This is a genomic window from Limnobacter sp. (assembly GCF_043511195.1).
Classification (GTDB): domain Bacteria; phylum Pseudomonadota; class Gammaproteobacteria; order Burkholderiales; family Burkholderiaceae_B; genus Limnobacter.
Window position 1 is genome coordinate 1490536 of the sequence record NZ_CP121330.1, and the last position, 228429, is coordinate 1718964.

Genomic DNA, 228429 nt, shown 5'->3' on the forward strand with positions numbered 1-228429 from the left:
CCCACGCCGGTAATGTCAATTTTCAGTTGCGCTTGGGCAGGCGTTGTTGTGGCCAGCAAAGTGGCCGCGGCAAAGAGAGTGTATGCAGCACGCCGAAAACGGGTCCACAGGGTACTTGACGGTTGTAAATGCATGGCTTGGTTGGCGTAGTTCATTGTTTCACTATGAATTAAACGTCTTTTGGACGAAATGAGAGGACAAGCACCGGTTCAACTGAACCGTCTTCTGCCCTGGGTAGTGGACTAGAGCGTTGTAAGGCGCGCTCTACAGCGCTGTCCCACGCTGGCAACCCACTGCTTTTTTTCTGTGTGATAGAGACCATTTCCCCATTGGGAAGTTGCTTGACTTCGAAAACTGCTTCTGGGTTTCCATCGACCGAGTCGGCTCCAGGGAACACCAGTTTGCTGCGCACGTACTGTCGAATTCGATCGCTGTACAGCGCCTTGTTGCGACTGGTGCCAGCCGAGGTGCTGCCCGTGTTTGGCGAACCACCCATGATGCGGGCCAGTTCTTCCTGACGAAGCTTTTTGGCCAATTCAGGATCAATGTTTGGTTCAACTTTCTTCGGCTCAGGCTTTGGCTCAGGCTTGGGCTTGGGCTTGGGCTTGGGCTCAGGTTTTTTGGGCTCAGGCTTTGGTTCAGGCTTCGGTTCTGGTTTTTTTGGCTCGGGCTTGGGTTCTGGCTTTGGCTCAGGCTTTTTCTTCGACTCGGGCTTGGGCAATTCAATGTCTGCTTTTGGAGGTTCTACCGGCTTTGGGGGCGGTGGTGTTTCAACCACAGGCTCGGGCTTGGGTGGTTCTGGCACGGGCTCAGGTTTGGGTTGTTGAACAGTCACTGGTTCGTTGGCTGGCATTTCAGACCACAACACCGCTTCAAACGCGGCCGGTTCTTCGGTATTCCAATTGAGCCCCACCACAAAAAACGCAACCAAAGTTAAATGAGCCAACACAGACACAGTCAGGCCCGCCTTTTCACCAGTGTGATCAACTGGTGGGTCAAGGCGCGCCTCAAGCCCGCTTTCCTTGCTCATTTTGGAAAGCAGTGCTTCATGGGCTGATGTAAATTCCCAGCCGTTGCGTGGACGGGTTAAATCAGTGCTCATTTGCTTTTTGGCTTCACCAGCAGGCCCACTTTCTGGATTTGCGCACTTTGCAGTGCATCCATCGCATCGACCACGGCCTGGTATTGAATGGCTTTTTCCGCAGAAATTACAACTGGGCGATCAGGTTCATCTGCCTGAAGTTTTCTCACTTCTGCGGCCAGTTGCTCCAACGTCACTTCAGTGCTTTTGTTTGTTTTCATGTCTTTCACCACCAAATTACCCACTTGGCGCACGGTGACTTCAATGGGGCGCATTTGTTTGGGCGGGTTGGTGTTGGCCATGGACGGCAAGTCGATAACCGACGGGGTGATCATTGGGGCCGTGACCATGAAGATGATCAGCAGCACCAACATCACGTCGATGTAGGGCACCACATTGATCTCGTTCATGGCGCGTCTGGATTTTCGTCCAAGTTCGGCTTTCATCGATTAAATTTCCTGTTGCTCATTACTGGCATTAGTGCTGACGTTGCAGAATATTCAAAAACTCTTCAACGAAAGATTCAAACTGGGTGGACAAACGATCAATGTCGTTGGCATAGCGGTTGTAGGCCACAACAGCGGGAATGGCGGCAAACAGGCCAATTGCGGTGGCAATCAGGGCTTCTGCAATGCCTGGTGCAACCGATGCAAGCGTGGCTTGCTGCACGTTGGCCAGGCCCACGAAGGCATGCATGATGCCCCAAACGGTTCCGAACAGGCCAATGTAGGGGCTGACTGAGCCGGCCGATGCCAGGAATGGCAGGTTGCGTTCAAGGATTTCATTTTCGCGCTGAAAGGCGGCTTTCATGGCACGGCGGGCGCCGTCAATGATCAGCGAATAATCGGTCAGGCCTTTTTTGTCGCGAGCGCGAAGAAATTCGCTCATACCGGCCTCGAAAATTCTCTCGAGTGGGCCTGCATCGTTTCTGCGCATGCCAGCTCGCTGAAACAGCGTGTTGAGATCGCCGCCTGACCAGAATTCTTCTTCGAACTTGTCGGCTTGTTGCTTGGTTCGCTTGAGTACCGCCCATTTCTTGAAAATGGTGGCCCAGGAAATGAGGGAAATCATGACCAAAATCAACATGACCAGCTGAACAACCAGACTGGCCTCTGCGATCAGGGAAATGAACGACATGTCGGTAGAGATATCCATTAACAATCCGCGGTAAGGAAAATGATTTGAGTCTTGTAACGCACTAGGGCATCAATTGGTTGAGTTGCGCGTACACGGCAGGCGGTATTGCACTGGGTTTCAAAGTTTCAGTGTTGACACAGCCCACTTTGGTTTTGCCCTCGCACAGCACTTCGCCGTTGCGCGTTACGGTTTGTTTGAAGACTGCAGAAACTCGCTTAAGTTCAGTAAGTTCCGTCGATATTTCAAGTATATCCTCAAGTTTAGCAGAGCGTAGGTAGTTCAATTCAGTTCGGCTGACAACGAAGACCAAATGATGGTCATTCATCAGCGATTTCATGCCAATGCTTTGCTGAAGGAACCATTCGCTTCGAGCGCGTTCCATGAACTTGAGGTAATTCCCGTAATACACAATGCCGCCCGCATCGGTGTCTTCGAAATACACACGCAGTGAATACTTGAATGTCATTAAATGGCCCGTCTCTAGTATGCTAACGGTATTGTAAGCAGGAGTAGGGCTGCCTCTTGGGGTTGTGGGATCCTGCCACTATTAAATTAATTAAATATTCATATTCAAATAACAACGAGAAGTGGAGACCGCTGACATGGCACGAAATATCCCTTTGCTGGATGCATCCTGGCTGTATGTTGAATCAAAAGAAGCACCCATGCACGTGGGTAGCATGGCAGTTTTTACAGTTCCCGAAGGTGAAACGTCCCAGCAGGCGATTGCCCGAATTGTCCAAATGCTTCGCAGTTCTCTGGAATTCGCACCGCCTTTTAACTACCGCTTGTCCAGTCCGCGCCTGCTCACATTAATGCCCAAGTGGATCGAGGCCGACAAAATCGATCTGGATTACCACTTCCGGCACAGCGCCTTGCCTGCGCCCGGAGGCGAGCGTGAATTGGGAACCTTGATTTCCCGTTTACATTCTCATCCGCTCGATTTTCGCAAACCGCTGTGGGAAATGCATTTGATTGAAGGGCTTTACGGCAACCGGTTTGCCCTGTACACCAAAATGCATCATTCGCTGATGGACGGCGTGGGCGGCATGCGACTGATGGAGCGAATTTTTGGCAAGTCTGCCAAAGAAAGCATGGCCCTGCCTGCTCCCTGGTCGGTGGGTACCATCAGCAAAAAGAAAAAAAATACCGAACAGCAACATTTCGCAGACCAGGCGCGCGAGGCTTGGGAAGCGGCAAAGCTCAACGGGCAATCATTGCCCGCCGCTGGCCGAGCCTTGATGGATTTGATGCGGGAGGCGGTCAAGCCCACTGACTCAGCACTGGCTACGCCGTTCTCGGGACCCAAGTCGATTGTGAACAAACGCGTGGGTGGTGCCCGCCGATTGGCCACTCAAACTTATCCGCTGGAACGTATCCGGATTGTTGCAGAGGCCGCCAAGGTCAGTGTGAATGATATTTTTCTGGCAATTTGTTCAAGCTCCATTCGTCGCTATTTGCTGGAACGCGATGCCTTGCCATCGGAGTCTCTGACGGCTGGCTTGCCCGTGTCGGTAAGGCCTGCTGATGACCTGGATGGCGGCAATGCCATCAGCTTCATCATTGCGAACCTGTTCACCACTGAAAGCGACCCCTTGACGCGTCTGAAAGAGATCCGTCGGTCAACACAATTGGCAAAAGCCAATTTGCAGGCCATGCCCAAAGAAGCGATCAACAACTACACCATTATGTTGATGGCCCCCATGATGTTGCAATTGGTGTCGGGTCTGGGTGGTTTAACCCGTCCAATTTTCAACACCGTCATTTCCAATGTGCCCGGTCCATCGCGCGACTTGTACTTTTCGGGTTGTCGCCTGGAACAGTTCTATCCGATTTCCCTGATTCCTCACGGGCAGGCATTGAACATTACAGTTGTCAGTTATTCCGGCCAGTTCAATGTGGCGTTTACCGGTGACCACGATGCCTTGCCTTCCATGCAGCGTTTGTCGGTGTACACCGGCGAGGCACTGGAAGAGCTTGAAGCTGCTTTGGGCGTGAAGTGGGAGAGCAAGAAAGCAGAGCCTGCTGTTGCAAGCAAGGCAGTTGCTAAACCTGCTGGTGAAAAACGCCCGGCGGTGGCCAAGAAGCCGGTTGCTCGAAAGCCTGCCACGGCCAAGGTTGGTGCGGGTAAGCCGGTGAAAGCGGCTGAGGATTGATCGCCCGCAGCTTGTTGGACAGCCCAATTAAATTGGGTTCCGGTCTTTCGCCTGAATGCCGGTGTTACAGCAGGTCGCCTTGCTGCACATTCGCCGCATGCGTACCTGCCAAACTGGCCGGTGCAGTCAGACCAAAATGTGCGTAGGTGTTCAGCGTGGCAATTCGCCCACGCGGCGTGCGTTGAATGTAGCCTTGCTGGATCAGGTAGGGCTCCAGCACGTCTTCAATGGTGTCTTTTTCTTCGCCAATGGCGGCCGCCACGCTTTCAAGGCCAACAGGTCCACCACCAAATTTGTGAATGATGGTCTCCAGCAAGCGGCGGTCCATGGGATCCAGGCCCACTTTGTCGACATCAAGCATTACCAGTGCCGCATCGGCCACTTCAGCTGTAATTACCCCATCAGCTTTCACTTGGGCATAGTCGCGCACTCGGCGTAACAGCCGGTTGGCAATACGTGGTGTACCGCGTGATCGGCGGGCAATTTCAAGGCAACCACTGGCCTCGGCAGGTGTGTCCAGCAAGCTGGCTGAGCGTGCAACGATCCGGGACAATTCTTCGGGCGAGTAAAACTCGAGCCGTGAAACAATGCCAAAACGGTCGCGCAACGGATTGGTCAGCATGCCTGCACGGGTGGGGGCACCCACCAGCGTGAAAGGTTGTAAATCAAGTTTCACGCTGCGTGCGGCGGGGCCTTCGCCGATCATGATGTCGATTTGATAGTCTTCCAGCGCCGGGTACAAAATTTCCTCGACCACGGGCGAAAGCCTGTGAATTTCATCGATGAACAACACGTCATTGGCTTCGAGGTTGGTCAGCAACGCTGCCAAGTCGCCAGGGCGTTCAAGCACCGGGCCAGAGGTTTGACGCAGATTCACGCCCATTTCACGGGCCAAAATATGCGCCAAAGTGGTTTTGCCCAAACCGGGTGGACCAAACAGAAGCACATGATCAAGCGCTTCCTTGCGTGCGCGTGCAGCAGCAATAAAAATGTCGAGTTGATCGCGAATTTTTTGTTGCCCCACATACTCGTCCAAATGCTTGGGGCGCAGGGCGCGCTCGAACGCTTCTTCGGCATGTGTGGTTTTGGTGGGGCTGATCAGGCGATCGGGTTCAATCATTGTGGGTGTTCTCTGTTAGCCTTTCGACAAATTGCGCAGGGCCAGTTTCAGGCCATCGGTAACACTGGTGCCCTCGGGCAGGCCTTTGCAGGCCAGCGCTGCTTCTTTGTCAGAATAACCCAAGGCACACAGGGCTTGAACAACTTCGCTTTGATTGCTGCCAGACAATGGCATGCCTTCTGCAATGTTCGCGGTGCCGCCCAAAGCGACGATTTGACCTTTCAGTTCAAGCAACAAACGCTCGGCAGTTTTTTTGCCAATGCCGGGGATTTTTACCAAACGCGCCGTTTCCTGACTTTGCACGGCAAGCAAAAAGTCGTTGGTGGAAATGGATGACAAAATGGCCAATGCGGTGCGCGGCCCAATGCCGGAAACCTTGATCAAGGTTTTGAACAGGTTTTTTTCAGCAATGTTTTGAAAGCCGTAGAGGGTATGCGCGTCCTCGCGAACAACAAGGTGGGTTAACAGCGTGCAACTTGCGTTGATTTCGGGCAGGTTGAACAGTGTGCTCATGGGCACCTGCAATTCGTAGCCCACGCCTTGCACGTCGAGCAAAATCCACGGGGCGTTTTTTTCAAGCAAAGTGCCTTTCAGGCGACCAATCATTGGAGCGTCTCCACACTGTTTTTATACACAGTAAACTGAAATTGATTATACGCCAAGCGATTTCATTTCCAGCTCGTGCGGCCCTTTCGAGTGCGAGTTTTGAAAATACTGGTGGGCAGGTCTTTGGCTGCCAGTGCACCCAGCAGTTTGCTGCTTTGCGCGTGCGTTAATGCGGCGGCCAGTGCGTCGGCTGCATCGGCTGAAGGGTGGGCAGGTAGTTTTAGAAGGCGTTTGACCATTTCCTGTACCTGTTCTTTATTGGCTTTGCCGTGCCCAACAATGGCTTGCTTGATTTGCAGCGCCGTGTATTCGGTTACTGCCAAACCGCTGTGAGTGAGCGCAGTAAGCACCGCGCCGCGTGCTTGCCCCAGTAGCAAGGTAGATTGCGGGTTCACGTTCACAAACACTTTTTCAACCACGGCCACTTGGGGTTTATACAGTTCCGCCAGTTCACACAAACCCGAAAACAGGGTGTGCAAACGGTCGGGCAGGGAAGCATCGGAATTGGAACGGATCACGCCACTGGCCACATAAATTTGCTGGCTTTCAATGATGTCGACCACGCCGTAACCGGTGATGCGCAGGCCTGGGTCTATGCCAAGGATACGCATCACGGTAGGGTAGGGGGCGTGATGCGTTTAGTGGCGGAAATGGCGCACACCAGTAAGCACCATGACAATGTCACGCTCATTCGCAGCCGCAATGACTTCGTCGTCGCGCATGGAGCCACCAGGTTGAATGACGCAGCTTGCGCCTGCGTCGATCACCACGTCCAAACCATCGCGGAAGGGAAAGAACGCATCGGATGAAACAGCGCTGTCAGCCAGAGTAAGGCCTGCATTCTGTGCCTTGATGGATGCGATACGTGCAGAATCGACACGGCTCATTTGGCCTGCGCCAACACCCATGGTCATGCCGTCTTTGCAGAATACGATGGCATTGCTTTTCACGAACTTCGCGCAGCGCCAGGCAAACATCAAATCTGCCCATTGCTGCTCGGTGGGCTGGCGTTTGCTGACCACTTTAATTTCGCTTTGCAGCACATTGCGTTCATCGGGGCTTTGTACCAGCAAACCGCCGCCCACGCGTTTGTAATCAAACTTGTGCATGCCGGTTTCCACAGGAATTTCCAGCAATCGAACATTTTGCTTGGCAAAGAATACGGCGCGTGCGGCTTCGTCGAACGCGGGCGCAATCACCACTTCAACAAACTGTTTTGCAACGGCCTGTGCCGTGGCTTCATCGACTGGGCGATTAAAAGCGATGATGCCGCCAAATGCGGAGGTGGGGTCTGTTTTGAACGCTTTGTGATAGGCGTTCAACGGGCCTTCGGCCACGGCCACACCGCAAGGGTTGGCGTGTTTGATGATGACGCAGGCGGGGGCATCGAAGGTTTTTACACATTCCCAGGCTGCGTCGGAATCAGCAATATTGTTGAAGCTGAGTTCCTTGCCTTGCAGTTGGCGGTAGTTGGCCAACAGGCCCACGGGTGCTTTTGCCTCGCGGTAAAAGGCGGCACTTTGATGTGGGTTTTCACCGTAGCGCATGTCTTGCACTTTGTGAAACTGCATGCTGAGCACTTCCGGGTATTCAATGCGTGTGGGTGTGTCTTCCAGTGCGCCTTCGGTGCCTTGCAGGCTGGTCAGGAATGCAGCAATTGCACCATCGTAACGTGCGGTGTGCGCATAGGCTTTGGCCGCCAGACCACTGCGTGTTTTCAGCGTGGTTGCGCCATCGTTGCTTTTGATTTCATCGATCACTTTGCCGTAATCAGCCGGGTCGACAATGATGGTGACACCGGTGTAGTTTTTCGCAGAGGCACGCACCATGGCGGGGCCACCAATGTCGATGTTCTCAATCGCATCTTCCAGCTTCACGTTGTCGCCGGCGGTGGCTTTGTCGAAGGGGTACAGATTCACAGCCACCAAATCGATTGCGCCAATGCCATGCTCTTCCATGGCGTCCAGGTGACTTTGCAAATCGCGACGCGCCAAAATACCGCCGTGAATTTTTGGGTGCAGAGTTTTGACACGGCCATCCATGATTTCCGGGAAACCAGTGTGGCTGCTGACCTCTTTGACCACGAGTCCTTTCTCGGCGAGCAATTTGGCGGTTCCGCCTGTGGACAAAATTTCCACGCCTTGGTCAGCCAGTGCTTTGGCCAATTCAAGAATGCCGGTTTTGTCGGACACGCTGAGTAGCGCGCGTTTGATGGTTGGATTTGATGTCATGGTATCGGGGGCCGGTTGTTAAGCGGTCGGTAAAAATTAAAAATCAGATGAGGCCGTGCTGTTGCAGTTTTTTGCGCAGGGTGTTGCGATTAATACCCAGCATCTGGCTTGCGATGGTTTGGTTCATGTTGGCTTTTTCCATGACCACTTCCAGCATGGGGCGCTCAACTGCAGACAACACCATGTCGTATACCGACTTGGCACATTCACCTTCAAGGTCGTTAAAGAACTTGTCCAGATTGCTGCGTATGCACTCTGAAATGGTGATGGGACTTAGATCACTGTCATTGGGTTTCATGCTGCCAATCTTCTTCTTGGTGTTGGTTGGAGTGAATCGTTTGCAGCGGCGAAGTACTGCTGGCCGCTTGATAACCAGTTCAGAAAAAATTCATCAACAATGCGCAATTGTTCGCTTGTGGTTTGCGCCAACATCAGTTGGTCGACCACGGTGTTGTTTTTTCCGGCTGGGCCGCAAAGATACCACTGCAAATGCTTTCGGGCGGTGAGCAGGCCCGTTTTCTCTCCATAAAATTCATGGTGATCACGCAAGTGATGCATCATGACTTCATGGGCTTCTTCAAGTGTGGGTGGATCAATGCGTTCACCCGTTTTCAGGTAATGCAGCACTTCTCTAAAAATCCAGGGATTGCCTTGTGCGGCCCGACCGATCATGAGGCCATCTGCACCCGTGTAATCCAAGACAAATTTCGCCTTCTCGGGGCTGGTGATGTCACCGTTCGCGATCACTGGGATGTTGACGGCCTGCTTCACGGCCTTGATGGTGTCGTATTCCGCGTCGCCCGTGTAACCGCAAGCGCGCGTACGACCATGAAGTGTGAGAAGCGACACACCAACAGACTGCGCCATTTGCGCAATGTGTATTGCATTCTTGTGTTCGGGTGACCAACCGGTGCGGTACTTCAAAGTAAGGGGCACACCGCGTTGTTCACATTCGGCGTGCACTGCTTTCAAAATGCGTTCGACCAAACCTTCGTTTTGCAGCAAGGCAGAGCCCGCAGCAACCGCACACACTTTTTTGGCCGGGCAACCCATGTTGATGTCGATGATTTGCGCGCCGCGTTCAATGTTGTAGGCGGCGGCATGTGCCATCATTTCCGGGTCGGCGCCAGCAATTTGAACAGCAATTGGTTTTGTTTCGCCGTAGTGGTTCAACCTGCGCGTGCTTTTGTCTGTTTTCCACAGTGCAGGGTTGCTCGCGGCCATTTCCGACACAGCATGACCCGCGCCCAGTTTTTTGCACAACTGGCGGAAGGGACGATCGGTTACACCTGCCATTGGAGCAAGGAACAGATTGTTTGGAAGTGTTAAATGGGCGATGCGCACGTTGCACAAAATTTAAGCAAATTTCGAGCAGCCCATTGTAACGGGCAGGGCGATTTTATTCGAGCCCAAATCAGGAAAAAACCGGAAATTTTTTACTTGACTTCTGTTTGTCAAAGTGGGCCGTAAGGCCTTGCGTGCCTTGTGGAAATGCAAGGGCTTTTATGTATTGAAATCAATGTGATTGCGATATTTGTATTAATTCAATTTTGTAGCCATCAGGGTCTTCAACAAACGCAATCACGGTACTCCCACCTTTCACTGGTCCGGCGGGGCGCGTCACTGTTCCGCCAGCTGAGGTAATTCGCTCGCATTGTGTGTAAGCGTTGTTGACTGCGATTGCAATGTGGCCGTACGCAGTGCCCAAATCGTAGCTATCCACACCGTGGTTGTAGGTCAATTCAAGGACAGCGCCGTCTTGTTCGTTGCCATAGCCAACAAAAGCCAAGGAATAACCTTGATCGGGTCGTTCGGTGGTCCTGATCAGGTTCATGCCCATGACCTGCGTGTAGAAATTTATGGAGCGTTGAAGGTCGCCAACGCGCAGCATGGTGTGAAGAATTCTCATAATACGGGTACCTCGGCAGGGTTCATTCTGGACAGCGCTTTGTGGGGTGTTTGGTAATCGGGCATCAGGCTTTCAACCACAGCCCAAAAGCGCGCGCTGTGATTCATTTCAACAAGGTGAGCCAGTTCGTGTGCGATCACATATTCGATCAGTTGCGGCGGGTAATGCACCAGACGCCAATTCAGGCGCACTTCGCGTTTGCTGTTGCAACTCCCCCAGCGTGAACTTGGGCTACTCAAATGAATTGAGAAATGAGGCAAACGCTGCGCCGCTGCCTGGCGTTCAAACAGTTTGGTGGCCATGTGCGTGAACACTTCTTTGGCATGTGATTTCAATAATTTTTCAATGGCCTTGTCTCGCTGCACGCTATTTTCGCAAGCGGGCAGGGCAATGCTTTTTGTCCAGGGATTCAGCATGGGTTTGCTGCGTGCTGGCAAGGTTTCAATTTGGTAGGGCTCGCCTCGAATCGGAATCGGTTTACTTTCATCGAGCAAGCTTGACAAGGAAATTGTCTGTTTGCTTCGCGTTTCCCATTGTCTTAGGCGTTTTTCGATCCACGTAGATTTGGAGGCGATGATGCTTTGGAGTTCGGAGATAGAAAGCCGAAGGGGGGCCGAAATTTGCAGGCCATGATCGCCGATTAGAAAGCCGACCGATTTGCGTTTACTGCGTTTCAGAATATAGCTGCACAAACCCCACGGCAGTTCAATGCTGCGAACTTCAGTGGGGCTGGGTGCTGCTGTTAATCGCATGGTTTATTGGTCGCCTTTACCCACCAGTGGTGTTTCAGCGCTGGTGTAGCGGTGTGGGCTGATTTTGTGCATTTCGTTTTCAATCCATTCTTCGACCACGTCCATCAGGCTTTGGGCATCATGCCCTTCAGGTGAAATGGGCGGGCCAAATCGCAAGGTCACTGTGCCGGCCTTCTTGAAAAATCCTTTGCGCTTCCAGTATTCGCCAGCATCGTGCGCTACTGGCACCACTGGTGTACCTGTTGCAACTGCAAGGCGCGTACCGCCGGTTTTATAGCGGCGTTTGTAACCCACAGGAACGCGTGTACCTTCAGGGAAAAACATCATCCAGGCGCCTTCTTTCATGCGTTGCCCGGCCATGGTTTTGACCTGCTCAAAAGCTTCAACGCCATTTTTCCGATCAATAGGCACCATGCGCAATACCCACAAGGCCCAGCCAAAAAAGGGCACGTATTGAAGTTCTTTTTTGTAAACCAGGCAAAGTTGGCGTGGCAACAGGCGTGCGGGGATGCCAAAAGTTTCCCAGGCCGACTGGTGTTTGGCCAGAATGATTGCGCCGGTATTGGGCAGGTGTTCCATGCCCTCTACTTTGTATTGAATGTTGCACAGCAGGCGCAACATTTCAATGTTCAAGGCATTCCACCAACAGGCAAACACATAGCGGTTGCGAATTGAGATAAATGGTGAAACCAGCAGCAGCAAGGTCGCATGAATGGGCGTGTACACCACCACGTAGACGAAAAACAGGATAGAACCAATGACGGATCTCACCACAGGCCTCCGAAAAGTTTTAGTTGTTATCGATTGTTTGCGAAAGGATCGTCAGGCACCAAGTGCTCGGCGACAGCTGTCAGATTGTCGAACACCAAGGTGCCTTTGGGCAATTCTTCTTTGCTTTTTTCCAGGGTTTTTTTTCCTTTGCCTGTTTTTACCAAGAATGTGCTGCAGCCCTGGCTGCTACCTGCTTGCAGGTCGCGTAGCGAGTCGCCCACGCAAGGCACACCTTCAAGATTAAAACCAGTGCGTGCCTGAATTTCCTGAAACAGCCCGGGTTTGGGTTTGCGGCAGTTGCATTTGTCGTCAGGGCCATGCGGGCAGAAGAATATGCCCTCGATATGGCCGCCTGCCTGGCCTGCGAGATCATGCATTTTTTTGTGCATGGCTGACAGGGTTTCAAGATCGAACATACCGCGCGAAATACCACTTTGGTTGGTGGCTACCACCACCCGATAACCGCCGCAGTTCAACCGTGCGATGGCTTCCATGCTGCCTTGAATGGGGATCCACTCATCCACTGATTTGATGTATTCATCCGAGTCTTCGTTGATGACGCCATCCCGATCCAGCACGATGAGTTTCATGGGCTTGTCCTTGCTCAGTGTTCAGGTCTTAAGCGGCCAATTGTGAAATGTCGGCCACGCGGTTCATCAAACCATGCATGTGTTTCAACAAGGCGAGGCGGTTGTTTTTTAGTGCTTCATTGTTGTCCATCACCATCACGTTTTCAAAGAAGGCGTCTACATTGGCCTTCAAGGGCGCGAGAACCAGCAGTGCCTGTTGATAGTCCCCTTGCTCGAATGCCTTGGTGGCGCTTGGTTCCACTTCTTTGACTTGTGCGGCCAGTGCTTTTTCGGCATCGACTTGCAACAGGGTTGCGTCCACCTTGGAAGAAGTGACTTCTGTCTTCTTCAAAATATTGGTGATTCGCTTGTTGGCAGCTGCCAATGCCTGCGATTCCGGTAGTTGCGAGAAAGCACGCACAGCTTCCAGGCGTTTGGGCAAGTCGGCAAACTGGCTTGGATTCTGGCTAAGCACCGACTCAACCTCGGCGGTGGAGTAGCCCTGGTCTTTCAGGTAGCCACGCAGTCGGTCTTGAATAAAGCCGGCAATGCCTTCCACGCTTTGTTTGAAGTCGGGAAATTCTGTGAACAGGCTGCTGGCCTTGTTCAGTGCATCAATTAAATCCAGTTTCAGATTTTTTTCGATCACCATTCGAATCACGCCCAAGGCGTGGCGACGTAATGCAAAGGGGTCTTTGTCCCCAGTGGGGATTAAGCCGATGCTGTAAATGCCCACGAGGGTTTCCAGTTTGTCGGCCAGCGCAGCAGCCACACCCACCGGGTTGCGGGGCAATTGGTCGCCAGCAAAGCGGGGGCTGTAATGGTCAGCAATTGCCTGGGCTACATCGGCGTGTTCGCCATCGTGCCGGGCGTAATGTTCGCCCATATTGCCTTGCAGTTCGGGGAACTCGCCAACCATGTCGGTCAGCAGGTCGGCTTTGCACAGCATTGCTGCGCGCTTGGCTTGCTCCACATTGGCGCCGCACACTGGGGCAAGCGCTGCAGCCAGTTCAACCAGGCGGCCATTGCGGTCTTTCTGTGTACCCAGCTTGTTGTGGTACACCACGTTGGCCAAGCCGGGCAAGCGGCTTTCCAGTGATTTTTTACGATCTTGATCGAAGAAGAATTTCGCGTCGGCCAAACGTGCGCGCAACACGCGTTCGTTGCCTGTTGTGATCAGTTCGGGGGTGTGCGTCAGCAGGTTTGAAACCAGCAAGAAGCGGTTTTTCATCTTGCCATTCTGGTCGGTAATGGCAAAGTACTTCTGGTTGGCCTGCATGGTCAGAATCAAACACTCTTGCGGCACTTCCAGAAATTCTTTTTCGAAACCGGCTTCGTACACCACGGGCCATTCAACCAGAGCACACACTTCGTTGACCAAGTCTTCGGGCTGCACCACTTTGTCGCCTGCAGCTTGATCATTCAGGGCTTTTTCAATGGCGGCTTTGCGTTTCTCGAAACTGGCCATTACTTTGCCTTCGGTTTCAAGTTGCGCTTCATAGCTGTCGGCGCTGGCAATGTTCACCACGCCGCTGCTCAGGAAACGGTGACCCAAGGTGATGCGGTCGCTTTCCAAACCCAGCACTTGCGCGGGCACTACGTGGTTGCCATGCAGGCAAATCAAGCGGTGGGCAGGGCGTACAAAATGCACGGTGCTGCCATCGGGGCGCTGGTAACTCATTACTTTTGGAATGGGCAGCTTGGTGGTGGCAGCTTCGAGCGCTTTGTTCATCGATTCATCAAGTGCCTTGCCCGCTTGCGTGCGTGAAATGTGCAATACATCTTGCTTGCCGTCATTGATGGTTTCCAGTTGATCCACACTGATCGCACCCATTCCCAGGGAATCCAGTTTTTTCTGCAAGGGTGGCGTGGGTTGGCCGTTCGCATCCAGGCCAATTTTCGCGGGCAGCAAACGTTCCTGAATTTTTTTCTCGGGGCTGATTGCGGCCACGTTGGTAATGCGGCAGGCCAAACGGCGTGGACTGGCAAAGCCCTCGATCACGCTGGAATCAGAAAGATGGCCTTCATCGCGCAGGGTTTTGCTGAGCAATTCAGAGAATGCGTTGCCCAGTGTTTGCAGTGCTTTGGGTGGGAGCTCTTCGGTAAACAGCTCAACCAGTAGTGTTGAATTCATGGGTCTCACGTGTTTTAGGCGGCTTGTGTATTGGGGGTATCGCACATTGGGAAACCCAGCTTTTCGCGTGAATCAAAGTAGGCTTGCGCCACGGCACGCGACAAATTGCGGATTCGGCCAATGTAGGCTGCGCGCTCGGTCACTGAAATGGCACCGCGTGCGTCCAGCAAGTTGAAGGTGTGCGCGGCTTTCAGAATCATCTCGTAGGCGGGCAGGGCAAGGCCGACTTCAATCAGGTGCTTTGCTTCCGCCTCGTATTCGCCGAAGTGGCGAAACAGCATGTCGGCATTGCTGTGCTCGAAGTTGTAGGTGGATTGTTCCACTTCGTTTTGGTGAAACACATCGCCGTAGGTCAGTGTTTTCATCACGCCTTTTTCTTCGCGTTCAGTCCAAACCAGGTCGTACACGTTTTCCTTGCCTTGCAGGTACATGGTCAGGCGTTCAATGCCATAGGTGATTTCGCCCAGAATTGGCGCGCAATACCAACTTGTTGGAAATAGGTAAACTGGGTGATCTCCATGCCGTTTAACCACACTTCCCAGCCCAGACCCCAGGCACCCAACGTTGGGTTTTCCCAGTTGTCTTCAACGAAACGAATGTCGTTTTGCTTGGTGTCGATACCCAGTGCTTCCAGGCTACCCAGGTACAAATCAATGATGTTTTCGGGCGAAGGCTTTAGCACCACCTGGAACTGATAGTAGTGCTGCATGCGATTTGGGTTTTCGCCGTAACGGCCGTCTTTGGGCCGGCGCGAGGGCTGCACATAGGCTGCATTCCAGGGCTCGGGGCCCAATGCGCGCAAAAATGTGGCAGTGTGGCTGGTACCTGCGCCCACTTCCATGTCGAAAGGTTGCAGTAAGGCACAACCTTGGTGGTCCCAATAGTTTTGCAGGGTCAGAATGGCCTGTTGAAACGTCAGCGGTTTCTTGTGCATGTGCGCCGGTGTCCTTCGTGATTCAATTTTTTGTACGTCGATTGCCCCGTATTGTAATGGTTACCGGGGCTTTCGAACTCAGAGCGTGCCAATGCACAGGTACTTCATTTCCAGGAATTCTTCAATGCCCCACACAGAGCCTTCTCGCCCCAAGCCCGATTGCTTCACGCCGCCAAAAGGCCCTACTTCATTGGAGAATACGCCCACATTAATGCCTACCATGCCGTACTCGAGCGCTCGGCCCACCCGGAAGGTGCGCGCAGAGTTCTCGGTGTAGAAGTAGGCGGCCAGGCCGTAAGGCGTGTTGTTGGCGTAGTTGATCGCCTGCTCTTCGGTGTCGAATGGGAAAATTGCTGCCAGTGGGCCAAAGGTTTCTTCTTGCGCCACCAGCATGCGGTGGTCTGCATTGTCGATCAAGGTTGGCTGGAAAAAGCGGCCGCCCAAATCATGAGGTTTTCCGCCGTGCAGCAATTTTGCGCCTTTTGCAAGCGCGTCATCCACATGTTTTTGAACTTTGGCAATCGCTTGGTCGTCGATCATGGGGCCAATACTGGCTTTGGTCTTCAGGCCATCACCCACTTCCAGCTTGGCGACCTTGGCGTGCAGTTTTTCTGCAAAAGCCTGTTGCACGCTGCGTTGAACATAAATGCGGTTGGTGCACACGCAGGTTTGGCCCGCATTGCGGAATTTAGACGCGATCAAGCCATCAACAGCTTTGTCCAGATCTGCGTCTTCGAACACGATGAATGGCGCATGGCCACCCAGTTCAAGGCTGAGCTTTTTGATGGTTGGGGCGCACTGTTGCATCAGGATTCGGCCCACCTCGGTGCTGCCCGTGAAGGTGAGTTTTCGAACCACATCGCTTTCGCAGAGTACCTTGCCAATTTCCACGGAACGGTCCGCATCGCCGGTGATCACATTGAGAACCCCGGCGGGAATTCCTGCTTGACGCGACAGCTCAGCCAAGGCCAGCGCGCTGAGCGGGGTTTGCTCGGCAGGTTTGATCACTACTGTACAGCCTGCAGCCAGTGCAGGGGCTACTTTGCGGGTGATCATGGCGATCGGAAAATTCCAGGGCGTAATGGCTGCGCACACGCCAATGCCTTGCTTCAACACCAGTAATTCACGGCCCAATTGTGGCGATTCCAGCACACTGCCTTCAATTCGTTTGGCCTGTTCGGCAAACCATTCCACAAAGCTTGCGCCGTAAATTACCTCGCCTTTGGCTTCTGAAAGCGGTTTGCCTTGCTCCAGTGTCATGAGAAAGGCCAGGTCATCGGCATTGTCGATAATCAGGTCAAACCACTTGCGCATCATTTGCGCACGGCTTTTGGCCGTGGTGTTGCGCCAGCTGGCCAAGGCCTTTTCAGCACACAAAATGGCATCGTGGGCTAGGGCAATCGATGTGTTTCCAACCTGGGCGATGGTTTCACCCGTTGAGGGATTGTCCACCGGAAAGTCTTTTTCACATTCATGGAAGCTGCCATACACAAAGGGATTGGTTTGCAACAAGCTCGGGTTCTTGAATTGGAACTGCTTGCTCACTTGATTGCTTGCCTCATTGCTCATGTTACTGCTCATGTCCGTCTCTCTGGTTGTCAATTTGCTTCAAGGTTTAGCAGGGCTGTCAGCTGTGCCGTGCAGGCCACTGCAAATGTTTCGGTTCGCAACACGCGTCGCGAAAAATTCAGGGGTAGGGCACCAAGCTGCCTTGCCGTATTGGTTTCCTCGGGTGACCAGCCGCCCTCTGGTCCCACACAAACAATAAGAGGCTCACCAGTTTTGGCATCGAGACACCAGTTTTTCAACGATTCCTCGGCCTGTGGCGTAAACCAAAGCACTTGCGCGTTGGGCCAGCTTTGCGCAGCGTATTCCAAGGCTGCGGAAAGTGACCTGACAGGTTCAACGAAGGGCAGTTGTTCCCGTTCGCTTTGCAGGCTAGCTGCCAAAACAACCCTTTCCCAGTGGGCTTGCCTTTTGGCAGCCCGCTCACCTTCCAGTTTAACCACGCTGCGCTGGGCCTGAACCGGTTGAAAGCCAGCTACGCCCAATTCTGTGCATTTTTCAAGCACCCAATCCATTTTGTCGCCTTCTGGCAGCGCTTGAAATACATGGACTTGTCGATTCAATTCGGTATTGCGCACTGCCAGTTTTTCGCCCACATGGATTTGCGCCAGTTTTTTGGATACATAGTGAACTGTGGCGTTGTACTCACAACCTTTTCCGTTCCACACCCGCAGCGCTTCACCTTCGCGCAGGCGCAAAACTCTGGACGCGTAATGCATCAAGTCGTCAGACAGATCAAGCACTTGGCCCACGCTGTTGCAGTGTTCTAGCAGGAAGCGAGGTAGACGCTTGCCTTGGTCGTGTTTCATGTTTTCCCGTCTTTATTCAATGGTTTGTCCGCAAGAGCGCGCTTTATTGGGATAGCTTTGATAAAATTCATTTTTTTCCAACTTTGCCACAGGCATAACCCTCAATCCCCATACCTATGTCCTCACCGTCAAAGAACATGGCCAACGCGATTCGCGCGCTCGCCATGGATGCAGTTCAAGCCGCCAAATCCGGCCACCCTGGCATGCCTATGGGCATGGCCGAAATCGCCGTTGCCCTTTGGGCTCGCCACTTGAAGCACAACCCGCAGAATCCCCTTTGGGCCGATCGCGATCGCTTCGTATTGTCCAACGGCCATGGATCCATGCTGCTATACGCGTTGCTGCACTTGACCGGTTACGACCTGCCGATCGAGGAATTGAAGAATTTCCGCCAGTTGCATTCTAAAACACCGGGCCACCCCGAAGTGGACATTACCCCCGGTATTGAAACCACCACGGGTCCCTTGGGGCAGGGTATTGCCAATGCAGTGGGTTTTGCGTTGGCCGAGAAACTGCTGGCTGCTGAGTTCAACGAAGCCGGCTTCCCGGTGGTGGATCACAACACCTATGTGTTCTTGGGCGACGGTTGCCTGATGGAAGGCATTTCCCACGAAGCCTGCTCGTTGGCGGGCACCTTGGGCTTGTCCAAGCTCATCGTGATGTACGACGACAACGGCATTTCGATTGACGGTGAAGTTGAACACTGGTTTGCCGACAACACACCCAAGCGCTTCGAGGCCTATGGCTGGAACGTGATTCCCAACGTGAATGGTCACGATGTAGACGCGGTGGATGCCGCCATTGCCCAGGCCAAACAAAACGCTGCGCTGGACAAAGGCCCCACCCTGATTTGCTGCAAAACCAATATTGGCGAAGGTTCGCCCAATTTGGCCGGCACCGACAAAGTACACGGCGCACCGCTGGGTGACGCTGAAATTGCCGCCACCCGCGCCGCCATTGGCTGGGAACATGCTCCCTTCGAGATTCCTGCCGAGGTGTACAACGCTTGGGATGCTCAGGTAGAGGGTGCTGCACGCCAATCAGCCTGGGACAAGTTGTTCGATGCCTACAGCGCAAAATTCCCGGCCAAGGCTGCTGAATTCAAGCGCCGCATGGCCGGTGATTTGCCTGATCAGTTTGAACAAACCGCCGCACGCCTGCTGGCTGAAGTGGCTGCCAAGGGTGAAACCATTGCCACCCGCAAAGCCAGCCAGAACGCGATTACTTTACTGGCTGCCGAATTGCCCGAATTGCTGGGCGGCTCTGCCGACCTGACTGGTTCAAACCTGACCAACTGGGCCAAGTGCGTGGCTGTGCGCCGAAACGCTGAAGGTTTTACTGCGGGTAACCACATTAACTGGGGTGTGCGTGAGTTTGGTATGAGCGCAGCCTTGAACGGTGTGGCCCTGCACGGTGGTTACATTCCTTTTGGTGCAACCTTCCTGACTTTCTCTGATTACAGCCGCAATGCGTTGCGTATGGCTGCCCTGATGAAGAAGCGCAATATTTTCGTGTTCACCCACGATTCGATTGGCTTGGGTGAAGACGGCCCAACCCATCAACCCGTGGAGCACGCTGCCACTTTGCGTTTGCTGCCCAATATGGACGTGTGGCGCCCGGCCGATTCAGTTGAATCGATGGCTGCATGGAACAGTGCAGTGATGCGCCAAGACGGTCCTAGTTCATTGCTGTTCAGCCGCCAAAACCTGCCTTTCCTGGCCCGTTCCGAGTCTGTATTGAACTCCATCTCCAAGGGTGGTTATGTGTTGGCCGAGGCAGTAAACGCCAAGGTCACCCTGATTGCCACCGGTTCAGAAATTGAAATTGCGATGAACACGCAAAAAGCACTGACCGAGAAAGGCATAGCTGCCCGTGTGGTTTCAATGCCATCAACCAATGTGTTTGATCGCCAGTCCGCGGCCTACAAGGCCGAAGTGCTGGGTACAGCCCCGATCGCCGTGATTGAAGCCGGTATGACCGATGGTTGGTACAAGTACATTGCGCAGGCTGGCGTGAAGGGCACTGTGCTGGGCATGAGCACCTTCGGTGAGTCTGCCCCGGCGGGTGCCTTGTTCAAGCACTTTGGGTTGACCACCGAGAAATTCACCGAGGCCGCATTGGCCTTGGTCACAGCTTAAAAAACGCAATAATTGATTTACTTTCAAGGAGATTTGTCATGACCATTCGCGTAGCGATTAACGGCTATGGCCGCATCGGCCGAAATGTACTGCGTGCCCACTATGAAGGTGGCAAAAAACACGACATCCAAATCGTGGCGATTAACGATTTGGGCGATCCCAAAACCAACGCCCACCTGACCCAGTACGACACCGCCCATGGCCGTTTCCCCGGCACCGTGAGCGTAGATGGCGATTACATGGTTGTGAATGGCGACAAAATCAAGGTGCTGGCCAACCGCAACCCGGCCGAACTGCCTTGGGGCGAGTTGGGTGTGGATGTTGTGCTGGAATGCACCGGCTTTTTCACATCCAAAGAAAAAGCATCGGCCCACCTGAAAGGTGGTGCCAAGAAAGTAATTATTTCCGCACCTGGCGGCAAAGACGTGGATGCCACAGTTGTATTTGGCGTAAACCACAGTGTCTTGAAGAGCACCGACACGGTGATCTCCAATGCGTCTTGCACCACCAACTGTTTGGCCCCACTGGTCAAGCCTTTGAATGATGTGATTGGTTTGGAAACAGGTTTGATGACCACCATCCACGCCTACACCAATGACCAGGTGTTGACTGACGTGTACCACGAAGACCTGCGCCGCGCCCGTTCCGCCACCATGAGCATGATCCCCACCAAAACAGGTGCGGCTGCTGCGGTTGGTTTGGTGTTGCCAGAATTGAATGGCAAGCTCGACGGCTACGCGATTCGCGTGCCCACCATCAACGTGTCGATGGTTGATTTGTCGTTCATCGCCAAGCGTGAAACCACGGTTGATGAAGTGAACAGCATTTTGAAAGCTGCTGCCGAAGGCCCATTGAAAGGTGTGCTGGAGTACAACGAGGCGCCATTGGTGTCGATTGACTTTAACCACAACCCAGCTTCCAGTTCGTTCGATGCCACACTGACCAAGGTGAGTGGCAAGCTGGTCAAGGTATCCAGCTGGTACGACAACGAGTGGGGTTTCTCCAATCGGATGTTGGACACCACTGTTGCACTGATGAACGCCAAGTAATTCCATACGCGCTTCATGCAAAAAAACCGGGCCTCGAGCCCGGTTTTTTTTATGTCACCGAATTCCTCAGACCCCCTCCCTTTTGTGGGTGTCCCTACCCCTATTGGTTATGCGCAAAGCCTTGTTTTATGCCGTTAAAGCGGTATTCGTCGGGTCTTGGCGAGGTGGCTGAGAAGTAGGCTCCGTTCTGCTTTCTTTTCAATAAATTGATTGCGCACCTCGCTGGGTAACCTGAACCCATTGTGATAAGCGAGTACTGCCATGCTGACCTTCCGTTCCAAGAAGCAAAAATTGACGCCACTGCGTGTGCTGGTGACTACCGTTTTGCTGATGCTCTGGATTCTTCTGGTCGCGCCAGCCCATGCTCAGGGCGGTGCAGGGCAGTTCATCATCAAATTGAAGAACTCGGTTGAGTTAAGCAGCACACCTTCCGTGCGCCGATTGGAAAGGGAGGGTGAGTTCCTTGCCGATGTGATGGCCAGAAACAATATCGATGCAAGCTGGTTACGTGCAGGTTCGGTGGGAACGCATGTGATGCGTTGGGGTGGCAGCGTACGTGCAGGTGATCAGCAAGCCATGTTGAATCGCCTGGCCAGCGACCCCGAAGTTGAGTTTGTCATCGAAGACCGCGCAGTCAGGGCTTTCGCGACACCCAACGATCCCAGCTTTTTGAATCAGTGGGCACTACGCTCTACCTTTAACACAGCGGGCGCAAAATTTGATCAAGCCTGGGATGTGGTTCGTGGCAGCGCCGACGTGGTGGTGGCCGTTTTGGACACCGGCGTGGTGTTCGAAACCCCGGATTTGAAGGGTCGACTGCTCAGCGGCTACGATTTTGTATCGGATGTGCCCACTGCCAATGACGGCAATGGTCGTGATGCCAATGCGGCAGATCCTGGTAATTGGGTCAGCAGTGCTGATACCCAAACATCTGCATTTTCGGGTTGTAGTGTAAAAAATTCGAGTTGGCATGGCACCTTCGTTGCTGGCCAAATTGCGGCAAATACCCACAGTGATTCGGATGTGGCTGGCGCTGACTGGAACGTGAAGGTGTTGCCGGTTCGTGTGCTTGGTAAATGCGGCGGTTTGCTGTCCGATGTGCTGGATGCCATGCTGTGGTCAGCCGGTCTGGACGTGCCCGGCATACCCCGTAACCCCAACCCTGCCGATGTGATCAACCTGAGTTTGGGTAGTCCCACCACATGCAGTTCATTTGAGCAAACAGTGGTCGACCGCGTGAATGCAGCGGGTACCTTGGTGGTGGCCGCAGCGGGCAACAGCGGCGGTTCGGTTGATTCCCCAGCCAATTGCAACAATGTGTTGTCAGTTGGGGCCCTTGATCGCGACGGCAGCCGTGCCAGCTACAGTGCAATAGGTTCTGCGATCAGCTTGATGGCCCCCGGTGGTTTCAGCAACGGTTTGGTTGGTTTGGGTAACTCAGGCACCACTACACCCACTTCAGCCAGCTTGGTGAGCAAAACAGGTACTTCGTTTGCCGCGCCCCTGGTGGCGGCAACGGCAGGTCTGATGCGTGCAATCAACCCTGCACTGACTCCGGCCCAAATCCGCAGTCAAATTCTGGCCAACACCGCAAGCTTCTTGAGTCCTAGAAGCAGCACCTGCACAGTCAATCAGGGTTCAGGCAGTTGCAATTGCACCACCGCAGTGTGTGGAGCAGGAATGTTGGACACATTTGGTGCGGTCACTTCAGCCAAGGGCACACGCCCCGTGGCCAATGCCTCAGCCTCTGCCAATGGCCTGAGCACCAGTGGGTATCAGGAAAGCGCCACTGGTTTGAATCCAGTTCGTTTGCGTGGTTCCGCAAGCAGTGTTACAGCGGGTCGCAGCATTGCTTCTTATGCATGGACGCAGGTTTCGGGTGAGCAGTTAATGAGCGGCACGCAAACGACCGCCGATGTTGATTTACCCGCGGCAACGTCGAGTTCTGATTTGGTCTTTCAACTTACCGTGACTGACTCGGTTGGTGAATCGCACAGCAGCTTTACAGCGCTGCGCGTGGTCGCCAGCGGGGACGATGGCAGCTCGCCTTCCTCGGTGGCCAGCGCCAGCTCGGGCGGCACGACAACACCCACCACTGACAACAGTTCAGGCTCAAGTTCGTCGGTTTCAGCAGTTGACGGCGGTGGCGGGGGCGGGGGTTCCACCACCTTGCCCGGTTTGTTGTTAATGTCACTGCTGATGTGGGTGTTCAGGGCACTTGCTTCGACTTCATCCAAACCGATTGCCCAATCATAAACAGTCCGAGCAATGTACCCCCCAGGGCGCCGCCCCTGTGTGCCTCAAACGCAATTGGCCCGCCCACCAGTGAATCGGTGGTGGGGCCTGAATTCCACTCCAGTATCAATTTGATCATCAACCCCGCGCCAAGCACCCACAGTGGCCAGCTTTGCCGAAGCGTGTTTGGGCTCCTGTGCAGCGCAAGTAACAGGCATGCGGTGAGTTGAAAATGCAAAGCACCACTTAAGCCGCAATACCAATCGATCGGCTCGACCTGTGCCAAATAAAATGCAACCCACACCACGGACAAAAGCTGCATCCACAGCCATTCACCCTGGCTGCGCAGGCTTGAAAAGCCCCATGTGACGATAGCCAAACCGGCGAGGTTCAAGCCCAGGTGTACCCAGCCCAGGTGCGTAAACTGCGCCAACAATGCATAAATGAAGAATGAGTCAATTAAATCAAGCCCTTGCTGCGCAAAGTCAGGTGCAAAAAGTTGTCCTGAAATTGCCAATATTCCAATCGCAAAGGAGTATGCAACACTGAGGAAAAGTGGGCTGGGGGCGTTATAATTCCGGATTGTTTCCAATAACCTTCCTTGAGAGTTGAACAGCAATGTTGCGTTTCCTGCGCCTGACCGACCAAAACGTATCCAACAAACGCGTGTTGATCCGCGTCGATTTTAACGTGCCAGTGGATGCAAATGGCAACATCACGGAAGACACCCGTATTCGTGCGTCCTTGCCCGGCATTGAATACTGCCTGAACAACAACGCAGCCCTGTTGTTGACCAGCCACTTTGGTCGCCCCACCGAAGGTGAGTACGATGAAAAGCTAAGCCTTGCCCAAGTGGCTGTCCGCCTGGGCGAGTTGCTGGATCGCCCTGTGCGATTGGTTAAAGATTGGGTCAATGGCGTGGACGTGAAAGCGGGCGAAGTGTTGCTGCTCGAAAATTGCCGATTCAACAAAGGCGAGAAGAAGAACAACGCCGAACTGGCCCAGAAGATCGCAGCCCTTTGCGATATTTACGTGAATGATGCCTTTGGCACCGCCCACCGCGCGGAAGCCACCACACATGGCGCAGCACAATACGCCCCTGTGGCCTGTGCAGGCCCCTTGTTGGCTGCCGAGCTAGATGCACTGGGTGCTGCACTTTCTGCGCCCAAGCGCCCCATGGTGGCCATTGTGGCCGGTTCAAAGGTGTCGACCAAGTTGACAATTCTGAACAGCCTGGCCAATAAAGTAGATCAGCTGATTGTGGGCGGCGGCATTGCCAACACGTTCATGGCTGCTTTGGGTTTGCCCATTGGCAAATCACTGGCGGAGCATGATTTGGTGAGTGAGGCGAAAACCATCATCGACAACATGAAAGCCCGGGGTGCCGCTGTGCCCATTCCAACCGATGTGGTGGTGGGCAAAGAGTTCTCTCCAACAGCCTACGCTACGACCAAGAAAGTGGGCGATGTGGCAGCCGATGACATGATCTTCGACATTGGCCCCAACACAGCCGAGGAACTGGCCGCCATTCTTGACAAAGCAGGCACCATTGTATGGAACGGCCCGGTGGGTGTGTTCGAGTTTGATCAATTTGGCAAAGGTACAGAGCGCTTGGCCATGGCAATTGCAAAATCAAATGCATTTTCAATTGCGGGCGGTGGCGATACACTGGCCGCCATTTCCAAGTACAACATTGGTGATCAGGTCAGTTATATTTCCACCGGTGGTGGCGCATTCCTTGAATTTCTGGAAGGTAAAACTTTACCGGCCGTGGAAATTCTTCAACAGAGAGCGGCTTGATGGCTAACTCAGGGAGCAAATTAGTGCCTAACGTGTATGTACCCCGTCAAACCAAAATCGTGGCTACTTTGGGGCCTGCATCCACCGACCCCGCTGTACTTGAGCGAATGATTGCTGCAGGCATGAATGTGGTGCGAGTCAATTTCTCGCATGGCACCGCCCAAGAGCACATTGACCGGGTTAAAACCGTGCGTGAAATCGCGGCCCGCTTGAAGCGGGACATCGCTGTGATGGCCGATTTGCAAGGTCCAAAAATTCGCATTGGTGTGTTTGCCAATGGGTCAGCCACCTTGGTCAATGGTCAACCCTTCGTGCTCGAAGCCAAATGTGATTCCGGAAATGATGAGCGCGTGGGCCTGGATTATCCCGAGTTGGTGAATGACGTAAAAGCTGGCGACACACTGCTGCTAGACGATGGCAAAATCGTGCTGAAGGTCAAGAAGGTCACGCCCACCCAGATCCTCTGCGAAACGGAAGTGGGTGGAGTGCTTAAAAACCGCAAAGGCATTAACAAGCTGGGCGGTGGTTTGTCTGCTCCCGCGCTAACTTCAAAAGACATGGAAGACATTCGCACTGCGGTGTCTTTCGAGGCGGACTACATTGCCGTCAGTTTTCCGAAAAGTGGTGCCGACATGTACATGGCCCGTGAATTGACGCGCGCGGCTGGTGGACATGCCATGATGATCGCAAAAATTGAGCGCTGTGAGGCGCTTGAGAACCTCGATGATCTGATTCGTTCTTGCGACGGCTTGATGGTAGCCCGTGGTGATTTGGCAGTTGAAATTGGCGATGCAGCGGTACCAGCCGCGCAAAAGCGCCTTATCCGCGCCGCTCGCGAGGCCAACAAACTGACTATCACGGCAACACAAATGATGGAGAGCATGATAGAAAGCCCTGTGCCTACCCGTGCTGAAGTGTCGGATGTGGCCAATGCTGTACTTGATGGTACCGATGCGGTCATGTTGTCTGCTGAAACCGCAGCGGGCAAGTTCCCGGTAGAAACAATTGTGGCCATGGCTCGCGTGTGTGTCGAGGCTGAGAAATCAGCCACCATTAGCCTGGATGCGGATTTTCTGAACCGCAAGTTCAAACGTGTGGATCAATCGATCGCCATGGCGGCCTTGTTCACAGCGCACCACCTGGAGGTGAAAGCAATTGCCGCGTTGACCCAGTCAGGGTCAACAGCATTGTGGATATCGCGTTTGAACAGTGGCGTGCCAATTTTTGCACTCACACCAGAGGAAAAAACCCGCCGTCGCCTGTCCATGTACCGCGATGTGCGCACTGTCATGATGCAGTACGAAACTGAGGACCGTGAAGTGTTGCTGGCGAAATCAGAACAGGCTTTGCTGGACGCCAAAGTGGTTGAGTTGGGTGATCTGATTGTGATCACCATTGGTGAGCCAATTGGTAAATCGGGTGGAACCAACACCATGAAAATTGTTCGCGTGGGCGAACACATTGGCTTACTGAATTAACCACTTATTTGACTAATTTTATTTTTCGGAGACTTTGAAATGCCTCTCGTATCCATGCGCCAATTGCTGGACCATGCCGCTGAAAATGGCTATGGCATCCCTGCGTTCAACGTGAACAACCTGGAACAGGTTCAAGCCGTGATGGCCGCTGCTGATGAAGTGGGCGCACCCGTAATTCTTCAGGCCAGCGCCGGTGCCCGCAAGTACGCAGGCGAACCATTTATCAAACACCTGATTCAAGCCGCGGTTGAAGCATTCCCGCACATTCCCCTGGTGATGCACCAAGACCACGGCACCAGCCCCAAAGTGTGCCAAGGCGCAATCGACCTTGGCTTTGGCTCGGTGATGATGGACGGTTCCCTGATGGACGACGGTAAAACGCCCGCGTCCTTCGACTACAACCTTGAGGTGACTCGCAAAGTAGTCGAGATGGCCCACAAGGTTGGCGTAACCGTAGAAGGCGAACTGGGTTGCCTGGGCAACCTTGAAACTGGCGAGGCAGGTGAAGAAGACGGCATTGGCGCCGATGTGAAATTGGACCACAGCCAAATGTTGACTGACCCCGAAGAGGCAGCCGTATTTGTGAAAGGCACACAGCTGGACGCCTTGGCCATTGCCATTGGCACCAGCCACGGCGCATACAAGTTCAGCCGCAAACCCACTGGCGATATTTTGGCTATTTCACGCGTGAAAGAAATTCACGCGCGCATTCCAAATACCCATTTGGTTATGCACGGTTCGTCCTCTGTGCCCGCGGAGCTGTTGGCGATCATCAATCAGTATGGCGGCAAAATGAAAGAAACCTACGGCGTACCCGTAGAGGAAATTCAGGAAGCCATCAAGTATGGTGTGCGTAAAATCAACATCGACACGGATATTCGCCTGGCCATGACAGGTGCTGTGCGCAAATTTTTGTTTGAAAACCCCGACAAGTTTGATGCTCGCGAGTGGCTCAAGCCCGCGCGTGAAGCGGCCAAGCAGATTTGCAAACAGCGTTACATGGAGTTTGGCTGTGAGGGGCAGGGTGCGAAAATCAAGCCGATCCCCATGAGCGAAATTGCCCAGAAATATGCCAAGGGTGAACTGGCCCAAATCGTTCAGTAATCGATTGCCAACCCGTTTGGAAGCTCACGCGGGCTGTGCCCCGCGTGTTTTATTTTTAAAGCCTGAATCCCTAGAGGCCATTTGAATGAGTACTGTGTTTGAAACCAAGCTGACTTCCCTGCCTTTGCTGCACCGTGGCAAAGTTCGGGAAAATTTTTCTGTTGGCGACGACAAAATGTTGATTGTGGCCAGCGACCGCCTGTCTGCATTCGACGTCATTCTGGATCAACCCATACCCGAGAAAGGCATGGTGCTGACTCAGATGGCCCAGTTCTGGTTCGATATTCTGGCCGATGTGGTACCGAATCACCTCACTGGTATTTCCCCTGAAACGGTGGTGTCCGCTGAAGAAGCGCCACAAATCAAAGGCCGCTCGATGGTGGTCAAGAAGCTGAAGGCCCTGCCCATTGAAGCAGTGGTGCGTGGTTATCTGATTGGTTCAGGCTGGAAAGACTATCAGGCCACAGGTGCAGTGTGCGGCATTAAATTGCCCTCTGGCATGCAAATGGCAGCCAAGCTGGATGAACCCATTTTTACACCGGCCACCAAAGCCGCCATGGGTGAACTCGACGAAAACATTGATTTCGACACCATGAGCGATGTGGTGGGTCGTGATCTTGCCAAGCAAATCCGCGATGTATCCATTGCCTTGTACACCAAGGCCAGCGACTACGCAGCCCGCCAGGGCATTATCATTGCCGACACCAAGTTTGAATTTGGGCTGGATGCAAACGGCGCCCTGACCTTGATGGACGAAGTGCTCACCGCAGATTCCTCTCGTTTTTGGCCAGCCGATCAATACCAAGTGGGTATTTCCCCACCTTCTTATGACAAGCAGTTTGTTCGCGACTACCTGGAAAGCGTACCGGGCTGGAACAAAAAGGCACCAGCGCCTACACTGCCACAAGACATCATCGACAAAACAGCGGCCAAATACCGTCAAGCCTATGAAATTTTGACTGGTCGCCTTTGGATTGGATAAGCACATGATTGAAAGCATTCCACACCTGCACACTTCCGACCATCCCAAAGTGGGCGTGGTCATGGGTTCGTCTTCCGATTGGGAAGTGATGAAAAACGCTGTGCAAGTGCTGCGCGACTTTGGCGTGGACTACGAGGCCCGCGTGGTGTCAGCCCACCGCATGCCTGACGAAATGTTTGCTTATGCAGAAACAGCCGCCACCCGCGGCATTCAGGTGATTATTGCCGGTGCAGGCGGTGCCGCCCATCTGCCAGGCATGTTGGCCGCCAAAACCATTGTGCCCGTCATGGGTGTGCCTGTGCCCTCCAAATACCTGCGGGGTGAAGACTCGCTGTTGTCTATTGTGCAAATGCCCAAGGGCATTCCGGTGCACACCTTTGCCATCGGCGAAGCCGGTGCAGCCAATGCCGCCCTGGGTGCAGTGTCCATTTTGGCCTTGACCGACTCTGAACTGAACCAGAAATTGCAGGATTTTCGCGTGAGCCAGTCCAATGTGGCCCGTGAAATGGAATTGCCCCCGTTGCGTTAATTTTTAAGCCAAACACATGAGCAAGATCGAATTCAAAACAGCCAAACCTGGCCAATGGCTAGGCCTGTTGGGCGGCGGCCAATTGGGCCGCATGTTCTGCATGGCGGCTCAAAGTATGGGTTACCGGGTGCTGGTGCTCGACCCCGTGGCCAACGGCCCTGCGGGCTCTGTTGCCGACGACCAGGTGCTGGCCGATTACATGGACGACCAAGGTTTGGCCAAACTTGCGCAGCGTTGCATCGGGGTCACCACGGAATTCAAAAATGTACCTGCTTTGGCGCTCGATACCCTGTCCAAAAGCATTCCGGTCAGCCCATCGGCTTTTTCGGTGGGTGTGGCACAAAACCGCATCGAAGAAAAAGCGTACATCATGGGTTGCGGAGTGCCCGTGGCACCCCATGCAGCCATTCGCAGCATGGCCGACATCACTGATGACCTTTCAGGCTTGCTGCCTGGCATCGTGAAAACAGCTCGTTTGGGCTATGACGGCAAGGGACAAGTCCGCGTGAAAACGCTGGAAGAAGTACGCAAGGCGTTTGCTGATCTCAATGAAGTGGAATGCGTGCTTGAAAAGCGATTGACCTTGCAAAAGGAAATGTCGGTCATTGTGGCGCGTGATCACAAAGGCGAATGCGCCACATTCCCTGTGGCTGAAAACCACCACCGCAAAGGCATTTTGGCCACAACCATTGTGCCAGCCCGCATTGACGACGCCATGGCGGCCCAGGCCCGCGCCAACGCCATTTCAATTGCTGGCGCGCTCGATTATGTGGGTGTGTTGTGCGTTGAGTTTTTTGTGGTTGACGAGTTGGGTTTGGTGGTCAATGAAATTGCCCCGCGCCCACACAACAGCGGGCATTACTCCATTGACGCTTGCGTAACCTGCCAGTTCGAGCAGCAGGCTCGTGTGCTTGCAGGTTTGCCCTTGGGCGACACGCGCCAGCACAGCCCTGCGGTCATGGTAAACCTGCTGGGTGACCTTTGGTATGGCGAAGATGGCAGCGTGCGTGAACCCGCTTGGGAAAAAGTGCTGGCCATTCCCGAGGTGAAGCTACACCTGTACGGCAAAGAACAGGCCAGGGTAGGGCGCAAGATGGGCCACATCACGGTGATTGCAGAAACCCTTGACCGTGCCCTGGCGGTTGCCCAAGAGGTGCGTGACATTCTGGGTATTGGCGATGACGACGACTGATTCTGGTGTGCCCCATGTGCATGCTGAATTGTTGGTCGCCAGTGATTCCCACATTCAGCGTTGTGCGCAGGCCCTGAAACAAGGCCTGTTGGTGGCTTTCCCCACAGAAACCGTGTTTGGCCTGGGTGCAGCCGTTACTCAATTGGTAGCGATCGAAGGCATTTTCAAAGCCAAGGGCCGCCCATCAGAACACCCATTGATTGCGCATGTGGCCCCCGGCGCCAATTTGACCGGCTGGGTGGCTGAAGTCACCCCCACTATGCAAAAGCTGATGGATGCCTTTTGGCCTGGCCCACTCACACTGGTTGTGCCCAAAGGTGCGCGCATGCCCTTGCAGGTCACTGGTGGACAAAGTTCCGTGGGTATTCGTTGTCCTTCACACCCGGTTGCCATTGAATTGTTAAAAGCCACCGGTGTACCGGTGGCTGCGCCCTCGGCCAATCGGTTTGGCAAAGTCAGCCCCACACGTGCAAGCCATGTGCTGGCTGAACTGGGTGATCGAATTCCGTTTATTCTTGATGGCGATGTGCCCGAAGTGGGCATCGAATCTACCATTGTTTCGCTGTTGAACGATCAACCGGCGATTTTGAGACCTGGAGCAATCACCGCCGCCCAAATTGAGGGCGTATTGGGAGTTGTTGTAAAAACCCATGGTCAGGTGTCAAAAACACCGAATGCCAATCCCCGGGTTTCCGGAGCGCTTGAAAAGCACTACAGCCCGGATGCCAAAGTGTGGGTATTGAACGCGAACGAACTGTTTGTTGTACCCGTGCAGCAAAAAACATTGTGCGTGGGTTGGAGCGATGCCTTTCTGGCGCAGGCCGATGCATTGCGAGAAAAGCACGGAAAAGTCGTGGTCGAAGCCTTGAGCTACAACCCATCGGAAGTCGCCAAGGCACTGTATGCCACTTTGCGGCAGGCCGACGAATTGGCCTGCAAACAAGTGTTGTTTGAGAAACCAGAAGAGTCTGCAGAGTGGGAAGCGGTCAACGACCGGTTGAAACGCGCTTCCGCTTGAATCGCCCTAAGGGGATTACATTTGCTGTGTTGGAATGTGCCCGCGCTGCTCGGCGATCACATTGTTGTCATCCACAAATACCAGCTTGGGCTGGAATGTTTTGCATTCCTGATCATCCAGGGTGCCGTAGGCTGCAATAATCACCAAGTCGCCTTTCTGCGCGCGGCGGGCTGCAGCCCCGTTCAGCGAAATCATTCCGCTTCCACGTTCGCCCTTGATGGCGTACGTTGAGAAGCGTTCACCATTGTCGATTACATAAATGTCAATGCGCTGGAACTCAATGATGCCGGAGGCCTCCAAGAGATTCTCGTCAATCGCACATGAGCCTTCATAATGAAGTTCGCAGTGGGTCACTTTGGCCCGGTGAATTTTACCGAGCAACATTTCACGGTGCATTACGCAATCTCCAGATTGTCGATCAGACGGGTTTGACCCAGCTTGGCCGCTGCCAAAATGACCAGCGGCGTTTGATCGGACAGGTTTTCATCGGTGGGGCGCTGCAGGTCTGCTTGCCTGCGTACCTCAAAATAATCGGGCTTCCAGCCACGGCTTGCCAGTGTGTCGGCGCATTTGCGCTCCAATTGTACCAACTGGTCCAAATTCGGGCGACCCGATTTTACCTGATTCGAGAGATCATTCAAAAGTTGATACAAAAACGGCGCTTCGGCGCGGTCTTGCTCGTTCAGGTAACGGTTGCGGGACGACATGGCCAGCCCGTCAGGGTCCCGAATGGTCGGTGCAGCGATAATTTCGATGGGCATGGCCAGTTGGGCCACCAAGCGTCGAATAATCATCAGCTGTTGGTAGTCTTTTTTGCCAAATACGGCCACTTTTGGCTGCACGCAATTGAATAGCTTGGTGACTACGGTGCTAACACCTTCAAAAAAACCGGGGCGAAATTCGCCTTCCAGCGTGCCGCCCAAGTCATCGGGTGGCTTCACACGGTAATCCTGTGGTTCGGGGTACAGGTCGCGCTCGGTGGGTGCAAACATCACATACACCTGCTCTTTCTCGAGTTTTTCCGCATCATCTTGCATGGTGCGCGGGTATTTGTCGAAATCTTCATTCGGACCAAACTGCAGGCGGTTCACAAACACACTGGCCACCACGGGGTCACCGTGTTTGGCGGCAATGCGCATCAAGGACATGTGGCCCTCGTGCAAATTGCCCATGGTGGGCACAAAAGCCACCCGGTTCTGGCCGCGCAACTGGTCGCGCAGTTCGGAAATGGAAGATATCTGTCTCATCGAATACTCAGAATGTGTGATCTGCCGTGGGGAAAGTTTTCTCTTTCACAGCAGACACATAGGCCTGCACGGCAGCTTGAATCGAGGGCTGATTATCCATGAAATTGCGCACAAACTTTGGTTTTTTACCCGGAAATACATTCAACATGTCGTGTAGCACCAAAACTTGTCCGTCACAATCAACCCCGGCACCAATGCCAATCGTGGGTACAGTCAGGGTTTTAGAAATGTCGGCGGCCAGCTTGCCTGGGATCAGTTCGAACAGCACCATTTGGGCACCCGCTTCCTGCATGGCTTTGGCATTGGTTTTCAGTATTTTTGCAGCTTTTGCGTCGCGGCCCTGCACGCGATACCCCCCCAATGCACTTACGGATTGTGGGGTCAAACCCAAGTGGGCACACACGGGAATGTCGCGTGTGGTCAGGTACTCCACTGTCGGGGCCAGCCAGGCGGTGCCTTCCAGTTTCACCATGTTCGCGCCTGCTGCCATCAGGCGGGCCGCATTGCGGTAGGCCTGTTCAGGGCTTTCCTGGTAGCTTCCAAAAGGCATGTCTGCCACTACAAATGCATTTTTGTTGCCGGCAGCCACGCAACGGGTGTGGTATTCCATCATGTCCATGGTCACTGGCAGCGTGCTCGGCATACCGGCCAACACCATGCCCAAGGAGTCGCCAATCAGCAAAATATCCACGCCACTGGCATCGAGCACGCTGGCAAAGCAGGCGTCGTAACAGGTCAGCATGGCAATTTTTTCCTGATTCTTCTTCATCTCAAGCAGCGCAGGCAGGGTAACGGCCTTGCGTGCTTGGTTTGTGGCGGCTTGGGGTTGTGCGCTCATGGTGTTTGCTCTCGTGTTTGGTGTGGTGCTTTTTTACTCAGACCAATTGAAAAACTCGCGGCGACCTTTCATGCCTTCGATCTGGTTTAACAGCAAATCAAAGTCTTCGGAATGGTCAACCGGGTTCAAATGTTCAGTGTTCACAATCAACAATGGGGCGTCGTCGTAGTGGTAAAAAAACCGGCTGTATGCATCGCTCAACTGGGACAAATACGCTTCGGTGATATTGGCCTCGTAGGGCGTGGCACGCTTTTGTACTCGTTCAATGAGTGCTTGTGGCGAGGCTTGCAGATAAATCACCAAATCAGGCACGCTGGTCTGTGGGCTTTGGTGTTGGTAAATTTGCTGATACAGCTTCAGTTCTTCTTCGTCCAGCGTGAGGCTGGCAAACATGCGGTCTTTTTCCAGTAAAAAGTCGCTTATCACCATGTTCTCAAAAAAGTCTCGCTGGGTTAAGTCCCGCAGCTGGCCAATACGCTGGAAAAGGAAAAACAATTGAGTGGGCAGTGCGTAACGCGCGGGCTCCTGATAGAACTTCTCCAGGAAAGGATTGTCTTCGGGCTTTTCAAGCAATAGCTCGGCCTGGAATCGCTGGGCAATCAGTCGGGCCAGCGAGGTTTTACCCACGCCAATGGGCCCTTCAATTACGATGTGGCGATACTTTTCTGACAACAAGTTTTAGTCTCCGGTGGGTGGCTTACGCGCGGCCTCAGTGTAGCGCAGGGGTGAAGCAGGTATTGGAAAAAAACTTCAAATTACCGTGACGATTTGGTCCAGCGTGGCGGGCAGGTAGTGTTTGGCTGGGCCCAGGCCGGGGATAAGAACGTCGGGATTCAACTGCAACAGCGGTTCCAGTACAAAGCGTCGAAGGTGCATGCGGGGATGCGGCACCGTTAATTGTGATGTATTAACGGTTTGATGGCCTACCAAGAGCACATCCACATCAATAGGGCGGGGGGCATTGCGAGTAGTACGAACTCGCCCCAACTTCGATTCAAGTGCCATGCAGGATTGCAGCAGTTGCTCGGCACTGCCCAGCCATTGAATTTCCAGCACGGAGTTCACATAGTTTGGGCCACTTGCATCCACAGGCACACTTTCAAACCTGGATGACTCTTTGACCGCGTTCACCAGCGGGTGGGCACGAAAATGATCGACCACCTCGTCAAACAGGGCCATGGGGTGCCCCAGGTTGCCCCCCAAGCCCAAATAGCTTGGTGTTGTGTTCATGGGGTCGCTCACTCCCCTTGCTGTCCTTGTCCGGTTTCGCCTGCATTGGCTGCGCCGGTACCCGGCTTGGGTTTTCTGCGGCGGCGTTTTTTCTTGGCAGCCCCATCGGTACCCGCCGGGGTGCCACGCAGCGCATCCAGCATATTCTGGCGATTGTTCACATCGCCATCGCTGAACTCGCGCCACCATTGCGCAAGTTCAGTGTCGGCATCTACATCACCAACCATGGCGCGCAATTCGTAAAAATCAAGCGATGCCCGGAATTTTTGTTGTTCAAGCATGCGGAATGGCGCTTTGCCTGCACGTTTTTCGAAACGGGGTTGAAATGCCCAAATTTCACGCATATCGCCTGTCAGGCGACGCGGAATAGCGGTGCGATCGGCTTGCTCGGCCAATACATCATCCATCGCTGCAAACAGGGCAGGGAATTTTAGTTCGCCTTGTTCAAGTTTTTCTTCCCAGTTTTCAAGCACCAAATGCCACAGCAGGCAGGCGAACAGGAAGCCGGGGCTCAGTGGTTTGCCTTCCTTCACTCGCTTGTCGGTGCGTGCAAGGGCTTCGGTCAAGAAGGGCTCGCCCCGTTCATGTTCCAGAATGGCATCGAGCAGCGGAAATACGCCGTGGTGCAAGCCAGCTTCTCGCAAGCCTTTCAGGCAAGCCATGGCTGAACCGCTCATCAGCAGCTTCAGCATTTCATCAAACAACCGGGAAGCTGGCACGTTGCGCAACAGATCCGCCAGTTCCGCGATGGGCGCGTAGGTGGCTGGTTCAATTGAAAAATTCAGTTTGGCGGCAAATCGCACCACGCGAAGCATGCGCACCGGGTCTTCGCGATAGCGCAGGCTGGGCTCGCCAATCATGCGCAGAACCCGGGATCGCAGGTCTTCCATGCCATGGTGGTAGTCCCACACCGTTTCAGTGCTGGGGTCGTAATACATGGCGTTCACTGTGAAGTCGCGGCGCGATGCGTCTTCATCTTGTCGACCGAACTCATTGTCGCGCAGCACTCTGCCATGTTCATCTTTCTCGTTGCTGGCACTGGCCAATGCCCGAAAGGTCGAGGTTTCGATGGTTTCCGGGCCGAACATGACGTGCACGATCTGAAATCTGCGCCCAATTACCCGCGCACGGCGAAACAGTCGTTGGGTTTGCTCGGGGCTTGCATCGGTGGCCACGTCGAAGTCTTTCGGGCGCATGCCCAGTAGCAAGTCGCGAACAGCGCCGCCAACAACAAATGCTTTGTAGCCTTTGCTTTGCAAGGTTTCGCACACGCGAATTGCATTGTGGCTAACCAGGCGGCGATCAATTTTGTGTTCGGCCACACCCCATACCTTGGGTTTGTGCACGCCATAGCTGGCTTTGACTTTTCGCGACTCACCCATATTGAGATGCGCCGCAGGTTTGGGAGCTTCTCGCCCCAGGGTCGCAGGCTTGGAAAACATTCGTTTAAAAAGTTTCTTTATCATTTAAACAACTCAAGTACAGGCCAGCCGCGAGCTTGTGCAATTTCAGCCAGTTTGTTGTCGGGGTTTGCAGCCACAGGGTGGGAAACGCATTCCAGAAGGGGCAGATCGTTGATCGAGTCACTGTAAAAGTGGCTGCTCTCGAAGCTGTCCATGGTCCAGTTTTTTTCCGCCAGCCAGTCGTTCAGGCGTGTTACCTTGCCCTCCCGAAAGCTCGGCAAGCCAGCCACTTTGCCAGTGTATTCTCCGTTTACCAGCTCAGGTTCGGTGGCAATCAAGGCTTCAATGCCGAATGCCTGTGCAATGGGTTGGGTAATAAAGCTGTTGGTAGCAGTAATGATGACACACACTGCGTTCTCGGCTTGATGCCGCTTGACCAACTCAATGGCACTGGCTTACATATTGGGTCGAATCACTTCGGCCATGAATTCATTGTGCCAAACAGCCAGTTGTGTGCGCTTGTTGTCGCGTAGCGGGCGCAATTGAAAGTCGAGAAACTCGTCGATGTTCAGCGTACCCGCCTTGTAATCCGCAAAAAACTGATTGTTACGCGCCTCAAAATCGGCACGATCCAGTACACCTTTGTTGATGAGAAATTGCGACCATCCGTGGTCAGAGTCAATGGGCAACAGGGTGTTGTCCAGGTCAAACAGTGCGAGTTTCATATTCTCGAATTACCAGACTTTCTCGTCGTTTCATCCAGTGGCGCAGCAAATTCACGCTGACTGGTTTTTGTTGTTCAAGGGAAAAGCGATCCAGTCCGTCCATTACCGCCATCAGCGAACCCATGTCGCGCTGAAAATAGCGCAGCGCGTACTCAATCACTTCTTCGCTAAGTTGCAGGCCCCGTGATCTTGCCATGGCTTGCAGTGCTTCGTGTTTTTCCTGGTCGCTCAATGGTTGCACACGCAGGCACAAGCCTGCCTCAATGCGTGTGCGCAAATCGTCGCGCAGCTTTAACTCTGTTGTGGGGTGCTCACCCGCCAACACGATTTTACCGGGTTTGCGCTCTGCCATGCTTGAATTGAAAGCATTGAACAACTGCACCTGTGAATAGGGCGTTAGTCGGTCAATGTTGTCAATGATCAGTGCCTGCTCGTCGGGCCGAAAAACAAAGCGATTGCTGCCCGCAAATACATTCACGCCCAACTGGCTTGCCACGCCCCGCAGCAGATGGCTTTTTCCGCAACCGGACGGTCCGTAAATATAAATAAACGGACTTGTCCCTTTCAAATTAATCAGTTCTCGCAATTCGTGCACAAGCTGTCCATTTTGTCCGATCAGAAAATTGGACAGAGTGGGCCTGGGTGGCGTGAACACATCGAGAAGCAACTGTTGCATGGGCATTGCCAAAGCGGGGGGAATCGAGCAGCTCCCAATAATACCCTTGAATAGCACTTTTTACGCCTTGTCTCGGTTAAAATACACCCACTCGCGCTTGTGGCCAAAAACCTGAAGCAAGCAACCCAGCTCCACAATTTTTCGGACCGAATTTCAATGAATTCTCCCTTGACCTACAAAGACGCCGGCGTCGACATGCAAGCCGGTGATGATCTGGTTGATGCAATCAAGCCCTTGGCCAAACGCACCATGCGCCCTGGCGTATTGGCTGGTATTGGCGGTTTTGGTGCCATGTTCGAGGTGCCCAAAGGTTACAAGGAGCCAGTGCTGGTTTCCGGTACCGATGGTGTGGGCACCAAATTGCGCCTGGCTTTTGAATGGAATATTCACAACACCGTGGGCATTGATTTGGTGGCCATGAGCGCCAACGACATCTTGGTTCAAGGCGCTGAGCCCCTTTACTTTCTTGACTACTTTGCCTGTGGAAAGCTTGATGTAAAAACAGCAGCCAGCGTAGTGGGTGGTATTGCTTACGGTTGCGAACAAGCCGGTTGTGCGCTGATTGGTGGTGAAACAGCCGAAATGCCGGGCATGTATCCCGATGGCGAATACGATCTGGCGGGTTTCGCTGTGGGTATTGTTGAAAAGTCTGAAATTCTGGATGCCAGCAAGGTAAAAGCGGGCGATGTTATTTTGGGTCTGGCTTCCAATGGCATTCACTCCAATGGTTTTTCTTTGGTGCGCAAAATCCTGGAACGTGCACAGCCCGATTTGAACCAGATGTGCGACGGCATGCCCTTGCGTGAAGCCATCATGGCGCCCACGCGCATGTACGTAAAGCCTGTGCTTGAGTTGATCAAGAAAGTGCCTGTTCACGCGCTGGCGCACATCACTGGCGGTGGACTGGTTGAAAATATTCCACGTGTGTTGCCAGACAACCTGGTGGCTGAGCTGGATCGCGGTACCTGGCCAGAAACTGAATTGTTCAAGTGGCTACAAGAAAACGGCCAGGTGCCGTTTGATGAAATGAATCGTGTGTTCAACTGCGGCATTGGCATGGTCGTGGTGTTGCCAGCTGAGCAGGCCAAGGCTGCAATGGATTTGTTGAGCGCTGCGGGCGAGAATGTTTATCAGGTGGGTGTTGTCCGCCCGCGCGTGGAAGGTGAGGCGCACACACTCGTTCGGCCTGCCAACTGATTGTTGTTCATTTGATCCAAACCTGAATCAGCGAAAGCGGTTTGGGTTGGTTCAGCCTCGAAGCATGCTTAAAGCGGTACGGATAAACAACCCAGCCCTCGCCCTTTTCGCAATTGTGCTTTGGTTTTTTATTCCTGTGTGAGTTCAAGGAATTCGTCATTTATCAACCAACCCTGCTTGCCGTCGCAGTTTACTTCAACATAACGATCTGTTTTGCCGTAAGAAAATCCTCCCTTTCTACAAATATCTCCTGTCTTCACGGTGAAATATTCGTTCCCGTTTACATGGTAAAAAACCTGTAATTCCTGGGTGGCTCTCCAATTTCCATTGGGTACATCAGAACTGCACCCCACTGTGATCAAAGCCAATATTGCAACTAATTTCATTTGCTTTTCGGGTAGGTTATGTTCGTCGACAGTCTTTTTGAGCGCCCAAGTGCAATAGCCATGTCAGTTGGCGTAATCAAAGGTGACCATCGGGGATCATGAGCCTGAATGCCAATGCCACCTAGCAATTCTGCTGCATTTGAAGAACAACTATCGCTTCCCAAATCATAAGGCGTGTTCGCCGATATTCGAGATTTAATTAAACTGAGTAATTTGCTTTTCTCCGTACTCGATATTCTAAGAACAAAACCAACAGAGTCGCGATTCATTTTTACTTGCTGTCTAACCAAATAATTTGACTTTGAATCAACATCCCATCCTTTTGGTGCTCGACCGTACACCACATTGTCGATAATTATCGCAACATGTCCAAATTGTGATCCCGAACTGATCAATCGTGAGTCACTTATGATTACCTCGAGGGTAGTGGAATCGGTATAAATCGACTTGACTTTCTTGTCGGTGTGTTCAGTGGTTTTAACGCTTGAAATTTTCCGAAGTTTTTCACCATTCGGGGCGGTAATTGTTTCTTCTGACATTGAGCATCAGCCTGCAATAAAGAAATTCAAATCTTTAATTTCGTCTTGTGTGTCGAAGAACTCCGTTTCCCCTGACTCGCTTGTTGTGAAAAAGCTTGTTGAACCATTCGGAAACTTCACACCATAGTAGGTGTTGGGCATCGGAACGCCTTCTGAGTCACGCAAAATATATCTGTCGTTGAAGTGCAAATCATCAGGTCCAAAGTTGTAATCTAGGGGCCTTGCCGCGGCAATCAATGTTGCGCCGCATGCAACTTTGTCTCCGTGTGTGGCCACAGCCATGTAGTTATCCGTAAACAATCCAGAGCCTTCGACAATTGGAAACAAGTGAGGTTTACATTTTGGGCATGTGACCATGTCGCCAACCCTGGCGATTGGGATTTTTCCGGGCCCCCAAGTGGTAGTGGGGCTACCTGAAATTACTTTGCCGCCATGGCTGGTGGCGTCGCCGACAACCACTTGGGCTTTGCCATTGATGATAGGTCTCGTCACTTTGCGCTCAATTGCATTTGTAAACAGCAATTATCATCGCCTGATTCAAAGGCAAAAATCAATGTCGTACCTTGCCTTGTGTCACTCTCTCCAAGCACTGATTGGCTACGATCGGCTGCTGTTCATATCAGTCACAGTTTTTGCCTTGTTTGTTCACTTGAGTAATGGAGTTGAGTCCATCTTTTTGCAAATTTTCAACTGCCCAATCAATGTGCTCGCGCAAAAATGCGTTGGCACTTTCCCGCATCGCTAGAAGCGCATCTTTAATACCCGCCACCCCCACGCTATTTCCCGCGGCCACGGCCAAATTCCTCCTGAACCGTTTGTAACCGATTCGCCGAATGGCGCTGCCCTCGGTTCGCTTTAAAAACTCGGCTTCGGTCCACCGCATCATTTCAAACCAGTCAGGCTGATCGAATTCCTCTCGCGGATTGAAGTCGGCGTACTCTGCCGGTTTGGCAAATTTATTCCACGGGCAGGCCAGTTGGCAGTCGTCACAACCGTATATTCGGGTACCAACAAGCGGGCGTAGTTCAAGGGGTATTTCGCTGTCGTGTTCAATGGTCAGGTAAGAAATGCATAGCCGGGCATCAACCTGATAGGGTTTCACGATCGCGTTGGTGGGGCAGGCTGTCATGCAGCTGTTGCAGGTGCCGCAGTGGTTTTTTCCAAATTCGCCGCTTAGGGGCAGGGGCATGTTGGTGAACACCTCGCCCAGAAAAAATAGCGAGCCTTCATCTGGGTGAATCAACAAGGTGTGTTTGCCGCGCCAGCCCAAGCCTGCTTTGCGCGCAATTTCTACTTCGGCTGTGGGGGCACTGTCCACAGCCACACGAAATCCGAAGCCTTGTACTTCCGCATTCACTGCGTCGGCGAATCGTTTTAATTGTTGGCGAATTACTTTGTGGTAATCCCGTCCCCGGGCATACAAACTGACATAGGGCTTGTCCCGTGCTTCAATCTCACTCAGGGTTTTTTCGCTGAATGTCGCCGCATCGGGTTGGTTCAGCGTTGTTTCAGGTACGTAGGGCACGCGCAGTGATACGATTCGAATCGCACCGGGAAACAGGGTGTCTGCATTCAGGCGATTCAGTCCGTGGCGCTCCATGTAGGCCATTTCGCCATGCATGCCTTCGTTAAGCCAGGCTTGCAAATGTGGTTCACAGGCCTGCAAATTGGTGTCGCTTACACCCATGCAGCCCAAGCCCTGCTTTTTGGCCACACGCTGTAACAATGCCCAGTTCTCTTGTTCTTGATGAGCCTGCATGAAAACTTTTACCCGCTATTTACCCGACGACGCCGCAACCCACAGTGTAGGGGAAAAGCTGGCCAAACTTGCACAAGCACCGCTTCGCGTCTATCTTTCCGGCCCGTTGGGCGCAGGTAAAACCGCTTTGGTGCGGGCTTTTTTGCGGGCTTTGGGTGTGCAAGGTGCGGTCAAAAGCCCAAGCTATGCGTTGGTAGAACCTTACAATTTCTCGAATTATTCTGTGTATCACTTTGATTTTTATCGATTCTTCGATCAGAATGAATGGGAAGAATCTGGATTTAGAGATTATTTTGAGGAAAACGCCATTTGTTTGGTCGAATGGCCAGAGAAAGCAGGTGGTCTACTTCCCCAAGCCGATCTTGAAATTCAATTGAGTTATCACCAGCAAGCGAGCCCGGAAACAACGGGACGACGCATCGAGGTGAAGGCCCTGTCGATCAATGGGCAGCATTTGGTAGAAAAACTGAACGAACAACAATAGCCTATGAATTCGCGTCGCGACTTGTTGAAAACTGTTGGAGCAGGAATGCTCCTGAAACTGATTCCTGTGGGCGCATTGGCTGCCGACCAGGTGAAGTTTGTCGATGTGCGCCTGTGGCCCGCCGATGAATACACACGGGTCACGCTCGAGCATGCCGGCGCCATCAAGTACAAACATTTCCTGATTGAAAACCCCTGGCGCATGGTAATCGACCTGCTCGACATGCGGCTGGACAGCACACTGAAAGATCTGACAAGTCGCCTTCATCCGGATGACCCTTATGTTCAGCAAATTCGTGTTGGACAATACGATGCGAACACTGTCCGACTGGTATTTGATCTGAAAGCGGAAGTCAAACCCGAGATTTTCACCATTGATCCGATTGCAGAGTACAAAAATCGGTTTGTGGTCGATTTTTACCCGAAAAATCCAGCTGACCCTTTGCTGGCTTTGCTTCAGAAGTCTGACGACCCCGCCATGCGGGAAGATGAGATTTCTCGTGCCTTGCGTTTGGCTGAATCGGAAACAAACGGCAAGTTAAAGCTAGATGGTGCGTTGCCTGACAAAAACTCCAGCAAAACAGAAGTTGCCAAGGCTCAGCCCAATGCGCCAGTTGAGCAAAAAACCGTACCCGAATTGAAGCGCATGGTGACGGTTGCAATTGATCCCGGGCATGGTGGTGAAGACCCTGGCGCAGTTGGAAAAGGCGGCACCTACGAAAAAAATGTGGTGTTGGCGATCAGTAAAAAGCTGAAAGCAGAAATTGACAAAATGCCTGGCATGCGTGCCATGCTGACTCGCAACGGTGACTTTTTTGTGCCCTTGAACACACGCGTGCAAAAGGCCCGAAGCGTAAATGCGGACCTGTTTGTATCGGTGCATGCCGATGCTTTCATTCGTCCCACTGCGGGCGGCTCATCGGTCTACGTCCTGTCCGAGCGGGGCGCCTCAAGTACAGCCGCCAAATGGATTGCCAACAAGGAAAATGCCTCTGATTTGATTGGTGGCGTGAACATCAAAGGCACCGATGCGCAATTGGCAAGGGTTTTGCTCGATTTGTCCACCACGGCCCAAATCAATGACAGCCTGAAGTTGGGCGACGCAGTACTGGGTAACCTGGGTAAGGTCAATCGCTTGCACAAGCCCCGTGTTGAGCAAGCTGGTTTCGCAGTGCTGAAAGCGCCTGATATTCCTTCCATCCTGATTGAAACAGCATTCATCAGCAATCCGGAAGAGGAAAAAAAGTTGGCCAATTCGGCGCATCAGCAAGAATTGGCGGAGGCAATCGCCAAGGGCATTGCCAATTACTTTGCCAAGAACCCTCCGGTAGCGCGCACTCCACTCACTTAAACCCGGCTTGCTGGCACTTATAATGGGCGCATGAACCATCGCCCCATATCCCTGTTGCCCGATGTATTGATCAGCCAAATTGCCGCTGGCGAAGTGGTTGATCGCCCTGCGTCGGTGGTCAAAGAGCTTCTTGAAAATGCATTGGACGCCGGTGCATCTGAAATTACCATTCGCATCGATGGCGGTGGTATTCAAAGAATTTGTATTCAAGACAACGGCAAAGGCATCCCGCAAGACGAATTGGAGTTGGCGGTTACACGCCATGCAACTTCAAAAATCCAATCGCTCAATGAACTTGAAAGCGTGATGAGCCTGGGCTTTCGCGGAGAAGCTTTGGCCTCAATTGCCTCTGTGAGTCAGTTCACTTTAAGCAGTTATCCAAAGCATCAAGACAGCGCCTATAGCATCAGCAATCAATCCGGGCAGTGGTTGCTTGAGCCCTCTGCCGCCAGTCCCGGGACCACGGTTGATGTGCAATCGCTGTATTTCAGTACGCCAGCCCGTCGTAAATTCCTGAAAACGGAGCAAACCGAGTTTTTTCATTGCCTGGACGTTGTCAAACGCATGGCACTCGCCAATCCAGCAGTCACTTGGCTGGTGTATCGGGATGGCAAACTTCAAAGCCGCTTTCAGGAAAGCAGCTGGAGCGCGCGGGTCTTCAGTATTCTGGAAGCCATGGCCAACGGCGCTTCAAAACCAATCGATGTGCACACTGCCGACATGCAACTACATGGTGCAGTGGGTTTGCCCGACGCGGCCCGTGGCAAGGGCGACATGCAGTTTTTCTATGTGAATGGCCGTTTTGTGAAAGACAAGTTGATCAACCATGCGGTGAGATCAGCTTACGAAGACGTGTTGCATGGGGACAAGTTTCCATCGTTCGTACTCTTTTTAAACCTTCCCGCCAATGAAGTGGATGTGAATGTACACCCTGCAAAAACCGAGGTGCGTTTTAGAAATGCCCGGGCGGTACACCAATGGGTACGTCATTCGATTCAGGCCTGCCTCGCACCGTCCAGGGCAGTAGTGCCACTTAGCGATTCGCCTGCCTGTGCCGATCAGGTCCCTGCGTCGACCCCAGTCAGCAGCAATGCGTGGCGTTCGTCCACGGGCTCAGCCCCCGTGGTGCAGGTTCAGGCCAAAAGCGCAGCGCTCCCTTTCTTGCGCGAGGAGCTGGCTGACTACATTCAGGCGTATCGTCCACTTGAACCGGCACCCCGGCCTGTACAGATCACCGCACAACCCAAAGAGTCACAGGCAGAGCCACCTCGCGCCGCTGAAGATGCGGAATATTTGGGGCAGGCGATTGCACAGGTGCATGGCATTTATATTCTTGCTTTGCGAACGGATGGCATGGTGGTGGTTGACATGCACGCAGCCCACGAGCGGGTGTTGTATGAGCAGTTCAAGAATGCGCTCGACAATCAACAAACCATTTCATCTCAAGAGTTACTGGTACCTTTATTGGTTCAAATTGATCCACGCCTGGCCAGCGAGGTCGACAATGGGCAACACCTATGGGAAAAGCTCGGGTTCAGGTTGAGCCTGATTTCAACGCAAGAACTTGCCGTGCGTGCCGTACCCTCCATGTTGGCGGGCCAGGATTTGTCAGCGTTGCTGCAACAGTGGCTTGAGGACCTGCAGCTGTATGGCGTAGCTCATGTGCTTGAACGCCAGCGCAACGAATGGTTGGCGGGGCTCGCCTGCCACACAGCCGTGCGTGCCAATCGCAAGCTCACCATACCCGAGATGAATGCGCTCTTGCGTTCCATGGAACGAACCGAGCGCTCGGACCAATGCAATCATGGCAGACCCACTTGGCGCCACTTCAGTTTGTCTGAAATGGACAAATGGTTTTTGCGCGGTCAGTGAGCAGCACCATGACTCCCGCAAGCACAGCTTCCATTCCCGCTTTGGCTGTACTCGGGCCAACCGCATCGGGAAAATCGGCGTTGGGCCTTTGGATGGCCGATCAAGGTTTTCCGATCGAAATTATCAGTCTCGATTCTGCGTTGGTGTTTCGCGACATGAATATAGGCACTGCCAAGCCGACGCCCCAGGAATTGGCCTTGGTGCCCCACCATTTAATCGACATCATCACGCCCAGCGACACCTTTAGTGCGGCCGAATTCGTCATTCAATGCCATGCACTGATCGCCGACATACGCGCTCGGGGCAAAGTACCCGTTATTTTGGGCGGAACCATGATGTATTACAAAACACTGGTCAGTGGCATGGACGATCTTCCTGTCGCCAATGCGGACATTCGGCAGGCCATTGAGCAACAGGCCCTGCAAGAAGGCTGGCCTGCCATTCACGCCCGCCTTGCTGAGGTAGATCCCGCCACGGCCCAACGTTTGAAGCCCAATGACTCTCAGCGATTGCAACGTGCGCTCGAGGTCTTTCAAATTACAGGTCAACCTCTGTCAAGTTTTCATCAGCGAGACCAACAGGCTGATTTACGCATTCCCACGCTGGCGATTGAGCCCTCTGACCGGGCTGTGTTGCACAAGCGCATTGAATCGCGTTTTCTCACCATGCTGGATCAGGGGCTTGTTGAAGAGCTCATTGAGCTTCGGCACAATTATGTGTTGGACGAAAGCATGCCTTCCATGCGCTGCGTGGGGTACCGGCAGGTGTGGGAACACTTGCACGGCCACTGTACCCGGCAAGACATGATAGACCGCGGAATTGCAGCCACCCGACAATTGGCCAAGCGGCAAATCACCTGGCTGCGTTCAACAGCCAACAAAGAGGTGGTAGATCCATTACAAGCTGATTGGCTTGAGTCAGTTAAACCCTGGATACACAGGCAGATCGAGGCATTGTTGCCCTGAAAGATCGCGTGTGCTTGGTCTGATTACAGCGGAAAACGCTGCGCAAGGGCAAATACTAACGGTAGGGTCATTGCAGCCCCCACGGTCGACATGGAAATAAGGCAGGCCACCAACGGTGCATTTCCGCCCATTCTTGCTGCCAGAATATAGGCACTGGATGCCGATGGAATGGCGGAAAACACCAGCAGCACAACAGCCTGTTCTTCTGGCAAATTCATGAAGTGTGCGTACAACATGGCAAGCAGCGGCGAGACCATCAGTTTGATGAATAGCCACCAAATAGACACGGCCCAATTTCCCTTCAAACCGGAAAACACCAACCCCGATCCCACTGCCAGCAAACCCAGTGACACGGCGGCTTGTGCAAGCCGTTCCAGTGTCAGCATCATGGGTTCTGGCACCTGAACACCCAGCAGTTTGGCGGCAATGCCCAGGCTGGTGCCAATAATGAGTGGGTTCTTCAAGATTTCAAGGAAGGCGGTAAATCGCCCACCCTTGCTCATGGTGCCAACAGCCAGCACATTGCACAGTGGCACACCAAGGGCCAGCAAAATGGCGATATTCGCGACAGCTGATTGCCCGCCCAGGCGACTTGCCAGGGCCAAGCCGATGTAAGAATTAAACCGGTAAGCGGTTTGCAGGCCCGACGCAAAATCCACCCGTCCCATTTTGCTGACCAGCAGACCCAGCCACCCAAGCAAAAATGAAGCGAAAATAACTGCGGGGCCGCCCAATGCAAATGAGCCCACGGTGCTCACGTTGAAATTGCTCGATACCACCGAGAAAAACAGCAAACAAGGAAACAGCACGAAATACACCAGTTTTTCAATGGTGACCCAAGCTGCAGGTGCCATCCAGAAGCGACGTAGCAAGTAGCCCAGCGCGATAATGGCGAAATCAGGAAAAAGAAGCACTGGAGACAATGGAATGTATCTGTTTTACCAATAAAAAACCCACCCTAGGGTGGGTTTTTCGATCAGGTCTGGGGTGAATGCCAGCCCGCTTCCGGTTTACACCGAGAAAGAGGATCCGCAGCCACAGGTTGTTGTGGCATTTGGGTTCTTAATCACGAATTGTGCGCCGTTGATGTCTTCTTTGTAGTCAATTTCCGCACCAGTCAAATACTGGTAGCTCATTGAATCGATCAGAAGAGTCACTCCGCCTTTGTCCAAAGCGGTGTCGTCTTCGTTCACGTCTTCATCAAAGGTAAAACCGTATTGGAAACCAGAGCATCCACCACCCTGCACGAATACGCGCAACTTCAAGTTGGGGTTGCCTTCTTCATTGATCAGATCGCGCACTTTGGCTGCTGCTGAATCGGTGAAGACCAATACGCTGGGTTGTTCTGTCGTAGTTACTTCCATCATGTCCTGCCTATGTGCTGGATTTTACTTGCTTGATGCCAATGCCAGCTTGCTTGGCACCACTGCTTCATTTTCGTGATGCAAGGTGCCATCAACAACAGCACCTGGATGCATCTCTAATGCCCTATATCTTACGTCACCTGAGACATTTGCGGAAGGGTGAAGTTCCAGAAGCTGATTGGCTTCTATCGGGCCCTCGATCAGACCGCTGACCACCACATGGCCCACGCGCACGCTACCACGCACTTTGCCGGTCTCGGAAATGACCAAAAGTGATTGTGAGCTTTCATCGGCCACCACGTTGCCATCTACCTCGCCGTCAATGCGCAGGCCGCCTTTGAAGTGCAAATCCCCTTTGAGCACCATGTCGGCACCAACCAAACTTTGAATGGGCAGCAGTCGCTTTGTATTTTTCTTCGAAAACATGTGTAAACCCCTTCACAGTTTGATAGTTGATTGGGCGCGAATGGCACCCGCATCCAGAATTCTCATTTCTACGCTTTGCAGCTTGCTGTCTTCCGGAAGGGAAAACATGCCCGATACCCTTGAAAAACGGGTCAGTGTGATTTTGAACTGGGGATCTTCTGAAGACGCTGCGTTCGGTAAAACTATGACACTGGATCCGTCTTTGTTCAACACTTTAATCAAGACCTGCACATTCAGGGTAATCTCCGGGCGCTGGCTACCCTGAATCACGAGTGCCTTGTAGCGGTATTGACCAGGAACCGTGTCCTTGTTCACTTGCAAACGCTTTAATGAAATAGCTCCCTGGAGGCTGCCCGGAATAAAACCTTCAAAAAACGCCAAGTCCTCTTTTAATTTCGCATTTTCTGATTCCAGGTTGCTGATCAGCAAATTCAACTTGCTGCGCGCCTCCTTGTCCAGTTTCACCAGCTCATTGGTACGTGAAATATCTTCCTGCATCTCGATGGTTTTGGTTTGAAGCTCAGCAAGTTGAGCATTCAACACTTCGATTTCCTGCGTAGAAAACAAGCCCTGTATAACGTTGCCTTTGGGGCCCCAGAGCGCATAGGCTGCGCATGCGCCCAAAATGACAAGGCCCAGCAGCAGGCCATAAGCGAATGCAAACCTGGAGGATCGTTTAACTCCCGGAAGCAGTGTTCGACGTGAATGATGTGTTTTTTTTGGGTTCAAACTACGAAATCCTGGTTATTAAGGCGACAGCGGCAGCTGTTCCAGGCCCATGTGTTCGGGCAGGTCAAACATCGCATTCATGGCCTGAACGGCCTGGCCTGCTGCACCTTTCACCAAGTTGTCGATCACTGAAACAATGACCAGGGTGTCGCGGCCTTGCGGGCGATGCAAGGCAATGCGCACAAAGTTTGAGCCGCGCACTGACTTGGTTTCTGGGAGGGAGCCTTTTGGCATCACATCCACAAAGTACTCTTTGGCATAGTGCTGCTCGTAAAGTGCCTGAATGTCGGTGTTTTTGCCCTGTTCGTTCAGTTTCACGTACGTGGTTGCCAAAATACCGCGCACCATGGGCACCAAGTGGGGGGTGAAAGTAATCTGGGTTTTTCGGCCCGAGATCAATTCCAGGCCTTGTCCAATTTCTGGCAAGTGGCGGTGGCCGCTTACTCCGTAGGCTTTAAAACTTTCAGCAGCCTCCGAGAACAAAGAGCCTACCGTGGCTTTGCGCCCAGCACCGGAAACGCCCGATTTGCAATCGGCCACAATGCTGCTTTCGTCGATCAATGGCGTATCCGCAACAAGGAGTGGCTTCAAGGCCAATTGCACGGCAGTGGGGTAGCAACCTGCCAGACCCACCAGTTTGGCTTTCTTGAGTTCAGTGCGGGCCGACTCCACCAGGCCATAACAGGCTTGGCTGAGTAGTTCGGGTTCAGAGTGTGGCATGCCGTACCACTTTTCAAATTCAGCGGTATTTTTCAGGCGAAAATCTGCGCCCAGGTCGATGACACGAATGCCAGCGTTCACCAGTTCAGCGGACTGGGCCATGGCCACGCCATGGGGGGTGGCGAAAAACACCACGTCACAATCTTTCAGTGATTCAAACTTAGGCTCTGTAAAAGCAATGTTCACGCGCTTGCGCAGGGCAGGGAACATGTCGGCCACAGGTTGGCCCACTTCGCCGCGCGATGTGATTGCTTTCAGTTCGGCCTGCGGATGCAGAGCCAACAGGCGAAGAAGTTCAGAGCCTGTGTAACCGGTTCCGCCGACAATGCCTACCTTGATCATGACTAATCCTTGTGCTGAAAAGAAAAAAAGCCGCACATTTGTGCGGCTTTCGATTGTAACCCAGCTGGGAGGGCTGCTGGGTGTAAGCGTACTTTGATTATTAACGCTTGTTTTATCGCTTGGAGAACTGTTTGCGACGACGAGCGCCACGCAGACCCACTTTCTTACGTTCAACTTCACGTGCATCGCGAGTCACCAGGCCTGCTTTGGACAGGGTTGGCTTCAGTTCTGCGTCGAAGTCGATCAAAGCGCGAGTCAGGCCGTGACGAACTGCACCAGCTTGGCCAGTTTCGCCGCCGCCGCGCACGTTAACTTTGATGTCGAAAGTTTCAACGTTCTCGGTCAATACCAAAGGTTGACGTGCAACCATTTGGCCTGTTTCGCGAGAAAAGTATTCAGTCAAAGGCTTGCCGTTCACGATGAACTGGCCAGTACCTTTTTTGATAAAAACACGGGCCACTGAGCTTTTGCGGCGACCGGTTCCGTAATTGTATTCACCAATCATGGTTCACCTCAGATTTCAAGTGGCTTGGGTTGTTGTGCGGAATGCGGGTGCTCTGCTTCAGCGTAGATCTTCAACTTCTTGATCATCGCATAGCCCAGAGGACCTTTTGGCAACATGCCTTTCACTGCTTTCTCCAGCGCGCGGCCGGGGAAGCGTTCTTGCATCTTGTCAAAGTTTGTTTCGTAAATACCGCCTGGGTAACCAGAGTGACGGAAATACTTTTTGTTCAGGCCTTTGGTGCCTGTAACACGCAATTTACCGGCGTTTACAACAACAATGAAGTCGCCTGTGTCGATGTGCGGTGTGAACTCAGGTTTGTGTTTACCACGGAGGCGGCGTGCAACTTCACTGGCTACACGTCCCAACACCTTGTCGGTGCCGTCGATCACAAACCACTCTTGTTTAACCTCACCGGGTTTCGCTGAGTAGGTTTTCATGATTTTTCCTTAAAGATAAAAAAAGTGCTTTTTACCTGTCTCCCTACTTGTACATGCAGCCCACAATTAATATGCAGGTCGGCAGCCGAAGGGCTCTCCCAACAGGTAACCCGCGATTTTAGCAAAGTTTTTTGCTTTCGGTTAAACTTTTTTGAGTGTTGGATAAAAAAAACCCAAGCACTGTGAAGTGCTTGGGTTTAATCCACCAAAGGAGGAGGGTGGAGGAGACAACTTTGCACTGTGAAAGAAACTCTGCGATTGATGTGTCGTGGTTCATTCAAGTGACTACAATTTGAATTCTAGAGACATTTCTGTTGCGGCGCAAGAGTCTGTTTTTGTTGTCCGAAAAAAGCAACTTATTCCACAATTTAAAAGTGGTTTAAAAAATACCAACAAAAACAATAACTTGTATTTAAAACTAGTGACTGAATAGTTATTTGTTAATTCAATCTAATAAAATAGAGCAGTTTTTCAACTTCTCTTCACCAAATATTGTGCAATGCATAATGAGTGATTAATCATAAATAAGGAGCTTTATGGAAGCCGAAGTTAGCTGGTCCGGGTTGCCCGGCATGTCATTTGTGGCCACAACCGGCAGTGGTCATATGTTGTGTATGGACGGAGCGCCAGATGGCGGGGGCAATAACCTGGCTCCACGTCCCATGGAAGTGGTGTTGGCGGGCACTGGTGCATGTACGGCTTACGACGTGGTGTTGATACTTCGCAAAAGCGGACAAGACATTCGCGACTGCAAGGTGAAAATGAGTGCAGAGCGCGCTGAAGAAGCCCCCAAGGTGTTTACCCGGATCAATTTTCACTTTCAAGTGATCGGCAGGGGGTTAAAGCCCAATCTGGTTGATCGGGCCATCAAGTTGTCGCACGAGAAGTATTGTTCAGCCTCTGCCATGCTGGGCAAAACGGCTGAACTGGTGTTCACGCACGAAATTATTGAAGATTAAATTTTCCGCGCAAGTGTGGTCATGACCTTTGACATGGCGGTCATGGCCAGTTTTACAGGCATGGGCAAATTGTTGGCGCCCTGGTCAATGGCAGTTTGCCCGTGCTCAATTTCATCCTGGCGCATTTGTTCCAGAATTGCCCGTGATTGCTGATCGCCTGCAGGCAACCTGCCCAAGTGGTCATTCAGGTGTTTTTCAACCTGTTTCTCGGTTTCAGCCATGAAACCCAAGCTCACCTTGTCGCCCAAGGTGCCCGCTACAAACCCCAAGGCAAACGCGCCGCCGTACCAGAATGGGTTCAACAGACTGGGGCGCGCGCCCAATTGGTCAAGCCTTTCCTGCGTCCAGGCCAAGTGGTCTGCTTCTTCTTTGGCCGCGTGATCGAACAGGGCTTTCTTTTCAGGATCTTTGCTGGCCAAGGCTTGCGCCTGGTAAAGCGCTTGCGCGCAAATTTCGCCAACATGGTTGACGCGCATCAAACCAATGACTTGTTCTTTTTCTGCGTCGCTTAATTGCTCGGCACGCAGATTTTGCCCGGCGGGGTTTGGGCGCTGTGCCACGGGCGTGGCTGCGAGTGTTTTCAGGGCTTTGTCGACTTCATTGAGCACTGCATCCACAGAGGGGAGTTTCGGAAGTGCAGGCAAACCCGGAAAACCGGGAAAGCGTGGGGGTTGATTTGGCATTACTACGCACCAATCCTGTGTTTTTTCAACGAAGTCTTCATTTTAGCAAGGGATACACGTAAAATCCGCGGCAACGCGCAACGATTTACAACGTCCCCGTGTTGGCTCCTGTTTCTGTTCTGAAGCAGGTCTGCTTCATGGTGGCATATTTTAGGCAAACCATGACTTCCAAGAAAAAACTCTTCATCAAAACCTTTGGCTGCCAGATGAACGAGTATGACTCCGACAAAATGGCCGATGTGCTGGGCGTCTCTGATGGGTTGGAGCGGACCAATACCCCCGATGATGCGGACATTATTTTGTTCAATACCTGTTCGGTACGTGAAAAAGCGCAGGAAAAAGTATTCAGCGATCTTGGTCGAGTCAAGCACCTGAAAAAATCCAATCCCAACCTCATTATTGGGGTGGGTGGCTGTGTGGCCAGTCAGGAAGGCAGGGCGATCGTTGAGCGCGCACCTTATGTGGATGTGGTATTTGGTCCCCAAACCCTGCATCGCTTGCCGCAACTGATCAAGCAGCGTAGGGACACTCACAGGCCCCAGGTTGATATTTCCTTTCCTGAAATCGAAAAATTCGACAACCTGCCCTTGGCCAAAAACACCGGTGCCACAGCCTTTGTTTCCATTATGGAAGGTTGCATCAAGTACTGTAGCTTCTGCGTGGTGCCTTACACACGCGGCGAAGAAATTTCCCGCCCTTTCGACGATGTGCTCATGGAAATTGCTGACTTGGCAGATCAAGGTGTGCGAGAGATCAATTTGTTGGGGCAAAACGTGAATGCCTACCGCGGCAAAATGGGTGAAACTGCCGAAATTGCCGACTTTGCCCTGCTGTTGGAATATGTGTCTGAGGTGCCAGGCATTGAGCGTATTCGTTTTACCACCTCGCATCCCAAAGAGTTTGGTCCGCGCTTAATCGAATCATATGCCAAGCTTCCCAAGCTGGTGGATCACCTTCATTTGCCGGTTCAGGCGGGTTCCGACCGCATTTTGGCTGCCATGAAGCGCGGTTACACCGCACTCGAGTACAAGTCAATTATTCGCAAGCTGCGTGAAATTCGCCCCAATATCTCCATGTCTTCCGATTTCATCGTAGGCTTTCCCGGCGAAACTGAAGCTGACTTCGAGAAAACCATGGATTTGATCAACTCTGTGGGTTTCGATACCTCTTTTTCCTTTGTTTACAGCCCTCGGCCGGGCACGCCTGCCGCTGATCTGGAAGACGGTGTCGACCAGATCACCAAGCTCAAGCGTTTGGCCCGGCTACAGAAAACAATTCAAGACCACGCCACCAGCATCAGCAAGTCCATGCTGGGCACGCGCCAGAAGGTGTTGGTGGAGGGACCTTCCAAAAAAGACCCTGCTGAATTGGCTGGCCGTACCGAGAACAACCGGGTGGTCAACTTTGCCGGTAATCCCCGCATGGTGGGGCAAATCGTTGAGTTGGACATTGTGGAGGCCTATCCCAACTCCTTGCGTGGACTGGTGCCAATCACGGCTGCCTGATATCCGTCATTTTTTTCGGTTATCCTTGAGCCGTTATTGTTTGCAGAGGTTTATCCTCCCCCATGTCAGAATCGAGTCCGTTGCAGGTCCCCAGTAAAAAAGAGCGGGGCCTGCTAGAACGTTTGTCTTCACTGCTACTTCGAGAGCCAGAGGACAGAGAGCAGTTGCTGGAAGTCCTTCAGCAGGCTCATGAAAGAAACCTGCTGGACGCCGATGCGCTTTCAATGATTGAAGGCGTCATGCAGGTTAGCGACCTTTCCGCAGGCGACATCATGGTGCCCCGCGCTCAAATGGACGCCATCAATGCCGAAGATTCCATCGATCAAATCGTCGCTTTTGCGGTAGAAAAGGCTCACTCGCGTTTTCCGGTCTATGAAGGCGAGCGCGACAATGTGATTGGTGTGTTGTTGGCCAAAGATCTTCTGCGCATTCATGCTGATTCTGAGGTCAATTTGCGCGACATGCTGCGCCCGGCGGTGTTCATTCCCGAAAGCAAGCGCTTGAATGTGCTGCTTCATGATTTCCGCCTGAATCGAAATCACATTGCCTTGGTGGTCGATGAATACGGTGGGGTGGCCGGCTTGCTGACCATCGAAGACGTGCTTGAGCAAATTGTGGGTGACATTGAAGACGAATACGATTTCGATGAAGAAGCCGACAATATTGTGAGCTTGGGCGGCGATCAGCTTGGTGTGTATCGCGTCAAAGCCCTGACCACGATTGAGCAGTTCAACGAAACATTTGGAACGACCTTTTCAAACGAACATGCGGATACATTGGGCGGACTGTTGACCGACCACTTGGCGCGTTTGCCAGTGCGTGGCGACGTGGTTGAGTCGCCACCTTTCCGCTTCGAGGTGTTGCGTGCAGATGCAAGGCAGGTGCATTTGCTTCGAGTTCAAAAAATAGAACCTGCTCCAGACTCCCTTGATTCCAACCCATCCGCTGAAAATTCCGACTCCGACAGGCCCACTTGATGTACTCCTTTTTTGCAGGCGCACTTTTGGGAGCGCCTTGGGCGTTGTCGTTTGCCCCGATTTCATTGTGGTGGCTAGGGCTGCTGTTGCTTGCGGTGTTGCCATTTGTTGCACTTAAAACACGTCGACCCTGGCTAACAGGTTTGGCATTTGGCTGGTCGGCTTATGGGGTTGGTGTTTCCTGGTTGCATATCAGTCTGCATACTTATGGTGGCTTGCCATCGTTGCTGGCCTGGGCGGCTATCGCAGCTTTTACCCTGTATTTGGCACTTTTTCCTGCCTTGGCGCTGTGGTTCTACAACCGATTTATGTCCACCAATGCAGCATCCCCAACCGGGGAAGTTTTTAATGCGTTGTTGTGGGCTGCGTTGTGGACCTTCTTTGAGTGGGCCCGGGGTACCTTCATGACTGGTTTTGCCTGGTTGGGTTTGGGCGATGCCTTGGTCGATTCTCCATTTACCAATTTGTTACCGTGGCTCGGCAGCTACGGCAGCTTGTTTGTTCTCATGCTGATTGGGTATTTGCTTGTGTCATTTGTGCTTACGCGCCGCAGTGGTTTGGCCTTGGCCGCGTCCTCTGTGCTGGTCGCTGTGCTGGTATTGGTGCAGTTACCGGTGAAAACCCAAAGTGCAGGCCCGTTGACGGTGGTGGGGGTGCAAACCAATGTGGATCAAAGTATCAAGTTTGATCCCGAATTGATTGTGTCGAACATGCAAAAAACCTTTGCCCTTGGCGACACGGCCAAGCATGAGTTGGCCCAGCAAGGCGGTGGATTGCTTGTGTTTCCGGAAACAGTCAATCCTTTGGTGTGGACCGACACCCCCGAGGAATGGCGAACTACATTTCGTGACTTTGCCACTCCGGGGGAAACAGCCGTGGTTATGGGGTCTGCAATTCAAGAGGGTTCACGGTATTTCAATTCAATTGTTATGTTTCAAGGCGATGAGGCGCTGAATGACCTGGAGGTGCCCAAAACACGGCACGACAAACGGCATTTGGTGCCTTTTGGTGAATTCATTCCATTGGGTTTCAAGTGGTTTGTTGCCATGTTGAACATGCCCATGGGCGAGTTCACTTCAGGCTCGGGCCCACTGAAGCCCTTTTTGGTCGATGGCAATGCCTTGGCATCTACCGTGTGTTACGAAGACATTTTCAGTGGAGAGTTTGCGGGTTTGGTCGCCAATTCCACGCAAGAGCCAACGCTGTTTGTGAATTTAAGTAACCTGGCCTGGTTTGGTCAATCCTGGGCACTTGATCAGCACGCGCAAATGGGTCGAACCCGGTCTGCCGAGCACCGTAAGCCTGGATTAAGGGTGACCAACACGGGGATGTCTGGCTTTGTGAACGAGCATGGGCAGTGGGCTTTGCGGGTCGGTCCCGGAAAGGCACTGGTGTGGTCGGGGCAAATCGAGGGTCGATTGGGGCAAACCTTCTTTGCGAAGTGGGGCAATCGCCTGTGGTTTTCGATTTGGGGAGTAGTCCTTCTACTGCTGTGCGTGCGTGAATGGCGCTTGAAGGCTTACAATAGAGCCCATTAAATCAATCTCAAGAACTTACACTGCCATGTCAATTAGTCCAATCAACGAAATTGTTGAAGAAATGCGTGCGGGCCGCATGGTCATTCTCGTCGATGAAGAAGACCGTGAAAACGAGGGCGACCTTGTGTTGGCCGCCGATTTTGTTACGCCAGAAGCAATCAATTTTATGGCCAAATATGGCCGGGGCCTGATTTGCCTGACATTGACCGAAGCCCGTTGCCGCGAATTGGGTCTGCGCCCGATGGTGGCTGCCAACGGTTCTTCGCATGGCACCAACTTTACCGTGTCCATCGAAGCTGCTGAGGGTGTGTCCACTGGCATTTCAGCGGCTGACCGTTCCCACACCATTCGTGTGGCAGTCAACAAAAACGCAAAGCCCGAAGACTTGGTTCAGCCTGGCCACATTTTTCCGCTGACTGCCGTAAACGGTGGTGTTCTTATGCGAGCCGGCCACACAGAAGCAGGCTGCGATTTGTCTGCAATGGCTGGTTTAAGTCCAGCTTCCGTGATCTGCGCGATCATGAAAGACGATGGCACCATGGCCCGTTTGCCCGATCTGGTCGAGTTTGCCAAAGAACATAACTTGAAGATCGGTACCATTGCCGACCTTATTCAGTACCGCAGCACCAAAGAATCCCTGATCGAGCGCATGCACGAACGTGTCATTGACACCGTGCAGGGCCAGTTTAATTGCATTTCTTTCCGTGACAAGCCAACGGGCAGCGCACATTTTGCGCTTGTGTATGGCCAGTTGAACCCGGATACAGAAGCCTTGGTGCGTGTGCACGAACCCACCTCGCTGATCGACTTTCTGGAAGTGAACTTGTCGGAGCACTCATTCTCGATTCCCGCAGCCATGAAGAAAGTGGTGGAAGAAGGGGCAGGCGTCATTGTGCTGCTGAACTGCGATGTCTCCTCTGACCGCTTGTTGGGGCAGTTTGCTTCGCTCGACGACATTGAGCAGCGTGGCACAACCGCACGCAAGGGCGCTGGCTCGAACCCGGACCTGCGAACCTACGGTATCGGCGCACAAATTTTGCGCGATTTGGGTGTGAACAAAATGAAATTGCTGTCCCGGCCACGGAAAATGCCAAGCATGACCGGGTTTGATTTGGAAGTGTCAGGTTATGTCAACGGAGAAACGAAATGAGCAACAGTCCAGGAAGTGTGCCTGCTAATTTGAACGGCGATGGCATTCGTGTGGGTGTGGTTCAGGCCCGCTTCAACGAAGAAATCACCAATGGCCTTTGGGCTGCCTGTTGCAGCGAGTTGCTGCGTTTGGGTGTGTTGAACGAGGATATTTTGCACATTACCGTGCCAGGTGCCATGGAAATTCCAATTGCCTTGCAGCGACTGGCTTTTTCAGGTGAATTCGATGCCCTGATCGCTTTGGGCGCCGTGATCAAGGGTGATACCTATCATTTCGAGATTGTTTGCGGCGAGAGCGCGCGCGGCGTTTCAAGCGTGGCTTTGGCGCACGACGTGCCTGTGGTCAACATGGTTCTGACCACCTACACCGAAGAACAGGCCATTGAGCGCATTGAAGACAAAGGTGTCGATGCAGCGCGTTGTGCCGTGGAAATGGGCAATTTAATGATGACGCTGGACGACAACCTGCCCAGTGCTGATGACGAGGAAGAAGACGATGAGTGAAGCCAGCAGGCCTGAATCAGGCAAGAGGCAAGGGCACACACGCAACGCTCGACGTCGATCCCGCGAATTGGCCTTGCAGGGTTTGTATCAGTGGTTTTTGAATCCCACCGAGGTTGGTGAAGTGGATGCGCACATTCGCAACGCCCCCGGTTTCGACAAGGCTGACCGTGAACACTATGAATCGCTTTTGCATGGTTCTGTTCATCACCTTGAAGACTTGATGCATCAAATCCAGCCATTCATCGACCGACCTTGGGGTGAACTCAGCCCGGTTGAAAAGGCTGTTTTGGTACTTGCCAGCCATGAGATGAATACCCATGCTGAAATTCCCTATCGGGTTGTAATCAATGAGGCTGTCGAACTCACCAAAACCTTTGGGGGTACCGACGCTTTCAAGTTCGTCAATGGCGTGCTCGACAAAGTAGCCGCTCAGGCGCGTGATTCCGAAATCAAGGCCCAGGCGAATAGTCAGTCCAGCTAATACTCAAGAGGCGTTTTGGAATTCGACCTTATTCATCGCCATTTCAAAACGCCTTTTGGCCCGTTGGCGCGGGCCAATGCTGACACAGTCTTGCTTGGTATTGGCGATGACTGTGCCGCACTTCAAATTTCTCCGGGTCAGAATCTATTCACCTCCACCGACACCTTGGTTGAAGGTGTGCATTTCTTTTCCGACGATGCGCCGCGCACAACAGGCTGGAAAGCACTGGCTGGTAATCTGTCGGACTTGGCTGCCAGTGGGGCCACGCCATTGGGATTCACTCTGAATTTAAGTTTGCCCGAGGTCGATGAAACATGGCTTGCCGGTTTTTCGGCAGGTTTGCTCGAGGTGGCCACCCGATTTAACTGCCCACTTGTGGGTGGTGACACCACGTCTGCCGGGTTGAATACTTTGAAAACCGTGTCGATCACCGTGTTTGGGCAAGCGGCCGCATCTCACCGCGGGTTCAACCGGGGGCATGCAAAAGCGGATGAGGGAATCTGGGTTAGCGGCACCCCCGGGCTGGCTCGGCTCGGGCTTTTACTTGAATACCAAAAGCGTGGCCGTTTGGCGGAATGTTGCCGGGGTGCCGAGTTGCAAATGGTCCAGGCCTTGTTGGCCGTATTGCCCGAACATCTGGTTCGGCAGGCTGTGAGCCGGCTTGAAATGCCAGTGCCGCGAATTGAACTTGGGTTGATGCTTCACGGCCTGGCCAGTGCCTGTCTGGACCTTTCCGATGGTCTAAGTGGCGATCTGGCTCATGTTTTAAAAGCCAGTGAAGTTGCAGCCGTACTTTCTCAGACAAGCCTGGAGTCCATTTGGCGGCATCTTTGGCCCGAAATTGATCAACACGCTGATGTTGCCGGGTTGTTGAAAACGCTGATTGCACAAACCTTGAAAGGCGGTGACGATTTCGAATTGTGCTGGACAGCCCACCCGCGACATCGCGATGCAATACAATCCTTGGGCGCGGGTCTTCATTGTGTGGGCATTATTGAGCAGGGAAGCGGACTGTGGCTTCGAACCCCGGGAGAAGAGCGCAAGCGTATTTCTGGAACTTCTTACAATCATTTTGCCGAGAGCAAGAATTGACCTCAAACCACAGTCGCAGACCGAATTGGCGTTTTATGTTGGCCCACCCGGCTCACTTGTTGGCCTTGGGTTTTGGCAGTGGTTTGGCGTGGTTTTTGCCGGGAACATTCGGCACATTGATGGGTTGGTTGTTATACCTGTGGCTTGATCCCTACCTGGCTGGTAGCCAGTGGGTTTGGGCAATAGCTGGTGCCTTCTTGGCGGGCGTGTGGGCTTGCCAGGTTACGGGCAAAGCTTTGGGAGTTATTGATCACGGCGGCATTGTATGGGATGAAATCGTGGCAATCTGGCTGGTGTTGTTTGTGGCCTCCAACCACTTTTCCGGTCCAGCTGCCCAACTGGCCTGCGTGGCGCTTTTCCGGTTTTATGACATGGTGAAACCGCCCCCCATCCGTTGGTTCGACCGACATTGGAAAAACGGTTTTGGTGTTATGTTCGACGACATCGTGGCGGCCTTTATGACGCTGCTTACACTGGCGGTTTATTTGTATTTTTTGAAGTGAACCGATTTTCCAACCTATTACGGGGAGCCTCTTGAGCAATCCAGACCAAGCACTTTTGCTGCAAATTGCGGACACATTCAATGCATCGGCTGGCAAACTCGGCGTGGTCGAGTCTTGCACGGGTGGTGGGCTTGGCGCGGCATTGACCAGTATTTCGGGTTCAAGTGACTGGTTTGAGGGTGGGCTGATTACCTATTCAAACAAAGTCAAAATGAAGTCAGTGTATGTTCGTGAGTCCACGTTGGAGCAACACGGGGCAGTCAGTGAAGAGTGCGTCAAAGAAATGGCCAATGGGGGCATGATCGCATTGGGTGTGGATTGTTGCCTGTCTGTGTCTGGCATTGCCGGGCCAGGGGGTGGTTCAGCCAACAAGCCCGTGGGCACAGTGTGGTTTGGCTTGGCGGTGCGGCACAGGTCAATTGAAGCTTTTCACCATGTTTTTGAAGGAGATCGTGACTCCGTTCGCCAGCAGGCAGTACAGGCCGGGTTAACTATACTTTCAAAAGTATCACTCAAAAAGGCTGTATAGATTTACAGTAAAAACTGTGCAATAATTCAGAAATCGAAACCCAATTCAGTTGAAGGCAGACCATGGAAGATCTCAGAACAAAGAACCAATCCTCAGAAAAGGTCAAAGCCCTGGCCGCCGCGCTTAGCCAAATCGAGAAGCAGTTTGGCAAGGGCAGTATCATGCGTTTTGGTGAAAATGAGATCATCGACGACATTCAGTCGGTATCAACCGGTTCCTTGGGTCTCGATATTGCCTTGGGCATCGGTGGCTTGCCACGTGGCCGCGTCGTCGAAATTTATGGGCCTGAATCATCTGGTAAAACCACTCTGACTTTACAAGTAATTGCTGAAATGCAAAAACTTGGCGGCACCTGTGCGTTTATCGATGCTGAACACGCGCTCGATGTTCAATACGCTTCCAAATTGGGCGTTAATTTGCCCGATCTGCTGATTTCCCAGCCTGACACTGGCGAGCAGGCACTGGAAATTGTTGATGCTTTGGTTCGTTCGGGTTCGGTAGACTTGGTCGTCATTGATTCGGTGGCAGCGCTAACCCCCAAAGCCGAAATTGAAGGTGATATGGGCGACTCACTACCTGGCTTGCAAGCCAGATTGATGAGCCAGGCCTTGCGCAAATTAACGGCCAACATCAAGCGTACAAATTGCCTGGTTGTCTTTATTAACCAAATCCGAATGAAAATTGGTGACATGTTTGGCAGCCCGGAAACCACCACAGGTGGCAACGCCTTGAAATTCTATTCGTCTGTTCGTCTGGATATTCGGCGAATTGGTGCGATCAAAAAAGGCGACGAGATTATTGGCAGTGAAACCCGAGTCAAGGTGGTTAAAAACAAGGTAAGCCCGCCATTTAAACAAGCTGAATTCGACATTTTGTACGGTCAAGGTACGTCTCGAGAGGGGGAGGTTGTTGATCTGGGCGTGTTGCATGGCTTCGTAGACAAAGCCGGTGCTTGGTATTCCTACAATGGCGAGAAAATTGGTCAAGGCAAAGACAACGCCCGTGACTTCCTGAAGGCCAATTCCGCAATGTCTGCCGAGATCGAGAACAAAATTCGTGAAAAGCTCGGTGTGCGTTTGCTTGAGGCTGCAGCGTCAGCCCCAGTTGCCAAGAAGAAGAATGAAGTCGAAGACGCCGAGTAAGCGTTCTTTCGGGGGTGCCGCAGGCTTGAGCAAGCCCGTGGCCTCCGCCAAATCAAAGGCTGTTGCACTGCTCGCCCGAAGGGAGCACAGCCAGTCAGAACTTCGAGCCAAGTTATTACAACGCGGATACGAGTCCAGTGAAGTGGAGGAGGCCATTGAGTGGGCTACTTCACACCAATTTCAGTCTGATGAGCGTTTTAAGCTGAGTCTGTTTCGCAGGCGCGCGCCCACCTTCGGTGATAGGGCGATCACGGCTGAATTGGGACAACACGGTTTGGGCGACGTTAAATCGATTTCAGAAACAGACTCCGACGCACATACCCTGACCGGTGAAGAGGACAGGGCCTATGACTGGATCAAACGCAGACAGTTCTCAAGCCTGGGCACTGTGTTGAACAGTGATGCGGGAATCGACCAGGCACAACTGTTAACTTTGAAATCCAAGGTATACCGAGGACTTTCCGCTCGCGGGTTTGAATTTGGCAACATAGAACGCGCCTGGCGTCGCATTCTAGCTGAGTTCAAATCCAATGCGTGATATCATCTCGCTCGGCTTATGTGTTTCCATAGAAGTGATAGTCTAGTTAAATAACGAAGCGTTATTCAACGACACAAGAAGCAAAGAAAGAGATGGATAAAAACCTTCATAGCATGCTCGGCATGCCTCGTCCTTGCCTCGGCTTTACGTCCGAGAACCCGCTTGCGCTGTCACGCGAAAAAAACACTCTCCACTTTACAATGTTGTCAGTTCAGTCGCCTTGTTGCGTCTAGCCGATTTGCATTAACTTTCCCAGCAAGGAATTCAAATGAAGATTCACGAGTATCAAGGCAAGGAAATTCTGAAGAAGTACGGTGTGGTTGTGCCAACCGGCTACCCCTGTTATTCAATCGACGAGGCCATGGCTGCCGCGGAAAAACTGGGTGGTCCGGTGTGGGTCGTGAAGGCGCAAATCCATGCGGGTGGTCGCGGCATGGGCGGTGGCGTGAAGGTTGCCAAAAGCCTGGCAGATGTAAAAACTTATGCAAGCCAAATTCTGGGCATGCAGTTGATTACCCACCAAACCAGCCCCGAAGGCCAGAAAGTGAGCCGTTTGCTGGTTGAAGAGGGTGCGGACATCAAGAAAGAATACTATGTGGGTATGGTCGTCGACCGTGTTACCCAACGTGTATGTGTCATGGCGTCAAGCGAAGGCGGCATGGAAATTGAAGAGGTTGCAGAGCACACGCCCGACCTGATTCACAAAGTGTATGTTGATCCCGTATCAGGTTTGACCGACGCAGAAGCTGACGATTTGGCTGTAAAAATTGGTATCCCCGCCGGTTCGGTGGCCAAGGCACGTGTCGCATTTCAGGGTTTGTACAAAGCCTTTTGGGAAACTGACGCCAGCCTGGCCGAAATTAACCCGCTCATTCTGACTGGTTCAGGCGACATCATCGCCCTGGACGCAAAGTTGAACTTTGATTCCAACGCTTTGCATCGCCACCCTGAAATCGTAGCCTTGCGAGATTTGGCTGAAGAAGATCCGGCAGAAATCGAGGCCAGTAAGTTTGACCTCAGCTACATTAGCCTAGACGGTAACATTGGTTGTTTGGTCAACGGCGCTGGTTTGGCCATGGCCACAATGGATACCATCAAATTGTTTGGTGGCGAGCCAGCCAACTTCCTGGATGTGGGTGGTGGTGCCACAACCGAGAAAGTGACTGAAGCTTTCAAAATCATGTTGAAAAACCCCAACCTGAAGGCCATTTTGGTGAATATTTTCGGCGGCATTATGCGTTGCGATGTGATCGCAGATGGCGTGGTTGCTGCATCGAAAGCGGTGGGTTTGTCGGTTCCCTTGGTAGTGCGCATGAAAGGTACGAACGAAGATTTGGGCAAGAAAATTCTGGCCGAATCTGGTTTGCCGATCATTGCAGCGAACACCATGGGTGAGGCTGCTCAAAAAGTGGTGGCTGCTACCAAAGGTGCCTAAGCGCCTGGTGCTCCACATTTGACAGCCATTCAACACGAAAAAGGATTTTCACAATGTCTATTCTCATTAACAAAGACACCAAGGTAATTACCCAGGGTATTACTGGTAAAACTGGTCAGTTCCACACGCGCATGTGCCGTGAATATGCCAACGGCAATAACTGTTTCGTAGCGGGTGTGAACCCGAAGAAAGCCGGCGAGGACTTCGAAGGCGTGCCTATTTTTGGCACCGTGGCCGATGCCAAAAAGCAAACTGGCGCCAATGCCTCAGTTATTTATGTACCACCTCCCTTCGCGGCTGCTGCCATTTGGGAAGCAGTCGAAGCCGATCTGGACCTGGTGATTTGTATCACCGAAGGCATTCCTGTTCGCGACATGATCGAAGTACGCGATCGCATGCGTCGTGAAGGCCGTAAAACAATCGTAGTCGGTCCAAACTGCCCAGGCGTAATCACACCTGATGAAATCAAGATCGGCATCATGCCCGGCCACATTCACAAGAAGGGTCGTATTGGTGTTGTATCCCGCTCAGGTACCCTGACTTACGAAGCGGTGGGTCAGTTGAGTGAGTTGGGCTTGGGCCAGTCCACTGCCGTGGGTATTGGCGGCGATCCCGTGAATGGATTGAAGCACATTGATGTCATGCGCATGTTCAATGATGATCCGGACACGGATGCTGTAGTCATGATTGGCGAAATTGGCGGTAGCGATGAAGAAGAAGCTGCGTTGTGGGTCAAGGACAATATGACCAAGCCAGTGGTTGGTTTCATTGCTGGTGTCACAGCGCCCCCCGGGAAGCGTATGGGCCATGCAGGTGCCATTATCTCTGGCGGTAAAGGTACAGCTCAGGAAAAACTGGCCATTATGGAAGAGTGCGGTATCACTGTGACCAAAGACCCCTCGGTCATGGGTCAATTGCTGAAAAAGGCAATCGGCGCCTAAGAGTCTGCACTGGGCCTCAATGGCCAACTACGCAAACCCCACTGTTCACCCTGAATGGTGGGGTTTTTGTTTTTAACCCTAGCGGGGGTACTTCGCGCAGGCTGAACACCGAAGAATGGTCTCTCAACACCACTTTTCGATGTGAGGAATGCGACGATGATTACTCCAAAAACCTTTACCCGAAGCAAGATTTCGAAGGGTTTTACCCTGATCGAATTGATGATTGGCATTGCAATTATTGGCGTGCTGTCTGCCATCGCAATTCCAGCGTTTCAGGATTATCTGAATCGCGCCAAGGTCACCGAATTGATGAATATTGCCCAGTCTTGCAAGGCGGGTATTATCGAGTTCACCGCAACTACAAATGCATGGCCAGCCAACGCGGGCGATGCCGGGTGTCAGTCCAACGTAGCGGCCCAAAGTCAGTACGCACGTCAATTGCTGGTTGGTGCAAACGGAAGAATTCAGGTGACATTTCAAGCCAACACGGTGGCGGCCGGCATTGTTGCTAACAATTTCATTGCCTTGATTCCATTCACAGGTGGAGTAAGGCATACAGACCCTTTGCAGCCTGTGGGAGAATGGCGCTGCGTAACTAATGTCACCGCCGAGTTCCGGCGCTACTTACCGGCAGCCTGCCGTAACAACAACGTTAACTAGTATTTATCGACTGAAATCACTCTTGCCGCCGCGTTTTTCCACTAGCTTGGTTTGCGTCATCACCATGCCTTTGTCTATCGCTTTAAGCATGTCATAAATGGTCAGAAGCCCTACCTGAACACCGGTCAGGGCTTCCATTTCAACGCCGGTTTTACCCACTGTTTGCGCCGTACAGGTGCAGTGCACCTCGCACAGTTCATCGTTTAGTTCAAATTCAACAGCCAATCGAGTCAGGGGTAGTGGGTGGCAAAGTGGAATTAGATCAGAAGTTCGTTTGGCACCCTGAATTGCAGCAATCCGTGCCACTCCCAGCACATCACCCTTCTTGGCTGTCCCCGATTTCAAAACAGCGTAAGCCTCGCGGCCCAATTGTATGGTCCCTGTGGCCACCGCTTTGCGTTCTGTCTCGCTTTTGCCGCCCACATCGACCATGTGTGCATTGCCTTCCTGGTCAAAATGCGTGAGTCCGTTCATTGTTGCAATCCCCTGCTAACTGATTTTCCAAACTTCAATGGTGCCTGCTGCATTTACCTAAATTTACCCATGGAAACACAACACAAAGCCCGAAGTTGATTGAACTTGTTTTTCATCGCGCTATCATACCCAGACTATCACCGTAAAAAGCCCATGATGCGTCTTGATTTTCGGAAAAGTGTTGCGAGTGTGTTGTGCAGTACCCTGTTGCTGTCATCCTTGATTTCGCCTGTTGCGCATGCCGATGGCTTGAACAACTTGCCCAGTTTGGGCGATGCAGGCGGAGCAGAGCTGTCCGTTCAGGACGAGCGCCGTCTGGGTGCGCTGATCATGAAAGATTATCGTGCCTTCGGTGCAGTGAACACCGATCTTGAAATCACTGCGTACATCAGTAGGTTGGGCAATAAAATTGTTCAAGCTGCATCTGAATCTCCTTCCAATTTTGAGTTTTTCCTGGTCACAGATAAATCGGTCAATGCATTCGCTATGCCTGGTGGCTACATCGGCGTGCACACGGGTTTAATTGCTGCGTCGCAAACCGAGTCAGAATTGGCCTCGGTGTTGGCACACGAAGTAGGGCACGTTACCCAACGCCACATTGCACGTCGTTTTGGCCAACAAAAGCAGGCCAGCCTGGTCGCCACCGCGGCCTTGATCGCCGCCTTGCTGGTCGCCGGCTCCAACCCCCAAGCGGCCTCTGGTTTGATGGCTGCGGGTGCCGGGTACTCCATCGATCAGCAATTGGCTTTTTCCCGGGATGCGGAACGCGAAGCTGATCGGGTCGGTTTTCTAACGCTTCAACAAGCTGGATTTGACACCCAGGGTATGGTGGATTTTTTCGGACGTTTGCAAACAGCTTCCCGACTGTATGAAAACAACGCGCCCTCCTATTTGCGCACGCACCCCCTGACCACCGAGCGAATTGCTGACATCCGAAATCGGGCTGGCCTGGAAAGCGGTTCAAATCGCACCCGGAACCAGTCGAGTCTGGAATTTGAATTGATCAGGGTCAAATCAATCGTATTTGCAGAGCGCAGTAACCAGCAATTGCTTGATCGTCTGCGTACTTTCGAGTCGCCGAACGAGCAAGAGGGAATTAAAGGCCAGGTTGCTTTGACCTATGGACGTTCTTTGGTTCTGAATTCAATGGGTAAAAAGCAAGAGGCTCTTGCCGCCAGTGAAAAAGCCATTGAGTTGTTCAAGGCTGGGCAATCGGTGGTCAAGAAAACCGAAGTGCCACAGCTGCTGCAAAGTCAGCACATGCGAATGGCCATGGATGTCAATTTGCCTTTGGCCTCTGCACCCATGGATCAGCGGCCCGTCAGGGACCGCTCCGCACTGAATGCGCAGGAAAGAGCCCTGCTCGGGCAGCTGACCGCATTGCGCAATGATTTCAAAAGTGAAATGTCGATTCGCTTGCTGTATGCGGAGGGCTTGCAACGCTTGGGCTTGTTTGCTGAATCAGATGCCTACTTGAAAGAGTTGTCTCAAGCTTATCGTTCAGTGCCAGAGGTGTTCGATTTGCTCGCGCAAAGTGCCCTGGCGCTACGCCAGCCTGCGGAACATCACATGGCGTTGGCGCAGTCTTACAATGCCCGTCAAGCGTATTTGCCAGCCATTGAACAGGCTGAAATTGCCAAGCGTTATGCCAAGGATAATTATTATTTGTTAGCGGAAATTGATGCCAAACAACGCGAATACAAGCGCAAGGCTGACGCAGAGCGTGAATTCGCGAAATTCGGCAATTAATTGACGGGCAAAGCCAAATCAGCCTTTGTGATAATCACTGACCCGCTGCACTTCATTGGCCGAACCCAGCATAACCGCGCAGCGCTGGTGCAAATCTGTGGGTTGAATGTCCAGAATGCGCTGAGTGGCATCAAAGCTTTTGCCGCCCGCTTGTTCCACAAGCATACTCATCGGGTTGGCTTCGTACATCAGGCGCAGTTTGCCCGGTTTGCCGGGATCGCGCAGGTCTTTTGGGTACATGAAAATGCCACCCCGGGTTAGTACACGGTGCACATCAGCCACCATGGAGGCAATCCAGCGCATGTTGAAGTCTTTGCCGCGTGCGCCGGTTTTCCCTTCCAGCAATTCAGCAATATAACGTTGCACTGGTGCATACCAGTGGCGCTGATTTGACATATTGATGGCAAATTCCTTCGTGTCTTCGGGAATGTCCATGCTCTCACTGGTTTGAATATACTCACCTGCTTCACGATCGAGAGTAAAGGCCACCACGCCCTTGCCAAATGTCAGCACCAGTGATGTTTGCGGGCCATACACCACATAGCCTGCTGCCAATTGTTCAGTTCCAGCCTGAAGGAAGCTTTCATTGGTAATTTCGCCCACATCGGGGTTGGGCAGCACTGAAAAAATGGTACCGATCGACACATTGACGTCAATATTGCTGGAGCCATCCAATGGATCGAACAGCACAAGGAATGGGCGATCTGAATGTCCGGGAACCGGAGAGCAATCATCCAGCTCCTCGGATGCCATGCCAGCCACCACACCAGTGGCGCCCAGCGCATCCAGAATCATGTCATTGGCAATAATGTCGAGTTTCTTTTGAGTTTCACCTTGTACGTTTTCCGAACCTGCACTACCCAACACACCGCCCAGCGCGCCTTTGTGAACCGCCGCGGAAATGGATTGCGACACTTCGGCAATTGCCGAGATCAACACACCCATGTGCGCGTCGGCATGGTGTTCAAGGTATTGCGCCAAATTCATGCTCATTCTTGTCCTCTGTTCAATTCAAAATTAATGGGTGGCCGCATCCAGCGCTTTGCCGATCACTTCCCGTACATCGGGCGACAGCTGGTCTGTCTTGAAAATTCGCTCCAGCTGTTCTCTGGCTTTCTCCTGCAACGCGGGCACCAGTTTGGTCCAGCGGTCTAGGCCACGTGCCATGCGCGCAGCCACTTGCGGGTTAATGGTATTCAATTCGATCACCAGGTCTGCCCACAGCGAATAGCCTTCACCCGAATGTGAGTGAAACACGCTTGGGTTCTGCATTGCAAAAGCAGCCAGAAGTGAACGTGCTCGATTTGGATTTTTAAGCGTAAATGAGGGATGCTTCAACAATGCACGCACTGTATTCAAGGTGTTGACGCTTTCATTGCTGGCGGGCACGGTGGCTTGCAACATGAACCATTTGTCCACGGCCAGCGCTTCGTTTCTGAAGCGGTCAAAGAACTCTGAAAGTTCCGCTGGATTGAGTGGCCCATTGTGCACAATGTTGCTCAGCGACGCCATGCGGTCAGTCATATTGTTCGAGGCTGCGTACTGCGTCTTGGCGACAATCAGTTCGTCATCACCACCTGCAGCCACCAGATAAGCCAAGGCCACATTTTTCAATGCACGCTGGCTTGCAGCCACCGCGTTGTAGTCGTATGGTTGCCCGGGTGTGTGGCGCGCTTCGTAAATTTCGTTGAACTCGGCCCCAAAGGTACAGGCCAGCAAATCGCGCAGCGTGGTGCGTGCAAAATGCATGGCGACAGGGTCGACCAAGCCATCAAATGCCTCAAGCAAGGTTCCTTCACTGGGCAATTGCAAGGCCAAAGCCAGAAAGCCGTCCGACAATTGCCTGTCATTCAACAAGTTACCCACAATTTGTACGGCCGCCTGCGTATTTGAACTGTCGGTTTGTCCGCGTTGCAAGTAGATGTCCAGAATGGCTTTGCCGTATACCTTTTGGCAGGCATCCCAGCGATTGAAAGGGTCGTTGTCGTGTCCGGCCAAAAAGATCAAATCATCTGTGTTGTGCGCAGTTTGCAGCATCACCGGTGCGGAAAATCCGCGCAGTAGTGAAGGCACCACCGGTTTGTCCAGTCCGGTGAATACAAATGTTTGCTCTGCTTCGGTGAAGTCCAGTACATCGCCATGAAGTGCGCCTGGCTGGCCGACCAGCTTCAATGGCATGTCTAGTCCGCTCGCTTGATCGACAAAACCCAGTTTCACCGGAATGTGAAAAGCTGGTTTCTTGCTCTGCCCCGGGGTCGGGCGGCAATGTTGCTTCAGCGTCAGTTCCAGTTTGCCTTCTGTTTGTTTCCAGCTGGCAAACACTTCCGGGGTTCCAGCTTGGGAATACCAATGGCGAAACTGTTTCAAATCCAGTTCGGGATGGTCTTCTTGCAGTGCCGTTTCCATGGCGCTGACAAAATCTTCACAGGTCACAGCTTGACCATCGTGGCGTTCAAAATAAATTTTCATGCCGCGCTGAAACAAATGTTCGCCCAGCAGCGTGTGCTGCATGCGAATCACTTCTGCACCTTTTTCATACACGGTGACCGTGTAAAAATTGTTGATTTCCTGATAACTGTCTGGCCGGATCGGGTGGGCCATGGGCCCAGCGTCTTCCGGAAACTGTGCGGCGCGTAGCACTTTCACATCTTCAATTCGCTTAACGGCGCGGGCAGAGTCCGCCTGTGCTTCGTCCAGCCCATCGGCCATCATGTCCGCTGAAAACTCTTGGTCGCGAAACACGGTTAAACCTTCCTTCAACGACAGATGAAACCAGTCACGGCAGGTGACCCGGTTGCCGGTCCAATTGTGGAAGTATTCGTGGCCCACCACGCTTTCTACATTTTCAAAGTCAACGTCAGTGGCCAGTTCAGGGTTGGCGAATACAAACTTGGTATTGAAAATATTCAGTCCCTTGTTCTCCATCGCACCCATATTGAAATCAGCTGTGGCCACGATCATGAAGCGGTCTAAATCCAGATCAAGGTCAAAACGTGCGCGGTCCCAGTCAATGGACTTTTTCAGGCTTTGCATGGCAAAGTCGGTTTTGTCGAGGTTGCCCGGCTCCACCCACACTTGTAACAATGCAGGCTTGCCATCGCCTTTTTGTACGGTTTCTTCCTGGCACACAAAGCGACCAGCGACCAAGGCAAACAGGTAAGCAGGTTTCAGGAAGGGATCTTCCCAGCGCGTCATGTGCAAGCCTTCACCCAACTGCTTTTCTTCTAGCAAGTTGCCATTGGACAAACTGACTGGATGAGTGGCCTCGTTCGCAATCAGTGTGACGGTGAATTGGCTGAGAACATCGGGACGATCAGGAAAGTAAGTAATGCGCCTGAATCCCTGCGCCTCGCACTGCGTAAAAAAGTTGCCGTTGGATACGTACAGACCTTCCAGTCGAGTGTTTTGGTCGGGTTGAATGTGAACTGTAATCTCAAGAACACCTGCCCGACCTGGGTTGTGAATGCTCAAGCCCGTGGGGCTCTGGGTGTAATGCTCTGGGTCGAGTTTCTCGCCGTTAAGCAGTACCATTTCCAGCTCCAGATCTTCCCCATCCAGTTCAAGAGGCACGTTATCTGGGGTGCTTTCATCCCAGCTCTGAAACTGCAAGCGGCTTGCCACCTTGGTGCGCGAAGGGTTTAGCGTGAAGGTCAAATCAGTCTGACTGATTTTGTAGTTCGGCGCTGTGTAGTCTTTGCGATAAAAGGTGATGGGTGCTTGTGCGTCTCTCATGCTGGGAAATCCTTTTTTACTGCTTAGTGGTCGTGGCCGCAATCGGGGCCGTGTTTGTGCTCATGCGCATGACCGTGCTCGTGGCTGTGACCATGGTCGTGGTCACAACAGTCGTGGTGTTTGATCTCAGGCACCACAATTTCCAGCATTGGTGCAGTCAACGTGCCGAACTTCAGTTCGAAGTGTTCCAGCATGTGCATGCATTCATGGCTGGCCACAATGCGAGCACCTGTGTCATTCAGTTGCACTGGCCAAAAATTCAAGCCAGCCACGTGCAGAAATTCTTCAAAGCCTTTCTGGCCGCGGGCTATCTCAAACAGTTCTTCTTGCGCGGCTGCAACAACAGCCCACTCATTGGTGTTGGACACCAGTTTGTCGCCCACTTCAACCGTGTCGTGCAGGTGGCAAATCAGTGTGCTGCCATCGGTGGCCTTCACATCATGAGGTACTTCCTGGCGCTCATCAAATGTCAGTTCAATCGTTTTGGCATTGCGCAGCAGCACCGAGGCCACTTTGTGGTTGGCTTTCACCAATTTGTTGTACACCACATCGTGGTTGTGGCCGCAATCGTGGCCGTGTTCGTGTTCGTGTTCGTGGTCATGACCATGTTCATGGTCGTGTGAATGGTCTGCGCTCATGGCATGTCCTTAATTCGGTTAGTCTCGGAAGTTTTCGAAACCCAACGGTGTTTCTGTCACTTTCTGTTTCAGCAAGGCAATTGCACTTTGCAAGTCGTCGCGCTTGGCACCTTGAATTCGCACCGTGTCGCCCTGAATACTGGCTTGCACTTTCATCTTGCTGTCTTTGATTTCCTTCACCACCTGCTTGGCCAAGTCTTTGTCCAATCCGTTTTTCACGGTCACGGTCTGCTTGATTTTGTCGCCAGACATTTTTTCTTTCTTGTCAAAGGTCAGAAAGCGAACATCTACATTGCGTTTGGCGCATTTGTTGCGAATAATCTCGGCGACTTGCTCCAGTTTGAAGTCATCGTCGGCGTACACCATGATGGTGTGTTCGTTTAATTCCACCTTGGAATCCGACCCCTTGAAATCAAAGCGGGTACCAATTTCCTTGTTCACCTGATCAACCGCATTGCGCAATTCGATCAAGTCCGGTTTGCAGACCACATCAAAAGACGGCATAGTTCATTCCTTCAAGCATAATGCCTCATTGTAATCGCTAGACCATCCCCTATGTCAGCCCACACTGTCACCCACAGCGTCGATCTGCAACCCTTGCACACCTTTGGTTTGCCAGCCCGTGCCCGCGAGTTGCGTTTGCTGGCCAATACAGCTGATTTGCTGGCTTTTGCCCGCGCCAGGCAAGAGCAAAAAGATTTTTTGTTGTTGGGCGAAGGCAGCAACACGGTGTTTACCACCCCACAAGTGGACGCCACGGTGTGGAAGGCGGCCTTGCTGGGGCGTCAATACCTGGGTTGTGATGGGGTTCATCACCATTTGCGAGTGCAAGCAGGTGAAAATTGGCACCACACTGTAGAGTGGACTGTAGCCATGGGCTGGGGGGGGCTGGAAAACCTGGCTTTGATTCCTGGTTGTGTGGGAGCAAGCCCTGTGCAAAACATCGGAGCATATGGGGTGGAGCTGAAAGACCGGGTGTCCGCAGTACATGCATTTGATCTGGACACACAATCGGCACGAATTTTCTCGTTGGATGAATGTGAGTTTGCCTATCGCGACAGCGTTTTCAAGCATGCGCAACTCGGTCGCTGTGTCATAACCGCAGTCGATTTCGCTTTGCCAGTTCAGTGGCAACCCGTACTGGGCTATGGCGACGTTGCTCGGCGAGTTTCCGATTTGGGCGCTTTAAGTCCCTTGAATTTATTAAAGGCGATCAGTGCCATTCGCACTGAGAAGCTTCCTGATCCTGCCGTGTTGGGAAACAGTGGAAGTTTTTTCAAAAATCAGATTGTAGACACAGCACAGGCTCAGGCCCTGATTCAGCAATATCCGAATTTGGTTAATTACCCGGCTGACCATGGCAAAGTAAAGCTTGCGGCTGGGTGGTTAATTGAGCAATGTGGCTTGAAAGGCCATGTGCTGGGCGGTGTGGGTGTTTACAGCAAGCAGGCCTTGATTTTGGTGAATTTGGGTTCTGGAACTGGCAGCGACTTGTTGCAACTTGTTCAGCATGTGCAATCCAGTGTTCAGCGCAAATTTGGGGTGTTGATCGAACCCGAACCCAATTTGATTCAAGCATAAAAAAACCGCCACATTGGGTGGCGGTTCTTAAATTGAATTCACAACCGATTGATTACTTAGCCGCGTTTCAATTTTGCGTTGGCGGCAATCCGCATGCGCAGGGCGTTTAACTTGATAAAACCACCTGCATCGGCTTGGTTGTAAGCACCGCCATCTTCATCGAATGTCGCGATATTCTGATCGAACAGCGAATCGGTTTTCGAGTCACGGGCCACCACAATCACGTTGCCTTTGTAAAGCTTAATGCGCACCCAACCGTTCACTGTGCTTTGGGTGTGATCGATCAGGGTTTGCAGCGCCACACGCTCTGGCGCCCACCAGTAACCGTTGTAAATCATGCTTGCATAGCGGGGCATCAAGTCGTCCTTCAGGTGGGCCACTTCGCGGTCCAGCGTGATGGATTCAATGGCACGGTGGGCTTTCAACATAATGGTGCCACCCGGGGTTTCGTAGCAGCCGCGGCTTTTCATGCCCACGTAGCGGTTTTCAACCAGGTCAAGGCGACCAATACCGTGTTTGCCGCCCAAGCGGTTCAACTCGGTCAGCACTGTGGCTGGGCTCATTTTCTTGCCGTTCAGGGCAACAATGTCGCCTTTCTCGTATTCGATATCCAGGTACTCAGCTTCATCGGGTGCCGCTTCGGGGCTGACTGTCCAGCGCCACATGGCTTCCTCGGCTTCCGCACTTGGGTTTTCCAGGTGGCGGCCTTCAAAGCTGATGTGCAGCAGGTTGGCATCCATGGAGTAGGGTGCACCGCCTTTCTTGTGCTTCATGTCGATTTCAATGCCAGCGTCTTCTGCGTACTTCAGCAGTTTTTCGCGGCTTAGCAAATCCCATTCACGCCAAGGCGCGATAATTTTTACGCCGGGCATCAGCGCATAAGCACCCAGTTCGAAACGAACCTGGTCATTGCCTTTGCCTGTTGCACCGTGGGAAATGGCATCTGCGCCAGTTTCACGTGCAATGTCGATCAATCGCTTGGCGATCAACGGGCGAGCAATCGAGGTGCCCAGCAGGTACTCGCCTTCGTACACGGTGTTGGCACGGAACATTGGAAATACGAAGTCGCGTACGAATTCTTCGCGCACGTCATCGATATAAATGTTCTCGGGTTTGATGCCAAACTTCAGCGCTTTTTGGCGCGCAGGTTCAAGTTCTTCACCTTGGCCCAAATCGGCCGTGAAGGTCACGATTTCGCAACCGTAGGTGTCTTGCAGCCATTTCAAGATGACTGAGGTGTCCAAACCGCCTGAATAGGCCAGTACTACTTTATTAATATCGCTCATGGTTCTCGATTCAAAAAGGGTTGTTACAGGTCCGCTTACTTGCGGCCCAACAAAAGGAATTCCATCAAGGCTTTTTGCGTATGCAGGCGGTTCTCTGCCTCATCCCACACCACACTTTTGGGCCCGTCAATCACTTCGGCCGCCACTTCCTCGCCCCGGTGGGCGGGCAGGCAGTGCATAAACAGTGCCTCCGGGTTGGCCACATCCATCATTTCAGTGTCTACCTGAAAGTCAGCAAACGCGCGGCGGCGCGCCTTGTTCTCATTCTCAAAGCCCATGCTGGTCCACACGTCGGTGGTTACCAAGTCAGCGCCTTTGCAGGCGTCCATCGGGTCTTCGAACCACTCATGGTGGGTACCCTTGATATTGGTTTTAGCCGGGTCGATGTTGTAGTCGCTGGGTGTGGAAATATTGACTTTGAAGTCCAGCAATTCCGCAGCTTGTAGCCAGGTGGCACACATATTATTGCCATCGCCCACCCACGCCACTGTCTTGCCTTGAATGCTGCCGCGGTGCTCAATGAATGTAAAAATATCCGCCAGAATCTGGCAAGGATGGTATTCATTGGTTAGCCCGTTGATCACCGGCACACGGCTGTTGGCAGCAAAACGTTCGATAATTTCTTGCTCGTAAGTGCGGATCATTACAATGTCGCACATGCGTGAAATCACCTGTGCAGCGTCTTCCACCGGTTCACCGCGACCCAATTGGGAGTCTTTCGTGTTCAGGTAAATGGCCGACCCGCCCAGCTGGTGCATGCCCGCTTCAAAGCTCAGGCGCGTGCGCGTGGATGCTTTCTCGAAAATCATCACCAGTGTGCGGTCTTGCAGCGGATAGTAAGGCTCATAACGCTTGAATCGCGCCTTCACGTCGCGCGACGATTGCATCAGGTATTCGAACTCATCTTTACTGATGTCGTTGAATTGCAAAAAATGTTTGATAGGCATTTTTGTAGACCGGCTTGCCTGGCAGGCCGGTTCCTCCTTATGCGGATTGTTCAAGAAACGCTTTAATCAATGGGGCCAATTCCATGGCCAGTGTTTCTGCTTCTTCTTTTTTAATCACCAATGGTGGCAACAAGCGCACCACATTGTCTCGGGTCACGTTGATAATCAAACCTTTGTCGCGTGCAATGGCAACCAGTTCACCGCAAGGCTTCCACAATTCAACACCCACCATCAGACCGCGTCCGCGAATGTCTTTTACACCAGCAATACCTGCCAGCTCGCGTGACAAAACGGCACGAATCAGTTGCCCCATTTGTTCGGCATGTTCCAGCAGACCATCCTCTTCCATGATCTGAATGGTTGCCAGGGCGGCGACTGAAACCAAGGGGCCACCACCAAAAGTGGTGCCGTGGGTTCCGGGTGTGAATACGTCAGCTGCCGGACCAGCGGCAAGGCAGGCTCCAATGGGCACACCCGATCCAAGCCCTTTGGCCAAGGTAATCACATCAGGCTGAATACCCGCATGCTGATAACCAAACCACTTTCCAGTACGTCCAATTCCGCTCTGCACCTCGTCAATCATCAGAAGCCAGCCTTTGGCCGTACACAGCTTGCGCAACGCCTGAAGGTATTCCGTATCAGCCACATTAATGCCGCCTTCGCCTTGCAGCACTTCCAGCAATACGGCTTGAATTTCCGGATGTTCGTCAGCGGCCTGTTCAATGGCTGCAAAGTTTTTATACGGCACGCGTACAAATCCGCCCGGCAAGTCGCCAAAACCCACTTTGGCTTTCGGGCTGTCGGTTGCAGCAAGCGTTGCCAGTGTGCGGCCATGCCAGGCGCGGTCCATCACAATGATTTTCGCGTTCTCAATGCCCTTTTTGTGGCCGTAGTATTTCGCCAGTTTGATGGCTGCTTCGTTGGCCTCTGCGCCTGAATTACAGAAAAAAGCTTCCTGCATGCCAGAAATTTCGCACAGGCGGTCGGCCAGTTCAGCCTGTTCCACAATGCCGTACAGGTTCGAGGTGTGAATCAGTTTGCCAGCTTGTTCCGCGATCGCTTTGACCAGTTTTGGGTGATTGTGCCCCAAACCGTTTACCGCGATACCGGAAAGACCATCCAGGTACTTTTTTCCATCAGTGGACCACAGCCAGGCGCCGTCACCGTGTGTGAAGGCAATAGGCTGGCGGGCGTAGGTTTTCATCAAGTGGTCTGTCACGGTAAAACTCTCTATCAGCAGTGTTCAGGCAAAACGCGGGCTCTAAAAACAAACGCAGCCAATCGGTCGACGTGCGGCTGCGTTATGCAAAGCGAAATTGTACGATGAATCAAGGCTTAAGGGCTAGTCTTGCCGGTGTGCCCGGGTCCTAAATTCATCAAGATCAGAAGGTAAATGCTTGGCTCTCAAGTATTCATGGGCAACTACGGACAAGCACTCGTAGCTGGGCAAGGGAAACGCTCTGCCCGAGGTCCGAATATTGTCAATTTTCATCGAGTCGACATTGTCTCGACTCATGAGCGGCTCTCCGGGTGCCAGTTCCATCAAAAACGCCTGGGCTTTTGCCGCAACATCGGGAATACCGAATATCAGCGGATTCTTGCCCACTGCACGGGCCGAAAGCCTCACCAACTCTTTGAGCGTGAATATCTCGGTGCCGACCAGGTCATAGGTGTTGTGCAGCGTGTCCTTGCCCTGGTCCTCTACACATGCAAATACAGCTTTGGCGACATCACTGACGGACACCGGTTGAAAACGGGCGTCCGCGCCAGCCAATGGAATGAAAGGCGCAATCTTTGCAAGTGAGGCAAAGGTGTTCAAAAACTTGTCTTCACGACCAAACACAACCGAGGGTCGAAGAATTGTCCAGGCCAATCCGCTGTCTTTGACTACGGCTTCACCATCTGTCTTTGAGCGAAGATACATGGATGGTGCAGGGTTTTGTACGCCCACACCCAGCGCGCTAATGTGGACGATGCGCTTTGCACCATGCTTTGACATCGCTGTACACAACGCTTTTGGAAATTCGACATGATTGACCCGAAAGTTCTGGCCATACGGTTTACCCGGTTTGCTGTGAAGCACGCCCAGTAAATTCACGACGATGTCTTGCCCTGAGACAAGGCGACCCAAGGTGGCGCGGTCATGAATATTCGCTTCAACAATTTGACAAGTGGGCAGGGTCAGCAAATGCTTCGCCTTGTCATAGCGACGGGTAGGCACTGTAATTCGGTAACCCGATTTGGCCAGTTGATTACAAACAGCCTGGCCCAGAAAGCCCGAACCACCGATTACCAATACATTTTTCGTTTTACTCATAGCAACAGCATCAACCTAATTACTTGGATCCGTAGATGATACCCAGTCTTTGTTTCAAAGGGGTCGAGGCATTGTTCAACAGCAGGGAATAAGCCACCGTATTGGACATCACGTTCTTCACATAACCCCGGGTTTCATCAAAAGGAATCAACTCTGCAAAAATGGCCCCTTCAATTTGCCTGTCACCCAGGCGGCGTTTCCACAGGGAAGGGCGGCTTGGCCCCGCGTTGTACCCAGCCGAAGCCAGTACGGGTGACTGGTCGTGCTGCTCGAATACCATTTTCAGGTAACTGGTACCCAAGGTCAGGTTGGTTTCAATTTCGGTGATATCAGTTGGTTTGAAGTCGGACAAACCGATTTTCTTCGCTACATACTTGGCGGTGGCTGGCATTACCTGCATCAAACCACTGGCACCCACGCCAGAACGGGCAATGGTTACAAAGCGGGATTCTTGGCGAATCAAGCCGTACACCCACGATTCATCCACACCAATTTCCTTGGTTTTCGCTCGCATATTGTCGCGAAACGGCGTCAGGTAGCGCAAACCCAAGTCATGTTCAGCTTCGGTTCGGTCTGCGGCCGCAATCGCGCGGTCATACAACTGGTTACGTTCAGCCCAAGTGGCAGCAGCAAGTAATTGCCGGTCGTTCATTTGCGCAACTTGCAGGTTGAACTCCCAGAATCCCTCTGTACGCAAGCCCGCATCGTAAAGCGCAAGTGAGCGTGCTAGGCCCGGGTGTTTTTTTGTCCAATCCAGCTCTGCAGCACTCAACAATTCGGGTCGCTTGGGTGCTGTAACCGTATCTCCCAGTTCTTCGTGAGCCAGTTTTCCCTAAAAAGAAAACGGACTGCTGGCTTTGATCCATTCTTGTCTGGCCTCCACCAATTTGCCTGACTGTGCCATAGCGCGTCCGCGCCAGTAGGTCCAGGCCCGGTCTTCTTTCACGTTAGGGCTCATCTCATTGGTGGCCTGAAGCACTGCATTCCAGTCTTCTAAAAGAAGTGCGGCGCGCACTTTCCATTCCTGTTGTTCCTGGCTCATCACGTCAGGGTTACTGCGCTTGAAGTAATTCAGGGCGTTTCTGTCCCACACCAGGCCGGCACGGTACCCAACGTGTGCCCATAACCATTGTTCCGAGCTTAGTGAAAGTTTGCTTTGGTAGTTTTCTGCAATTTGTCGTGCCACTCGTTCGTGGTCATCGACAGCTTTTCTGGCCAGTGCGCCTGTCAAATAAAGGTCAGTGTCCGTAGAGCGACTTGGAGATTTAAGATACTTGTCGGAATTGAAAATAGCCTCCCTCAAAGTTTGGCTATCAATTGCTTTGCCCCAAGCGGTGTCGTTGAATTCTTCAACGAACTTGATCGAATTTGTCAGCTGGTTTGCAGCCACCATTTGCAACACATGGCGATCCAGGTCCTGCGCGCTAACGCCTCCGCGCTTGTAAAGATTTTTCAATAACACCCGGCATGTTTTGGGCAAGCGTTTGTCAAACCCCAGTACAGCATCCAGTTTGTATCTCACCAACTGACCCTGCTCGGCGGAGTACATCAAGTCGGCACACTCAACCCCTTGATCTGGGCGATAACGCAAGTGTTGTCGCTGTTCCGCATAATCGGTCCATTGGGCGGTACGCGCAAGTTGCTCCAGCCAGTCGCGTCGTAGCGTTTCAGCAGGCCAACTGTTGTCGTGTTTGTTCAGCAACGGCAAAATTTCAGATTTATTCCATACCAATTCCTGGTCAGGGAATTGCTTCTCCACACCTTTCTGAAAAAAGCGAAACTGCCAAATGTCCACGTAGGGTCTAAATATGCTTTTTTGCGGCAGGTCGGCGGCCAAGCGGTTAAACTTGTCATACGCGCCATCGGCATACGCAGATTTGATTTGTTTGATCAACTCTGAATCACTTTCCTTGCTGGCCAAAGCGGGTTGAAATGCCATAGCGCCCAATACAAACAAGGGTAGCGAAATCCAACGTGAAATGTGGTGAGAAATTGTCATTGTTCCTGTCATGAAAAGATCATTGCGGCAAAGTGCGTTGGCCTATCGAAATCAGCTGCAGCTTGATGAAAGCCATGCGCTGAGCCAAGACATCTCGATTTCTGTCTCAACTCTACTCCAAACATTCCAGCCTTGCACTGTGGGTCTGTTCTATCCCACGCGCGGCGAGCCGAATGTACTGGGCATCATGAATAATTTGGCCCTTAATGCCTTTTTATGGGCCTTGCCAGTGTGTTGCGAGTCCCCAACAGAACATTTTTTGCAGTTCGCGCAGTTTGCTCCCGACCTGGAATTGGAAGTTGGTCGATACGATATACCGGTTCCAAAATCCAAGTCCTGGGTTCAGCCTTCTGTCTTGATTGTTCCATGTCTCGCCTTTCACAGGAAAGGTGCCAGACTGGGATATGGCGCAGGTTGGTATGACCGCACTTTGAGTCAAATGTCGCACAAGCCCCTGGTAGTCGGTGTTGCCTACGCTTCGACTGAATCCACGTATGACTTTTCAGAAAAGCATGATGTGCTGCTCGATTATATTGCTACTGAGCGAGAGCTGATTTCCACTCGCCCAGGGTGTTCTCAATAGCCGATTTGATCCAGAACGGACAACGTTGGTTGTGCATTGTTCATGGTGTAAAAGTGCAGACCGGGGGCACCTTCCTTAATTAGTTGTTCGCACAGGTTCGACACGACCTCCAGCCCGAACGCGCGAATTGACTCTCGATCGTCACCAAAATGTTGTAATCGGGTGCGCATCCATCGCGGAATTTCTGCACCGCAAGCGTCAGAAAAACGGGCAAGTTGACTGAAATTCGTGATCGGCATAATGCCAGGGATCAGCGGTATTGAAACGCGATGCTGAACCTGATCACGGAAATACAAAAAAGCATCCACATTGAAGAAATATTGCGTAATCGCTGAATTTGCACCGCAATTCACTTTGTGTACAAATGCATCCACATCGGCTGCTGGGCTTTTTGCTTGTGGGTGTGTTTCTGGATAAGCGGCTACCTCGATAAAGAAATGATCGCCTGTTTCCTGTCGAATAAACTCCACCAACTCGCTCGCATAGCGAAACGAGCCTGTCTCCAACATGCCAGAGGGCAAGTCTCCACGAAGCGCGACGATACGCTTGATTCCGTTTTCTTTGTATTGTTTCAGCAAAGCGGCTACTTTTTCTTTGGATGAGCCGACGCACGACAGATGTGGCGCCGCCTCTTCGCCTGAAGCCTTGATTTCCAGTACAGTTGAAAGTGTTCCGTCCTGGGTTGTACCACCGGCACCGAAGGTTACCGAAAAAAACTCGGGTTTTCGTTCAGACAGTTTTTCACGCGTAGCGCGCAATTTCTCTGCGCCTTCATCTGTTTTCGCGGGGAAAAACTCAAAGCTGATATTCATCATGGTGTGTTTATTCACTGTGTTATTGGTTCTCCGCAGCAAGTGAATTCTTCGCTGCGTACACAAAATATTCCTGGTTGCCGTCACCACCCTTCAACTCACACGCGAAAAAATCATTCACGGTCAGGTCGAGTAGCGCGCAGCAAGTCTTCACATCGTTTTCCAGTTGAGCAATGAGGTTCTCGAGGTATTTCACCAAACCATTTTTCCCAATGTGTTCTGGTCCAACTTCAAATTGAGGTTTAACCAAGAACAAACCTTCGCAATTCGCAGGCATAAGCAGCGCGATATTGGGCAGCACCTTGCGAAGTGAAATAAAACTCAAATCTGCCACAACCAGCTCAAAAGGCATGAATTCTGGTTTCAGTCTGACGATGTCCTGCTCAAGTTCGCCGGCATTCACTTTGTACAAGTTGATGCCTTCCATGGCCATTACAGCAGGATGTGCTCTCAGGCTGGGGTGTAGCTGATCCCGTCCAACATCAATTCCTGTCACGCTGAGCGCCCCACGTTGAAGAAGGCAGTCAGTAAACCCCCCGGTAGATTGCCCCAAGTCAATACAACGCTTGCCGCGGACTTCAATTTGGGTGTGTTCAAGCGCATGGTGCAACTTCAATCCACCGCGCGATACAAAACTAGGGGCATCGCAGTGAATCAATTCCAACGTCATGAAGGGCTCGATCTGCTGCGATGCTTTTTTGACAACAACAGGGGCATGAACTACACCATTGCGTACCAACACTTTTCCTTGCTCAATCAAAGTCTGTGCTTGCGCCCTTGAGGGGCACAAGCCTTTTTCAACCAAGGCCAGGTCAGCGCGCAAGGGTAGGTCTGTCCTGATTAATAGCGGTAGTGGTCCGGCTTGTAAGGGCCGTCCTGATGTACGCCAATGTAGCTCGCCTGTGCGGTGCTCAGTTCAGTCAACTGCGCGCCAATTTTCATCAAGTGCAAGCGGGCTACTTTCTCGTCCAGGTGCTTGGGCAATACATAAACACCCACGGGGTAGTTTTCCGTATTAGTCCACAGCTCGATTTGTGCAATCGTCTGGTTGGCAAAGCTTGAAGACATCACGAAAGAGGGGTGGCCAGTGCCGCAACCCAGGTTCACCAAACGACCTTCAGCCAACATGATAATGCGCTTGCCATCCGGGAAAATAATATGGTCAACCTGTGGCTTGATGTTTTCCCACTGGTATTTCTTTACGCTAGCAATGTCGATTTCATTGTCAAAGTGACCAATATTGCAGACGATGGCCTGGTCTTTCATCTTGACCATGTGGTCATGGGTGATGATGTCCTTGTTGCCCGTGGCAGTCACAAAAATGTCAGCCTTGTCTGCTGCATAATCCATGGTCACTACGCGATAGCCTTCCATGGCAGCTTGCAGCGCACAGATCGGATCGATTTCTGTAACCCAAACCTGGGCAGACAGGGCGCGCAATGCCTGAGCAGAGCCCTTGCCCACGTCGCCATAACCAGCAACAACAGCCACTTTACCGGCAATCATTACATCGGTTGCACGCTTGATACCGTCAACCAATGATTCCCGGCAGCCATACAGGTTGTCGAATTTGGACTTGGTTACAGAATCGTTTACGTTAATTGCAGGGAAAGCCAAGTCACCCTTCTTGTGCATTTCGTACAAACGGTGCACACCAGTTGTGGTTTCTTCAGTCACGCCCTTGATTTCTTTCAAGCGCTTGGAATACCAACTTGGGTCAGTCTTCAGCGTTTTCTTAATGGATTCAAACAGGCAAATTTCTTCTTCGCTGCCTGGGTTGTTCAGTACGCTGATGTCTTTTTCAGCCTTGGTGCCCAGGTGCAGCAACATCGTTGCATCGCCGCCGTCGTCCAGAATCATGTTGGAATAACCACCATCTGCCCATTCGAAAATGCGGTGGGTGAAATTCCAATAGTCGGTCAGCGACTCGCCTTTGAAGGCGAACACAGGAATGCCGGCGGCAGCAATTGCGGCGGCAGCATGGTCTTGTGTTGAATAAATATTGCAAGAGGCCCAGCGCACTTCTGCACCCAGCGCTGCCAATGTTTCAATCAGCACAGCTGTTTGAATGGTCATGTGCAGTGAACCGGTGATACGGGCGCCTTTCAAAGGCTGGGATACCGCAAATTCCTTGCGAATGGCCATTAGGCCAGGCATTTCGGTTTCTGCGATTGCAATTTCTTTGCGGCCAAAATCGGCCTGAGACATATCGGCTACGAAAAAATCGTTTTCGCCGTTAGCGGTGATAGGTTTTGCAATGGCGTTCATCACGCCCTCCTTTTTAAAGTTCATAAAGAAAGAAGCGTGAGCGCCGTTGTTTATTTCTTGTTCGAGCCTAGCACCCCAAAAAGCATGGGTGTGTCGCAACGCTCCTCGAACGGCCTAAATTGTAACAGGGTTGGTTCAGGAAGGCCAAGCGGTATTCAAGCGAGCCCTGTCCTGATCAACCCTGTTGGTGTCAAATGCCTGCGGCTGCTTTCAACGCTTCGGCTTTGTCCGTGCGTTCCCAGCTGAATTCTGGTTCCTCGCGGCCAAAGTGACCATAGGCGGCTGTTTTTGCATAAATCGGACGCAGTAAATCGAGCATCTGAACGATACCTTTGGGACGCAGGTCGAAATGGGCTCTGACCAATTCTGTAATTGCGCCGTCGTCAATTTTTCCGGTACCAAAGGTATTTACCATGATGGAAGTAGGGCGTGCCACGCCAATCGCATAGCTCACCTGCACCAGGCATTTTTCTGCCAAACCAGCTGCGACAATGTTTTTGGCCACGTATCGACCTGCGTATGCGGCGGAACGGTCTACCTTCGAGGGGTCTTTGCCGGAAAATGCACCACCACCGTGGGGTGCGGCACCACCGTACGTGTCCACGATAATCTTGCGACCAGTCAAACCACAATCGCCTTGAGGTCCACCAATTACAAAGCGGCCAGTCGGGTTCACCAAATAACTGATGTCGCCTTTGATCAACTCTTTGGGCAACACCGGCTTGATGACCTCTTCAATCACCGCCTCCCGCAGCGTAGCCAACTCGATGTCCGGCGAATGTTGTGTGGAAAGTACAACGGTGTCGATGCAATAAGGTTTTCCGTCTACATACTTGATCGTCACCTGCGATTTCGCATCGGGGCGCAGCCAAGGCAGTCGTCCATCCTTGCGCAACAGGCTCTGGCGTTGAACCAGCTGATGAGAAAGGCTGATCGCCAGCGGCATCAACTCAAGGGTTTCATTGACAGCATAGCCAAACATCAAGCCCTGATCGCCAGCGCCTTGGTCCAGGTCGTTGTCATGGGCTTTGTCCACGCCTTGAGCAATGTCTGGGCTTTGTCGGTCGTAGCAAACCATCACCGCGCAGCTTTTGTAGTCGATACCAAAATCGCCATTGTCGTAGCCGATTTTTTTCAAGGTATCACGCGCCACTTCGATGTAATTTACCTGCGCAGTGGTTGTGATTTCACCAGCCATTACCACCAAGCCAGTGTTGGTCAAGGTTTCGGCAGCGACTCGTGCCTTGGGATCTTGTTCGAGAATTGCGTCTAATACCGCATCAGAAATCTGGTCTGCTACCTTGTCTGGGTGACCTTCTGACACGGACTCAGAGGTGAAGAAGAATTCGTTAGACATTAAAAAAGCTCCAATAAAACAGGGGGTTATTACAGCCGCCATGTTCGATTGAAGCCCGGCGACGCTTTAGCAGATTTGTTTTAGTTCGCCCCGCAAGTTGTCATTTAACTCAGCGAACTTGGGAAATATACAACATTTGGAGGCGAAGGCAAAGCGAGGACTGGTTACAAACTGCCCCATGATCAAATATTTGTTCAAAGTCCTGTCTGTATTTCCCTTGCCAATCCTGCACGCACTAGGCGCATGGTTGGGTTGGGCGGTATATGGTTTGTCGGCCAGTTATCGTCGAAAAATCGATGTCCACTCAAAAATCGCTTTTCCTCACAACGAGTCCTTGCGCTTGGCGGCTGTGAAAGGTTCGGTCAAGCATGCCGGAATGGCACTTTTGGAATTGCCTTTCCTTTGGGGATTGTCGACGCAAAAGGGTGCAGGGCGCTGTACCGATATTTCTGGTTGGGATGTTGTCCAAAAGGCTCAATCCAAAGGAAAAGGGGTTATTTTCCTAACCCCGCACATGGGCAGTTTTGAGTCCACGGCCCAGATATTTTCCACTCGCGCACCCATCACGGTCTTGTATCGCCCCAATCGCAAGGCAGAACTCCAAAATATCATCGAAGACAGCCGGGCCCGCGACAATGTCGCCTTGGCTCCCACCACGATTGGTGGTGTGAAAATCTTGCTCAAAGCCCTAAGGCGAGGCGAAGCGGTCGGGATGTTGCCCGACCAGGTCCCGGCCCAAGGCGAGGGCATTTGGGCTCCCATGTTTGGTCAGCCTGCTTACACCATGACCTTACCGGGTCGACTGCATCAGTCAACCGGCGCTGTAATTGTTCTGGCAATCGGTTACCGAAAACCGGGTGGTAAAGGGTTTTGCCTTGAGCTTTACCCTGGCCCAGAATCTCTGAGTCCTGATCCCGTAGAGGCCGCCACACAAGTGAATGCTGAAATGGAAAAACTGATTCTGATGCATCCCGATCAATATTATTGGGGCTATGAGCGTTACAAGCCTCCCAAAGGTCAGCCTGGCCAACAAGGGCAATCATGACGCAGTTATTGATTTCAATCTGGTTTGCTCTCGCGCGTTTGCCATTCTTCGCTTATCGATTCATCTCTACATCGGTGTCTGCATTGTTGGCCCTGGTGCTGTTTGTATTGGCCCGTGAGCGTCGCCGGGTTGCACTCACCAATCTTTCCTTGTGTTTTCCCGACTCGTCCAATTTCCAGCGCATTCGCTGGGCTTTGGCTCATATTTATTTTTACCTGCGTACATTTTTGGATCGGGCCTGGTTATGGTCGGGTAACGAAAGGGTAGTTCGTGACCGAGTTCGAATAGACAATCCCGAAGCCTTGGCTATTCTTGACACCGAGACTCCCACCATTTTTCTTGCACCCCATTTTTTGGGTCTGGATGCAGCGTGGAGCCGCTTGTGCCTTGAAATCGACATGGTCACCATGTATTCCAACCAGAAAAATCCGGTATTAAATTCGTTGATATTGGAGGGGCGGTCCAAATTCGGGGAGCAATTGCTTTTGTCACGCCAACAGGGCGTGCGTCCCTTGCTTGCAGCAATGAAAAAAGGGCGCCCTTTGTATTATTTGCCCGATATGGACTTCGGCGAGCGCGACTCTGTGTTCGTGAATTTTTTTGGTGTCAAAGCAGCCACTGTCACGGCGGTGGCCAGATTATCGAAATTGCTCAAGGCGCAGGTCGTGCCCGTCACCACGAGATACTGCAATGGCCGTTACCTCATCCATATTCACGAACCTTTACCCAATTTCCCGCTGGAAGATGACACGGACTCTACACAAGCCATGAATCACCACATTGAGTCTTGGGTCAAAGACAACATTCCACAATACTTGTGGTTGCACAAACGATTCAAAACCCGCCCAGAGGGTGAGTCAAGAATATACTGACACCTGAATTAAACAGATTGATGGCTCAACAGATCAAAGATGACTAATCCGACAACACTCAGGTTCACCAAAATGCACGGTGCGGGCAACGACTTCGTTGTGCTCGATAACTGTGCCGGTCAAATTGACCTTAGTCCTGGGCTGATCAAGCGACTCGCCGACCGCCATTTCGGCGTGGGTGCAGACCAGGTCCTTGTTGTCGAATCTTCTTCGCAGGCCGACTTCAAATACCGCATCTTCAATGCAGACGGACAAGAGGTACAGCAATGTGGCAATGGCGCACGTTGTTTCGCGCAGTATGTGTTTGACAAAGGGCTCACTCAGAAAAATCAAATCACAGAGGAAACACTTGCTGGTATTATTCAGCCCGAATTGATCAGGCACAATTGGGTCAAAGTCAACATGGGGCCCGCTGAATTCAGTCCTGGCAATGTGCCATTTATTTCAGAAGGTTTGGTCACCCGAAAAGCGGGTGCCCTAACGCAATACAAGCTCCCGATCGATTTAGGTCCTGAGCTCGAAGAGCTGTGGGTTGGCGTCGCTTCCATGGGAAATCCGCATGTTGTGATACTTTTGGAACAACCTGCCTCTGATGAATTGGTTCAGCACCTCGGCGCAACCCTGGAATCACATCCCCGTTTTCCCGAGAGGGTCAATGTCGGTTTTCTTCATGTGGTGGGTCGCAGCCAGGTTCACCTTCGCGTCTATGAGCGCGGCGTGGGAGAAACTCTGGCCTGTGGAACAGGAGCATGCGCGGCAGCTGTCGTGGGCATGAAAATGGGGCTTATTGCCGAGCGTGTAGACGTGGTCAAAGCCGGTGGAACGCTTACCATTGAATGGAGTGGGCAACAGGACAGTGATGTTTTGATGACAGGCCCAGCGCAAACAGTTTTTGAAGGAGAGTTTTACTTATGACTGACGAGGCCGTTCAGGTTGCCGATTTTTTGAAGGCACATCCCGATTTCTTAATCAAGAACCCGGGTATTTTGGCTTTCATCAAATTGCCCGAGCAAAGCACCGGGAATGTGGCTTCGCTGCACGAGCGTCAAGTTCAAACCATGCGTGAGAAAGTCAAATCACTTGAACTCCGTGTCGTTGAATTGACCCATGCTGCGGTTGAGAATCAAGCCATCATCGGCAACTTGCAGGCGATTACCCGCACATTGTTGACAGTCAAAGATGCAATCGATCTACCTGCCGTGCTGGTCGACGCAATCCAAAAGAAATTTGTAGTACCAATTGTTCGTTTACAGCTGTGGAACGAAAGCGATTGTTCAATCGGTGATTCCGACAAGAGCCGGATTGATGACATGAAAAATCTCTATTGTGGTTTTGCAGAAAATGCGCCGACCTTGTCGTTATTTGACGGAGAGCAAGTGGCACCCCGCTCGGTGGTGTTGATCCCTTTGCGTATTGGTGCCAGTCCGGTGACCTTCGGTTGTCTGGGTTTCGGCTCACCAGACAAAGACCGATTCTCGCCAACTTTAGAAACCGATTTTCTGAATACACTGGCTGAAACCGCATGCGCCGCACTGAGCAGACTCCAGAATCCGCAATCCTGATTCAGCGGTATCTGGATTTTCTGCGCCTGGAGCGTCGTTACAGCGACAACTCTGTGAAGGCTGCTCATCGTGACCTGCTTTTGATTCGCAGCCCACATGACCAAGTCACAGCCTCAGTACTCAAATCAATCCTCGCCCAGCGTCATGCAAATGGCGCTGCGCCCGCAAGCCTCGCCCGCATTGCTTCAAGCTGGCGGGGTTTTTTTAAATATTTGCTTAACAACGGCGCAATCGAGGCTGATCCCACCTTGGGCCTCAAAACACCCAAACTGCCTCGATCATTGCCCAAGGCGGTGGGAGTTGATCCTTTGGCAGCATTGCTTGCCATACCGCTTCCGCAACGGTTTCGGTTCGCCCAGGCGCATGTATTAATTGAACTTTTGTACTGCACTGGTTTGCGAATCAGCGAGGCTTTAACACTTCGGGTTGACGTCTTGAACGGGGCCGCAGAACTGCGGGTTATCGGGAAGGGAAGCAAGACCCGAATTGTGCCTGTGGTCGATGCGCTGCAAACGCGTTTCAAAGAATTTGTAGAACCTCGCCAGCGTCATTTGGTCAAGCTGGGCCGGTTGCAAGAAACTTCACTGTTCGTGTCCGCCAAGGGGCAGGCATTGACTGTCAGGCAAGCCCAGCGAGACGTCGCTGACCATGCTGCGAATTGCGGTTTGGGTCAACATCTGCACCCGCACATGCTGCGTCACTCTTTTGGAAGTCATTTGTTGCAAGGTACGCAAAATTTGCGAGCGGTTCAGGAGTTGCTGGGGCATGAATCAATTGCATCCACGCAGGTGTACACCGCACTCGATTTTGATCACCTTTCCAGCGTCTATGACAACGCATTTCCGCGTGCCAAATAAGTAAATGCGCGGGTTTAGAGTGCGGATAGCAAACGCGTGGCCGCCAAACCCAATGTTTCATTGTCTTGGCGTGAAGTGTCGTTCGCGATCAGGCGGTTCAACATCTTTGCTGTGTTGTGTGTTGGATCATTGGCACTGAATCGTTCCCGTGCCTCGATCATGGAATCAATCACAGTGTCGGCATCACTCCCGGCATTCTCTTTTGCATAGAGAATCGCCACAGCGTCCGCAAACAATTCTTGTTTGTAGACCATCTCTGGCTTTGGTCCAAAGCTTCCGGTGTGCTGGATACCACGAAACTCGTCCTCATTCACTTCGTAATTGGCCACGAAAGAACGACTTTCCCGGAAACAGTGTCCCATTTCGTGAGCAACGGATGCTGCAATAATTTTTGGCCATTGTGCGCGGTTGTTTTCATTCAAAAATCTTCCCCATTGTGCCCACGCCGTTTCATTGGTGTTCACAATAACCACGCATTTACCGTTGGCATAAGCCAAGGCACCAAGGGGAGTAGGTTCTGGGCGCTCCGTTACAATCAAAGAGGGTTTTGTTCGCATGTCAGATTCCAGTTCGATCATGACTTCTCTTGCGATTTGCTCAACTTGTTGTGCTGGCAGTTGTGCCAGGTCAATTGAGCCAAAACCCAAACCCAGAGAAAGAAGAAATGACAGCATGGTTGAATCCAAGCGTTGAACTTGAATTCAGTGTCTGCCTTCCCTGTGCGTTTCTTTTTGCTGAGAAAAGCCTTATAAATCAGGCTTTTCAAGCAAAGTAGGAGTCTGCAAACGGCACCATGTAAGAACTTCCTTTACAAGTTCCCGACCGTTTAGAAGTCGAGTTTGCCACCCCATCGCATGGGTTTGTAATTCGGGTAGGTGCGGTAAAAGCGCTATCCAAATCTCGCCAAAATCGGCCTCTGTATCAATACCGTTCCAAGCCAGCCAGCAATTCCAAAGTGCCACTTTGCAATCCGCGTCAAGCCCCTCGGCATAAAGCTCGTAAAAGCAGGTTAGTTTTTCGGCATGTGCATTGTCTTCGGTGGGGTAAATTTGCCAAATAAGTGGTTTGCCCGCCAGTTGAGCCCGAACAAATGAATCCTCGCCCCTCACGAACAATACATCGTGTTGCGCCAGCAATTCATCAAATTGACTTTGAGGCACGAATGGGAGCAGCTTTGCGCAATCTTGCGCTTTAAGCGCCATTCCATTCCCGGCAAGTCCAATTCGTATCGTGTGTTCGCGCTCATTCGTCGAGTTGCAGGCATAAACTAACTCCCTTACCGGCGCATTCGAATAGGCAAAAATGAAAATATCGAGACCTGTCTTTTTCGCTTGCGGTGGACAGTCAAGCAAGTGCCTTGGGTAGTCGCAGTGAATGAGTCCACCAGTTTTCTCCGTAAAGCCAGGATAAAAAAATGTGGTCATGTGTCCCGTGCCGGGGTCCACAGAGGTACTCAAGTGAAAGCTTTCCACCCATTTTTCGGATGACAGGTAATCAATCAGCAACCACGGAACACCAGGACAATTGCGTTTCAGTGCCACATCAAAACGAAATCGGGTTTGTTCACTCGATGTCCCGAAAGGCTCCAGAATCAGATCTGGCGCTCGCACTGCGGTGTCTTCAATCGCAGCTTGAGTCGCATCAATTAACGTTAACCTGTCAATGTCGTGAGTCGGGTACAGCGCACTAAAAGTAGCAGAATGGTCATGAAATAAATCTACGCTGTGCCCATTAGAGGCCAATGCTTTGGCCAAACGAAGGGAAAAACCAGCATCGCCGAAATTATCGATTACCTTGCAAACAATCCCGATGTGCATAGCGCCTCATGCCTGAAAATACAAAGGGCCCCAATGGGGCCCCAGCAAGTCCACTGTATTGTGGATAATTTACTTCACGCGGTTGCGGTATTCAGCAGTGCGTGTGTCAATTTCAATCTTGTCACCAATTTCAACAAATGCAGGCACTTGAATTTCAAAGCTGGTTGGCTTGATACGGGCTGTCTTCATGATTTTGCCTGAAGTGTCGCCGCGCACTGCGGGCTCCGTGTATTCAACTTCTCGAATCAGGCTTGTCGGCAATTCCACAGACAGCGCCTTGCCGTCATAGAACACCACTTCACATTCCATGCCATCATCAAGATAATTCAGTGCGTCGCCCATGTTTTCGGCTTCCACTTCGTACTGGTTGTAATCCGCATCCATTAAAACGTACATCGGGTCTGCAAAGTAGGAGTAAGTGACTTCCTTGCGTTCCAGTACCAGCAGCTCGAACTTCTCGTCCGCCTTATAAACGCTTTCCATGCCTGCGCCGGTCAGCAGGTTTTTCATTTTCATTTTTACAACGGCGGCGTTACGGCCTGATTTGTTGTATTCAGTCTTCAAAACCACCATTGGGTCTTTGCCAACCATAACCACGTTGCCTAGGCGAACTTCTTGTGCTGTTTTCATGAGTTTGATGAGGATTTAAAATTCAAGCCCCGTATTGTACTCGAAGTGTTTGTTGGTACAACACACTTTCTAGTTCGAATTCGGGGCATTTTTAAAGGGTTAATGGGAAAGAAAGCCTTTTAATTCAGGCAGCTTTTGCTGACCCTCTGTTCAGCACCGGGCTTGGGTCTATCTCTATATAAGAGCCAGGTGGTAAATCCGCGGGTAACTCGTAAGGTCCAACAGCGCGACGGTGCAATCTCTCTACATGATTGCCAACAGCCGCCACCATCCTTTTTACCTGGTGATACTTACCGGTTGTAATGCCCAGTTCAAGTCTGCCATCTGCCATCAGGCTGGCCCTGCTGGCATAAATAATCTCCGGTTCGTCATCCAGGTCTACGCCTTCCAGTAATCGTTGCAATTGCAATTCCGTGAACGGGCGGGCACTAGCCACTTCATAGATCTTCTCGATCTCTTGTTTGGTGCCTACCTTCCCACTAATCAGACGGTGAATAAACTGACCATCGTCCGAGAACAGTAAAAGCCCGGTTGTGTCCACATCCAGCCTACCCGCAGCCTGCAAGCCACGCTTTATATAGTGCTTGGGAAGCAAATCAAACACAGAAGGATTGTGGCTGGGCAGGTGAGAAGTCTCATACCCCGCCGGTTTGTGCATCAATAAGTACTTGTACTGGGTAATTTCAAAGGTATTTCCATCAATTAAAAGGGTATCGCCCAATGAAATTTCATCAATTTCGGGATCAAGTCGAGTTTCGTTCCGAAAAATCTCTGAATTCCAGAAAATATTTTCACACTCGCGTCGACTCCCAAGTCCTTGTGATTGCAGTATTTTTACGCTCGGTCTAACTTTCATGTAAAGATTCTTTGAATTTATTTGCCAAAAGTGTTTGACAGGTTTTGGATTGATGTGCATAATCTCGTTTCTCTGCTGCACGACAAGCAGGACGAAACGAAGCAAGCAAGCGGTTCTTCAAGGTTTTAAGTAGTAGTGAAGAGCAGCAAGGTTAGCAGAAATTTCGAAGCGATCTTTAACAAGTTAACAGCCGATAAGTGTGGGCACTGACCAGATGGGTTTAAGGTTTGTTCTTTTCTCAAAAAGAATGACTTTGAATCACGATTCAGAGTTAGTGCTCACGGAATAAAGTAAGTGAAGTTCAAATCGTCAAGGTTTGAATAACATCTACTCCGTCGAGTTTAGTAAATTTTGCAGAGATTAAACTGAAGAGTTTGATCCTGGCTCAGATTGAACGCTGGCGGCAGGCCTAACACATGCAAGTCGAACGGTAACAGGGAGCTTGCTCCGCTGACGAGTGGCGAACGGGTGAGTAATACATCGGAACGTGCCCAGTAATGGGGGATAGCTCGGCGAAAGCCGGATTAATACCGCATACGCCCTGAGGGGGAAAGTGGGGGACCGCAAGGCCTCACGTTATTGGAGCGGCCGATGGCTGATTAGCTAGTTGGTAGGGTAAAGGCCTACCAAGGCGACGATCAGTAGCTGGTCTGAGAGGACGATCAGCCACACTGGGACTGAGACACGGCCCAGACTCCTACGGGAGGCAGCAGTGGGGAATTTTGGACAATGGGGGAAACCCTGATCCAGCAATGCCGCGTGTGCGAAGAAGGCCTTCGGGTTGTAAAGCACTTTTGTCAGGGAAGAAATCCTTTGGGCTAATACCCTAGGGGGATGACGGTACCTGAAGAATAAGCACCGGCTAACTACGTGCCAGCAGCCGCGGTAATACGTAGGGTGCAAGCGTTAATCGGAATTACTGGGCGTAAAGCGTGCGCAGGCGGTTGTGTAAGACAGGTGTGAAATCCCCGGGCTTAACCTGGGAATTGCATTTGTGACTACCGGGCTAGAGTGCGTCAGAGGGGGGTGGAATTCCGCGTGTAGCAGTGAAATGCGTAGATATGCGGAGGAACACCGATGGCGAAGGCAGCCCCCTGGGATGACACTGACGCTCATGCACGAAAGCGTGGGGAGCAAACAGGATTAGATACCCTGGTAGTCCACGCCCTAAACGATTTCAACTAGTTGTTGGGGATTTACTTCCTTGGTAACGTAGCTAACGCGTGAAGTTGACCGCCTGGGGAGTACGGTCGCAAGGTTAAAACTCAAAGGAATTGACGGGGACCCGCACAAGCGGTGGATGATGTGGATTAATTCGATGCAACGCGAAAAACCTTACCTACCCTTGACATGGCAGGAACTTTCCAGAGATGGATTGGTGCTCGAAAGAGAACCTGCACACAGGTGCTGCATGGCTGTCGTCAGCTCGTGTCGTGAGATGTTGGGTTAAGTCCCGCAACGAGCGCAACCCTTGTCATTAGTTGCTACGAAAGGGCACTCTAATGAGACTGCCGGTGACAAACCGGAGGAAGGTGGGGATGACGTCAAGTCCTCATGGCCCTTATGGGTAGGGCTTCACACGTCATACAATGGTCGGGACAGAGGGTTGCCAAGCCGCGAGGTGGAGCCAATCCCAGAAAACCGATCGTAGTCCGGATCGCAGTCTGCAACTCGACTGCGTGAAGTCGGAATCGCTAGTAATCGCGGATCAGAATGTCGCGGTGAATACGTTCCCGGGTCTTGTACACACCGCCCGTCACACCATGGGAGTGGGTTCTACCAGAAGTGGCTAGTCTAACCGCAAGGAGGACGGTCACCACGGTAGGATTCATGACTGGGGTGAAGTCGTAACAAGGTAGCCGTACCGGAAGGTGCGGCTGGATCACCTCCTTTCTAGAGAAAGAGAAGTAGATCAAGTCTTGAATTTGTTTGGTTTTAGTGCTCACACTTATCGGTTTGTTTAGACGCAAGATACAAGCAGCAAAAAGAGAGGGCCTTTAATTGCGGTGCGAGAGCATTGTTTAGAGGTCAGGGCCCTGGGGCTGAAAAGTTTTTCGGGGTCTGTAGCTCAGTTGGTTAGAGCACCGTCTTGATAAGGCGGGGGTCGATGGTTCGAGCCCATCCAGACCCACCATTGGTTATTGTAGTGCAAACACCTGGGGGTGTAGCTCAGCTGGGAGAGCACCTGCTTTGCAAGCAGGGGGTCATCGGTTCGATCCCGTTCACCTCCACCAAGTTTTTGTGCTGTGTTTGGGATGTTTTTGTATCGAGTGTTTAAATAAGATTGGCTGTTAGCGAAGTTGGCAAGTAAGTGATGCGAACAAAAAAGTTGCATCGCCCTTGCGGTCAAATGAATAAGCGCACGGTGCTTGGCACTGCGGTGTTTATCCATTTGGCTGTAAGAGTCGCCAGGCCCCCAAGGGGTTTGGACTTGTTCTTTAACAATTTGGAAATGATGAGATATCGAGATAGATACTCCTTAAAATTTAAGGTGTAGCTATTTTGATTGATGCGATTGCATCATCGTTCTTCTCAAGAAGTGGGTGTGTATCGTTCCTGATATGCACCGGCGCTTGAAATTTAGAATACACACAAACTACTTTGCTTTTTATGGTGATTACAGTGTTGTTTCGGGTGAGTAACTTGAAGCAGGGCTTAACGCTATAGAGTCAAGCGAATAAGTGCACATGGTGGATGCCTTGGCAGTCATAGGCGATGAAGGACGTGGTAGCCTGCGAAAAGCTACGGGGAGCTGGCAAACAAGCTTTGAGCCGTAGATGTCCGAATGGGGAAACCCACCCTTTTAGGGGTATCGCACAGTGAATACATAGCTGTGCGAGGCGAACCTGGAGAACTGAAACATCTAAGTACCCAGAGGAAAGAAATCAACCGAGATTCCGAGAGTAGTGGCGAGCGAAATTGGAACAGCCTGTACGATTTAGCATTTGAGTTAACAAAACGGTCTTGAAAGTCCGGCCATAGAAGGTGATAGCCCTGTATGTGAAAACTCGATTGTGGAACTAGGCGTACGACAAGTAGGGCGGGGCACGAGAAACCCTGTCTGAACATGGGGGGACCATCCTCCAAGGCTAAATACTCATGACTGACCGATAGTGAACTAGTACCGTGAGGGAAAGGCGAAAAGAACCCCGGGAGGGGAGTGAAATAGATCCTGAAACCGTGTGCATACAAACAGTCGGAGCGGACTTGTTCCGTGACGGCGTACCTTTTGCATAATGGGTCAGCGACTTACATTCAGTGGCAAGCTTAACCGAGTAGGGAAGGCGTAGCGAAAGCGAGTCCGAATAGGGCGTCTAGTCGCTGGGTATAGACCCGAAACCCGGTGATCTAGCCATGGGCAGGTTGAAGGTTGAGTAACATCAACTGGAGGACCGAACCCACTAACGTTGAAAAGTTAGGGGATGACCTGTGGCTGGGGGTGAAAGGCCAATCAAACCGGGAGATAGCTGGTTCTCCCCGAAAGCTATTTAGGTAGCGCCTCGAGTCTCACTACAGGGGGTAGAGCACTGTTATGGCTAGGGGGTCATCGCGACTTACCAAACCATGGCAAACTCCGAATACCTGTAAGTGCAATCTCGGGAGACAGACATCGGGTGCTAACGTCCGGTGTCAAGAGGGAAACAACCCAGACCGCCAGCTAAGGTCCCTAATATCTGCTAAGTGGAAAACGAAGTGGGAAGGCTAAAACAGTCAGGAGGTTGGCTTAGAAGCAGCCACCCTTTAAAGAAAGCGTAATAGCTCACTGATCGAGTCGTCCTGCGCGGAAGATGTAACGGGGCTAAGCAGATAACCGAAGCTGCGGATGTACACGTAAGTGTATGTGGTAGGGGAGCGTTCTGTAAGCCTGCGAAGGTGTGTTGTAAAGCATGCTGGAGGTATCAGAAGTGCGAATGCTGACATGAGTAGCGATAAACAGAGTGAAAGGCTCTGTCGCCGTAAGCCCAAGGTTTCCTACGCAACGTTCATCGGCGTAGGGTTAGTCGGCCCCTAAGGCGAGGCAGAAATGCGTAGTCGATGGGAAGCAGGTTAATATTCCTGCACCGACGTGTAATGCGATGGGGGGACGGATCGTGGAAAGTGGTCCAGGTGTTGGATATCCTGGTCCCTGCATCATAGAGGACAGTTAGGCAAATCCGGCTGTCATATACTCAAGGGTGTGGGGGGAAGTAGCTACGGCTACGAACCCATTGGAAGTGGTCCCAAGAAAAGCCTCTAAGCTTCAGTTACACGTTGACCGTACCGCAAACCGACACAGGTGGGCGGGATGAGTATTCTAAGGCGCTTGAGAGAACTCAGGAGAAGGAACTCGGCAAATTGGTACCGTAACTTCGGGAGAAGGTACGCCCTTGTAGCTTGACCATGAACAATGGAAGGGTGAAGGGGTTGCAATAAAATGGTGGCTGCGACTGTTTAATAAAAACACAGCTCTCTGCAAACACGAAAGTGGACGTATAGGGAGTGACGCCTGACCGGTGCTGGAAGATTAAATGATGGGGTGCAAGCTCTTGACTGAAGTCCCAGTAAACGGCGGCCGTAACTATAACGGTCCTAAGGTAGCGAAATTCCTTGTCGGGTAAGTTCCGACCTGCACGAATGGCGTAACGATGGCCACACTGTCTCCTCCTGAGACTCAGCGAAGTTGAAGTGTTTGTGATGATGCAATCTCCCCGCGGCTAGACGGAAAGACCCCATGAACCTTTACTGTAGCTTTGCATTGGACTTTGAACCGGTTTGTGTAGGATAGGTGGGAGGCTTTGAAGCAGGAACGCTAGTTCTTGTGGAGCCAACCTTGAAATACCACCCTGATCTGTTTGAGGTTCTAACCTTGACCCATTATCTGGGTCGGGGACCGTGCATGCTGGGCAGTTTGACTGGGGCGGTCTCCTCCTAAAAAGTAACGGAGGAGCTCGAAGGTACGCTAAGTACGGTCGGACATCGTACTGATAGTGCAATGGCATAAGCGTGCTTGACTGCGAGACTGACAAGTCGAGCAGGTGCGAAAGCAGGACATAGTGATCCGGTGGTTCTGTATGGAAGGGCCATCGCTCAACGGATAAAAGGTACTCTGGGGATAACAGGCTGATACCGCCCAAGAGTTCACATCGACGGCGGTGTTTGGCACCTCGATGTCGGCTCATCTCATCCTGGGGCTGTAGCCGGTCCCAAGGGTATGGCTGTTCGCCATTTAAAGAGGTACGTGAGCTGGGTTTAAAACGTCGTGAGACAGTTTGGTCCCTATCTGCCGTGGGCGTTGGAAATTTGAAGGGGGCTGTTCCTAGTACGAGAGGACCGGAATGGACGTATCTCTGGTGTACCGGTTGTCACGCCAGTGGCATTGCCGGGTAGCTAAATACGGAAGAGATAAACGCTGAAAGCATCTAAGCGTGAAACTTGCCTTAAGATAAGATTTCCCTGAGGACTTGATCCTCCTGAAGGGCCGTTGAAGACCACCACGTTGATAGGCTGGGTGTGGAAGTGCCGTAAGGCATGAAGCTTACCAGTACTAATTGCCCGTGCGGCTTGGCTCTATAGCATTGAGCCTTGCTAATAAGATACGCACATGAAACAACACACAGTAAATCTACCGGAGGCTCGCGCCTCCATGAAAATCAAGGTAGTTTGTGCACAAAGATATACCCGCAACACGCATCGACAAGATAGTCTTTCTATCGAGATAACTCATCAGTTCCGAATCGAGCCAATCAGCCGCAACGCTGGTTAGCTAACAAGTAAGTGCAATCTTTGCACCGCACTTACAGCCAACCCTCTTTGCCTGACGACCATAGCAAGGTGGAACCACCCCTTCCCATTCCGAACAGGGCCGTGAAACGCCTCAGCGCCGATGATAGTGTGCATTCGCATGTGAAAGTAGGACATCGTCAGGCTCTCCAATACCAAAAAACCCCGCTCTCAATACGAGGCGGGGTTTTTTATTTGTTGTTCACTTACTAAATACCGATCAGAAAGCACAAAAAAAGCCAGTTCAAATAAACTGGCTTTTTTTGTTTGTTTACTTAGGTGTTTCGTCAGGGGTGCTGACGACGTAGGGTTATTTCAAAACACTGCAATTGGAGCTCACTGAAATCAGTACTTTGCCAAGCGCGGGTAGCGAACGAGGATCCAGTGATTTTCCAGTGTTCAAAAATGCCACCGATATATCTCGTGAAGGATCTGCCCACGTCACAATGTTAATCAAGCCAAGATGGCCATATGCTTTGCGAGCTTTTATGCCGAATAAAGAAAATACATTCTCACCCAGCATGAAACCAGTAGAAAACCTGATTGGGATCATCAAAGTCTGATCGATAGTCAGCGGACCGGCTGGACGGGTGGCCAGCTTAATGGTGTTTTCCTCAAATACTTGGTTTCCATTAAAAGTACCACCATCCAGCATCATTTGATAAAAACGGCTGACTTCGTCCGCTGTTCCATAAATGTTTCCAGCTGGGATGCTGGCGTCCATGAAGCCAGGTGTATTTGAAATGCTGGCTATCTTTTCAAATTCAATATTGAGTGCCCGTTTGGCCAAAACGTTGATCGGGAATACTGGAGTGGCGCCAGTGCTGTAATTAAATGCAGCCAAGTCTTGATGTTTTTTGTTAAGACCATAGGTGAGGTATTTGGCACCAAGTGGCTTCGCGATGAATTCCTGTAGGGCAGATTCAACTGACTTACCGGTAATTCTTTTCACCATTTCGCCCAGAATGTACCCACCAACGATCGCGTGATAAGCCTGTTGACTGCCGTCGCCGCGGTTTGTGTAGCCGGAGTTGATCAAATCGATAACGCTATCCCATTTGAATAGCAGGGATGGATGAGGGTTGCTTATGGGTATTTGAGGAACACCCGCACGATGGGACAGCACTTGTGCAATGGTGATTTTCTCTTTTCCATTGCATGCGAACTCTGGAATATATTTCCCAATTGTGTCGTTGAGTTGAAGTTTTCCCTGCTCTTGAAGCTTATGAATCAACATGGCAGTAATTGCCTTGGAAGCGGAGAACAGACAGATTGGTGTGTCAGGTGTCATTAGCACCTGTTCAACATCTTGGTCGGGATGGTTTGGTGGGGGATTGCCCCTGGCGTGGCCAATTGAACGTTTGAGTACAATTTCACCTTGACGGCGAATGACCATGGTCATGCCTGGCTGCAGTCCTGTTTTGTAAAAGCTTTCTACGCTGTTCCAGATGGCCTCAACGTTATCGCGGGTCATGCTGACATCATAGGGACTTGTTTCTGCTTTTGAGTCGATTTGGGTGACTGATCCCACGTTTCTCGGCACGGAAACTGTGTTTGATTTTTTAAACATAGATTTGGCTTGTCTCGTTGTTGTAAGTATTTGTGTAACTTACAAGTATCATTCCAAGCCAAAGCTCAGGTCAATTGAGTTTTTAGGGCGGACTCTCTAGCCCTTGATTGGACCCGTTTTTTCGCTGTTTTGATGAAGTTTGCGCATGAATGCTTCAATAGGTTTTGCGGTACTGCCTTTGAAAAACAAGAGGGGCGACAGTGTGCCGATTAAGGTGATGTGATCAGTTCCGTCTACGCTTTCTACGGTCGAGGTATTACCTGCCTTTGTTAGCGCGTTGTTCAGTGCGATGGTATTTCTCTCGATGCTGACTAAGGTATCGCTTTCGGGAGCGAGTAGTAGCGTTGGTGCATTGCCTTTGTTGGCGTAATCGATTGGTTGGGACTTTGTCGGGTAGTTGGGGTGATTAAAGACAGGCTGTACATCGGTGTCTTTGATCGGGTAAATGCTGTAAGCACCGGCCAGGCCGATTAGTCCTTGGACCTTTGTTTGGTGTTCAAGGCCTGCGGCGTTTAACCAGCGGGGATCAAGGGCAAGCATGGCTGCGTTGTACGCGCCGGCACTGTGGCCCATCAAAACATATTGTGTGGCGGGGTTTAGCTTGATGTATTCAGGCTTGGCCAGCTCTTTGCTCAGGTGCGCAATACTTTGTGCGCCATCTTCCAGAAAATCGGGATATTGAACTTCGGGATACAGGCGATAGTTAGGTACGGCAGTGATGTACCCCATGGAGGCGAGACGTCGCCCAACAAATTCATATTCTGATTTGTCACCCCGATTCCAGCTGCCTCCATAAAAGAAAACAACAACTGGCGTGCTGCTGAACTCTTCATTGGCGTTGTCTGGCAGGTACAAGTCGTATTTGAGCTTGGGGTGGGCACCAAACTCAATATTTTCCTTTACCTCAGCGGTGTAAATTTTTGACACGGAGTTGACGACTTGAAGCGCTGAGCAACCACCCAGGAGGATGAATGGAATGACTTTAAGCGTGCGTAATAAATTCAATGTTGATTTCATGGGGTGCTACAGTAGTGCGCAAGGGCAGTGCTGGTAATGGGTGATGCTTTATATTAAACAGAATTTGAATGCAGGATGATGAAGATGGTAGCAATTGACAAGAACAAGCCGATCTGTGTGACGGGCGCGTCGGGATATATCGCCAGCTGGATTGTGAAGTATTTGCTGGATGACGGGTTTTTGGTTCATGCAACGGTGCGCGATTCAAGCAAAGAAAGTTCGGTTGCCCACCTGTTGAAGGCGGCCAATGGAGCCAAGGGCACGCTGAAGTTGTTTGACGCCGATTTGATTCAAGAAGGTAGTTTCACGAAGGCAATCGAGGGGTGTGAGTTGGTTATTCATACTGCTTCGCCTTTCGTGATTAAGGGGTTTACTGATCCCTATGAGGCATTGATTCGCCCGGCAGTGGAGGGTACCGACAATGTTTTAAAGTCTTGTAACGCTGTGGAATCGGTTCGCCGAGTTGTGCTTACCAGTTCGGTCGCATCGATTTATGGGGATGCAGTTGAAATTTTGAAGGCACCAGGTGGTGTTTTCACTGAGCAGCTTTGGAATAACACCAGTAGCGAAAGTCATCAGCCTTACTCGTATTCGAAAGTGATGGCCGAGCGAAGGGCTTGGGAAATTTGTAAGAATCAATCTCGATGGGACTTGGTGACAATTAATCCAAGTTTGGTCATGGGGCCTTCTTTGACCACACAAACCCAATCCACAAGTATCGACGTAATGCGGGACTTGGGTAGTGGGCGACAGCGCACTGGGGTCCCTTTGCTGGAGTTCGGCATTGTTGATGTTCGTGAGGTGGCCAAGGCTCATATTTCGGCGGGATTTAATCCAGATGCGGAGGGACGTCATATTTTGTCTGCACACACCGCGAGCTTGTTGCAAATGGCCACTATTCTGCGTGCACGTTTTCCCAAGTATCCACTGCCCAAGAAGCAGTTGCCAAAGTTTTTAGTAAAGTTGGTAGCGCCGATTGCGGCAGGAGTCAGTCGTGATTTTATTCAGAAGAATGTGGGTTATGCGCTGAAATTCGATAACAGTCGTTCCACGAGCAGCTTGGGTGTTAGATACAGACCTTTAACAGAAACTTTGTGCGAGCATTTCGCACAAATGATTGAAGACGGGTTGCTCAAGCGACGTTGACCGATGCTGATGTTTGGCCCTGTTCCCAAAGGTGCAGGGCTTTTTTACGTTCACTTTGCCAGCGATACTGCCCCAGTTCCCCTGTGGCTTGTATGACTCGGTGACAAGGAACAAGAAAAGCGATCGGGTTTTTCGCAATGGCGCTTCCCACCGCACGGCTGGCCGAAGGTTTCCCGATGTGAGCTGCGATTTGTTGGTAGCTGGCCAAGTGCCCTAGAGGCAAATGCATCAACGCTTGCCAAACCTGAAGTTGAAATGGGGTGCCTCGCAAGTGCAAACACACATCGAATGGAGGCTGTGCAGCTGGGCGAAAAACTTGCGCGATGATGCTCTCTGCTTTCTTGTGTGACTCAACAAAAGTCGCTTTGGGATACAGCCCGGCGAGCGCATTGGCCCAGCTCCCATAGGTCAATTCATCGGTTTCGAACTCGAGGCTATTTACCCCTTTGTCTGTGAGGCAAATGAATACTTGACCGAACGGGCTGACCGCCTGCCCAATCGTGAAGGTTAAATTCAAGCCTTGCGTTTTGATCTCCCCTGGTGTCAAGGCCTCGAACTTCAACATCAAGTGATGGAGTTTGCTGCCGCTTGTGAGCCCGAGTTCAGTGGACGTTTGGAGAATGCTTTTGCCGGAGGCAATCAGCTTGCGGGCGTGATCCTTCTGCAGGCAATGGAAAAATTGTTTGGGGCTGATTCCAGCCCACTCTGTGAAAGTGCGTTGCAGGTGATATGACGAGGTGTGCAAATGTTTGGCCAGTGTGTCAAGTTTGGGTTCGATTTGCGGTTGATCCGCGCCGAAGCTGCTTGCGTTTTGCTCCAGTAGCTGAATTGCTTTTGCAATCAGTTGGTATTGCTTGTGGTTATAAAATGGTGTCACGGCTGTGCGCTGAATGGTTGTTCACTTTGTCAGTGTGATTCTTACTGTGTGTTAGGGCAATCTGTTTCTTGCGCAAATTTAAACTTGGGCGCACAGTGGGAATCGAAATTTACTCACAAGTTACATGGATTTTTGCAAGCGCTTTTCTATTTCTTGTGGGTATTGTTCGATTTGTGAATCTAAATGCTCTGTGTTTTAGTAAGAGGGGTAACAACTAAACACTTCAGATTAGTGATCTAACTACCTATTCGAGAGGCCATAAGGCCCTGAGGAGACACACATGGCCGGTTTTCTGCCCAAGAATTCCACTTTGAAATTTGCCGTTTTATCTGCGCTGGTCTCCACGCACGGTCTGTCGGCCGCTGCAGGCGCCTTCGAAGGCCCTGCCGGCATTGAGGGGCGATGGGCAATGGAGGTCACTGTCGGTGCCTCTATGCGAACGAAGGATGCCGATGAGTCGCTGGTGTTTATCGGCAATGGTGGCAAGGCCTCTAGCGGTACGGTGGACGACGGTAATTTGAACTACAACAAGGGTGATGTCTTCAACGCGGTGGCCAAAGCGGTGGGCGAGCTTGAGTTGAAGAAAGACAATGTTGGCGTGTTCGTTCGTGCCAAGGCATTTTCAGATTTTCACAACCGCAGCAACCGCGTACCTCACGGTTCCGCAAACAATGGTTTTCGGCCAAACGAACCTTTGAACGACAATGGGTTCGACAAAGGTACCAAGTTTGAAGATGCCCAGTTCCTGGATGCTTATGTGTTTGGGGATTTCGAACCCTTGGGCAAACCACTGACCGTGAAAGCGGGTAATCAGGTTGTGACATGGGGGGAGGCCCTTTTCGTACTTGGCGGTGTGAATCAATATTCAAACTTTGACGCCGCTGCCTTGCGCCGCCCTGGCGCTCAGTTGAAGGAAGTGTTCCTGCCGATCCCACAAATTTCTGCAAATTTGCAGGCAACAGACGAGCTTTCACTAGAAACTTTTGTTCAGCTCAATCACGAGAAAGTGGTGGTTGATGGTTGTGGTACCTTCTTTTCTCCTGCTGACTTGCTGAATTGTAATTTTCAGGGTTCCCCCATTAACCCAGGTATTCTGAGTACGCCATTGGGTGACATTGATTTTACCGGATACAACGATCGCGAGAGTTTCGAGGGTGGGGGTACCGTGACTGTCGGTGGCGCGCCGTTTGATACCTCGACAACATCAGGGATTAATGGTTTGACGGGTTTGATCGGTGGGATCACTGGGCTACCTGCTGATTTGGGTAATCTTAACTTCCGCATGGCACAGTTGGCTGACCGCAGACCCAAAGATAGTGGGCAGGTTGGCTTGGCTGCGCGGTATTATGCTGGTGAGATCGGCACTGAGTTCGGTGCTTACGTCGTAAATTACCATCAACGGATCCCCAATTTGTCTTTGAAGAAAACTCCTTCGAATTACGAGGGTTCAATTTTCAATGGACTTGAAGCTGGTGGTCAGAGTGTAGTGAACCCGCTGTCTTATTTCTTTGACTATGGCGCTGAGAATATTCAGGTGGCAGGGGTTTCTGCAGCGACTGAGTTTTTCGGCTATTCAGTGTTTGGAGAGGTTAGTTACACTAAAGACTTTCCTGCAGCCTACAACACTGCCGATTTGTTGAAAGGCGGTGCCACAGGTGATGGTCCTTTGGCACGCTATGGGGATAACACTGCATTTCCGGAAGGATCAATTTTGTCGGGATCCAAACCCCTGGATAAAATTCAGGCACAGGTATCAACGATCAAGCTGTTTCCGCGTCGTCTAGGTGCTAGTCAAGTGGCTCTTGTCGCTGAAGTGGGCGCGCAAATGTGGCGCGGTATCGGCGATCCATTCACCAGTGAACGTTTTGGCCGTTCACCTGCATTCGGTGCCGGTGCCCACGCGACATACAATGGCGGTGATTGTAATGCCGGCGTAAACCCCAATCCCCAGAATTGCGTTGTTGATGGCTATGCAACCGAGACCGCATTTGGTTATCGTATTTTGTCAGTGGCCCAATATCCAGATGCATTGTTTGGCGTTACTTTGGCGCCTCGAATCTTTTTCTCGCATGACTTTAAGGGTTATTCAGCGGATGGCGTATTTCTTGAAGACCGCATGAATTTGGGCTTGGGATTGAGGGCTGAGATTCAGTCTGCCAAGTACTTCGCGGAGATGAACTACAGCATGTTCAATGACAAGGCTTATTTCGATCCATTCAAAGACCGTGACTTCCTGTCTTTGGTAGTGGGCGCCAACCTGTAAAAGGTGGAACTACAAGGGTGAGCCATTTGAGATTTGTTTTTAGGAGAGTATTGAAATGAAATTGACGCAAATCAAGCAGTTGGCCGTGTCTCTGGCACTGTTGGGAACTGCGGTCTCTGTCCACGCGCAGTCGGCTGATTTTTCAAAACTGGGTACAACGCTAACACCGGTCGGCGCAGAAAAGGCTGGAAATGCCGCTGGTACCATTCCGGCTTGGAACGGCGGTATGGCGAAACCACCCGCTGGGTTTGACCCCAGCAAGGGTTACCTGGATCCGTTTGCGGCCGACAAGCCGCTGTTGACCATTAATGCTGCCAACATGGAGCAGCACAAGGACAAGCTGGCGCCCGGTCAAATGGAGATGATGAAGCGTTATCCCACGTACAAAATCAACGTGTACCCTACGCAACGTACGGCTGCTTACCGTGCAGATGTGTACAAATATGCAAAAGAAGAAGCGGCGGGTATCAAGCTGGCCGAGGGTGGCAATGGTATCTTGAATTTGAAGAAGTCCAATGTGCCGTTCCCGATTCCAACCGAGGGTATCCAGGTGATCTGGAACCACATTATGCGTGATCTGGGTGGTTCAATTACGCGTTATTCGGCAGATTTCCCGGTTCAAACCAATGGAAGTTTCACTGTGGGTAAGCGTACAGAGACCATTTCTTATGCGGCTTTCATGGCAGATCCGGAGCCAAACCGAATTTTCTATTACTTGAACCAGACAACAGCACCCGCAAACGCGGCTGGTGAGGTGGCTTTGGTGCATGAGCCTTTGAACCAGGTTCAAGAGCCTCGTTTGGCCTGGCAGTACAATCCGGGCCAACGCCGGGTAATTCGTGCGCCAGAGCTAGCTTACGACTCACCAGGTATTGGTGCCGACGGTTTGCGTACAAACGATGACTTCAACGCGTACAACGGGGCACCGGACCGCTACAACTGGAAGTTGGTTGGCAAGAAAGAAATGTACGTGGCTTACAACAACTTCAAGTTGACCAGCAAGGCGTTAAAGTACAGCGACATTATCAAGACCAACCATGTGAATCCTGATCTTTTGCGTTACGAATTGCATCGTGTTTGGGTTGTTGAGGGAACCTTGAAGCCGGGTGCGCGCCATATTTACTCCAAGCGTGTGTTCCATGTGGATGAGGATTCCTGGGCGATTTTGCACGGTGATCAGTACGATGCGCGTGGCGGTTTGTGGCGAGTTCGTGAGGTGTTTGGTGTGCAGTTTTATGATGCACCAACATTTGGACCCGCTGGCGAGGTGATTTACGACCTGCAGGCACGCCGTTATCTCGTGAATGCTTTGACAAACGAAGAGAAGCCTATCGAATTTGGCAAGAAGTACACCACCGCTGATTTTTCGACAGCTGCATTGCGTCGCATGGGTCGGTAATGATTATTCAGTGTGTTTGGAGCAACTTGAGCTCCAAGCACCTGGGGTTTAAATATTTTGTAACCCAGAGAAATAAATTCTCTGGGTTTTTTAAATTGGAGATGGCATGAGTAAGCCACTGTTGCGCGCAACATTGCTCGCTTTTGGATTGTGTGCAAGTCAATACAGTTATGCATTCAAAGACCCTTTGGAGTTGCCCGCAATTCAAGCGCCAAAAGCTGCAAAAGCATTGCTGCTGAATGTTACTTCGTATGGCGATACCGTATTAATGGTCGGTGAGCGCGGCATTATCTTGAAGCGGGACTTTGCAGTTGGCGATGTTGCTCAAGGTGTAAAAGACAATGAGGGTAAAGTGTGGACTCAGGCCAAGGTGCCTGTGTCAGTTAATCTGACTGGTGTGCAGTTCGTAAATGAACCCCTTGCCTTTGTAGTGGGCCATGACGGTGTCGTGTTGAAATCGACAGACGCGGGCGCGACTTGGGCCAAAGTATTTGATGGTATTAAAGCCAACGAGCAGGTTGTGGCGGCAGCGAAAAAGAAGATGGAGGACATGCAGAGTCGTTATGACGCGGCAAGCCCTGCAGACCAAGACAAGATGAATGAAGCATTGGAGGCGGCTACTTTTGCATTTGAAGATGCGGAGGCGGGTGCTAGATTCGGCCCGGCCCGGCCGATGTTGGATGTTTGGTTCAAAGATTCCAATACAGGCTGGGTGGTAGGTAGCTATGGCCAGATTTTTGAAACCAATGACAGTGGCTCGACCTGGACCCTGATCGCGAATCGTTTGGACAATCCCGATTTTCGGCATTACAACGGTTTGTATGGCGATGAGACTGGATTGCTATTGATTGCCGGTGAGGCTGGGCGGGTTTATATCTCTAATGATTTCGGTGTCAATTGGACACGATCAGAGACGGGATACAACGGTCATTTCTATGGAACGGTTGTGTTGCGGAATGAACAGGGGCAACCCATTGTGTTTGCCTATGGCTTTGGTGGCAATGTGTATCGATTGGGGGCTGGCGCTGCGGCATGGTGGCAATTGAAAAGTCCTAGCAAGGAAAGTTTTGTTCAAGGACTTTCGGTCGGGAAGGCTGCCATGTTTGTTGATCAGAAAGGCCGCCTGATAAGTACCGACGAGTCGGGTACTACTTTGAGAATGGTCAGTGCCGAGGAAGGTAAACCAGTCACTGGGATGGCATTGGTCAATAACACTTTGGTACTGAGCGGTCAGAATGGCCCTAGAACACTCGCGCTGCCACGCTAACTGGAAGAATTGATATGAGCAATCAAGAAGAATTGGGAAAAGTCGAACGGTTTTTTGAGTCGATTTTGTTTGGACACCGCAAGTTGGTTATCGCCATTTTTGCAGTGCTGTCGGTGTTTTTTGCTTACCATGCGGTGCAACTTAGACCCGATGCATCGTTCCAGAAAATGGTACCCGTCACGCATCCATTCATTGCCAATTATTTGAATTACGAGAATGAATTACGGCCTTTGGGTAACGTGTTGCGAATTGCAGTACACAACAAAAATGGCACGATCTACGAGGCAGATTTTCTTGAAAAGCTTCGCTTGATCACGGATGAGGTGTTTTACATTCCGGGTGTGGATCGGGGTAATTTGAGTTCGATCTGGACGCCGAATGTGATGTGGCGGCAGGTGACCGAGGAAGGCCTTCGAATGGGGCCCGTGATAGGACAGGGCTTCTCGGGGACGCCTGAGCAAATTGAAGCTGTGAGGGCCAACGTTGAGAAATCAGGCCGAATTGGTTCTTTGGTATCGAATGATCAGCGGTCGGCAATTATCCTGGCCCCGCTGTTGGAGGTTGATCCTGATTCTGGTGAAAAGCTGAGTTACGGCAAGTTGTCAGAGCGAATCGAAGAATTGATTCGCGACAAATACCAGAGTGACGACATTTCGATTCACATCACTGGTTTTGCCAAGGTCGTGGGTGATCTGATCGAAGGTGCAAAAGACATTGCGGGCTTCTTTGCCATTACTTTCGTTCTTACTGTGATTTTGCTGCTTTGGTATTCCCGTTGCTGGAAGAGTACGGCTGCAACCATTTTCTGTTGTTCGCTTGCAGTGATCTGGCACTTGGGTTCAGTGAGCCTGCTTGGGTTTGGTTTGGATCCATATTCGATTCTGGTGCCGTTTTTGACGTTTGCGATCGGTGTTAGTCACGCGATTCAAAACGTTCGAACCATGGCCACGGAGCGATTCCATGGCGCAAACAAAATCGAAGCGTCAAAAGCCACTTTCCATTTGTTGTTTATTCCGGGTTCTGTGGCTTTGCTAGCCGATGCCGTTGGTTTTTCTACTTTGCTGGTGATCGAGATTGGTGTGATTCGCGAACTGGCGATCAGCGCTTCGATTGGTGTGGCGGTGATTATTTTTACCAAAATGTTTTTGCTTCCGGTGCTGATGAGTTACACCGATGTGACGGAACGTGGTCTGAAGCAAGTAGCCAAACAGGAAGCCAGCAAGCACACGGTGTCGCATTGGCTTTCTCGCTTGACAGAAAAGAAAGTGGCCTATGGCGTTAGTGCCGCTGCGGCTGTAATTCTTGTGAGCGGTTTGTATGCGTCCTCTGGAATCAAGATTGGTGACCTTGACCCCGGCGTGCCTGAATTGCGTCCCGATTCACGGTACAACCAGGATGTGAAATTCTTGGTGGAAAACTACTCGACCAGTTCAGATGTATTTGTTGTGATGGTTGAAACCCCTGCGGGAGAGTGCGGCGCGTACCCTGTGGCTTCGGCTGTAGATCGTTTTCAGTGGGATATGGAAAATACCCCTGGGGTGGAAGGCACTGTTTCGCTTTTCACTGTGATGAAAAACATCATTGCGGGTTTCAATGGCGGCAATCCGAAATGGTTGGCCATTTCTCGTGATCGTTTCATCTCCAACGGTGCACACAAAAACATTCCCACTACCTTGTACAACTCCGAATGTTCGATGACACCCGTTATTCTGTTTTTGTCTGATCACAAGGCGGAGACGCTTGAGCGCGTGGTAGCGAAGGTGCAGGCTTTTGCAGCAGAGAATGATTCGGCCGATGCCAAATTTACTCTGGCAGCGGGCAATAGCGGTATTGAAGCGGCAACCAATATTGTGGTGGAACAGGCACAAAGAACCATGTTGCTGTTGGTTTACAGCATTGTTGGTGCGCTTGTGTGGTGGGAGTTCAAGAGTTTCCGCGTGATGCTGGCCATTATGATCCCGCTGTTTATCACGGAGGTGTTGTGCAAGGTAATCATGGTGCAACTGAACCTGGGTATTAAAGTAGCTACACTGCCGGTCATTGCACTGGGTGTGGGTATTGGTGTGGATTACGGTATTTACATCTATAACCGTTTGGAGAGCTTCCTGGCCAAGGGTCTGAATTTCAAGGATGCTTATTTTGAAACCTTGCGATCTACCGGTGTGGCTGTAGCCCTAACTGCGGTCACCTTGGCTCTGGGTGTATTCACTTGGGCGTTTTCAGCAATCAAATTCCAGGCCGACATGGGGATGTTGCTTGCCTTCATGTTCTTGTGGAACATGGTGGGGGCAGTAATTTTGATTCCGGCCTTGGTGCGTTTGTTTGCCTTTGATGCGGTTAAAAAACGATTTGGTCCTTCGGTAGAGGGGCCAGGTCGCTGATCACAGGTGTTGTCATGAACTCAAGGGCAGCTTAAGCTGCCCTTTTTTTATGGACTCGGGTTTGTGGTAACCTCCTTGAATCGTTCTTCATTCGCCAATTTCTGCCATGCAGTTTCCAGAACTCCCTGCCATTCCTCACCCTTTGCAATTTAAGTCGGTCACTTTCACAGGTTTGGAGCCGGGGCCAAAATTTATTGTTCTTGGTGCCGTTCACGGTAACGAAGTGTCGGGCAGCAAGGCCATTCTAAAGATGATTCAGGAGTTTGAGACTGGTGAACGTTTTCTGACCAAAGGGCAGCTAACTTTCGTTCCGATTACCAACCCTTTGGCTTACAACCGAAAGCAGCGCAATGGCGACAGAAACCTGAATCGCAATTTGACGCCTACGAATAATCCGGCTGACTTTGAAGACCATGTTGCAAATTGGCTTTGTCCTCTGTTGGCCGCACATGATGTCTTGCTGGACATACACAGCTTTCAGAAAGGGGATATACCTTTCGCTTTGTTTGGTCCGAGGAATAACAACAGTGAGCTGGAGTCCTTTGAGCATGAAAGCGCAGAACGTGGATTGGCGCTACGACTGGGGGTGTCTCGTTTTGTCGATGGATGGCTGGACACTTACGCCAAGGGTGTGGCGAATCGGGTCGCCTACCTGAAGGCGACAGCTCAGTCAGGTGAGGGTTTGAATACCGATCCACGCTATGGGATGGGCACCACCGAGTGTATGCGCTCAAGTGGGGGTTATGCGGTAACTTTGGAATGTGGCCAGCATGATGATCCTGCAGGACCAGATGTGGCTTATCAGGCCATTTCCAATGCTTTGATTCATCTGGATTTGATCGATGGCTTGCCTGTGCTGGCGGTCAGTGAATACCAACATCTCAGTTTGGTTGAGGTGAATGACAAGCACCATTTTGATGACCAGTTTGTTCGTTCCTGGTCAAGCTTCGATCCCATTCGAAAAGGTGAGCTGATCGGGATTCGGCAAAGCGGGGAGGAAGTCCGGGCCAGTCGGGACGGATTTATTGTTTTCCCGAATACCTTGTCGCAAGCCGGGCAGGAGTGGTTTTACGTGGCTGAGATCAATCAGTAACCCCAAAGAGGGGGTAAATGAGTAATTTTTCCTAATAAAACGCATCAAATGCCTACAAACAAGTGATTGAAATATATCACTTTCCGGATTGAGTCTTCTGCGCGCTTTTGTTTAAATAAAGACTCCGACAAGGGGTATTTCATAACAATGAGCGGTATCAAAGACCAGATTACAGATCAGACCAACCACGCCGTTGCGTTGCTTGGCGGTGCCACTGCGCAGTCTTACAGTGTAGTAAGTTTGAATGCGCTCTCAGCGGCACTTGATGTGGCCAATGCCGGTTCAGGTCTTGCTCAGTTGGAAACCACGATCAAGTCTATTCAAAGTGAGGTGGAATACACTTCGCAGGCCGTAGACAACTCATTTGTTGATTCGTCACTTGGTCAGCAATCTAATCGATTTGCATCGTTAACCATGAATGATGAGCTGAGCGACTTGCCCAGCGGATTCGTGGGCATGGGAATTCAAAATCCGGAATTAATGTCACGCTTTGACGAGTTTTCAGTTGAAAACGAGAGTGACTTTGATGCCCAGCAATCAGACTTGCCCGGCGCTGCATTGAGCCCGGAAGATTCTTCTGAGAGCCTTGCGAGCGATGTCAACGGATTTTCTTTCTTTGGTTTTATCGAACAGGCTATTGCACAAGCTGAGGCGTCTCAACAAGATTTTGGTGACACCTTTGATGGTAGTCGTCAAGGCGAGTTTCGTGAGTTTCTGGTAAATACCGGTATGGAGCTTGACTCTGGAGTTCGCGGGTTTCTACAAGAAAACGTCGCGGGTGTCGGCCGCGATCTATTGTCTTCGGCCATTGATGCCACTGGAGTCGATGTTTTGGACCCGGTTGCCGACCCTTTGTTGAGTGTTGATTATTACGCCAAGTCCGCTGAGGTTCTTAACGGCCTGATGGAATCTGTGGTGCAGCCCATCGGTTCAATTGCCCTGCCACAATTGGGGCCTTTGTTGGCCGATCCACGCGAAGAGTTGTCAGCCTATCTCGGCTGAATAACGGATTCGTCTAAAGGCGTAAAAGACCGCTTTTATCCCCCTTCCTAAGGATTTGATTCGTTGTCACTTGGTTCAAAATACAGCTTGAACCATGTCAACAGTCAATCCACTCATGAACTACAACAACGAACGAACTCCTGGTGAATCATCGACAGAGATGATTGAGATACTGCTGTTTTCTTTGGGTGCTCAGGAAACATTCGGTTTGAACGTATTCAAAATTCGCGAAGTCACAGAATTGTCGCAGGTCACCCAGATTCCTGGGCAGCAAGGCGCCATGAATGGCGTGATATCGCTGCGGGGGCAGGTACTGCCCGTGGTTTCGCTTGGAGATGCAATTGGCATGTCCACGGGTGAGCCCAACTCCAAAATGATTATTTCCGAATTTGCCTCTCGTTCGGTGGCTTTTGCAGTGACCGATGTCGACAAAATCATTCGGGTACCTTGGTCGGCTGTAAAGCCACCGCAAAAGTACGATTCTGAAGAAGGCTCTGTTTTCGGCGTTGTCATGCTCGAAGATGGCAGTCTGGTCTCTCTCGTGGACATTGAAAGTGTTTGCCACCGTGTCTTGCCAGAAAAAGACGCCACGCCTGTGACGGCTGGATTTGAATTGAACAAGGCGGGCCCTGTCTTTTTTGTTGATGATTCGATTGTGGCCAGGCGCAAAATCAGCGAAGTACTCGACACCATGGGTTTAAAACACAGCCATGCAGTCAACGGCGTTGAGGCAGAGCAAAAGCTTTTGGCGATTGCGTCCAGTGCCAATCAGAATTCCGAAGAGCTGGAGCAGCGGGTTTCTTTGGTGCTGGTGGACGAGGAAATGCCGATTATGGATGGTTGCACCCTGACCAGAAAGCTCAAAGGTGACCCACGGTTTAAGAATATTCCAATCATTATGTATTCCTCGTTGACGTCAGAAGAAAATGCCAGACGCGGCATAGAGGCTGGCGTGAACATTTACGTGAAGAAGTTTGATTCAACTTCTCTTTCCAACGCCATCGGTCAGCTTTTGGCGCACGCTTGATAACAATTACCTGGAACGCGCTACACTTTTGGTCAATCGAAGTGAGTGCTTTCCGGGAAGAATTGTTTCATGTTTGATTTAATCGCGAGTGATCTTCGTTTAAGAGGTTACAGCGTTCAAAAAGACGCACTGCCTGTCCAATTAATCTCAGACTTGTTGAACGCTTTAAAAGCAAAGCCGCCCGGCGTGTTGAAGAAGGCCGGAATTGGACGTGCGCATGGTCAACAGTCGAACGCTGAAATTCGTCGTGATGAAATAGCCTGGATAGAGCGCACTGACGAGGGTGCGGCAGAACAATGGCTGGAGTTCAGCGCGCAGTTGCAGCAATACTTGAATCGCACATTGATGCTGGGTTTGTTTTCTTTTGAATCGCATTTCGCGCATTATGCAGCGGGCGCTTTTTACAAAACCCATGTAGATGCATTCAGGGGGCAGGCCAATCGGGTGTTGTCAGTTGTGTTGTACCTGAACCCGGAATGGGGCCCGGCAGATGGCGGGGAAATGGTGCTTTATTCTGACCAGAATCCCCAACAGATCCTGGAGACCATTCAGCCTTTGGGCGGAACCTTAGTCGTGTTTTTAAGTGAAGACTTTCCGCATGAAGTGCTGCCCGCGAAGCGTGATCGCTACAGCATTGCTGGCTGGTATAGAGTCAACACATCGAGCACCCAGCATATTGATCCCCCTGCCTGAGACGGGTCGACCATCGTTTTACCAGCGTAAAAATTTCGGTCCTAGAAGGGCACCCAACGAACCGCAAAGGGCAATACCCAGTGTGTACCAAACAGCAATGAAGGGCGCAGCAGGTTCTGTGCAGGCTAGCGCATAGGCCAGGGCCGCCACTGAACCCGAGAACAATCCACACGCTGCGCCTGCATAAGTTAAGTGAGTGGGGGCGAAACCCCGCATGGCCCAAAATGAGCAGGCCATTACGGGAATCGATAAGGCGAGAATGGCCCATGGGCAGACCAACCAGGAGTGGCCCAATAGCGCAGCAGCTCGCTCTGCCTCAGGGGTTCCTAGGTACGACAGCACCCCGGCCATGGCCATGAGCAACACCACGGCGATTACAGCCGAAGTGGCCTGTTTTCCTGATGCGCCTGGTTTACCCAAACGTGCAAACAGCCAACCTGCTGCAATCACCAACGTGCCAGCATATCCAATCTTGATCCAGGGGCCAGGTTCAGCGAACATGGTGCCGGGTATCAGACCTAAAACCCCCAATACGATTGCCGCAGCAATCAGCCCACCCACAATACCGGCAGGTACCAAGCGATTGACCACCGATACCTTTGGGGCAGGGCCGGCCTGGTTTGCTATCATTGTGATCAGATCATCAGTTTTCATGTTTCACTCCTGACCAAAGCTGCCAATTGTTTCAATCCTCGATGCACTTGCACCTTCAAGGCAGCCACGGATACCCCACTACGCTCAGAGGCCTCAATCATCGAAAGGCCTTCAATTTTCGTGAGCAAAATGGCCTGTTTCTGTAATTCCGGCAGTTGCTCAAGCAATACCCCCAAGTCACGTTTCGAGGGCAGTTCCTCCTGTGTGGCGGGGTGCTGGTCCTCAGTTAGATCGTCAAGCGAGTCATTTAAGTTGTCCTTTCGACCACGCCTACGCCACAAATCAACCAACTTGTGACGCGCAATTGCGAATACCCAACTACTAACGGGCAATGTCTCGTCATAAGTACCTCGCTGCATATGCAATGCCAGCAAAGTTTCCTGCACCAAGTCTTCAACCTCGTCGGGCAAGGCTTGAAGCCTGCGACTGTAAAAGCGACGCAAACGCTGAGCGATCTTGGAAAGTGCCTCCCGATACGCTTGGGGATCTCCGCTTTGCGCGCGCATCCACAAGGGTTTGAGCGACAGCTCAAAATCGTCTTGAGGGTGAACACCATTGGATTCGCTGGGAGGGATCATTCGGTTACAAAGACATGCTTTTAATTGTTACCAGACACTACCACACTTCAAATGCGGCCAGCCGCCTGCATGGTAGCCCTGAGCCCGTATAATGGAGTCTGTCTTGAACACTCGCCAGCATTGGGGGAAATACATGTTGCAAACCATTAAAACACGCGCCGCAGTGGCCTGGGGCCCAGGTCAACCTTTGTCAATCGAGGAAGTCGATTTGATGCCTCCCCAAAAGGGAGAAGTTCTGGTTCGTATTGTTGCAACCGGTGTTTGCCATACCGATGCCTATACTTTGTCGGGGGACGATCCTGAAGGGATTTTCCCGGCAATTCTTGGCCATGAAGGTGCGGGTATTGTGCAAGCGGTTGGAGAGGGTGTTACCAGCCTGGCGGTTGGAGATCACGTGATACCGCTGTACACAGCGGAGTGCCGAGTGTGCAAGTTTTGTACCTCTGGCAAAACAAATTTGTGTCAGGCCATTCGCGCCACACAAGGCAAAGGCTTGATGCCAGACGGCACCACGCGCTTTTCCAAAGACGGCAAACCGATTTTTCACTACATGGGTACCTCCACGTTTGCAGAGCACACCGTTGTGCCTGAAATTTCACTGGCAAAAATCGACCCCAATGCACCACTTGAGAAGGTGTGCTTGCTGGGGTGTGGCGTGACTACTGGCATTGGAGCTGTTCACAACACAGCCAAGGTGAAGGCTGGCGACACCGTGGCCATTTTTGGTTTGGGCGGAATTGGCTTGGCTGCAATTATTGGTGCCGTGCAGGCCAAAGCCAGTCGAATTATTGCGATCGACCTCAACGCAGACAAGTTTGAGATTGCCAAGAAGTTAGGCGCCACTGATTTTGTCAATCCCAAGGAACACAGCAGACCGATTCAGGAAGTCATTGTAGAAATGACCGACGGCGGTGTTGATTTCTCGTTCGAATGTATCGGCAACGTGAATGTGATGCGGTCAGCCCTGGAGTGTTGCCACAAGGGTTGTGGCGAGACTGTAATTATTGGCGTTGCTGGTGCGGGGCAGGAAATCGCCACGCGTCCTTTCCAGTTGGTGACTGGCCGGGTGTGGCGGGGCAGCGCGTTTGGCGGTGTGAAGGGGCGCACGGAACTGCCGGGCTATGTGAACCGGTTTATGAACGATGAAATAGATCTGGATACGTTTATTACGCACACCATGCCTTTGGAGCGAATCAACGAGGCATTCGATTTGATGCATGAAGGCAAATCCATTCGCACCGTGATCCATTTTTGATATGAAATTACTTAGTAGCGTTCAATGCTTTGGTGGTTTGCAAAACCAGTATGAGCATGCGTCAGAAACACTGAACTGCACCATGCAGTTCAGCGTTTACCTGCCGCCCCAAGCTCAAGCTGGGCACAAAGTGCCAGTGGCTTATTGGTTGTCCGGTTTGACTTGTACGGATCAAAACTTCGCTACCAAGGCGGGTGCTCAAAGAGTGGCTTCTGAATTGGGTATTGCTGTGGTCATGCCGGATACCAGCCCCCGAGGTAAGGATGTACCCGACGACGCAGACAAATCCTACGATTTTGGTTTGGGTGCTGGATTTTACGTGGATGCCACAGAGGCACCGTGGAGCACCCATTACAAAATGTATAGCTACATTGTTGAGGAATTGCCAGCACTGATCGAGGCCGCCCTGCCGGTGAGCCAGCTTAAGTCGGTGTTCGGCCACTCCATGGGCGGACATGGAGCCTTGACAATTGCGTTGAATAATCCGGATCGATATGTCTGTGTAAGTGCATTTTCTCCAATAGTGAGTCCCATACAATGCCCTTGGGGGCAAAAAGCATTGGGTTTGTATTTGGGTGACAATCAGGCTGCCTGGCAGCGTCATGACACCGTGGCACTTATTCGTTCGGGTGCTTCACAACTTCCAATGCTGGTCGACCAAGGTTTGGCAGACAACTTTTTGGTCACTCAGCTGAAAACGGAATTGTTGGGGGCGGCCTTGCAAGAAACGGGTTATAAAGCGGAAGTACGCTATCAGGCTGGGTACGATCACAGCTATTACTTCATTGCGACCTTTATTGAAGATCATTTGCGTTTTCATGCGAAGTATCTGAAATAAGCCACTCGCGCGTTGATGAAACCATATAAAAACAGAATGAGATTCAGATGAGCAAATCGCTGAGATTGTCAGAAAAATGGTTTCGTCGCGGACTTTGGCTTGTCGCGGTGATATTTGCATGGTTTTTGATCGGCTTGGGTGGCACTGTTGTGGGCGATTTGCCCAAAATAGAGCAAACAAAAACGCTTGAAGACTTTATGGATCCGATTGAGCTAAAAAAGGTTCGAGAGGAAATTCGAAAGACTGAGCTGAATGAGCGGGAGGTCAGTGATTCGCTTGAGCAGTCGCGCCTGAAGTACAGCGCAGCCGAGGCAGATACCGATTCAGAACGTGAAAAATTCATGGCGTCTGTTGCTACCAGAAAAGCGACTGCGCTACCAGACCAAGACAAAGAATTGCTCGCACGCACCGATCGTGTGGATAACTTGCAAGCCTTGGAGCGCGTGGCCTTGGCCCAGGTGGAAATGCAGCAAAAACTATTGCTGGATGCCCAGCAGGCAAACCGAAAAGCGCAATTGCGCTTGAATGAATTGGAACGAGCCGCGCAAGAGGAATACACCAGTGCCATTCAAAGCCAGGAATTGCGGGTATTCGGCTACCGCCTGGCCCTGACTTTGCCACTGTTGCTTGTTGCTGGCTGGTTTTACAAAACCAAACGCCAAAGCACCTATTGGCCGTTTGTGTGGGGTTTTATTTACTTCGCCTTGTTTGTATTCTTTTTTGAGTTGGTGCCTTACTTGCCCAGCTACGGTGGATATATTCACTACCTGGTGGGTATTGTAATAACAGTGTTGGTGGGGCGCCAGGCCATTCTTGCCTTGAATCGATATTTGGAATAACAGCGCTTGGCTGAGGCACAGCCGGAAACCAAGCGGCGGCAAGTTCTGGATTACGAGACTGCCCAGTCGCGTTTGCTCAAAAGCATATGCCCGGGCTGTGAGCGCAAGGTAGATTTAAAAGACACCGATATTGATTTTTGTCCGCATTGCGGCATTGGTCTTCACGACAAGTGCGGCACTTGCAACTCGCGTAAAAGCACTTTTTCAAAGTATTGCCATGCGTGTGGCACCAGTGCACGCTTGCCTGAAACTCCGGACCACGCTTAGTCGTTCGCTGGATACTTCACGGCGTTTTTGAGCAGTTTTTTCTGGGCAGCATCCACGGGGTCGATGTGAAGCTGATTGCAAATTTGCAACAAATACAGCAGCACGTCGGCCACCTCGTCTTTAACTTCATCCAGTTTGTGCCCGTTGATTTTCCTGGATTCCTCCTCGGTCAACCACTGAAAGTGTTCAAGCAATTCAGCCACTTCAACGGACAAGGCCATGCTGAGGTTTTTGGGAGAATGGAATTTTTCCCAATGCCGTGCATTGGAAAACTCGATCAATCGCTGCTGTAGTTGCTCAAGGCTGTCTTTGTTCATCTCTGGAGAGTATCAAAAAAAACGCCAGCTTGTGACTGGCGTTTTTCATTTACACATCCAGCGATGGGTAATCAATATAGCCTTCAGGCCCGGGTGCGTAATAAGTCTGTGGATTGCCTTCTGCCAATGGCGCGTTGAGCTTCAAGCGCGGCACCAGGTCAGGGTTGGCGATGTATGCACGGCCAAAGGACACGGCATCGGCCCAGCCTGTTTCAAGAGCGTTGATGGCCATTTCACGCGTGTACCCGTTGTTGACGACATAGGTGCCCTTGAATGTGTTGCGAGCCCACGCATAATCAAAGCCGGGCACATTGCGATCACCGCCGGTTGAGCCCTCTATCATGTGTATGAAGCCGATACCGCGCTGATTCAGTTGCTCGATCAGGTAACCAAAGACAGCTTGTGGGTTGCTATCGCCCAAGTCATTGAATGGCGTCACAGGAGACAAGCGAATACCCACCTTGCCTGCACCGATTTCTGCGACCACTGCGTCAATTACCTCGAGCGCAAAGCGTGCGCGGTTTTCTGCAGAGCCGCCGTATTCGTCAGTACGGTGGTTTGCGCCGTCCCGCAAAAACTGGTCGATCAGATAGCCATTCGCACCATGTATTTCCACGCCATCAAAGCCAGCTTTGATGGCATTTGCTGCACCTTGACGATATTCATTCACCACAACTTTGATTTCTTCCACAGTCAGTGCATGTGGCACTGGTACATCGACCTTGCCATTGTGGGTGTAGGCGACCACATTGGGTTTAATTGCAGAAGGCGCGATTGGACTCAAACCGCCTGTCAGTTCAGGGTGGGTAATGCGGCCCACGTGCCAAATTTGGGCAATAATTTTGCTGCCTGCAGAGTGAACTGCTTCGGTAATTGACTTCCAGCCCTGCACTTGCGCTTCAGAATAAATGCCTGGGGTTGCCATGTAGCCTTTGCCAGCTGGTGCAACCTGTGTTCCTTCGCTAATGATGAGGCCAGCGTTGGCACGTTGCTTGTAGTACTCAATATTCATCTCACTGCCGGGAATATCACCTGCAGCCTCATCGGAACGGCAGCGGGTTAGTGGAGCCATAACCACCCGATTTTTTACTTCAATGCTGCCAATTTTTCCAGGCTGAAACAGCTTCAAATCATCCACGTTGTTGATCTGTTCATTCAAATGTGGGATCGGTGAATTCATACGTCGTTACTCCTCTTGTGTTGCAGTGCAATGTTGCACATTATGCGTATTCAAAGCCCATATATCTACGGAACAGTTGTTATAGTATTTATTCCTGCTGGGAATGGAAAGGGAGCACGTGAATGGATCGATTGAGACTGATGGAAACCTTCGTGAGGGTTGTCGAAACCGGTAATTTCTCGGCGGTGGCTCGGCAGTCTCACACCACCCAGTCCGCGATCAGCAAGCAAGTGCAGGCTTTGGAGGCCGACATTGGCGTGTTGCTGTTGGTACGTTCCACTCGAAGCCATTCGTTGACAGAGGCCGGGCGTCTTTACTATCAGCGCTGTCGACAGGTGCTTGACACACTGGAGGAGGCGCGTAGCGAGGTGCTGCGCGCAGAGCACGAGGTCAGTGGTTTGTTACGAGTGGCCGCACCGGTTGCATTTGGGCGAATTCATATTGTTCCCCGCTTGGGGGCATTTTATGAGCGCTATCCCAACATGCGCATCGATTTGCAGCTTGACGACAGTTTCGTTGACTTGGTTGCGGCGGGTATCGATGTGGCGTTTCGTGTGGGCGAGTTGAAGGACAGTCGCTTGATCGCGAGGCGAATCGGCTCTGTGGCCAGAGCTGTTATTGTGTCTGAAGGGTATTTGATCCGCCATGGAACCCCCGAGACACCAGAAGACTTGAGAAATCACAATTGCCTGTTGTACACGGGAATCGACAATTTCAATGAATGGACTTTTTATGGCAGCAAAGACAAGGCCATGACTGTGCGCGTAGGTAGCAACTTTCAATCGAATAGTTCCGAGGCAATTCGCCAAGGTGTACTGGAAGGTTTGGGTATTTGCTATTCACCCACATGGATTTATGGTCGGGATATTCGAGAGGGCAGTGTGAAAACGATTTTGAATAACTACAAGCCCAGCACATTGCCTCTGAATGTGGTTTATCAACCCGAACGTCGTCCCTCAATCAAGATTAGTAGTTTTGTGGATTTCTTCACCGAGACCTTTAATCGAGATCCAGATCTATCGACCGTGATTCGATCTTATAAAATGCAGTGATAATTCTGTTCAAGGGCAAGTCTCCATGGGCTGTCGTCTCATTTTGTAGGTGCCTTCCAGGGCCAGCACACTCAGCGACAGCCAAATGGCCAAGTAAGTAGGCCATTCTTGTGCCGCAATGGTCTCCCCGATCACGAACGCAACAACCACCAATAGCACTGGTTCTACGTAGCCAAGCAATCCAAAAAGACTGAAAGACAACATTTTGCTGGCCAAAATATAAGAAATCAGCGCGGAAGCGCTTAATACGCCCAGCAGTAAAATCAGCAAAGGCAGTTGTATTTGCAGCCCTGTCATTTGTTCCAAACCCTCGCCCGACAAGGCGAAATAAAGCGCTAGGGGTGACATCAGCAGCATGTCAAACCAAAGCCCACCCAGGTTGTCTATTTTGAATTTGGATCGAAGCACAAAGTAATACGGGTATCCCAAGCACACCACAAGGGAAGTCCAGGCAAAGCCCCCCGCCTGAAATACAGCATTGATTACGCCAAGCGCTGCCATTAGAACGGCCAATTTTTGAAGTGAACTAAGTTTGTCTTTGTAGTAGAGGCGGCCAATCAAAACCATTACAAGCGGCATCATGAAGTAACCCAATGAAACGTTCATCGCATGCCCATGAAGCGGTGCCCACAGGAACAGCCACAACTGTATGCCCAGTAACAAGGAAGACGCAGGCAATACCAGATAGAGCCTCCATTCGTTTCTCAGGCGCAGTGCAATCGATCGGACCAAGCCCCAGTCTTTTGTTCCGATCAGGAACAGGGTCATCACTGGCAAAGTCAGCAGCATTCTCCAGCCGTAAACTTCCTCTCCAGTTAAAGGCTCAAGCAGGGTGGTGTAGTAGTACATGCTGCCAAAGAGCACAGAGGCCAAAATTGAGAGAAATATGCCTTTCTGCATGATTTACAGCGTCCTGATTTATTCGGTGTGGTGAAAAGTTAACATTTGTGAAATACGAAACATTAACCGGAATTCCTGTTTTGTCTGGTTTGTGAAATAGACAACCAATGGTTTTTTGCGCTGCAGCAATCGTATGTCGAAATTGTTAAAAATTGAAGTCTTTAAAAATTAGCATTGTGATGAAAATCATTCATCTGGTGTATTCAAAAATGACCGCAATTCGACATTACATTTTCTGGATCTAAATTGCTGAGTTCATTAATATTCGTTGGTCCAAAAACACAGGCAATCAAGGGAATAGTTTTTGGCAATCAAACAGGTGCGCTCGAGTGAGCGTTGTTCGTTGTCAAGGAAACCTTGCATTGCAGTGCGCATCCACTGGTCCGGAGACCAGCGTTTGTCTCTCTGAACAGGTGTTTTGGATCATGAAAGTCTATTTGTGTTTAGTGGTGTTGTTCAGTGTTGTCGTTGCTTTGTTGCTTCGTCTTCTCGATCTTAGTTGGCCTTTGTCCATCGTAGGGGCCCTCTTGGCCTTTAGCGGGTCTACTATTTTGCTGCTGGGCTGCAGCGTTCCGCGATTGCTCTCCGATCAAGGTAACAAAGCAGGCGGCAAAAATTTCTTCAGCCTGATATTAAAAGGCACGTCTTCTAAATCTGAGTGATTGACTGCGGGTAAGGCCATATTGACCGAGTGTTGAATATGTGTAACTTTCAATCTGCGCGATCTTGAATGGATGCGATTGATTAATTGTTTCGCCATCGAATTGCGCATCAGTCTTAATCACAAAATCAGGAGACAAAATGAAGAAGCTTGATAAACTTTTGTCCTGCGCAGTCTTTGCCTCGGCCAGCTTGGTCGTTGGTGGGGCAGCGATAGCAGCAGCGCCTAATCTTACCTCTACAACGGTTTTAACCAAGTTGGAAAATCCTTGGGATATGGCATTTTTACCCAATGGAGCCATGTTTTTTACCGAAAAATGCCATGGTTTGTCGGTCAGACTGCCGTCGGGGACAGTTAACAAATTAGTCGGCATGAAGGACGCCACGGGATACGCAGACTCCATGCCGGACCTTTTTTGCGATGGCCAGGCTGGAATGAATGGCGTAGCGGTAGATCCTGATTTTGCGAAAAATGGTTACGTGTATGTGTATTCCACATCGAGTAAATCCAGCCCTCAGACCAATCGTGTTATTCGATTGAAGGCAAATGCTGATTTGAGCAAGTTGTCTGACCGCACCGATATCGTGGATGATATTCCTTATAAAATTGCCGCCAGCGATCATCCCTTTGGCTCGTCTGGCGCGCACAACGGCGGAAGAATTCGTTTCAATTCCGGTGACGGGTTTTTGTATGTGACCACTGGCGATACACACAATGGCGTGGTGCCACAAAGCCCAACCAAACTCGGTGGAAAAGTGTTGCGCATTGATCGTAACGGAAAGGCTGCCGCTGGTAACAAACCGCCAAAAGGTTTCGATGCCCGAATATTTACTTATGGTCACCGCAACCCACAAGGTATCGCATTCCGTCCCGGCACCAATCAGCCTGTAACAGCTGAAAATGGTCCATGGCATTCTGATGAGGTCACCGTATTAAGCAATGGCGGCAACGCGGGCTGGGACCCTCGTCCGAATGTCGGGGGCCGTGGAGACTGCCCAGACGGATATTGCGGTTACAGCCCAAATCAGATGGGTGCCATGGAGCCGGTCAAGCGTGCTGCGTTCATGCCCATGACAGACACCAAGACTTATCCCAAGGCAATGAAGCCCGCATGGAACAATGAAAATTTGTCCCAAGGCATGTCATCAGGCGTTTTCCTGAGTGGCAAGCAGTGGAAAGACTGGGACGGGAAAATGGCGGTGGGCTACATGGGAATTGGCATTCATGGAACCCCGGTTGGTAACCGAATTGATTTGCTCGATATCAGCAAAGACGGGCTGTCCGCAAAGCGAACTGTGATGCCTTTGCCCATGCCGGCGGGTCGTTTCCGTTCGGTGGTGCAGGGTCATTATGGGAACTTGTACACGGCCACCGATGAAGGTGAAATTTATCAAATCAAACCCAACTGACATACGTTTGAATTAAGCAGTTAAGCCGCGCAGTCTGAATGGTTGCGCGGCGCTTGAGAGGAAATACCCATGAAGAAGTATCTCGTATTTGTTCTTTTTGGCTCAATGTTGACAACATTGGGCAATGCAATTGCCAGTCCGGACATGGTCAGGAAATACAATTGCACGGCTTGCCATGCCGAGGACAAGAAAAAGTACGGGCCGACCTATCAGCAAGTCGCCTTGAAATATGCAGATGACGCGGGAGCGGCAGAAAGATTGGCCAAGAAAATTCAAACAGGAGGTGCTGGAGTGTGGGGTAACACGCCCATGCCTGCGCAGCCACGTGTGACCGACGAGGACGCATTGACAATTGCCAAGTACATTTTGTCTGTGAAGTAAACAAAAAAGGCCATCACAGGGATGGCCTTTTCTTTTTATTTGGTGGAGCCGGCGGGAATTGAACCCGCGTCCGCAAATCCTCCACTACCAGTTCTACGTGTGTAGTCGTCTTCTTTGCATTTAACGGCTACTGACGAAAAGCGACATTCTTCAGCATCCGCGATCCACCTAATTTAACTTACCGGCCGGCAGCATTCCGGTAAGCGGTCCGATGTAGATGATCCCACTGCGGGTTTGACCCCGCCCAGCCCATCGGCGAGCTGGTGTAGGAAGTCCAAACTAAACTAGCTTAAGCAGCTAGTTTGAGTTCGGGGCTAAACGAAGAGTCGTTTGCGTTTAAAGTTTTTCAGATGGATTTACGAGGTAACTGATCCTCGACACGCCCCAATAGCTTTGCAACCCGCGTCGAAACCAGATCGACCCCATTGGAAACACCATTTTAACACTCTTGATGTGGGGGCTCACATTCTAATTTCAAGCCACCTGGCCAAATCATGTGCTGTTTTAATCACTGCATCTGCGCCCCATTGGTCAATCGGGCTGGCAATGTACCCGTATTCGACTGCCACGGTGGTCATGCCGGCGTCTCGCCCAGCGATTACATCCCGCTCATCGTCACCGATCATGACGCATTGTTCGGTGGGCAGGCGCATTTCACCCGCAGCCATGAAACAGGGCAGTGGGGAGGGTTTGGGTTTTTCGGCAGTGTCACCTCCAATCAACACACTACAACCTTGGGTCAACCCCAGTTCATGCACCAACTTTTCAGCGAGGTAGTAAGGTTTGTTGGTGACAATGCCCCATTGAGCACCGCGTGCCCGGATCTCATTCAGCAAGGGAATAATTCCGCTGTAAACCGCGCTTTCCCGTGCAATGCGGGCCTCATAGCGCTCCAGAAATTCTGCACGCATGCTCGGGAATTCTGGATAGTGCATTTCCAGGCCAAAGCCAGCTTTTAACAAGGCTCGGGCTCCGCCCGAGGCCAGGTGTTCCATGGCGCGGTAGGGGGTGATGTCAACGCCATGATCGCTTTGCATGTCTTGAATGGTGCCGCACAGGTCTGGTGCGGTGTCTACAAGCGTACCGTCCAGATCAAACAGAATTCCGTTTAAAGGCATCAGCAAATTCCTCAGGCGGGTTTTCTGCAAGCCACCATGTAGTTCACATCGGTGTCACGAGCCAGGCGATAAACCTTGGTCAGCGGGTTGTAAACCAATCCAATGATTTCTGAAAAATCAAGTTTCGATTGACGCGCATATTGGGCCAATTCAGACGGTTTGATGAATTTTTTGTACTCATGCGTGCCTTTGGGCAGCAGGTTGAGCACATATTCTGCGCCAACAATCGCAAATACAAAACTTTTGGGATTGCGGTTAATGGTTGAGAAAAACAGCCAGCCGCCTGGTTTGCAAAGGTTTGCGCAAGCCTGGATGGTTTGTGCAGGATCAGGCACGTGTTCCAGCATTTCAAGGCAGGTGACCACATCGAAAGTCCCCTGTTCTTCTGCGGCCAGCTGTTCGGCCGATACAAAGCGGTAGTTCACATTGTTTACACCGGTTTCAAGCTTGTGTAGCTCGGCGACTTTCAGAGACTTGTCCGCCAGGTCAATGCCTAGAACGTCCGCTCCCCTGCGGGCCATGCTCTCGGCCAGAATTCCACCGCCACAGCCCACGTCCAGCACTCGCTTGCCCTTCAGGCCGACCCGTTCATCAATCCAGTTCAATCGAAGCGGGTTGATTTCATGCAGGGGACGGAACTCGCTGTTGGGATCCCACCACTTGCTAGCCAAAGCTGAGAATTTTGCCAATTCGGCATGGTCAACGTTGTTGGATTCGATACTGCTCATGGGTAAAGGCTCTTCAATTGAATGCGATAAGCTGTAGTTTACCCGAAGCCAGAAACAAAAAAGCCCGGCTAAGCCGGGCTTTTTTGATCAGAACCAAAGGCCGTGAATTACTTCACAACTTTCTGTGTTGCGTTGAATTCGATTTCAACGCGACGGTTCTTGGCGCGACCTTCGCGGGTCTTGTTGTCAGCCACTGGCTGGCTTTCGCCCATACCCTTGATCTGGATACGGTCAGCAGCTACGCCCTTGCTTACCATGTAGTCTTTCACAGCCTGAGCACGACGCTCGGACAGCTTCTGATTGTAAGCATCGGAACCGATTGAGTCTGTGTGACCAATTGCGATTACGCTGTTCAGGTCAACCTGACCCAACTTGGTGATCTCTGAATCAATACGGTCTTTACCGCCTTGCTTCAAAGTGGCCTTGTCAAAGTCGAAGTACGCGTCGGCTTCCAGGCTTACCTTGGTAATCACTGGAGTCGGTGCTGGCTCAGGAGCAGGTGCTGGGGCAGCAACTGGTGCTGGAGCAGGCTTCTTGGGGATCAAGTCAGGATCGCATTCCTGGATTGCCAAAGCGGCTGTGAAGTAGCTAGTGCGGATGCACTCGCCGGAGCCGTCTTTAACAACTTTGCCGCTGCCATCTACTACATAGCCTGACAGGCCTTCACCTTTGTCTGTTGTGTGGGCCATAGCGGCTGTAGACGCTGTACCAATGGCCATCGCCATCAGAACTTGCGTGAGAGTCGACATTTTTTTCATTGTTGCTCCTTGGGTTAAATAGGGGTTCAAGCTGGTTGATAGTTTACAGTAGAGGCTGTCATAGTTATCACCCTCTCAACCAACTTTCTCGACACGAGTCTGCCACACTCGTTGGGTTTTTCGCATGATTTCCCCGACTAATTGTGCCCTTTTGCCCACAAGTTGTTGCGATTGCACAACTTGAATGCCTGCCACCCAAACATGCTTCACGTCTCTGGAAGCCCCGCTGTAAGCCAGTTTCGAGATTAGATTGTGGTTGGGTAGTTGGTGTGCAGACTCCCCAACCGCCACGGCGATCAGGTCAGCTTGCATTTCGGGGGCTATGCGCCCAATCAGGTGGTCTGCGCCCAACGCTTTTGCCGCGTTACAGGTCATGCTTTTAAGCAGTTCCCCGGCATTAAAAGCCGTCGCATCGCCGCTGGCCCCTTTGCACAGCAGGGAGGCAAGACGGCCTTCCTCCCACATGTCCAGCTTGTTGTTGCTGGCTGCGCCATCGGTGCCGATAACCACATTGACTCCCGCTTTCAGCGCGCCAGCCACGGGCGCAATGCCACTGGCCAGTTTCAGGTTGGATGCTGGGCAATGCACCAGCGTTGCACCTTTGGCGGCCATGGCCTGCAACTCATATTCATTCAGGTGTACGCCATGCACAGCCAATAACCGTTCGTTGATCAGGCCGAGGCGTTCGAATCGAGTAAAAGGTCGCTCGGCGTCTCGACTCACTGCGTCAGTCACTTCGCTGGCTGTCTCGTGTAAATGGCAGTGCACCGGTAAATCCAGTTCTTCGGCCAGCATGGCCATGTGTTTAAAGGTGTCATCGCTGACGGTGTAAGGCGCGTGCGGGGCAATCGTCCAATGCACGGTGGGTTCGTTTTTGAATTTGTCGCGGGCAGCTATCCCCAATTCGATGTATTGCTTCGCTTCTGCCGCGTAACGGGTGGGGAACTCAATCACCGTGATGCCTGCAAACACGCGTGAACCCAAGTCCACCGCGGCTTGAGCCACTTGGTCAGGATAAAAATACATGTCGTTGAACGTGGTGACTCCACCCTGGAGCATTTCGGCGGCAGCCAGCACTGTGCCGTCATATACAAACTCCGCGTCAGCCAAGGCACCTTCCAGGGGCCATATCCGCGTTTGAAGCCAGTCATGTAGCGCCAGGTCGTCAGCTGCTCCGCGCAACAAGTTCATGGCCCCATGGGTGTGGCAGTTAATCAGGCCAGGCATTAGAACATGCCCGGGAAGATCCACCCGTTCAGCATCGGGGTACCGTGTTAGCAGTTCATCGCGCGGGCCTAGGGCCACAATTCGGTCTTGATGGATCAAAACAGCATGGTTTTCAAGCACTTCAGTGGTGTGGTTCAGGCACAAAAGCCATTGGGGGGTAAGCAGTTGCATGGGCAGGGTCACTAGATGATTTGGAACGCACCATTGCGCCCAGTTTCAACGATTTTGGCTGATACAATCGAAAGCTTGCAAGTGTAGCGCCAGGGATGTGACGCCGCCGTGATTGGCAGCGTCCCGGATTGTTATTCCTTCAGTCAAATAATTCAACACAAGAAGAAACATGGATTCATTCGCAAAAGAAACGCTCCCTATCAGCCTTGAAGAGGAGATGCGCAGGTCTTATCTCGATTACGCCATGAGCGTGATTGTGGGTCGAGCCCTGCCAGATGTGCGCGACGGCTTGAAGCCCGTGCACCGCCGCGTGCTGTTTGCCATGCATGAGTTGAACAACGACTGGAACCGGGCTTACAAGAAGTCTGCCCGTATTGTGGGTGACGTGATCGGTAAGTACCACCCACACGGCGACTCTGCGGTGTACGACACCATTGTGCGTATGGCGCAAGATTTTTCATTGCGTTACATGCTGGTCGATGGCCAGGGTAACTTTGGCTCAATCGATGGTGACAACGCGGCCGCGATGCGTTACACGGAAATTCGCCTGGCCAAGATTGCTCAGGAAATGTTGCTGGATATCGACAAAGAAACGGTTGATTTCGGCCCCAACTACGATGGCAGCGAGCGCGAGCCCAAGGTATTGCCTGCCCGCCTGCCCAATTTGCTGGTCAACGGTTCGTCGGGTATTGCGGTGGGTATGGCCACCAACATGCCCCCGCACAACCTGAAAGAAGTGGTAGCCGCCTGCCTTTATGCAATTGATGCGCCTGAATGCACGGTTGACGATTTGATCGAACTGATCCCGGCACCCGATTTCCCCACCGCTGGCATTATTTACGGCATTCAAGGTGTGCGTGAAGGCTACAGAACTGGCCGTGGGCGTGTGGTAATGCGTGCAAAAACGCACTTCGAGGACATGGACAAAGGCGGCCGTCAGTCCATCATCGTGGATGAGTTGCCTTATCAGGTGAACAAGAAAACACTGCTTGAGCGCATTGCCGAGCTTGTGTCTGAAAAGAAAATTGAAGGTATTTCCGACATTCGCGACGAGTCGGACAAAGACGGTATTCGTGTTGTGATTGAGCTCAAGCGTGGCGAAGTCCCCGAAGTCATTCTGAACAATCTGTACAAAAACACCCAGCTTCAGGACACCTTCGGTATCAACATGGTTGCGTTGGTCGACGGTCAGCCGCGTTTGTTGAACCTGCGCGATCTGATTTTCTACTTCTTGCGCCATCGCCGCGAAGTAATTACCCGCCGAACTGTATTCGAGTTGCGCAAAGCCCGTGATCGCGGTCACGTGCTTGAAGGCTTGGCGGTGGCATTGGCCAATATTGACGAATTCATTGCCATCATCAAGGCTGCCCCCACGCCACCGGTTGCGAAAGCCGATCTGGTTGCGAAAAGCTGGGATTCCTCAATCGTGCGAGAAATGTTGGCGCGCACTGAGTTGGGCGATTCTGGCGGTATCAAAGCTTTCCGCCCCGAGGGTTTGCCGGCCCGTTTGGGCATACAAGACGACGGCTTGTATCGCCTGAGCGAAGTTCAAGCGCAGGAAATTCTGAATATGCGCTTGCAGCGCCTGACCGGTCTTGAGCAGGACAAAATACTGAACGAGTACAAGGAAGTGATTGATCAAATCGCTGACCTGCTCGATATTTTGTCAAAGCCAGAGCGTATCAGTCAAATTATCAAAGACGAATTGACATCGATTGGCAACGAGTTCGCTGACGAACGCCGTTCGATGATCGAGTTCAATGCCACGGAACTGGGCACTGAAGACTTGATCACACCCCAGGACATGGTGGTTACGCTTTCTCATTCGGGCTACATCAAGAGCCAGCCATTGACTGAATACCGCGCTCAAAAACGCGGTGGACGGGGCAAGCAGGCCGCCACCACCAAGGAAGACGACTGGATTGATTATCTGTTCGTCGCCAATACCCACGACACCATTTTGTATTTTTCAAATGCAGGCCGTGTTTACTGGCTCAAGGTGTATGAAGTGCCGCAAGGTTCGCGCACTCCGCGCGGTCGCCCCATCGTCAACATGTTCCCCTTGGCTGAAGGTGAAAAAATCACTGCTGTACTGCCAGTGAAAAGTTTTGAAGAGGACGACAAATACGTATTCATGGCCACCAGCCTGGGAACAGTTAAAAAGTCCAAGTTAAGCGATTTTTCTCGCCCCATGAAGCGAGGAATCATTGCTGTAAACCTGGACGAAGGTGACTTCCTGATCGGCGCGGCCATGACCAATGGTACCAACGATGTCATGTTGTTCAGTGATTCGGGTAAAGCCGTTCGTTTTGATGAGAATGATGTGCGAGCCATGGGTCGAAATGCGCGCGGTGTTCGCGGCATGAATCTTGAAGAAGGACAAACTGTCATCGCGATGCTCGTTGCTGAAAGTGAACAGCAATCTGTGCTCACAGCCACTGAGAATGGTTTCGGCAAACGGACCCCTGTTGCCGAATATACCCGTCACGGTCGAGGCACCAAAGGCATGATCGCGATTCAAACTTCCGAGCGCAATGGCAAGGTGGTTTCAGCCGTTTTGGGGAACCCAACCGATGAAATCATGCTGATTACCACGGGTGGTGTATTGGTGCGAACCCGTGTTTCAGAAATTCGCGAAATGGGCCGCGCTACACAGGGTGTAACCTTGATTAGCGTAGACGAGGGCACTTGGTTGTCTGGTTTGCAGCGGATCGTGGAGTCGGATGCCGAGGATCTTGGTGAGGTAGAGGAGGGCGACGCCCCCGAAGCGCCTGCCGCCACTGAAGAGTAAATAAACGGTTAATTGCACAGGGCAAGCATGTCTAGAGTTTGGAATTTTTCTGCAGGTCCGGCCGCTTTGCCTGAGTCGGTCTTGCGTCGGGCCGCTGAAGAAATGCTGGATTGGCAGGGCAAAGGTTTGTCGGTGATGGAGATGAGTCATCGCAGCCCTGAATACACCACTATTTTCGAAAAAACCCGCAATGACTTTCGCAAATTACTGAACGTGCCGCAGTCGCATGAAGTGCTGTTCATGCAGGGTGGGGCAGTTGGCATGAATGCGATCGTTCCCATGAATTTACTTCAGGGCTTTGAGCAGGCTGCCTTCGTGAACACTGGGGCCTGGTCCAAGAAAACCACCAAGGAATTTTCGAAATACGGCATTGCCCGTGTGGTGCTTGACAATGCAAATGCCTTGGCCGATGTTGCCGCAGCATGTTACGTGCCCGATTGCGCGTCCCTGCTTGACCGCGTGAATGGTCAGCAAATGGCCTACCTACATTATTGCGACAACGAAACCATTAGCGGTGTGGAATTCAACGGACAAATTGAGGCATTGGCGGGTCAGTTTGATTGCCCGGTGGTGGCCGACATGTCCTCGAATATTCTGTCGAAAACGCTTGATGTGACCAAGTACGGATTGATCTATGGTGGCGCTCAGAAGAACGTGGGGCCTGCCGGGGTCACCATTGTGATTGTCGACAAAGCCCTGCTCGATCGTGCTTTGCCAATTTGCCCATCGGCATTCACATTTGACACCGTGGCCGAAAATGGCTCGATGTACAACACGCCGCCTACCTACTCCATTTACATCGCAGGTTTGGTGTTTGAGTGGTTGCTTGAGCAAGGTGGCGTGTCTTGGGCGCAAGCACAGGCACAGCAAAAAGCCAGTTTGCTATACGGCACCATTGACACAAGCGGTTTGTACAACTGCCCGGTTCGCGTTGAAGATCGGTCTCGCATGAATGTGCCATTTACTTTGGCAGATGAGTCATTGAACGGGAAATTTCTGAGCCTTGCTGCAGAGCGTGGTTTGGTGCAGCTCAAGGGGCACAAGTCGGTCGGCGGCATGCGTGCTTCTATCTATAATGCAATGCCTCTTGAAGGGGTCAAGGTCTTGGTAGAGTTCATGCGCGAATTTGAGAAAACGGAGGCTTGATGAGCACGCCTGACATCAATGTGGAACTGTTGAAATTCCGTGATCAAATCGATGACATTGATCAACAAATGCTGGTGTTGCTGAACAAGCGCGCAAGCCTTGCTCAGTCGATTGGTCATGTGAAGGCAAAAACCGATGCCCCAGTGATGCGTCCGGAGCGAGAGGCGCAGGTACTCGACAAGTTGAATGCCAGCAACAAAGGTCCTCTGAATTCACAACACATCAATACCCTTTTCAAAGAAATCATGTCGACATGCCGCTCCCTTGAGCGTGAGGTGCATGTAGCGTTTCTGGGTCCCTTGGGCACCTACAGCGAACAGGCAGTGTGGTCATTCTTTGGGCACTGTGTTCAGGTTGAACCCGTGGAAACCATCGAAGAAGCCTTCCGGCAGTTGCAGGCACTACAAGTTGATTTTGCGGTGGTGCCTGTTGAAAATTCTACGGAAGGCTCAATTGCCCGCACGCTGGACGCACTCGTTGAATCAAGTGCCATGGTGTGTGGTGAAGTACAACTGGCCATTCACCACCAGTTGTTGTGTCAAACCGGGTCGCTGGAAGGCATCGAGAAAATTTGTGCCCATCCGCAAGCCCTTGCGCAGTGCCGTGGTTGGCTTTCGCAGTATGCGCCGCATATTCAGCAAGAAACTGTGGGAAGCAATGGCGTTGCCGCGCAAATGGCCAGTGAAAATGCCAAGGTGGCTGCAATTGCAGGGCAGGCGGCGCGTGAGCGTTATGGCTTAAAGGCCTTTCAGGAACACATTCAGGACGACGCCCACAACACCACTCGTTTCCTGGTATTGGGCAACCAAATGACAGGACCCTCCGGGCAGGACAAAACAAGCCTGGTCGCCTCTGTGCCCAATCAACCGGGTGCTGTTTATAAAATGCTGGAACCATTTAACGCGGAAAATGTTTCCATGACCCGGCTTGAATCCCGGCCTGCTCGAAATGGGCGCTGGGAGTATTATTTCTTCATTGATCTTCAAGGTCATCAAACTGAGCCAGCCGTGGCAAAAGCCTTGGATCAGCTGAGGCAAAACGCATCTTTTCTGAAAGTGCTGGGTTCGTACCCAGCGGCACAACGCACTTAACGACGTAGCACCATGCAAAAACTGACCGAGCAAGCACCACAATTCATTCGCGCGATTGCACCTTACAAGGCGGGCAAACCTGTATCCGACGTCGTTCGCGAGTTGGGTCTTGACCCCAACACGGTTGTGAAGCTGGCCTCGAACGAAAATCCGTTGGGTCTTGGCGAAAAAGCCAAGGCCGCGATTGCGCTGGCTGCAGCTGATTTGGGTCGTTATCCGGATGCCAATGGATTTGCGCTGAAAGCCAGACTTGCAACGCGCCATGGTGTGAAGCCAGAGCAAATTACTTTGGGCAATGGTTCAAATGACGTACTTGAATTGGCGGCCAAGGCGTTTCTGACGCAGGGTACCAGCGCCGTGTTTTCGCAGTACGCATTTGCCGTGTATCCCTTGGCCACGCAGGGTTGCGGCGCGCAGTCCAAAGTAGTGCCTGCGGTGTGTTTTACCCATGATCTCGATGGATTCCTGAGCGCGATCGACGACCAAACACGTGTGGTGTTTATCGCCAACCCGAATAATCCCACAGGCACCTTCTTGCCGCAGCAAAAGCTCTTGGCATTTTTAGAGCAGGTTCCCGAGCATGTGTTGGTGGTGCTGGACGAAGCCTACAACGAATTCTTAAAGCCTGAAGACCAATACGACTCCACGCAGTGGGTTGCCCGATTCCCCAATTTGCTGGTGTCGCGCAGTTTTTCCAAAGCGTACGGCCTGGCCGGTTTGCGTGTTGGCTATGCGGTGTCCAGTGTCGAGGTGGCTGATTTGATGAACCGAGTGCGCCAGCCGTTCAATGTCAACTCCTTGGCGCTGGCTGCGGCTGAAGCCGCAATCGATGATCACGAGTTTCTTCGGAAAACCTATGAAGTAAACCTCAGGGGGCTGGAGCAGATAGAAAGTGGATTGAAATTTCTGGGTCTTGAGTTCGTACCTTCTTATGGCAACTTTGTGTTGTTCAAGGCTGGGAACACGCCCGATGCCGGCATGAAAGTGTTTGATGCATTGCAGCGTTTGGGCGTCATTGTTCGCCCGGTGAATGGCTATGGTTTGCCTGAGTGGCTACGGGTGTCCATTGGCCTGCCCCACGAAAACGAAGCCTTTTTGGTCGCCCTGCCCAAGGCGCTGGCCAGCCTACAGGCTCCGTAATGGTCAAAGGAACCAGTTTTAATCGCATGCTTGCAATCGGGGTGGGCCTGATAGGTGGCTCAATCTGTCTGGCGGCCAAGAAAAAAGGTTTGGCAGGTCATGTTCTGGGCTATTCGCGCAAACTTGAAACAGCGCATGAGGCGCTTCGCTTGGGCATTGTCGATGAATGCATAGCGGGTCCGGGCGATGCCAACGTACGAAATGTCGACGTGGTCGTGCTGTCAATTCCCGTTCGGCAATACAAGCAGGTGCTGACCCAATTTCTGCCTTCTCTGCCACCCAATTGCTTGATTTTTGATGCGGGTAGTACCAAGTCGGATGTGGCTGTCATGCTAGATGAGCTTGAGCCGCAGTTTCCAGGTTTGAAATCCCGGTTCGTGTTGGCCCATCCCATTGCGGGTGGCGAATCGCACGGGCCGGCCGCTGCAGTGTCCGATTTGTTTGAAGGGCGCAATTGCGTGCTGTGCCCCCTGCCACAAACCAACCCGGCTGGTTTGAAAAAAGTTGAAAACTTTTGGGCTGCGATTGGTGCCAAATTAAGCACCATGAATGCCATGGACCACGATGAAATGTTCGGTGCCGTCAGTCACCTGCCTCATTTGCTCGCTTTTAGTTATGTGGCCAGCGTATTGGGTCATCCCAAAGGTGCTGAGTTCATGAAAGAGGGGGGCGCGGGCTACCGGGACTTTACCCGGATTGCAGCAAGTTCACCCGAAATGTGGGCCGATATTTTTCAAAATAACAGCGCTGCTTTATTGAACATGCTCAGTGGTTTTGAGGCAAATATTTCAAGCCTTCGCGCAGCGATTGAAACCAATGATCGCGCGACGCTGGAGCGTATTTTGAGTCAGGCTTCGGAGTATCGAAGCCATTGGAAACAGAATTGATTCAGGCCAATTATTCAACAGGTATTTTGTTATGTCAGATCTGAATTTGATCGAATTTCACGCGAGCAGCACAGGGAACATGTCGGGCTTCGCCCGGGTACCTGGCGACAAATCGATTTCCCATCGTTCAATCATGATGGGGTCCATTGCTGAAGGCACCACAGAAGTGGAAGGCTTTCTGGAAGGCGAGGATGCCTTGGCCACCATGAACGCTTTTCGGGCTTTGGGAGTCAGCATTGACGGGCCTGACCACGGCAAGGTGAAAGTGCACGGTGTTGGAATGCACGGCTTGAAAGCCCCGCGCGAGGTACTTGATTGTGGAAACTCCGGTACATCAATGCGGCTGATGTCGGGTCTGCTGGCCGGGCAGGATTTTGACTGCATGCTGACTGGCGATTCAAGTTTGGGCAAACGCCCCATGAAGCGAGTGATCGATCCGCTGGTGCTGATGGGAGCTCGCATCGAGTCACAAGAAGGTGGGCGGCCACCCTTGCACATCCACGGGCGTACCACCTTGAAAGCCATTGACTACGAATTGCCCATGGCCTCGGCACAGGTGAAGTCTTGCGTGTTGCTGGCTGGTTTGTATGCCGATGGCACCACTACCGTCACCGAGCCTGCTGTAACCCGCGACCACACTGAGCGCATGTTGCGTGGCTTCGGTGTGGAGGTGATCACCGAAGGTTCCCGGGCCAGCTTGAAGGGTGGCCAAACATTGAAAGCCACAAAAATTGATGTGCCTTCCGACATTTCATCGGCTGCATTTTTCATGGTGGCGGCATCCATCGCGCCGCAAGCGGACATTACATTGAAACATGTGGGCTTGAACCCAACCCGCATCGGCGTAATCGATATTTTGAAGTTGATGGGCGCCAATATCGAGTTGAGCAATCATGCGGAAGTGGGTGGCGAGCCAGTGGCCGATGTACGTATTCGCAGCGCTGCCTTGAAGGGCATTGAAATTCCAGTGCACCTGGTGCCTTTGGCCATTGATGAGTTCCCTGTGTTGTTTGTCGCTGCGGCCAATGCCACTGGGCGTACCGTGTTGACTGGTGCCGAAGAATTGCGCGTGAAGGAGTCTGATCGAATTGCCGTGATGGCACATGGTCTGCAAAAGTGCGGCATTGATGCAGAACCCACCGAGGACGGCATGATTATCCAGGGCTTGGGCCATTTGGACGGCTTGCGCTACAAAGCAACAAGTATCGAATCGCAAGGTGATCACCGCATTGCGATGTCATTCAGTGTCGCGGCCATTCGTGCCCACGGCACCATGGTTATTCATGGCGCGCAAACGGTAGACACCTCCTTCCCGGGCTTTGTTGCTTTGGCCAATTCATTGGGCATGAATGTCCAATCGGTTCGCAAAGGTTAAACCTCATGAGCATGTCAAACTGCCCGGTCATTGCCATTGACGGCCCAACCGCCTCGGGAAAGGGCACAGTGGCTGCGTTAGTGGCAGGCCGACTCGGCTATCACTATCTCGACAGCGGTGCAATTTATCGTGTGTTGGCTGTGGCGGTGGCGCAAACGGGTTTGAATCCAGACCTGTCTGAAGACTTAAAGCAGATCATTCCAATGGCTGCCAATTTACCGGTGCAATTTCAAGGGCAAAGCATCCTGCTCCAGGGTAACGATGTGTCGGAAGCCATTCGTACCGAAGAAGCGGGTGTCATGGCTTCTCGTTTGGCCGTGGTGCCTGAAATTCGTGCAGGCTTGCTGGCGCGTCAACGTGATTTTCGACAGAATCCCGGTTTGGTGGCGGATGGTCGCGACATGGTGTCTGTTGTTTTTCCCGACTCTGTATTGAAAGTGTTTCTGACAGCCAGCGCACAAGTCCGAGCCGAGCGGCGCGTGAAACAAATTGAAGGGCGAGGCCAGTCAGCTGACTTTCAGGCCATTTATAACGATCTGATGACCCGCGACAAACGCGACACCGAGCGGGCCGTTGCGCCACTCAAACCCTGCGAAGATGCCTTGGTGTTGGATTGTTCGAACATGCCAATTGATCAAGTGGTTGCGACCATCTTCACCTGGGCACAAGAACGCATTTAAACGCTTGATCAGCAAAGGCTTTCTTGGTATAATCTCATCCCTTGTTTGCTTAACAGCGCCTGTTTTTTCAAGCAGGTCTTTGTGTGCTGAACAAGAAGCCGTGCTTTTCAATCCCGAATAGCACGTTTTTGAACTCCGCCTTGCTTCCCGCAATGGCGTGTTAAATCTCAAATTTATGACCACAACTGAAATTACCCAAGCCCCAGATAGCTTTGCAGCTATGTTTGAAGAAAGCCTGAATCGCAAAGAAATGCGCGCAGGCGAAGTGATCACAGCCGAAGTTGTTCGTGTTGATTACAACTACGTTGTTGTGAATGCCGGGCTGAAATCTGAAAGCTACATTCCTCTCGAAGAATTTAAAGACGACCACGGCAACATCGAAGTCAACGACGGTGACTTCATCTCCGTGGCCATCGAAGCGCTGGAAAACGGTTACGGCGAAACATTGCTGTCCCGCGACAAGGCCAAGCGTCTGTCCGCATGGCTGAGCCTGGAGCAAGCTCTGGAATCAGGCGAGCTGGTAACAGGTACCATCACCGGCAAGGTGAAGGGCGGCCTGACCGTGATGGTCAACAGCATTCGTGCTTTCCTGCCAGGTTCACTGGTAGATGTGCGCCCCGTGAAAGACACCACACCATTCGAAGGCAAGACCCTCGAATTCAAGGTGATCAAGCTGGATCGCAAGCGCAACAACGTTGTGTTGTCACGCCGTGCAGTGGTTGAAGCCACCATGGGTGAAGAGCGTGAAAAGCTCCTGTCCAACCTGCAGGAAGGTTCTGTCGTCGAGGGCACGGTCAAGAACATCGCCGACTTCGGTGCGTTCGTCGACCTGGGCGGCATCGATGGCCTGTTGCACATCACCGACATGGCATGGCGTCGTGTACGTCACCCGTCAGAAGTGCTGACAGTTGGCGAAGAAATCGAAGCAAAAGTATTGAAGTTCGACCAGGAAAAGAACCGCGTGTCCTTGGGCGTGAAGCAGCTTGGCGAAGACCCATGGGTCGGTTTGTCACGTCGTTACCCAGCCGACACACGTTTGTTCGGAAAAGTAACCAACATTACTGACTACGGCGCATTTGTTGAAGTTGAGCAAGGCATTGAAGGTTTGGTACACGTTTCAGAAATGGACTGGACCAACAAGAACGTAGATCCCAAGAAAGTTGTTACTTTGGGCGACGAAGTTGAAGTCATGGTTCTGGAAATCGACGAAGAGCGTCGTCGTATCAGCCTGGGCATGAAGCAATGTGCGGCCAACCCTTGGGAAGAGTTCTCTACCAGCTTCAAGAAAGGCGACAAAGTATCTGGCGCAATCAAGTCAATCACTGACTTCGGCGTATTCATCGGCTTGCCTGGTGGTATCGATGGCTTGGTGCACCTGTCTGACCTGTCCTGGAACGAAACCGGCGAAGAAGCCGTGCGTCGTTTCAAGAAAGGTGACGAAGTTGAAGCCTTGGTATTGGCAATCGACACTGAGCGTGAGCGCATCAGCTTGGGTATCAAGCAGTTGTCGGGCGACCCCTTCACAGTGTTCGCATCATCCAATGACCGTGGCAGCATGGTCAACGGTACTGTTAAATCAGTAGACGCCAAAGGTGTTGTTGTCGACCTTGGCGATGACATCGAAGGCTACCTGCGTGCTTCCGAGATCTCCAACGACCGTGTTGAAGATGCTCGCAATGCATACAAGGAAGGCGACGCTGTAACAGCCATGGTAATCAACGTGGACCGCAAGGCCCGTTCGATCGCTTTGTCCATCAAGGCCAAAGACCAGGTTGATACCGATGAAGCCATGAAGAAAATCTCTGAAGAAAGCGCAGGCTCTGCTGGTACAACCAGCTTGGGCGCGTTGTTGAAAGCAAAGCTGGGTAACAACCAGTAATCAGTCTGTAGAAGTGGCGCTTCCCATTCGGGAAGCGCCTTTTTATTTCAAGAACAATGACAAAATCAGAACTCATCAATCAGCTGGTCAAGCGTTTCCCCAAGTTGCCTGTGCGCGACACGGACTTCGCTGTCAAAAGCATTCTCGATTCCATGACTCAAGCCTTGGCCGAAGGTCAGCGCATTGAGATTCGAGGGTTCGGCAGTTTCTCCCTGACTCGTCGCCCGCAGCGTGTGGGTCGCAATCCGAAGTCAGGAGAACAGGTGGTTGTGCCTGAAAAGCGCGTGCCACACTTTAAGCCCGGCAAAGAGCTACGCGAGCGAGTTGATTTATACTCCAAGAAAGAGAGTTAATTCGATCGTTCTTCGGTGAAGCCTGAGTTATCACGCCGATGAATGTATCGGTGTTGATCCAACTACAAACAGGGGACCACCTTGAAAATACTTGCCTGGGTAGTGCGACTTGCACTCTTCCTTGTTGTTCTCACCTTTTCAATCCGAAACACAGATTTAGTCACAGTGAAATGGTTGCCTGGTCTTGAAATTCAGGTGCAACTGGTTGTGGCATTGCTGATTGCACTGTTACTTGGTGCAGTGTTCGCGTGGATTTCACTTCTACCGTCCTGGTTAAAAGCCAAGCGTGCCGCATCTGTGGCCTCCAAAAATGCCGAACGTCTTGAGCGAGAGTTGAATCAACTTAAAGCGCAAGGCAACACGGCGGTTATCGTTGAAGAACCCATGCCCGCATTGCCAATAGGCCCCAGTCATGGAATTTGAAACTTGGTGGTTGGTACTCATTCCGCTGATTTTCAGTTTGGGGTGGATGGCGGCACGTCTGGAAAAACGTTCAGACGCATCAGTGCGTGGTCAATTGCCAGCATCCTATTTCAAAGGCGTTAATTTTCTGCTCAGCGAGCAGCCTGACAAGGCCATTGATGCGTTTCTGGAAGTGGCGGCGATTGATACCCACACCGTTGAATTGCACTTTGCGCTGGCCAATCTGTTTCGCAAAAAAGGTGAAATTGACCGCGCCATCCGGGTTCACCAGTTTTTGACCACACGCGAGCAAATCACCTCCTCAGACCGGGAAAAGGCCACCTATGAGCTGGGTGTTGATTTCCTCAGGGCCGGTATTCTTGATCGCGCCGAGCAGGCCTTTCACAGTTTGTCGAATTCCCACATGAAAGCCGAAGCGTCTCGCCAGCTGCTGGAGTTATACGAGCTGGAAAAGGCGTGGGACAAGGCCATTGCGCAGGCCCACAAACTTCGAGAGTACGGTGCCGATGTGCCAGCGGGCGACATTGCGCACTTTTACTGCGAACTTGCTGCCCAGTTGATTGATGAGGGTGATTTGCCCAAAGCCAAGGCTGAGCTGCAAAACGCATTGCTAACGGATGCGCAAAACGTACGTGCGTCCCTGTTGTTGGGTGAAATTTACTTCACGCAGAATCAGTTTGAAGATGCGATTGGTCAGTGGCGCGCCGCTGAGCGTCAAAATCCCTGGTATCTACCCTTGGTTGGGCCGAATATGTGGGCCGCATTCAAGAAACTTGAGCGTGAGGAAGAGGGTATTGCAGCCTTGCTGGAATACTGCACCATGTATCCTTCGATTGATTTGTTGCTGGTGCTGGCGCAAGCTGTTGAAGAAACGAAGGGGCCTTTTGCGGCGTTCGAATTGTTGCGTGAGCAAGTGCGTGCCCGCCCCAGTTTGCTGGGTTTGGACAAGTTGCTGGAACATCAGCTGCGCGGCAAGCTCGACGACGATCGAATGCAGGATCTTCGCCTGACGCGCGAGTTGATTTCAAAACATACGCAGCGCCTGGAGCGTTATCGTTGTCAGTCTTGTGGTTTTCAGGCCAAGAAGTTTTATTGGCAATGCCCAGGTTGCGCCAATTGGGATTCGATTGTGCCGCGCCGTGCTGAAGAACTTGATTTTTACCCGGTGTCTGCAAAAAAGGCTGCACACACCCAGGCTCATACCCATTAAAACAGGCTGAACAATGGTCGACAGGTCTCAATTTAAAGACGCTAAAATTCTCGTGGTCGGCGATGTCATGCTGGATCGCTATTGGTTTGGCGATGTAGAGCGCATTTCTCCAGAGGCACCCGTGCCCGTGGTTTTAGTGGGCACCAAAGATGAACGATTGGGTGGCGCGGCCAACGTGGCCATTAATGCCAGTTCATTGGGCGCGCAACTGTGTTTGATGGGTGTAGTTGGCAACGACGAACCTGGCCACACCGTTGAAGCTTTGCTTGAAAAAAGTGGCGTGCGTTCACGTTTGCTGAAAGATCCGAATTTTCCCACCACTGTTAAGCTGCGTGTGATCGCCCGCCAACAACAGCTGGTACGTATTGATTTCGAAGAGCGCCCTTCGCCTGAGCAATTGACGACGAAAATGGAGTTGTTTGAGCAGGAATACACCAATCACGATGTAATTCTGTTTTCAGACTATGGCAAAGGCAGCCTGGAGCATGTCGCAGAAATGATTGCTTTGTGTAAAAAGGCTGGCAAAACCACCTTGGTCGACCCCAAAGGGGACGACTACGGCAAGTATGCTGGTGCGTCGGTACTTACTCCAAATCGTTCGGAGTTCAAACAGGTCATGGGTAGCTGGAAAACCGAAGCCCAGTTGATTGAAAAGGCGCAAATTTTGCGCGAACGTTTGAGTTTGGGGGCCTTGTTGTTGACTCGCTCGGAAGAGGGTATGACGTTGTTCACTGCGGAGGGTAGTTTCCATGTGCCTGCCCAGGCCCGCGAGGTGTTTGATGTGTCGGGTGCCGGTGACACTGTAATTGCAACGCTGGCTTGTGCGGTTGGCTCGGGTATGAGTTTGCCTGACAGCGTGGCATTGGCCAACAAGGCCGGCGGTGTGGTGGTTGGCAAATTGGGTACTGCTGTGATATTGCCGGAAGAGCTAAATTAAAGGATTTGAGACGATGAAAGTGATTGTGACCGGTGCCGCCGGTTTGATCGGCAGCAATTTGGTAAAAGCGCTCAACGATCGAGGCATTACTGATGTGTTGGCTGTAGACAACCTGACCAAGGGCGACAAGTTTTTGAATCTGGTGGATTGTGAAATTTCCGATTACCTCGATAAAACTGATTTCCTGGCGCGAATTGAGCGCGGCGAATTTGGCAAGTTTGATGCGATTTTTCATGAAGGTGCTTGTTCCGACACCATGGAGCACAATGGCAACTACATGATGGCCAATAACTTTCGCTACACTCAGGCCCTGTTTGAGTGGGCGCAGCGCACTGGCACCCCATTCCTGTATGCATCCTCGGCCGCGGTTTACGGCGGCAGCACGGAATTTATCGAAAACCGTGAAGTTGAAAAGCCGCTGAATGTGTATGGATACTCCAAGTTCTTGTTCGACCAGGTGTTGCGCAGGCAAATGAATATTGGTCTGAAGGCGCCGGTATTTGGCTTTCGATATTTCAATGTGTACGGCGATCGTGAGCAGCACAAAGGCCGTATGGCTTCGGTGGCGTTTCACAACTTCAATCAATTTCGTGAGGGCGGCTCGGTTAAATTGTTTGGCCCTTACGGTGGTTACGAAGCGGGTTGTCAGCAGCGCGATTTCGTGTCGATCGAAGATGTCGTCAAGGTGAACATGTTCTTTTTCGAGCAGGCGAGCACTGCGCCTTCGGGTGTCTACAATTTAGGTACCGGTCGCGCACAAACCTTCAATGATGTGGCCTTGACCACATTGAACACTCTGCGAGAGAGTCAGGGCAGTGCTACTTTGAGTTTGAATGAAGCGGTGCAGGGCGGCTTTATTGAGTACATTGAGTTTCCGGATGCTTTGAAAGGCAAGTACCAAAGTTACACGCAAGCCGATTTGAGCAATTTGCGTGCAGCGGGTTACACAGGTAGTTTTTACAGCGTAGAAGCGGGTGTGGCGCGGTATGTTGGGCGTTTAATTAAAAAATATTTGAAACCATGAAACTAACGCGAAGAGGATGACACTTATTAATGTTGGTTGACTCGGCCTCTTGAACCGAGTCGCCTGTAAACCGTTGGGGTTCCCCCCGCGTTTTAAGGGTAGGCCAACTGCTTGTGGAATCGCATACTCCCCTTAGGGGCGAGCCTTGCGACCAAGCAAGTGTCTCTGTCTCCTCAAGCCCTGTTAAGCCCGCTTTTTAGCGGGCTTTTTTTTGGTATTGCCTATTCAGCTCACAATGCCACTGAAATACCACTGAAACACCATGGCCAGTGTGGCCATCAGGGCGGTCATTCCAAAGGCCAGCGACAGGGCGATCGATACCACCACAGCGCCTGTGGTTTGTTTAATGTCACTTTCATACTCTGGATTTAACTTCGCATTGAATTCTTCGTCTTTCATCAAGCCGTAGCGCATGGTGTCTATCCACCCGGCATATGCGGACAATGGAAACGTCAGCATGTAAAGCCAGAAGCGTTTTTTTCCGGCGTAAATCCAGTGGCCTCCAATGGCGCCTGTAAGCAGGGCAAGCCAGCAGAACAAAAGCTTGGATTTAAAAGGTTCTTGAGGTGATGCATTCATTTTTTAAAACACTGCTTGTTAGATTGGATTACGCTGGCTATAATAGCGGGTTATCGGATTTCGTGTATCGAAATCCCAATGATTCATTCGTTTGCAGTGGCTTAGGTGTGTGCTGCAGGCACTAATTTAATAGAGGAAATTATGGTCGTCATTCGACTCGCACGTGGTGGTTCTAAAAAGCGCCCATTTTATAGCCTGGTGGCTGCTGATTCACGCAACCGTCGCGATGGCCGTTTCATCGAGCGTATCGGCTTTTACAACCCGGTAGCGCCTGCAGGTTCAGAAGGCCTGCGCATTGCCATGGATCGCTTGACCTACTGGAAAAGCGTTGGCGCACAGTGCTCTTCAACAGTAGAGCGCCTGGTTGGTGAATACAACGCCAAACAAGCCGCTTGAGTTTAGCCGCTTGAGCTAAGCTTTCTGAGTCAGGTACCTCTAAAACCGGTGTGTTCAGGGGTGCGGTTGAGTCAGAAAGCAGGTTGGTATACAAAGTCCGTGGATGATACGTTCGCGGACTTTTGTTTTTGGTTTTGCGAAGTACCCATTGTGGGCTGATGTTGTGACACTAAGGTTTGGACACTGAGCATGAACGTACCTGACGATTTGGTAGAACTGGGCAGAATTGGCGAGCCTTACGGCCTGAAGGGTTGGCTCAATGTGCTGCCTTCGTCTGAAGAGCCGGACGTATTGCTCAAGAGCAAGCAATGGTGGGTTTCACGCTTGCCAGTCACGGAAGGGGCCGCAATTCGTCGCGCAGCGCAACCGAAGTTCGAGGACTTGGTGTTTGAGCCATTTCGCGTCTTGCAAAGCAAGCCGCACTCCAGTCGCATTGTTGCGCACCTGGAAGGCATTGAACAGCCAGAACTTGCCGCTCAGTTCAAGGGACGTCGGGTTTATGTGTCGCGGTCTCGTTTTCCCGCACCTGCTGAGGGTGAGTACTACTGGGTTGATTTGGTGGGTTGCACGGTAAGTAACTTGCAAAACAAGGTATTGGGCACGGTGGTGCAGGTGGTTGACCACGGTGCGCATCCAATTTTGTTGGTCAAGGGCGATGCTGAGCAGGAAATACTGGTTCCATTCGTGGCCGCGTATGTTTTGAATGTGGACACTCAGTCCAAGCAAATTCAAGCGGATTGGCAGGAAGATTACTGATGTCCGGCTCGCGCTTTGATGTCATTACCCTTTTCCCCGATCAATTTCCAAATCTGATCGAATTGGGTGTTGTTGGCAGGGCGCTGAAAAAACAGCTGTTCGAGCTGAATTGCTGGAATCCTCGTGATTTTACCGATGACCCTCACCGCACGGTTGATGACCGACCCTATGGCGGTGGGCCTGGCATGGTAATGCTGGCCGAGCCACTGGTGCGTTGTGTCAATGCCATTCGTGCTGCCCGCGGTGATCAGGCGCCTGTGGTGTTTTTAACCCCCCACGGTCCTTTGTTGAAGCAGGCCACTATTCGGGCTTTGAGCGATCAGGGTTTGGGCGCAATTTTACTGTGTGGTCGCTACGAGGGTGTAGATCAGCGGTTTATTGACGAGTATGTGGATCAAACCTATTGCTTGGGTGATTTCGTACTTTCAGGTGGCGAGCTGGCGGTGGCCTGCTTTGTGGATGCCTGGGTACGCCTGCTTCCCGACGTGTTGAATCATGCCTTGTCTGCCACGCAAGATTCATTTGAGTCGGGTTTGCTGGATTGTCCGCACTACACCCGACCGGAAGTTTTTGAAAATAAAGCAGTTCCAGACGTGCTTTTGTCTGGAAATCATGCGAAAATAGAGAGTTGGCGTTTTGAGCAAGCGAAAGCTTATACAGAACGCTTTCGACCGGAGTTGCTAGAGGCTCTTGCTCCTGATTCATGTAGTCAAGCAGGGAAAGCTGGCAAAAAGGTCTAGGTTGGTGGCTGCTTTGCACAATGTCGAATTGGCAGGCATACACCTTTTAATTTTTTCATCCTCTGGCGGTGCACTCTCAATTAATTGAGTCAATAAAGCCCGTGAATGATGACTTGGAGCTATCAATGAATTTGATTCAACAACTTGAGCAAGAAGAAATTGCTCGTTTGGGTAAAGAGATCCCTGCGTTCGCCCCCGGCGACACAGTGATCGTGAGTGTTCGTGTAATCGAAGGCACACGTTCACGTTTGCAAGCGTACGAAGGCGTAGTAATTGCTCGTCGCAATCGTGGTTTGAATTCCTCTTTCATCGTTCGCAAGATTTCCTCTGGCGAAGGTGTTGAGCGTACATTCCAGCTGTACTCACCCTCGATTGAAAAGATCGAAGTGAAGCGTCGTGGTGATGTTCGCCGCGCCAAGCTGTACTACCTGCGCGATCGTTCAGGCAAGTCTGCACGTATCAAGGAAAAGTTGCCTAACCGTGTGAACAAGCAAGCTGCTAAATAAGCGATTTGCAGTTCACCAGGGCGTTATGCCCGGGTAGCACCAAAAAGCCAGTTCCCCGTGAACTGGCTTTTTTGTTTTCAACTCATTTTCAGCTTAGCCACCAGGGTGTTTCTTCAATCCACCGTTGAATATGCCGGCGAGTGTTGTCCGCATTCCTGGGCATTTGTTGAGCCAGGGTTCTCGCCAATTCCAGTAAGTCTTTGTCCACCAGTGGGTCGGCGTAACGCATCATGGGTAAACCAGATTGCCGCTTGCCCAGCAATTCACCAGGCCCCCGGATTTCAAGGTCTTTTTCAGCCAGATAAAAACCATCATCGCTTTCGTGCATGGCTTTCAAGCGTAATTTTGACGTATTCGACAATGGCCCGCCGTACAGCAGCACGCACACACTTTGCACGCTACCCCGGCCAACACGGCCCCGCAGCTGGTGAAGTTGTGCCAGCCCAAAACGTTCGGCTTGATCAATGACCATCAAGCTTGCATTGCCCACATCAACGCCCACTTCGATCACGGTAGTGGATACCAGCAGATCGATTTCACCGGCTGCAAAGGCCGCCATGGTGGTCTGTTTGAGTTTGTTGTCCTGTTTGCCGTGAAGCAGGCCAATTTTACGGGTGGGCAGTTGTTCACACAGGTCGTTGTAGGTGGCCTGCGCGGCCTGCAGGTCGAGTGTCTCACTTTCTTCAATCAGAGGGCATACCCAGTACACCTGTTGCCCTTTGTTAATCTCGCCTTCAATGGCTGAAATAAGCTGATCCCGTTTTTTTTGGGACAGCAGTTTGGTGATGATGGGTTTTCGGCCTGGTGGTTTTTCGTCCAGATTCGAGACGGCGAGGTCTGACAAATAGGTTTGTGCCAGGGTGCGTGGAATTGGCGTGGCACTCATCATGAGTTGATGTGCCAAATGGCCATCGCTGGCTTTGGCGATGAGTGAGAGACGTTGGGCGACTCCGAAACGGTGCTGTTCATCCACCACAACCAAGGCCAGGGCTTTGAATTCAACGTTGTCCTGAACCAGGGCATGCGTACCAATAACAACATCGATTTCACCGGCTGCCAGCGCTTTCAGCGTGCGATCTTTCTCGCTTTTCTTCATGGCCCCTTGTAACTTTGCGCAACGCACGCCCACGGCATTAAACAAGGGGGTGAGCTTGTGGTGGTGCTGCGCAGCCAAAACCTCGGTGGGGGCCAGTATTGCAGCTTGCTTGCCGTTTTCTATGGCGCGCAGGCACGCTAGTGCCGCCACCAGTGTTTTTCCGCTCCCGACATCGCCTTGAAGCAAACGTTGCATTGGGTAGGGTTGGCGGAGATCGTCAAAAATTTCCTTGCTGGCGCGTTCTTGGGCACCTGTTAATTGAAACGGTAGTTGATTGATGAATTTCTGAACCAGTCCTGCTTTAGTTGGTTTCAACGGACTGGCTTTTTCTTGGGTGCGCTGTTGGCGATATTCTCGCAACAAAAGTTGCTGGGCCAGCATTTCATCCACCTTCACCCGGCTCCAGGCTGGGTGGGTGCGCAAGTTCAAGTCATAAAGTTCTTCAGGCTTGGCCTGGCCATGCAAGGTTTGCAAAGCGACGGGCCAGGGCAAGAGCTTGTACTTTTTGCACTGGGCCAAAGGCAGGGTGTCGATGAAGCAAGCTGCCGGCAGTTTTTTCATCCATCGGTGCCAATCGCCTTGCTTGAGTTGCCCCGTGCTGGGGTAGACCGGCTCCAGTACGGCATCGGCACTGGCTGCAGTTTGATTTGTCGAAATGTTGGGTTCGTCGAAGGCGCCCGGCGGCGCGATTTTCACCGTTGGGTGCACCATCTCGAAGGTGCCATAGCCTTGGCGAATTTGTCCGCTGATCTGAATTCGACTGCCCTCGCTGAGCTTTTGCTGGAGGCCGGGGTAAAAGTGGAGCCAGCGCAAAAGAAGCGTGGTGTCGCCGTCTTCAACCCAAACCCGAAGCTGTTTGCGTGGGTGGTATTGAACTTCAGTTCCCACGACGGTGGCGAGCAGGTTGACCTTCTGGCCCACCTGAAGAGAATCCATGGCGGTGATCGAGGCCTTGTCTTCGAAACGAAGAGGCAGGTGAAGCGCCAGCCCCATCCAGTGCGGTGCGGTGAGCAGTCCGCTGACTGCATCCGCGATGGCGAGGGGCAGCGGCAACAGCTCCTCGAAGTCTGGCTTTTGAATGGGGGCTGCTGCGCTCAAGGGCGTGGCTTGGGTGCGCGGTTACAGTGCCAGAATGGCTTCGACTTCAAAACGTGCACCTTTGGGCAGGCTGGCTACACCCACTGTGGAACGGGCTGGGAAGGGAGCCGAGACATATTCCTGCATGATGGCGTTCACCTGCGCGAATTCGCTTAAGTCGGTTAGAAACAAGGTGAATTTCACAACATTGGCAAGACTTCCACCAGCTTCTTCGGCCACCGCTTTCAAATTGGTGAAGGCTTGGCGAGCCTGTTCTTCAGTGCCAGGGCCCACCAGGTCGCCGGTGGCTGGGTTCAGGCCGATCTGGCCTGATGTAAAAACCAGGTTGCCCAGTTTGATGGCTTGGCTGTAGGGCCCGATTGCTGCCGGGGCTTTGGAGGTAGATACAACGGTGGCTTGTGTCATGTTCAGAATTGGAGAGTGTTTGGGTAAAGGAATCTAAATGCGTTCATTTGCAATGATAACGCCGAGCGGTGCATTGTGTTGCCCTTGGGGACGGTATACCATACCCGACTTGTTTGTTGCGCTGCAATGTACGCATGAGTCAAACCCAAAAACCGGCTTCGCCACGCTCCGCATCGTCGTCTCTCGAGGCGAATGAGCGTGATGATATTTTCTCGGAAAAGTATGCCTGGGTTGCTGTAGGCGCCTGTGGTTTGGCCTCTGTCGCGTTTGGACCCGAGGAGTCGTTCAAGGCGCTTGGTGATTCCCGCCATCTGTTGTTGTTCTTGGGCTTGTTAACAGCCCTGTCCATTCTTCTTGTTTCCCTGACTTATTTCCGTGTCACCGAACTCTTTCCCAAGGGTGGCGGTGGTTACGCCATGGCCACCAATTTGCTCGGCCCCAGGGTGGGTCTGATCGCAGGCGCGGCGCTGTTGGTGGACTATGTGTTGATGGTGGCTTTGGGCATTAGTGCGTCCACTCATTTAATGTTCAGTTTTTTGCCGCCGTACTTTTACGAGTACCGGGTGTGGGTTTCCATGGCTTTGATGCTGGGTTTGATGAATTTCCACATACAAGGTCGACATTTGAACTTGAAGCCTTTCAAGTATTTGTTTGTCGCATTTCTGCTCACACATCTTGTGTTTATCCTGGTGGGTTTTTCTGATCATTTTCAGGACATCGGTGGCGTAGTCACCCGCAGCATTGAAACCACGCAATCGGATCTGAGCACGTTTGGCTGGTTGCCAGTTCTGGCAATTTTCGCGCGTGGTTTTTTTCTGGGTGGTGGCACTTACACTGGCATTGAGGCGGCTTCGGATACGGTGCAGCTAAGCCGCTACCGGCAAAGCAGCGAGAACCGTCGGAAGATGTTGGCTTATGTGGCCTGCGCGCTGGCCTTTGCTGCAGCAAGCCTTGCGGCCCTGTATTCCCTGTGGGACGTGAACATTGAGCCCACCATGGCTTTAAATGGTGTTTTGTTTGAAAGGGTGTTCACTGACATTGGCTGGGACTGGCCCTATGTCATTTTGGGCTTGTTGGTGATGCTGGGGCTTGAGACAGCCGTGTTGCTGCTGGCCGCGCACGTTGCATTTGTAGTGGGTCCGCGGGTGTTGTCGACCATGGCGATTGATTCCTGGTTGCCCCACCAGTTCCGTTACCTGTCCAATCGTTTTGTGACCAAGAACGGAATCATGCTAATGGGCGGGTTGGCCTTGCTGGCCATCTACCTGAGCGATGCCAATGTGGATTTATTGGTGGTGCTGTTCTCGATCAATGTGTTTATCGTGTTCAGCCTCTCCATGTTGGGGCTGTGTGTTTACTGGCTTAAAAATCGCCACGAGAAGCGTTTCGTCAAAGGATTTTTGTCAGCTTCGCTGGGCTTTGCTGTGTCTGCTTCCATTTTGCTGGGAACCATCATTACCCAGTTTTTTCAAGGGGGGTGGATCACGATGCTGATCACCACGGTAGTGGTGTTGGTGTGCCTGTGGGTACGCAATCACTACCGGGAAACCAAAGATAAAATTACGAAGATCGACGAAGTGTTTGCCATGGCGCAATATGGCTCGGCGCATTCGCCGCCTGAGTTGATTCCTGATGGCAACACCGCAGTATTCATTGTGGGCAATAGCCGTGGCGGTGGTTTACACGCATTGCTTTGGGTGCAGCGCATGTTTCCAAACCACTTCCAGAATTTTGTATTCATGAATGCGCGCACCGTGGATTCCAAGGCATACGGTGGTCGTGAGGCACTTGAAGCCATGCGAGTTGATGCGTCGGTGTCACTGAATTACTTTGTGAATTTTTGCCGCAGCCATGGATTACGTGCCAAGAGCTATTTGTCGTTCGGCACCGATGCCGTGGAAGAGTTAACGAACCTGGCGAAGGTGGTTGCCGAGAATCACCCGAATGCAATTTTCTTTACCAGCAAACTGGTATTTGAGAACGAGAATATTTTGACTCGACTATTGCACAACCAGGCGGCGCTGGAACTTCAACGCCGCTTGCACAATGCAGGTCAGCAAATGGTTATTCTGCCCATGCGACTTTAAGGGTTTTAATCAAAAGATGTGTTGCTTCATGGGGCTGCGTTTGCAATAATAATCGTACTCGATGTTTTGATAGAAAAACTAAATGACCCTCACCGAACTCAAGTACATCGTCGCTTTGGCTCGCGAAAAGCATTTCGGCCGTGCGGCTGATGCCTGTTTTGTCAGCCAGCCAACTTTGTCCGTGGCCATCAAAAAGCTTGAAGAAGAGCTCAGTGTTTCCTTGTTTGAGCGAGGCTCCAATGAGGTGTCGCTGACACCGGTGGGTGAACGCATCGTGGTTCAGGCACAGCGCGTGCTCGAAGAAGCCTCGGCAATCAAAAGTATTGCGCAGCAGGGTATGGACCCGTTGGCGGGCCCGTTGCGCGTGGGCGTAATTTATACCATTGGGCCCTATTTGTTGCCCGGTCTGGTGTCCAGCATGATTGAACGCGTGCCCTCCATGCCCTTGGTGTTGCAAGAAAATTTCACGGTGCGCCTGCTCGAGTTGCTGAAACAGGGTGAAATCGATGTGGCTGTTTTGGCATTACCGATCAATGAATCGGGATTTGTGATTCAGCCTTTGTACGATGAGCCTTTCATGGTTGCTTTGCCCAAGTCTCACCGTTGGTCCAACGAAGAAACAATCAGGTCAGATGACCTGCGCAGCGAGAACATGCTTTTGCTGGGCACGGGACATTGCTTCAGGGATCAGGTTTTGGGTGTGTGTCCGGAGCTGTCACGATTCTCGCAGTCGTCCGAAGGCATTCAGCGCACCTTTGAAGGCAGTTCACTTGAAACGATTCGCCACATGGTTGCGTCTGGTGTGGGAATTACAGTTCTGCCTTCCAGCTCTGTGCCAAACCCAGTACCTAAGGAAAGCTTGCTCACGTATATACCGCTTGCCGATGATGACACGCGGCGAACTGTGGCATTGGTATGGCGTAAAAGTTTTGGTCGGCGTGAAGCGCTTGAGGCCTTGCGCGTTGCGATCATGGAATGTGATTTAAACGGTGTTGAGTTTCTTGATGCACCTCAAATGGTGCGTTAAGCAATGGCTGTTTTGAACAAGGCCCGCTTGCGAGACTATTATTTGCTGTTGCGCCTGGACAAACCCATCGGGATATTGCTCTTGATGTGGCCCACCCTTTGGGGCTTGTGGATGGCCGCAGAAGGCATGCCGCCTTGGCATGTGCTGTTGATATTTGTTGCCGGTGTGGTGTTGATGCGTTCGGCGGGGTGCGCGATTAACGATTATGCGGACCGTGACATTGACTTGCATGTGGAACGTACCCGCAACCGACCTTTGACCAGTGGGCGAATTGCTGCAAAAGAGGCTTTGCTGTTGGCGGCGGCTTTGGCAATTGTGGCTTTGCTGATTACCTTGCCCTTGGGCTGGCCGGTTATTTTGATGAGTATTCCCGCAGCCTTTTTGGCTGGCAGCTACCCGTTTACCAAGCGTTTTTTCCCGATGCCGCAGGCTTATTTGGGCATTGCGTTTGGTTTCTCGATTCCCATGGCTTTTGTCGCAGTTCAGGGCACTGTGCCCGCGTACGCGTGGTTGATTTTTGTTGCCAATGTATTTTGGACAGTGGCTTACGACACGGAATACGCATTGGTCGACAAGCCAGACGATTTGAAACTGGATATAAAAACTGCTGCCATTACGCTGGGCCGATACGACATAGCGGGCATTGTGGTGTGCTACGCAGCCAGCCTGTTGATTTGGGCTTGGGTGGCCAGCTTGCAGGCTTATGGCCCGGCTTTCTGGTTGGGTTGGGTTTGTGCGGTGGGTATCGCTGTTTACCATTTCACCCTGATTCGCAATCGAGACCGTGCGCTGTGTTTTAAAGCGTTCTTACACAACAACTGGCTGGGCGCTGCCTTGTTTGCGGGCCTGGTGCTTCAGTACCTCTGAGTTAAATTTAGTTGCTACCTTTTTGCAGCTCCACAGCACGTGCACAGGCTGCCTTGGCTGCGCTGTTAATTGCTTCTTGCACACCCAGTGTGCGCAACTGTTCCAGGCCGGCGAAGGTGGTACCTCCCTTGCTGGTGACTTTCTCCCGCAGGGTGGCGAATGAATCGTCTGACTGCTTGGCCAGTGTGGCGGCTCCCAAAAAAGTTTGACTAACCAGCAAGTTGGCTTGCGCGTCGTCAAATCCCAGATTTTTTGCGGCTTGCGCCAATGCTTCCATGAGAAAGAATACATAGCCTGGCCCACTGCCTGAAATGGCGGTGACTGCATTGATTTCATCTTCGTTGTTGAGCACCAGTACCTCGCCGCAGCTGCTGAAAATTTGCCTGGCCAGGCTTCGATCGCTTTCAGAGCAATTGGCAGTGAAATACAAGCCCGATATGCCCTGTGATACCAATGCTGGCGTGTTGGGCATGCAACGTACCACCCGCGCCTGGTGCTGCTGGCTCCAGTCTTGAATTTGAGCCACGCTGACCCCAGCAGCAATGCTGACAATCAAGCTGTTTTTCAAATTGTTTGCCTGGCTGTTGAGCACCTGTTGCATCATTTGAGGTTTCACGGCAAGTACGACCACTTCAGGGCTGAAGTGATCGGGCCAGTCTGTGGAGCAGCCGATTTTCAGTGTGGACATTTTTGAGGCAGCTTCCGCGCTGGGATCAACCACATGAAATGCGCTGGCAGGTGCGCCATTGCCAATCAAACCGCCAAGAATGGCGAAAGCCATGTTGCCGCCACCGATGAATAGAGTGTTCTGCATAGTGATTCCGTGTGTTTATTTTGAGTAGTCGCGTGCGCCAAACAGGGCAGAACCCACACGCACGCAGCTTGATCCACATTCAATGGCCAATTCAAGGTCTGCGGACATGCCCATTGAAAGCGTGTCCAGTTTCAATCCTTGCACATTGAGCGCATCGAATACGGATTTGCATTTCAAGAATTCAATTTTTAGTTGGTCTGTGTTGTCGGTGTTGCTGGGTATGGTCATCAAGCCGCGCAGCGCCAGGTTCTTCATGCCTTGAATTGCCATGCAAAGATCAATGGCCTGATCCGGGTTGACCCCTGATTTGCTGTCTTCGCCCGAGGTGTTGATTTGCACCAGTACATTCAATGGAGGAAGGTTTGCTGGTCGTTGTTCAGACAGCCGCTGCGCGATCTTCAAGCGATCAACGCTGTGCACCCATGAAAAGTTTTCTGCGATCGGCTTCGTTTTGTTGCTTTGAATTGGGCCAATGAAATGCCAGTCAATATGGGTACCCGTTGTTTGCGCATTGGGGGGATCAGCCAGCTGGGTGATTTTATCCAAGGCTTCCTGCAGGTAATTTTCACCAAAAGAGGTTTGGCCGCAGCTGTGAAACTCAAGAATGTCGCTTAAGGGAAAAGTTTTACTGACTGCCAGCAGTTTGACAGCCGAGTCAGGTCGACCAGCTTTGCTGCATGCGGCTGCAATTCTGCTTTGAATGTCAGCCAATTGTGTGGCTCGGTTCATGGTGCATCAATTCAATGCTTAAAAGGAGATTATAGCCACATGACACTGACCGAACTGTTGACCTGGGCTGTGGAAGAACATGCATCGGATTTGCATTTGTCGGCGGACATGCCGCCGATGATTCGTGTGAACGGTGAAATGCGGAAATTGAGCGAGTCAGTATTGGGCCATCGTGAAATTTATCGATTGATTCAAGGGTCAATGACCGAGGCTCAGTGGCAAGGCTGGGAGCAGTCTCATGAATGTGATTACAGCTTTTCGGTGGAAGGTCTGTCGCGATTTCGTGTGAATGCGTTCATGCAGAGCAGGGGGGCTGCCGCTGCATTTCGTGTGGTACCCAGCCGCGTAAAAACACTGGAGGAACTTGAAGCGCCAGCGGTGTTTCGACAAATTGCACGCGAACCGAATGGACTGGTGCTGGTAACCGGGCCAACCGGTTCAGGCAAAAGCACCACTTTGGCTGCGATGGTGGATGATGTGAACCGCAACCAGAAAGCGCACATTCTGACCATTGAGGATCCCATTGAGTTCACCCACACGCCGATGAATTGCGTTATCAACCAGCGAGAACTTGGCGAGCACACCCATTCTTTTGGCGCGGCTTTAAGGTCTGCGTTGCGGGAAGATCCAGACGTTATTCTGGTGGGAGAAATGCGGGATCTTGAAACCATTCAGCTTGCGCTGACTGCCGCAGAAACTGGTCACCTGGTGTTTGCAACCCTGCACACATCCTCGGCACCCAAAACCATCGATCGAATTATTGATGCATTTCCTTCGGCTGACAAAAGCATGGTGCGCGCCATGTTGTCGGAATCACTGCGCCCTGTGATTTGCCAAACCTTGCTGAAAAAGCAGGGCGGTGGTCGAGTTGCGGCTCACGAAATTATGATGGCCACACCGCCGATTCGAAATTTGATTCGTGAAGGCAAGGTGGCGCAAATGTTGTCCTCGATTCAAACCGGTTCGCAGCATGGCATGCAAACCATGGAGCAGGCGGTACAGCGGCTTTTGATGACTGGAAGGATTACTCGAGAAGTGGCCATGAGCGTTATTTCAGGGTCCAACCAACCTTGAGCCATTCAGGTTTGCAGGTAAACTTGCCTTTCAACAAACACTTGAAAGGCAATTCCCATGGCGAACAATGTGTATGAATTCTCTGGCAAAACGCTGGATGGCAAACCCCTGAGCCTGGCCGATTTTCAGGGCAAGGTGTTGCTGATTGTGAATACGGCCAGCAAATGTGGATTTACGCCCCAGTACGAAGGTTTGCAGGAACTGCACAAAGAATTGGGCCAAAAGGGTTTGGTGATTATCGGATTTCCGTGCAACCAGTTTGGCGGGCAAGAGCCTGGCACTGAAGAGGTGATCGCCAGTTTTTGCCAGAAGAATTACGGTGTGGACTTTTTGATGGCCGAGAAAGTAGACGTCAAGGGCAGCGACGCACACCCTTTGTTCAAGTACCTCACTTCTCAGGCCAAGGGCATTTTGGGCACCGAGGCCATCAAGTGGAACTTCACGAAGTTTTTGGTACGCAAAAATGGTGAGGTGTATGACCGTTACGCCCCCACCACCAAGCCGGCTGATCTGAAAGCCGACATTGGCAAGCTGCTGGCTGAATAAACCTCAGTTTTCCTGAGGTTCGGGGCTGTCCCCACTGGCCCGTGGACGATAAACACCACGGGTCAACGGAATTTCAAACAGGCGGCATTCAATCGGCCCATTGAACAATGGGCGTTTGCGCTTGGGGCTTAAGCCCAGCGTTTTCTTGATTTCCAGATCGCCAGAGAACAAAAAGGCGGTCCAGCCCGAGAAATTCATTTTCAAATGATCGCCATACGCCTTGAACAGCCGTTCGTAGGCTTCGTCCTCGGGCACATCGGCACCTTTTGCGCGAACCCGTTCGCCGTAAGGTGGGTTGCTGAACACAATGCCGTTGGCAGCTGGTGGCTCTACGGTGAGCGCATCGCGCTGTGCAAATTGCACAATGCCAGCATCGAGCAGTTCTTCGAAACCGGCTCGCGCTAAATTTTCTTTTGCAATCTCGATCAGCAATTCGGTAATGTCGCTGGCATACCACGGAAAGTGAGGCGTGGTCAGTGCTTTGTCCAAGCCCGCATTGAAGCGTCGGTTGGCGTCTTCCTGAAGTTCTTTGCCCCATTCTGGCGTGAAAGGCTTCAGGTTTTCAAATGCAAAGGCGCGCTCAAGGCCCGGTGCTCGGTCGCACAATTGTGAAAGTGATTCGATCACCAAGGTGCCGCTTCCACAAAACGGGTCAAGGAATGCATTGGCGTTCTTGCCGGCTTCACTTTGGCGCGCAATGTGCCAAAGGCCTGCAGCCAGGTTTTCCTTCAACGGCGCTACACCCGCTTCTTCTCGCCAGCCACGTTTGAACAGGTTTTCACCAGCCAGGTCGATGTACACCATCGCTTCCGTGGGGTTAATCGCTGCGAAAATGCGCACATCGGGTGCTTCCACGCTCACGTTCGGACGCTCGTCGAATCGTTCCAGGAATGCATCGCACACTGCGTCTTTAAGGCGAAGCTGCGTGAAACGCACGCTTTGAATATCGGCACCCAAATTGTTCAAGTCAACGCGGAAAGTATTCGACAGTTTGAACCAGTTGTACCAATCAACCGATTTGGCGATGTTGTAAAACTGTTCTTCGTTCGTGCATTCACCCCGCGCCAATTCCAGGCCAATACGGCCTGCAAAGCGGCTCCAGTAGGTCATGCGGGTGGCTTGGCGCCAGCTGGCCTCGAAGGTGCAGCCGCCCGTGACTGCACGTGTTTTTTGTGCACCCATGGTTTCCAGTTCAGCCACCAGAATTTCTTCCAGACCGCGCGGGCAACTTGCAAAACATTTGAATACGCTTTGCTTGGTGGAGTTGTGTTGATTTGAATTGGGCATGAATTGCTTTTAAAAATTAGAACGGTTTAACAACCACCAGAATGATGGCGATGGCCATGAGCACCACGGGTACTTCATTGAACCAGCGGAAGTAGGTGTGGCTGCGCGTGTTTTGGCCTGCTTCGAATTTGCGCAGAATACGACCACAACTGTAGTATGTATTTCTTGCTGGTTAATCCTTCCAATCCCACAGGGCCACGGGCGTGCAGTTTATCGGTAGAAATACCAATTTCAGCCCCCAAACCGTATTCAAAACCGTCGGCAAGACGGGTGGAGGTGTTCACCATCACAGAGGCCGAATCCACTTCCCGAATAAAGCGCATGGCGTGGCTGTGGTTTTCGGTCACGATGCTGTCGGTGTGTTGAGAGCCATATTGGTTAATGTGCGCAATGGCTTCATCCAGGCTATCGACCACCTTGATCGACAAAATCGGTGCCAGGTATTCCGTGTTCCAGTCTTCTTCGGTGGCGGCCTTAACTGATGGCAACAAAGCCATGGTGCGTTTGCAGCCACGCAGTTCAACACTTTTGGCAGCATAACGCTGCGCAAGTTCCGCAAGAACGGGCTTGGCCACATGGGTATGAACCAAGAGCGTTTCCATGGTGTTGCAGGTGCCGTAGCGGCGGGATTTCGCATTCTCGGCAATATTCACTGCATGGGTCAGGTTTGCCGACTCGTCGATGAATACATGGCAAATGCCGTCCAGGTGCTTGATTACAGGCACTTTGGCATCGCGGGAAATGCGTTCAATCAAGCCTTTGCCACCACGGGGCACAATCACGTCCACGTATTGTGTCATTGTGATCAGAGTGCCCACGGCGGCTCGATCGGTGGTATCGATCACCTGTACGGCATCGGCAGGTAAACCTGCGGCCTCCAGCCCTTGGGCCACGATTGCGGCCAAAGCCTGATTGCAGCGAAATGCTTCGGAACCGCCACGAAGAATGGTGGCATTGCCTGATTTGATGCACAGGCCTGCCGCGTCCACGGTCACGTTGGGGCGGCTTTCATAGATGATGCCGATTACGCCCAAAGGCACACGCATTTTGCCCACCTGAATGCCGGATGGACGATTCTTGAAGTCGGTCATCTCACCAATTGGATCTGGCAATTGGGCAATTTGCTCCAGGCCTTCGGCCATGGTTTCAATGGCTTTGTCGCTCAAGGCCAAACGATCAAGCAAGGCAGCATCCAGGCCGTTGGCCTGGGCTTGGGCCATGTCAGCCTGATTGGCTTTGGTCAGTTCGGCCTTGTTGGCTCGAATCAGTTTGGCGGTTTCAAGCAGTGCCTGGTTTTTGGCGTGGGTATTGGCTTTGGCCATGTCAACGGCCGCAGCACGGGCTTTTTTGCCGATAGCCAGAATTTGTTCTTCAATGCTCATGATGCTTACTCGTTCAGGTATTCCATAGTTCGGGTGGCTCAACGCCAGCCACACCCAAACCGATTATTTCAAACAGGGTCCAGGGGTTGCCCTGTTTCATGCCCTTGATGGTTTTTTCAGCGGCGTAGCACCAGGCCGTCAGCTTTTGCAGGCTGGCGGGGTTGTGCCGTTTCAGTGCGGCACTGATGTGATTTTGTCGCTGTCCCCAAATTCTATTTTGCCGGCAGGCATCCGACAAAGACATTCCGCGTCGCATGGCATGCTGTGTGTCGCGAATGGCACGAATTTCCTCCTGCAAGGCCCACAACACCAGAGTGGGTGCTTCACCTTCGGCCTCTAGCCCTTCGATCATGCGCGTTACGCGTTTGGTGTCACCGGCCAGCAGGCTGCCACCCAAATCAAATACATTGAAGCGGGCTGAGTTGGCGACCATGCCTTGTACCTGTTCAATATCCACCGTGCCTTGGTGTTCGATCGCCAGTTTTTCAATGGTTTGGTGCGCCACCAACAAATTGCCTTCGGTTTTTACAGCGAGCCAGGCACATGTTTCACGGGTAAGTTGTACACCTTTGCGTTTGGCGGATTGCGCGATCCAGCCAGGTAATGCGTCAGCGCTTACGGGGCGACAGGCAATCTCGGTTCCCCTGGCGAGCAGGTCAGCAAAGCCAGCACTTTTTTCTTGGGTTTTGTTTAATTTTGGGGCGCTGACCAAGAGGCAGTGAGCCGTCTCGCCAGATGCAATCCATTGGGCTGCTTTGCCCAGGGCTTCGGCCGCTTCCTTGCTCAATTTGGGTTGATTAATCCGCAAATCCACCAGGGAGACATCACCAAACAGGGAAACCTCGGCAAACAGGGACAGAAATTCCTGTGGGTCGAATTGCCGGTCCACTTCAACGATTTGGCGTTGGTATTCAGTTTGCTTTTTCAGGCGCTGGCGATACAGGTCAGCAGCTTGGGTGGCAAACAAAGGTTCATCAGTAAATACGCACAGCAACTGGGGCAAAGTGATGTTTGCCTCATCGTTTAACCAGGTGTCGAGCGCAATCTGTTTCACTTCGTGGCTTGCCCCGTCGTTTTCGCATTGCCTAGTTGTAACGCGCTTAGCCGCCCGGTAATTTGACGCGCAATGTCACGTTGCATTTCGGTGTAAAGCTGGTTTTCTTCGGCTTCCTTGCCCAAGATTTGATCGTCGGTGTAGGTGAGTTCGCGGCGCTGGCTTAGCTGGCTGGTCGCAATCAGGAAGTCCCCGTTTGTGTCGACCACGCTGTACACCAACTCATAGGTGACACGAACCTCGCGCGCACGGCCTGTGGCGCTAAACGTCACAATGCTCCGGTCGCGTGTTTCACCCAACAAATTCAGCTTCAAAGGTGCGCCTTCCGGAGGATTCACTTTCAGGTTCAAGATCTGAAGTTGCAAGTCCATATTGCGGTTCATTTCCGAATTTTCCATGCCGCGCAATTCGATTTTTTCAAAGTCGAAGTTGTACTGACCACGTAGCTGAAAACCACAGGCAGTCAGCGCAAGGGTTGTTGTCAGTAGTGCAATGGCTTGAATGAATCGTTTCATAAGGACTCGCTTCTTGTTGGGGTCGATCTTAAACAACGATATTGACCAGTTTGCCGGGTACCACAATGACTTTCTTTGCGGGTTTGCCTTCCATGAACTTTTCAGCTGCTTCGCTGGCCAATGCGGTCGCTTCAATGCTGGCTTTGTCAGCATTTGCAGGCACTTCAATGCTGCCACGCAGCTTGCCATTGACCTGGACCATCAGGGTGAGTTCAGACCGCACCAGCGCTTTTTCATCCACTTCTGGCCATGGGGAATCCAGCAACTCACCATGGGCCTGACTGTAGTTCAGGCTGCTCCACAGGTGGCAGGTGACATGGGGCACAATCGGATACAGCACACGCAATAAAATACCAAGGCCCTCTGACAGTACAGCGTGGTCAGTGGTGGTATGGGCTTCACTGGCAAACGCATCCAGGGTGTTGAGCATTTTCATGCCGGCAGACACCACTGTGTTGTATTGATTGCGGTCGTAGTCAAAGTTGGCTTGTTTCAGAATTTCATGCACATCGCGGCGGGTGTTTTGCGCCGCCTTGCCAAGTTCGGCTGGGTTCAATGCGGGCTGCGCCTTGATCGCCTCTTGCTTGTTCAGGGCCAATTGGTAAAGGCGTTTCAGGAAGCGGTGCGCACCTTCCACACCGGAATCACTCCACTCCAGGCTTTGCTCGGGTGGGGCCGCAAACATGGTGAACAGGCGTGCGGTGTCGGCGCCGTATTGGTCGATCAAGGCTTGTGGATCAATGCCGTTGTTTTTGGACTTCGACATTTTTTCCACACCACCGATTTGCACCGCGGTGCCGTTGCTGCTTAGGCGTGCAGACACCGGGCGGCCCTTGTCGTCGAATTCAACTGCGACATCGGCCGGGTTGATCCAGATTTTTTTGCCGTTGGCTTCTTCGGTGTAATAAGTGTCGTTCAACACCATGCCCTGGGTCAGCAGGGCGGTGGCGGGTTCGCGGAATTTCACCAGGCCCAGGTCGTTCATGACCTTGGTCCAGAAGCGACTGTAGAGCAAATGCAAAATGGCATGCTCGATGCCGCCGATGTACTGGTCCATGGGCATCCAGTAATCGCTGCGCTCGTCTGTCATGGTGGGGGCGTCGTTGCACACATAGCGCGTGAAGTACCAGCTGGAGTCCACGAAGGTGTCCATGGTGTCGGTTTCACGGCGCGCAGGCTTGCCACACTTTGGGCACTTGCATTCATAGAATGCAGCGCTTTTGGCCAGTGGGTTGCCGCTGCCGTCCGGTACCAGGTCTTCAGGCAACACCACAGGCAAGTCGGCTTCGGGTACTGGTACATCGCCGCAGGTGTCGCAATGAATGATTGGAATGGGGGTGCCCCAATAACGTTGGCGTGAAATACCCCAGTCGCGCAGGCGGAACTGAATGCGTTTTTCGCCCAGTCCTTTGGCAGCCAACAGATCAGCCACTTTGTCCACAGCTGCTGTGTAATTCAACCCATCAAGCGGGCCACTGGCCATGCACTGGCCACGTTCTTTGTCGCCATACCACTCGGCCCATTCAGCATTGTTGAATACTTCGCCTTTCACGCCGATCACCTGCTTGATGGCAATGCCGTATTTCAAGGCAAACGCGAAGTCTCGCTCGTCGTGTGCAGGCACACCCATTACGGCACCATCGCCGTAGCTCATCAACACGTAGTTGCCGACCCACACGGGTACTTCATCCCCGGTCAATGGGTGGGTTACTTTCAGGCCAGTGGGCATGCCTTTCTTTTCCATGGTGGCCATGTCGGCCTCGGCCACACCACCCGCTTTGCATTCGGCTATGAATGCCTGAAGTTCAGGATTTGTTTCAGCGGCAAGCGCAGCCAAGGGGTGCTCGGCAGCCACTGCGCAAAATGTAACGCCCATGATGGTGTCGGCGCGTGTAGTGAACACATACATTTTGCCGTCTTGAATCAATTCACCAGCAGCGTTTTTGATCTCATGCGGGAAAGCAAAACGAACGCCTGTGGATTTGCCGATCCAGTTTTCCTGCATCACCTTCACGCGGTCAGGCCACTGTAAACCATTCAAATCGTCGAGCAATACGTCGGCATAGTCGGTAATCGCCATGTAGTACATCGGAATGTCGCGCTTCTCAACGACAGCGCCCGAGCGCCAGCCTTTGCCGTCGATCACTTGCTCGTTGGCCAGCACAGTTTGGTCAATTGGGTCCCAGTTCACGGTGCCTGTTTTTTTGTACACAATGCCTTTCTCAAGCATTTTCAAAAACAGCCACTGGTTCCATTTGTAGTAATCGGGCTTGCAGGTGGCCACTTCCTTGGACCAGTCAATGGCCAAGCCCATGGATTCCATCTGCTTTTTCATGTAATCAATGTTGCTGTAAGTCCAGGCCGCTGGCGGCTTGCCGTTGGCCATCGCGGCGTTTTCCGCGGGCATGCCAAATGCGTCCCAGCCCATGGGCATCAGGGTGTTGTAGCCCTTCATGCGTTTTTGGCGAATCATTACATCATTGATTGTGTAATTTCGCACATGGCCCATGTGCAGTTTTCCGCTGGGGTAAGGCAGCATCGATACGCAGTAGTACTTGGGCTTGAGTTTGCCGCTTGCATCTTTTGCGAAAGCCTCGGCTTTGTAAGCGTCCGATTTTTTCCATAGGCCTTGAACGGCGTTTTCAATGTCTTGTGCGGCGTATTTGTCAAACATGGTGGCGTTGAAACTTGGTGTGAATTTTGAATGCGGGCGGGACCATGCCGGGTTGGGCAGGCCAATCGGTCATTATATCGGGCTTTTTCGTTTTTTACGGGCGCGGCTGGTACCCCAATCACTGTTAAAATCAACAGCAAAACCAAATTTGATTGTGAGAAGCCGTGTCTTTACTCGATAGCCTGAATCCCGAACAACTGGCAGCCGTCACTTTGCCGCGTGAATCTGCGCTGATTCTTGCGGGTGCTGGCAGCGGAAAAACGAAAGTGCTGACTGCACGCATTGCCTGGTTGATTCAAACCGGGCAGGTGGGGCCCAATGGGGTGTTGGCGGTTACCTTCACCAATAAAGCTTCAAAAGAAATGCTTCATCGCATTTCAACCATGCTGCCCATTAACACCCGCAGCATGTGGGTGGGTACGTTTCACGGCTTGTGCAACCGCATGTTGCGGGCACACTGGAAAGAAGCCGGTTTGCCGCAGGCCTTCCAGATTCTGGACATGCAAGACCAGTTGTCGGCCATCAAACGCATGTACAAGGTCTTGGGCATTGACGCTGAAAAGTTTCCCCCCAAGCAGCTCAGTTATTTCGTTGGCTCTGCGAAAGACCAGGGTTTGCGCCCGAAAGATGTCGAAGCGCACGACGAATACCACCGAATGATGGTTCGGTTGTACGAGGCCTACGAAGCCCAGTGCCAGCGCGAAGGTGTGGTTGATTTCGCGGAGTTGTTGTTGCGTTCATTCGAGTTGCTGGGTGCCAACCCCGCATTGCGCGAGCATTACCAAGCCCGATTCAAATACATTTTGGTGGACGAGTTCCAAGACACCAACAGCCTGCAGTACAACTGGCTGAAGCGTTTGGCTGGGCCACAAGGATGCATATTTGCCGTGGGCGACGATGACCAGTCCATCTACGCATTTCGCGGTGCACGCGTGGCGAACATGGTGCAGTTTGAAAACGATTTCAATGTACAAAACCGAATCAAGCTTGAACAGAACTATCGCTCGGTTGGTAATGTGCTGAAGGCGGCCAACGTGCTGATTGCGCACAACAAAGCCCGCTTGGGCAAAGAATTGTGGACTGAAGCAGGCGAGGGCGAGGCCATTCGTGTGTACGAGGCGGTGAGCGATCAAGACGAGGCCGCATTCATTATTGATCGAATCAAAAAGTTGATTCTGGATGAAGGTTTTAGCAGATCCGACGTCGCAATTCTGTACCGGTCCAACGCACAGTCACGGGTGGTTGAACAGGCTTTGTTCAACGCCGGTATTCCTTACCGGGTGTATGGCGGCTTGCGCTTTTTTGAACGCGCTGAAATTAAACATGCCTTGGCGTATTTGCGTTTGATGGACAATGCAGACGATGACAACTCGTTTTCCCGGGTGGTTAATTTTCCCACTCGCGGCATTGGTGCGCGCAGCGTGGAGCAGTTGCAAGACATTTCCACTGCGCAGGGTACTTCCTTGTATCGCGCTATCCACCGCATGGAAGGGCGTGCGCAGGCGGGTTTGAAAAAATTTGCTGACTTGATTGAGCGCATGCGGTTCGAGACCCGTGGCTTGAGCCTTGCTGATTTGGTCGACAAAGTGATTAATGAATCCGGTTTGATTGCCCATTTTCAAGCCGACAAAGACGGCGAAGACCGCGTAGAAAACTTGAAGGAACTGGTCAACGCAGCGGCCTCCTTTGCGATTTCAGAAGGCTATTACCAGGATGCAGCCGCCACCATGGTGGACGAAGAAAAACTGATTACGCCCCTGGCGGATTTTTTATCGCATGCATCACTAGAGGCAGGTGACAACGCCGCTGCGGCTGGTCAAGAGGCCATTCAACTCATGACAGCGCATTCTGCCAAGGGTCTTGAATTCAAATGTGTGTTCGTGACTGGGTTGGAAGAAGGTCTGTTTCCGCACGAGAACAGCATTGGCAATTCAGTGGAGGGCGGCGACGGCACCAGTGTGGAAGCTGTGGAAGAAGAGCGCCGCTTGATGTACGTGGCCATTACCCGTGCGCGCGAGCAACTGTTTTTGAGCCATGCCCAGCAGCGCATGCTGCATGGCCAAATTCGTTACCACCTGCGTTCGCGTTTTCTGGATGAGTTGCCCGAAGAAGTGCTGAAGTGGCTCACCCCCAAACGCGCGCATATTGCCAGCCAGGGTTGGGATGCGCTCGATTCCAAAGTGTGGGGGCAGAACAAAACCCTGAATGTTGGATACAGCAACAAAGCGCCCAAACGTCCGTATGACATTGGTACAGGCGTTGCGCATGCCAAGTTTGGTAGTGGTGTCGTGGTGGCCTATGAAGGCGAGGGTGACGACCAAAGAATTCAAATCAACTTTGGTCGCCAGGGCATGAAGTGGTTGATGCTCAGTTTGGCGAAGCTTGAGCGAAGTTGAAAAGGTTACACCTGCGGGTCTTGTTCAAAAACTGCCTGGTAAGTGGGGTAAAACGTGCACAGCGACACTGCCATCACCAAGGCCACACACATCATGTTCAGTGCGCTTACAAACACTGCAGGCAAACCGAGCATGGTAAAAATGACCACAAACACCGATGAGAAACCCAAGCCCAGAACCAGCCAACCCATGCCATAGATGAAAAAGCTGGCCTTGTTGCGCCACACCGCAACCCAGCTTGAGAACAGGGCCTGCACAGGTTTCATGTTGTGCCACACCACCAGCACTGGCGCAAACCAGAATGCCAACAACACCGGGATGCTGGTGATGCCCACAAAGACCATGTACAGCACCATGTATTCCATAAAGGCAGCACTTGCTGCCGGGTCTGCTTTTTGAAGGTCTTCAATGGACACATTGGGTTGTGCGCCTAGCAACAGGTGCGCCAGCAGCTTGATCACCGCAAAGCATGCGGTGTAGATCGCACCGAGCACGATCAGCGACTGCAGGTGTTTTCTGTGTTCCTGACTGAAGCCGCTGAAAAGAACAATCGGGCTGACCCGCAATCCTTTCTGCCCCATGCGTCCTGCCAGCATAATGCCGAACCCCATGGCGGGCGATGCGATGGCCACAACGGCTGCACCCAGAAATGGAATTAACAGCCCCACAAACAGAATGATAAACAGGTAGGTGTTGCCGAACAAAAACATCTCGCCCGGCTTTTTGCGAAAAAGCTGTACGCCCTGCATCAGCCACTCCCAACCAGCGCTGGGTGGGCACGTGTGTACATAATTGGCCAATTGAAAAGTCCTTAGTTCGGTTGCACTGCAAATGGAATACCTTGGCGACGCGCCAACAATACTCGCTCAAAATGTTGCGGGTCTTTCACATTCAAAACCTCGGCTTCTCGGGGCATGTAAAAGTCGTAAAGGCGAGAGGCCCAGAAGCGTAGCGCCGCGGCGCGGAGCATGTCTTGCCAAAGTTCACATTCGTGAATGGTCAATGGGCGAACTTCCTGGTAACCGTTCAGCAAGGCATCCAGAAGGTTATCCTTGAATTCGCCGCTGCCCAGGTTGATACACCAATCGTTGGCAGTTACTGCCAAGTCAAAGAGATAGGTGTCCACCCCTGCAAAATAAAAGTCGATGACACCACCCAGTGTGTCGCCCTGCATCAAGGCGTTGTCGCGGAACAAATCAGCGTGCACCGCGCCTTTTGGCAGGGTTTTGTAGGCATTTCCTGCCGCCACGGTTTTTTGGTGACTCACTTCGTCGTGCAGCAGTTTACACACGGCATCGGGCAAATGGTCGTCCAGTTCATTCATTGCATTTTCGATCCACGCCAAGCCACGCGGGTTGGGGGTGTTTCCTGCGAAGTCGGCTACGGCCAAGTGGGCTTGGGCACTGAACTTGCCAATTGCGTGGCACTGCTCGGCGTTGGGGTGATCCACCGATTTTCCGCGAAGGCAAGTCACCAGCGTGGCGGGCTTGCCGTGCAGCGTATTGAACAGCTCGCCTTTGGCGTTTGCGATCGGTCCAGGAACAGCCAAGCCTTTTTTTGCCAGGTGTTCCATCAAACCCAGGTAAAACGGCAGGTCTTCTGCGCGCAACTTCTCAAACAGCGTGAGCACAAACCTGCCCGTGCTGGTGTTCACGAAGTAATTGGTGTTCTCGATGCCCGACTCAATTCCTTCGAATGAAAGCAGTTCACCGCACTTGCGGTCTTTTAGCCACTGCTGCAGTTCATCTTGTGTAATACGCGTAAAAACAGCCATTCAATATCCCGAGAAGGTCACAACACCGACAAAGCACCCCGGATTTTACCCGTGTTTGGCCCTGCTTTATAAGTCCAGCAGCTTCTCTGTTTCACTCTCTGATGGGTTGAAGGTGCGTTTTTCGTAGAAACGGAAAATACATCCCAAAACCTCTTCGGGTGTTTCAACCACTTCAAACAGATCCATATCGCCGGGGCTGATCATGCCTTCACCCAGCAAATGGCTTTTAACCCAGTCAATCAGGCCTGCCCAAAACTTCGAACCCACCAAAATGATCGGAATGCGTCGCCCCTTGTTGGTTTGAATCAAAGTCAGTGCTTCAAACATCTCGTCGAGCGTTCCAAAACCACCGGGCATGACTACATAGGCGCTGGCGTACTTCGCAAAAGCAACTTTGCGGGCAAAAAAGTGGCGAAACGTGAGCGAGATGTCTTGATAGGCGTTACCGCTTTGTTCAAAGGGCAGCTCAATATTCAACCCGACGCTGGGAGATTCGCCTGCGTGGGCACCTTTGTTGGCTGCTTCCATGATGCCGGGGCCACCGCCGCTAATCACCGCGAAGCCTGAATCAGACAATGCACGGGCAATATTCTCGGTCAGTGCGTAGTAAGGGTGATCCGTAGGTGTTCTGGCACTACCAAAAATGGAGACCGAGGGGCGAATTGCCGACAGCTTCTCAGTCGCCTCAATGAACTCTGCCATAATTCCCAACACATGCCATGACTCACGGGCCTTCACTGCGGTGGATTGTTCTTTGGAGGGGAGGTGGCGCAATGTTGGAATATTCTTATTTTTGGTTGTCATATGAAGCGATTACTCCTGGTTGATGGTTCGAGCTACCTGTACCGTGCCTTTCATGCCATGCCTGACCTGCGCAACCGCGCTGGTGAGCCCACCGGGGCCATTTACGGCATGGTTAATATGCTTCGACGCCTGCGTGCAGACTACAACACCGACGATATCACCTCCAATTGTATCGCCTGTGTGTTCGATGCGCCGGGCAAAACCTTTCGCGACGACATTTACCCGGAATACAAGGCGAACCGGGCCAGCATGCCAGAGGATTTGGCTGCGCAGATCCCCCACATCCATGAAGTGACGCGCGCCATGGGTTGGCCTATTGTGATGGAGCCAGGCATTGAGGCAGATGATGTCATTGGCACCTTGGCCCAGGTGGCCATGGACCAAGGATTTGATGAAGTGATTGTGTCCACAGGCGACAAAGACATGGCCCAGTTGGTGAACGACAAGGTTCGCTTGGTCGACACCATGAAAAATGCGGTGATGACTCGGGACGCCGTATTCGAGAAGTTTGGCGTGTACCCCGAGCAAATTGTGGATTACCTGACCCTGGTAGGTGACACCGTGGACAACGTGCCAGGCGTAGAAAAGGTGGGCCCGAAAACCGCAGCCAAGTGGCTGGCTGAATACAAAACCCTTGACGCGATTGTGGCCAATGCGGACAAAATTGGTGGCAAGGTGGGTGAGAACCTGCAAAAAGCGCTGGACTGGTTGCCCACCGGCAAAACATTGGTCACCATCAAAATGGATTGCGAGTTCGAGCTTCGCAGGCACATTGAAGAGCAGTTGAAAGCGCACCCGGAAAATACCGACGCGTTGAAACAATTGTTTCAACGCTTTGAGTTCAAAACCTGGTTTCGTGCCTTGGGCGGAGTGGCCGAAGACGAAGTGGCATCAAAACCGAAAGTGGATGGCCCGCCCGATGGCAGCTCCATGAGTTTGTTTGATGCGCCCACGCAGGCTGTGGAGTCCATTGAAACGGTTTGCGTGCAAACGCAAGCACAACTTGATTCGCTACTTGCAGAATTAAAAGCTGCCGCTGCCAGCAAAACACCCGTGGCCTTTGACACAGAAACTGATTCGCTAGAGCCCATGAATGCCCGAATTGTGGGCTTGTCATTTGCCGTGAAGCCTGGCGTGGGTTATTACATCCCCTTAACGCATCAGGATTTGACGGCTGAGCCGCAACTGCCGCTGGCCGATGTGTTGGCATTTCTGAAGCCCTGGTTCGAAGATTCCGATTCGCCCAAAATTGCCCAGAATGCAAAATACGATTTGCATGTCATGGCCAATCACGATGTGTGGGTGAAGGGCCTGTTTGAAGACACCATGCTGGCCAGCTACATTCTGGAGGCTCACAAGCCGCACGGCATGGACGCCTTGGCCCTGCGCTGGCTGAACTACAACACCATCAAATACGAGGAAGTGGCTGGCAAGGGGGCCAGTCAAATTACCTTTGATCAGGTGCCCATTGATACGGCCACCAAATACGCAGCAGAAGACGCCGAGGTTACTTTGCGCCTTGCTCACACCTTGAAAGCCGAGCTGGACAAAGTACCCGATCTCGTCAAGCTGTACCGCAATGTAGAGTTGCCCTTTGGGCAAGTGCTGTTCGAGGTTGAACGCAATGGTGTGTTGATTGATTCTGACAAACTCGAGGCCCAAAGTGCCGAGATTGCAGACAAGTTGAAGCTGATTGAAGAGCAGGCCTTCGAGCTTGCAGGTGGCAGTTTTAACCTGAATTCGCCCAAACAAATTGGCGAGTTGTTGTTCGACAAACTTGGTTTGCCTGTGGTGAAAAAAACGGCCAGCGGCGCGCCGTCCACGGATGAAGAAGTGCTCAGCAAGCTGGCAGAAGATTATCCGCTGCCAGCCAAATTGCTGGAACACCGCTCACTGGCCAAATTGAAAAGCACCTACACCGACAAACTGCCCCGCATGGTGAATGCGCGCACAGGGCGCGTGCACACCAATTACGCGCAGGCGGTGGCTGTTACAGGCCGTTTGGCCAGTAACGATCCCAATTTGCAGAATATTCCAGTGCGCACAGCTGAAGGGCGCCGGGTTCGAGAGGCATTCATTGCCGCGCCGGGTTGTGTATTGGTGTCTGCTGATTATTCTCAAATTGAGTTGCGCATCATGGCCCATATTTCAGGCGATGAAGCCTTGGTCCACGCCTTCAATGAAGGGTTGGACATTCACAGTGCCACTGCGTCTGAAATTTTTGGTGTGGGTTTGAATGAGGTGACTTCGGATCACCGCCGAACCGCCAAGGTGATTAACTTCGGTCTGATCTACGGCATGAGCGCATTTGGCTTGGCCGGCAACCTGGGCATTACCCGCGAGGCCGCAAAGCTTTACATTGACCGCTATTTTTCGCGTTATCCCGGCGTGGCGAAATTCATGGACAATGTACGTGCCCAAGCCAAGGAAGACGGCTTTGTGCAAACCGTGTTCGGTCGCCGCTTGTGGCTGCCCGAGATCAAAAGCCCCAATGGCCCTCGCCGTGCGGGTGCTGAACGGGCTGCGATCAATGCGCCCATGCAGGGTACCTCGGCGGATCTCATCAAAATGGCCATGGTCGAATTGTCATCGTGGCTAAAAACTGAAAAGCTGCAAACCAAAATGATCATGCAGGTGCACGATGAGGTTATTTTTGAAGTACCCAAGGGTGAACTCGAATTGATCCAGAAGCGTGTACCTGAAATCATGACGCAAGTTGCGAAATTGCGCGTACCGCTGGAAGTGGGTTGTGGCGTTGGCAACAACTGGGAAGAGGCGCATTAAATTTCAGAAGAAATGAGGAGCAGGCACATGAGCGACAGCAAAAAAACCGAACATCAGGAACACCTTGAGGCTTTGACTGGCGGTGGCAAACTGACCATCGACCGTCGCACCCTTCTCAAAGGGTTTACTGTGGGTGGTTTTGCCGCAGCCGCGTCGCCTGTGTTGGCCCAAGCCATTACCACGCCAAGCGACGGCCTTGAAGAAGGCCGGGTGTTTGTGGATGTGGGCGACGATGACATGTTCGCCTACCGGGCTTATCCAAAAGGCAAAAAGAACGCGCCCGTTATTCTGGTGGTGCCTGAAATCTTTGGTGTTCATGCCTATCTGGAAGATGTATGCCGTCGTTTTGCCCAGGCGGGCTTTTATGCCTTGGCACCCGAAATATTCTTTCGACATTCCGAGCCAGGGCAGTACGCCACGGTGGCCGCCATTTTGGAAAATGTCATTTCAAAAATGAATGACAAACAGGTGATGGCTGATTTGGACAAATGTGTCGAACATGCGGCCACCGAAGGCGCTGACGCCGAGAAACTCGCCGTGACCGGATTTTGTTGGGGTGGACGAATTACCTGGTTGTATGCCGCTCACCAGCCTGCAGTTAAAGCAGGTGTGGCCTGGTATGGTCGCCTGGTGGGCGCAAAAACTGAATTAACGCCTACACACCCTGTGGATGTGGCTACTCAATTGAAGGCCCCGGTGTTGGGTTTGTATGGATCCGAAGACAGCTCCATTCCGCTGGACACGGTGGAGCAGATGCGAAAGGCCTTGGCTGCCGCCCAGGGCAATTCCAATGCACAAGCCAGCAGTATCACGGTGTTTGACAAGGCACAGCATGGTTTCCACGCCGATTATCGCCCCACCTACAATTCCACCGCGGCGAAACAGGCGTACAATCAGGCGCTTGAGTTCTTGCGGGGCAAGAACCTGATCTAATCTCGGACCAAATCAATCGTGCAATCCAGTTTACCGCTTGTTCTCCTGGCCGCTGCCTTGGGCACGGCCTTGGCCATATTTGCATCTGCGCTTTTAACAGCCCGCCACATTGCCCGTTCGCTTGAGCCCATGGTCAGTGTGTCCGCTGGTGTGTTGCTTGGCGCATCACTGTTGCATTTGCTGCCTGAAGCGCTGGACAAAGGCATGGACCATCACAAGCTATTTGCTTTGTTGTTGGCCGGTTTGTTGTTTTTCTTTGTGCTTGAAAAGTTCGCCATCTTTCGCCACAGTCACCACCATGAGCATGATGGGCATGACCATCACCACGGTTTCGACAAGCGCGAGGCAAGGCGAGGTGGCTTGTTGATTGTTGTTGGTGATTCAATTCACAACTTTGCCGATGGCCTTCTGGTGGCCAGTGCCTTTCTGGTCGATTTCGAATTGGGTTTGGTGACCACGCTGAGCGTGGTTTTACACGAAATCCCCCAGCAAACCGGGGATTATCTGGTGCTGGTGAATGCGGGAATTGCACGCAAAAAAGCCTTGCAGCTGATGTCGGTGGCTGGTTTGGCCGCAGTACTGGGCGCGGGTTTGGGTTACACCCTGTTTACCGAACTGCAAACGTTGTTGCCATATGCCTTGGTGTTTGCCGCAGCCAGTTTTATCTATGTTGCCGTGGCCGACCTTATTCCACAAATGCAGCAACGCGTCAAAATCAAAGAGAGTTTCGTGCAATTGTTGTGCATTGGTGGCGGTGTGGCCTTGATCGCCTTGTTGGCCGAAATACTGCACCACCATCACTAAAAGCAAATTCAATAATTATTCAGTTTGCGCCTGTGGGTGGCATAGGAAGAAATGCCACCACAAGTGATAATCAATAGCACGCCAATCCACGTGGTGTTTGTTGGAATGTCACCCAATACCGTGATGCCATAAAACGTAGACACCAGAATTGTGCAGTATTGCAGTGCGGCTGAAAGCCAGGTTGAGCCGCTGCCAAACGACCGGGTCAGCGCCAGGTTGCCAGCACCGCCAAAAAACCCCAAAGCCAATAGCCACAGCAGCGGCCATTCGTAGCCCGCCGTCTTGAAGACTGTAAATTCGCCGAAACCCAATAGATACACCAGCGAGGTAACTGTTGCGGTGCCCGCGAAGTACAGCACTGTTCGCCACTCTGCTTCTTTTGCTTGGCCCAGGCTTTTTAGCTGCAGGTATGCGATCGCTGACACAGCTCCGGCACCCAAGCCAATCAGTGCTGTTGAAAGCTGGTCACTTGCAATCACGGGTTGAAGTACGGCAATAACCCCACCGAACCCAATGGCAATGGCCAGTTGTTCAAGCCAGTTTCTCGATTGACCAAACCAAAGCCACAGAATCAGCGCGATAAACAGGGGGGAGGTGTACATCAGCGTAGTGGCCGTAGCCAGCGGCAATTGCGTGGTGGCATAGAAACCGCACCACATTGCAATAATTCCTGCGATATTTCGTTTTAGGTGCAACATGGCAACCGGGCTTTTCAGGCTAAGACCCTGAATGACAGCCCAAACCGTGATGCCAATAACCGGTACCGCACCGCGAAACAGCACAATTTCACCCAACGAGACATGGGAGCCCGCCAATTTGACCATGAGGCCCATGGTGCCGAAGCACAGGCAGGCCATTAACATCCAGAGTGCTTGCATGGGGGCAGATTGTAGCGCGACTGTTCGGCTTGCGCCGAGCGTCAGGATAATTCCGGGGTTGCTTTGTAATGCGCAAAGCTGGGGTCAAGCCATACCTCGCGTTTTTCAATCGGTGTGTTGTCCATGGAATGGGTAATACGGAATACACGCAGGCTTGGTGCATCCGGAATTTTATTGAACAGGCTGGCGATTCGCGGTTCCATGGATTTGACCGACACTTCGTCAGTCATTTGGCCAATTCGCATTTGAAAGACTTCCGAGGCCAGCCGGTAAAGATTACCCGCCGATTTTTGAAGCATCTCAATACTCAGTTTTGGAAAGACTTTCTTTGAAAGGCACAATTGTTCATAGGCAATCAATTGAGTGTGCAGCATGTGCCGAACTTCAATCAACCAGATCGGATCACCCAATGTGACGCCAAGGGCGCGAGATTCCTCGGTATTGGCTTGAATGCTTTCCAGGCTGATCAACTCGGTTTTTACCTCGGTGCCCGCATATTCGGTGGCCCAGTGGTCATTCAGCTTGAATGGGTCTGCCCGATCGTATACCGGGGAAGGCAAGGCTTTGTTGGTAACAAATGTGCCCAGTCCCTGCATTTTTGTCACTAACCCAGACGTCTCCAGGGCTTCAATTGCGCGGCGAATTGTGCCGATTGACACTTGAAAGCGGTCTGAGAGTTTTTTCTCATTGGGCAGTGGTTCGCCAACCTTCCAGGTTTGCCTGAAAATTTCATGGGTCAGCACTTCACTGATTTGTTGGTAGGCGGGGCCGCCACTACGTACGACGGGCCCGTCCAAAGAATTGGCGCCACGCATCATTTGAATATATCCAGAGTTTTATTTTTGTCTAATCAATGTACCAGAAAAATATTAAACAAAAATAGAAATCGCGATATTGATTTGGACGATGCGTGTTGTAGCCTTTCAGAGTATTTTTTTCAACTTTCCGGATTGGTGGTGAGCCGGGTTCATTTGGGCACCATACCAAGCGTGGAAGTGCGCCATGCCGTCTTCCATTGGGCTTTGGTAGGGGCCAGCGTCGTGTTCTCCACGTTCCATTAGCACGCGGCGGCCTTCGTCCATTCGCTCGGCAATTTCGTCATCCTCCACTGCAGTTTCCATGTAGGCGGCTTGCTCGGCCTCGACGAATTCCCGCTCAAACAGGCGAATTTCCTCGGGGTAATAAAACTCAACCACGTTCAATGTTTCCTGTGGCCCCTTCGGGTGCAGCGTGGAAACCACCAACACATGTGGGTACCACTCCACCATGATATTGGGGTACATGCAAAACCAGATTGCGCCGTATTTGGGTTCTACACCGTTGCTGAATTTCTTGACCGCATCGTGCCACTGGCGATAAACCGGCGTGCCCGGGCGACGAAGCCCGGCCTTGACACCCACCGATTGCACACTCCAGTTCTCGCCGTAGTACCACTGCAAATCGGAGCAGCTTACAAATTGACCCAGCCCCGGGTGAAACGGCTCCACGTGGTAGTCCTCCAGATAAACCTCAATGAAGGTTTTCCAGTTGTAGGGCAACACGTTGCTTTTTACCGAATCAAGCTGAAAATTCGAAAAATCGAGTTCTTCGAGGAATGGCACATTTTTCAGCTCGTCCAGCACATTGCGACCAGAATTAAACAGCAGGCCACGCCAGTTTTGAAGCGGGTAAGACTGTAGCCTGGTGCAAGGTTGCTGTGCAAAATGGGGGGCTCCCAGCAACTCGCCCTTCAAATCGTAGGTCCAGCGGTGAAGCGGGCAAACGATATTGCTGGAGTTGCCGTGACCTTTCAGCATAATGGCTTGACGGTGTCGACATACATTGGACAAAAGCTCAATTTCAGAGCCGTTGTTCACCAGAATGCGACCGTCTCCTTCCCACGGAAGTGACCTCCAGTCGCCGTGCTCGGCCACCCAATGGGTGTGACCGACGTAACCCGGTCCGTCTCGATAGAGTAGTTGGATTTCATCCTTCAAAACATGTTCATCAAAATACGTTGAAACATGAGGCTGCAAACTTGACTGCGTCACGGCATGTGACACATTGGACAAATCACTCAAATCGGACATGATCCCGGGGACCTCCTCCAACAGTGTCCCTGATCGACACTGATGCAAATTAACCTGTTGAACAAAAAGAGAAAGTGGGATTGTACCCTTTAGTCCGCATTCCGGCCAAAGACTTTTCGCCTTTGAGCAAACTCGCAGTAAAATGGAAGACTTTGCACTACGCACAGCAGCACAATGAGCCCAAGCAAATCAAAAACAGCACCCGCTGAATCCGCCCAAGCGGTACCAGCCTCCTTCGAAGAAGCGGCAGCCGAACTGGAGGCACTGGTCGATACCATGGATTCCCAGAATCTTGGACTGGATCAATTGTTGACCGATTACAAGCGCGGTGCTTATCTCGTGAAGTATTGTCGGGACCGATTGAGCCAGGTTCGCAAAGAGGTGACCGAGATTGAACAAGCCTTGAACAAACCAGTCGACGAAGGTGATCAGTGAGCTTCCCTCAACCTATTAAGCTGAATTGGTTTGATGAAACCCGCGCGGGTTTTGAGGACATATTGTGTGAGAAGCTTAAGCAGCGCAAAGGCCCTTCAACCGTGCTTAACGAGGCCATTGAATATGCTTTGCTGGATGGCGGCAAACGCCTGCGGGCCATGCTGGTATTTTCTGCTGGCCACGCTGTGGGCACGCCTGTAGGCGAACTAAGCGATGCGGCCTGTGCCATCGAGGCCATGCACGCCTATTCGCTGGTTCACGACGACTTGCCTTGTATGGACAATGACGTGTTGCGCCGTGGCAAGCCGACTTGTCACGTTAAATTTGGCGAAGCATTTGCTTTGTTGGCTGGTGACGCATTGCAAACCACTGCTTTTCAGTGGCTTGCAGAATCAGGCCAAGGCAGTGTGCAGGTTCGTATGCAACAAATTGCGGCCTTGGCCGGTGCTTCCGGTGTTCAGGGCATGGCTGCAGGGCAGGCCATTGACCTTGCGCATGTGGGCAAACCCATGGACTTGTCTGCACTTGAAAACATGCATGCGCGAAAAACTGGCGATTTGATTAAAGCCTCGGTTCGCATGGGTTATGTCAGCAACCCCGACATTTCAAACGTTGAAAAGGAAGGATTAGAGGCCTACGCCCATTGTTTGGGCTTGGCATATCAGGTAATAGACGACATATTAGACGTGGAATCCACCAGCGAAGTGCTCGGCAAAACGTCGGGCAAAGACGCACTGAACAACAAACCCACTATGGTGAGTTTAATGGGGTTGGGCGAAGCCAAAGCGCTGTTGACTCGGCTTCGCGAGCAAGCACTGAGCGCCTGTGACGCCATTGCGCCGCAACGCAGAGCCCCGCTGGAATCCCTTGTAGAATTGATTACAAACCGGAAATCATGACCGATCTGCTGAAAAAAATTGATTGCCCCGCAGACTTGCGGCGATTGTCTGAAAACCAGCTGCCCAAGTTGGCCGATGAGTTGCGCAATTACATTGTGGAGCAAGTGGCCAAAACCGGCGGGCATTTGTCATCCAACCTGGGTACAGTCGAATTGACTGTGGCCTTGCACTATGTGTTCAACACACCGAACGATCGCGTCGTTTGGGACGTGGGCCATCAAACGTATCCGCACAAAATTTTGACTGGGCGCCGTGAGGCCATGCCCGGTTTGCGTCAGTACGGCGGTATATCCGGTTTTCCCAAGCGTTCGGAATCCGAATACGATGCCTTTGGTACTGCACACTCCAGCACCTCCATTTCTGCCGCCTTGGGTATGGCCGTGGCCTCCCGCAATTTGGGCGTAAACCGCAAGCACATTGCGGTGATCGGCGACGGTTCGATGACAGCCGGCATGGCTTTCGAGGCCCTGAATAACGCGGGTGTTACCCCCGACATCGATTTGCTGGTCATTTTGAATGACAACGACATGTCGATTTCACCGCCTGTGGGTGCGCTGAACAAATACCTGGCCAAGTTGTTGTCTGGCCGCATGCTGAACAATGTGAAAGAAGTCGGCAAGGGCATTTTGGGCGTGGCCCCACCCTTGTACGAACTCGCGCACCGGCTCGAAGAGCATGTGAAAGGCATGATGAGCCCGGCCACGCTGTTCGAAGAATTTGGTTTTAACTATTACGGCCCGATCGACGGCCACGATCTGGATGCCTTGGTGCCTACGTTGCAAAACCTGCGTGCCATGAAAGGCCCGATTTTTCTGCATGTGATCACCAAAAAGGGAGCAGGTTACAAGCTGGCCGAGCAAGACCCTGTGCTGTACCACGGCCCCGGCAAGTTCGATCCAAGCATTGGCATTCAAAAGTCAACCACGCCCAAGCCACCCACTTACACCCAAATTTTTGGCAAGTGGCTGTGCGACATGGCGCAATCGGATCGCAAACTGGTGGGCATTACCCCCGCCATGCGCGAAGGTTCGGGCATGGTTGAATTCGAGCGACGCTTTCCCTCACGGTATTTTGACGTGGGCATTGCAGAACAACACGCGGTTACCTTTGCGGCAGGTTTGGCCTGCGAGGGCATGAAACCCGTAGTAGCCATTTACTCCACTTTCTTGCAACGTGCCTACGACCAGCTGAATCACGATGTGGCCTTGCAGAATCTGGATGTTACTTTTGCCCTGGACCGAGCAGGTTTGGTGGGGGCCGACGGTGCAACCCACGCCGGCAATTACGATGTTGCCTATCTGCGGTGTATCCCGAATATGATCATTGCTGCACCGTCCAACGAAGACGAGTGTCGCAAGTTGCTGACCACGGCTTATCACTATCCTGGTTGTGCCTCTGTGCGTTATCCGCGTGGTATGGGGCCGGGCGTTGTGGCCGATGAATCGCTGGATTCGCTTGAAATTGGCAGGGCAATTGTGCGTTATTCGCCCGATGAGTCTGAGAATAAACTTGTAATTTTGGCATTTGGCTCCATGTGTGAACCAAGCCTTGAGGCTGGTCGTGCGCTGGGTGCCACTGTGGTGGACATGCGCTGGGTCAAGCCGATTGATGCAGAATTGTTACAACGGTTTGCAGAGCAGCGCTACAGCTTTGTGACTGTGGAAGAGGGCTGTATCATGGGTGGCGCTGGTTCGGCGGTAACTGAACATTTGCACGCCCAAGGCTTTAACAACGCAGTTTTGCAGCTCGGCTTGCCCGATGAATTCATCGACCACGGAGACCCTGCGCTCCTGCTCAAGAATCTTGGACTGGACGCCCAAGGCATAGAAACGTCCATCAAGCAGCACTATGGCGAGCTCTTTGATCGCCACACCAATGTGGTACGCCATGTAGCAGGGCGTTCCGCGAACACATGAGGAAGTTATGAATACACGTGACAAAGGCTTGGAGAATGCCGTGGCCACCAATCCAAACGACCAGGCTATTCCCGATGTCCAAAGCACCATCGATACCCGCCACATTGCAATCCAATCGGTGGGTATTCGTTCTGTCAAATATCCAGTTCTGATTGAACTACAGGGCCAAAAGCCCATGCCATCCGTGGCCGAGTTCGAAATGACCGTGTTTCTGCCCGCCGATCAAAAAGGCACGCACATGTCGCGTTTCATCGCCTTGCTGGAAGAGCAACAGGGTGCTGTGCTCACCGTGAGCGGTTTCCGCGCCATGTTGGTTGACATGTTGCAGCGCCTGGGTGCACCTTCAGGTCGCATCAAAATGGAGTTGCCTTACTTCCTGTCCAAGGTCGCGCCCATCAGCGGTGTTTCCAGTTTGATGGATTACCAGTTGACCCTGGAGGGTTCTGCCAACGAGCAAGGTCAAGACATTTACCTTACCGTGGTTGTACCTGTGACCAGCCTGTGCCCCTGCTCCAAGAAAATCTCCGAGTACGGCGCGCACAACCAGCGTTCGCACGTTACAGCCCGTGTCCAGTTGAAAGACGATGTGGACATTGCTCAGTTCATCTCGGCAATCGAGCAGCAGGCCTCTTGTGAGTTGTATGGTTTGCTCAAGCGCCCTGACGAAAAGTATGTAACAGAGCGCGCTTACGACAACCCCAAGTTTGTTGAAGACCTGGTTCGCGATGTTGCCATTGCCATGAACAAATTCACGCAGGTGGGGCAGTACACAGTGGAAGCTGAAAACTTCGAGTCAATTCACAACCACTCGGCGTATGCACGTATAGATCGAGCTTAAAGCCAGTTCTCATCGATTCTTCAGCACGCTGTAAGAATCAACCCCGACAATACGCACAAAATAAATGTCGGGGTGCGAGTACACCTCAGGAGCTATTCGGTTATGGCTGAACCACCCAAGGTCAAGCCCAAGGAATTCTTTATTCTCGGACTAACGTCAGGCGGGCGGCCTTTTCGTCCTTCCGATTGGGCAGAGCGCCTGTGCGGCGTGTTGTCTTGCTACCGCCCGCCTGGGCGCCAGCAGAGCCAGCAGCATTTGGCCTACAGCCCCTACGCCAAACCTATCTTGATGAACAACATTAAATGTGTGGTGATCGACGAGCGCTTGCGCGAAATCGAGCCCATGGCGATGACTTTCGTATTGAATTTTGCACGAGACAACGATTTGCAACTGCTTGACGCCTGCTTATTGCCCGACCCGGAGTAATGCGCGCAAGGCACTTTCTTTATTTTCGGAAAACACAAAAAGCCCCTTTTCAAAATCAAGGGGCTTTTTCATGTGAAACGGACTTTTCGTCAGGTGGAAAGCTGAACCAGCTTTCCCGGTCGCTAATTTAAGCGGCCATGCCTTTTACGAGCGCAGACAAGCGGGACTTGTTACGCGAAGCCTTGTTCTTGTGGACCAGGTCTTTGTCTGCCACGCGATCCAGAATGCTGGTTGTTTCGCGATACACTGCTTGTGCAGCGGCTTTGTCGCCTGCATCAACGGCAGCGCGTACTTTTTTAATCGCGGTTCTCATCGCTGAGCGAATGGCAGAATTGTGCGCATTTGCTTTGGCGGCTTGTTTTGCGCGCTTGCGCGCCTGTGCTGAATTGGCCATATTGCTTGTGTTCCAGGGTGTAGAATTCGAAAACCCGCAATTTTAACAAAATACTAGCCCTTTCACAATCACTATATGAATTTATTGAAATCGGCCGCTGCAGTCAGCGCCATGACGATGCTCTCCCGGATAACAGGTCTGATCCGAGAGACAATCACCGCGCGCCTCTTGGGGGCTGGGGCGGAGTCCGACGCTTTTTTCATTGCTTTCAGAATTCCAAATCTTTTGCGCAGATTGTTCGCCGAGGGTGCTTTTTCGCAGGCCTTTATTCCGATTTTGTCCCAAACAAACGCCACCGAGGGCAAAGCGGCTGCAGTCGATTTGGCGCGGCGTGTCAGTTCCTTGCTGTTTCTCTGTTTGTTGTTGATTGTTGTGTTGGGTGTTCTCGGCGGCAGCTGGGTGGTCATGGGCATGGCCAGTGGTTTGGAGCAAGGCAGCGAACAGTTTGAGCTGACTGTGCTGCTTACCCAATGGATGTTTCCGTACATCCTTTTAATTTCAATGGTGGCCTTGGCCTCGGGCTTGTTGAATACCTTCCGATCATTTGCATTGCCTGCTTTTGCGCCGGTGTTGCTCAATGTCAGCTTTATTGCGGGCGCCTTGCTACTTGCCCCTTATTTTGATCAAGCGGTCAAGGCATTTGCCATTGCTGTCATGGTTGGTGGTGTGTTGCAGGTGGCTGTGCTTTGGTATGGATTGGCCCGCACGGGGTGTTTGATCAACCCGTTTGCCGGATTTGGATCCATAAAAGCCGCCTGGCAGGACGATCGGGTTCGTCGAGTATTGAAGAACATGGTGCCTGCAACCCTGGCGGTGTCTGTGGCGCAAATCAGCTTGATCATCAATACCAATATTGCATCACATCTGGACAAGGGCAGTGTGTCCTGGATTTCTTATGGCGACCGCTTGATGGAATTTCCCACCGCCTTGTTGGGGGTTGCCTTGGGCACCGTGCTGTTGCCTTCGCTTTCTGCAGCCGCCACCCGCAGTCACGAGGAGTATTCCCGCCTGATGGACTGGGGGCTACGCCTGACCGTTGTACTGGTGCTGCCTGCCGCTGTGGGCATGGGGCTGTTCTCGGATGCCTTGGTGGCCTTGCTGTTTCACTATGGCCGTTTTGATGCCAATGATGTGGCCATGACCAGTCAGGCCGTTGTCGCTTATAGCTTGGGCTTGGCAGGTTTGGTATTGGTGAAAATTCTTGCCCCTGGTTTTTATGCCAAGCAGGATATTCGCACCCCGGTAAAAATTGGCATTGCGGTGGTGCTGGCTACCCAGCTCATGAACCTTGTCACCGTGCCTTTGCTGGGGCATGCGGGTTTGCCGCTCAGCATCAGCGGAGGGGCTTTGTTGAATGCTGGGGTGCTGTATTGGGGGCTGCGCAGGCGTGGCTTGTACACGCCATCAACGGGTTGGGCCGTTTATTTTGTCAAAGTGTTGGCGGCTGCCGTGGTCATGGGTGTCGCGCTGTGGTTCATGAATCAGCAATTTGACTGGCTTGCAATGGCCTCAACGCCGCTGTTGCGGGTTGGTATTGTACTGGGAGTAATCGGGGTGTGTGGTGCAGTGTATTTTGCTGTATTGGCCGCTTTGGGTTTGAATCCGAAGCGCTTGGTTCGCAAGCCTGCAGTTTGATTGCTTGCGGCACCCCGAACAGGGCGCTGCAAGCAGGTTTGAATTACTTCAATGCGTCAAAGGCGCGGCCTTTGATTTCTTCAACGCTGCCAACACCAGCAATTTTTCGGTATTGGGGCGCATTGGCATCGCCTGTGGCTGCCCATTGACCATAGTAGTCCACCAAGGGGCGTGTCTGCTTTTCATACACTTCAAGGCGCTTCTTGACGGTTTCTTCCTTGTCGTCGTCACGCTGAACCAAAGGCTCGCCTGTCACGTCATCAATGCCTTCCTGTTTGGGGGGATTGAATTTAACGTGATAAGTCCGGCCTGATGCAGGGTGAGTACGGCGGCCGCTCATTCGATCAATGATTGCGTCGTGGGGAACATCAATTTCCAGCACGAAATCAATTTTTACGCCAGCCTCTTTCATGGCCTCAGCTTGTGGAATGGTGCGGGGAAAGCCGTCAAACAAGTAACCATTGGCACAGTCGGATTCTTTCAAACGTTCTTTCACCAGGTTAATGATGATTTCGTCTGAAACCAGGCCGCCACTGTCCATGACTTTTTTAGCCTCAATGCCCAAGGGGGTGCCTGCTTTGACTGCAGCGCGCAGCATGTCGCCGGTGGAAATTTGGGGAATGCCAAATTTTTCTTTGATGAATGTCGCCTGCGTGCCTTTACCAGCACCGGGCGCTCCCAATAGAATTAAACGCATAGTCGCCTCAAGAGTTTTAAATCTGCTGGCCTGTTGTACAAGACGCGTTGTTTACAACAGGCAATGTTTTTTGGCCGGTTATTCTTATTCGAGGCCTTCGCGATTATGGGTGGTTCAACTTGCAGAAAACTTACCCACAGGCGGACTCGAATATTTCTTCATGGTCGTTCAGCCTTAACGAGACCCGAACAATGTCCTGACTTTTTCCAGGTCTTGCACGGTGTCTACCCCGGGAAGCGGGGCATCCTGAATCATACACACTTTTATACGAAAGCCATTGGCCAGCGCCCGCAGTTGTTCAAGTGATTCAAGCACTTCGATTCGGGCTGGGGGCAGTGTTTGATACACCTTGAGAAAACGGGCGCGGTAGGCGTACAAGCCAATGTGGCGAATACCCAGCTGCCCTGCAGGTGCACCTGTTGGCCAGGATTCCAAGGCATACGCATCTCGCGGGTAAGGAATCGGGGCCCGGGAAAAGTAAAGCGCTTCACCGTCTTCCCGCATGGCGATCTTCACCACATTGGGGTTCTTGAATTCTTCCCAGTTGTCGATGGTGTGCCCACACGTCGCAATGTCTTGCGCGTCGTCCAGCAAAGCTTTGGCCACCAGGTCAATCAGGGCAGGGTCAATCAGGGGTTCGTCACCCTGCACGTTCACCACCACCGTGTCGTCGGCCCAGCCTTTGATCTGGGCTACTTCTGCAATTCTGTCCGTACCGGTTGGCCAGTCACCACGCGTCATGACAACCTGCAGGCCATGCGCTTTGCACACCGTCTCAATGTCAGGGTGATCCGTGGCCACCAGCACTTCGTCGGATCCAGACTTCAAGGCCTGTTCAGCCACGCGCACCACCATGGGTTTGCCCGCAATGTCGAGTAGCGGTTTGCCGGGCAGGCGGGTGGATGCATGACGGGCCGGAATGACGGCTTTGAACATGGGGCTTAAGGGTTGGAAGTTGAAACGGGTTCAGCCTGATCCACCAGCATGATGGGGATTCCATCTCGCACAGGAAATGCGAGTTTGTCAGCTTTGCACACCAGGTAGCCGTCGCTTGGCCGTTTTACAAGTGGCCCTTTGCAGATGGGGCAAACCAGGATATCAATCAATTGTGGGTCCAATGCAATCCTCTAGGGCTTGTGTCAGGGCGGGGGGCAGTGTGACGCTTATCTCGGCCACCCACACCTTTGGGTTCGAATGATCCAATTTTACGGCATCTTTGCCGCTTGTGATCAGCACCTGTTGAATGAACTGTGCGCAAAAGTCTTCAGGATAGTTGAAATGATCCGGAAGTCCATGGCTGGCATCCAGGTTCAGGCCGGCAGACCGAAGCGCAGCGAACAATTTTTCCGGGTTGCCCATTCCGGTAAATGCCACTAATTTCAGCCCTTTCCAGTGTTCCTTGGCTTGGTCGATTGTCAAGAAAAGGCCAGAGCTCAGTTGACTGAATCCTGTCAGTTGAACCTGTATGGCGTGCCAATTGTTTTGAACCGGCCTGTTCAGTGCCTTGCTCAGCACTTGCGGTGCAATGTTAGAGCACAGCACCGCATCCACAGAGTCGAGTCTGGCGAGTGGCTCTCGCAAAGGGCCAGCAGGCAGAAGGCGACCATTGCCATGCGCGCGGGAATCAAACACAACCCATTCAAGTTGGCGGGCAAGGCGGTGATGTTGCAAACCATCGTCTGACACGATCAAACTCAAATCGGGGAAGTGTCGCAACAGAAGGTTGACCGCCTGGCTTCGATCGGCGCACACGGCCACCGGGCAACCGGTTTCATGGCTTAAAAAGAGAGGCTCGTCTCCTGCCTCACTTGCTGCAGGCAGTGTCTGCGCGGGGTCAATCAGCATGGGGGTTTGTGCTGAACGACCGTACCCACGGCTGACGATTCCGACCTGCTGACCATTCGCCAAAAAGTGTTGGCACACTGCCATCACGATCGGGGTTTTGCCGGCGCCACCCGCAATCAGATTGCCAATAACCAACACAGGAGGTCTGCAGGCTTTTTTGGCAGCGGCCGATTTTTTGTTTTGTCTGCTCACCCAGCGCAGGCTTTTGTAAATCAATTCGAGCAAACTTAAGGACAGACCGACGATGAGGCTTGGCTTGTGCTCGCCATACCAAATCTGAAGCAAGCCCGACTCAACCTGGGCCTTGCGATTCCCGGTGTTCATGGGGCTTTGCCGCCGGCAGTGGCGATCGATACCCTTGCAACGCCCAGTGAGGCCAGCATGTCCATGACCAGCACGACTGATTGATGCGTTGCTGCTGCGTCGGCCTCCACAATTGCCCTGCGTTCTTCGCCAGCCGGTTTCGCAGCCAAAGTCTTGCTGAGCTCGGTGCGCAATTGGGTTTCGGTCAGTACACTTTGAGCACCCAGTGCGTAATTGCCATCTCGACCTACTCGTATTCGCAGTGCTTCCGGCGGCGTGGTGTCTTCCTTCGCGCTTTGGGTGCCGGGCAGGTCTACCTCTAGTTGGCTCGGTTGCATGAACGTAGTCGACACCACCAAAAAGATAACAATCACCAACAACACATCAATGAGTGGAATGAGGTTGATGTCGGGTGCTTCAGTGCCTGTTTTTCGCTTGATTCTCAATGCCCGCCCCTCAGGCCTGTTTGCGCGAGTTGGCGTGCTGTTTGAGCAAATCTTCAAACGGCTTGAGCGAGTCGCCCATGTCATCGAGCAGGCTGTTGATCCGGATCCGGAACAGTCGATAGGCGACCAAGGCGGGAATGGCCACGATCAAGCCGAAAGCGGTGTTGTAGAGGGCCACGGCAATACCTGCGGCAATCGCTTCTGGCGTTTGAGCCCCGGAACCTTGAACAGCAAAAATTTCGATCATGCCAATGACCGTGCCCAGCAAGCCCATCAAAGGGGCGGCGCTGGCAATCATGGACAACACATCCAGGTGTTTCTCGAGCGTGTTTTGAATTCCGATTGATTTATCCTGCATCGCGGTCTCAATGCTCTCGTTCTTGTAGAACGCGGAAAGCCCTGCGGCCATCAAACCACCCAACGCACTGTGTGCCTCTAGTCGGGCAATATTTTGTCGGTCTTTGAACTGGGGGAGGGTTTTGCAAACATCGGTCACCAGATTTTCAGGTATCAAGTCCTTCTTGCGTAAGGCCCAAATGCGTTCCAGCATGATTGCCAAGGCGACCACCGAACCAAAAATCAGAGGCCAAATTGGCCAGCCCGCCGCAGAAATGATTGACCACACAAGTAGACTCCTATTCAGTAAGACACGGACTCTAGCGAAAAAACCAACATTACACAAATTGCGCAGAAGTCGAAATATTTGTTCATTGTGGATAACTTTGGGGAAAAGCCCCTCAAATTTTTGAATTATCAGCTGCTTTTAAGAAAAATGAACTTTTTGTGCACTGTAATTTGTTTGTTTTTTCTTTTGTAATCAGTTGCTTATGTTTTTTCTCTTGTGTTCCGGGCATGTTGCACAGAAAGTAATCTTTTGTTATCGCATGTGGAAATGTTCTGGTTTTTTAGCCAGTTTGGTCTATAAATGATTGACTTAAAAACAGTTTTCTCGGTCAGCCAACTGGCGCGGCACTTGAATGATCATCTTCGAAATGAATTTGGTTCGATCCGGATTCAAGGCGAAGTGGCGGCGTTTACCCGTGCTTCTTCCGGGCATTGGTACTTGGCGTTGAAAGACGAATCTGCTCAATTGAAGGCGGTCATGTTCCGCCAACGCAATGTCCTTGCAGGCTTTTTTCCAGCTGTGGGGGACAAAGTCGAGGTGCTTGCCCAACTGGCCATGTACGAGCAACGTGGCGAACTGCAGTTGATCGTTGATGTGATCAAGAAAGCCGGGCAGGGCAATTTGCATGAGCAGTATTTGCAACTGAAAACCAAGTTGACCCAGGAAGGCTTGTTCGATTCTGGTCGCAAACGTTCACTTCCTTCTGTTGTATTCAATCTTGGCGTGATTACCTCTTTGCAAGCCGCAGCGCTTGCCGATGTAAAACAGGCTCTGGCTCGGCGCGCGCCCCATGTCGAATATTCCGTTTATCACACCGCAGTACAGGGCGAGCAGGCGGCAGCGCAAATTATTGAGGCCTTGCGCAAGGCCGACCAAGCAGGTCACCAGGCGCTTGTGCTTTGCCGCGGCGGTGGTAGCCTGGAGGATCTGTGGTGTTTCAACGTAGAGGCTGTTGTGCGCGCGGTGGCGGCGTGTAAAACGCCAATCGTGGTTGGGGTGGGGCATGAAACCGATGTGACGCTGGCCGAGTTTGCCGCAGATTTGCGTGCTGCAACACCGACTGCCGCCGCTGAATTGATCAGCCGGCCTACGCGTGAATTGCTGGCCGAGATTCAAGGTTTGCATATGGGCTTGCGCAAAGCCTTGCGTCACCGGGCTCAAATGCTGGTTCAGCGCGTGGATCGTGCCGAGCTGGGCTTGCTGACACCCACGGCTTATTTGAATTCTCTTGAGTCACGCTTGAGTAACGCCAGTAGCCGTTTGCCAAAGCTGGTGGAGCGTGGACTGGTGCAACAGTCCAACTCGATTGGCGGTTTGTGGCAATCGATGTCACTTGAAATGGAGGCCTCGCAAAATTCGGTGGGCCGAAGCACTCAATTTCTGCAAAGTGCGCTTTTGGCGGCTCAGCGACGGCGCATGGCCGCATTTGATTCAAGCATCGAGCGTTTGGGTTCTGTGGTCGAGGCTGTTTCCCCTCAAAGAACCCTTGAGCGAGGTTATGCTTTTTTGCAGCCAGAAGGTCGTGATACGGTGATTCGCTCTGTGGCGGATGTGCAAACGGGCGATGGTTTGCGCGCCACCCTGGCTGACGGGGAAATTGTGGTGAATGTTCGCGAGAAAACAGAGCTGCGCGGAACGTTCAACAAGGATGTCAAAAAATCAAGATAGAATCAGAGGGGTTGAAATGCCGGGTTTTGCCCCAAGCTGAAGTTTTCGTATTGATTGAAGTGAGAGAGGATACTGATATGCAACACACACTGCCCGAACTGCCCTACGCGATGGACGCGCTGGCTCCCCATATTTCCAAAGAAACACTGGAATACCACTACGGCAAGCACCATGCTGCTTACGTTACAAATCTGAACAACCTGGTAAAGGGCACTGAGTTTGAAAACTCTGGCCTGGAAGACATCGTCAAGAAGTCGACCGGCGGCGTATTCAACAACGCAGCGCAAATCTGGAACCACACTTTTTATTGGCATTGCCTGTCACCCAATGGTGGCGGCGCACCAAGCGGCAAACTGGCTGACGCAATCAATGCCAAATTCGGCAGCTTTGATGCATTCAAGGAAGCATTTACAAAAAGTGCAATCGGTAATTTTGGTTCCAGCTGGACATGGTTGGTGAAAAAAGCAGATGGTTCTGTGGACATTGTGAACACCAGCAACGCTGCCACACCGTTGACTACCCAGGACAAGCCCCTGTTGACCTGCGATTTGTGGGAACACGCTTACTACATCGACTATCGCAATGCCCGCCCCAAGTACGTTGAGACTTTCTGGAACCTGGTGAACTGGGAATTTGCATCCAAGAATTTCGAAGGCTAAATTTTTCGAAATCAGATTGAGAAGACCGACCCTCGAGTTGTGCAGCATGTGCAACAAAGGGTCGGTTTTTTTATGTTCGTTATTGTTGTGTGTCCTTGGCTTGTTCGGGCAGATGCAACTGCTCGCCTGCCTCAATACCGAGTTTTGAGAACCAGCCCTGATTCATTTCCAGTGCAAACCTGGCGCTGCCACTGGAGCAGTGAATATTTGCCGTACCGGCTTTCATTGGCTCAATATTCAGAATGACTCCGTTGCTGTCTGCAAAGGCCACATCGAGATCAATCAACGTGTTTTTCATCCACATGCACTGGGTTTCGCTGTGTTTGAACACAAAAAGCATCCCAGCGTTTTTTCCTAGATTTTGTCGGTTCATCAAACCAATTTGGCGGGTTAGGTCGCTGTTGGCAAGCTCGGCTTTCACGACATGTTCGCCCACACGAATCTGTACGATTGGCAATTGCGCCTGAACCGGTCCAGCCGCATTGCTTATGCAGGCAGCCAAGCCCAGTGCGGTCGCCGCCAGTGTCAGCCTGAATGTGGCGCGGTGATTGTTCATTTGATCAAAGTGCATGAAATCTGGTTCCTGTCAGAGATCTGAAAGAAGATGGCGTTATTATACGGCTTGGCGCAATAAGGAATGCAATTTCATATTGCGAAATAATTGTGATTTTCGTAGTGAAGGGATACACTAGAGTGTTCCCTCTAACACACCAGAGAAGCAGCGGAGAGACCATGTACCAACACATTAAAGTCCCATCAGTCGGCGAAAAAATCACGGTCAATAGTGATTACTCGTTGAGCGTACCCGATCAACCCATCATTCCATACATCGAAGGCGATGGCACTGGCTTTGACATTACACCAGTGATGATCGACGTGGTCGACGCCGCTGTGGCCAAAGCATACGGTGGCAAGCGCAAGATCAGCTGGATGGAAATTTACGCCGGTGAAAAGTCCACCAAGGTGTATGGCCCCGATGTGTGGCTGCCTGAAGAAACCCTGGAAGTGTTGAAAGAATATGTGGTGTCTGTAAAAGGCCCGCTGACCACGCCAGTAGGTGGTGGCATTCGTTCCATTAACGTTGCCTTGCGTCAGCAGCTTGATCTGTATGTGTGCTTGCGCCCTGTGCGTTACTTTACTGGCGTGCCCAGCCCGGTGAAAGAGCCCCACAAAACCGACATGGTTATTTTCCGTGAAAACTCGGAAGACATCTATGCAGGCATTGAATACGAAGCCGAAACTGAGAAGGCCCAAAAACTGATCAAGTTTTTGCGCGAAGAAATGGGCGTGAGCAAAATTCGCTTCCCCGAAACTTCGGGTATTGGTATTAAACCCATTTCCAAGGAAGGTACCGAGCGCCTGTTCCGCAAGGCAATCCAGTACGCGATCGACAACAAAAAGCCTTCTGTGACTATTGTTCACAAGGGCAACATCATGAAGTACACCGAAGGCGCATTTGCAGCCTGGTCGTATGCATTGGCCAAGAATGAGTTTGGCGCAGAATTGCTGGACGGTGGCCCCTGGATGAAGATCAAGGCAGCTCACGGCGATATCGTAATCAAAGACGTGATCGCGGATGCCTTCTTGCAGCAAATCTTGTTGCGCCCTGCTGAATACAGCGTAATCGCCACCATGAATTTGAATGGCGACTATATTTCCGACGCGTTGGCTGCACAAGTGGGCGGTATTGGCATTGCCCCAGGCGCGAACTTGTCCGATTCCATCGCCATGTTTGAAGCCACACACGGTACGGCGCCCAAGTACGCGGGCAAAGATTACGTGAACCCAGGTTCGCAAATTTTGTCTGCAGAAATGATGTTGCGCCACATGGGTTGGGTTGAAGCGGCTGACCTGATCATCAGTTCAATGGAGAAGTCCATTTCTTCCAAGAAAGTGACATATGACTTCGCACGCTTGATGGAAGGCGCCACGCAAGTGAGCTGTTCTGGCTTTGGTCAGGTCATGATCGACCACATGTAAGGCATTCGTCTGTTTGCCCCAAGAAAAAAGCCGGCTTGGGGCCGGCTTTTTTCTTAATCGATGGTTTGATTATTTTACTTATCAGGCGGCGCTGGTTGCGTCCATTACAGAGATGTTCTGAGCCTGCTTACCTTTTGGTCCATCCACCACTTCAAAAGTCACTTTCTGACCTTCTTTAAGTGTGCGGAATCCAGATGCCTGGATTGCTGAAAAGTGGGCAAATAGTTCATCACTCCCTTGATCTGGAGTAATAAAACCAAAACCCTTTGCATCATTGAACCATTTTACGGTGCCGGTCGCCATCGCGAAACCTCCTTCAAAAAACAATACTTCGATCGGAACGCAAGAACTTTCCGACAACTCGCCAGTCATAGCCAGCTTGACTCCTATTCTTTGACCTGTTTACGCTGGGGTCAACCATACAATAGATACATTTTTTCAGGGTTTACCCCTTGTAATAGACAGTATCTGTCTATATCTAGTTACATCCGGCTTTTTGGGTGATTAACCAAGTGGGACCAAAATTGCAAATTGGACTGAGGGTTTGCATATTTTTTGACGTGTTGCTGATTGAATTTTCAGGAAAATTTTCTAGCCTTCAATAAAGGCAGTGTATTGCTCTCTAATCCTTGTTGCGTGCCCCTTAGAAGTGATTACAATGAAGTTATGAGTTCGCAAAACAGTCCAACAACAGTCGTAGAGTCGCAGGCGCAAAAAGCGAAGCTGCCCCCGATGTATCAAGTCGTGCTCTTGAACGATGACTACACCCCCATGGAGTTCGTCGTGATTGTTTTGCAGAAGTTTTTTGGAAAGGGAAGGGAACAGGCCACCCAGATCATGCTGAAAGTGCATCGAGAAGGCAAAGGGGTCTGTGGGGTATATCCCAAGGACATCGCCTCGACAAAAGTCGAAATGGTATGCGGTTTCGCAAAGCAGCATCAACACCCGCTGCAGTGCGTGATGGAGGAAACATGATTGCGCAAGAATTGGAAGTAAGTTTGCACATGGCATTTGTTGACGCACGTCAGCAAAAGCATGAATTCATCACAGTAGAGCACCTGTTATTGGCCTTGCTGGACAATCCGTCCGCAGCAGAGGTGCTTCGTTCCTGCTCCGCTGATGTTGAGGAAATTCGCAAGAACCTGCAAAACTTCATCAAGGACAACACCCCTGTGGTGACAGGTCAGGATGAAGTGGACACCCAGCCAACACTTGGGTTCCAGCGCGTTATTCAGCGCGCCATCATGCATGTTCAAAGCACCTCGAATGGCAAGAAGGAAGTGACCGGCGCCAACGTACTGGTTGCAATTTTCGGTGAAAAGGATTCCCACGCCGTGTACTACTTGCACCAGCAAGGCATTACGCGTTTGGATGTGGTGAATTACATTTCCCATGGCATTACCAAAACACCACAGACACCCGCACCGAAGCCCGAAAATGCTCAAAACGAGAATCCGGAACAGGAAGCGGAGACTGCGCAAACCGTGGGTGACAAGCAGTCGCCCTTGGATCAGTACACGCAGAATCTGAATGCCTTGGCCAAGGAAGGAAAAATTGATCCCCTGATTGGTCGTGAGCAGGAAGTTGAGCGCGTCATTCAGGTGCTGTGTCGCCGCCGCAAGAACAACCCGCTGTTGGTGGGCGAAGCTGGTGTGGGTAAAACCGCGATTGCTGAAGGCCTGGCATGGAGAATCGTGCAGGGTGATGTACCCGAGATCTTGAGCAGTGCCCAAGTGCATTCGCTGGACATGGGCGCACTGCTGGCGGGTACCAAATACCGCGGCGATTTTGAACAGCGCTTGAAAGCAGTATTGAAGCAGCTCAAAGCCAATCCAGACTCGGTGTTGTTCATCGATGAAATTCACACTTTGATCGGCGCAGGCTCGGCTTCGGGCGGCACGCTGGACGCATCTAACCTGCTAAAGCCTGCTTTGTCGTCAGGTCAGTTGAAATGCATCGGCGCGACCACCTTCACCGAGTACCGTGGCATTTTCGAGAAAGACCACGCGCTGTCACGCCGCTTCCAGAAAATTGATGTGTCTGAGCCCACCGTGGAGCAAACCATTGAAATTCTGCGTGGCCTGAAAAGTCGCTTTGAAGACCACCATGGCGTGAAGTACTCAAGCGCTGCGATTTCTGCCGCTGCAGAATTGTCTGCCAAATTCATCAACGATCGCCATTTGCCCGACAAGGCCATTGACGTGATCGATGAAGCCGGTGCGGCTCAACGTATTTTGCCGAAAAGCAAACAACGTAAAACAATTACCAAAGGCGACATTGAGGATATCGTGTCGAAAATCGCCCGCATTCCGCCTCAGTCGGTCAACACCGACGACCGGAACAAGCTGGCCACGCTTGATCGCGACCTGAAAGCCACTGTGTTTGGTCAGGATCCAGCCATTGATGCGCTGGCCAACGCGATCAAAATGTCGCGTGCCGGTTTGGGCAAGGCCGACAAGCCAATTGGTTCATTCCTGTTCAGCGGCCCCACTGGTGTGGGCAAAACCGAGGTGGCCAAGCAGTTGGCATTTGTCCTTGGTATCGAGATGCTGCGTTTTGACATGTCGGAATACATGGAACGCCACGCCGTATCACGCTTGATTGGTGCGCCTCCCGGTTATGTTGGTTTTGATCAGGGCGGTTTGCTGACCGAGGCCATTACCAAGAAGCCACATTGCGTGTTGCTGCTTGATGAAATCGAAAAGGCCCACCCGGACGTGTTCAACATTCTGCTTCAGGTGATGGACAACGGCACGCTGACCGACAACAACGGCCGCAAAGCCGACTTCCGTAACGTGATCATTATCATGACCACCAATGCGGGGGCGGAGGCTTTGACCAAGCGCGGTATTGGCTTCATGGAATCGAAGGTGCAGGGCGACGAGATGGAAGACATCAAGCGCATGTTCAGCCCGGAATTCCGAAATCGTCTGGATTCAGTGATTTCCTTCCGTGCGCTTGATGAAGAAATTATTCTTCGTGTGGTCGACAAGTTCCTGATGGAGCTTGAAGAACAATTGCACCAGAAGAAAGTGGATGCTGTATTCACCGATGAATTGCGCACACACCTGGCCAAAAAGGGTTTCGACCCGTTGATGGGTGCTCGCCCAATGCAGCGCTTGATCCAGGACACCATTCGAAAAGCTTTGGCCGACGAACTGTTGTTTGGCAAGTTAGTGAACGGTGGCAAGGTGACTGTGGACCACGATGAAGAAAACGACCAAGTGTCGCTGACTTTTGACGAAGGCTCATCGGGCCAAGAGTCTGAAAGTGGCACCGAAGTGGCGGTGGACTAACACACACCTAAACAGCTGACCCAACAGCATGCCTGAGTGCCCTTGTGGGGGTCTACTCAGGCATTTTCTTTTGCGGCTGCGTGTTTGTAGGTGCTAACTGCTCACCTTCCCCAGGCAACTGCGATTTCTTCCCTTGTTTTTGGCTTGGTACAGTGCCTGATCAGCTTCAGCCATTGTGCGGTCAATGCTGTCAAGGTGCGCAATATTGCAAATACCGGCTGAAAACCCGACCGTGCAATTCCCGTTCAAGCGGATTCTATCGACAATTCTTTGTGTGTCGTCGGCAGTGCAGTTGGGTAGCAGCACTGCGAATTCCTCGCCTCCAACGCGGGCAATCAGGTCGACAGGTCTGAAATTGCTTCTCAATGTTTCAGCAAATTCGCGAAGCCGTATATCTCCGGCTTCGTGACCAAAGGTGTCGTTGTATTGCTTGAAGTAATCGATATCGATAATGGCCACGCTGCCTTGCAGTTGATTTTCCCTTTGCATTTTTCGCAGGTATGCGCTGCTAAGGTCTTGCCAGCCCCGGCGATTGAGCAGGCCTGTGAGTGGATCGGTGCGAGCCTGGTTGCTGAGGTGAAGCAGTTCAATTGCGAAACGCTTGCGCAATGTTGATTGGCGCCACAGTGTCAGGCTGACAAAACTCACGGAATGAAGCAATACGATGAGTGGCAGTATCAAGTTGTTGCGTTGTAATTGATTGACCTTGTCGTCGGCTACCTTGGCATCGTTTTTCAAGGTGACATTGAATACCCCAAGCTCAATTAACCAAAGCTCGATGCGTTTGGGGTCGGGTCGGCCAAGCCGGGCAAGTTGCTGATCCATCACGATCAGGTGTTCTCGAAGGCTGGAAGCTGACACCGTCAAGCCGCTGTGGGGGTTAATGGCCTCGATCACTGCCAATCTGGCGGCAAGTTGATTCAGTAATTCTTGGGGCGAACTATATCCACGTGTTTCCAGGCCAAGTTTTGTTTCATAGGTGTGCTGATTGCCAAGATGATGCAAGGCAGTGCTTTGTACGATCAGATCCTGCAATGAAATTTCAAGAAGTCTTCTTTGGGCCAGTTCACCTTGAATTTGATGCGCCTGGCTGTAATTGAACAAGGCAACTGCGGCCAGAATGGCGCAGAGTATCAACCAAAAATAGCGGATGGTTTTTTCTGAACAGGGGCGCAGGTGTTTGATTGCATGAACCCACCATGTGCGGCCTGTGGTTGCGCTTGGTCCGCTGCCCCCTGAGTCCATTGTTTTCCTAATGATTCACAATGACACTCAGTGGCAAAACTTTGTGGGTAGGTTCCCTAGCGTGTTCCGGTACTGCCGAATCCGCCTTCTCCGCGTTCGCTGGGCGTAAAGTCGCTGACCACTTTGAAGTCAGCATGTGCAACTGGCAGTATGACCAGTTGGGCAATTCGTTCCATGGGTTCAATGGTCACTGGCACCAGGCTGCGGTTCCAGGCCGAGACCATGAGCGGGCCCTGGTAGTCGGAATCGATCAGACCCACGAGGTTACCGAGTACCAAACCTTTTTTATGTCCTAAACCGGAACGAGGCAGAATGGTGGCGCAGTAATTGGGGTCGCCGATGTACATGGAAAGCCCTGTGGGCACGAGTTCGGCCTGCCCTGGTTGTAAGGTTAGTGCTTCGCCCAGGCAGGCACGCAGGTCGATACCCGCGCTGCCAGGTGTGCCGTAGGCGGGCAGTTGATCTTGCATGCGTGGGTCGAGAACTTTCAGTTCAACTTGAATTTTCATGGAGTGTGTAGGTTCAGGAATATTTGGAAATGAAGGTCAATAGGGTTTGTGCAGCTTCAAGCTTGTTCATGCTACCCAAGTGTTCAGGCTTGAGTTTCTTGCTGTAAATAGTCAGTTCGGTGTGATCCGCGCCCAAGGCATGTTGCGCCAGATTGCCGACAATGAATTGCGCTTTTTTGCTGTCCAGCTTGCGACTTGCGTATTCATCGAGATTTTCTGTCTCCGCGGCAAAGCCGACCACTGTCAGCGGCTTTTTGCTTGTACCGGCGAACGCACCCACTTCCGCAAGTATGTCCGGGTTCAGTTCGAATTCCATGTGCAAGCCAGCAGGCTGATCATTCTGTTTTTTCTGCTTGTGCGTGCTTGGATTTTTAACACCATAATCGGCCACTGCCGCTACACCAACAAACAGGTCGCTTTGCTCAATTTGGCTGAACACAGCGGCATGCATCTGTTTGGCCGATTGAACAGACAACATGCGCACGCCATAGGGTGCGGGCAGGGCGGTGGGGCCGCTTACCAAATTGACTTCAGCACCCATGAACCAGGCAGCCTGTGCAAGGGCGTATCCCATTTTTCCGCTAGAGCGATTGGTGATGCCGCGCACCGGGTCGATGGCTTCGAATGTGGGCCCAGCAGTTAACAACACTTTTTTGCCTGCCAGTGGTTTGGGGTTGACTGCACGGGCCAGCTCAAGCACCACTTCAAAGGGTTCCAGCATGCGGCCGCTACCCACCTCGCCGCAGGCTTGTTCGCCCGCTGCAGGACCAAATACATGCACGCCATCATGTTTTAACTGGCTTACATTGCGCTGGGTGGCTGGGTTGTTCCACATTTCCACGTTCATGGCAGGCGCAATGGCCATTGGGCAGTTGCGGGCCAATACCAGGTTATCCAGCAGATTGTCGGCAAAGCCGTGTGCATATTTGGCCATGGAATTGGCAGTGCAGGGTGCGATCAACAAGAAATCGGCATTGCGGCTGATGTCGATGTGCGGCATGCCACGGTCGGCGCTCAGTTGATCGTTGTGTTCTAACGGCCATTGCGACACGTGTACTGTTTTGCCAGAGAGCGCCTGAAAGGTGAGTGGGGCAATAAACCGGGTTGCCGATTCAGTCATGACCACTTGAACTGAGCAGCCTTGTTTGACAAGCAGGCGAACCAGCTCAGCAGACTTGTAGGCCGCAATGCCGCCACACACACCCAACACCACGCGCAGTTGGTTTAAACCGGGAAGCTGTGGCAATTCGATTGGGCGCATGGGCTGAAAACCTTATTCGCTTTTTTCGGGTTTGGCGGCTTTGTGTTCTTTGTTAAAGAACAGCTCATCAATGATCAAGCCGATTGCACCTATGGTAATTGTAATGTCGGCCACGTTGAACGCAGGCCAGTGGTAATTGCCGACATAAAAATCGAGAAAGTCGATGACCGCACCGTGTGCAACACGGTCAATCAAATTGCCGATCGCTCCGCCCAAAATACAGGCCAGGCAGAACATTGCGAATTTGCGATGGCTGGAGGAGCGCATCATGAACAGAATGACGATGGACGCGATGACTGCCACAGCCGATAGAAAGTGCTTTTGCCAGCCCGCCTGGTCGGCCAGAAAGCTGAATGCAGCACCCGGATTAAGCACGTAGACCAAATTGAAAAAACTTGTGATTTCAACTACGGCGCCCAAATCAAGGCGTGATTGAACCCAAAGTTTACTGATTTGATCGATCAAAATAAGCAGCAATGAAAAGCCGATCCAGGGAAGAATGGATTTTTTGGGTGGTTTCAAAGCAGTGGTTGCCCTGGCTGGTTTTCTTGGCATGGGTTTAGACATGGTTGCGCACCTCGCCTTCACCAAACAGGTTGCTTACACAGCGGCCACAGATGCCAGGGTGTTCGGGGTCGGCACCCGTGTCGGGTCGCACATGCCAGCAACGCTCGCACTTTTCACCTTCGGCAATACCCACTTCAATTTTCTCCTCAGCGGCTTGAACAGTTTCAATTTTGGAAACAATGAACAGGAATTTCAGGTCATCGCCCAGGCTTGCGGCGGCTTTGTAAAGGTTGGCTGGCAAATGAAGCGTTGCGGTGCCCTGCAGGGACGAGCCAATTTTGCCATCGGTGCGCAGGTTTTCCAGTTCTTTGACCACACCCGCACGCAGCGCCAGCAGTTCGGCCCATTTGGTACCAAGTTCATCAGCGTTGTCCACGCCGGGTACTTTGTAAAACTCATTGCAGAAAATGGATGGCTCCACATTACCCATCACTTCACGAGCCGCTTCGGCTGTGAAGCTGAGAATAGGCGCCATGAGGCGTAGTAGCGAATGTGTAATGTGATACAGCGCGGTTTGCGCGCTGCGGCGTGCTTTGGAATTCCCGCCAGTGGTGTACAGGCGGTCTTTCAACACGTCCAGGTAAAACGCGCCCAAATCCTCGGAACAGAAAATTTGAAGCTTGCTGACAATGGGGTGGAACTCGTACTTCGTGTAATGCGCTTCGCATTCGCTTTGCAATTTAGCGAGCAGCGTGAGTGCGTATTGATCCACTTCGGCCAGTTCTTCGGTGGGAACTGCTTCAGTGGCGAAGTCGAAATCAGAAATATTGGCCAACAAAAAACGCAGGGTGTTGCGAATGCGTCGATAGCTTTCAACCACCCGTTTCAAAATTTCATCTGAAATGGTCAGTTCGCCAGAGTAATCAGTGCTGGCCACCCACAGGCGCAAAATTTCAGCGCCCATTTTGTCGGACACCTGTTGGGGCGCAATCACATTGCCCACTGATTTGCTCATTTTGCGACCCTGGCCATCGACCACAAAACCGTGGGTGAGCAGGGCTTTGTAGGGCGGAACACCATTGATCATGCAGCTGGTGAGCAATGAAGAATGAAACCAGCCTCGGTGTTGGTCGGAGCCTTCAAGGTACAGGTCGGCGGGAAAGTGACTTTCATCGGCATGGCTGCCACGCAACACCGTTTCGTGCGTTGTGCCCGAGTCGAACCACACATCCAGTGTGTCGGGGTTCTTGATGTAGTCCTTTGCTTGCTCACCGATCAAGTCTTCAACAGACAGGTGTTGCCAGGCTTCAATGCCTTGTTTCTCGATGAGTTGGGCAATGGTCTCGATCAGCTCGGGTGTGCGTGGGTGTAATTCACCGGTTTCGCGATGCACCAGAAAAGCCATGGGTACACCCCACTGGCGTTGACGCGAGAGGGTCCAATCGGGCCGGTTGGCAATCATGGCATGCAGGCGAGCTTTGCCCCAGGCCGGGAAAAATTCGGTGGCTTCAACGCCCGCAAGTGCTTTTTCCCGCAAGCTGCCGCTGCCATCAATGGAATGCACGTCCATGCCGGCAAACCATTGCGAAGTGGCTCGATAAATGATGGGGGTTTTGTGGCGCCAGCAATGCATGTAGCTGTGGCCGAACTTCACCTGTTTGATGAGCGATCCCAGTTCAATCATTTTCTCGACGATCAGCGGGTTGGCTTTCCAGATGTGCAGCCCACCAAAGAAGGGCAGGGAGTCAGCGTACACACCATTGCCCATGACTGGGTTGATGATGTCGGCGTCTTTCAGACCATAAGCTTTGCTGGTCAAGAAGTCGTCTACGCCATAGGCGGGCGAGCAATGCACAATGCCGGTACCTGTATCGGTACTCACATAGTCAGCCAAGTACACCGGGCTTAGGCGATCGTAGAAGGGATGATGAAAAGCAACGCCTTCAAGCTTGGCACCTGAAGCGGTGGCAATCTCAGAACCTTCCAGTTCATAGCTTTCAAGGCAGGGCTTCACACGTTCTTGCGCCAGCAACAAATACTTGCTACCCACATCCACCAGGCTGTACACCAGTTCCGGGTGCATGTTCAGCGCCTGGTTGGCAGGCAGGGTCCAGGGGGTTGTGGTCCAGATCACCAACTGCCCAGGTTTGGCTTGCAGGGTGGCCAGTGGCACATTGAAAGCGGCTGCAAGTTTGTCGAGGTTCTCTGCGTTGAAAGCGAACCCCACATCGACTGCGATGTCCTGTTTGTCTTTGTATTCCACCTCGGCTTCAGCCAGGGCAGAGCCGCAATCGAAACACCAGTTCACGGGTTTCAGGCCGCGGAACACGTAACCTTTTTCCATGATCTTGCCCAGGGCGCGAAGTTCATCCGCCTCGTTGCCAAAATTCATGGTTTTGTAAGGGTTCTCCCAGTCGGCCAGCACGCCCAAGCGAATGAAGTCCTTTTTCTGCCGTTCAATTTGCTCAGTGGCGTAGGCGCGGCTTTTCTCTTGTACTTCCAGTGTGGGCTTGCCCTTGCCGTGGGTTTTTTCGATTTGAATTTCAATCGGCATGCCGTGGCAGTCCCAGCCGGGTACGTAACGTGCGTCGTAACCGGCCAGGCAACGGCATTTCACGATGATGTCTTTCAGGATTTTATTGACAGCGTGGCCAATGTGAATATCGCCGTTGGCATAGGGTGGGCCATCGTGCAGTACGAACTTTGGCTTGCCAGCCTTGGACTGGCGAATCACCTTGTACAGGTCTTCCTTGCACCATTGTTCAACCCAGTTCGGTTCCCTTGCCGGCAGGTTGCCGCGCATGGGGAAGGGGGTGTCGGGCAGGTTCAGTGTGTTCTTGTAATCCATGTCGGGTTAGCAGCCTGTATTTGAAATCTGGGGTTGGTTGGCGGCCAGCAAAGTCATGGCTTGTGTCGTGTCTTTGTGCATTTGCTCAACCATCGTATCGAGTGAATCGAAGTGTTGCTCTGGGCGAATGTGCGCCAACACCTCGAGGCGCAGCAACTTGCCGTAGGCATTGCCTTGCCAGTCTGGAATGAATGTTTCCAGCAAAATTTGATCGGATTGTTCAACAGTAGGGCGCACTCCCATGCTGGCTACGGCGGGCAGTGGGTGTTCTTCCAGACCATGCACCCACACCGCCAAAATACCGGTAAGGGCACTGGCCCGCCCTGCAATACGCAGGTTCATGGTGGGAAAGCCCAGCGTACGCCCCAGTTTTTTGCCGTGAACAATGTGCCCGGAGTAAACCAGAGGGTGCCCGAGCATGTGTGTGGCCTTTGCGATGTCTCCAGCCTTCAGGGCTTCGCGAATATTGGAGCTGGAAACGCGGCTGCCGTTGTTTTGAACTTCGGCAAGGTCGTTGACTGTGAAGCCCAGGGAGTCGCCCAAGCCTTTCAGCATGGTGAAATCGCCCGCCCGCTTGGCACCAAACCGGAAGTCGTCGCCGACCCAAACCTGTTTGGCATTCAATTGCTTCAGCAGCACTTCCTGAACAAAGGCCTCGGGGCTTAAGCTGGCCATGTGTTTGTCGAAGGGCAAAATGCACACTTGTTCAATACCACAACGCTTCATTTCAATGATTCGGTCTCGAAGTGTTGAAATGCGGTCAAGTTTGAAAGCCGGATTGAAAAATTCTTTCGGGTGCGGGTGCAAAGTCACCACGGTGGGCACCAAACCTTGCGCGTGTGCGGCGGACACCACACGGCGGAACAACTCGGCATGGCCGGAGTGAACGCCGTCGAAGTTTCCAATGGTGAGCGCAGTGCCCTTGGCAAATGTGTGTGGCCGGGGGCGGCGAATGATTTTCATACCGAGTGTGTCGGCTCTTTAGTGGTTGCAAAACAACCGGTCATTATAAGGCCTGAATGGTGAAAAATAGGGCTTTTTCGCCCGCACAGTGATAAACTCGCGCCATGCAAAATTCCACACCTTCCGTCGTCATTTTGATCTCGGGGCGAGGTTCAAACTTGAATGCCCTGATCGATCACGCCAAACAGACCGGGGCCTACCAAATTCGAGCAGTCATTTCCAACCGCCCAGCCGCGGCTGGCTTGGCTTTGGCGCAATCGGCGGGGCTCGACACGGCCGTTCTTGATCACACCGAATACGAAAGCCGAGAAGTCTTTGATGCAGCATTGGCTGGTTTGATCGATCAGTATCAGCCGGACTGGGTGGTGTTGGCAGGGTTCATGCGGGTGTTGACAGCAGGTTTTGTGAATCGTTATTCGGGGTGCTTGGTCAACATTCATCCTTCGTTGCTTCCCGCGTTCCCTGGCCTGAAAACTCACCAGCAAGCATTGGACGCAGGTGTGCGGGTGCATGGTGTCACAGTTCATTTGGTCACACCTGAACTCGATCACGGCCCCATTGTGGACCAAGCGCTGTTGCAGGTGATGCCCGAAGACACGGCAGAAAGCCTGGCGACTCGCGTATTGGCACTGGAGCATCAAATTTACCCCCGTGCACTGGCAGCTTTGGCCAGCGGGCAAATTAAAATGGTGGACGGGAAACTGCATGGCACTTTGGCCACAGCCCTGGTCCACGCAATTCAATAATCAGGAAATACAAGTATATGGTCGGCTCCACTAAAAACACCCCATTTCGAAAGCCAGTTAAACGGCGCGAAACCAAGGTAGAGCGCCAGGGCGCCCAATCGCGTTATGGCCTGGTTAGCACCGTGGCCCAGTTGATTGATTTGCTGGCCCAGTTCGAAGGCCCGGCAGACGCGGCAATTTCCCGGTTTTTCAAAGACCATCCCGAGCTGGGTGGGCGAGATCGCCCCATGGTGGCGGAGGCTGTGTACTGCTGGTTGCGCTATCGCTACAGAATTAACCACTTGGCACAGTCGGGCGAGGGTCCTTCTGTGGTTCGCCAAGCCAAGCTGGCCTTGTTGTGGTCGGGCGCGCCTGAGCAAATCTGGTCGGCCGGCAAGCAAGCCGACAATGAGTGGCTAAGCCGAGTCATCAATATTTCAGCCGATGACCTGGGTGTTGAAGCCCGCACCTGTTTGCCTGAGTGGTTTTACACCAAGCTGGCTGAGCAATTCGGGCAGGACAGGGCGGAGTCGTTCTCGCAGGCAGTGTTGAGTGCTGCTCCACTGGATTTGCGCGTGAATACCGTGAAGGCCAGCACCACCGATTTGCTGGCGGCATTGACCAATATGGGTATTCAAGTGAACCCGATTGAAGGTTTGCCGGAAGGTTTGCGCGCTGTGGGCAAGCCTATCGTGGGCAAAACGGAAGTGTTCCAAGAGGGTTATTTCGAGGTGCAAGACGCTGGCAGCCAGTGGGTTAGCCGCCTTGTGGCCCCGCGCCGCGGCGATTTGGTGGTTGATTTTTGCGCAGGTGCTGGCGGTAAAACCCTGGCCATTGGTGCGCAAATGAAAAACACCGGCCGTATTGTTGCGCTGGATACTTCAGAGAAGCGTTTGGTGAAGTTCAAGCCCCGCGCGGCACGCTCTGGATTGAGCAACTTTTACACCATGGTCATCAACGACGAAGCTGACCCGCGACTGAACAAGTATTTTGGCAAGGCAGACCGTGTGGTCACCGATGTGCCTTGCAGCGGCATGGGAACCTTACGGCGTAACCCGGATCTTAAGTTTAGACAGAACTTGCAGAGTCTGGCAGAATTGACCGCGAAGCAAAAATCCATCATCGAGCATGCAGCCAAATTGGTAAAGCCCGATGGTCGGCTTGTTTACATCACATGCAGTGTACTTCGCGATGAGAACGAAGACATTGTCAACGCGTTCCTGGAAAGTCATCCGGAATTCCGGCTTCGCCGCTGGACTGAAGTGTTGAACCCTGGAGAACGGCCTGTCAAGGCGAACACGACTGACGACATGCTTCGATTGTGGCCAGAGGATGGTGAATCCGACGGCTTCTTTGCAGCAGTGTTACAACGGTCCAAAGCCTGAACTGAATATAAATTCCAAATCTGTTCCGACTTTAAAAGTACACTTGTACACTGAAAATATGATACGGCTCCTTCAGAAGCAAATTGAGATGGCCGTAACCTTTGAAATACGACCTGTTGAGAGTTAGTGAATATGATTGAATTTTTGACCTCGGGTATTACCGGTGCCAGCATTGGCCAAATGGTGATTTACACCCTGATCGTGACCCACATCACCATTGTGGCGGTAACCGTGTACCTGCATCGTTGCCAGGCCCACCGTGCCTTGGAAGTGCACCCAGCTCTGGCGCATTTTTTCCGCGCCTGGTTGTGGTTGACCACCGGCATGAGCACCCGTGCATGGGCGGCCATTCACCGCAAGCACCACGCCAAGTGCGAAACACCCGATGACCCCCACAGCCCGCAAACCCGTGGCTTGAAAACTGTATTCTGGCGCGGTGCTGAGCTATACCGTAGTGAATCCAAGAACACTGAAACCCTGGCCAAATACAGCCACGGTACACCGAGCGACTTTTTGGAGTTTCAGGTGTACGAGCGTTTCCCGTGGCAAGGCGTGGGCTTTACCTTGGTGCTCAGTTTTATCCTGTTTGGTTTTCCTGGTGTAAGTATTTGGGCGATTCAAATGTTGTGGATCCCTGTGCTGGCCGCTGGCGTTATCAACGGCATTGGTCACTATTGGGGTTACCGCAATTTCGATTGCCCTGATGCAAGCCGCAATATTTCACCCTTCGGTATCCTGATCGGTGGTGAAGAGTTGCACAACAACCACCACACGCACGCCACTTCAGCCAAGTTGAGCAACAAGTGGTACGAGTTCGACATTGGCTGGATGTACATCAAGATTTTCAGCTTCCTTGGCCTGGCCAAGGTGAAAAAAGTGGCTGAGTCACCGAAGTTTTCGTCTGAAAGCAAGCCGGTGCTTAGTTTGGTCACTGTTCAGGCAGTTGTGAATCACCGCTACGATGTGATGGCGCGTTATGCCAGTTCCATGCGCAAGGCTTTCCGCTCGGAAGTGGCTGCATTGAAGCAAAAAGCAGCCAACGCACAAGAGCGTAAGGTGTTGTCCAAGGGCACCAAGCTGTTGTCGATCGACGAGAGCAAGCTGTGCGATGTGCAGCGTGCCGAATTGGCCCAGCTGTGCGCTCAATCCAAGATGATCAACACTTTGGTTGAAATGCGCGCAGAGCTTCGCCAGATTTGGGAGAAAACCAACTTGAGCCGTGAGCAAATGTTGGTTCAGTTGCAAGCCTGGTGTGAGCGTGCTGAGCAAAGCGGAATTCGCTGGCTGGAAGACATGTCGATCCGGATTCGTCGCTACGCAGCGTAATTTGGAAGTTGTTTGATTTGTGAAAGCCGCTGGTGAGAATCAGCGGCTTTTTTTGTGGGTAGTTTGCAGGGGGGTGATTTGCAGCAGCGCTACTCATCCTGCCAAGATCCAAGTCGAATTCCCCGCTTTTGATTCTGGCTTGGGGCATGCGAAACGCCAAAGCGTCTTCGCATCGCTTGCTTCGCAATCGCCCCTCGCTGCGAATCAAGCGGGCGACTTGATCTTGAATCGGCTGGATGATGCAACGCTGCTGCAAATCACCCAAGCCACATCTACATCAACTATTAAGCCTCGCCGAAGCAGTGGCCAACAAAAAACCCGCTCTGAATTTCAGTAGCGGGTTTCTGTAGAAACAGCGAAGTAGGTTGAGTTACTTCAACTTGGTTTCTTTGTATGACACATGCTTACGAACCACTGGATCGTATTTCATGATTTCAATTTTCTCGGGCTTCGTGCGCTTGTTCTTGGTCGTTGTATAGAAGTGACCAGTACCAGCGGAAGATTCGAGTTTGATTTTTTCGCGACCACCTTTAGCCATGATTTACTCCTGCTTAGATTTCGCCACGTGCACGAAGATCGGCCAGAACGGCGTCAATGCCGTTTTTGTCGATAGTGCGCAGGGCGTTATTAGTTAGACGCAGGCGAACCCAGCGGTTTTCGCTTTCAACCCAGAACTTGCGTGACTGCAAGTTAGGCAGGAAACGACGTTTTGTTTTGTTGTTGGCATGGGAAACTTTGTTTCCAACCATCGGGCGCTTACCCGTTACTTGACATACGCGAGCCATGATGACCCCAAAAAATTCAGCAAATTAGTGTATCTGCAAAACCACACGGCATAAATTGAAAAGCCATGGATTTGCGGCGAAGTCCAAGATTGTAACCAATTACGATTGCTTTGCCCAGCCTTTTTTGCGGAAAAAATCAAAAAGGTGGACGATTGTTGAGTCTGTAGGAATACCCACAGGTGGGACCGACAACCAAATGGTCCACCAAGTCTATATCAACAAGGGCCAAAGCGGCGGAAAGCTCGCGTGTCAGGCGATCATCCGAGTTGCTCGGCGTACAGCAGTCGCTGGGGTGATTGTGGGCGATCATGAGGCGCGGTGCATTGGTTTGTATGGCGAATTTAAGCACTTCACGCGGAAAAACAGCTGTTTTGTTGACAGTACCACTCGACAGTATTTTGTGGTCAAGCACTTTGAGTTGGCTGTCCAGGGCAATGACCAAAAAGTTTTCAACGTCGCTTAGGCCGATTTGAGCCCGCACAAATTGTTCAAACTGGTCTGGTGTGCCCAGCGAGTTGGGTGTCTCGCGCAATTCATGATTCAGGCAGCGTTTCGCCATTTCAAGGCAGGCACGAAGTTGCGCATATTTGGCTTCGCCAAGGCCGCGAATTTGAACCCATTCTGCCAGCGAAACGCGATTCAGGTTTTGTAAGCCACCGAACTGCGTGATCATTTCGCGAGCCAGATCGACGGCGCTTTTACCTGGAAGGCCGGTGCGCAAAAAAATTGCCAGAAGTTCAGCGTCGGAGAGAGCCTGTGCCCCTTGTTTAATAAGCCGCTCGCGAGGACGATCGTGTTTGGGCCAGCTTTGAATACTCATCGGGAATTGAACCTGAAAGCCATTGAGTGGCTTTCAGGGAGGGCAAGTTCACACTGTGCGACTGAATTTTAATTCAGGATTTTCCCAAGGCGTGAAGCAGCGAAGGTTGCACGATCTCGATCCAGTAGCCATCTGGGTCTTTGATGAATGCGACATTTTTCATCTTGCCTTGATCAGGGCGCTTCACATAGTTGACCTCGTTCTCGTCAAACCAGCGCACTGCGGCTGCCAGATCGGGGACCGAAAAACAAATGTGTCCAAATCCTTGTGGTTGCTGATTCCCATCGTGATATTTGAACTCGGGGTCGTTCTCGGTGCCCCAGTTGTGAGTTAACTCCAGAATGCCTCGCTGGCTGAATGTCCAGGCTGTTCGCTGGCCTTCTTCTTCGGGCACTTCGTCTTGCTTATCGATTCGGGCTAAAAAATAAAGTGAAAACTTCATTTCCGGGAAATCGAGTTTTCGAAGCACTCGCATGCCCAAGACCCGGGTGTAAAAATCAAGCGAAACCGCGGGGTCTTTCACACGCAACATGCTGTGGTTCAAAACGAAACCTTGGGTGGCATCGGGTACTTTTGCACACGCCCCAGGGTGATTCTCTGTATTAAATGCCATGGCGTTTAAACTCCTTTGTTCGTTCTTCAATGCATTTTTAAATTCGGATATTTAAGTTTTACCTTCATGTTATTACCACAATGTGAGGACGAACTCGAACCATTCGCGCCAGTCTATGACTGCTTGAACGCTTTCAAAGGCGTAGAATAGAGGCGTTTTTGAAATGATTTCAGGATGTTGAAATGACTGATGCAGTACAGCCCAAGCCCGTGGTGAATGAATCTTCATTCGTGACCTTGCATTACCGTATTCGCCTGGCTGAGAGCCAGCAGGTAATTGTTTCCACTTTTGAGGACAAACCCGCGACCTTGAGCATTGGCGCCGGCCAGTTGGCCGAGGGGTTGGAGCGTTGCCTGTTTGGCATGCAGGCAGGTCAACGTGACATATTTACCTTGCCTGCTGGCAGCGGTTATGGCGACACCAATCCCGATTTGTATCGCCCGGTGAGCAAAGCCTTGTTGTCCAAGTACGCAGAGGAAGGAACAAAGTTTGAGTCGGGCGAATTTGTGCATTTTCCTGCCCCCGATGGTGGCCAGTTTGCAGGCACGGTGGTGGAGGAGCGTGAAGACGATATTTTGTTTGACTTTAACCACCCCCTGGCCGGCAAGGCGCTGACATTCGAAGTGCAGTTGATCGGGGTGCTGTGAGGTGAGTATGGAAATTAGCCTGGCCCAACCACGTGGTTTTTGCGCGGGTGTTGACCGCGCCATTGAAATTGTGGAACGCGCGCTGCAGCAGTTTGGCTCGCCGATTTATGTGAAGCATGAAATTGTTCACAACAAAACTGTGGTCGAGGATTTGCGTGGCAAGGGTGAAATTTTTGTCGATGAACTTGAAGATGTCCCCACAGGTTCCACCGTGGTGTTTTCTGCCCATGGCGTGTCGCAAGACGTGCGCAGCCAGGCTGAAAGCCTGGGATTGAAGGTGTTTGATGCCACTTGCCCGCTGGTCACCAAGGTGCATGTGGAAGTGAGCAAAATGCGTGCTCAGGGTTGTGAAATCATCATGATTGGTCACGAGGGCCACCCGGAGGTGGAAGGCACCATGGGGCAGGTCAACGACGGTATTTACCTGGTTGAAACCGAAGAGGACGTAGCCCGGCTTGCCATTGCTGCAGGCACACCGCTGGCGTTTGTGACCCAAACCACATTGAGTGTGGACGATGCGTCCAAAGTAATTGCAGCGCTGAAAGCCAAATTTCCAGACATTCGGGAACCCAAAAAAGCCGATATTTGTTACGCAACTCAAAACCGGCAGGATGCGGTGAAATTCATGGCGCGCCAGGTGCAGTTGGTGTTGGTGGTGGGTAGCCCCAGCAGCTCGAATTCCAACCGTTTGCGTGAAGTGGCCGAGAAGCTGGGTGTGCCTGCCAAGTTGATTGAAAACGCAGACAGCCTTGAGCAAACCTGGTTCGAGGGTGTAAAGCACATTGGTTTGACTGCGGGTGCTTCTGCGCCCGAGCATTTGGTGCAGGGTGTGGTGAAGCGCCTGAAGGAGTGGGGCGCTTTGTCAGTGCGCAATCTGGAAGGCGTGGAAGAAAATATTGCTTTCCCCATGCCGAAAGGTTTGAATCCTCGGGTTTGAACCCCAAGGTTTGATTAATCAGCCTGGAGTTTTCGGGGTGGCCAACACCTGGTCCACCCTGTTGCGGTCTACGTCGACCACTTCAAATCGCCAGTCGTTCCAGTCGAATTTCTCGGTTTTCTTGGGTATGCGCCCAAGTGAGGCCAACACGAACCCGCCCACGGTGTGAAAGTTGCCCAAGTCTTCTTGGGGCAGGTCGCGAATACCCAGTTTGATTTTCATTTCGTCGATGGGCAGCAGGCCGTCCAGCAGCCACGAACCATCTTCGCGCTTCACTGCCAGTGCTTCTTCGGGGGTGTCCATCATCGGCATCATGTCGCCCACCACGCTAGACAACACATCGTCGATGGTCACAATGCCTTCGGTCATGCCGAATTCGCTCACCACAAATGCGAAGGTGTTTTTTTGTTGCCGGAATGTGCGCAGCAAATCAACCAGTGTGAGTGAGGCGGGTACGAACAAGGCGTTTTGCAGGGGTATTTCTGCAAAGTCGATGTCGCCTTCCATGGCGGCCTGAAGAATGTCGTGGCTTTCGGCCACGCCAATGACTTGCTGCAAACTGCCTTTGCAAATCGGCAGCATGGAGTGGGGTGCTTCTCGCAACAACCGCAGGTTGTCTTCACGCGGTGCATGCAAATCAATGTAGGCGATGTCGCTGACCGGGGTCATGACCGAGGCCAGCCGCCGGTCTTCAAGGCGCAGCACATTGCTCATCAAATGGCGTTCTTCCGGGGCCAGCATGCCGGTTTTTGCACCTTCATCCAGAAATGCCTGAATTTCCTCGATGGTGCTGACTGCGGGAGCAGCCTTGAAGGGAATAAAACTGAGTACCAGATCGGAGCCTTTGGACAACAGGGCAATGGCCGGGCTGAGTACTTTCAGAAACACTGACATGAAGGGTGCGCAAAAGGCGGCTACTTTTTCAGGGTTGGCAATGGCCAGCCGTTTGGGAACAATTTCACCAAAAATGATCGAGAAGCCGGTGACCAAGGCAATGGTGACTGTGAAAGAAATGGCATCGGCCCAATCGGTCAGTGTTGGGAAGTACTGGTCAATGAAATGCTGAAAGGTGGCTGTTAGGGCGGATTCACCATAAATACCCATGAGTAATGCGGCCGCAGTGATGCCGGTTTGTGTGGCGGCCAGCAGGCGACTGGGGTTGTCCATAATTTGCAAGGCAATGCGTGCTTTTGGGTTGCCTGCGTCGGCCATGGTTTGCAGCTTGGACCGGCGGCTAGAGGCCAGCGCCATTTCCGAGAGGGCAAAAAAGCCGGAAACCAAAATCAAAAGGACCAAAATCCAGAAGGCATTCATGATGTGTGTTCTTGTTGTAGGTGTTGCTGCCGCGTTGTGCGGCTGTGTTTGCCAGTTTACCAAAGCCCGTGTCGCTTTGGCTTTTTGCTTGATTGGGTAAAACCGGGGGCTCGGTTACAATACCGGGCTAAGTTGTTTTGTCAGATGATTTTTTTGAAAGTATTGCCATGTCCATAAGCGAATCCTCTATTCCACAATCCGACCAAATCGTGGTTGCAGCTTTGTACAAGTTTGTCAGCCTGCCCGATTTCGAAGTCATCAAGCCAGCGCTTGAAGCGGTGTGCACTGATAACGACGTGCTGGGCACCTTGTTGCTGGCCAAAGAGGGCATCAACGGCACAGTGAGTGCGCCGCGCGCAGGCCTTGTGGCGCTGATGAATTATTTGTGGAGCGATGCCCGATTTGCGGATTTGGCGCCCAAGTATTCGATTGCGCCCGAGCAGGCCTTTACACGCATGAAAGTGAAGCTGAAGCGTGAAATTGTGACCATGGGCAAAGACGGCATTGACCCCAAGCGTTTGGTGGGGCGCTACGTGAAGCCTTCGGACTGGAACGCCTTGATTCAAGACCCGGATACCTTGGTAATCGACACGCGCAACAACTACGAATATGCAATTGGTACCTTTGAAGGTGCGGTAGACCCAGCAACCACCACATTTCGAGAATTTCCGGAATGGGTGGAGAGGAATTTGAAAAGCCTGCCCGTTGACAAGCGTCCGAAGAAAATTGCGATGTTTTGCACCGGTGGCATTCGCTGCGAAAAGTCCACGGCCTACATGCTGGAGCAGGGTTTCGAAGAGGTTTACCACCTTGAAGGCGGCATTTTGAAATACCTGGAAGAAATTCCTGAAGAACAAAGCTTGTGGAAAGGCGAGTGCTTTGTGTTTGACCAGCGTGTGTCGGTTACCCATGGTTTGCAGGTGGGGCACTACGACCTTTGCCACGCATGCCGCATGCCAATTACCGATGAAGAAAAGCAAAGCGAGAAGTACATTCAGGGTGTGGGTTGTCCGCATTGCTACGATTCATTGACGGATGATCAGAAGCAGCGTTTTGGCGAGCGCCAGAAGCAGATTCAACTGGCCAAACTGCGCAATGAAAAGCACATTGGCCGCAAGATGCCACCCAAAGAAGCGCATGCGGAGTAAATAGGGTGGAGCACCAACTTGGTTTGCCTGTGCTGTACACCTTTCGCCGCTGCCCGTATGCCATGCGTGCACGGCTGGCGATTGTTGCCGCGGGTTTGAAAGTTGAAGTGCGCGAGTTGGTGTTGCGTGCAAAACCCGCCCACATGCTGGAAATTTCACCGAAAGGGACTGTGCCCGTATTGTGGTTGCAAGACGGTACAGTGATTGATGAAAGCCTGGATGTAATGCGCTGGGCGGTGGGTCAGAATTTTCCGGCCGACTGGTTGGTGCTGAATGCTCAACAGCAGCAACAGTGTGATGAGTGGATTGCGTTGCTGGATGGTGAGTTCAAGCGCAACCTGGATCGTTACAAGTACCCTCACAGATATCACACGGAGTCTTATACCTGTGATCCGCTTGAGCACCGTGCGGCGTGTGAAAAAATTCTGATGCAATGGAATGAAGTGCTGATGCAGCAAGGCCCATGGCTATTTGGCAACAAACCCAGCTTTGTTGACTTCGCCATTCTTCCTTTCGTGCGCCAGTTTCGAATTGCTGATGAGGCCTGGTTTGACGCTGTGCCCGGTTACGAGGCGCTGAAGCAGTGGCTCGCAGGCTTTCTACAATCGGACTTGCTGGAGACAGCCATGGTGAAGTACAGCCCTTGGCAACCAGCTGACATACCTTTAACCTTTCCGGGTTAGAGACGACCCTCTACGATTTTCTGGTCAACTTTCTATACACTCGCAAGTTACGCAACAGTAACATTGTCTTGCTGGGCTATGCTAAGCCCTGAAAAAAGACATTCCCCCTATAAGAAGGACGAGACTCATGGCCGACAAAATTCTTGAATTTGTTCACACCTCCACAGGTAAACAAATTGCCGCAGCACTGGGCTTGCCCGTGCCCCCCATGTTGAAGCGCGCCAAGGCTGGCTATGCTGAAAAAGCACTGGTCAATGCAAATGCCTTGGTGGGTGCCAGCGCATTTGGCCCGGTGGCTACTTCGGTGGTGAAGGCATTGAATGCCATGGGTGCTTCCATCAAGGTGTCGGCTGATTTGGCTGGTCTGGATGGCATTAAGCAAGCTGCAGCCAAGGCCAAAGTTGATGTGTCCATTTACCAGGCCGACAACGGCGTGCCTGAAAATGTGTATGTGCTCGACGTAACAGCCGCCGCGAACGTGGCTGATCTGCGTTTGTTGTACGATTTTTTCAACCCACGACTGCGCAAAGTGCCCTCAAACAGCCGCATCGTGGTGATTGGTCGCCCGCGCGGTGATTGCAAAGACGCCCTGGCTGAAACTGCACAATCTTCATTGCCTGGTTTCATTCGCAGCCTTGCAAAAGAAAGTGGCAAGAACGGCACCACAGCCAATTTGCTTCAGGTAAAAACTGGTGCCGAAAACGGCATTGAAGGTGCGTTGCGCTTTTTCTTGAGCCCGCATTCAGCATTTGTAACTGGTCAGGTGTTGCCCGTGGTTGGCGCACCCAAGGGTGTGAAGGTTGCTGCGTTTGCTGAGAAGCCATTGACTGGCAAACTGGCTGTGGTGACCGGTGCTGCACGCGGCATTGGTGCAGCCATTGCTGAAGTGTTGGCCCGCGAAGGTGCAACCGTGATTGGTGTGGATCGCCCGGCTGATGAAAGCGTGTTGGGTACCACCATGAGCAGCATTGGCGGTATTGCTTGCCCGTTGGACATTACCGATGCAGACGCCGGCCAAAAGTTGGCTGCTGTTGCCGCGAACAAAGGCGGCAAGATTGACATCATCGTGCACAACGCCGGTATTACCCGCGACAAAATGATGCGCAACATGGCTGCCCACTTGTGGGACATGGTGCTGGACGTAAACCTGGGTGCGATTGTTCGTTGTAACGACCAACTGCTGGCTGACGATGCTTTTGGTGCGAATGCGCGCATTGTGTGTATTTCATCGATTGGTGGCATTGCCGGTAACGCAGGCCAAACCAATTACGCTGCAACCAAGAGCGCCGTGATTGGCTATGTGGATGCAATGGCCAAGCAACTGGAAGGCAAGGGCATTTCGATCAATGCGATTGCACCGGGCTTTATTGAAACTCAAATGACTGCTGCGATTCCCGTGGTAACCCGCGAAGTGGCCCGTCGTTTGTCCAGCCTGTCGCAAGGCGGCTTGCCAGTGGACATTGCAGAAGCAGTGACTTTCATGGCCAGCCCATTGGCTGCTGGTGTAAACGGTGCCACCTTGCGTGTGTGCGGACAAAACCTGGTGGGCGCGTAATTAACTTACGTCACCTGCAAATAAAAATTATCTGGAGAAAACTATGAAACACGGTCGTCGCGTTGCCATTATCGGCGGTTCACGCATTCCATTTGCACGTTCAAACACAGCCTACATTGGCAAATCCAACCAGGACATGCTGACTGCAGCATTCCGTGGCGTTGTCGACAAATTCCAGTTGCACGGTGAAGAACTGGGCGATGTGGTGGCGGGTGCTGTTGTGAAGCACAGCCGCGATTTTTCCCTGTGTCGCGAGTCTGTATTGGGTTCAGGCTTGAGCCCAATGACACCTGCATTCGACATTCAGCAAGCTTGTGGTACTGGCCTGGAAGCCGCCATTGTAGTGGCCAACAAAATTGCCTTGGGTCAAATTGAAGTGGGCATGGCCGGTGGTGTAGACACCACCACTGACGCACCGATCGCCGTAAGCGAAGGTTTGCGCAAAATTTTGCTGGAAGCCAACCGCGCCCGCGACACCAAAGGCAAACTGGCTGCGCTACTGAAAATTCGCCCCAAGCACCTGGCACCATTGCCACCAGCCAATGCAGAGCCACGCACAAAAATGAGCATGGGTGCGCACTGTGAAGTGATGGCGCAAACCTGGGGCATTACCCGTGAAGAGCAGGACGAATTGGCTGTAAGCAGCCATTTGAAAGCAGCCAAGGCCTACGAGGAAGGTTTCTTCGATGACTTGGTCGTACCTTTCAATGGTTTGACTCGCGACAACAATCTGCGTGCTGATTCTTCAGTTGAGCGCCTGCAGGGTTTGAAGCCTGCGTTTGATCGCAAAAGCGGCAAGGGCACCATGACCGCTGGCAACTCCACACCGCTGACCGATGGCGCGTCTGCTGTGTTGCTGGCTTCTGAAGACTGGGCGAAAGCACGTGGCATTCAGCCATTGGCTTACCTGACATTCAGCGAGACCATTGGTGTTGATTTTGTGTCGGGCAAGGAAGGCCTGTTGATGGCCCCCGCATACGCTGTGTCACGCATGTTGAAGAAAGCCGGTGTGAAGCTGCAAGACTTTGACTTCTACGAAATTCACGAAGCGTTTGCTGCACAGGTGCTGTGTACATTGAAGTCTTGGGAAGACCCCAAGTTCTGCAAGGAAAAACTGGGTCTTGACGCACCTTTGGGAACAATTGACCGCAGCAAGCTGAACGTGAAAGGCGGTTCATTGGCTGTTGGCCACCCATTTGCAGCCACTGGTGGCCGCATCATTGGCACATTGGCCAAGTTGCTGAATGAAAAAGGCAGCGGCAAGGGCTTGATCTCTATCTGCGCGGCCGGTGGTATCGGTGTAACTGCAATTATTGAGAAGTGAAATCATGAGCGTGAATGACACCCTGAAAGCAGCGGCGAAATTTTTCGAGCTGTCTGAGTTTCCAAATGGCAAGGCGCTGCTGCTGAAGGCTGCCACCACGTCCAACAAAAAGCCAAAACCCGACACGCAGGCCGCGCGCCTGGGTGCCCGGGTGAAGAAAGTATTCATTGACCGTGAATGGGTACGCCAATACAACGCCGTGTGTGGCTTCAAGGAAGATGAAATTTCCTTGACTGCACCGCAAGTGGTGGCTTCCCCACTGCACATGTATTTGCTCAGCCGCCCAGAGCACCCCATGCCGATGCTGGGCATGGTTCACCTGCACAATTCAATTGAATGCAGCAAGCCGCTGGAATATGGCACTGCTTACGATGTGGCGGAGACTGTGGGTGAAACCCGCAGCATTTCACTGGGCTTGGAATTTGATGTGCACACCGAGTTTCTGGTGGGTGAAGAAGTGCACTGGAGCAGCGTGATGACCATTCTGTGCCGTGTGAAGGGTATGCCCAAGCCGGTGACGAAACCTGCACCCGTTGAGCCATTGAGTGCGATCGGCGCGCAGTATGCTGCCGTGAAAGTGCCTGAAAACCAGGGTCGCAAGTACGCCAAGGTGTCGAACGATTACAACCCGATTCACCTGTATGCGCAAACCGCCAAAATGTTTGGTTTCAAGCAGGCGATTGTGCACGGCATGTGGACTGCTGCAAAAACATTGAGCATTGTCGAAGCCAGTTTGGGTTCGCGTGCAAGCAAGTTTGATTTGTCGTTCAAGCAGCCCGTGTTTTTGCCATCGGGTATTTCGGTGAAGCATGTCACTGCCAGTGGTGCTTCGAAGTTTGAAGTACTGGCTGAGCGTGATTCGAAAGTGCTGATGGTGGGAAGCATTGCGGCTTGATCTTGAATCGGCGCAATGATGCAACGCTGCTGCAAAGCTTCACCGTACTAATCATTCCACCGGCGTTGTTTGCGAAGTTCGCTTTGTCCTATCTCTCCGACAGTCCCGGCATCAGGCTGGTCTCAATCATTTTCTGCATATCCCGAATCGGAATTTCGGGGTGCTGAATCCACCACCGTGCCCCCGCTTCAACAGCCCCCACCATGATGTTGGCCAAGGCCACAGCCTGAATGCCTGCCTTGTCGTCGTTTTTGGCTTTCGAGGGGTCGTTGAGTTCTTCAATGGTTTTGGCCGAGGCTTCAATGAAGCTGTTTCTAAAGAAGGCCACCTTCTCGCCAACCGGACCAACACTTGTCAGCGCTTCGTTGTACAAAACCGACCAACCGTCCCGGTGGCGTTCTACAAATGTCAAAAAGCTGAACATGATTAATTTCAGTCGCTCTTTGGGATTTGGGTTGGCCATCAATATGGACAGGCCAGACATGAGGTGATTGCCCACTTGTGTGATGGTGGCCAGGTAAAGCGCGTCTTTGGAGCCAAAGTAGCGGTAGAGCAGGGGTTTGGTGACACCTGCGCCTTCAGCAATTTGTTCCATGCTGGTGGAGTGGAAGCCGTGGCGAGAAAACACTGAGCCAGCAACATCCAGGATTTGGCCCATGCGCTGTTCTTTGGGAACTTTTCGTGTGCCCAGGCGTTTTGTTTCCAGGGTAGGCGCTGCGTTTTTATTGTTATCGTTCGCTTTTTTCACCAATTTACTTGCCGGTTACATTGACATTTTGAAGTGTATCAAGCTTCTTTCAGTTTTGTGAATAAAAAAAGCCCCACAAAAAGTGTGAGGCTTTTTTACTGATCAGCGATCGGTAAGTTACTAAATTTTATTACTTGTACCCTACACGATCCATGATTTGCTGCGACAGGGCTGTGTTGGCAGCCAGTGTTTTCGCCGGTGTTACGTCTTGTTTGTAGGCACCAAGTGATTCCAGCGCAGCATTGTCTACTTTCACGCCGGGAACTGTGGGCCACTCGTTGTTACCATTTGCAAAGTACTTCTGGGCAGATTCGCTGGCAAGGTATTCCAGAAACTTGACAGCGCCTTCACGGTTGGGTGCATTTTTAGCCACTGCACCGCCAGACACGTTCATGTGAACGCCGTAGCTGCTTTGGTTGGGCCAGATAAAGCCAACTTTGGACACCACTTCTTTGTCTTCGGCTTTGTCAGATTTCAACAAACGAACCCAGTAGTAGCTGTTGCTCAAAGCCGCGCCGCATTCACCGGAGGCTACAGCACGGATCTGGTCGGTATCGCCGCCTTTGGGGCTGCGGGCCATGTTGTTTACTACGCCCTGAGCCCAGCTTTCTGCGCCTTTTTCACCCAGGTGGCTGATCATGCTGCTCATCAGGGAAAGCATGTAGGGGTGTGAGCCAGAACGTGTGCAAACCTTGCCTTTCATTTCTGGCTTGGCCAGGTCTTCGTAATTCTGGACCAGTTTGGGATCAACGTTCGCCTTGTTGTACACAATCACGCGGCTGCGGGCTGAGAATGCATACCACAAGCCATTTTCACCGGTGAACTGCGCTGGAATCCGGTCGGACAACACTTTTGACTTCACTGGTTGGAACAAACCGTCTTGTTGGGCGCGTGCCAAGCGGGCCGCATCAACAAGCAGTACTACGTCAGCTGGGCTGCGAGCACCTTCGCTGCGCATGCGTTCAAGCAACGCTTCGTCGCCCAGTTCAAGACGCTTGATGGCGATACCGGTTTGCTTGGTGAAGTCCTCGTACATTTTTTCATCGGTCGAGTAATGGCGTGCCGAGTAGAGGTTGATTACTTTGTCGTCGGCTTGGGCTACAGCACCGAAGCCAATCAAACTGGCGATTGAAACTGAGATCAGTGTTTTGAAAGTGTTCTTCATGGTAATTGGGACTTTCCTGAGAGTGGTTGGGTTACTTTTTACTTCACTAGTCTAGCAAATAGTAATTATTTATGTAACAAGAAGTGTTCTCGTTTAACAATAATTTTAGCGATAGTCAGAGTGTCGTAAGCGCGGGTTTCTACATTGGGTGCACCAAGAATGAGGAGACAGCGCTGTGGTTGAGCAAGCGAAGTATCAGTCCAACGGGACTTACCAGAATTTATATGACGAATCTATCCGCAATCCAAAGGGTTTTTGGGCCAGACAGGCTGATTTGATTCATTGGCAAAAGCCGTTCGAGAAGGTGCTTGACGACAGCAAACCCCCGTTTGCAACGTGGTATGTGGGTGGTGAAACGAACCTGTGCTACAACGCCGTGGATCGACATCTGGATCAGTTGGGTGACAAGCCAGCCTTGATCTATGTGTCGACCGAAGTTGATCAGGAAAAGGTTTACACCTTTCGCCAATTGCACCAAGAGGTGCAAATAGCCGCTGCAATGCTTCAAAAAATGGGCGTGAAAAAAGGTGATCGGGTTTTGATTTACATGCCGATGATTCCCGAAGCCACATTTGCCATGTTGGCCTGTGCGCGAATCGGTGCGATTCACTCAGTGGTGTTTGACGGTTTTGCGTCGCACAGCCTGGCCTCAAGAATTGAAGATGCAAAGCCAAAGGTGATTGTGTCGGCGGACGCGGGTTCCAGGGCAGGTAAGGCGGTGGCTTACAAGCCTTTGCTGGACGAAGCGATTGAACGCTCAAGCTTTAAACCTGGCAATGTGCTTATGGTGAATCGCGGTTTGGTGTCTTTCACTTCGGTAGCCGGTCGCGATCAGGATTACGCCACATTGCGCAAGGAATTGGCGACGGCCAAAGTGCCGGTTACGTGGCTTGCAGCCACCGACACCAGTTACATTCTGTACACCAGCGGAACCACCGGAAAGCCCAAAGGCGTGCAGCGCGATGTGGGTGGATATGCCGTGGCATTGGCTGCGTCCATGAAATACATTTTCATGGGTGAAAAAGGAAAAACATTCTTTGCAACCAGCGACATCGGCTGGGTGGTGGGGCACAGCTACATTATCTATGGCCCGTTGATTGCGGGCATGGCCACTGTGATGTACGAGGGTTTGCCCATTCGGCCAGACGCCGGCATTTGGTGGAAGATAGTTCAAGACCACAAAGTGTCGGTGTTGTTCTCGGCGCCCACAGCCGTGCGAGTACTGAAAAAACAAGACCCCGCTTACTTGAGCAAATACGATTTGAGTTCGCTAAAGGCATTGTTCCTTGCGGGCGAGCCTTTGGATGAAACCACGTCGGACTGGATTTCCGGTGCAATTGGCAAGCCAATTGTGGACAACTATTGGCAAACTGAAACCGGATGGCCCATTTTGGCCGTTCAGCGTGGTGTTGAGGAAATGCCGGGCAAACTGGGTAGCCCGGGCGTGCCAGTGTTTGGTTTCAATGTGAATGTGTTGAACGAGGACACCGCGCAGCCCTGCAAGGCCAATGAAAAAGGTGTGGTCGCCATTGAGGGGCCTTTGCCACCGGGTTGCATGCAAACCGTGTGGGGCGATGACGAACGCTTTGTAAAAACTTATTGGTCGAGCTTCAAAACCCGTCAGGTGTATTCCACATTCGATTGGGGTATTCGCGATGAAGATGGATACTTTTTTATCCTTGGACGTACCGACGATGTGATCAACGTGGCGGGCCACCGCTTGGGTACACGCGAAATTGAAGAGAGTATTTCTTCTCACCCTGCTGTGGCCGAGGTGGCTGTGGTGGGCGTGGCCGATCAGGTGAAAGGACAGGTTGCAGTGGCGTTTGCCATTTTGAAGGCGGCCGATGATCTGGATGCTGCCAAAGCAAAAGCGCTGGAATCGGAAATCATGAAAGTGGTAGACGGCCAGTTGGGTGCTGTGGCCCGGCCCGCACGCGTTTATTTTGTCAATGTGCTGCCAAAAACCCGTTCAGGCAAATTGTTGCGCAGATCCATTCAGGCGGTGTGTGAAGGCCGTGATCCTGGCGACATGACCACCATTGAAGATCCCACCGCGCTGGCGCAAATCAAAAGTGCCATGGATTGAATCAGCAGCACGCCTGAAGCACTGAAACAAGCCCGTAAAAATGGATTTGTTTCAGTTTTGTGCAGTGTTTTAAAACATGCTTTAATGATTTGTCACTGGCCGTTTCAGGGAGGGCTACTGAATGGCAAATCATTCGCTGGACGTACTCAAGCTCAGTGTGCTGTTTGACCATCATTTTTTCAATGGTGTGCCAACGCAAGTTCATTTCACAGAAGACAGCGCCATGGTTGGCACTTGGATTGATGAACAGGGCGCTGCGAATTTAAGCATTGGGCTTGATCGGATCCAATTCATGAACAGTGATCAATTGGCATTTTTTGTCGCGCATGAATATGGGCACCTGGTGTTGAAACACCCTCAAAAAACCCTTGAAATTCAGCAGCAGTATGGTGTGAATTCCACATTCGACGAGTTCATGTTGTCGTTTGACATGAAGCGCGACTATTCCAAGCTGATGCGTGAAATGGAGTTGGAAGCTGATTTGTTCGGCGCGCAGCTGGTGTTGGGACTGGGGCATGACCCTGTGGCAGGCGCCTCGTTTTTACTCGGTGAAACCAAAAGCATTCAACACCCGGAAGGTACTTTGCGAGTCGCAAAAATAAAGTCTGGGCAAGAGGCAATACAGGCCGAGGATTTCTCGCGTACTTTCAATGATTTGGTTGTGCAGTTAAACGACACTGAAGTATTGGCAGGCTTGGTAGCTAGCTATACTCAGCCAATCGATTCGATTGATTCTGCGGTGAAGTCAGTAGTGGAAAGCTGGCCAGCTTCTGGTGCAGAAGGCGGTTACGCAGGCGATACCCTGCACGGATTCGAAGTTTCGGTGTTGCTTACTTTTGCAGTGCTGGCCTGCGCCTTGCCAAGGTGGTGGCGCAAGACCAGCGGTACATAGGCTTGCAGGTTCAGGCCACACTGACCGGAATTTTCCCGATCTTGGCTTGCCATTCTTTGGGGCCGGTGTTGTGCACAGAAATACCGGTGCTGTCTACCGCGACAGTGACTGGCATGTCCTTGATCTCAAACTCGTAAATGGCTTCCATGCCCAAGTCTTCAAAGCCCACCACTTTTGCATTGGTAATGGCCTTGGACACCAGGTAGGCTGCCCCGCCCACAGCCATCAGGTAGGCTGATTTGTTGTCGCGAATTGCTTCAATGGCAACAGGGCCACGCTCGGCCTTGCCAATCATTGCGATCAGGCCCGTTTTCTCCAGCATCATGCGGGTGAACTTGTCCATGCGGGTGGCGGTGGTGGGGCCTGCTGGGCCCACAGCCTCGTCGCGCACGGGGTCGACTGGGCCCACGTAGTAAATCACGCGGTTGGTGAAGTCCACGGGTAGCTTTTCGCCTTTTTGCAGCATGTCGGCAATTCGCTTGTGGGCAGCATCGCGGCCAGTCAGCATTTTGCCGTTCAACAACAGGGTTTGACCAGGCTTCCAGCTTGCCACTTCCGCGGGGGTCAGCGTGTCCAGGTTCACACGTTTGCTTTTCTCGGTATCGGCTTTCCAACTGACCTGCGGCCAATCGGCCAGGTTGGGCACTTCCAGTTTGGCTGGGCCGTCACCATGCAAATGGAAATGCACGTGGCGTGTGGCCGCACAGTTGGGGATCATGGCGATGGGCAAAGAAGCAGCGTGAGTGGGGTAGTCCAGAATTTTTACATCGAGCACGGTAGTCAGGCCACCCAAGCCTTGCGCGCCAATGCCCAGAGAGTTTACTTTGTCGTACAGCTCCAGGCGCAGTTCTTCGATGCGGTTGTTGGGGCCACGTTCAAGCAACTCATGAATATCGCAAGGGGCCATCAGGCTTTCTTTGGCCAGCAACATTGCCTTCTCGGGCGTACCACCAATACCAATGCCCAAAATACCGGGTGGGCACCAGCCTGCGCCCATGGTGGGCACGGTTTTCAATACCCAGTCCACGATTGAATCGGATGGGTTCAACATGACCATTTTTGATTTGTTTTCGGAACCGCCGCCTTTGGCCGCGCAAATGACTTCCACACCATCGCCGGGCACAATTTCGTAATGAATTACGGCGGGTGTGTTGTCTTTGGAGTTTTTGCGCGCACCAGCGGGGTCGAGCAGTACCGAGGCGCGCAGCTTGTTGTCAGGGTGCAGGTAGGCACGGCGAACACCTTCATTGACCATGTCCGTCACACTCATCGTGGACTCCCAACGCACATTCATGCCCACTTTTAAAAACACCACCGAAATGCCGGTGTCCTGGCAAATTGGGCGCTTGCCCTCGGCACACATGCGGCTGTTGGTCAGGATTTGCGCAATCGCGTCTTTTGCGGCTTCACTTTCCTCGCGCTCGTAGGCTTTGCCCAAAGCCTGAATATAGTCGAGCGGGTGGTAGTACGAAATGTACTGGAAGGCATCGGCGATTGAGCTGATGAAGTCTTCTTGCTTGATGGTGTTCATAAACAACTCCTGCTTTCAATGGTGTGCCGTTGGCTTATTTTAAATGGCTTTTGGTGGGTACGGATTGGTGCAGCAATTTATCACAGTACGCAATTGCCACAGCCGAAAGCAAAAAGATGACATGGATGGAAGCCTGCGCAATGATGGTTTTTTCATCGTATTGCTCTGCGTTGATAAACGTTTTCAGCAGGTGAATGGACGAAATGCCGATGATGGCCATTGCCAGTTTCACTTTCAATACTGAGGCATTGACATGATCCAGCCACTCGGGTTGGTCAGGGTGGTTCTCTAGATGCATTCGACTGACAAACGTTTCATATCCACCCACGATCACCATAATCAGCAGGTTGGAAATCATGACCACGTCGATCAAACCCAGCACGATCAGCATGATGCCGGCCTCGGTCAAGGTGTGCTCAATTGCACCGCCTACCAAATGCCACAACTCAATTAAAAAATGATAAACATAAACACCTTGGGCAATGATCAAACCCAGGTAGAGCGGCAGTTGTAGCCAACGACTCATGAAAATAAGGCGGGCAAGGGCAGGTGGCTTCGGTTTGTATTGTTCCATTTTGAGACAAGTGTGCAGTGCAGCAATGGTTGAAGGGATGATGGCGCAAACTATAGCAGAACCAAGCTACACCGACGTAGCCGATACCCAGCTGGAATGCAAATTGCTGTGGTGCGCCATGGTGTAAGGTGAGAGTAAGAGCTTTTGCCTATTGTTTATGCAACCTAAATTAATAGAAAATCAAGTAACTCTTGGAGGACAGGATGTCATCGATCGAATCAGTGTCACACGAAACGCGTGTGTTTGAGCCCAGTGCCGACTGGCAGCGCAGCGCCACGATTGGCGGTATGGACGCCTACAACGCCTTGTGCAAGGAAGCTGAAACGGATTTCGAAGGTTTTTGGGCGCGTTTGGCCAAAGAGAACCTGCAATTTTCCAAGGCCTATGACAAGGTGCTGGATGAATCCACGCCCCCGTTTTACAAGTGGTTCACCGGCGGCGAATTGAATGTGTCGGCCAACTGCCTGGACAAAAATATCGAAGCTGGCCTGGGCGACAAAGTGGCCTTGATTTTCGAAGCCGATGGTGGCGAAGTCACCAAGGTGACCTACAAAGAACTGCTGGGCAAGGTAAGCCGCATTGCCAATGGCCTGAAAGGCCTGGGCGTGAAAAAAGGTGACCGCGTTGTTATCTACATGCCCATGAGTGTTGAAGGTGTGGCTGCCATGCAGGCTTGTGCGCGAATTGGTGCCACGCATTCGGTGGTGTTTGGCGGTTTTTCAGCCAAAGCCTTGCAAGATCGCATTGTGGATACTGGCGCTGTGGCTGTGTTCACTGCGGACCAGCAAGTGCGCGGTGGTAAACAGTTGCCACTGAAGGCGATTGTGGATGAAGCCCTGAGCCTGGGCGGCTGCGAGGCTGTCAAGAATGTGATTGTGTACAAGCGCACTGGTGCCGATGTTGGCATGCAGGGCGGCCGTGATGTTTACCTGCACGATTTGGCAGACAAGCAAAGCGATGTGTGCGCGCCTGAAATGGTCGATTCCGAGCACCCGCTGTTCATTCTTTACACGTCTGGTTCAACCGGCAAGCCAAAGGGCGTGCAGCACAGTTCGGCAGGTTACCTGCTGTGGGCTGCATTGACCATGAAGTGGACGTTCGATATCAAGCCCAACGATGTGTTCTGGTGCACGGCCGACATCGGCTGGATTACCGGCCACACCTACATTACCTATGGCCCCTTGGCTGTGGGCGCCACGCAAATTGTGTTTGAAGGTGTGCCCACTTACCCCAATGCTGGTCGATTCTGGGAAATGATTCAGCGTCACAGCGCGACAATTTTCTACACTGCACCCACCGCGATTCGTTCGCTGATCAAGGCGTGTGAGGCCGATGAGAAAGTGCATCCCAAGAGCTATGATCTTTCAAGCCTGCGCTTGATGGGTTCGGTGGGCGAGCCGATCAACCCGGAAGCCTGGATGTGGTACTACAAAAATGTGGGTGGCGAGAAGTGCCCAATCGTGGACACCTTCTGGCAAACCGAAACCGGTGGCCACATGATTACACCATTGCCAGGCGCCACACCGCTGGTGCCCGGTTCGTGCACCTTGCCGCTGCCCGGTATTATGGCCGCTGTGGTGGATGAAGTGGGTGGCGATTTGCCCAATGGGCAAGGTGGTATTTTGGTGGTGAAACGCCCATGGCCTGCCATGATTCGTACCATTTGGGGCGACCCTGAGCGATTCAAGAAAAGCTATTTCCCTGAAGAGCTGGGTGGGAAATTGTACCTGGCCGGTGATGGCGCAGTACGCGACAAAACCAGCGGCAACTTCACGATCATGGGTCGTATTGACGACGTTCTGAATGTATCGGGCCACCGCATGGGCACCATGGAAATTGAAAGTTCACTGGTCGCCAATGAATTGGTGGCGGAGGCCGCAGTGGTGGGCCGCCCTGATGATTTGACCGGTGAAGCGATTGTGGCTTTTGTGGTGTTGAAAGGCGATCGACCAACGGGTGAGGCCGGGCAAAAACTGGCCATGGACCTGCGCAACTGGGTGGGCAAAGACATTGGCCCAATTGCCAAGCCCAAGGAAATCCGTTTTGGCGACAATCTGCCGAAAACACGTTCAGGCAAGATCATGCGTCGCTTGTTGCGCAGTTTGGCCAAAGGCGAGCAAATTACGCAAGATACCTCCACTTTGGAAAACCCTGCCATTCTGGATCAACTGGGCAAACCCAACTGATCGGCCCGGCTCTCTCCGTGAACGGGGAATTGTGGGCTTTCATCAAAACCAGTTTCACTTCGGTGGGCTGGTTTTTTTCGTTTGAAGGAATCGAGGCGCCAGGAGTGCATTCATGAGTTTTACGCTCAGCCTGACCCGGTTTTTCTCAGTGCTTACCTTCGGCTTTTTGGTGTGCATTGCGGGTGCCGCCATCATGGAAGACTATGGAATTGGTCGCCAGTGGATTGGTTACTTTTTCATCTTCATTACCTTGGGTGCCTATGCGGTCATCGGCTTGCTTAGCCGAACCTCGGACATGCATGAATACTTTGTGGCCTCGCGCACGGTACCTGCCGTGTACAACGGCATGGCCACCGCAGCTGACTGGATGAGTGCTGCGTCTTTTCTTGGTGTTGCCGGTACCCTTTTTTACAGTGGATTTGAAGCCTTGGCTTTGCTGGTTGGGTGGACTGGTGGCTTTGTGTTGATCGCCTTGCTGATTGCGCCCTACCTGCGCAAGTTTGCATTTTTCTCGGTGGGCGATTTTTTGGCAGCGCGCTACGCAGGGGCCGACAAGGGCAGGGCAGTCAGGTTGATCTGCGTGCTGGTGACCGTCAGTATTTCTTTCGTGTATGTGATTGCGCAAATCTATGCTGTGGGATTGATCACATCGCGTTTCGCTGGCGTTGAATTTGGCATTGGTGTTTTCTTCGGACTTGCCGGTATTTTGGTGTGTTCATTTTTAGGCGGAATGCGTGCAGTAACCTGGACAGCGGTTGCGCAATACATTGTCATGATTGTTGCGATGATGGTGAGTGTGGTCGCCTTGATCGGGTTCACCGGTCAGGGCAGTAGCGAGCGTTTTGTAGACGGCGGACCCACCAGTTTCCCAGAGTATGTGCGAGCCCAGGAACGCAAGTTTTTTGCCGACCCGGCAGAAGCGGAAGTGCGCAGTGTTTATTTGCGGGAAGCGGATCGTTATCAGTTGTTGATCGACACCTTGCCTTCGTCGTGGGCAGAGGGGTATGAAGCACGCCGTAAGAACCTGGAATTGGCCCGCTACGATGGATCGACGTTTCAGGAAATCAAAGCTGCTGAAAGGGTATTGAGCGGTTTCCCCAGGGATCCTCAAGCTGCCAAGCTCAAATGGAGTCAGGAAAAGCAGCGTTACCTGGACAAAGTGAAGGCGAGTGTGCCGCATTTTGGTTCAGTGAACGATGATTCCGGCTTGTCCAATACCAAGGCCTTGGTCAGTTTTCTGGCGGTGGCTTTTACGTTGATGTGTGGCACGGTGGCCTTGCCCCACATCATCATGCGTTTTTACACCACGCCAAATGCATCGCAAACCCGTTGGTCGGTGGTGGTTGCTTTGGGCTGCATTTTGGTGATTTACCTGGCTTCACCCTGGTTAAGCGTGATCGCCAAAGTGGTGGTCTATGAAAACCTAGTGGGTTTGAGTTACAACGAAATTCCCAACTGGATTGCGGCATGGTCAAGGGTAATGCCGGGCCTGGCTACTTTGCAGGATGTGAATCAGGATGGGGTGGTTCAGTTTGCGGAAATTGGTCTGAGCCCGGATATTTTGGTGTTGATTACGCCCGAAATTGCTGGCATGCCATTTTTTCTCTCGGGGCTGATTGCGGCAGGTGGTTTGGCTGCGGCATTGTCGACGGCTGATGGCTTGCTGCTGGCCATTGCGGGCAGCCTGTCGCACGACTTGTACTACCGCGTGCTTGACCCTGAGGCGACCGCACAACGCCGTGTAACCATGTCAAAAATTGCGCTGTTGAGTGCTGCGTTGATGGCCGCGTGGATCACCAGCCTGCAACCCGGCAATATTGTGGTGCTGGTGGGTTCGGCTTTTGCCTTGGCGGCTTCAAGTCTGTTTGTGCCTTTGGTAGCGGGTATTTTCTGGAGTGGTGCCACGCGCAGGGGAGCCCTGTGGGCCATGGGCACCGGGTTTGTCAGTTCCAGCCTGTGTTTGGCATTGACCAATGCGTCGTTCATGGCTTTGTTTAACCTGGATGCGGTGCAAATTGTTGGCTTAAGCGGTGTGGCCAGTGGCGTGTTTACGATTCCGCTGAGCGCTTTGGCCATGGTGGTGGCCTCGCTGGCTGGTGGGCGCAAAGACGAAGCGCCCGGTGTAATGCGTGTGCTGCGCGTGCCTGAATCTGAATGAAATGTTTAATGCGATGAGAATGCACTGGATACCCAAGGGGATTCTTTGCTATACTCTCGCGCTTACCGCGGAGAGATGGATGAGTGGTTTAAGTCGCACGCCTGGAAAGCGTGTATAGGTTCATAGCCTATCGGGGGTTCGAATCCCCCTCTCTCCGCCAAATCAACAACTTACGCATGTTTTTTGCTACTAGATTAAACTGCATGCGACTACAAACTACATTACTTTTTGCGTCAATTGTGCCAAAAGTGTGACAAATTCAACTGTATGCTACGTCGAACAAAAAGTCGAGCTTACGTTATCCACGATAAAAATTCTCGGTTGAGTGATGCTGGTTCGGTTTGTCCTAGTACAGCTGTAAGTTCATCATATTCGTACCTTACAACTTCGATCGAAGCCTTACGTAAGTCTTGAATCTCTGGGGTTATTTGGTCTGGGAGAATTGCGCGAGTTGTTTATTTACAAAATGACTTGGACGCCATCCAGCGAAAAGTTTCTCAATAATGAAATTGTCAAACAAACCGAACGGTATGCTCGCACTCGGCATAGTTGTATCCAACCCCATTGAGAACAAATAGCGGACGGTTTTTGTCGGGGTTTTTTGTATCCAGTCTACCGAGTTTGCACTGGCCAAGTACTCCCGAATTAGTCCCTCATCAGGGTTTGTAGACTTTAACCAGTCTTTAAATTTTGATGCCTTTCCTAATAGTCGAATAAACTCATCAAACGTTCGTTGACCGGAGTCGATGATCTCCGCAAGACTTGGCGTATCAGGAAGGACAATCTCTTTAAATTGTTGAAGGGATTGCTGATTTATGTTTGCTCGTCTTAGAAGTTCCGCATGGCGCAGCATCACCACATCAGAGTTTTGTTTTGAAGTAATAAAATCACCTCCATAGTGTGCTGCCAATACTAAATCAGCGCGTACATCTTGAAGCGCGGTCAATAAATGACTTGCAGTTATTGGGTCAAGATCACCTAATTTCACTCGGTTTGCGTTGATTGCTTCAAAATTAATGTCAGTCAAAACATTCAGACCAAGATCCGACTTGATCACTTTAAATTTGAGTGTTTCTCCCGGATCATAGCCCCCTGGTGTGCTTGTAATGATCGATCTAGCAGCCTTTTTGGCATACTCAGAATCAAGTAAGTCTTCTGCTGCAGCTTTGGGTACTCCAGCTTTGATAAAGTGTGAGCCCGAAAACGCCCTTACCGGTGCTATTTTTAAGAAGGCTTTAGAAAAATGTTTTGCAGTTGTTTTTTCAATCCCGATCCTTCTCAAATCGTATTGAAGGCGATCTATGGTTGTGGGAAATTCAAGTTCTTTATGTCCTGCTAATGTTATTGCAACGTAATTGTGAATTTGAAATACACCTAACTGCTCAGTTTTTGTCCCAAGAGTCTCCTCACAGTACACCGCACTTACATCGTGTCTACGCAATAATGAGAGCGTCGAATTTATGCCTATTTGTTTCAACAACTGAATCAGTGTTCCTGGGCATAGTACAAGATGAACTTTTTGATAATAAAGTAACGCTTCTGCGATGTGACCGGCAGAAATATTTTGACCAATTTCAGATTTACGTAAAACGATACTTTCAAACATCAGTAGATCTCTTGTTTTCGGCTATGCGTGGTTTATGAGCCATTTTTTTGATCATTTTTCAGAAGAACTTTCAATTTCTGATCTTCATTTACAACGACCGTCTGAAACAAAATGTCGTCTTTGGGATTGATTGCTTTGTCAACTTGAATGATCAATTCTTTGCCGTTGACCGTTTGCATGGAAGTTTGTTTCTCTGGTGGGTATTGGTTAACGATTTGTTGGGCAGTCGAAACATCACCTAAGAAACCAACCAGGCGGTAGTTATGATTCCATTCCAAAGCCCAGCCCCAGCATTCTGCATTCGGATGTTTTTTAATACATACCTTGAAGAATTCGTCAGCGGGTGTGGCGATTAGCCTTATATCCCAGTCGGCGATTGTCTTCGCAAATGCAATTTGTGTTTCATTTCCCCAGTTCGATTTAATTGCATATTGAAGGGGATGGAATCCACCCTTGAAAGGATAACCTCGGCCGATATTTGAATCGTACGTAAGCATATAAAAGAACCCTTGAAGATGCATATGAGCTAGCTCAAAAGCTCTTCCTTGGTCAATTTGAGGTGGACTTATAAAATTGAA

216 protein-coding genes, 3 tRNA genes, 3 rRNA genes, 1 other RNA gene, 4 pseudogenes and 1 riboswitch (2 of these 228 cut by a window edge) are annotated in these 228429 nt (G+C 51.9%); of the genes and pseudogenes, 111 read left to right on the forward strand and 116 right to left on the reverse strand.

What is annotated here, in order from left to right:
* The 5 genes in view from tolB to ybgC are tightly spaced (at most 43 nt apart) and all read right to left on the reverse strand, a layout consistent with a single transcriptional unit that may run on beyond the window.
* Positions 1 to 155 carry the 5' portion of a Tol-Pal system beta propeller repeat protein TolB gene (gene tolB, locus P0D43_RS07110; RefSeq protein WP_394673616.1) on the reverse strand. It extends 1183 nt beyond the left edge of the window, so the window shows 155 of its 1338 coding nt (coding positions 1-155); it begins with the start codon at positions 153 to 155; its stop codon lies beyond the left edge, outside the window.
* Between the two features lie 14 nt (positions 156 to 169).
* Positions 170 to 1102 carry an energy transducer TonB gene (locus P0D43_RS07115; RefSeq protein WP_394673617.1) on the reverse strand — a complete coding sequence of 311 codons (933 nt, stop codon included), beginning with the start codon at positions 1100 to 1102 and terminating at the stop codon, positions 170 to 172.
* Positions 1099 to 1527, reverse strand: coding sequence for a protein TolR (gene tolR, locus P0D43_RS07120; protein ID WP_341236273.1), 429 nt, complete (start codon positions 1525 to 1527; stop codon positions 1099 to 1101). Before tolR ends, P0D43_RS07115 begins: the two co-directional genes overlap by 4 nt.
* A 31-nt stretch (positions 1528 to 1558) precedes the next feature.
* Positions 1559 to 2236, reverse strand: a complete 678-nt coding sequence (tolQ, locus tag P0D43_RS07125; protein WP_040513351.1) for a protein TolQ — start codon at positions 2234 to 2236, stop codon at positions 1559 to 1561.
* A 43-nt stretch (positions 2237 to 2279) separates the two neighbouring features.
* On the reverse strand, positions 2280 to 2684 hold the full coding sequence (gene ybgC, locus P0D43_RS07130; protein ID WP_159568283.1) for a tol-pal system-associated acyl-CoA thioesterase: 405 nt from the start codon (positions 2682 to 2684) through the stop codon (positions 2280 to 2282).
* Positions 2685 to 2820: 136 nt separating this feature from the next.
* Here ybgC and P0D43_RS07135 point away from each other — a divergent pair, with 136 nt between their 5' ends.
* Entirely contained in the window at positions 2821 to 4374 is a 1554-nt protein-coding gene (locus tag P0D43_RS07135) for a wax ester/triacylglycerol synthase family O-acyltransferase (protein ID WP_159568284.1), read from the forward strand.
* Positions 4375 to 4438: 64 nt separating this feature from the next.
* On the opposite strand, the gene ruvB is transcribed toward P0D43_RS07135, so the two are convergent.
* The 14 genes and pseudogenes from ruvB to P0D43_RS07205 all read right to left on the reverse strand — a co-directional run bounded on the left by ruvB (position 4439) and on the right by P0D43_RS07205 (position 17775).
* Positions 4439 to 5494: a Holliday junction branch migration DNA helicase RuvB gene (ruvB, locus tag P0D43_RS07140; protein WP_394673618.1), complete on the reverse strand. Its 1056-nt coding sequence runs from the start codon at positions 5492 to 5494 to the stop codon at positions 4439 to 4441.
* A gap of 15 nt (positions 5495 to 5509) precedes the next feature.
* Positions 5510 to 6100, reverse strand: coding sequence for a Holliday junction branch migration protein RuvA (gene ruvA, locus P0D43_RS07145; RefSeq protein ID WP_159568286.1), 591 nt, complete (start codon positions 6098 to 6100; stop codon positions 5510 to 5512).
* A 62-nt stretch (positions 6101 to 6162) separates the two neighbouring features.
* Entirely contained in the window at positions 6163 to 6711 is a 549-nt protein-coding gene (ruvC, locus tag P0D43_RS07150; protein WP_159569561.1) for a crossover junction endodeoxyribonuclease RuvC, read from the reverse strand.
* Positions 6712 to 6738: 27 nt separating this feature from the next.
* Positions 6739 to 8331 (reverse strand): bifunctional phosphoribosylaminoimidazolecarboxamide formyltransferase/IMP cyclohydrolase, encoded by a 1593-nt coding sequence (purH, locus tag P0D43_RS07155; RefSeq protein ID WP_394673619.1) that lies wholly within the window; start codon positions 8329 to 8331, stop codon positions 6739 to 6741.
* Positions 8332 to 8374: 43 nt separating this feature from the next.
* Positions 8375 to 8629 (reverse strand): Fis family transcriptional regulator, encoded by a 255-nt coding sequence (locus P0D43_RS07160; RefSeq protein ID WP_159568288.1) that lies wholly within the window; start codon positions 8627 to 8629, stop codon positions 8375 to 8377.
* On the reverse strand, positions 8626 to 9675 hold the full coding sequence (gene dusB, locus P0D43_RS07165; RefSeq protein ID WP_341236272.1) for a tRNA dihydrouridine synthase DusB: 1050 nt from the start codon (positions 9673 to 9675) through the stop codon (positions 8626 to 8628). Before dusB ends, P0D43_RS07160 begins: the two co-directional genes overlap by 4 nt.
* 172 nt (positions 9676 to 9847) lie before the next feature.
* Positions 9848 to 10240, reverse strand: coding sequence for a lactoylglutathione lyase (gene gloA, locus P0D43_RS07170; protein WP_159568290.1), 393 nt, complete (start codon positions 10238 to 10240; stop codon positions 9848 to 9850).
* The gene (locus P0D43_RS07175; RefSeq protein WP_341236271.1) at positions 10237 to 10992 is read right to left on the reverse strand and encodes a SprT family zinc-dependent metalloprotease; all 756 of its coding nucleotides are present in this window, start codon (positions 10990 to 10992) and stop codon (positions 10237 to 10239) included. Before P0D43_RS07175 ends, gloA (P0D43_RS07170) begins: the two co-directional genes overlap by 4 nt.
* A 3-nt stretch (positions 10993 to 10995) precedes the next feature.
* Positions 10996 to 11763, reverse strand: coding sequence for a 1-acyl-sn-glycerol-3-phosphate acyltransferase (locus P0D43_RS07180; RefSeq protein WP_236550779.1), 768 nt, complete (start codon positions 11761 to 11763; stop codon positions 10996 to 10998).
* 26 nt (positions 11764 to 11789) lie between these two features.
* Positions 11790 to 12353, reverse strand: coding sequence for a D-glycero-beta-D-manno-heptose 1,7-bisphosphate 7-phosphatase (gene gmhB / locus P0D43_RS07185; protein WP_394673620.1), 564 nt, complete (start codon positions 12351 to 12353; stop codon positions 11790 to 11792).
* Positions 12354 to 12381: 28 nt separating this feature from the next.
* Positions 12382 to 14466 carry a glycine--tRNA ligase subunit beta gene (gene glyS / locus P0D43_RS07190; RefSeq protein ID WP_394673621.1) on the reverse strand — a complete coding sequence of 695 codons (2085 nt, stop codon included), beginning with the start codon at positions 14464 to 14466 and terminating at the stop codon, positions 12382 to 12384.
* A 14-nt stretch (positions 14467 to 14480) separates the two neighbouring features.
* Positions 14481 to 15400 (reverse strand): annotated as a pseudogene (gene glyQ, locus P0D43_RS07195) (glycine--tRNA ligase subunit alpha).
* Positions 15401 to 15478: 78 nt separating this feature from the next.
* Complete coding sequence (locus P0D43_RS07200) at positions 15479 to 16981, reverse strand: NAD-dependent succinate-semialdehyde dehydrogenase (RefSeq protein ID WP_394673622.1); 1503 nt, start codon at positions 16979 to 16981, stop codon at positions 15479 to 15481.
* A 17-nt stretch (positions 16982 to 16998) separates the two neighbouring features.
* Positions 16999 to 17775 carry a 16S rRNA (uracil(1498)-N(3))-methyltransferase gene (locus P0D43_RS07205; protein WP_394673623.1) on the reverse strand — a complete coding sequence of 259 codons (777 nt, stop codon included), beginning with the start codon at positions 17773 to 17775 and terminating at the stop codon, positions 16999 to 17001.
* A gap of 137 nt (positions 17776 to 17912) precedes the next feature.
* On the opposite strand from P0D43_RS07205, the gene tkt reads away from it, so the two are divergent.
* From tkt to P0D43_RS07220, 3 genes are all read left to right on the forward strand, one after another.
* The gene (gene tkt, locus P0D43_RS07210) at positions 17913 to 19913 is read left to right on the forward strand and encodes a transketolase (protein ID WP_236550780.1); all 2001 of its coding nucleotides are present in this window, start codon (positions 17913 to 17915) and stop codon (positions 19911 to 19913) included.
* A gap of 38 nt (positions 19914 to 19951) precedes the next feature.
* A complete protein-coding gene (gene gap / locus P0D43_RS07215) occupies positions 19952 to 20962 on the forward strand; it encodes a type I glyceraldehyde-3-phosphate dehydrogenase (protein ID WP_341236265.1) in 1011 nt (336 codons plus the stop codon).
* A 261-nt stretch (positions 20963 to 21223) separates the two neighbouring features.
* On the forward strand, positions 21224 to 23218 hold the full coding sequence (locus P0D43_RS07220; RefSeq protein ID WP_159568298.1) for a S8 family peptidase: 1995 nt from the start codon (positions 21224 to 21226) through the stop codon (positions 23216 to 23218).
* Here the strand turns inward: P0D43_RS07220 and P0D43_RS07225 are convergent.
* Positions 23172 to 23714, reverse strand: coding sequence for a rhomboid family intramembrane serine protease (locus P0D43_RS07225; protein ID WP_394673624.1), 543 nt, complete (start codon positions 23712 to 23714; stop codon positions 23172 to 23174). The two genes, P0D43_RS07220 and P0D43_RS07225, sit on opposite strands and share 47 nt — an antisense overlap.
* A gap of 101 nt (positions 23715 to 23815) precedes the next feature.
* On the opposite strand from P0D43_RS07225, the gene P0D43_RS07230 reads away from it, so the two are divergent.
* From P0D43_RS07230 to P0D43_RS07260, 7 genes are all read left to right on the forward strand, one after another.
* Positions 23816 to 24997, forward strand: coding sequence for a phosphoglycerate kinase (locus P0D43_RS07230; RefSeq protein WP_394673625.1), 1182 nt, complete (start codon positions 23816 to 23818; stop codon positions 24995 to 24997).
* Positions 24997 to 26475, forward strand: a complete 1479-nt coding sequence (gene pyk, locus P0D43_RS07235; RefSeq protein ID WP_394673626.1) for a pyruvate kinase — start codon at positions 24997 to 24999, stop codon at positions 26473 to 26475. Before P0D43_RS07230 ends, pyk begins: the two co-directional genes overlap by 1 nt.
* Positions 26476 to 26514: 39 nt before the next feature.
* Entirely contained in the window at positions 26515 to 27579 is a 1065-nt protein-coding gene (gene fba / locus P0D43_RS07240; RefSeq protein WP_159568302.1) for a class II fructose-bisphosphate aldolase, read from the forward strand.
* 85 nt (positions 27580 to 27664) lie between these two features.
* A complete protein-coding gene (locus tag P0D43_RS07245) occupies positions 27665 to 28561 on the forward strand; it encodes a phosphoribosylaminoimidazolesuccinocarboxamide synthase (RefSeq protein ID WP_394673627.1) in 897 nt (298 codons plus the stop codon).
* Between the two features lie 4 nt (positions 28562 to 28565).
* A complete protein-coding gene (gene purE / locus P0D43_RS07250; RefSeq protein ID WP_394673628.1) occupies positions 28566 to 29090 on the forward strand; it encodes a 5-(carboxyamino)imidazole ribonucleotide mutase in 525 nt (174 codons plus the stop codon).
* A gap of 16 nt (positions 29091 to 29106) precedes the next feature.
* Positions 29107 to 30282, forward strand: a complete 1176-nt coding sequence (locus P0D43_RS07255) for a 5-(carboxyamino)imidazole ribonucleotide synthase (RefSeq protein WP_394673629.1) — start codon at positions 29107 to 29109, stop codon at positions 30280 to 30282.
* On the forward strand, positions 30269 to 31300 hold the full coding sequence (locus P0D43_RS07260) for an L-threonylcarbamoyladenylate synthase (RefSeq protein ID WP_394673630.1): 1032 nt from the start codon (positions 30269 to 30271) through the stop codon (positions 31298 to 31300). Before P0D43_RS07255 ends, P0D43_RS07260 begins: the two co-directional genes overlap by 14 nt.
* Before the next feature lie 15 nt (positions 31301 to 31315).
* On the opposite strand, the gene panD is transcribed toward P0D43_RS07260, so the two are convergent.
* The 8 genes and pseudogenes from panD to P0D43_RS07300 all read right to left on the reverse strand — a co-directional run bounded on the left by panD (position 31316) and on the right by P0D43_RS07300 (position 37419).
* Positions 31316 to 31696 carry an aspartate 1-decarboxylase gene (gene panD, locus P0D43_RS07265; RefSeq protein WP_008251515.1) on the reverse strand — a complete coding sequence of 127 codons (381 nt, stop codon included), beginning with the start codon at positions 31694 to 31696 and terminating at the stop codon, positions 31316 to 31318.
* Positions 31696 to 32547 carry a pantoate--beta-alanine ligase gene (gene panC / locus P0D43_RS07270; protein WP_159568307.1) on the reverse strand — a complete coding sequence of 284 codons (852 nt, stop codon included), beginning with the start codon at positions 32545 to 32547 and terminating at the stop codon, positions 31696 to 31698. Before panC ends, panD begins: the two co-directional genes overlap by 1 nt.
* 7 nt (positions 32548 to 32554) lie before the next feature.
* A complete protein-coding gene (gene panB / locus P0D43_RS07275; RefSeq protein ID WP_159568308.1) occupies positions 32555 to 33385 on the reverse strand; it encodes a 3-methyl-2-oxobutanoate hydroxymethyltransferase in 831 nt (276 codons plus the stop codon).
* Between the two features lie 33 nt (positions 33386 to 33418).
* Positions 33419 to 34060: a deoxynucleoside kinase gene (locus tag P0D43_RS07280; protein WP_159568309.1), complete on the reverse strand. Its 642-nt coding sequence runs from the start codon at positions 34058 to 34060 to the stop codon at positions 33419 to 33421.
* A 75-nt stretch (positions 34061 to 34135) separates the two neighbouring features.
* Positions 34136 to 34615 (reverse strand): 2-amino-4-hydroxy-6-hydroxymethyldihydropteridine diphosphokinase, encoded by a 480-nt coding sequence (gene folK / locus P0D43_RS07285; RefSeq protein ID WP_341236258.1) that lies wholly within the window; start codon positions 34613 to 34615, stop codon positions 34136 to 34138.
* An 8-nt stretch (positions 34616 to 34623) separates the two neighbouring features.
* Positions 34624 to 36081, reverse strand: a complete 1458-nt coding sequence (pcnB, locus tag P0D43_RS07290; protein ID WP_394673631.1) for a polynucleotide adenylyltransferase PcnB — start codon at positions 36079 to 36081, stop codon at positions 34624 to 34626.
* Positions 36078 to 36743 (reverse strand): annotated as a pseudogene (locus P0D43_RS07295) (HAD family hydrolase). The gene pcnB and the pseudogene P0D43_RS07295 overlap by 4 nt, the downstream one beginning before the upstream one ends.
* Entirely contained in the window at positions 36724 to 37419 is a 696-nt protein-coding gene (locus P0D43_RS07300; RefSeq protein ID WP_159568313.1) for a DnaA ATPase domain-containing protein, read from the reverse strand. The pseudogene P0D43_RS07295 and the gene P0D43_RS07300 overlap by 20 nt, the downstream one beginning before the upstream one ends.
* Before the next feature lie 156 nt (positions 37420 to 37575).
* Here P0D43_RS07300 and purM point away from each other — a divergent pair, with 156 nt between their 5' ends.
* A complete protein-coding gene (gene purM / locus P0D43_RS07305; protein ID WP_159568314.1) occupies positions 37576 to 38616 on the forward strand; it encodes a phosphoribosylformylglycinamidine cyclo-ligase in 1041 nt (346 codons plus the stop codon).
* Between the two features lie 128 nt (positions 38617 to 38744).
* Here purM and P0D43_RS07310 read toward each other — a convergent pair whose 3' ends face one another.
* The 4 genes from P0D43_RS07310 to queG form a co-directional block, all read right to left on the reverse strand.
* Positions 38745 to 39002, reverse strand: a complete 258-nt coding sequence (locus P0D43_RS07310; RefSeq protein ID WP_159568315.1) for a hypothetical protein — start codon at positions 39000 to 39002, stop codon at positions 38745 to 38747.
* Positions 38999 to 39541, reverse strand: a complete 543-nt coding sequence (locus P0D43_RS07315) for a hypothetical protein (protein ID WP_394673632.1) — start codon at positions 39539 to 39541, stop codon at positions 38999 to 39001. Before P0D43_RS07315 ends, P0D43_RS07310 begins: the two co-directional genes overlap by 4 nt.
* A 6-nt stretch (positions 39542 to 39547) precedes the next feature.
* Entirely contained in the window at positions 39548 to 40033 is a 486-nt protein-coding gene (locus P0D43_RS07320; protein ID WP_159569567.1) for a PAAR domain-containing protein, read from the reverse strand.
* Positions 40034 to 40160: 127 nt separating this feature from the next.
* Entirely contained in the window at positions 40161 to 41300 is a 1140-nt protein-coding gene (queG, locus tag P0D43_RS07325) for a tRNA epoxyqueuosine(34) reductase QueG (RefSeq protein WP_394673633.1), read from the reverse strand.
* Here queG and tsaE point away from each other — a divergent pair.
* The 4 genes from tsaE to miaA are packed head-to-tail and all read left to right on the forward strand — an operon-like array spanning position 41299 to position 45971.
* Positions 41299 to 41784 (forward strand): tRNA (adenosine(37)-N6)-threonylcarbamoyltransferase complex ATPase subunit type 1 TsaE, encoded by a 486-nt coding sequence (gene tsaE / locus P0D43_RS07330; RefSeq protein WP_341236254.1) that lies wholly within the window; start codon positions 41299 to 41301, stop codon positions 41782 to 41784. The genes queG and tsaE overlap by 2 nt on opposite strands.
* Positions 41785 to 41829: 45 nt before the next feature.
* The gene (locus P0D43_RS07335) at positions 41830 to 43134 is read left to right on the forward strand and encodes an N-acetylmuramoyl-L-alanine amidase (protein ID WP_394673634.1); all 1305 of its coding nucleotides are present in this window, start codon (positions 41830 to 41832) and stop codon (positions 43132 to 43134) included.
* 30 nt (positions 43135 to 43164) lie between these two features.
* Positions 43165 to 45006 (forward strand): DNA mismatch repair endonuclease MutL, encoded by a 1842-nt coding sequence (gene mutL / locus P0D43_RS07340; protein WP_394673635.1) that lies wholly within the window; start codon positions 43165 to 43167, stop codon positions 45004 to 45006.
* Between the two features lie 8 nt (positions 45007 to 45014).
* Positions 45015 to 45971 (forward strand): tRNA (adenosine(37)-N6)-dimethylallyltransferase MiaA, encoded by a 957-nt coding sequence (gene miaA, locus P0D43_RS07345; RefSeq protein ID WP_159568320.1) that lies wholly within the window; start codon positions 45015 to 45017, stop codon positions 45969 to 45971.
* A gap of 23 nt (positions 45972 to 45994) precedes the next feature.
* On the opposite strand, the gene P0D43_RS07350 is transcribed toward miaA, so the two are convergent.
* From P0D43_RS07350 to rplM, 7 genes are all read right to left on the reverse strand, one after another.
* A complete protein-coding gene (locus P0D43_RS07350; protein ID WP_394673713.1) occupies positions 45995 to 46885 on the reverse strand; it encodes an AEC family transporter in 891 nt (296 codons plus the stop codon).
* Between the two features lie 96 nt (positions 46886 to 46981).
* Complete coding sequence (gene erpA / locus P0D43_RS07355; protein WP_159568322.1) at positions 46982 to 47338, reverse strand: iron-sulfur cluster insertion protein ErpA; 357 nt, start codon at positions 47336 to 47338, stop codon at positions 46982 to 46984.
* Positions 47339 to 47359: 21 nt separating this feature from the next.
* On the reverse strand, positions 47360 to 47761 hold the full coding sequence (locus tag P0D43_RS07360) for a polymer-forming cytoskeletal protein (RefSeq protein WP_341236249.1): 402 nt from the start codon (positions 47759 to 47761) through the stop codon (positions 47360 to 47362).
* A 12-nt stretch (positions 47762 to 47773) separates the two neighbouring features.
* Entirely contained in the window at positions 47774 to 48490 is a 717-nt protein-coding gene (locus P0D43_RS07365; protein WP_341236248.1) for a DUF6776 family protein, read from the reverse strand.
* Positions 48491 to 48508: 18 nt separating this feature from the next.
* The gene (gene argC / locus P0D43_RS07370; RefSeq protein WP_394673636.1) at positions 48509 to 49552 is read right to left on the reverse strand and encodes an N-acetyl-gamma-glutamyl-phosphate reductase; all 1044 of its coding nucleotides are present in this window, start codon (positions 49550 to 49552) and stop codon (positions 48509 to 48511) included.
* Positions 49553 to 49664: 112 nt separating this feature from the next.
* Entirely contained in the window at positions 49665 to 50057 is a 393-nt protein-coding gene (rpsI, locus tag P0D43_RS07375) for a 30S ribosomal protein S9 (RefSeq protein ID WP_159568326.1), read from the reverse strand.
* An 8-nt stretch (positions 50058 to 50065) separates the two neighbouring features.
* Complete coding sequence (gene rplM / locus P0D43_RS07380) at positions 50066 to 50494, reverse strand: 50S ribosomal protein L13 (protein WP_008251461.1); 429 nt, start codon at positions 50492 to 50494, stop codon at positions 50066 to 50068.
* 536 nt (positions 50495 to 51030) lie between these two features.
* On the opposite strand from rplM, the gene P0D43_RS07385 reads away from it, so the two are divergent.
* Positions 51031 to 51453 carry an OsmC family protein gene (locus tag P0D43_RS07385; protein WP_105027035.1) on the forward strand — a complete coding sequence of 141 codons (423 nt, stop codon included), beginning with the start codon at positions 51031 to 51033 and terminating at the stop codon, positions 51451 to 51453.
* On the opposite strand, the gene coq7 is transcribed toward P0D43_RS07385, so the two are convergent.
* On the reverse strand, positions 51450 to 52136 hold the full coding sequence (gene coq7, locus P0D43_RS07390; protein WP_394673637.1) for a 2-polyprenyl-3-methyl-6-methoxy-1,4-benzoquinone monooxygenase: 687 nt from the start codon (positions 52134 to 52136) through the stop codon (positions 51450 to 51452). The two genes, P0D43_RS07385 and coq7, sit on opposite strands and share 4 nt — an antisense overlap.
* Before the next feature lie 137 nt (positions 52137 to 52273).
* On the opposite strand from coq7, the gene miaB reads away from it, so the two are divergent.
* From miaB to P0D43_RS07460, 14 genes are all read left to right on the forward strand, one after another.
* Entirely contained in the window at positions 52274 to 53641 is a 1368-nt protein-coding gene (gene miaB, locus P0D43_RS07395; protein ID WP_394673638.1) for a tRNA (N6-isopentenyl adenosine(37)-C2)-methylthiotransferase MiaB, read from the forward strand.
* Positions 53642 to 53703: 62 nt separating this feature from the next.
* Entirely contained in the window at positions 53704 to 54618 is a 915-nt protein-coding gene (locus tag P0D43_RS07400) for an HlyC/CorC family transporter (RefSeq protein ID WP_159568329.1), read from the forward strand.
* Positions 54618 to 56156 carry an apolipoprotein N-acyltransferase gene (gene lnt, locus P0D43_RS07405; protein WP_394673639.1) on the forward strand — a complete coding sequence of 513 codons (1539 nt, stop codon included), beginning with the start codon at positions 54618 to 54620 and terminating at the stop codon, positions 56154 to 56156. Before P0D43_RS07400 ends, lnt begins: the two co-directional genes overlap by 1 nt.
* Positions 56157 to 56181: 25 nt before the next feature.
* The gene (gene ribBA / locus P0D43_RS07410) at positions 56182 to 57306 is read left to right on the forward strand and encodes a bifunctional 3,4-dihydroxy-2-butanone-4-phosphate synthase/GTP cyclohydrolase II (RefSeq protein WP_394673640.1); all 1125 of its coding nucleotides are present in this window, start codon (positions 56182 to 56184) and stop codon (positions 57304 to 57306) included.
* Positions 57303 to 57809: a 6,7-dimethyl-8-ribityllumazine synthase gene (gene ribH, locus P0D43_RS07415; RefSeq protein ID WP_341236242.1), complete on the forward strand. Its 507-nt coding sequence runs from the start codon at positions 57303 to 57305 to the stop codon at positions 57807 to 57809. The genes ribBA and ribH overlap by 4 nt, the downstream gene beginning before the upstream one ends.
* On the forward strand, positions 57802 to 58290 hold the full coding sequence (nusB, locus tag P0D43_RS07420; protein ID WP_159568333.1) for a transcription antitermination factor NusB: 489 nt from the start codon (positions 57802 to 57804) through the stop codon (positions 58288 to 58290). The genes ribH and nusB overlap by 8 nt, the downstream gene beginning before the upstream one ends.
* Before the next feature lie 15 nt (positions 58291 to 58305).
* A complete protein-coding gene (gene thiL, locus P0D43_RS07425; RefSeq protein ID WP_394673641.1) occupies positions 58306 to 59382 on the forward strand; it encodes a thiamine-phosphate kinase in 1077 nt (358 codons plus the stop codon).
* 35 nt (positions 59383 to 59417) lie between these two features.
* On the forward strand, positions 59418 to 59885 hold the full coding sequence (locus tag P0D43_RS07430; protein ID WP_159569569.1) for a phosphatidylglycerophosphatase A: 468 nt from the start codon (positions 59418 to 59420) through the stop codon (positions 59883 to 59885).
* A 31-nt stretch (positions 59886 to 59916) separates the two neighbouring features.
* Positions 59917 to 60414, forward strand: a complete 498-nt coding sequence (locus P0D43_RS07435) for a CinA family protein (protein ID WP_159568335.1) — start codon at positions 59917 to 59919, stop codon at positions 60412 to 60414.
* A 62-nt stretch (positions 60415 to 60476) separates the two neighbouring features.
* On the forward strand, positions 60477 to 61556 hold the full coding sequence (gene recA / locus P0D43_RS07440; RefSeq protein WP_394673642.1) for a recombinase RecA: 1080 nt from the start codon (positions 60477 to 60479) through the stop codon (positions 61554 to 61556).
* Entirely contained in the window at positions 61534 to 62094 is a 561-nt protein-coding gene (locus P0D43_RS07445; protein WP_394673643.1) for a regulatory protein RecX, read from the forward strand. Before recA ends, P0D43_RS07445 begins: the two co-directional genes overlap by 23 nt.
* A 268-nt stretch (positions 62095 to 62362) precedes the next feature.
* Complete coding sequence (sucC, locus tag P0D43_RS07450; RefSeq protein WP_159568338.1) at positions 62363 to 63529, forward strand: ADP-forming succinate--CoA ligase subunit beta; 1167 nt, start codon at positions 62363 to 62365, stop codon at positions 63527 to 63529.
* Positions 63530 to 63582: 53 nt separating this feature from the next.
* Complete coding sequence (gene sucD, locus P0D43_RS07455; protein ID WP_159568339.1) at positions 63583 to 64470, forward strand: succinate--CoA ligase subunit alpha; 888 nt, start codon at positions 63583 to 63585, stop codon at positions 64468 to 64470.
* A gap of 156 nt (positions 64471 to 64626) precedes the next feature.
* On the forward strand, positions 64627 to 65130 hold the full coding sequence (locus P0D43_RS07460) for a pilin (RefSeq protein ID WP_159568340.1): 504 nt from the start codon (positions 64627 to 64629) through the stop codon (positions 65128 to 65130).
* 3 nt (positions 65131 to 65133) lie between these two features.
* On the opposite strand, the gene moaC is transcribed toward P0D43_RS07460, so the two are convergent.
* A complete protein-coding gene (gene moaC, locus P0D43_RS07465) occupies positions 65134 to 65604 on the reverse strand; it encodes a cyclic pyranopterin monophosphate synthase MoaC (RefSeq protein WP_159568341.1) in 471 nt (156 codons plus the stop codon).
* Between the two features lie 207 nt (positions 65605 to 65811).
* Here moaC and P0D43_RS07470 point away from each other — a divergent pair, with 207 nt between their 5' ends.
* Positions 65812 to 67353, forward strand: a complete 1542-nt coding sequence (locus P0D43_RS07470) for a M48 family metallopeptidase (RefSeq protein ID WP_159568342.1) — start codon at positions 65812 to 65814, stop codon at positions 67351 to 67353.
* Positions 67354 to 67371: 18 nt separating this feature from the next.
* On the opposite strand, the gene P0D43_RS07475 is transcribed toward P0D43_RS07470, so the two are convergent.
* Genes P0D43_RS07475 through P0D43_RS07490 form a run of 4 tightly spaced genes read right to left on the reverse strand, consistent with a single transcriptional unit; the run spans position 67372 to position 72227 of the window.
* Positions 67372 to 68340: a class 1 fructose-bisphosphatase gene (locus P0D43_RS07475; RefSeq protein ID WP_201301436.1), complete on the reverse strand. Its 969-nt coding sequence runs from the start codon at positions 68338 to 68340 to the stop codon at positions 67372 to 67374.
* A 30-nt stretch (positions 68341 to 68370) separates the two neighbouring features.
* Positions 68371 to 71085, reverse strand: a complete 2715-nt coding sequence (pepN, locus tag P0D43_RS07480) for an aminopeptidase N (protein ID WP_394673644.1) — start codon at positions 71083 to 71085, stop codon at positions 68371 to 68373.
* A 23-nt stretch (positions 71086 to 71108) separates the two neighbouring features.
* Positions 71109 to 71723, reverse strand: a complete 615-nt coding sequence (locus tag P0D43_RS07485; protein ID WP_394673645.1) for a hypothetical protein — start codon at positions 71721 to 71723, stop codon at positions 71109 to 71111.
* 18 nt (positions 71724 to 71741) lie between these two features.
* The gene (locus P0D43_RS07490; protein ID WP_394673646.1) at positions 71742 to 72227 is read right to left on the reverse strand and encodes a YajQ family cyclic di-GMP-binding protein; all 486 of its coding nucleotides are present in this window, start codon (positions 72225 to 72227) and stop codon (positions 71742 to 71744) included.
* Positions 72228 to 72278: 51 nt separating this feature from the next.
* Here P0D43_RS07490 and murB point away from each other — a divergent pair, with 51 nt between their 5' ends.
* Positions 72279 to 73304, forward strand: coding sequence for a UDP-N-acetylmuramate dehydrogenase (gene murB, locus P0D43_RS07495; protein ID WP_394673647.1), 1026 nt, complete (start codon positions 72279 to 72281; stop codon positions 73302 to 73304).
* A 56-nt stretch (positions 73305 to 73360) separates the two neighbouring features.
* Here the strand turns inward: murB and P0D43_RS07500 are convergent, their stop codons facing one another.
* The 6 genes from P0D43_RS07500 to P0D43_RS07525 form a co-directional block, all read right to left on the reverse strand.
* Positions 73361 to 74590 (reverse strand): argininosuccinate synthase, encoded by a 1230-nt coding sequence (locus P0D43_RS07500; protein WP_394673648.1) that lies wholly within the window; start codon positions 74588 to 74590, stop codon positions 73361 to 73363.
* 35 nt (positions 74591 to 74625) lie between these two features.
* Positions 74626 to 75537: an ornithine carbamoyltransferase gene (argF, locus tag P0D43_RS07505; RefSeq protein ID WP_008252656.1), complete on the reverse strand. Its 912-nt coding sequence runs from the start codon at positions 75535 to 75537 to the stop codon at positions 74626 to 74628.
* A 37-nt stretch (positions 75538 to 75574) separates the two neighbouring features.
* Positions 75575 to 76756 (reverse strand): aspartate aminotransferase family protein, encoded by a 1182-nt coding sequence (locus P0D43_RS07510; RefSeq protein ID WP_371717133.1) that lies wholly within the window; start codon positions 76754 to 76756, stop codon positions 75575 to 75577.
* 123 nt (positions 76757 to 76879) lie between these two features.
* Entirely contained in the window at positions 76880 to 77854 is a 975-nt protein-coding gene (locus P0D43_RS07515; RefSeq protein ID WP_159568350.1) for a complex I NDUFA9 subunit family protein, read from the reverse strand.
* 19 nt (positions 77855 to 77873) lie between these two features.
* Positions 77874 to 78629 (reverse strand): transglycosylase SLT domain-containing protein, encoded by a 756-nt coding sequence (locus P0D43_RS07520; RefSeq protein WP_394673649.1) that lies wholly within the window; start codon positions 78627 to 78629, stop codon positions 77874 to 77876.
* A 57-nt stretch (positions 78630 to 78686) separates the two neighbouring features.
* Entirely contained in the window at positions 78687 to 79865 is a 1179-nt protein-coding gene (locus tag P0D43_RS07525; RefSeq protein ID WP_394673650.1) for a hypothetical protein, read from the reverse strand.
* Between P0D43_RS07525 and P0D43_RS07530 the strand changes: the two genes are divergently transcribed.
* Positions 79864 to 80436, forward strand: coding sequence for a 5-formyltetrahydrofolate cyclo-ligase (locus P0D43_RS07530; protein WP_394673651.1), 573 nt, complete (start codon positions 79864 to 79866; stop codon positions 80434 to 80436). The two genes, P0D43_RS07525 and P0D43_RS07530, sit on opposite strands and share 2 nt — an antisense overlap.
* Here the strand turns inward: P0D43_RS07530 and metF are convergent.
* The 4 genes from metF to metK form a co-directional block, all read right to left on the reverse strand.
* Positions 80430 to 81251 carry a methylenetetrahydrofolate reductase [NAD(P)H] gene (gene metF / locus P0D43_RS07535; RefSeq protein WP_159569573.1) on the reverse strand — a complete coding sequence of 274 codons (822 nt, stop codon included), beginning with the start codon at positions 81249 to 81251 and terminating at the stop codon, positions 80430 to 80432. The two genes, P0D43_RS07530 and metF, sit on opposite strands and share 7 nt — an antisense overlap.
* A 19-nt stretch (positions 81252 to 81270) precedes the next feature.
* Positions 81271 to 82071 carry a TlyA family RNA methyltransferase gene (locus P0D43_RS07540; RefSeq protein ID WP_159568353.1) on the reverse strand — a complete coding sequence of 267 codons (801 nt, stop codon included), beginning with the start codon at positions 82069 to 82071 and terminating at the stop codon, positions 81271 to 81273.
* A 17-nt stretch (positions 82072 to 82088) separates the two neighbouring features.
* Positions 82089 to 83516 carry an adenosylhomocysteinase gene (gene ahcY / locus P0D43_RS07545; RefSeq protein WP_394673652.1) on the reverse strand — a complete coding sequence of 476 codons (1428 nt, stop codon included), beginning with the start codon at positions 83514 to 83516 and terminating at the stop codon, positions 82089 to 82091.
* Positions 83517 to 83547: 31 nt separating this feature from the next.
* Positions 83548 to 83629: riboswitch (S-adenosyl-L-homocysteine riboswitch) on the reverse strand.
* 77 nt (positions 83630 to 83706) lie between these two features.
* A complete protein-coding gene (gene metK / locus P0D43_RS07550) occupies positions 83707 to 84873 on the reverse strand; it encodes a methionine adenosyltransferase (RefSeq protein ID WP_394673653.1) in 1167 nt (388 codons plus the stop codon).
* A 178-nt stretch (positions 84874 to 85051) separates the two neighbouring features.
* On the opposite strand from metK, the gene P0D43_RS07555 reads away from it, so the two are divergent.
* Genes P0D43_RS07555 through P0D43_RS07575 form a run of 5 tightly spaced genes read left to right on the forward strand, consistent with a single transcriptional unit; the run spans position 85052 to position 89209 of the window.
* On the forward strand, positions 85052 to 85918 hold the full coding sequence (locus P0D43_RS07555) for a lysophospholipid acyltransferase family protein (RefSeq protein WP_159568356.1): 867 nt from the start codon (positions 85052 to 85054) through the stop codon (positions 85916 to 85918).
* Positions 85915 to 86790, forward strand: coding sequence for a lysophospholipid acyltransferase family protein (locus P0D43_RS07560; protein WP_159568357.1), 876 nt, complete (start codon positions 85915 to 85917; stop codon positions 86788 to 86790). Before P0D43_RS07555 ends, P0D43_RS07560 begins: the two co-directional genes overlap by 4 nt.
* A 39-nt stretch (positions 86791 to 86829) precedes the next feature.
* The gene (dapF, locus tag P0D43_RS07565) at positions 86830 to 87705 is read left to right on the forward strand and encodes a diaminopimelate epimerase (RefSeq protein ID WP_394673654.1); all 876 of its coding nucleotides are present in this window, start codon (positions 86830 to 86832) and stop codon (positions 87703 to 87705) included.
* Positions 87702 to 88352 (forward strand): DUF484 family protein, encoded by a 651-nt coding sequence (locus P0D43_RS07570; RefSeq protein WP_341237803.1) that lies wholly within the window; start codon positions 87702 to 87704, stop codon positions 88350 to 88352. Before dapF ends, P0D43_RS07570 begins: the two co-directional genes overlap by 4 nt.
* Complete coding sequence (locus P0D43_RS07575; protein WP_159568360.1) at positions 88313 to 89209, forward strand: tyrosine-type recombinase/integrase; 897 nt, start codon at positions 88313 to 88315, stop codon at positions 89207 to 89209. The genes P0D43_RS07570 and P0D43_RS07575 overlap by 40 nt, the downstream gene beginning before the upstream one ends.
* 14 nt (positions 89210 to 89223) lie before the next feature.
* Here the strand turns inward: P0D43_RS07575 and P0D43_RS07580 are convergent, their stop codons facing one another.
* From P0D43_RS07580 to P0D43_RS07595, 4 genes are all read right to left on the reverse strand, one after another.
* The gene (locus P0D43_RS07580) at positions 89224 to 89883 is read right to left on the reverse strand and encodes a hypothetical protein (RefSeq protein ID WP_394673655.1); all 660 of its coding nucleotides are present in this window, start codon (positions 89881 to 89883) and stop codon (positions 89224 to 89226) included.
* Positions 89884 to 89955: 72 nt separating this feature from the next.
* A complete protein-coding gene (gene earP, locus P0D43_RS07585) occupies positions 89956 to 91026 on the reverse strand; it encodes an elongation factor P maturation arginine rhamnosyltransferase EarP (RefSeq protein WP_394673656.1) in 1071 nt (356 codons plus the stop codon).
* 69 nt (positions 91027 to 91095) lie between these two features.
* A complete protein-coding gene (gene efp / locus P0D43_RS07590) occupies positions 91096 to 91656 on the reverse strand; it encodes an elongation factor P (protein WP_159568363.1) in 561 nt (186 codons plus the stop codon).
* Between the two features lie 124 nt (positions 91657 to 91780).
* The gene (locus P0D43_RS07595; protein WP_394673657.1) at positions 91781 to 92617 is read right to left on the reverse strand and encodes a 16S rRNA pseudouridine(516) synthase; all 837 of its coding nucleotides are present in this window, start codon (positions 92615 to 92617) and stop codon (positions 91781 to 91783) included.
* Positions 92618 to 92874: 257 nt separating this feature from the next.
* Between P0D43_RS07595 and P0D43_RS07600 the strand changes: the two genes are divergently transcribed.
* The 5 genes from P0D43_RS07600 (at position 92875) to rrf (ending at position 98418) form a co-directional block, all read left to right on the forward strand.
* A 16S ribosomal RNA gene (locus P0D43_RS07600) occupies positions 92875 to 94405 on the forward strand.
* A 164-nt stretch (positions 94406 to 94569) separates the two neighbouring features.
* Positions 94570 to 94646: transfer RNA gene (locus tag P0D43_RS07605), tRNA-Ile, on the forward strand.
* A gap of 24 nt (positions 94647 to 94670) precedes the next feature.
* A tRNA-Ala gene (locus P0D43_RS07610) sits at positions 94671 to 94746 on the forward strand.
* 433 nt (positions 94747 to 95179) lie between these two features.
* A 23S ribosomal RNA gene (locus P0D43_RS07615) occupies positions 95180 to 98061 on the forward strand.
* 244 nt (positions 98062 to 98305) lie between these two features.
* Positions 98306 to 98418 (forward strand): 5S ribosomal RNA (gene rrf / locus P0D43_RS07620).
* The 16S, 23S and 5S rRNA genes sit together here with 2 tRNA genes alongside, the layout of an rRNA operon.
* A 164-nt stretch (positions 98419 to 98582) precedes the next feature.
* Here the strand turns inward: rrf and P0D43_RS07625 are convergent.
* Positions 98583 to 99803: a serine hydrolase domain-containing protein gene (locus tag P0D43_RS07625; RefSeq protein ID WP_341236512.1), complete on the reverse strand. Its 1221-nt coding sequence runs from the start codon at positions 99801 to 99803 to the stop codon at positions 98583 to 98585.
* 135 nt (positions 99804 to 99938) lie between these two features.
* Positions 99939 to 100859 (reverse strand): alpha/beta hydrolase, encoded by a 921-nt coding sequence (locus P0D43_RS07630; RefSeq protein ID WP_394673658.1) that lies wholly within the window; start codon positions 100857 to 100859, stop codon positions 99939 to 99941.
* Between the two features lie 84 nt (positions 100860 to 100943).
* Between P0D43_RS07630 and P0D43_RS07635 the strand changes: the two genes are divergently transcribed.
* On the forward strand, positions 100944 to 102005 hold the full coding sequence (locus P0D43_RS07635) for an aldehyde reductase (RefSeq protein ID WP_159568365.1): 1062 nt from the start codon (positions 100944 to 100946) through the stop codon (positions 102003 to 102005).
* On the opposite strand, the gene P0D43_RS07640 is transcribed toward P0D43_RS07635, so the two are convergent.
* Positions 101992 to 102882, reverse strand: a complete 891-nt coding sequence (locus P0D43_RS07640) for a methylated-DNA--[protein]-cysteine S-methyltransferase (protein ID WP_394673659.1) — start codon at positions 102880 to 102882, stop codon at positions 101992 to 101994. The genes P0D43_RS07635 and P0D43_RS07640 overlap by 14 nt on opposite strands.
* Positions 102883 to 103162: 280 nt before the next feature.
* Here P0D43_RS07640 and P0D43_RS07645 point away from each other — a divergent pair, with 280 nt between their 5' ends.
* The 8 genes from P0D43_RS07645 to P0D43_RS07680 all read left to right on the forward strand — a co-directional run bounded on the left by P0D43_RS07645 (position 103163) and on the right by P0D43_RS07680 (position 114007).
* On the forward strand, positions 103163 to 105145 hold the full coding sequence (locus tag P0D43_RS07645) for a DUF1302 domain-containing protein (protein WP_159568367.1): 1983 nt from the start codon (positions 103163 to 103165) through the stop codon (positions 105143 to 105145).
* Between the two features lie 55 nt (positions 105146 to 105200).
* Positions 105201 to 106544, forward strand: a complete 1344-nt coding sequence (locus P0D43_RS07650) for a DUF1329 domain-containing protein (RefSeq protein ID WP_394673660.1) — start codon at positions 105201 to 105203, stop codon at positions 106542 to 106544.
* 106 nt (positions 106545 to 106650) lie between these two features.
* On the forward strand, positions 106651 to 107811 hold the full coding sequence (locus tag P0D43_RS07655) for a WD40/YVTN/BNR-like repeat-containing protein (RefSeq protein ID WP_394673661.1): 1161 nt from the start codon (positions 106651 to 106653) through the stop codon (positions 107809 to 107811).
* A 14-nt stretch (positions 107812 to 107825) separates the two neighbouring features.
* A complete protein-coding gene (locus P0D43_RS07660; RefSeq protein WP_394673662.1) occupies positions 107826 to 110192 on the forward strand; it encodes an RND family transporter in 2367 nt (788 codons plus the stop codon).
* Positions 110193 to 110298: 106 nt separating this feature from the next.
* Entirely contained in the window at positions 110299 to 111285 is a 987-nt protein-coding gene (locus P0D43_RS07665) for a succinylglutamate desuccinylase/aspartoacylase family protein (RefSeq protein ID WP_394673663.1), read from the forward strand.
* Positions 111286 to 111351: 66 nt separating this feature from the next.
* Positions 111352 to 112287, forward strand: coding sequence for a hypothetical protein (locus P0D43_RS07670; protein ID WP_394673664.1), 936 nt, complete (start codon positions 111352 to 111354; stop codon positions 112285 to 112287).
* Positions 112288 to 112381: 94 nt separating this feature from the next.
* Positions 112382 to 113314 carry a chemotaxis protein gene (locus tag P0D43_RS07675; RefSeq protein WP_394673665.1) on the forward strand — a complete coding sequence of 311 codons (933 nt, stop codon included), beginning with the start codon at positions 112382 to 112384 and terminating at the stop codon, positions 113312 to 113314.
* Positions 113315 to 113383: 69 nt separating this feature from the next.
* The gene (locus P0D43_RS07680; RefSeq protein ID WP_394673666.1) at positions 113384 to 114007 is read left to right on the forward strand and encodes a 2OG-Fe(II) oxygenase; all 624 of its coding nucleotides are present in this window, start codon (positions 113384 to 113386) and stop codon (positions 114005 to 114007) included.
* Between the two features lie 18 nt (positions 114008 to 114025).
* Here the strand turns inward: P0D43_RS07680 and P0D43_RS07685 are convergent, their stop codons facing one another.
* Complete coding sequence (locus P0D43_RS07685) at positions 114026 to 114661, reverse strand: DUF1109 domain-containing protein (RefSeq protein ID WP_341236504.1); 636 nt, start codon at positions 114659 to 114661, stop codon at positions 114026 to 114028.
* Complete coding sequence (locus tag P0D43_RS07690; protein WP_159568376.1) at positions 114658 to 115239, reverse strand: sigma-70 family RNA polymerase sigma factor; 582 nt, start codon at positions 115237 to 115239, stop codon at positions 114658 to 114660. Before P0D43_RS07690 ends, P0D43_RS07685 begins: the two co-directional genes overlap by 4 nt.
* 133 nt (positions 115240 to 115372) lie before the next feature.
* Between P0D43_RS07690 and P0D43_RS07695 the strand changes: the two genes are divergently transcribed.
* The 3 genes and pseudogenes from P0D43_RS07695 (at position 115373) to P0D43_RS07705 (ending at position 118438) form a co-directional block, all read left to right on the forward strand.
* Positions 115373 to 116494, forward strand: coding sequence for an S-(hydroxymethyl)glutathione dehydrogenase/class III alcohol dehydrogenase (locus P0D43_RS07695; protein WP_394673667.1), 1122 nt, complete (start codon positions 115373 to 115375; stop codon positions 116492 to 116494).
* Position 116495: 1 nt separating this feature from the next.
* Positions 116496 to 117332, forward strand: a complete 837-nt coding sequence (fghA, locus tag P0D43_RS07700; protein WP_394673668.1) for an S-formylglutathione hydrolase — start codon at positions 116496 to 116498, stop codon at positions 117330 to 117332.
* 47 nt (positions 117333 to 117379) lie between these two features.
* A pseudogene (locus P0D43_RS07705) lies at positions 117380 to 118438 on the forward strand (serine endopeptidase).
* Here P0D43_RS07705 and P0D43_RS07710 read toward each other — a convergent pair.
* Both P0D43_RS07710 and P0D43_RS07715 read right to left on the reverse strand, forming a co-directional pair.
* Positions 118435 to 118755, reverse strand: a complete 321-nt coding sequence (locus P0D43_RS07710; protein ID WP_159568379.1) for a nucleotide pyrophosphohydrolase — start codon at positions 118753 to 118755, stop codon at positions 118435 to 118437. The pseudogene P0D43_RS07705 and the gene P0D43_RS07710 sit on opposite strands and share 4 nt — an antisense overlap.
* A gap of 49 nt (positions 118756 to 118804) precedes the next feature.
* Positions 118805 to 119935 carry an alkene reductase gene (locus P0D43_RS07715; RefSeq protein ID WP_394673669.1) on the reverse strand — a complete coding sequence of 377 codons (1131 nt, stop codon included), beginning with the start codon at positions 119933 to 119935 and terminating at the stop codon, positions 118805 to 118807.
* 122 nt (positions 119936 to 120057) lie between these two features.
* Here P0D43_RS07715 and P0D43_RS07720 point away from each other — a divergent pair, with 122 nt between their 5' ends.
* The gene (locus P0D43_RS07720) at positions 120058 to 120987 is read left to right on the forward strand and encodes a LysR family transcriptional regulator (RefSeq protein ID WP_394673670.1); all 930 of its coding nucleotides are present in this window, start codon (positions 120058 to 120060) and stop codon (positions 120985 to 120987) included.
* A gap of 9 nt (positions 120988 to 120996) precedes the next feature.
* Here P0D43_RS07720 and rarD read toward each other — a convergent pair whose 3' ends face one another.
* Positions 120997 to 121887 carry an EamA family transporter RarD gene (gene rarD, locus P0D43_RS07725; protein ID WP_394673671.1) on the reverse strand — a complete coding sequence of 297 codons (891 nt, stop codon included), beginning with the start codon at positions 121885 to 121887 and terminating at the stop codon, positions 120997 to 120999.
* Between the two features lie 632 nt (positions 121888 to 122519).
* Positions 122520 to 122921: a hypothetical protein gene (locus P0D43_RS07730; protein WP_394673739.1), complete on the reverse strand. Its 402-nt coding sequence runs from the start codon at positions 122919 to 122921 to the stop codon at positions 122520 to 122522.
* Between P0D43_RS07730 and P0D43_RS07735 the strand changes: the two genes are divergently transcribed.
* The gene (locus tag P0D43_RS07735; RefSeq protein ID WP_394673672.1) at positions 122848 to 123957 is read left to right on the forward strand and encodes a PQQ-dependent sugar dehydrogenase; all 1110 of its coding nucleotides are present in this window, start codon (positions 122848 to 122850) and stop codon (positions 123955 to 123957) included. The two genes, P0D43_RS07730 and P0D43_RS07735, sit on opposite strands and share 74 nt — an antisense overlap.
* Before the next feature lie 69 nt (positions 123958 to 124026).
* Positions 124027 to 124338, forward strand: coding sequence for a c-type cytochrome (locus P0D43_RS07740; protein ID WP_394673673.1), 312 nt, complete (start codon positions 124027 to 124029; stop codon positions 124336 to 124338).
* 40 nt (positions 124339 to 124378) lie between these two features.
* Here the strand turns inward: P0D43_RS07740 and ssrA are convergent.
* The 5 genes from ssrA to P0D43_RS07765 all read right to left on the reverse strand — a co-directional run bounded on the left by ssrA (position 124379) and on the right by P0D43_RS07765 (position 128340).
* Positions 124379 to 124762: a transfer-messenger RNA gene (gene ssrA, locus P0D43_RS07745) on the reverse strand.
* Positions 124763 to 124799: 37 nt separating this feature from the next.
* Positions 124800 to 125456 (reverse strand): HAD family hydrolase, encoded by a 657-nt coding sequence (locus P0D43_RS07750; RefSeq protein ID WP_394673674.1) that lies wholly within the window; start codon positions 125454 to 125456, stop codon positions 124800 to 124802.
* A gap of 11 nt (positions 125457 to 125467) precedes the next feature.
* Positions 125468 to 126184 carry a bifunctional 2-polyprenyl-6-hydroxyphenol methylase/3-demethylubiquinol 3-O-methyltransferase UbiG gene (gene ubiG, locus P0D43_RS07755; RefSeq protein WP_159568387.1) on the reverse strand — a complete coding sequence of 239 codons (717 nt, stop codon included), beginning with the start codon at positions 126182 to 126184 and terminating at the stop codon, positions 125468 to 125470.
* Positions 126185 to 126291: 107 nt separating this feature from the next.
* Complete coding sequence (ompA, locus tag P0D43_RS07760; protein WP_159568388.1) at positions 126292 to 126942, reverse strand: outer membrane protein OmpA; 651 nt, start codon at positions 126940 to 126942, stop codon at positions 126292 to 126294.
* 75 nt (positions 126943 to 127017) lie between these two features.
* A complete protein-coding gene (locus P0D43_RS07765) occupies positions 127018 to 128340 on the reverse strand; it encodes a TRZ/ATZ family hydrolase (protein ID WP_394673675.1) in 1323 nt (440 codons plus the stop codon).
* Between the two features lie 169 nt (positions 128341 to 128509).
* On the opposite strand from P0D43_RS07765, the gene gyrA reads away from it, so the two are divergent.
* From gyrA to rfaD, 13 genes are all read left to right on the forward strand, one after another.
* Positions 128510 to 131131: a DNA gyrase subunit A gene (gyrA, locus tag P0D43_RS07770; protein ID WP_394673676.1), complete on the forward strand. Its 2622-nt coding sequence runs from the start codon at positions 128510 to 128512 to the stop codon at positions 131129 to 131131.
* 27 nt (positions 131132 to 131158) lie between these two features.
* The gene (serC, locus tag P0D43_RS07775) at positions 131159 to 132277 is read left to right on the forward strand and encodes a 3-phosphoserine/phosphohydroxythreonine transaminase (protein WP_341236492.1); all 1119 of its coding nucleotides are present in this window, start codon (positions 131159 to 131161) and stop codon (positions 132275 to 132277) included.
* The gene (gene pheA / locus P0D43_RS07780) at positions 132277 to 133368 is read left to right on the forward strand and encodes a prephenate dehydratase (RefSeq protein ID WP_394673677.1); all 1092 of its coding nucleotides are present in this window, start codon (positions 132277 to 132279) and stop codon (positions 133366 to 133368) included. The genes serC and pheA overlap by 1 nt, the downstream gene beginning before the upstream one ends.
* 12 nt (positions 133369 to 133380) lie before the next feature.
* Entirely contained in the window at positions 133381 to 134508 is a 1128-nt protein-coding gene (hisC, locus tag P0D43_RS07785; protein ID WP_159568393.1) for a histidinol-phosphate transaminase, read from the forward strand.
* A 26-nt stretch (positions 134509 to 134534) separates the two neighbouring features.
* Entirely contained in the window at positions 134535 to 135395 is an 861-nt protein-coding gene (locus P0D43_RS07790) for a prephenate dehydrogenase/arogenate dehydrogenase family protein (protein WP_159568394.1), read from the forward strand.
* Between the two features lie 31 nt (positions 135396 to 135426).
* Positions 135427 to 136770, forward strand: a complete 1344-nt coding sequence (gene aroA, locus P0D43_RS07795; RefSeq protein WP_394673678.1) for a 3-phosphoshikimate 1-carboxyvinyltransferase — start codon at positions 135427 to 135429, stop codon at positions 136768 to 136770.
* Between the two features lie 5 nt (positions 136771 to 136775).
* Positions 136776 to 137450 (forward strand): (d)CMP kinase, encoded by a 675-nt coding sequence (cmk, locus tag P0D43_RS07800; RefSeq protein WP_394673679.1) that lies wholly within the window; start codon positions 136776 to 136778, stop codon positions 137448 to 137450.
* A 175-nt stretch (positions 137451 to 137625) separates the two neighbouring features.
* The gene (gene rpsA / locus P0D43_RS07805) at positions 137626 to 139329 is read left to right on the forward strand and encodes a 30S ribosomal protein S1 (RefSeq protein ID WP_394673680.1); all 1704 of its coding nucleotides are present in this window, start codon (positions 137626 to 137628) and stop codon (positions 139327 to 139329) included.
* Positions 139330 to 139373: 44 nt separating this feature from the next.
* Complete coding sequence (locus P0D43_RS07810; protein ID WP_255411449.1) at positions 139374 to 139682, forward strand: integration host factor subunit beta; 309 nt, start codon at positions 139374 to 139376, stop codon at positions 139680 to 139682.
* Between the two features lie 102 nt (positions 139683 to 139784).
* Entirely contained in the window at positions 139785 to 140105 is a 321-nt protein-coding gene (locus tag P0D43_RS07815) for a lipopolysaccharide assembly protein LapA domain-containing protein (RefSeq protein WP_256366109.1), read from the forward strand.
* Positions 140095 to 141315, forward strand: a complete 1221-nt coding sequence (gene lapB / locus P0D43_RS07820; protein WP_159568399.1) for a lipopolysaccharide assembly protein LapB — start codon at positions 140095 to 140097, stop codon at positions 141313 to 141315. Before P0D43_RS07815 ends, lapB begins: the two co-directional genes overlap by 11 nt.
* A gap of 13 nt (positions 141316 to 141328) precedes the next feature.
* A complete protein-coding gene (gene rfaE1, locus P0D43_RS07825; protein ID WP_159568400.1) occupies positions 141329 to 142252 on the forward strand; it encodes a D-glycero-beta-D-manno-heptose-7-phosphate kinase in 924 nt (307 codons plus the stop codon).
* Between the two features lie 13 nt (positions 142253 to 142265).
* Positions 142266 to 143276 carry an ADP-glyceromanno-heptose 6-epimerase gene (rfaD, locus tag P0D43_RS07830; protein ID WP_159568401.1) on the forward strand — a complete coding sequence of 337 codons (1011 nt, stop codon included), beginning with the start codon at positions 142266 to 142268 and terminating at the stop codon, positions 143274 to 143276.
* 225 nt (positions 143277 to 143501) lie between these two features.
* On the opposite strand, the gene P0D43_RS07835 is transcribed toward rfaD, so the two are convergent.
* Positions 143502 to 143855: a hypothetical protein gene (locus P0D43_RS07835; RefSeq protein WP_394673681.1), complete on the reverse strand. Its 354-nt coding sequence runs from the start codon at positions 143853 to 143855 to the stop codon at positions 143502 to 143504.
* Positions 143856 to 143996: 141 nt separating this feature from the next.
* Between P0D43_RS07835 and rpsP the strand changes: the two genes are divergently transcribed.
* The 4 genes from rpsP (at position 143997) to rplS (ending at position 146253) form a co-directional block, all read left to right on the forward strand.
* On the forward strand, positions 143997 to 144251 hold the full coding sequence (gene rpsP, locus P0D43_RS07840; RefSeq protein ID WP_105029926.1) for a 30S ribosomal protein S16: 255 nt from the start codon (positions 143997 to 143999) through the stop codon (positions 144249 to 144251).
* Between the two features lie 189 nt (positions 144252 to 144440).
* On the forward strand, positions 144441 to 145007 hold the full coding sequence (gene rimM / locus P0D43_RS07845; RefSeq protein ID WP_394673682.1) for a ribosome maturation factor RimM: 567 nt from the start codon (positions 144441 to 144443) through the stop codon (positions 145005 to 145007).
* Positions 145007 to 145747: a tRNA (guanosine(37)-N1)-methyltransferase TrmD gene (gene trmD / locus P0D43_RS07850; RefSeq protein WP_341236486.1), complete on the forward strand. Its 741-nt coding sequence runs from the start codon at positions 145007 to 145009 to the stop codon at positions 145745 to 145747. The genes rimM and trmD overlap by 1 nt, the downstream gene beginning before the upstream one ends.
* A 125-nt stretch (positions 145748 to 145872) precedes the next feature.
* On the forward strand, positions 145873 to 146253 hold the full coding sequence (rplS, locus tag P0D43_RS07855; protein WP_159568405.1) for a 50S ribosomal protein L19: 381 nt from the start codon (positions 145873 to 145875) through the stop codon (positions 146251 to 146253).
* Positions 146254 to 146341: 88 nt separating this feature from the next.
* Here the strand turns inward: rplS and recG are convergent, their stop codons facing one another.
* Together recG and P0D43_RS07865 are read right to left on the reverse strand one after the other, a co-directional pair.
* The gene (recG, locus tag P0D43_RS07860) at positions 146342 to 148447 is read right to left on the reverse strand and encodes an ATP-dependent DNA helicase RecG (protein WP_394673683.1); all 2106 of its coding nucleotides are present in this window, start codon (positions 148445 to 148447) and stop codon (positions 146342 to 146344) included.
* A gap of 21 nt (positions 148448 to 148468) precedes the next feature.
* A complete protein-coding gene (locus P0D43_RS07865) occupies positions 148469 to 148852 on the reverse strand; it encodes a RidA family protein (protein WP_159568406.1) in 384 nt (127 codons plus the stop codon).
* A gap of 134 nt (positions 148853 to 148986) precedes the next feature.
* Between P0D43_RS07865 and P0D43_RS07870 the strand changes: the two genes are divergently transcribed.
* The 3 genes from P0D43_RS07870 (at position 148987) to ubiA (ending at position 152833) form a co-directional block, all read left to right on the forward strand.
* Positions 148987 to 150939 carry an APC family permease gene (locus tag P0D43_RS07870; protein ID WP_341236483.1) on the forward strand — a complete coding sequence of 651 codons (1953 nt, stop codon included), beginning with the start codon at positions 148987 to 148989 and terminating at the stop codon, positions 150937 to 150939.
* A gap of 82 nt (positions 150940 to 151021) precedes the next feature.
* Positions 151022 to 151966, forward strand: a complete 945-nt coding sequence (locus tag P0D43_RS07875; protein ID WP_159568408.1) for a LysR substrate-binding domain-containing protein — start codon at positions 151022 to 151024, stop codon at positions 151964 to 151966.
* Positions 151967 to 151969: 3 nt separating this feature from the next.
* Positions 151970 to 152833, forward strand: a complete 864-nt coding sequence (gene ubiA, locus P0D43_RS07880; protein WP_394673684.1) for a 4-hydroxybenzoate octaprenyltransferase — start codon at positions 151970 to 151972, stop codon at positions 152831 to 152833.
* Between the two features lie 7 nt (positions 152834 to 152840).
* On the opposite strand, the gene proC is transcribed toward ubiA, so the two are convergent.
* A complete protein-coding gene (gene proC, locus P0D43_RS07885) occupies positions 152841 to 153647 on the reverse strand; it encodes a pyrroline-5-carboxylate reductase (protein WP_341236481.1) in 807 nt (268 codons plus the stop codon).
* Between the two features lie 15 nt (positions 153648 to 153662).
* Positions 153663 to 154376 carry a YggS family pyridoxal phosphate-dependent enzyme gene (locus P0D43_RS07890; RefSeq protein ID WP_394673685.1) on the reverse strand — a complete coding sequence of 238 codons (714 nt, stop codon included), beginning with the start codon at positions 154374 to 154376 and terminating at the stop codon, positions 153663 to 153665.
* Between the two features lie 39 nt (positions 154377 to 154415).
* Between P0D43_RS07890 and P0D43_RS07895 the strand changes: the two genes are divergently transcribed.
* Together P0D43_RS07895 and P0D43_RS07900 are read left to right on the forward strand one after the other, a co-directional pair.
* Positions 154416 to 155450 carry a type IV pilus twitching motility protein PilT gene (locus P0D43_RS07895; protein ID WP_394673686.1) on the forward strand — a complete coding sequence of 345 codons (1035 nt, stop codon included), beginning with the start codon at positions 154416 to 154418 and terminating at the stop codon, positions 155448 to 155450.
* Positions 155451 to 155507: 57 nt separating this feature from the next.
* Positions 155508 to 155996 carry a glutathione peroxidase gene (locus P0D43_RS07900; RefSeq protein ID WP_159568413.1) on the forward strand — a complete coding sequence of 163 codons (489 nt, stop codon included), beginning with the start codon at positions 155508 to 155510 and terminating at the stop codon, positions 155994 to 155996.
* A gap of 3 nt (positions 155997 to 155999) precedes the next feature.
* On the opposite strand, the gene P0D43_RS07905 is transcribed toward P0D43_RS07900, so the two are convergent.
* From P0D43_RS07905 to leuS, 6 genes and pseudogenes are all read right to left on the reverse strand, one after another.
* Complete coding sequence (locus tag P0D43_RS07905) at positions 156000 to 157283, reverse strand: class I SAM-dependent RNA methyltransferase (protein WP_394673687.1); 1284 nt, start codon at positions 157281 to 157283, stop codon at positions 156000 to 156002.
* Positions 157284 to 157299: 16 nt separating this feature from the next.
* A pseudogene (locus P0D43_RS07910) lies at positions 157300 to 157377 on the reverse strand (CopD family protein); the annotation flags it as partial.
* Positions 157358 to 158665 carry a glutamate-5-semialdehyde dehydrogenase gene (locus P0D43_RS07915; protein ID WP_394673688.1) on the reverse strand — a complete coding sequence of 436 codons (1308 nt, stop codon included), beginning with the start codon at positions 158663 to 158665 and terminating at the stop codon, positions 157358 to 157360. The pseudogene P0D43_RS07910 and the gene P0D43_RS07915, both read right to left, overlap by 20 nt.
* 13 nt (positions 158666 to 158678) lie before the next feature.
* Complete coding sequence (gene holA, locus P0D43_RS07920; protein WP_159568417.1) at positions 158679 to 159719, reverse strand: DNA polymerase III subunit delta; 1041 nt, start codon at positions 159717 to 159719, stop codon at positions 158679 to 158681.
* A complete protein-coding gene (lptE, locus tag P0D43_RS07925) occupies positions 159716 to 160234 on the reverse strand; it encodes an LPS assembly lipoprotein LptE (protein WP_159568418.1) in 519 nt (172 codons plus the stop codon). Before lptE ends, holA begins: the two co-directional genes overlap by 4 nt.
* A 28-nt stretch (positions 160235 to 160262) precedes the next feature.
* On the reverse strand, positions 160263 to 162908 hold the full coding sequence (gene leuS / locus P0D43_RS07930) for a leucine--tRNA ligase (protein ID WP_394673689.1): 2646 nt from the start codon (positions 162906 to 162908) through the stop codon (positions 160263 to 160265).
* 164 nt (positions 162909 to 163072) lie between these two features.
* Here leuS and P0D43_RS07935 point away from each other — a divergent pair, with 164 nt between their 5' ends.
* A complete protein-coding gene (locus P0D43_RS07935) occupies positions 163073 to 165304 on the forward strand; it encodes a UvrD-helicase domain-containing protein (RefSeq protein WP_159568420.1) in 2232 nt (743 codons plus the stop codon).
* Between the two features lie 5 nt (positions 165305 to 165309).
* Here the strand turns inward: P0D43_RS07935 and P0D43_RS07940 are convergent, their stop codons facing one another.
* The 3 genes from P0D43_RS07940 to P0D43_RS07950 all read right to left on the reverse strand — a co-directional run bounded on the left by P0D43_RS07940 (position 165310) and on the right by P0D43_RS07950 (position 167882).
* The gene (locus P0D43_RS07940; RefSeq protein WP_159568421.1) at positions 165310 to 166104 is read right to left on the reverse strand and encodes a BPSS1780 family membrane protein; all 795 of its coding nucleotides are present in this window, start codon (positions 166102 to 166104) and stop codon (positions 165310 to 165312) included.
* 11 nt (positions 166105 to 166115) lie between these two features.
* Positions 166116 to 167078 carry a homoserine kinase gene (locus P0D43_RS07945; protein ID WP_394672110.1) on the reverse strand — a complete coding sequence of 321 codons (963 nt, stop codon included), beginning with the start codon at positions 167076 to 167078 and terminating at the stop codon, positions 166116 to 166118.
* 66 nt (positions 167079 to 167144) lie between these two features.
* The gene (locus P0D43_RS07950) at positions 167145 to 167882 is read right to left on the reverse strand and encodes a TIGR00730 family Rossman fold protein (RefSeq protein WP_159568423.1); all 738 of its coding nucleotides are present in this window, start codon (positions 167880 to 167882) and stop codon (positions 167145 to 167147) included.
* Between P0D43_RS07950 and polA the strand changes: the two genes are divergently transcribed.
* From polA to P0D43_RS07965, 3 genes are read left to right on the forward strand one after another with little or no spacing between them, the layout of a single operon-like run.
* Positions 167883 to 170666 carry a DNA polymerase I gene (gene polA, locus P0D43_RS07955; RefSeq protein ID WP_394672111.1) on the forward strand — a complete coding sequence of 928 codons (2784 nt, stop codon included), beginning with the start codon at positions 167883 to 167885 and terminating at the stop codon, positions 170664 to 170666.
* A 27-nt stretch (positions 170667 to 170693) separates the two neighbouring features.
* The gene (locus P0D43_RS07960; protein WP_159568425.1) at positions 170694 to 171599 is read left to right on the forward strand and encodes a dienelactone hydrolase family protein; all 906 of its coding nucleotides are present in this window, start codon (positions 170694 to 170696) and stop codon (positions 171597 to 171599) included.
* 18 nt (positions 171600 to 171617) lie between these two features.
* A complete protein-coding gene (locus P0D43_RS07965; RefSeq protein WP_159568426.1) occupies positions 171618 to 172403 on the forward strand; it encodes a ZIP family metal transporter in 786 nt (261 codons plus the stop codon).
* 8 nt (positions 172404 to 172411) lie between these two features.
* Here P0D43_RS07965 and P0D43_RS07970 read toward each other — a convergent pair whose 3' ends face one another.
* The 3 genes from P0D43_RS07970 to P0D43_RS07980 all read right to left on the reverse strand — a co-directional run bounded on the left by P0D43_RS07970 (position 172412) and on the right by P0D43_RS07980 (position 175332).
* On the reverse strand, positions 172412 to 173281 hold the full coding sequence (locus P0D43_RS07970; protein ID WP_159568427.1) for a DMT family transporter: 870 nt from the start codon (positions 173279 to 173281) through the stop codon (positions 172412 to 172414).
* A gap of 41 nt (positions 173282 to 173322) precedes the next feature.
* Complete coding sequence (locus P0D43_RS07975; protein ID WP_159568428.1) at positions 173323 to 174099, reverse strand: GntR family transcriptional regulator; 777 nt, start codon at positions 174097 to 174099, stop codon at positions 173323 to 173325.
* 105 nt (positions 174100 to 174204) lie between these two features.
* The gene (locus tag P0D43_RS07980; RefSeq protein WP_159569585.1) at positions 174205 to 175332 is read right to left on the reverse strand and encodes an aromatic ring-hydroxylating dioxygenase subunit alpha; all 1128 of its coding nucleotides are present in this window, start codon (positions 175330 to 175332) and stop codon (positions 174205 to 174207) included.
* Between the two features lie 192 nt (positions 175333 to 175524).
* On the opposite strand from P0D43_RS07980, the gene xseB reads away from it, so the two are divergent.
* From xseB to P0D43_RS08005, 5 genes are all read left to right on the forward strand, one after another.
* Entirely contained in the window at positions 175525 to 175785 is a 261-nt protein-coding gene (gene xseB / locus P0D43_RS07985; RefSeq protein ID WP_341236471.1) for an exodeoxyribonuclease VII small subunit, read from the forward strand.
* Positions 175782 to 176684 carry a farnesyl diphosphate synthase gene (locus P0D43_RS07990; RefSeq protein WP_341236470.1) on the forward strand — a complete coding sequence of 301 codons (903 nt, stop codon included), beginning with the start codon at positions 175782 to 175784 and terminating at the stop codon, positions 176682 to 176684. Before xseB ends, P0D43_RS07990 begins: the two co-directional genes overlap by 4 nt.
* Positions 176678 to 178600 carry a 1-deoxy-D-xylulose-5-phosphate synthase gene (gene dxs, locus P0D43_RS07995; RefSeq protein ID WP_394673714.1) on the forward strand — a complete coding sequence of 641 codons (1923 nt, stop codon included), beginning with the start codon at positions 176678 to 176680 and terminating at the stop codon, positions 178598 to 178600. The genes P0D43_RS07990 and dxs overlap by 7 nt, the downstream gene beginning before the upstream one ends.
* A 7-nt stretch (positions 178601 to 178607) precedes the next feature.
* A complete protein-coding gene (gene folE2, locus P0D43_RS08000; protein ID WP_159568430.1) occupies positions 178608 to 179438 on the forward strand; it encodes a GTP cyclohydrolase FolE2 in 831 nt (276 codons plus the stop codon).
* A 102-nt stretch (positions 179439 to 179540) separates the two neighbouring features.
* The gene (locus P0D43_RS08005; RefSeq protein WP_159568431.1) at positions 179541 to 179864 is read left to right on the forward strand and encodes a DUF3579 domain-containing protein; all 324 of its coding nucleotides are present in this window, start codon (positions 179541 to 179543) and stop codon (positions 179862 to 179864) included.
* Positions 179865 to 179991: 127 nt separating this feature from the next.
* On the opposite strand, the gene rpsT is transcribed toward P0D43_RS08005, so the two are convergent.
* Entirely contained in the window at positions 179992 to 180258 is a 267-nt protein-coding gene (rpsT, locus tag P0D43_RS08010; RefSeq protein ID WP_159568432.1) for a 30S ribosomal protein S20, read from the reverse strand.
* 75 nt (positions 180259 to 180333) lie between these two features.
* Between rpsT and murJ the strand changes: the two genes are divergently transcribed.
* Positions 180334 to 181893 (forward strand): murein biosynthesis integral membrane protein MurJ, encoded by a 1560-nt coding sequence (gene murJ / locus P0D43_RS08015; protein WP_159568433.1) that lies wholly within the window; start codon positions 180334 to 180336, stop codon positions 181891 to 181893.
* A 43-nt stretch (positions 181894 to 181936) separates the two neighbouring features.
* On the opposite strand, the gene adk is transcribed toward murJ, so the two are convergent.
* The 6 genes from adk to P0D43_RS08045 all read right to left on the reverse strand — a co-directional run bounded on the left by adk (position 181937) and on the right by P0D43_RS08045 (position 185809).
* Complete coding sequence (adk, locus tag P0D43_RS08020) at positions 181937 to 182590, reverse strand: adenylate kinase (RefSeq protein ID WP_159568434.1); 654 nt, start codon at positions 182588 to 182590, stop codon at positions 181937 to 181939.
* A 174-nt stretch (positions 182591 to 182764) separates the two neighbouring features.
* Positions 182765 to 183526 carry a 3-deoxy-manno-octulosonate cytidylyltransferase gene (gene kdsB / locus P0D43_RS08025; RefSeq protein WP_394672112.1) on the reverse strand — a complete coding sequence of 254 codons (762 nt, stop codon included), beginning with the start codon at positions 183524 to 183526 and terminating at the stop codon, positions 182765 to 182767.
* A 5-nt stretch (positions 183527 to 183531) separates the two neighbouring features.
* The gene (locus tag P0D43_RS08030) at positions 183532 to 183708 is read right to left on the reverse strand and encodes a Trm112 family protein (protein WP_159568436.1); all 177 of its coding nucleotides are present in this window, start codon (positions 183706 to 183708) and stop codon (positions 183532 to 183534) included.
* Positions 183689 to 184759 (reverse strand): tetraacyldisaccharide 4'-kinase, encoded by a 1071-nt coding sequence (gene lpxK / locus P0D43_RS08035; RefSeq protein ID WP_394672113.1) that lies wholly within the window; start codon positions 184757 to 184759, stop codon positions 183689 to 183691. Before lpxK ends, P0D43_RS08030 begins: the two co-directional genes overlap by 20 nt.
* On the reverse strand, positions 184756 to 185184 hold the full coding sequence (locus P0D43_RS08040; protein ID WP_236550786.1) for a biopolymer transporter ExbD: 429 nt from the start codon (positions 185182 to 185184) through the stop codon (positions 184756 to 184758). The genes lpxK and P0D43_RS08040 overlap by 4 nt, the downstream gene beginning before the upstream one ends.
* Positions 185185 to 185194: 10 nt before the next feature.
* Positions 185195 to 185809, reverse strand: a complete 615-nt coding sequence (locus P0D43_RS08045; protein WP_159568439.1) for a MotA/TolQ/ExbB proton channel family protein — start codon at positions 185807 to 185809, stop codon at positions 185195 to 185197.
* A gap of 300 nt (positions 185810 to 186109) precedes the next feature.
* Here P0D43_RS08045 and xseA point away from each other — a divergent pair, with 300 nt between their 5' ends.
* The gene (gene xseA, locus P0D43_RS08050; RefSeq protein ID WP_159568440.1) at positions 186110 to 187477 is read left to right on the forward strand and encodes an exodeoxyribonuclease VII large subunit; all 1368 of its coding nucleotides are present in this window, start codon (positions 186110 to 186112) and stop codon (positions 187475 to 187477) included.
* A gap of 77 nt (positions 187478 to 187554) precedes the next feature.
* Positions 187555 to 188136, forward strand: coding sequence for a superoxide dismutase [Fe] (gene sodB, locus P0D43_RS08055; RefSeq protein ID WP_159568441.1), 582 nt, complete (start codon positions 187555 to 187557; stop codon positions 188134 to 188136).
* Positions 188137 to 188215: 79 nt separating this feature from the next.
* On the opposite strand, the gene P0D43_RS08060 is transcribed toward sodB, so the two are convergent.
* Positions 188216 to 188707, reverse strand: a complete 492-nt coding sequence (locus P0D43_RS08060) for a DUF192 domain-containing protein (RefSeq protein ID WP_394672114.1) — start codon at positions 188705 to 188707, stop codon at positions 188216 to 188218.
* Between the two features lie 161 nt (positions 188708 to 188868).
* Here P0D43_RS08060 and icd point away from each other — a divergent pair, with 161 nt between their 5' ends.
* Positions 188869 to 190116, forward strand: a complete 1248-nt coding sequence (gene icd, locus P0D43_RS08065; RefSeq protein ID WP_159568442.1) for an NADP-dependent isocitrate dehydrogenase — start codon at positions 188869 to 188871, stop codon at positions 190114 to 190116.
* An 81-nt stretch (positions 190117 to 190197) separates the two neighbouring features.
* On the opposite strand, the gene P0D43_RS08070 is transcribed toward icd, so the two are convergent.
* Positions 190198 to 190419: a cold-shock protein gene (locus tag P0D43_RS08070; RefSeq protein ID WP_008252332.1), complete on the reverse strand. Its 222-nt coding sequence runs from the start codon at positions 190417 to 190419 to the stop codon at positions 190198 to 190200.
* Between the two features lie 363 nt (positions 190420 to 190782).
* Between P0D43_RS08070 and clpS the strand changes: the two genes are divergently transcribed.
* Both clpS and clpA read left to right on the forward strand, forming a co-directional pair.
* Entirely contained in the window at positions 190783 to 191091 is a 309-nt protein-coding gene (gene clpS / locus P0D43_RS08075) for an ATP-dependent Clp protease adapter ClpS (RefSeq protein ID WP_159568443.1), read from the forward strand.
* On the forward strand, positions 191088 to 193412 hold the full coding sequence (gene clpA / locus P0D43_RS08080) for an ATP-dependent Clp protease ATP-binding subunit ClpA (RefSeq protein ID WP_159568444.1): 2325 nt from the start codon (positions 191088 to 191090) through the stop codon (positions 193410 to 193412). The genes clpS and clpA overlap by 4 nt, the downstream gene beginning before the upstream one ends.
* A gap of 93 nt (positions 193413 to 193505) precedes the next feature.
* Here clpA and P0D43_RS08085 read toward each other — a convergent pair whose 3' ends face one another.
* Genes P0D43_RS08085 through P0D43_RS08110 form a run of 6 tightly spaced genes read right to left on the reverse strand, consistent with a single transcriptional unit; the run spans position 193506 to position 200745 of the window.
* A complete protein-coding gene (locus tag P0D43_RS08085; protein ID WP_394672115.1) occupies positions 193506 to 194657 on the reverse strand; it encodes a diguanylate cyclase domain-containing protein in 1152 nt (383 codons plus the stop codon).
* A gap of 56 nt (positions 194658 to 194713) precedes the next feature.
* A complete protein-coding gene (dut, locus tag P0D43_RS08090) occupies positions 194714 to 195166 on the reverse strand; it encodes a dUTP diphosphatase (protein ID WP_371717146.1) in 453 nt (150 codons plus the stop codon).
* A gap of 13 nt (positions 195167 to 195179) precedes the next feature.
* Positions 195180 to 196427, reverse strand: a complete 1248-nt coding sequence (coaBC, locus tag P0D43_RS08095; protein WP_394672116.1) for a bifunctional phosphopantothenoylcysteine decarboxylase/phosphopantothenate--cysteine ligase CoaBC — start codon at positions 196425 to 196427, stop codon at positions 195180 to 195182.
* A gap of 12 nt (positions 196428 to 196439) precedes the next feature.
* Positions 196440 to 196982 (reverse strand): signal peptidase II, encoded by a 543-nt coding sequence (lspA, locus tag P0D43_RS08100; protein ID WP_394673715.1) that lies wholly within the window; start codon positions 196980 to 196982, stop codon positions 196440 to 196442.
* A gap of 4 nt (positions 196983 to 196986) precedes the next feature.
* Complete coding sequence (gene ileS / locus P0D43_RS08105; RefSeq protein WP_394672117.1) at positions 196987 to 199782, reverse strand: isoleucine--tRNA ligase; 2796 nt, start codon at positions 199780 to 199782, stop codon at positions 196987 to 196989.
* Positions 199783 to 199788: 6 nt separating this feature from the next.
* Positions 199789 to 200745, reverse strand: a complete 957-nt coding sequence (locus tag P0D43_RS08110; RefSeq protein ID WP_159568448.1) for a bifunctional riboflavin kinase/FAD synthetase — start codon at positions 200743 to 200745, stop codon at positions 199789 to 199791.
* Between the two features lie 104 nt (positions 200746 to 200849).
* On the opposite strand from P0D43_RS08110, the gene purN reads away from it, so the two are divergent.
* The 3 genes from purN (at position 200850) to P0D43_RS08125 (ending at position 204181) form a co-directional block, all read left to right on the forward strand.
* A complete protein-coding gene (gene purN, locus P0D43_RS08115; protein ID WP_394672118.1) occupies positions 200850 to 201491 on the forward strand; it encodes a phosphoribosylglycinamide formyltransferase in 642 nt (213 codons plus the stop codon).
* Between the two features lie 17 nt (positions 201492 to 201508).
* Entirely contained in the window at positions 201509 to 202855 is a 1347-nt protein-coding gene (locus P0D43_RS08120) for an RsmB/NOP family class I SAM-dependent RNA methyltransferase (RefSeq protein ID WP_159568450.1), read from the forward strand.
* Positions 202856 to 202987: 132 nt separating this feature from the next.
* On the forward strand, positions 202988 to 204181 hold the full coding sequence (locus P0D43_RS08125) for a fatty acid desaturase (protein WP_159568451.1): 1194 nt from the start codon (positions 202988 to 202990) through the stop codon (positions 204179 to 204181).
* 370 nt (positions 204182 to 204551) lie between these two features.
* Here the strand turns inward: P0D43_RS08125 and rpmG are convergent, their stop codons facing one another.
* From rpmG to gloA (P0D43_RS08145), 4 genes are all read right to left on the reverse strand, one after another.
* Positions 204552 to 204719, reverse strand: a complete 168-nt coding sequence (rpmG, locus tag P0D43_RS08130) for a 50S ribosomal protein L33 (protein ID WP_008253405.1) — start codon at positions 204717 to 204719, stop codon at positions 204552 to 204554.
* 13 nt (positions 204720 to 204732) lie between these two features.
* Positions 204733 to 204966, reverse strand: a complete 234-nt coding sequence (gene rpmB, locus P0D43_RS08135) for a 50S ribosomal protein L28 (protein WP_008253404.1) — start codon at positions 204964 to 204966, stop codon at positions 204733 to 204735.
* Positions 204967 to 205102: 136 nt separating this feature from the next.
* Complete coding sequence (radC, locus tag P0D43_RS08140; RefSeq protein WP_159568452.1) at positions 205103 to 205786, reverse strand: DNA repair protein RadC; 684 nt, start codon at positions 205784 to 205786, stop codon at positions 205103 to 205105.
* Between the two features lie 73 nt (positions 205787 to 205859).
* Positions 205860 to 206399, reverse strand: a complete 540-nt coding sequence (gloA, locus tag P0D43_RS08145; RefSeq protein ID WP_341236458.1) for a lactoylglutathione lyase — start codon at positions 206397 to 206399, stop codon at positions 205860 to 205862.
* A 182-nt stretch (positions 206400 to 206581) separates the two neighbouring features.
* On the opposite strand from gloA (P0D43_RS08145), the gene P0D43_RS08150 reads away from it, so the two are divergent.
* Complete coding sequence (locus tag P0D43_RS08150; RefSeq protein ID WP_341236457.1) at positions 206582 to 207046, forward strand: FKBP-type peptidyl-prolyl cis-trans isomerase; 465 nt, start codon at positions 206582 to 206584, stop codon at positions 207044 to 207046.
* Between the two features lie 7 nt (positions 207047 to 207053).
* Positions 207054 to 207983, forward strand: a complete 930-nt coding sequence (ispH, locus tag P0D43_RS08155; protein WP_394672119.1) for a 4-hydroxy-3-methylbut-2-enyl diphosphate reductase — start codon at positions 207054 to 207056, stop codon at positions 207981 to 207983.
* A gap of 18 nt (positions 207984 to 208001) precedes the next feature.
* Here ispH and P0D43_RS08160 read toward each other — a convergent pair whose 3' ends face one another.
* Positions 208002 to 209297, reverse strand: a complete 1296-nt coding sequence (locus P0D43_RS08160) for a hemolysin family protein (protein ID WP_341236456.1) — start codon at positions 209295 to 209297, stop codon at positions 208002 to 208004.
* 167 nt (positions 209298 to 209464) lie between these two features.
* Here P0D43_RS08160 and P0D43_RS08165 point away from each other — a divergent pair, with 167 nt between their 5' ends.
* From P0D43_RS08165 to P0D43_RS08185, 5 genes are all read left to right on the forward strand, one after another.
* The gene (locus tag P0D43_RS08165) at positions 209465 to 210445 is read left to right on the forward strand and encodes a rhodanese-related sulfurtransferase (protein ID WP_394672120.1); all 981 of its coding nucleotides are present in this window, start codon (positions 209465 to 209467) and stop codon (positions 210443 to 210445) included.
* Between the two features lie 5 nt (positions 210446 to 210450).
* The gene (locus tag P0D43_RS08170; RefSeq protein ID WP_394672121.1) at positions 210451 to 211128 is read left to right on the forward strand and encodes a glutathione S-transferase; all 678 of its coding nucleotides are present in this window, start codon (positions 210451 to 210453) and stop codon (positions 211126 to 211128) included.
* A gap of 127 nt (positions 211129 to 211255) precedes the next feature.
* Positions 211256 to 212683: a 3-oxoacyl-ACP reductase gene (locus P0D43_RS08175; protein ID WP_394672122.1), complete on the forward strand. Its 1428-nt coding sequence runs from the start codon at positions 211256 to 211258 to the stop codon at positions 212681 to 212683.
* 43 nt (positions 212684 to 212726) lie between these two features.
* Positions 212727 to 214007, forward strand: a complete 1281-nt coding sequence (locus tag P0D43_RS08180) for an acetyl-CoA C-acetyltransferase (RefSeq protein WP_394672123.1) — start codon at positions 212727 to 212729, stop codon at positions 214005 to 214007.
* Between the two features lie 4 nt (positions 214008 to 214011).
* The gene (locus tag P0D43_RS08185) at positions 214012 to 214902 is read left to right on the forward strand and encodes a MaoC family dehydratase (RefSeq protein ID WP_394672124.1); all 891 of its coding nucleotides are present in this window, start codon (positions 214012 to 214014) and stop codon (positions 214900 to 214902) included.
* Between the two features lie 88 nt (positions 214903 to 214990).
* Here P0D43_RS08185 and P0D43_RS08190 read toward each other — a convergent pair whose 3' ends face one another.
* The gene (locus P0D43_RS08190) at positions 214991 to 215650 is read right to left on the reverse strand and encodes a TetR/AcrR family transcriptional regulator (RefSeq protein WP_341236451.1); all 660 of its coding nucleotides are present in this window, start codon (positions 215648 to 215650) and stop codon (positions 214991 to 214993) included.
* 130 nt (positions 215651 to 215780) lie between these two features.
* Entirely contained in the window at positions 215781 to 216815 is a 1035-nt protein-coding gene (locus tag P0D43_RS08195; protein WP_394672125.1) for an extracellular solute-binding protein, read from the reverse strand.
* A gap of 175 nt (positions 216816 to 216990) precedes the next feature.
* Here P0D43_RS08195 and P0D43_RS08200 point away from each other — a divergent pair, with 175 nt between their 5' ends.
* Both P0D43_RS08200 and P0D43_RS08205 read left to right on the forward strand, forming a co-directional pair.
* Positions 216991 to 218904 carry a propionate--CoA ligase gene (locus P0D43_RS08200; protein ID WP_394672126.1) on the forward strand — a complete coding sequence of 638 codons (1914 nt, stop codon included), beginning with the start codon at positions 216991 to 216993 and terminating at the stop codon, positions 218902 to 218904.
* A gap of 121 nt (positions 218905 to 219025) precedes the next feature.
* A complete protein-coding gene (locus tag P0D43_RS08205; RefSeq protein ID WP_394672127.1) occupies positions 219026 to 219796 on the forward strand; it encodes a M48 family metalloprotease in 771 nt (256 codons plus the stop codon).
* A 10-nt stretch (positions 219797 to 219806) separates the two neighbouring features.
* Here P0D43_RS08205 and P0D43_RS08210 read toward each other — a convergent pair whose 3' ends face one another.
* Positions 219807 to 221327: a fumarate hydratase gene (locus P0D43_RS08210; RefSeq protein WP_394672128.1), complete on the reverse strand. Its 1521-nt coding sequence runs from the start codon at positions 221325 to 221327 to the stop codon at positions 219807 to 219809.
* 34 nt (positions 221328 to 221361) lie between these two features.
* Positions 221362 to 221901 carry a TIGR00645 family protein gene (locus P0D43_RS08215; protein WP_159568466.1) on the reverse strand — a complete coding sequence of 180 codons (540 nt, stop codon included), beginning with the start codon at positions 221899 to 221901 and terminating at the stop codon, positions 221362 to 221364.
* Between the two features lie 203 nt (positions 221902 to 222104).
* Between P0D43_RS08215 and acs the strand changes: the two genes are divergently transcribed.
* The 3 genes from acs (at position 222105) to P0D43_RS08230 (ending at position 226405) form a co-directional block, all read left to right on the forward strand.
* Complete coding sequence (acs, locus tag P0D43_RS08220; RefSeq protein WP_159568467.1) at positions 222105 to 224087, forward strand: acetate--CoA ligase; 1983 nt, start codon at positions 222105 to 222107, stop codon at positions 224085 to 224087.
* Between the two features lie 112 nt (positions 224088 to 224199).
* The gene (locus tag P0D43_RS08225) at positions 224200 to 226245 is read left to right on the forward strand and encodes a VC_2705 family sodium/solute symporter (protein ID WP_394672129.1); all 2046 of its coding nucleotides are present in this window, start codon (positions 224200 to 224202) and stop codon (positions 226243 to 226245) included.
* Between the two features lie 69 nt (positions 226246 to 226314).
* Positions 226315 to 226405, forward strand: a tRNA-Ser gene (locus P0D43_RS08230).
* Between the two features lie 264 nt (positions 226406 to 226669).
* Here the strand turns inward: P0D43_RS08230 and P0D43_RS08235 are convergent.
* The gene (locus P0D43_RS08235; protein ID WP_394672130.1) at positions 226670 to 227851 is read right to left on the reverse strand and encodes a hypothetical protein; all 1182 of its coding nucleotides are present in this window, start codon (positions 227849 to 227851) and stop codon (positions 226670 to 226672) included.
* A 32-nt stretch (positions 227852 to 227883) separates the two neighbouring features.
* On the reverse strand, positions 227884 to 228429 hold the 3' portion of the coding sequence (locus tag P0D43_RS08240; RefSeq protein WP_394672131.1) for an HNH endonuclease. Its footprint extends 396 nt past the window's final position; only the last 546 of its 942 coding nucleotides appear in the window; its start codon lies off the right edge, out of view; its stop codon occupies positions 227884 to 227886.

What these genes read in the sequence shown, in the direction of transcription:
- purM (WP_159568314.1), top strand. Translation starts at nt 37,576, where the DNA reads ATGAATTCTCCCTTGACCTACAAAGACGCCGGCGTCGACATGCAAGCC.
- metK (WP_394673653.1), bottom strand. Translation starts at nt 84,873, where the DNA reads ATGTCTAACGAATTCTTCTTCACCTCTGAGTCCGTGTCAGAAGGTCAC.
- P0D43_RS07135 (WP_159568284.1), top strand. Translation starts at nt 2,821, where the DNA reads ATGGCACGAAATATCCCTTTGCTGGATGCATCCTGGCTGTATGTTGAA.
- P0D43_RS07895 (WP_394673686.1), top strand. Translation starts at nt 154,416, where the DNA reads ATGACACTGACCGAACTGTTGACCTGGGCTGTGGAAGAACATGCATCG.
- radC (WP_159568452.1), bottom strand. Translation starts at nt 205,786, where the DNA reads ATGAGTATTCAAAGCTGGCCCAAACACGATCGTCCTCGCGAGCGGCTT.
- panD (WP_008251515.1), bottom strand. Translation starts at nt 31,696, where the DNA reads ATGCACCGTGAAATGTTGCTCGGTAAAATTCACCGGGCCAAAGTGACC.
- P0D43_RS07205 (WP_394673623.1), bottom strand. Translation starts at nt 17,775, where the DNA reads ATGAAACACGACCAAGGCAAGCGTCTACCTCGCTTCCTGCTAGAACAC.
- P0D43_RS07645 (WP_159568367.1), top strand. Translation starts at nt 103,163, where the DNA reads ATGGCCGGTTTTCTGCCCAAGAATTCCACTTTGAAATTTGCCGTTTTA.
- rpsP (WP_105029926.1), top strand. Translation starts at nt 143,997, where the DNA reads ATGGTCGTCATTCGACTCGCACGTGGTGGTTCTAAAAAGCGCCCATTT.
- P0D43_RS07720 (WP_394673670.1), top strand. Translation starts at nt 120,058, where the DNA reads ATGGATCGATTGAGACTGATGGAAACCTTCGTGAGGGTTGTCGAAACC.
- adk (WP_159568434.1), bottom strand. Translation starts at nt 182,590, where the DNA reads ATGCGTTTAATTCTATTGGGAGCGCCCGGTGCTGGTAAAGGCACGCAG.
- ruvA (WP_159568286.1), bottom strand. Translation starts at nt 6,100, where the DNA reads ATGATTGGTCGCCTGAAAGGCACTTTGCTTGAAAAAAACGCCCCGTGG.
- ompA (WP_159568388.1), bottom strand. Translation starts at nt 126,942, where the DNA reads ATGAAAAAAATGTCGACTCTCACGCAAGTTCTGATGGCGATGGCCATT.
- earP (WP_394673656.1), bottom strand. Translation starts at nt 91,026, where the DNA reads ATGCACATCGGGATTGTTTGCAAGGTAATCGATAATTTCGGCGATGCT.
- P0D43_RS07680 (WP_394673666.1), top strand. Translation starts at nt 113,384, where the DNA reads ATGTTTGATTTAATCGCGAGTGATCTTCGTTTAAGAGGTTACAGCGTT.
- miaB (WP_394673638.1), top strand. Translation starts at nt 52,274, where the DNA reads ATGGTGGCATATTTTAGGCAAACCATGACTTCCAAGAAAAAACTCTTC.
- P0D43_RS07175 (WP_341236271.1), bottom strand. Translation starts at nt 10,992, where the DNA reads ATGCGATTAACAGCAGCACCCAGCCCCACTGAAGTTCGCAGCATTGAA.
- sucC (WP_159568338.1), top strand. Translation starts at nt 62,363, where the DNA reads ATGAAGATTCACGAGTATCAAGGCAAGGAAATTCTGAAGAAGTACGGT.
- xseA (WP_159568440.1), top strand. Translation starts at nt 186,110, where the DNA reads ATGATTGACTTAAAAACAGTTTTCTCGGTCAGCCAACTGGCGCGGCAC.
- P0D43_RS07310 (WP_159568315.1), bottom strand. Translation starts at nt 39,002, where the DNA reads ATGAAATTAGTTGCAATATTGGCTTTGATCACAGTGGGGTGCAGTTCT.
- P0D43_RS07315 (WP_394673632.1), bottom strand. Translation starts at nt 39,541, where the DNA reads ATGTCAGAAGAAACAATTACCGCCCCGAATGGTGAAAAACTTCGGAAA.
- leuS (WP_394673689.1), bottom strand. Translation starts at nt 162,908, where the DNA reads ATGTTTGACAAATACGCCGCACAAGACATTGAAAACGCCGTTCAAGGC.
- tkt (WP_236550780.1), top strand. Translation starts at nt 17,913, where the DNA reads ATGGCCAACGCGATTCGCGCGCTCGCCATGGATGCAGTTCAAGCCGCC.
- P0D43_RS07575 (WP_159568360.1), top strand. Translation starts at nt 88,313, where the DNA reads ATGCGCCGCACTGAGCAGACTCCAGAATCCGCAATCCTGATTCAGCGG.
- P0D43_RS07890 (WP_394673685.1), bottom strand. Translation starts at nt 154,376, where the DNA reads ATGAACCGAGCCACACAATTGGCTGACATTCAAAGCAGAATTGCAGCC.
- murJ (WP_159568433.1), top strand. Translation starts at nt 180,334, where the DNA reads ATGAATTTATTGAAATCGGCCGCTGCAGTCAGCGCCATGACGATGCTC.
- gyrA (WP_394673676.1), top strand. Translation starts at nt 128,510, where the DNA reads ATGGATTCATTCGCAAAAGAAACGCTCCCTATCAGCCTTGAAGAGGAG.
- P0D43_RS07475 (WP_201301436.1), bottom strand. Translation starts at nt 68,340, where the DNA reads ATGAATTTGGCGCAATACCTTGAACACCATGCCGACGCGCACATGGGT.
- P0D43_RS07560 (WP_159568357.1), top strand. Translation starts at nt 85,915, where the DNA reads ATGACGCAGTTATTGATTTCAATCTGGTTTGCTCTCGCGCGTTTGCCA.
- P0D43_RS07580 (WP_394673655.1), bottom strand. Translation starts at nt 89,883, where the DNA reads ATGCTGTCATTTCTTCTTTCTCTGGGTTTGGGTTTTGGCTCAATTGAC.
- folE2 (WP_159568430.1), top strand. Translation starts at nt 178,608, where the DNA reads ATGAATACACGTGACAAAGGCTTGGAGAATGCCGTGGCCACCAATCCA.
- P0D43_RS07570 (WP_341237803.1), top strand. Translation starts at nt 87,702, where the DNA reads ATGACTGACGAGGCCGTTCAGGTTGCCGATTTTTTGAAGGCACATCCC.
- P0D43_RS07875 (WP_159568408.1), top strand. Translation starts at nt 151,022, where the DNA reads ATGACCCTCACCGAACTCAAGTACATCGTCGCTTTGGCTCGCGAAAAG.
- P0D43_RS07400 (WP_159568329.1), top strand. Translation starts at nt 53,704, where the DNA reads ATGTCAGAATCGAGTCCGTTGCAGGTCCCCAGTAAAAAAGAGCGGGGC.
- trmD (WP_341236486.1), top strand. Translation starts at nt 145,007, where the DNA reads ATGTCCGGCTCGCGCTTTGATGTCATTACCCTTTTCCCCGATCAATTT.
- rarD (WP_394673671.1), bottom strand. Translation starts at nt 121,887, where the DNA reads ATGCAGAAAGGCATATTTCTCTCAATTTTGGCCTCTGTGCTCTTTGGC.
- P0D43_RS07485 (WP_394673645.1), bottom strand. Translation starts at nt 71,723, where the DNA reads ATGAGCGCAGACCATTCACACGACCATGAACATGGTCATGACCACGAA.
- rplM (WP_008251461.1), bottom strand. Translation starts at nt 50,494, where the DNA reads ATGAAAACCTACTCAGCGAAACCCGGTGAGGTTAAACAAGAGTGGTTT.
- lapB (WP_159568399.1), top strand. Translation starts at nt 140,095, where the DNA reads ATGGAATTTGAAACTTGGTGGTTGGTACTCATTCCGCTGATTTTCAGT.
- P0D43_RS07445 (WP_394673643.1), top strand. Translation starts at nt 61,534, where the DNA reads ATGAAGTCGAAGACGCCGAGTAAGCGTTCTTTCGGGGGTGCCGCAGGC.
- lspA (WP_394673715.1), bottom strand. Translation starts at nt 196,982, where the DNA reads ATGCCAAGAAAACCAGCCAGGGCAACCACTGCTTTGAAACCACCCAAA.
- P0D43_RS07960 (WP_159568425.1), top strand. Translation starts at nt 170,694, where the DNA reads ATGAGCGACAGCAAAAAAACCGAACATCAGGAACACCTTGAGGCTTTG.
- P0D43_RS07665 (WP_394673663.1), top strand. Translation starts at nt 110,299, where the DNA reads ATGCAGTTTCCAGAACTCCCTGCCATTCCTCACCCTTTGCAATTTAAG.
- P0D43_RS07905 (WP_394673687.1), bottom strand. Translation starts at nt 157,283, where the DNA reads ATGCCCAATTCAAATCAACACAACTCCACCAAGCAAAGCGTATTCAAA.
- sucD (WP_159568339.1), top strand. Translation starts at nt 63,583, where the DNA reads ATGTCTATTCTCATTAACAAAGACACCAAGGTAATTACCCAGGGTATT.
- ybgC (WP_159568283.1), bottom strand. Translation starts at nt 2,684, where the DNA reads ATGACATTCAAGTATTCACTGCGTGTGTATTTCGAAGACACCGATGCG.
- serC (WP_341236492.1), top strand. Translation starts at nt 131,159, where the DNA reads ATGTCTAGAGTTTGGAATTTTTCTGCAGGTCCGGCCGCTTTGCCTGAG.
- P0D43_RS08235 (WP_394672130.1), bottom strand. Translation starts at nt 227,851, where the DNA reads ATGTTTGAAAGTATCGTTTTACGTAAATCTGAAATTGGTCAAAATATT.
- tolQ (WP_040513351.1), bottom strand. Translation starts at nt 2,236, where the DNA reads ATGGATATCTCTACCGACATGTCGTTCATTTCCCTGATCGCAGAGGCC.
- P0D43_RS07255 (WP_394673629.1), top strand. Translation starts at nt 29,107, where the DNA reads ATGAGCAAGATCGAATTCAAAACAGCCAAACCTGGCCAATGGCTAGGC.
- queG (WP_394673633.1), bottom strand. Translation starts at nt 41,300, where the DNA reads ATGCAGGCTCATCAAGAACAAGAGAACTGGGCATTGTTACAGCGTGTG.
- moaC (WP_159568341.1), bottom strand. Translation starts at nt 65,604, where the DNA reads ATGAACGGACTCACGCATTTTGACCAGGAAGGCAATGCACACATGGTC.
- pyk (WP_394673626.1), top strand. Translation starts at nt 24,997, where the DNA reads ATGGCTAACTCAGGGAGCAAATTAGTGCCTAACGTGTATGTACCCCGT.
- rfaE1 (WP_159568400.1), top strand. Translation starts at nt 141,329, where the DNA reads ATGGTCGACAGGTCTCAATTTAAAGACGCTAAAATTCTCGTGGTCGGC.
- ispH (WP_394672119.1), top strand. Translation starts at nt 207,054, where the DNA reads ATGGAAATTAGCCTGGCCCAACCACGTGGTTTTTGCGCGGGTGTTGAC.
- P0D43_RS08070 (WP_008252332.1), bottom strand. Translation starts at nt 190,419, where the DNA reads ATGGCGACCGGCACCGTAAAATGGTTCAATGATGCAAAGGGTTTTGGT.
- P0D43_RS08195 (WP_394672125.1), bottom strand. Translation starts at nt 216,815, where the DNA reads ATGAAGAACACTTTCAAAACACTGATCTCAGTTTCAATCGCCAGTTTG.
- ruvC (WP_159569561.1), bottom strand. Translation starts at nt 6,711, where the DNA reads ATGCGTATCCTTGGCATAGACCCAGGCCTGCGCATCACCGGTTACGGC.
- coq7 (WP_394673637.1), bottom strand. Translation starts at nt 52,136, where the DNA reads ATGCCAAATCAACCCCCACGCTTTCCCGGTTTTCCGGGTTTGCCTGCA.
- lpxK (WP_394672113.1), bottom strand. Translation starts at nt 184,759, where the DNA reads ATGAACACCGGGAATCGCAAGGCCCAGGTTGAGTCGGGCTTGCTTCAG.
- P0D43_RS08225 (WP_394672129.1), top strand. Translation starts at nt 224,200, where the DNA reads ATGAGTTTTACGCTCAGCCTGACCCGGTTTTTCTCAGTGCTTACCTTC.
- P0D43_RS08175 (WP_394672122.1), top strand. Translation starts at nt 211,256, where the DNA reads ATGGCCGACAAAATTCTTGAATTTGTTCACACCTCCACAGGTAAACAA.
- panC (WP_159568307.1), bottom strand. Translation starts at nt 32,547, where the DNA reads ATGAGACAGATATCTTCCATTTCCGAACTGCGCGACCAGTTGCGCGGC.
- P0D43_RS07335 (WP_394673634.1), top strand. Translation starts at nt 41,830, where the DNA reads ATGCTCCTGAAACTGATTCCTGTGGGCGCATTGGCTGCCGACCAGGTG.
- cmk (WP_394673679.1), top strand. Translation starts at nt 136,776, where the DNA reads ATGAGCATGTCAAACTGCCCGGTCATTGCCATTGACGGCCCAACCGCC.
- P0D43_RS08120 (WP_159568450.1), top strand. Translation starts at nt 201,509, where the DNA reads ATGGTCGGCTCCACTAAAAACACCCCATTTCGAAAGCCAGTTAAACGG.
- P0D43_RS08125 (WP_159568451.1), top strand. Translation starts at nt 202,988, where the DNA reads ATGATTGAATTTTTGACCTCGGGTATTACCGGTGCCAGCATTGGCCAA.
- P0D43_RS07490 (WP_394673646.1), bottom strand. Translation starts at nt 72,227, where the DNA reads ATGCCGTCTTTTGATGTGGTCTGCAAACCGGACTTGATCGAATTGCGC.
- P0D43_RS07460 (WP_159568340.1), top strand. Translation starts at nt 64,627, where the DNA reads ATGATTACTCCAAAAACCTTTACCCGAAGCAAGATTTCGAAGGGTTTT.
- P0D43_RS08150 (WP_341236457.1), top strand. Translation starts at nt 206,582, where the DNA reads ATGACTGATGCAGTACAGCCCAAGCCCGTGGTGAATGAATCTTCATTC.
- P0D43_RS07160 (WP_159568288.1), bottom strand. Translation starts at nt 8,629, where the DNA reads ATGAAACCCAATGACAGTGATCTAAGTCCCATCACCATTTCAGAGTGC.
- folK (WP_341236258.1), bottom strand. Translation starts at nt 34,615, where the DNA reads ATGAACACAACACCAAGCTATTTGGGCTTGGGGGGCAACCTGGGGCAC.
- proC (WP_341236481.1), bottom strand. Translation starts at nt 153,647, where the DNA reads ATGCAGAACACTCTATTCATCGGTGGCGGCAACATGGCTTTCGCCATT.
- argC (WP_394673636.1), bottom strand. Translation starts at nt 49,552, where the DNA reads ATGATCAAGGTAGGCATTGTCGGCGGAACCGGTTACACAGGCTCTGAA.
- glyS (WP_394673621.1), bottom strand. Translation starts at nt 14,466, where the DNA reads ATGAATTCAACACTACTGGTTGAGCTGTTTACCGAAGAGCTCCCACCC.
- P0D43_RS08165 (WP_394672120.1), top strand. Translation starts at nt 209,465, where the DNA reads ATGTCCATAAGCGAATCCTCTATTCCACAATCCGACCAAATCGTGGTT.
- P0D43_RS08085 (WP_394672115.1), bottom strand. Translation starts at nt 194,657, where the DNA reads ATGGACTCAGGGGGCAGCGGACCAAGCGCAACCACAGGCCGCACATGG.
- P0D43_RS07230 (WP_394673625.1), top strand. Translation starts at nt 23,816, where the DNA reads ATGTTGCGTTTCCTGCGCCTGACCGACCAAAACGTATCCAACAAACGC.
- P0D43_RS07300 (WP_159568313.1), bottom strand. Translation starts at nt 37,419, where the DNA reads ATGCAACAGTTGCTTCTCGATGTGTTCACGCCACCCAGGCCCACTCTG.
- P0D43_RS07500 (WP_394673648.1), bottom strand. Translation starts at nt 74,590, where the DNA reads ATGAGCGATATTAATAAAGTAGTACTGGCCTATTCAGGCGGTTTGGAC.
- P0D43_RS07555 (WP_159568356.1), top strand. Translation starts at nt 85,052, where the DNA reads ATGATCAAATATTTGTTCAAAGTCCTGTCTGTATTTCCCTTGCCAATC.
- P0D43_RS07675 (WP_394673665.1), top strand. Translation starts at nt 112,382, where the DNA reads ATGTCAACAGTCAATCCACTCATGAACTACAACAACGAACGAACTCCT.
- rpmG (WP_008253405.1), bottom strand. Translation starts at nt 204,719, where the DNA reads ATGGCTAAAGGTGGTCGCGAAAAAATCAAACTCGAATCTTCCGCTGGT.
- icd (WP_159568442.1), top strand. Translation starts at nt 188,869, where the DNA reads ATGTACCAACACATTAAAGTCCCATCAGTCGGCGAAAAAATCACGGTC.
- clpS (WP_159568443.1), top strand. Translation starts at nt 190,783, where the DNA reads ATGAGTTCGCAAAACAGTCCAACAACAGTCGTAGAGTCGCAGGCGCAA.
- gap (WP_341236265.1), top strand. Translation starts at nt 19,952, where the DNA reads ATGACCATTCGCGTAGCGATTAACGGCTATGGCCGCATCGGCCGAAAT.
- P0D43_RS07525 (WP_394673650.1), bottom strand. Translation starts at nt 79,865, where the DNA reads ATGACAGGAACAATGACAATTTCTCACCACATTTCACGTTGGATTTCG.
- P0D43_RS07430 (WP_159569569.1), top strand. Translation starts at nt 59,418, where the DNA reads ATGTTGGCCCACCCGGCTCACTTGTTGGCCTTGGGTTTTGGCAGTGGT.
- murB (WP_394673647.1), top strand. Translation starts at nt 72,279, where the DNA reads ATGTCAGCCCACACTGTCACCCACAGCGTCGATCTGCAACCCTTGCAC.
- P0D43_RS07765 (WP_394673675.1), bottom strand. Translation starts at nt 128,340, where the DNA reads ATGCAACTGCTTACCCCCCAATGGCTTTTGTGCCTGAACCACACCACT.
- P0D43_RS07650 (WP_394673660.1), top strand. Translation starts at nt 105,201, where the DNA reads ATGAAATTGACGCAAATCAAGCAGTTGGCCGTGTCTCTGGCACTGTTG.
- ileS (WP_394672117.1), bottom strand. Translation starts at nt 199,782, where the DNA reads ATGGATTACAAGAACACACTGAACCTGCCCGACACCCCCTTCCCCATG.
- efp (WP_159568363.1), bottom strand. Translation starts at nt 91,656, where the DNA reads ATGAAAACAGCACAAGAAGTTCGCCTAGGCAACGTGGTTATGGTTGGC.
- P0D43_RS07730 (WP_394673739.1), bottom strand. Translation starts at nt 122,921, where the DNA reads ATGCCGACTAATTTGTTAACTGTCCCCGACGGCAGTCTGACCGACAAA.
- rfaD (WP_159568401.1), top strand. Translation starts at nt 142,266, where the DNA reads ATGAAAGTGATTGTGACCGGTGCCGCCGGTTTGATCGGCAGCAATTTG.
- P0D43_RS07735 (WP_394673672.1), top strand. Translation starts at nt 122,848, where the DNA reads ATGTTTTTTACCGAAAAATGCCATGGTTTGTCGGTCAGACTGCCGTCG.
- P0D43_RS08110 (WP_159568448.1), bottom strand. Translation starts at nt 200,745, where the DNA reads ATGAAAATCATTCGCCGCCCCCGGCCACACACATTTGCCAAGGGCACT.
- purH (WP_394673619.1), bottom strand. Translation starts at nt 8,331, where the DNA reads ATGACATCAAATCCAACCATCAAACGCGCGCTACTCAGCGTGTCCGAC.
- P0D43_RS07945 (WP_394672110.1), bottom strand. Translation starts at nt 167,078, where the DNA reads ATGGCTGTTTTTACGCGTATTACACAAGATGAACTGCAGCAGTGGCTA.
- P0D43_RS07950 (WP_159568423.1), bottom strand. Translation starts at nt 167,882, where the DNA reads ATGACAACCAAAAATAAGAATATTCCAACATTGCGCCACCTCCCCTCC.
- kdsB (WP_394672112.1), bottom strand. Translation starts at nt 183,526, where the DNA reads ATGTTCAAAGCCGTCATTCCGGCCCGTCATGCATCCACCCGCCTGCCC.
- clpA (WP_159568444.1), top strand. Translation starts at nt 191,088, where the DNA reads ATGATTGCGCAAGAATTGGAAGTAAGTTTGCACATGGCATTTGTTGAC.
- polA (WP_394672111.1), top strand. Translation starts at nt 167,883, where the DNA reads ATGAAGCGATTACTCCTGGTTGATGGTTCGAGCTACCTGTACCGTGCC.
- ribBA (WP_394673640.1), top strand. Translation starts at nt 56,182, where the DNA reads ATGTCAATTAGTCCAATCAACGAAATTGTTGAAGAAATGCGTGCGGGC.
- P0D43_RS08185 (WP_394672124.1), top strand. Translation starts at nt 214,012, where the DNA reads ATGAGCGTGAATGACACCCTGAAAGCAGCGGCGAAATTTTTCGAGCTG.
- lnt (WP_394673639.1), top strand. Translation starts at nt 54,618, where the DNA reads ATGTACTCCTTTTTTGCAGGCGCACTTTTGGGAGCGCCTTGGGCGTTG.
- coaBC (WP_394672116.1), bottom strand. Translation starts at nt 196,427, where the DNA reads ATGCGCCCAATCGAATTGCCACAGCTTCCCGGTTTAAACCAACTGCGC.
- rimM (WP_394673682.1), top strand. Translation starts at nt 144,441, where the DNA reads ATGAACGTACCTGACGATTTGGTAGAACTGGGCAGAATTGGCGAGCCT.
- P0D43_RS08160 (WP_341236456.1), bottom strand. Translation starts at nt 209,297, where the DNA reads ATGAATGCCTTCTGGATTTTGGTCCTTTTGATTTTGGTTTCCGGCTTT.
- P0D43_RS07740 (WP_394673673.1), top strand. Translation starts at nt 124,027, where the DNA reads ATGAAGAAGTATCTCGTATTTGTTCTTTTTGGCTCAATGTTGACAACA.
- erpA (WP_159568322.1), bottom strand. Translation starts at nt 47,338, where the DNA reads ATGATGGAAGTAACTACGACAGAACAACCCAGCGTATTGGTCTTCACC.
- pepN (WP_394673644.1), bottom strand. Translation starts at nt 71,085, where the DNA reads ATGAGAGACGCACAAGCACCCATCACCTTTTATCGCAAAGACTACACA.
- nusB (WP_159568333.1), top strand. Translation starts at nt 57,802, where the DNA reads ATGAGTGAAGCCAGCAGGCCTGAATCAGGCAAGAGGCAAGGGCACACA.
- gloA (WP_159568290.1), bottom strand. Translation starts at nt 10,240, where the DNA reads ATGAGAATTCTTCACACCATGCTGCGCGTTGGCGACCTTCAACGCTCC.
- fghA (WP_394673668.1), top strand. Translation starts at nt 116,496, where the DNA reads ATGAAATTACTTAGTAGCGTTCAATGCTTTGGTGGTTTGCAAAACCAG.
- P0D43_RS08060 (WP_394672114.1), bottom strand. Translation starts at nt 188,707, where the DNA reads ATGCACTTTGATCAAATGAACAATCACCGCGCCACATTCAGGCTGACA.
- P0D43_RS07865 (WP_159568406.1), bottom strand. Translation starts at nt 148,852, where the DNA reads ATGACACAAGCCACCGTTGTATCTACCTCCAAAGCCCCGGCAGCAATC.
- P0D43_RS07635 (WP_159568365.1), top strand. Translation starts at nt 100,944, where the DNA reads ATGGTAGCAATTGACAAGAACAAGCCGATCTGTGTGACGGGCGCGTCG.
- hisC (WP_159568393.1), top strand. Translation starts at nt 133,381, where the DNA reads ATGCAAAAACTGACCGAGCAAGCACCACAATTCATTCGCGCGATTGCA.
- xseB (WP_341236471.1), top strand. Translation starts at nt 175,525, where the DNA reads ATGAGCCCAAGCAAATCAAAAACAGCACCCGCTGAATCCGCCCAAGCG.
- rpsA (WP_394673680.1), top strand. Translation starts at nt 137,626, where the DNA reads ATGACCACAACTGAAATTACCCAAGCCCCAGATAGCTTTGCAGCTATG.
- panB (WP_159568308.1), bottom strand. Translation starts at nt 33,385, where the DNA reads ATGAGCGCACAACCCCAAGCCGCCACAAACCAAGCACGCAAGGCCGTT.
- P0D43_RS07685 (WP_341236504.1), bottom strand. Translation starts at nt 114,661, where the DNA reads ATGAAAACTGATGATCTGATCACAATGATAGCAAACCAGGCCGGCCCT.
- P0D43_RS07360 (WP_341236249.1), bottom strand. Translation starts at nt 47,761, where the DNA reads ATGTTTTCGAAGAAAAATACAAAGCGACTGCTGCCCATTCAAAGTTTG.
- ubiA (WP_394673684.1), top strand. Translation starts at nt 151,970, where the DNA reads ATGGCTGTTTTGAACAAGGCCCGCTTGCGAGACTATTATTTGCTGTTG.
- rpsT (WP_159568432.1), bottom strand. Translation starts at nt 180,258, where the DNA reads ATGGCCAATTCAGCACAGGCGCGCAAGCGCGCAAAACAAGCCGCCAAA.
- P0D43_RS07115 (WP_394673617.1), bottom strand. Translation starts at nt 1,102, where the DNA reads ATGAGCACTGATTTAACCCGTCCACGCAACGGCTGGGAATTTACATCA.
- P0D43_RS07660 (WP_394673662.1), top strand. Translation starts at nt 107,826, where the DNA reads ATGAGCAATCAAGAAGAATTGGGAAAAGTCGAACGGTTTTTTGAGTCG.
- P0D43_RS07750 (WP_394673674.1), bottom strand. Translation starts at nt 125,456, where the DNA reads ATGCCTTTAAACGGAATTCTGTTTGATCTGGACGGTACGCTTGTAGAC.
- P0D43_RS07790 (WP_159568394.1), top strand. Translation starts at nt 134,535, where the DNA reads ATGCTTGCAATCGGGGTGGGCCTGATAGGTGGCTCAATCTGTCTGGCG.
- P0D43_RS07245 (WP_394673627.1), top strand. Translation starts at nt 27,665, where the DNA reads ATGAGTACTGTGTTTGAAACCAAGCTGACTTCCCTGCCTTTGCTGCAC.
- fba (WP_159568302.1), top strand. Translation starts at nt 26,515, where the DNA reads ATGCCTCTCGTATCCATGCGCCAATTGCTGGACCATGCCGCTGAAAAT.
- P0D43_RS07710 (WP_159568379.1), bottom strand. Translation starts at nt 118,755, where the DNA reads ATGAACAAAGACAGCCTTGAGCAACTACAGCAGCGATTGATCGAGTTT.
- ribH (WP_341236242.1), top strand. Translation starts at nt 57,303, where the DNA reads ATGAGCAACAGTCCAGGAAGTGTGCCTGCTAATTTGAACGGCGATGGC.
- P0D43_RS07515 (WP_159568350.1), bottom strand. Translation starts at nt 77,854, where the DNA reads ATGAGTAAAACGAAAAATGTATTGGTAATCGGTGGTTCGGGCTTTCTG.
- pheA (WP_394673677.1), top strand. Translation starts at nt 132,277, where the DNA reads ATGAGCACGCCTGACATCAATGTGGAACTGTTGAAATTCCGTGATCAA.
- purE (WP_394673628.1), top strand. Translation starts at nt 28,566, where the DNA reads ATGATTGAAAGCATTCCACACCTGCACACTTCCGACCATCCCAAAGTG.
- P0D43_RS07655 (WP_394673661.1), top strand. Translation starts at nt 106,651, where the DNA reads ATGAGTAAGCCACTGTTGCGCGCAACATTGCTCGCTTTTGGATTGTGT.
- P0D43_RS07260 (WP_394673630.1), top strand. Translation starts at nt 30,269, where the DNA reads ATGACGACGACTGATTCTGGTGTGCCCCATGTGCATGCTGAATTGTTG.
- rplS (WP_159568405.1), top strand. Translation starts at nt 145,873, where the DNA reads ATGAATTTGATTCAACAACTTGAGCAAGAAGAAATTGCTCGTTTGGGT.
- tsaE (WP_341236254.1), top strand. Translation starts at nt 41,299, where the DNA reads ATGAAAACTTTTACCCGCTATTTACCCGACGACGCCGCAACCCACAGT.
- P0D43_RS08215 (WP_159568466.1), bottom strand. Translation starts at nt 221,901, where the DNA reads ATGGAACAATACAAACCGAAGCCACCTGCCCTTGCCCGCCTTATTTTC.
- ruvB (WP_394673618.1), bottom strand. Translation starts at nt 5,494, where the DNA reads ATGATTGAACCCGATCGCCTGATCAGCCCCACCAAAACCACACATGCC.
- dapF (WP_394673654.1), top strand. Translation starts at nt 86,830, where the DNA reads ATGACTAATCCGACAACACTCAGGTTCACCAAAATGCACGGTGCGGGC.
- mutL (WP_394673635.1), top strand. Translation starts at nt 43,165, where the DNA reads ATGAACCATCGCCCCATATCCCTGTTGCCCGATGTATTGATCAGCCAA.
- sodB (WP_159568441.1), top strand. Translation starts at nt 187,555, where the DNA reads ATGCAACACACACTGCCCGAACTGCCCTACGCGATGGACGCGCTGGCT.
- purN (WP_394672118.1), top strand. Translation starts at nt 200,850, where the DNA reads ATGCAAAATTCCACACCTTCCGTCGTCATTTTGATCTCGGGGCGAGGT.
- pcnB (WP_394673631.1), bottom strand. Translation starts at nt 36,081, where the DNA reads ATGATAAAGAAACTTTTTAAACGAATGTTTTCCAAGCCTGCGACCCTG.
- P0D43_RS07200 (WP_394673622.1), bottom strand. Translation starts at nt 16,981, where the DNA reads ATGAGCAGTAACATGAGCAATGAGGCAAGCAATCAAGTGAGCAAGCAG.
- P0D43_RS07870 (WP_341236483.1), top strand. Translation starts at nt 148,987, where the DNA reads ATGAGTCAAACCCAAAAACCGGCTTCGCCACGCTCCGCATCGTCGTCT.
- acs (WP_159568467.1), top strand. Translation starts at nt 222,105, where the DNA reads ATGTCATCGATCGAATCAGTGTCACACGAAACGCGTGTGTTTGAGCCC.
- ubiG (WP_159568387.1), bottom strand. Translation starts at nt 126,184, where the DNA reads ATGAGCAGTATCGAATCCAACAACGTTGACCATGCCGAATTGGCAAAA.
- P0D43_RS07695 (WP_394673667.1), top strand. Translation starts at nt 115,373, where the DNA reads ATGTTGCAAACCATTAAAACACGCGCCGCAGTGGCCTGGGGCCCAGGT.
- miaA (WP_159568320.1), top strand. Translation starts at nt 45,015, where the DNA reads ATGACTCCCGCAAGCACAGCTTCCATTCCCGCTTTGGCTGTACTCGGG.
- P0D43_RS07220 (WP_159568298.1), top strand. Translation starts at nt 21,224, where the DNA reads ATGCTGACCTTCCGTTCCAAGAAGCAAAAATTGACGCCACTGCGTGTG.
- P0D43_RS08180 (WP_394672123.1), top strand. Translation starts at nt 212,727, where the DNA reads ATGAAACACGGTCGTCGCGTTGCCATTATCGGCGGTTCACGCATTCCA.
- P0D43_RS07385 (WP_105027035.1), top strand. Translation starts at nt 51,031, where the DNA reads ATGGAAGCCGAAGTTAGCTGGTCCGGGTTGCCCGGCATGTCATTTGTG.
- rpmB (WP_008253404.1), bottom strand. Translation starts at nt 204,966, where the DNA reads ATGGCTCGCGTATGTCAAGTAACGGGTAAGCGCCCGATGGTTGGAAAC.
- dut (WP_371717146.1), bottom strand. Translation starts at nt 195,166, where the DNA reads ATGAAAATTCAAGTTGAACTGAAAGTTCTCGACCCACGCATGCAAGAT.
- tolR (WP_341236273.1), bottom strand. Translation starts at nt 1,527, where the DNA reads ATGAAAGCCGAACTTGGACGAAAATCCAGACGCGCCATGAACGAGATC.
- P0D43_RS07915 (WP_394673688.1), bottom strand. Translation starts at nt 158,665, where the DNA reads ATGAGCATTGAAGAACAAATTCTGGCTATCGGCAAAAAAGCCCGTGCT.
- gmhB (WP_394673620.1), bottom strand. Translation starts at nt 12,353, where the DNA reads ATGAAACTCATCGTGCTGGATCGGGATGGCGTCATCAACGAAGACTCG.
- P0D43_RS07715 (WP_394673669.1), bottom strand. Translation starts at nt 119,935, where the DNA reads ATGAATTCACCGATCCCACATTTGAATGAACAGATCAACAACGTGGAT.
- P0D43_RS08005 (WP_159568431.1), top strand. Translation starts at nt 179,541, where the DNA reads ATGGCTGAACCACCCAAGGTCAAGCCCAAGGAATTCTTTATTCTCGGA.
- gloA (WP_341236458.1), bottom strand. Translation starts at nt 206,399, where the DNA reads ATGGCATTTAATACAGAGAATCACCCTGGGGCGTGTGCAAAAGTACCC.
- ahcY (WP_394673652.1), bottom strand. Translation starts at nt 83,516, where the DNA reads ATGAACGCCATTGCAAAACCTATCACCGCTAACGGCGAAAACGATTTT.
- P0D43_RS08205 (WP_394672127.1), top strand. Translation starts at nt 219,026, where the DNA reads ATGGCAAATCATTCGCTGGACGTACTCAAGCTCAGTGTGCTGTTTGAC.
- P0D43_RS08210 (WP_394672128.1), bottom strand. Translation starts at nt 221,327, where the DNA reads ATGAACACCATCAAGCAAGAAGACTTCATCAGCTCAATCGCCGATGCC.
- lptE (WP_159568418.1), bottom strand. Translation starts at nt 160,234, where the DNA reads ATGAAACGATTCATTCAAGCCATTGCACTACTGACAACAACCCTTGCG.
- P0D43_RS07630 (WP_394673658.1), bottom strand. Translation starts at nt 100,859, where the DNA reads ATGAAATCAACATTGAATTTATTACGCACGCTTAAAGTCATTCCATTC.
- rpsI (WP_159568326.1), bottom strand. Translation starts at nt 50,057, where the DNA reads ATGATTGGTGAATACAATTACGGAACCGGTCGCCGCAAAAGCTCAGTG.
- recA (WP_394673642.1), top strand. Translation starts at nt 60,477, where the DNA reads ATGGAAGATCTCAGAACAAAGAACCAATCCTCAGAAAAGGTCAAAGCC.
- P0D43_RS07970 (WP_159568427.1), bottom strand. Translation starts at nt 173,281, where the DNA reads ATGCAAGCACTCTGGATGTTAATGGCCTGCCTGTGCTTCGGCACCATG.
- P0D43_RS07530 (WP_394673651.1), top strand. Translation starts at nt 79,864, where the DNA reads ATGAAAAGATCATTGCGGCAAAGTGCGTTGGCCTATCGAAATCAGCTG.
- argF (WP_008252656.1), bottom strand. Translation starts at nt 75,537, where the DNA reads ATGCCTATCAAACATTTTTTGCAATTCAACGACATCAGTAAAGATGAG.
- P0D43_RS07835 (WP_394673681.1), bottom strand. Translation starts at nt 143,855, where the DNA reads ATGAATGCATCACCTCAAGAACCTTTTAAATCCAAGCTTTTGTTCTGC.
- aroA (WP_394673678.1), top strand. Translation starts at nt 135,427, where the DNA reads ATGTCAGATCTGAATTTGATCGAATTTCACGCGAGCAGCACAGGGAAC.
- P0D43_RS07900 (WP_159568413.1), top strand. Translation starts at nt 155,508, where the DNA reads ATGGCGAACAATGTGTATGAATTCTCTGGCAAAACGCTGGATGGCAAA.
- P0D43_RS07690 (WP_159568376.1), bottom strand. Translation starts at nt 115,239, where the DNA reads ATGATCCCTCCCAGCGAATCCAATGGTGTTCACCCTCAAGACGATTTT.
- metF (WP_159569573.1), bottom strand. Translation starts at nt 81,251, where the DNA reads ATGATGAATATCAGCTTTGAGTTTTTCCCCGCGAAAACAGATGAAGGC.
- P0D43_RS07975 (WP_159568428.1), bottom strand. Translation starts at nt 174,099, where the DNA reads ATGATGCGTGGCGCCAATTCTTTGGACGGGCCCGTCGTACGTAGTGGC.